We start from the raw sequence: 225,649 nt of genomic DNA on the forward strand, positions 1-225,649 counted from the left end.
GCATCACGTGAGTCATCCCCTGTGATTTTTTCGGACCCGTCCGAGTGCCGTTTTCGCCTGTCTGGGTAAAACTTAGCTCGCGACTTGCATTAGCCACCGTGCGTGGCTCATGCGCGATGGTGTGCTGGCAGCGAGCGTCGATGGCACATCGTCTATTCAGGACTGCAGAACAGGGAGATGGCCGTGGCGGAATCGGACAAACCGGCCCGCGTACCACCGCCACCACGCGATCCGTTTGCCCTATCGGGCCAGCTGCTTGAACTGGCCTGGAAGATAGACGCACTGGAGCCAACCGACCGGTTTCTGGTCGAGTCGCTGGTTTCGCAGCTCTGCAACAAGCCTGTTCCAGGATAAATCTCAGGACAAGCCGACGCGTTTTGAGAAGGAGGTAGAATGCCTAGCTTTCCGGTTTGCGCGCTTGACAATCGTCAAGGCCCGCAGCGCAGATCGGGGCCAGAATGCAGAAGCCACACTCTGCCTGGCAGGGCGTGGTGCAGTACCAGCCTCGCGGCTCCCCCGCCCAGGCCCGCTCGTTACAACTCGAAGGCGAACAAAGGCAGCCCCACGCCATACCAGTTCGGAGTAGTGCGCTGACGATCGGGACTGCAGATTTTATGGGCTGCCACTCATATTTCAGACTAGGACGATAGTCACCTTCCCATCGTAGTGCCACGATCCATAAATGGGGTGCGATGTATTGCGCCTCTGTGATCAGTCGCGCTGCAGTCTGACGTTGGTGTTCGCAAGCGTAGCCACGCTGCGCGTGCTGATCTATGTCGCCAAAACAAGGAGAAAAACATTGACGGTACGAATTCGCAACGCATTAGTGAGGTTGCGCGGCTCGCTCTTTCACTCATTGTCGCGGCCTGCGGAGGTAACAATGGTGACGCGGGAACATCCACATCGGGCTTAGAACGGAAGTACTGAGCGGACAACGGCTTCGGCCGTTCAGGCGAAGCTGGACAACCTCTCCGCCGCGCTTCCTTCGAAAGCGCATCACTTGCGCCGGATGGGTATTGGTTCCGACGTTGTTACGACGGCGCGAAAGTTGAACGCAAACGAGGCAAAGGCATTTATGCGCGCTCTCGCCTCCGATCCCAACGTTGAGTACGTGGAACCTGACGTACCTATCAGCGTGTCCATGGTCCCGAATGATCCACAGTTTGGCACTCAGTGGTATCTGCATTCAAACCTTCCGCCTGAAAACGGAAAAGTGGGAGTACGGGCGGAACCTGCATGGGATACAGCAACTGGTGCGGGCTCAGTAATCGCGATTGTTGACAATGGCGTTACCAGCCATAACGACTACAACGCCAACCTCTTGCTTGGCCAGGATTTCGTTGACGACCGAACTGGTAAGGGGATGAATCCGGGGAATTGTGGAGGAAATTGGCATGGTACGCACGTTACAGGCATCGCTGTAGCATTAACAAACAATGGCAATGGCATCGCCGGCATAGCATTCGGCGCAAAGGCCATTTCGGCTCGTGTAATGAACCCTTGCGGATCTGGGTTCATGTCGGATGCGGCAGACGGAATAACGTGGGCAGCCGGTGGAGCCGTTCCGAGTGTACCAACCAACAACAATCCGGCAACAGTCATAAATTTGAGTCTGGCCGGCAGCGGGCAATGCTCTGCTACGTTCCAGAACGCAATTGATTTTGCCACCAGCAGAGGATCTATTGTCGTTGCAGGTGCCGGAAATTCCTCTGCTGACGTATCGGGCACCCAGCCCGCCAATTGCCACAATGTTATCGCCGTAGGTGGTACTGCCGGCATTGGGGAGAGCTACATTAGTTCAAATTTCGGACCGGGTATTGATATCGCCGCTCCTGGCAACAATATATGGTCAACTTGGGACTCGGGAAATTCTGTTCCTGGCGGGGATGACTATCGATACTTGTCCGGCACGTCTATGTCTACCCCCATGGTCAGTGGAGTGATTGCGCTTGCACAATCGGTGGCCCCGAAGCCTCTCACTGTTGCGGAGTATCGCGCACTCCTGCAACAAAGCGTACAACCGTGGCCAGCTCCGCCTGACCGCCTACTCGGCCCTGGCATTCTGGACGCAACGCAAGCCGTCCTCGCCGCTAATTCCGGCTCCGTTCCGGTAGCGGCGGACTTTACCTGTTCGCAAGCGGATGGAATGATGCAAGTCACCTGCACGGATCGTTCGACAGCCAGGGGCGGAGTGTCCATTGCATCGTGGTCATGGAATCTTGACGTCGTCAGCAATCCTCCGGATATGGTCCGGACGTCGTCTGTCAATCCGTACGTAAACTATGAATACCCAGGGACATACACTGTACGACTGATCGTTAAGGGTGCGAACGGTGCGACTAGTTCGGTGGCGCGGCCTATCCAGGTCGTCCCGCCCGCGACAGTTGCTTTCACCGCTAACGTGCCGACGCCGACCTCACCAAACCAGTCAGCCTTCACCTATTACCAGATGAATCTTCCCGCTGGTTTGAAAAGCCTGACGGTGTCGATAGATGGATCGAGCCCGAATGGCGGATTCCTGTACCTCAAGAATTCACCGACAACTATCAATCCAGACTGCGTTACGCACGGCCTCCCTTCGATGAGTTGCACGGTCAGCAATCCACCGGCTGGTACGTATTACGCAATTTACTCGTCCTCCGATAAGGCAGCTTCAGCAACAATGACGTATCAGTAACCATATAGCTGATGCAAGCGGCGCCCTAGCCAATTTCAAACGAAATGGTGAGGGCGTTGCTGCATGTGATATGCGGTAATTGCGCTTTAATTTCGTAGCTCATACAACTCGCCGGTCTAACCGTAACTTCTTCGATGTCACCGTCTTCAATTGACTCCACCGATAGTCACGCTGGCAAACTGTCGCCAGACAATGGGCAGCGCGGCCACCACGCGGCCGCGTTCGCACAGTTGACCGTGCCAGAACAGGAAGGCCCAGAGGGTATCCGCTTTGACTTCAACTATGGTTGCCGCGTACAGGTCCCGCGCGACGGTTGGCGCGTACGAATGTTTGATATCGACACCGGCAATCAGGTATTTGACGATACATTGCTAGCGGGTGAGGTTGCCGCCAGTCGTCGGAAGTACTTCGTTCGCTTTTGGGTGGAGGTATTTGACGGCGAGCGTCTCGTCTTTTCGCATGTATACGACGCATGCGGCCAGCGCGTACACGTGGAAATGGGATCGGGGGCACTGGGCGATGCGATTGCATGGATGCCGGCCATTGAGGCATTTCGGCGGCAGCATCGCTGCGAACTGGTTGTCCAGATCAAGCCCGACGTGAGTACGTTGTTCAAAGCGGGCTATCCAACTATCGAATTTATCTCAGAACGAGCTGAAGCGGCGTTACGTGGTCCTGTTTACGCGACGTATCGTGTTGGCTGCTATAAGCCTTATTCGGATAGAGATCACCAACCCACGGACCCTCGCGTCAGCAACTTGCAGGACTTCGCTTCCTACATGCTCGGTGTTCCCGCATTGGAACGCCGACCTAACATCGTGGTTGAGGCGCCCACGCGGACCATAAGTGAGCGCTACGTCTGCATCGCGGCGCAAGCGTCGGCGCAGTGCAAATACTGGAACCATCCCGCAGGCTGGCCGACTCTGGTCGCCCACCTGAAGGCGCGGGGCTATCGTGTGCTATGCATCGACCGTGATCGCGAGTATGGCTCGAGAGAAACTCCGAACCGTATGCCGGAAGGTGCGGAGGACTTCACCGGTGCTCATCCCTTGCAGGAGCGTGCGGCATTGCTCGCGCACGCGGAGTTCTTCGTGGGTTTAGGTAGCGGACTTTCATGGCTCGCGTGGGCCGTGGGGACGCCGGTTGTCCTGGTGAGTGGATTCTCGCATCCGAAAACCGAATTCCTAACGCCGTGGCGCATAATTAATTTCCACGCATGCAATAGTTGCTATAACGACACGATGTTTGAGTTCAGCGAGGATTTTGGCTGGTGCCCTCGCCACGCAGATGATGGGTTGCGCTTCCAGTGCACCAAGGTAATCACGCCTGCCCAGGTGATCCGAATCGTCGATCAACTTATCACGGATTCGTCAACGGATGAAACCTCCGTACGCTGACGAGGCGGTGCGGGTACGCGATGGTCAGGGACCGAATACCACCTCCCGGGCCTCATCACAAAAATCACAGGGCATGCTTTTTGGAATTACAGCACATCGCATGCGGACAGTGGAAACTGATCGCGGACGGCATCGAGCGCTTTGTGCAGGAGTACGGCCGCAAGCCAGTGACCCTCCTGCTGCATCCGGCGCATGCTGCCGACTTCTATCGCGAGACGGAGGCCGGGGCCGACGACACGCTGCTCAACGGGATTTCTATCGTGCTCCATGAACAGTTCGCCTTGGCTGCGCTCATGGACATCGAGGGCAGGATTTACGAGCTGTGACGCCCTATCATCGAGCGTCGTGGGGAATGCACGCACCGTTCCCTACACTGCGCGCAGCGCAGCATGGATCACTTACCTGTACGAGTATTGGACATGCCGCATGTCCTGTTGGTCCTCGATACCAGCCGCTGTTACCTTGCCTCCGTAACGCGACAAATGTCTAATATGTAGGACGTTCCCCGGTGTGGAAATGGGCTTTCCCCGCAGCGCAATGCGTGGGGAAACGTGGGGGAATAGTGTTTGTGGGTGTGTGGGGGTGAAAGTCGTTCCCCCACGCATGGCTTGAAAAGCCTTGTGTGCCAAGGGTCTATCGCTGTAGGGAGATGGTTTTCCACAGGCTTGCCAACAAAATCTGTGGAAAACCCCCCGCACCTTTCCCCGCAACACGACGCCGCTGCCACAATCGGCAACGCCGCCCACAATCCGAATCGCATCAAACACTTGGTGCAGTCGTCCCAGGGTTACGCACAAGGCTGTCCACCAAAGTTGTGGATAGCGCACCCAGATGTTGATCGCGGCCGATTCAACCTTGCACAGTGTGGGAGTTCGGCCCGATAATCGCCGTCGATATGGCCGTCGCGTGACCGCGCGTGCACGGGCAACTCTCTTCTCGTCACTTCCCGCCGCGCCGTGCTCAAAAACTCGCGCTTTGCCGGTCTTCTGCGTATTCCTGGTTTCCTGCCACTCGCCGGCGCCACCCTGATGCTCGGCGTGGCGATGTCCTTCACCGCGCCTTACCTCTCCCTGTTCGGCGTCGAGCGCGCCGGCATGACACCGTTCCGGCTCGGCGTGTTCATGACCGCCATCGCCACGAGCGGTGTGATCGCGAGCACCGCGGCGGGCCGCTGGAGCGACGCCACCGGCAAGCACCGAACCCTGCTGCTCGTCTCGCTGTGCGCCGCCACGCTCGGCTATCTCTGCCTGTGCGTCGTGCGCGATTACCGGCTTCTGCTGCTCGTGGGCATTGCGTTCATCGGCGCGGGCGGTTGCGCGCTCTCGCTAGTGTTCTCGTTCAGCCGCGCGGCGCTGCCCGCGAGCGACGACGCCGAGCGGACCTTTGCGAGCGCGACGCTGCGCACGATTCTCTCCGCCGCATGGGTGTTCGGGCCCGCGGTCGGCGCGCTCGTGCTGGCCGCCACGAACTTCTACGGACTGTTCCTGTTTGCGGCGGCGAGCTTCGCGGCTTGCGGCACGATCGTCTGGCGCATGCGCGAGCCGCGCCACGACGAACACGCCACGCAGCATCTGATGGCGCGTCCCACCTCGGGCGAAGTCGCGCAGGAGATCGGCGCGGAAAGCGCGGCGCAGTACGAGGGCCAGCCGCTCACGCAAGCCGAAGTGCAGCCGGGCGCGCCACGCGACCCCGCAACGCTTCCGCCGGCGGCAACGGCAAAAGCGAAGGCCAGGGCAGCGCGCGCGCCGGTGCCTGCCGCGGAGGGTTCGCAAAAAGACATCATGCGCGCGATCGTTGCGCTCACACTCATTGGACTGGCCGCCAACGCGACGATGATCGTGCTGCCGCTCTACATCGTGCATGGCCTGCAGGGCACGCGCATCGACGTGTCGATCATGCTCGGCCTCGGCGCGCTCATGGAGATACCGATGATGCTCGCGCTCGGCGCACGCGCCTCGGTGCTGAACAAGCCGTGGTGGCTGGCCGCCTGCGCCGCGGTGCATGCCGTCTACTTCGTCGCGATGTCGCTGGCGCCGGGCGTGCACGCGTTGATCCCGATGCAGATTCTCAACGCCTTCGTGGTGGCCGTCACGTCGTGTCTGGGCATGACCTTCGTGCAGGATCTGATGCCGTCGTCGCCGGGGCGGGCAACGGCGCTGTTCTTCAACGCGGCGCGGCTCGGCTCGATACTGTCGGGCGTGCTTTCCGGCCTGCTCGTGCAGGCGTTCGGTTATCGCGGCACGTTTCTTTTCTGCGGCGCGCTCGCGCTGTGCGCGCTCGTGTTGTTCGCCGTACCCGGAGAGCACTATCCGAAGATGGCGCGTGCTGTGCGGCGTTATCTGCGTGAGCGTTCAGGCAAGCGGGTCTGATTCCTGGCATGACTCTGGATGACCAGGCAATGTCATTCGAAGCAAAGCGCGGTGCCGCAAACGCACCGCCCTTCATCGACATTTACTGAACCGTTTCGGCGTCCCGCCCGGCGAGCGCTCGGGCGGGCGTTGCAGCGTCGAAGTCTTCCGCATCGACGTCATAGCCCGAAGGCTCCCAGCGAATCGAGAGCAGCGCCGTGAGCCCCACGAGCGGCGCGACCGCGATGATCCAGAACACGCGCGTGCCGAGCGCGGCGGCGAGCACCGGGAACAGGAACAGCGAGACTGTGGAGCTGGCGCGCATGAGCGTCTGGTTGAAGCCGACGCCCACGCCGCGCAGCGAGGTCGGGTAGCCGAGCGAGGCGAACGTCATGCTGTGCGAACCGGGGCCGACGCCCTGGCCGAACAGAAACGCGGCGAGCAGGGCGACCGCGCTGACGACTTCGGGTGCCGTCGCCGGCTTGCCGACGACTGCGAGGCCGACGAGCGCCACGAACTGGATCGCATAGCCCCAGACGGTGAGCTTCCACGCGCCGAAGCGCGGCACGATGCGCACGGCGATCAGCCCGCCCACGAAGGCGAAGCCGAGATTGAGCACGAGCGAGGCGAGGATCGTCGTGAGCATGGACTGCGCGAGGAAGCTCGAGATGATCACGGGGAGGCCGAACGCGACCGCGTTGTACGCGAACGAAGACGCCACGCCGATGACCGTGGCGAGCACCGTGCGCCGGGTGTAGACGCCGCGCAGCAGCGCGCCGTAGTTCTGCCACGACGCCACGCGCGCCGGCCTGGCCGCGGTGCTGGCGGCGGCTTCGGGCGCGACCTGCGCGTCGATGCCGTATGAGCGCTTGAGGATGCGCGCCGCGCCTGCGAGATCGCCCTGATTCGCGGCCCACACCGGCGACTCGCTGATATAGCGGCTGCGAATCGCGATGATGACGAGCGCGGGCACGGCGCCGAAGCCGAGCGTGAGGCGCCAGAGCAGATGCGAGTGCGAGGCGGGCAAGCCTGCGTAGAACGCCAGCACGAGCAGATACGACACGCTGATCGCCGCGTACCAGACGGGGCACCACATCGCGACGCGCGCGGCCTTGTTGCCGCGGCCCTTGAGCCGCGAGAACTCGGCGAGAAAGGCCATGGCCACCGGCAGGTCGATGCCGACGCCCAGCCCCATCACGAAGCGCGCGCCGCCGAGCACCCAGGCGTTGGGCGCGAGCGCGCACGCAAGCGCGGCCACGACGAAGAAGAACATGTCGGCCATGAACACGCGATAGCGCCCGATGCGATCGGTCAGGAAGCCGCCGAGAAACGCGCCGACGATGGCGCCGAACGTGATGGCCGAAGCGACGAAGCCGGTGCCCGCGGGCGAGAGCGAGAACTCGCGCGCCACATCCTTGAGGCCGAAGGCGAGGGCGCCGAGGTCGTAGGCGTCGAGGAATACGCCACCCAGCGCGATCGCCACGACGATGCCCGCGTTGCTACCGGTGGCGGCCCCCGCGTTGACGAGTTGCGAGACGTCCGCGGCGCTGCGGATCACCGGGCGGCCGGAAGGGCTGAACGAAGAGGGGGAAGCTGAGGCGGGCATGCGAGGCGACGCGAGCGGGCGCGCGAATAGCGACAAAGCGCGTGATGCTACCGCCCGCGCGGTGCGCGCCCAAATCGTTTTTGGTTATGAGCTCATGCCGTGCGGGCCAGTCAGTGCCTGTGTCAGTGCATGTAGGTGACGCGGCGCGAGCGGTCGCTCAACCGCAATCCCGCGTCGAGCAGCGCGATGGCGAACCAGCGGGCGGTCTTGAGCATGCCGCTCACGCTCGGCATCGGCAGCCAGTCGTTGAGGAGCTGCACGGCGGCCTCGCTGCGCGTCGACTGCAGAAGCGCGATCACCTGCAGCAGCGAGCCTTCGTCCTTCGCGAGCTCGGAGGCGCAGCGGCAGCGCGTATCGAGCGGGCGGCACGAGGCGCGGCACAGGGTGCCCATCAGCAGATCGAAATAGCCGAAGCCTTCCGCGCCGAGCCCCGCGTCGGCGAGCACGCCGCGCCAGTTTTCGGCTTTGGCGTAGGCGTCGCAGTGCGGGCGCAGCCAGGTGCGCACCGCGCGCAGGACGGTCTGCTCGGCGGTGTCGGGGTGATGGACGAAGGTGTCGTCGATCAGCGTGTCATTTCTCGCGAAAGGGGCGGTGTAGTTCATGGAGCCTCCGGTCCCGCACAAATCATTCGGGTGGCGCCGGGTCGTCCGGCGTGGGCTCTATTCTGGGACAAATTTTGTCCAAATGCAAATGATTCTCATTTGTGAAATGAGGCCGGCGGGAGGACGATAACCTCGCGCAACCGGGAAGGGACTGTTCCAGCCAGCACCCTTAATTACGGGGACACAAGTCGCTAAAGTGCCGGCCATGCGTGTTCCAGTGCTCTGGCGCAACGTGAGAGTTGGCCCCGGCCCCATGAAGGCCGGGGCTTTTTTTTGCACCGCGCAAGGGCGTGCGGTGCGGCCCTGGCACGCGTTTTGGAGGCCGCCGGGCGCCATACCTCGATGCATAAGTCATTGAACCGAAAGAAACAAGTAAGGTATTATTCGGGCCGCGCAGCGCGACAGCCTGCCGCGCGTCACGGCGCCCCGGCGGTCGAAAACGTTGTTTTCGCGATCAAAAACAGGCTGTAACAGCCCGTTTGTTGTTTTTTCTCTTAGTACGTTTTTGAATAAAAACAATGACTTGCGTCAACCATCGATCCGGCCCGTGTTGTTGCGCTGCAAAACTTCCGTATTCCGTTTACCCTCGTTAACCCTTGAACGTGTGTTGCATTTCGCCTCGTCGCTGACAAATACATTACAGCCAGCCTGGTTCGATTTTCACCCCGCGTCAATCTTTCAAGTTGCTTGCGCACCTGATCGTGCGCCGTGGAAGCTATTTGCTCCGCATTTTTGAGGTCCTGTTGAAATGCAATCCGTTCCATTCCTGAGTCTGGCGATCTGGATTCCCATCCTGTTCGGCGTGGCCGTGCTGCGCCTCGGGTCGGATCGTCATCCGCAGCGTGCCCGCTGGCTGTCGCTCGTTGGCGCCGTCGTCGGTCTGCTGCTGACCCTCCCGCTCATCTCCGGCTTCGACAACCACGCGGCCGGCATGCAGTTCGTCGAATTCCGCGAATGGCTGCCTGAGTTCGGCGTGGCGTGGCGACTCGGGATCGATGGCATTTCGATGTGGCTCGTGGTGCTCACCGCGTTCACGACGCTCGTGATCGTGATCGCCTCGTGGGAATCGATCACGGTGCGCGTCGCCCAGTACTTCGGCGCGTTCCTGATTCTCTCGGGCCTGATGGTCGGCACCTTCGCCGCGACCGACGGCATGCTGTTCTTCGTGTTCTTCGAAGCCACGCTGATCCCGCTGTACCTGTTGATCGGCTCGTGGGGCAATGCCCGCCGTACCTACGCCGCGGTCAAGTTCTTCTTCTTCTCGCTCGCCGGTTCGCTGCTGATGCTGGTGTCGATGCTGTACCTCTACAGCCAGGCGCACACCTTCGACATGGCCGCGTGGCACAACCTCACGCTCGGCTTCATTCCGCAGATCCTCGTGTTCATCGGCTTCTTCGCGGCCTTCGCGGTGAAGGTCCCGATGTGGCCGTTCCACACCTGGCTGCCCGACGTCCACCTCGAAGCGCCGACCGGCGCGACCGTGATGCTGGCCATGCTCAAGCTTGGCGGCTACGGCTTCCTGCGCTTCACGCTGCCGATCACGCCTGACGCCGCGCACTTCTTCGCGCCGGCGATCATCACGCTCTCGCTCGTGGCCGTGGTGTACTCGAGCCTGCTCGCGCTCGCGCAGACCGACATGACCAAGCTGCTCGCGTACTCGACGGTCGCTCACATGGGCCTCGTCACGCTCGGCCTGTTCCTCTTCAACCAGATCGGCACCGAAGGCGCGATCGTGCAGATGATCTCGTACGGCTTCGTCTCGGGCGCCATGCTGCTCTCGATCGGCGTGCTGTTCGACCGCACGAAAACGCGCACGATCTCGGCTTACGGCGGCGTCGTCAACGTGATGCCGCGCTACGCCACCTTCATGATGCTGTTCTGCATGGCCAACCTCGGCCTGCCGGGCACGTCGGGCTTCGTGGGCGAGTTCATGGTCATCATGGGCGCGATCCGCGTGAACTTCTGGGTCGGCGCGATCGCCGCGACGACCGTCATCCTGAGCGCTGCGTACACCCTGTGGATGTACAAGCGCGTGATCTTCGGCGCTGTGGCGAACAAGGGCGTTGCGAAGCTGGCCGACATCGGCCGCCGCGAAACGCTGATCTTCGCTTCGCTCGCAGCGTTCGTGCTGGCAATCGGCCTCTACCCGAAGCCGATGACCGACGCGATCGAGCTCTCGGCGGCAAACCTCGTCACCCAGGCCGGTCGCAGCAAGCAACCCGTCGAAGATGGAGCGCCTGCTGACGCAGTGCGTGCGGGCACGGACGTTCGTGCTTCGCACTCGCCGACGTGATCACTGAAGATTGACGGCGCAACCAACGCGCCGCATCGCCTCCAGGCGGTGCGGCGCGTTGCTGCGTCCAGGAGTTTTCGAATTTTGAGATTCGAAACATAGCCGCGGCGGCCCGCTGTCAAGGGCAGAGCAGGGCGCAACGTGCGTGTGTTTCCGAGGCGCGACAAACCTCGCGAACACATGCGACAAAGTGTCTCAATCTTCTTTTGACAAAGGTCATTTTCCACATTCATTGATTGCGAAATATCAAAGCGGCTGTATGATGCGGGCGCGCTTCCTTTGTCGGATGTCAGGGGACGCGTCCGGAACTATTCAATGAATGAAATTCAGGCAAACGTGATGAAAAGAACGACCTTTCAAAGGTTACTGCTTCCCGTAAGCGCCGGATTGGCCTTGTGTCTTTCCGGATGCAACATGGAGCTCCTTGACCCCAAGGGAAGTGTGGGCGTGGCGGAAAAGCAGCTGATCGCTACCTCCACATGGGCCATGCTGATCGTGGTGATCCCCGTGATCATCCTGACGCTCTGGTTCGCGTACCGCTACCGCGCGTCGAACCGTAGCGCCACCTACGCGCCGAAGTGGTCGCACTCGACGGCGATCGAAATCGTCGTCTGGACCATCCCGACGCTGATCATTCTCTTCCTCGGCGTGCTCACGTGGAACACCACGCACGAGCTCGACCCCTACAAGCCGCTCGAATCGAACGTCAAGCCGATCAACGTCGAAGTTGTGGCGCTCGACTGGAAGTGGTTGTTCATCTACCCGGATCTCGGTATCGCGACGGTGAACCAGCTGGCCGTGCCCGTTGGCACGCCGGTGAACTTCAGCATCACGTCGGATTCGGTGATGAACTCGTTCTTCATCCCGCAGCTTGGCACCCAGGTTTATGCGATGGCTGGCATGCAGACGCGTCTGCACCTGATCGCCGACCACGCTGGCGACTACGCCGGCCTCTCGGCGAATTTCAGCGGCAAGGGCTTCTCGGACATGAAGTTCCGCACGCTCGCGACGAGCCAGCAAGACTTCGACGCGTGGGTCCAGAAGGTGAAGGCGTCGCAGACGCAGCTTTCCATGGATCAATACGCAACGGTCGCACAGCCGAGCGAGAAGGCTCCGGTTGAGTACTTCTCGACGGTCGACCCGAAGCTCTTCAACAACATCATCGCGAAGTACAACAACGGCCACGTCACGAATTTCAGTGACCCGTCGTGCGTGACCAAGGGGTAAGCCAAGCATGTTCGGAAAACTTACACTGGATGCCATTCCGTATCACGAGCCGATTATTGTCGGCACGATGATCGGCATGGCGCTCATCGGCGCATTGGTGCTCGGCACCGTCACTTACTTCGGTAAGTGGAAATATCTGTGGACGGAGTGGCTGACGAGCGTCGACCACAAGCGTCTGGGCGTGATGTACATCGTCCTCGCCCTCATCATGCTGCTGCGCGGCTTCGCCGACGCAATCATGATGCGTACCCAGCTCGCGCTCGCGTACAACGCGCCGGGCTACCTGCCGCCGCACCACTACGACCAGATCTTCACGGCGCACGGCGTGATCATGATTTTCTTCATGGCAATGGCCTTCATGGTCGGCCTGATGAACATCATCGTGCCGCTGCAGATCGGCGCACGCGACGTCGCGTTCCCGTTCCTGAACTCGCTGTCGTTCTGGATGACCGCAGTCGGCGCCATCCTGCTGATGATCTCGCTCGTCGTGGGTGAGTTCGCGCAGACCGGCTGGCTCGCGTATCCGCCGCTTTCGGAGCTTGCGTACAGTCCGGGGGTAGGGGTCGATTACTACCTGTGGGCGCTGCAGATCTCGGGTGTCGGCACGCTGCTGACCGGCGTGAACTTCTTCGTCACCATCATCAAGATGCGTGCCCCCGGCATGACGATGATGAAGATGCCGGTGTTCACGTGGACGGCGCTGTGCACGAACGTGCTGATCATGGCCGCGTTCCCGATCCTGACCGTGACGCTCGCGCTGCTCGGCCTCGACCGCTACATCGGCACGCACTTCTTCACGAATGACGGCGGCGGCAACGCCATGCTGTACCTGAACCTGATCTGGGCCTGGGGTCACCCCGAGGTGTACATCCTGATCCTGCCGGCGTTCGGTATTTTCTCGGAAGTCGTTGCGACCTACGCGAAGAAGCCGCTGTTCGGCTACAAGACCATGGTCTACGCGACCTGCTCGATCATGGTGCTCTCGTTCCTCGTGTGGCTGCACCACTTCTTCACGATGGGTTCGGGCGCGAACGTCAACGCGTTCTTCGGCATCATGACGATGATCATCGCGATCCCGACGGGCGTGAAGATCTTCAACTGGCTGTTCACGATCTACCGCGGCCGCCTCGAGTTCACCTCGCCGGTGCTCTGGACGATCGGCTTCATGGTCACCTTCACCATCGGCGGCATGACCGGCGTGATGATGGCGATCCCGGGCGCGGACTTCGTGCTGCACAACTCGCTGTTCCTGATTGCTCACTTCCACAACGTGATCATCGGCGGCGTGCTGTTCGGCTACCTCGCCGGCTTCAACTACTGGTTCCCGAAGGCGTTCGGCTTCAAGCTCAACGAAAAGCTCGGCAAGCGCGCGTTCTGGTTCTGGCTCTCGGGCTTCTACGTTGCCTTTACGCCGCTGTACGTGCTGGGCTTCATGGGCGCAACCCGCCGTCTGAACCACTACGACAATCCGGCATGGCAGCCGTGGATGATCATCGCGTGGGTTGGCGCCGTGCTCGTGGCAATCGGCATCGCGCACCAGCTGCTGCAGCTGTACGTGTCGATCCGCGACCGCAACCTGCCGGAAAACCGCGACCTGACGGGCGATCCGTGGGGTGGCCGTACGCTGGAGTGGGCGATCTCGTCGCCGCCGCCGTCGTATAACTTCGCGATCATTCCGCACGTGAGCGAGCTCGACGAGTTTGCGCACCTGAAGGAAACCGGCCGCGAAACCGTGGACGTCGCGAACACGAAGTACACCGACATCCACATGCCCTCGAACACGAGCGCAGGTGTGTTCATCGGTTTCTTCAGCCTGGTGCTCGGCTTTGCTGGCATCTGGCACATCTGGTGGCTCATGATCGTTGGCTTCGTCGGCATTCTCGGCACGGCCATCGCGTACAGCTTCCAGAAGAACGAAGGCTATTACATCCCGGCCGCCAAGGTCCGGGCAGACGAAGAAATGCGCAGCCGCGCACTGGTCAAGGCGTTCGAAGACAAGCAACGCCGTGGCAAGGTTGAAGCAGCACTGGAGGCCAACTGATGTTGACGAAAACAAGTGCGGCCGCACTCGCGGAGCACGATCACCACGATCACCCGCCGTCACACTCGGTGTTCGGCTTCTGGCTGTACCTGATGACGGACTGTATTCTGTTCGGCTCGCTGTTCGCAGTGTTCGCCGTGATGCAGAACCAGTTCGCAGGCGGCCCGACGGGCAAGGACCTGTTCGACATTCAGGGCGTGGCCATGGAAACGGCAGTGCTGCTGCTGTCGTCCATCACGTACGGTTTCGCGATGATCGGCGCGCACAAGCAGCGCAAGGGTCAAGTGCTGGTCTGGCTGGCGATCACCTTCCTGCTGGGCGCAACGTTCCTGTATTTCGAGCTGCATGAATTCGCGAACATGATCGCCGAGGGCAACGGCCCGCAACGCAGCGCGTTCCTCTCGTCGTTCTTCACGCTGGTTGCCACCCACGGTATCCACGTGACGATGGGCATGATCTGGATGGTCGTCCTGATGGTTCAGGCCGTGAAGGCGCCGGTACTGGGCGAGCGTGAAATTCGCCGCCTGACCTGCCTTAGCCTTTTCTGGCACTTTCTGGACATCGTCTGGATCTGTGTGTTCTCCTTTGTTTACCTTGCGAGCGTGATCTAAATGAGTGCTCATTCCATCCATGAAGAAGAAAGCCACGGCAGCGTAGGCAGCTACCTGGTTGGTTTCGTCCTGGCGGTGGTGCTCACGGCCGCTTCGTTCTGGCTCGTGCTGCATGGCGGCTTCCCGCGCGAGACCGCGCTGCTCGGCCTTGCCGTGCTGGCTGTGGTGCAGATCGTGGTTCACCTCGTGTTCTTCCTGCATATGAACACGTCGTCGGGCCAGCGCTGGAACGTGACGGCATTCGGCTTCACGGTGTTGACGGTCCTGATCGTGGTCGTCGGTACGCTGTGGGTCATGCACAACGTCAGCATGAACATGATGTCGCGTTAAGCGCTCATCGTTGCTGGACTTGCGCTTCGCTCGCTTCGGGTGAAGCGCAAATGGAAACGCCGCCGGGCCTTCGGGCCGGCGGCGTTTTTCTTTTTGCGGCCTGCCAGGCGCTTATGCGCCGAAGCGCTGACGCACGACTTCCGCGACGGCCTTGCCGAGCCGGTGGTGTTGGGAGGCTTCGTAGTGAATGCCATCAGTAGGGCTGACGGTGGCGAATTCGCCGGCGTCGAGAAACGCCGAGCCGTACTTCACGGCGACGCGCTCGTAGAGCGGCGCAAGCAGGCGCGACCTGGCTGCGCCGCCCGTGAAGATATCGCCGAGGAAGCCAATCTCTTCGATCGGTGCCGGCGACATGAGCAGCACGTGCGGCGTTGAGCCGCCCGGACCCGCGCGGCACGCGACGAGCGTTTCGAGCAGCACGTCCACGGAGTTCGCGATGTCGGTGGGCGTGACGGAAAAGCGTGTCTTGAGGTCGTTGGTGCCGAGCATCAGCGCGACCACGTCGACCGGCAACTGGCTTTCGAGGCATGGGCGCAGATAGGCGTGCCCGTTCTTGTGCCGCCCTTCGATGGGATCGTCGTGAACCGTGGTGCGCGCGGGCAGGCCTTCCTCGATGATCGTCCAGCCTGGCCCGAGCGCCTCACGCAGTACGCCGGGCCAGCGGTCGGCGGGGCCGAATCGCTCGGAGACGCCGGGAACGGTCAGCGGCTTCGTACCGTGCGTATTGGAATCGCCGTAACAGAGCAGGGTGCGTGACGTCATGGGTTGCCTCTTCCTGGTTAGCTGGTTGCCTGGTTGCGGGGGGCGATGCAATGCCACTACTCATCATGGGAGATTACTAGACGACTGGTCTAATCGCTCTGTAACATGTCGTCTCATGAATGCAGCGGCAGCCGTTGAAGTGCGGCAACACATCCTCGATACCGCCATGCCCATTCTGCTGGGCAAGGGCTTTTCCGCAGTCGGTCTCAATGAGATCCTCGCGGCCGCCGGTGTGCCCAAAGGGTCGTTCTATCACTATTTCGGCTCGAAGGAAGCGTTCGGCGAAGCGTTGCTCACGTCGTATTTTGCCGAGTATGCGGAGCGTCTCGACGATCTGCTCGTGCGCACGCCGGGCACGGCAGCCGAGAAGCTGATGCGCTACTGGGACGACTGGCGCCTGATCCAGTGCGCCGACGATCCGGTAGGCAAATGTCTCGCGGTGAAGCTGGGCGCGGAGGTCAGCGACCTTTCCGAGGCGATGCGCGAAGCGCTGCGTCTCGGCACCGACGCGACGATCTCGCGTATTACTGCGTGTCTCGAGGCAGGGCGTGCAGATGGCTCGCTCGTGGGCGTGAACGATGCGGCGACCATGGCGGTGACGCTCTACGAACTGTGGCTCGGCGCGACGCTGCTCGAGAAGATCCACCGCGACCGCAAGCCGCTCGACGCGGCCATGGCGACCACGCGCATCCTGTTGAAGCTGCCTCCGGGCGACTAATCGAACGCGAAGCCGCGGCAGCGCGTGAGGTGCGCGCGATTGTCGCGCATTGTGCGGAAAAACTAGACGACCGGTCTAATAGTGCATGAAGAAACCGGTTTCCGAAGGGCGTGCGAGCGCCCGAACCCAACCCAGAAAGGAACGCCGATGAAGGTACTGATCGTTTTGACCTCGCACGAGGACCTCGGCAACACCGGCAAGAAGACGGGCTTCTGGCTCGAGGAATTCGCCGCGCCGTACTACGCGCTGCGCGACGCTGGCGCCGAGCTTACGCTCGCGTCGCCCAAGGGCGGCCAGCCGCCGCTCGATCCGAAGAGCAGCGATCCCTCGGCGCAGACCGATGCGACACGGCGTTTCGCGTCCGACACCGAAGCGCAAACGGCGCTTGCCAATACGAAACGTCTCGCCGATACCGACGCAAGCGCGTTCGACGCCGTGTTCTACCCGGGCGGCCACGGCCCGCTCTGGGACCTGGCCGAGGATCCGGTTTCGATCGCGCTGATCGAAAAGACGATCGCCGCGGGCAAGCCTGTCGCCGCCGTCTGCCATGCGCCGGGCGTGCTGCGTCACGTGAAGGGTGCGGACGGTCAGCCGTTCGTGGCCGGCAAGTCGGTCACCGGTTTTTCGAATGACGAAGAGGCCGCCGTGCAATTGACGGACGTCGTGCCGTTCCTCGTCGAGGACATGCTGAAGGCCAACGGCGGCCAGTACTCGAAGGCCGCCGACTGGCAAGCGCACGTCGCAACCGACGGCCTGCTCATCACGGGCCAGAACCCGGCTTCGTCGGAACCGGTTGCCGAAGCCTTGCTCGCGGCGCTGCGCCGCGCTTGATGTTGCGCGAACGCGCGCGCCTTTGGCGAGCGCGTCCGCTTCCCTCGATTTCCTTTCGGCAACGCTGCGAGGCGCGCTCGCAGCGCGTGTCCGATTGCGCGTTGCTGCAAGGAAATCCCGTTTTTGCCAACCGGCGCAGGCGCCGCGCGACGCGCGACCTGTGCCAAGAAAGGAGCTGTAGATGTCCGCATTGTTCGAGCCGTTCAAGCTCAAGAGCGTGTCCCTGCGCAATCGCATCGCCGTGCCGCCGATGTGCCAGTACATGGCTGTCGATGGCGTGATCAACGACTGGCACCACGTCCACTACGCGCAGATCGCGCGCGGCGGCGCGGGCCTCGTGATCGTCGAGGCGACGGCGGTTTCGCCCGAAGGCCGCATCACGCCGGGTTGCACGGGCCTGTGGAACGACGCACAGATGGAGGCATTCAAGCCCACCGTCGCGGCGATCAAGGCGGCGGGCGCGGTGCCCGGCATCCAGATTGCGCACGCGGGCCGCAAGGCGAGCGCGAACCGCCCGTGGGAAGGCGACGACCACATCGCCGAAGGCGACGCGCGCGGCTGGCAGACCATCGCGCCCTCGGCAACGGCGTTTGGCGCGCATCTGCCGAAGGTGCCGAAGGCGATGACGATCGACGACATCGTTCGTGTGCGCGAGGACTTCGTGGCCGCGGCGAAGCGCGCGCTCGAAGCCGGCTTCGAATGGCTCGAACTGCACTTTGCGCACGGCTACCTCGGCCAGAGCTTTTTCTCGACGCATTCGAACCAGCGCGACGATATCTATGGCGGCAGCCTCGAAAACCGCAGCCGTTTCCTGCTGGAAACGCTGGCCGCCGTGCGCAAGGTCTGGCCGGAGCATCTGCCGCTGACAGCGCGCTTTGGCGTGATCGAGTACGATGGCCGCGACGAGGAAACCCTCGCCGAATCGATCGAGCTGGCCAAGGGCTTCAAGCGCGAAGGCCTCGACATGCTGGGCGTGAGCGTCGGTTTCTCGACGCCCGCCGCGCAGATTCCATGGGCGCCCGCGTTCCTCGCGCCGATCGCGCAAAAGGTGCGTCGTGCGACCGGCCTGCCGGTGTCGTCGGCATGGGGGATCGGCACGCCGGAACTGGCCGAGCGCTCGGTGGCGAAGGAGCAACTCGACGTCGTGATGGTCGGGCGCGCGCATCTCGCGAATCCGCACTGGCCGTATTTCGCGGCCCAGGAACTGGGCGTCGAACGCGCCGCGTGGACTTTGCCTGCGCCGTACGCGCACTGGCTCGAGCGCTACAAGGTTGGCTGAATTATGCCGACCGGTACAACCGTTGACGATGAGGGAATGCCGATGACCGTCTATCTATTCGCGAGCATCACGCCGAAGTCCGAGCACGTCGCCGACGTGGAGGCGCTGATGCGTGACATGGTTTCGCACACGCGCAAGGAGCCGGGCAATCTGCGCTACGACCTGCTGCGCCGCGCCGATGGCGCGCCGGGCTTTTACCTCTACGAGACCTATGTCGACGAAGCCGCGGTGCAGGCGCATCGCGAAAGCGCGCACTTCGTGGCGTACCGCGCGAAGATCGGTGCGTGGGTGACGGAACCGCCTGAGGTGAAGCTGCTGAAGGGTGTGGACGTCGCGGACTGAGGCCGCGCTTCTTGCCGCAATCGTTGCGGCGATCCATTCACGCGCCGGACATCGCTTTGCAGCGGTGTCCGGCGCGTTTTTCATCGAGCGGCCGTGCGCTGCCTAGCCCGCCATATCGAGCACGACGCGGCCTTCGATCGCGCCGCGCTCCATGCGCGCGAACACGTCGTTGATGTTCTCCAGCTTGTCGGTGGAGACGGTCGCCCTGACCTTGCCTTCCTGCGCGAACATCAGCGACTCTTCGAGATCGAGACGCGTGCCGACGATCGAGCCGCGCACCGTCACGCCGCCCAGCACCATGTCGAAGATCGGCAGCGGAAAGTCGCCGGGCGGCAGGCCGTTCAGCGACACCGTGCCGCCCCGGCGCACCATGCCGAGCGCCTGCGAAAACGCGATGGGCGAGACCGCGGTAACGAGCACGCCGTGCGCGCCGCCAATTTCCTTCTTTAGATACGCAGCGGGATCGGTGGTTTTCGCGTTGACCGTCACGGTCGCGCCGAGGCGTTTCGCCAGTTCGAGCTTGGTATCGTCGACATCGACGGCGGCGACATTGAGCCCCATCGCGCGCGCGTATTGCACGGCCATGTGGCCGAGGCCGCCCACGCCGGAAATCACGACCCAGTTGCCGGGGCGCGTGTCGGTGACTTTCAGGCCCTTGTAGACCGTCACGCCGGCGCAGAGCACGGGTGCGATTTCGATGAAGCCGATATTTTTCGGCAGCAGGCCAACGTAATTCGCGTCGGCCTTGGCGTACTGCGCGAAGCCGCCATTGACCGAATAGCCGGTGTTCTGCTGCTGCTCGCAAAGCGTTTCCCAACCGCCGAGGCAATGTTCGCAATGGCCGCATGCCGAATAGAGCCACGGAATGCCGACGCGATCGCCTTCCTTCACGTGCGTGACGCCCGCGCCCACGCCGACGACATAGCCCACGCCCTCGTGACCGGGAATGAACGGCGGCTGCGGCTTCACGGGCCAGTCGCCGTGCGCGGCGTGCAGGTCCGTGTGGCACACGCCGCACGCCTCGATTTTCACGAGCAGCTCGCCGGGTCCCGGGGTGGGGACGGCCACTTCCTCCAGCACGAGGGGTTTGCCAAATGCGCGGACTACCGCGGCTTGCATCGTCTTGCTCATCGTCGGGCTCCTGTCGAAGCTGAGTGGCGACGGGCGGCCGGATGCGTTGCGCATCGCGGTGTCGCCGCACGTCCGCCTGCCTTTCAAGTTTGAAGGAAAGGTTTTTCGTCTGCGATGAACGTGCTCAATAGTTGGTAATGAAACGGGTGAGAAGTTTTCGAAAGAAACTGCCGTTAATATTGGGAAAGGTTTGGTAACGACTCCGTTGCACGAATTCAGTGACCCCGATGCAGAACGACTCCCTTTACGAACGCGCCAGTGAGAGCCATTTCGCCGGCGACCTGACGCGCGCGCGTCAGTTGTACACGCAATTGCTCGAAGCCGATGCAGCGCACGCGGGTGCGATGTTTCGCCTCGGCGTGATCGGCTTGCAGGAAGGCGCGCCGGTCGATGCGATCGGCTGGCTGCAGCGCGCGCTCGCCGTCGAGCCCGGGCAGCGGCGCTATCGCGAAGCGTTGGGGCAGGCCTATGCCATGGCCGCGCGCCATGCCGAAGCGGCGCAGATCTATCGCGCTCTGCTGGCGGACGACGCGTCGTCCGCCGATCTCTGGTGCGGGCTCGGCGCGGCACTGCAGGCGCAGGGTGCGCTGGCGGAAGCGGTGGCGGCGTGGCGGGCCGCGCTCGAGCGCGAGGCGAACCGGGCCGACGCCTGGAACAACCTCGGCAATGGCCTGCGTCTGCTGGGCGATTCCGGCGAGGCCAAGGCCGCGTATCGTCGCGCGCTCGCCTTGCAACCGGGCGATGCCAACGCATTGACGAACCTCGGCACGCTGCTGCAGGAAGCGGGGCAGGACGAGGAGGCGCTCGAAAGCTTGCGCGCTGCGCTGGCGGCCGCGCCGGACACTGCCGTCGCAATGATCAACCTCGGCGTGCTGCTGACCCGCCTCGAGCGTCTGGACGAGGCGTTGCCCCTGCTCGAACGCGCGCTGGCCATCGAACCTCCTATCGCCCATGCGGCCTACAACTACGGCGTCGCGCTGCAGGCGCGCGGCCGTCTGCGCGACGCCGAAGCGCAGTATCGCCGCGCGCTCGCGCTCGACCCGGCGCATGCGGAAGCGGCTAACAACCTGGGGAATGTCTGCCGCGACCTCGGTGATTATCAGGCTGCACGCGTAGCGTACGAAACGGCGATCCGCACCCGGCCGGATTTCGTCGACGCGTTCAACAACGCCGCCAACCTGATGCGCACGCTCGGCAGCCTCGACGAGGCGCAAGCGCTATTGCGCCAGGCCCTCGACTTCGATCCATCGCGCTCGGCCACGCTCAACAATCTCGGCAACGTGCTCAAGGACTGCGGGGACCTGGACGGAGGCATCGAATGCTTTCGCCGGGCCGTGGCGAGCGAGCCCGGCAACCTCATCGCGCATAGCAACCTTCTGTACGCATTGTCGTTCCAGGCCGAAGATCCGCAGGTGATTCTCGACGAGTCGAGACGCTGGTCCGCGCAGCACGAAGCGCCGCTCGGCGTGCAACGCACGCAGGGGCCCGTCGAAGCCGCGGCGGGAAGGCGCTTGCGCATCGGTTACGTATCGGGCGATTTTCGTGAGCATTGCCAGGCATTGTTCATGACGCCGCTGTTCGCCCACCACGACCGCACGCGCTTCGAGATTCACGCGTATTCGAGCGTGGTCAGGCCCGATGCGACGACCGCGCGACTTGCCGCGCACGTCGACGAGTGGCACGACGTGCGCACATTGAGCGACTCGGCGCTGGCGGACCGGATCCGCGCGGACGGCATCGATGTCCTCGTCGATCTCACGATGCACATGTCCGATGGCCGGCCACTGCTGTTTGCGCGCAAGCCGGCGCCGGTGCAGGTCGCCTGGCTCGCCTATCCCGGCACGACCGGAATCGGCGCGATGGACTGGCGGCTGACCGATCCCTGGCTCGATCCGCCTGCGCACGACCGCTACTACAGCGAAAAGTCCTGGCGTTTGCCGCACACGTTCTGGTGTTATGACCCGCTTGCTTCGGAACCCGAAGTGAATGCGCTGCCGGCATCGAGCGCGGGACACGTCACGTTCGGCTCCCTGAACAACCCGTGCAAGCTCACCGATACGACGCTGAATCTGTGGGCCCGTGTATTCGCCCGCTTGCCTGCGGCGCGCCTCGTGCTCATGGCCGCCGAGGGCGAAGCGAGGCGCCGCCTCGCACAGCGGCTCGCGCGTGCCGGCATCGACCCGGCGCGCGTGCGCTTTTTGCCGTTCAGGCCGCGCGCCGATTATCTGCGCAGCTATCACGAGGTCGATCTCGGGCTCGACACGTTGCCGTACAACGGCCATACCACCTCGCTCGACGCGCTGTGGATGGGGGTGCCCGTCGTCACGCGCATCGGGCCGACCGTGGCGGGGCGCGCGGGCTTGAGCCAGCTCGCGAACCTCGGCCTGACCGAATTGGCCGCCGATTCCGACGACGCCTTCGTGGAGACGGCGGCGAGTCTCGCGAACGACCTGCCGCGCCTCGCGAATCTGCGCGCGACGCTGCGCGAACGCATGGCGCATTCGCCGCTGATGGACGGCGAACGCTTCGCGCGTGGCGTCGAGGCGGCGTACGAAGGCATGTGGCGCGCCGCGGCGCAATAGGACGATCTGGCGCGCAAATATGGGGCAACCGGCGGCCTTGACTCAGCCGAACGGCCATCCAGCGTGCTGTATAAATATACAGTAGAATCCTAGCCTGACAGCCAGGGCCGCGCGCCGATTTCCCGCGCGCGCCGCGCTGCAAGTTGCCGGGCCGCGCCGCGTATTCGCCCCATTTCGCGCGCCGTCCGGCCCCACGCGTGTGATCCAGCCGGAATGCCAGCGCAAGTGAGCGAAAACCGATCCATCCGAATCCGATGGATGGGAATCTCGCAACGCGTTGATTGAAAACGGATTCAAGCGGCTGATCCAAAATAAATCCAATAAAGATCCAAAATAATCAGCCGACTTTTACCTCGCTCCACTCCGTTCCCCGGCTGTCGCGATAGAGCGCGGTCATCTGCGCATTCTTGTGGCCGAGCAGCGCCTGGGCGAAATCTGCGCCCCGTTCATTGCCATAGAGGCGCGCCGCGAGCGAGCGAATCTCGTGGAACGACGGCGGCGTTTTCCCCTCGGACGTCTCGATCTCGGCCAGTTCGCGAAACTTCACAAACGCGGTCGTGAAGCCTCCGAGCTTCGGGCTGTCTCCCGGCTTCGCCGTGCCTTTGCTCATGACGTGATGGACGACGTGCTTCGAGAGGATCGCGTCGCGGCACTCACGAATGACTTCCTCGATCGTCAGGCCGTCGAGCGCAGCGAGGCCGAGCGTCACAGGGATCTTTAGCTTCGTCTGGCCCTTGCTCTTCGATTGCTCGACCCAGAGGAAGCCATCCTTGACGTCCGAAAACTTCATCTTCTTGATGTCCTCGCGCCGCTGGCCGGTAAGCAGTGCGAGAAGGAACGCGCGTGCCGCCCACGACATCCCGAGGTTCTCGCGCGCCTTCGCGACGATCTTCTTGAATTCATCCAGGCTGAGACGTTCGCGCTTCACGACCGACTTGCGCCGGCGGATCGCGATCGCCGGATTCTTGCCCGCCTCGAGCTTCCCGGCGCCGATCGCTTCATTGAATATGTCGATCAGGCGCGTCTGGATCTGGCTGCTGTGCGAGCCACTCACGCGCTTTTCCTCGGCCGCGATGTAGTCGGCGACCTGTTTCGGCGTGATCTTCGATATCGAGGTCTGGGCGAAGGGCGCTTTCTTGATCGTGCGCAGATAGGTTTGCACCGTCATCACCGATTTGCGCGTGTTGCCTCGCTCCGTGTAGATCTTCTCGTATTCGTCGCAAAACACGATGAGTGTGTCGTCGGCGCCATCGATGCGCTGGATGAGGCCCACCGCGCCCTTGCGTCGCTCGAGCTCGGCGTTCGCGACGCGCGCCTGCGCGGCCGCTTCCTTGAACTCGCGGCCCAACCCCCAGACCGATCCGTCTGCCGGATTGCGGTACCAGTAGTAGCCCTTCGAATTGAGATAGAGGTTCGCGGGCCAGCTGCGCCGGCTCGCGATCCGTCGTCTAGCCGCGGCCATTCGTCATCCTTTCGATGCGCTCGGCGACCGGGTCGATATATTCGGCATCGGGGCGGCAGAAGTACTCGCGGCCGATCTTGCGGGGCAGCGGTCGAATGCGACCGTTCTTGATCCAGTTACGCAGCGTGTTGCGGTGCGGTTGATGGTCGCCGAATACGCGGCTTGCCCACGATCTTACGGGGATGAGCTGTGCTTGCATGATGCCTCGCGTGCGCTGTGGATCGGGTTAAAGCAATTCTCGGACAACTTCGCCTGTTTCGACGAAGTACCAGTCCGAGTCCGTCAGGTTGTTAATCAGGAAGCGTTCGAAATCGGCTGGCGGGGTGGCGCGCTGGATGCGCTGCCACTTCGCTGGCGGACCGCGCCATGTCGGCTCGACGCCGGCGGCGCGCGCTGCGGCCAGGGTGTGATGCCCATCGACGAGGATCCGGTACCGGCGGCCGCGCAGCTCGAGCTCGGCCACGCGGACGATGAACACCCGAAAGCGGCCGGCCTTGTCCGCGACCTTGGCGGGGTCGAGGAAGCGCTGCGACGAGATGAGTGGCGCCGTCATGCGCGCTCCAGCAGCTCGCGAAGGGCGTTCTCGTCGGCACCCGACAGTAAGTCGATGGGGTCGGCCCCAAACGCGCCAGCGGCTTCAAACCAGTCGGAGTACTCGACGCTACGCCCATCGGGGGCAATGGCGCTGTCGACGTAATCGACATCCGAGCAATCGTTGAAAATCACGATCGCCCAGCCAGCAACAGAAACTTCGACATCGCCGCAATACACGTCCGACCAGCGTTCACCGACCACGGTCAGCTGCAGCGTGCCGTGAGCCGCGCCACGCAATACCTCGGCGACTTCCTCTGCAGAAATTGCGGGCGTCATACGATGGCTCCCAGTTCGTGCATCTGACGCAGCTGCGTCGCGACGTCGGCGGCCACATCGAAGAACTGCAGCGCGCCCTTGCACTCGACGAACGGCACCGGCTTCACATCTTCGAGGAGGAAGCCCCATTGGCCCTCCATGTGCCACGTCGAAGTCCGTCTCGCCGTCGGAATGCAGTCAGTGAGGGTCGCGGCACCGACGATCCCGCCACGGTGAAGCTTTTCTTGCCCGGGCAGTGCGATGTCGATATCGAAGTAGTCCAGAAAGGCCTCGACGTCGTCATACTCGGCGCGCGTCATGCTTTTGCTCGCATGGATCAGGAAACGTCCGCGAAGTCTTGTCGGCCAGGTGCGGTTCTCGATGTCTTTCAGCTTGCCGGCCTCGATCGCAACTTCGCGCGCCGCGCCGGTCAGGTCGGGACGTACGATGAGCCATGCCCACGGCTGGCGGATTGACAGAGCTTTCATCGCGGATCTTCTCCGTAGCTCTTCAGGAAAATGCTCTCGCGCATGCTGATGCCGCGCGAGTTGCACATGCGGATTACGGAGATTAGGAAGCTATCGATGTGATTGCCGGCGCGCGAAAGGGCGTGCAGCAGGTCCATTTCGAAGCCTCGATCCTTCGCGAGCTCGTAGGTCGATCCACGCTGGCCGCGATCGTATTCGACTGTCGCGACCATCGACATGCCTCTCGGCCGCATCTTGTTGGCGAGCTCGAGCAGCGCCGGCGCGATCTCATCGTCGTAGAACTTTTCGTTGTCGGTCACGCTGCACCTCGCGGGAATTCATCATGCGTGCGCCCGTCGAGCAGGCGCCCCGCATCTTTTTTGCCTAGGCGCTGCATCCATGCGTCGTCATCGACACGATGGAACATGCCGCCACTCGCATCGATGACGCCTGGCGCTGGCGCCCATTCCCCCCATTGCTTGAACAGAAACGGCACGCTTGCGCCCGCGCATTGGTCGCGCAGCCTGCGCGGCCACGTCGGATGCATCGGCCGAGCGCCGGCCCCGCTCTCGCCGCCGGCGATCACCCAGTCGATGTAGTCGTGCGTATCGCGGCGATGGATGGGGTCGGACCTGTGGCCACCGCACCGGCCGCAATAACCGTCCTCCATTTGTTTGCCTTGCACGAATGCAACACAGTGTGGAAATGACGGGGTCAAGTACTCGCGAACGTAGACGTCGCCGCGCAGCGGCTCCATGCTCAAGAATTTCATGTGCGCGGGCGTTGCCAGCAGCTTCGGAATATCGCGGTCGGCCTCCTCCTGGTTGACGACCGTGATGCCGAGCCAGACATTGCGCTGGCCAGCGCACCAGTCGTGCGACTTCAGCATGCGCATTGCATTGCCGATGCGCTTCGTCAGCAGCAGCCAGTCTAGGTTTGGCGTCAGCTCGATCAGATCGAATAGGTCGATGCGCCATCGCGGATCGACCTCGTTGTCGAAAACGTCGGCGAGAGAGGCACAGAACACGCGCTGGCGCCGTCCGTGCGCGGCGAAGAACTCTGCATGCGCCTTGTTCCACTGAAGCGGCTTGCGCCAGTTGCTGGCGGACGTGCGCCGGCGCGGCGCACCCGGGCCCCAGTTGATCTTCTGCACTCTCGACGGCGTGCTGCGTTCTGCGTAACAATGGTCGCACCCAGGCGACACCTTCGTGCACCCGATCCATGGATTGAAAGTCGCGTCACACCATTCGATTTTGCTGTTTTCGCTCATGCCCACACCCGTTTGAAGTTCTCGGCGCGCACATATGCCTTCGCATTCTTGTCGTAGACGATGTTGCTCGGCGCGAGCTTCTGGTATTCGCTGAGATCGCCGCTCGCGCAAGGCATCGAGATCCCGAAGTAGTCGACGAGTGCGCCACGGTTGACGGTCCCGTAGTGCGCGACGAGGAAGTCGATGAAGCGCAGCCGCTGTTCGACTGCGTATTTGAGGTCGCTCACCACTCACCCCCGAGGCCGTTGAGTTTCTGGAGTACTCCCGGCAGCGCGACCATGCTCGACACCGTGTATAGGCCTCGCGCGATCGCGCCGATCATCCACAGCAGGAACGCGCGCTGAGACGTGCGGGTCCAGTCATCGAGTTCGGCACAGCGCGGCAGGGGCGCGGGCCGGAGCACTTCCGGCAGAGTCTCGATCGCGGGCGCGTGCTGCGCAGCGATCGGCGCACGGTCATCTACCGGCTCGGGTGCCAGCTCGGGTTCGGCGGCGAACATGTCAAACTGCACCGCTGCCCCCGACCCGATAAACAATCCCCGTTTTCATATATCCAGCGAGCTTCTCGCGCTCGTAGCTTTCGCGGTCAACGTCCCACCAGACGGTACCGCTGCCTGCTGGGGAGCCGATCTGGTAGATGCGCACTTGGGCGGCTCGCTTACCCCATGGCAGCACTGCGTTACCGATCGACTGGCCGAGGCTCCACAGGAACATGCAGAAGTTCGCCACATCGCGCGGATCGCCTTTCTCGACGTGCTCGCGCAGCATTACCGATAACTCGTCCGGATCGCACTGTTGCCAGCCGTCGCGGCCTTTGTCGCGCGCTTGCGCAAGCTTCTCTTTCATCGCTGCTGCGAAAGCATCGACGGCGAGATCGTCGGCGTGCGGCGCTACCGAAACAGTGGCGACGGGCGCGGCGAGCGCGGCGCGAACCTCGTCATGAGCGGCATATATTTCCTTGCGCACGGCGTTACTGTGTTCAAGTCCCTTCAGGCTCGTTGATTGCGTAAAGGCGCTTCTGCCGAGATACCAGTCAACCGCTTTCTCAATTCGAACGAGTGCGGCGCGTGTACTGCCGTTATCTTTCGGCGCAGCAGGGGCGATGAGATCGGTGTTCGAGGGGCGGCGGTTCCAATCCCGCTCATTACCCGCGCCGTCTTCGCGAAGCTTCGTTCCGCCGCCGCACTCGGTGCATTCGAGCCAGTAGTCGCCAATTCCGTTACCCTGGCGGACCGGCACTTTTGTGCAGCCACAGAAGGCGCACGGGAGAAGTTGCTCATTCATTGCAGTTCGATCCTCGTGTTAGGCGGCTCGGCCGCGATATGTCTTTGTGAACGCAGCATCAACAGCGTGGCCGCGATCGCGAACCACATTTGCCAGCCGTGTGCGGTCCTGATGGCTGGCCGTCGCCTGCCGAAGCAGCCCGAAGTAGCTATTCGCCATCTCGTGCACGTCAGCGGCTGCCGCTTGCGCAACACGGCGCAGCGCTTCATTGCGAGTGCGCTTACGCGTCTCGCGGCGCCATGGTTTGATCACCTGCCCGACGAAATCGACGCCTCGCGAAATCGGTTGCAGGATCGTCTTGCGTGGGTTCAGGTGCACGCCAAGGCGCTCCGGCAAGAAGCCCGTCACGTCACGCAATACAGCGTTGAGCCAGTCGGTCGATTCGTGCAGGAACACGAAGTCATCCACGTAGCGGATGTAGTGCCGCGCACGCAATTGATGCTTCGCGCGCTGGTCCAGCACGTCGAGATAGACGTTCGCGAAGAACTGGGACGACAGATTGCCGATCGGCAGACCAAGATGCGCCGGCTGGTTCATCAACCGCTTATGCGGCGGTACGAGGTCCATCAGGCGCGGATCGCCACGCATCTCGAAGTCAGTGCGCGGATCGTGGAACAGCACTGTCTCGGTCAGGGCGAGCCACCATGCCTCGTCGATTCGCGTCGCTAGCAGCTCGCGCAGGATCAACTTGTCGATGCTGACGAAGAAGTTCGCCAGATCGCACTTCAGGTAGTAAGCCGGCCGGCTCCAGTTCTGGGTGATGCTGCGAACTTTGGCCTCAAGGCGCTGCGCAGCGTACAGCGTGCCGCGCCCCTTGATGCAGGCGCAGCTATCCGCGATGAACGAATTCTCGAAGCGCGGTCCGATCCGGTTATAGAGCAGGTGATGCACAATTCGATCGCGGAACTCCGCCGCCCAGACCTCGCGCGGTTTTGGTCTCGTGATGACGAAGCAAATCGATCGACCGGGTCGGTAGGAGCCGTCGGCCAGTTCGTCGTGCAAACGAGTGAGATTTCGTTCGAGATCGGCCTCAAATGCAAGCGCGCTCGCGGTCTTGCGTTTCGTGCGCCGGCAATCACGATATGCCGTGATGAGCTCTGCGCCAGTAAAGCCATCTTGCCGCTCGATCCAATCTGCTGACGGCGACCGCGCGGAGCGCGGCGCTCTTGTGGTTGTTGTTCTGGTTACCGTTGTTGTAGTTCTGATACCAGGCGTAAGCTGAACCATCGTGCTATCTACGTCGCCCGGGCGATTGCTCGTCTGGGAAACTGCGCCGGACCGTTCCGCACGCTGGCGATCGGTTTCCGTGATGCGCATGGCGGTGGCTTCGTGAGCCAGCGGCACGACCAGATTGAAACGGTGCTCAGTCATGGCGGCGTGAACCTCCATGAGACGGGCGACGAGCGGCCCATTCCCTCCATTTCACCGCTTGTTTGCTGATGCTCTCGGTGAGTCGGATCACGCTCCAGTACTGGCGATCGGTGATCTCGTGCATGTCCCACGCGAGGCGAAACAGAAGCTCGACGAGTTTGACGCGTTCGATCAGCATCGAAAGATGCGGCACCTTGTCTTCGGCCACGTTGGCACGATAGACCAGAATCAGCAGCTTCTTCGTTTCGTCGACGATATCTTCGCCGATGAGGCGCTTGAAGGAACGCTCCATATTCTTGACCATGCCCGTAACCTTCGTGAGAAGGTCGTAGCCGGTTCTATATACGTCGAGCTCGGTGTGGAGGGCCATGATGGCTAAATGATTAAATTACTGAAGGAATGAATCTGCTGACGGCGACCGCGCGGAGCGCGGCGCTCTTGTGGAGGCTGAACTGGAGACCGATGCCGTAGAACTGATACCAGGCGCAAGCTGAATCGTCCTCGTATTCCTCCTCGAGCCAGATGCTTCCCTCGGCACAGAACTCCGGAAATGCAGCCTGAAGAAGGCGTCCTTCGCGCCGTGTAGGAAGCTTGAGGCCGCGCTCGACCGCATATCCCGTTGCGTCGTCGTGATTGAGTTCGCCCCCTTCGCCGGCGTGCAGAATAAGGTAATAGTCGAGCGATCCGTCTTCCTTGAAGATCGGGCCGGCGAGTCGTGCGCCAGCCGAAAGCGGAATCACCACGCGCTCGATGACATACTCGGTGGCAACGGCCTGCTGCTTGAACTGCGCAATCAAGGCGCCGATCCGTGCATGCTCGGACTCGATGTGGTCAAGTGTGACTATCGACATTGAGGTTCTCCGGATAACGAAATAAATGAGTGAATGAATCAAGCAGTGAATCTGCTGACGGCGACCGCGCGGAGCGCGGCGCTCTTGCGGTAGCCGTACTGGTGACCGAGGCTGTAGCTCTGACACCAGGCGCAAGCTGAATCCCATTCGACGTCGTCGTCCGTCCAGTACGCCTCAGGCTTCACCAGCTCGCGGCGCTCGTTGTAGATGATCAATGCATCGACGCGGTTATAAAGGACACCGCCGACACTTTTGGCCCATTCGCGCTGTAGCTCGCGGGGCAAACGTTCGTCATTTACCGCGGCGACGACGGTGTGCTCGACATCGCCGTTCTTGTTGATGCGGCCGTACAGGTAGGTATGACCTACTGCGATCGGTGGAAGTTGAATTTGTTGCATCACTTCTCCTGATGAATGGTCCCCTGTTATGGGGTGTGGTTACCTTCGATCTGTATGTTTATGTTGATACGTTCTCCCGGTTGATCGCGACCCTGCCGATCATCACCTGCACGCGCTCACCTCGATCGCAGGACACCATTTCTGCGAATGATTGAACGAGTGCGTGCAGCTGCTCGGACGTGGGCTCTTTCGCAAAGACGTAGAGTCGGCTTTGCTCCATGAATGTCTCGCGCCGGCGCTTTCGTTCGACGTTCATCAGTTGCCTGCGACGCGATAGTTAGCAGGCTGCGTATCGGTCCGCGACTGCAGTTCCTCAGGCTTCAGAGAGCAGTCGAATCCAGCGGCGAGATAGGCGTCGTAGACCTCTTTCGACACCTGGCATCGGATGAGCACCGCGGCCTTCTGCAGCTTCGCCTTCACGTCGACATCTTCAGTGACCGTCGACTGACGGACCGTCTCGGCGGCCGCGACCTCGAGCTTGCAGTCCTGCAGGCTGTGCGAAGCGCCGCCGACGAGTGAGACGCCAGCGACCGCGCCGCCGAACTGGACTGTCTGACCGCAGTTCATTTGCGAGAAGCTTGCCGCGTACGCGCCGAGCACGGGCGCCGATACGTTGCGCACGGTCTGCGAGGTATGCTCCGGCTCCTGGCTGAACTGAATGGTCCCTTGCGCGGTCGAGGTCGATGCCGAGTTCTGCGTCGCGCTCGCCGACGTCGACGTCTGTGCGACTGCTCCGGCCGCATGAGCCAGGAGTACAATCGACGCCGCGATGATGAAATTCTGTTTCATTGTTGTCACCCCCAACGGTGGTTGCACGGGGCCTTCGGTATTAGCCGTACCGAAGGCCCTTTTCATCAGTTGCCGTAGGAATAGCTGCCGTTGACGTTCGAATAGCCGTACGACGAGACGTCGGTGCCGACACCCGACTTGCTGTCGCCATAGCCGCTGCCGTTCGTATAGCCGCCGGCGTTCGCGCTCGACGTGCTGCCCGTATAGCCGAACGAGCCCGACGCGCCGGCGCCAACGCCGCTCAGGCCATAGCCACCGACACCCGCGCCGATAGCCGTGCCACCGATGGCATAGCCGCCGCCGCTCGAATTGCTCCACTGGGACGAATAGCCATTGCCGTTTTGTCCCGCTTCGGCCTGCGAGCCGCCCGACGTGCTCACCGACGAGCCGAAGCCGCCGCTGAACCCGAACGAGCTCGTCGCGCCGTAGTTGCCATTCCCGTTGCCGTTATTGCCGTTGCCATTGCCGGCGAAAGCGACGGGTGCCGCGGCGAGTGCGAGGGCTGCTGCAAATGCAAAAGTGATGCGCTTCATGTAGATCTCCGTAGGTTGGTTTTGCGCGGTGGTCCGGCCGCGCCCGGTCCTTCAATTTTTCTGTTCTGATTTGTGTGCCGCGCGTTTTTCGTTGCTATAGGCCTCGGCAAAGCGCTCGAGCGCGTCCAGCGAGCCGCTGACGCTCCAGTAGTGCTCTCTGCCGATCACAGCATCGAGCTGGATGGACATGCCGGAGGCGCGCGCCAATTCGATCAGGTAGTCACTCACGGTCGCCCAGTATTCGGAAACGGCCACGCATCTGTGGGCTGCGGTTTGCGCTTGAGCGTCGGCTTGACGTTGTCGACCTGCGCGGCCTCTGTCACCATCGCCGCCCCGGCACGAGGTTTAGCCGCGGCCTTCTTCGCAGCGGGTGCCTTCACTGCAGGCGTCTTCTTAGCAGCTACCTTCTTGGCAGCGACTTTCTTTGCGGGCGCTGGCGCTGCCGGTGCAGCCTTCGCGGTCGGCTTCGGTGATGCAGGAGGCACCTTCTTTGCGGGCGCCGGCTTTTCCTTCGGCTTCGGCCGCATATCGGTCTCGACCTGTTTGCGCACGACACCCGGGTCGATGCCGCGTTCGCGTGCGATCGCCTCGAGCAGCTCGGGCTTGCCGGTCGAATAGGTGGCCGCAACGGATTCGTCGATCAGTGCGATATCCATCACCATCCGGCCGAGCGCTTCCGAATCCTTCGCCAGCTCGTCGAGTTTCTTCGCAAAATCCGCTTCACTGATGACGGACTTGCCCCAGTCGTAGAGCTTGCAAAGACGCTTCTGGTTTTCGTTCCACAGGCGTCGATAGAACGTGACGGCGACGATCTTCAGGTCGAAGTCATCGAGGCCGGTGCCGTCGTGTGCCTCGCGCACCTGACGGAAGAGCTCGCCGCGATATGCGTCGGCCTTTTTCTTCTTCGCGAGCTCGGCCGACTGCGACGGGTTCGACGTGCCCGCGCTGCGCGCTTCGATGCCCTTATCGGCGAGTGCCTTCTTCAGATCCGCCCTCGGCATGACGTCGATCAGCTTGCCATCGTGCGGGCTCTCCAGGAGTGACGAGGCCTTCACGCCCTTGGCGCCGATGATCTGGCGATACGAGCGGCGCTTCGGGTCCTCGTAGCAGGTGTCGTCGAGCTGCACGAGGCCGCCCTGCAGCTGGCTGTACTGGTGCGGCAGCGCAGCCTTCGCCTCTTTTCCGGTGATGACTGCGCGCCCAGTTGCTTCGGCGTCTGCGCGTTTCTGCGCAGCAGATGCTTCGCGCTTCTTCGCGAAGCACGCCGGATCCGTGCAGATCTCTTTGCCGCGCACGTCTTCGAACAGCTCGGGCTGGTTGCCGGTGCGCTTCGGGCACGGGCCGCACGCGCCGGCCGCAGGAACGAGCGCCGCGTCGGCCGTCTTGAACGGCGCCTGGTCGAGACGCAACATGTATGTGCGCTCGATGTGCTCGGACGCAGCCTTGACCGTTCGCGGCTCGCCGTTGATATACGGGGCGGTCAGTTCCTTCGCTGCTTTGTCCTGCAGGTCGGTGGGCAGACGCGCGATCATCAGCGCGGTCTTCGCGTTCAGCTTCTCTTCGAAGAACAGCTTGCGCGTCTGCACATTGAGCGCGCACAGCTTCAGGCGTTGTGCGACGTACGTGCGCGTCTGGCTGACCTCGGCTGCGATTTGCTCGAGCGTGTGGCCACGATCGGAGAGGACCTTGTAGCCGTCGGCCTCCTCGAGCGGATGCAGATCCTTCCGCTGCAGGTTCTCGACGATCTGGATGTGCAGCACCTCGTCGTCCGTGAGATCGCGCACGAGCACGGGAACTTCGGACAGGCCTGCGGTATTGGCCGCACGGAAGCGGCGCTCGCCAGCGACGATCTCGTACAGTCCAGTAACGTCATCCGGCCACGGGCGCACGAGCAGCGGCTGCAGGACGCCATGTTTGCGCACGCTCTCGGTGAGCTCTGCCTGCTCGGTCTCGGGGAAGCGCTTTCGGGGGTTCGTGGGCGACGGACGCACGGCGCCGAGGCGCAAGAATTCGACGGTCTGCACGGAATAATCTCCTGATCTATTTGGGTCATTCACGCTCATTCAAGAGCGTTCAATGCACCACGCGGTCGGCGGCCGGAGCCGGAGTGGGCGCGGCCGCGCCGAGGACGGCTTCGAAGATCCGTGCGAGCGCTGTCGCGCTGAAGCGCGGTTCCGGCGCGCCGCGGGTCTCTGCGTGCGCGCGGTAGAGCTCGAGGGCGTGGCGCCATTCGGCGTTGTCGGTGCCGGGTTGGACCAGCAGCGGCATCCAGTTGCCGGCGCCGTACATGCGGTCGTACGAGGCGAAGAGGTCGCGGCGCGTGTCGTTCACCGGGATCGAGATCGAGGGGTCGACGTTCGCGCCGAGCTCGTGCGTGCAGCCCATGGCAAATTCGCGATGCGGTTCCGTATTCCGGTCGAACACGATCGTCGCGACGCGTCGGCCGTCTTCGCCGAGCGCGGTCATGTGCATCGCGAGATCGGTGTGGCGGGAATCGTTGAAGACGAAAATAGTTTTCATGGCTTCGCTCTCTTCGAGTATTGCGTCATGCGCTGGCGCTTGGCGGCGCGCAGCTGCGCGCGGGCGATTCGGTATGCGTCCCTGAAATCCATGCTCCCGTCGTCGACGGAGGCGAAGAGTTGGAACAGGGTCGGCGAGGGGACTCGGCGCCTAGTACGAGGTTTCTTCATCGCGGAGGCTCAGCTGCTGCATACCTCCGCCCACGGGGAGATCCTGCAGCGCGCGCTTCAGCTCCCACGTGCCGATCGGCTGCACGCGCAGCTGGCGGACGAACAGGCGAGACGCGGCTTCGTCGAGGAACGTGATCCCGTAGATCGCGCCCTTGCCGAATGCCTTCGTGAAGGCCTGGAGTGCGGGTTCGTCGTCAGTGGCCTCGCAGGCCGGCACGTCGACGCGCACGAACGATTCACCGCCGATGGTGAGGTCGGAGACACGGCCTGCAATGCGTTGGTGTCCGAACAATTCAACCAAGGCCCATTGCTCGAATTTCTGCTCGCTCATCTCGAATCCTTAAAAAATGGGGCGCTGTACGAGCCGCCACCGAGAGCACGCGGTCGGGGAAATTGCCGCGCGCCTGAGAGCTTGGTTAGCTGGGCATCGCGATCGCGGCGCCAGTGGAGTACGGAGGGAAATAGCGGGTCGCGCGAGCGACAGCCGTATCGAGTTCGAGCACCGCGGCTTCGCCTTCGTCGTGCGCGAGGTCGTAGAGCGCGGGCAGGCCGGTTTCGAGTGCTGCCTTCACCTCGTCGCGATTCGCCAGACGGCCCTCGCGGTACCAGAACGTCTGCTCGGGTTCGCCCATCCGGAAGATCACGCCATTACGGATGCTCACGGCCATCGAATCACGGGTGACCCATACGAGCGCGACACCCGGGTTGTGGTCGAACATCGTTCCGGCCGGTGCCTGCTTGTTCATCGGCATGCCTGAGTCGCGGCGCGAGGCGCGCGGATTGACGATGAACGGGCAGACCTGCGCCGCGAACTTCGCGCACTCGACATGGCACGGCGGCTCGCCGGACGTGCGGCTGACGGCCGATGTCGGCCCGATCACGAATGCCTTGTACTGGCCGAGCTGCGTGCCGCAGATCCAGCAGCGCTTGTAATAGATGCACGTCGCGAACTTCTCCGTATCGGCGACGCGAAAGTCCGGCTTGCCGTCGATGCGGGCGACGAAATACGGAATCGGATAGCCGCGGGAATCGAGGGGTAGCGCGCGCATGCGCACCGGAACTTCCGGCAAGCCTTGCCGGAGCGCGATCGACGTCATGGAAACCCCATGCGGAAGGCGCGCCGCGGCCGCGCCTCCGTCAGAGCCCGATACATCGTTCGCGGGGGCGGAAAAGTGGGCGTCGTATCGCTTCGCGACCGCGAGCATGGACCAGGCAACGCAGCCGCTCGCGATGGAGGCGAGGCCGAGATATCCGAGAGCGCTCATGTCATTCCTCATCTGCGTCATTGGCTGCGAGTCGCTTCAGATCGACGGTGTGTTCGTCGAACGCGAAACACGTTTGGGTGCGGGCCGCGGCGCGCGGCGTCACATGGCGGCCGACGTGGCGCTGCGGTCGGCCGACGATCTGCGCGCGGACCGCGGCTTGCACGGCGGCGCGAACCGCGGGATTGAGCAGCGCTTCGTCCGGCGCGCCTTCGACGCCGAGCGTTCGGCACGCTTGCGCGAGCAGCTCGTCGGGGAGGCGGGTGGGCGTCGGTCGCATGGCTGGGCTCACAGGCAGCGCGTGAGGCTGCACGTCGTGTCGCCAGCAGCGAGGCGATCCTCGTATTGCTGGTAGCCGAGCACGAGCAGGTAGACGAACGCGACGCCGAGAACGGCCAGGGCGTTGCGAACGATGCGGAAAGCGCGCTTCAGCGCACGGGCACCACGCGACGACGCGCTGGGTGTGCTGGCGGTGGGGTTGGCTTGCTGTTGCTGGGACATCGTTCGCTCCGTGTGCGTGTTGCGATCTGATGGAGCGAATATTAGGCAATGCCATATCTCTTGTAAAGAGGCATTGCCATATTTTTTTCAGGGCGGGCAGAATGCGCGGGAAGCATTCCAACCACACGGGGTACAGAAATGAGAACGATGAAAACGCTGGCGGCAGCAGCGCTGGCGGCGGGGTGTATCAGTGCTCACGCGCAACAGCAGCCGAGCGGGCCGCCGGACGGCGACGTGGTGAAGGCTGCGGTTAGGGCGCTAGCGCCGCGCCCGGAATGGGCGAATGTGACGATCGACAGGCGCGAAGAGAAGACGCTTTCGCTGACGATCCACTACAAGGTGCCCCCGGCGGAAGGTATTGCCACATCGGAGGCCGATACCGAGGCCCTGGTGGTCGCGGTCGCTCAGGGGCTGGCGAAGGCCGGACATTCGCCGGCGAAGGAGAACAGGCTGATCTTTGTGAACGCGACGCGAGACGTTCTCGGCGTAACTGGGGAGAAGAGGGTGCAGTTCTTGGGGACGGCGATCTATCGGCCTGATCGCGACGGTGTGTCGTTCAAGCCGACTCTTTGATCATTGGGTCGCCAGGTTCGCCAGCTGGCGGCCAAGCACGAAAATGGGCTCGAGGAGCCCCATGGCGTTATCGCTATTCGCACCGACGATGCCGAACCGGGTTTCGCCGTCGGAGCATAAATCGATATAGAGATGGGCGTAGACGGAAAACGACGCTGCACCTATGCCTACTGCATGGGGCGCGAATGGCTTTCGATACGCGTCCAGATAGACGACCTTATCCTGCCTTCTTCCGCGCGGTGGGTCTTCGTGCTCCGCCATGTACGCCCCGGGTCTTAAGCTGCTGCTGCGCATAGGAGGGCGGATGGGTTTCGACGCCGTCCTGCAGCAAGTCGCGCATCAGCGACAAACGCTTGGGGCTCAGCTGACCGCTCTCGAAGGCTTCTCTGAGTTCGCTAATAAATTCTTCCAACTTGTTGCGCTCACTTTTTAAGCCTCCTGATACATCAGCGGAACCAGGGTTTACCTCGGGGTTTATGCGGAGTGAGTTTTCTTTTGTCCCCCCCCACGGATCGGACACGCGCTCCGTGAAGATAAGGTCGAAGCCCCAATATTCGAGGTCAGCGACATCGCTGAAATAGTGAATCATTGGCTCGATCCGCGTTTTAGCAACGCGACCGAATTTGACCCAGTCCTGCACGGATGCAGGCTTCACGCCCATAGCGTCCGCGAACGCCTTCTTCGTGACGCCCTTTTTCTTGATGGCGGCCGCTATGGCATCGCCTAATTCTTTCCCAGTAAGCATTGCCTAATTTGACCCGTTGGACGGTCGATGCGGCAATGCCTTGCTAAAATGAGGCAATGCCATATAATGCAGCCCATGAGCGAGACCTACACCGACGCTGTCCTGCGGGCCAGCAAGCTTCTTGGCGGCAACGCGGCGCTTGCGCGCGCGATCGGCGTGAAACCGCCGACCGTGCAGCAGTGGGTGAACGGCGAACGGCCGGTTCCCCCAAAGCGCTGCGTAGCTATCGAAAAACTCACGAATGGCTCGGTGAGCCGCAAGAGCCTGCGACCAAGCGATTGGGCAGAGTGCTGGCCCGATCTCGCGCAGGCGTTGCCAGCTGAACAGGGGATCTGAATGAAGCTTTTCAGCGGATTTTTGCTGCCGGCCGCCGAAGTCGGGCTCGGCTGGTTCTGGCTGGCGGGCGGACACGACGTCGCGGGTCGCCTGCTGACGTTCTATTGGTGGTTGATCGTGGCGATCACGTTCGCCTTCGCGTTCGTCATTGTGATCGCCCGGTTGGCCTCCGATCGCGCGATCCCTATTCCGGGGACGACGCGCGCGCGCCGCATCCGGTCTCGCGCGGTGATCTTCGCGCGCGTCATCGCGCAGGTGGCAATCGGCTGCACGTCGCTGGCGGTCTTTTCGCTCGCCGGTTGGCTGTTCGCGATGTTTGCGCTGCTGCTCGCGACTGATGAGAAGAAGCCGGCGGGTGCGTGAATGGCTGAGCGCTCGCTGCACGAAGTCCTCGCCGACGTCATCGATGCTGGTCATCGATACCCGGCACTCCAGCTGGAGATCCTGCATTGCCTCTACGAAGGCGAGCGACTCCGCGAGGGACTGTTTAGCGTGGATTGCGACGCAACCTCGCGCGGCTCGAGCGCCGGCGCGGAGTTGACGGTCCTGACCACGAAGCTGTGGCCGACAGATTGGCTGTTGCAATTCGCGCGCGCTGTTAGCTGCGGCGTTATGCCCGAGGCGGTACTGCCGACGGCGGATGAATCGAATGGACATGTGATCTCGCGTTCGCGTGAGGAACATGAAGCGAATTTAACTACCGGTGCGTTCATGCGCATTCCTGAATATTTGAATACGGAGTAACCCTTATGAATGCCGTTGCCCAGACGGTCCAGAGCATGCTTCCGCGCGTGCCGATCGTCGAAAAACTCTTACGCGATGCGTTCTCGGATCCGAAGAAGAAACAGGCGATTCTCGAAGCCACTGGCTGGGACGTCTCGATGCTGTCGAAGATCCTGTCGAACACGGCGGGCATCACGCTCGAGCACCAGACCGCCGTTATCGACGCGCTCGACCTCGTCATCGTGCCCAAGAGCTACATGGAATATCTCGCTCAGGGCAATGTGATCGGGAGTAACTGCCGTTGCGCGCGCATGAGCATGGGCGCGTGCGGCGCGGCCGCGTAAGAGCTGGGCCAGCTGTATTCAATATTCGTCGTCTCAACGCGCGGGGTCGCAACGCATGTCGTTTCATCTATCGAATCTCGCATGGGAAATCGAGCTTCGCGGTCCGCAGAAGCTCGTTTTGCTTTGCCTGTCGCATTTGAGCGTGCAGAGCACGTGTGAGTGCAGCGTGACGATCGCGCGGCTGATGGTGCTGTGTGGCATGTCGTCGTCCGGCGTTCGCCAGCAGATCGGCTCGCTCGTCGCGCTCGGCCTCGTGGAGGAGCTGCGCGACGGGCGCCAAACCTTCTACCGCGTGAACGTCCATGTGCGCGATGAGCGAGTCTAGAAAGACACCGGAGTTCAACGCCGGGCTCGTCGACGCAGCGATCCGGCGGCACGTGGATCATCGCGCGAACCTGTTGATTCCTGAGGCCTCGATCCGCTACGGCCTCGGCGGCAAGATCGGCGAATACCGCGCCGACTTCGTGATGGTCACGCGCGCCGGTTACGCGACCGAGCTCGAGGTGAAGGTCTCGCTCGGCGACTGGCGCAAGGATCTGTCGAAGCCGAAGTGGGTGGGCATGCCTGGCTGGATTACTCGCTTCGTGTACGTCGTGCCCGAGCAGCTCGGCATTCCCGAGTTCGTGCCCGCGCACGCGGGCGTCTGGCACGTGAAGCCGACCCGCGTCGACCATTTCAGCACGCGGCCTGACGGCTACAAGATCACGCTCGCTCGCGCGCCGCACGTGCTTGGCCGCGAGAAGGTGCCGGCCGCCGTGATCGGCACGTGGCACAAAAACCTCTACTACCGCTATTGGGACCAGCGCATGACGCTCGAGAAGCGCATCCCGCGCGCGGTCCGTGAAGGTGTTGCATGAGCCACTACGCTTTCCAATGGGCTAAGCGCCAATGCGTAGGCGACTCGACGACGAAGACCGTCCTGAAGACCTACGCGAACTGGGCGAGTGAGGACTACAGCACTTGGGTGACCAACGAGGAGTTGCTCATCGACACGGAGCTGAACATCCAGACGATCCGAAAGGCGCGCACGAGGCTGATCGAGAAGGGCTACCTGATCGAGACGGACAAGCGCATTGGCGAGACGCGCAGCATCGTCGTCTATCAAATGGTGGCGCCTCCCGGCTCGACCATCGTGCAGGCGATCGACCAGCGCACGGGCGAAACAGTTTCGCTCAGCCCTCCGTCACGTGAGGAATACGAGGCGAAGCCCCTCCAAAAACGAAGCCCCTCCAAATCTGGAGCCTCTTCGGGAAAAAGAGCCAAGGGGGATGAAAAAGCAAGCCCCACCAAAATTGGAGCCCCTCCAAATCCCACGTCAAGCCCCTCCAAATCCCACGCCAAGGGGGGTGAAATTCCACCTCAAGCCCCTCCAAATTTGGAGCCCAATAAAGCAGATATTGCTTTAGAGAGCAGAGAGCAGCAGCTCGCGCGCGAGGCTGGCGGTGTGGATACCTCGGATGCTGCTGCCGCTGCTGCTGACGACGATCAAAAAGCCGGAACGACCCCGCTCGACGTCGAGGCACGGCTGACGGATCTGCTCATCGAGCTCGAGGCCGAGCGCGGCAAGCGGCTCGTCATCGACCGCAGCCGCGATCGCGTGCACATCGTCACGTGGGTCGGCCGGCAGCTGACGGAGGCCGAGCTGCGCGTCGCTCACGCTCGAGCAGCTGGCGCTCGCCAGAGGGACCGGGACGATCGTGCGGTGAACGTGGGGTTCGTCGCCCAGTTCGTCAGCGAGGTGCTGGCGGAGCGCGAGACCAGCGTCACTGCGGCCGCTGAAACGGCGCCGGCGCAATGGTGGCTCAGCGATTCTGGCATCGGTGGCCAGGGCAAGCGCGTGCGCGTCGAGCGCAAGCGAAACGAGTCGACCCCCGATTTCCTGATCCGCGTGGCGAAGGAATCGGGCCGCGGGCCGTGGATCGACTACGTGCTCAAACGCGAGCAGGGCAGTTCCCGCTATCAGGACGTCATCCAGTTCTTCGGCGACGCTCTCATGCCTACGGACCACTACGCATCGTGATTCCAAATCTCTTCGAAAGCTCAGGGCTTATCAACGGAATGTTGGTCGTCATCGATCCGCTGCTCGATCAGATGCCACGTATGACCGTGTCGCCGAGCTTTGCCGCGCTGATGCCGCCGGAGTTCGTTGCGGAACTGAATGCCTGGATGCTCGATTTTTTTGGCACTAAGAGCGTCGCCATCGAAATGCCGGGCGGTCGCATTGCCATGGGCCCGAAGGGATATGGCGCACTGAAGGAGGTATTGGGATGAACTGCGAAGCCGGCCAGATGGCCATCATTGTCGGGACCAGGTGCACGCCCGAGAATCTCGGTCGCATCGTCGACGTTGTTTCGCGCGCGACATGCGGCGAGGCGTTTGTGATGACGAACGGCGTGCTCATCATGCTCGAGTCGCCGGAGGCGGACGTTTGGCGCATTCGGAGCGACGTGCCACTGAAATGGCGTGCTGAGAATGGCGAGATGTTCGAAGCATACGAGATCGCGACTGGCGATCGCTTCCTGCTTCCGGTCACGGGTTTGCAGCTTGATGCTGACGTGCGCGACGAGGTGTCAGCGTGAAGGTCCGCGAACTGATCTGCGATCCGCTCGACATCTGGGTATGCCGCGCCGAGCTCGAGGAGTTCAGCGGGCAGCGCCTCGACGCCTCGGTTATGGCAGCTCTGAAGGCAAAGCTTGGCACGGGACTGCCGTACTGGCCATCGCGCGACTGGCTGACGGGCGGCGCGATCATCGCCCGCGAGCGCATCGCCGTTATTCCTGAGGGTGACGAGTGGGTCGCGCTGTGGCATCCGGAGAGCTGGCCGAGCGGCGTTGTCTCGACGGATGGCCCGGCCATGACAGGTCCGACCGCACTCATCGCGGCGATGCGCTGCTACGTCGCGTCGAAATACGGTGATGAGGTGCCTGCATGAAAGCGACGATCAACGCACGCGGGCAGCTCATCGTCGAGCCCGAGAACGAGCTCGAGGCGTATGCGCTCGGCAAATGGTCAGCGGTGAATCAGATGGACTGGTTTTCGGCTGTCCCCACGGTGAAGCTGAACATCATAGTGAATTGCGAGCGCTGGCCCGATGCAATTGAGCCGATGTGCCCACCTGCGATGCGCCGACCATGAGCAAGGGAACCATTCGTTTGCCCGCCAGCGCGATCACAGGCGGCCGCGTGGGCACGGCGCGGATCCGCGAGCAGATTGCCAGCGCGGCGCGCGAGCTGGCGGACACGACGCCCACTCCGCTCGACGCAGCGATGCGTTCGCTCGCTGGCGCGATGGCCATGTCGGCGCCAGAGGTAATCGCTGCTTGGTGCACATCGCCAATCGAGCGCATGCAGCAGCTCGGGCGCCTGACGCGCGGCAAGCAGAACAAAACTGAGACGGCATACGAGGACGAAGTACTCAAGCCGCAGCTGCACGCCGGCGAGATCCTCTGGTACCGCTTCGAATCGATCAAGCTGCGGCTGGCGGACCGCACGTTCATCACGATCGATTTCCCGGTCATCACGGCAGCGGGGCAGCTCGAATTCCGCGAGGTGAAGGGTAGATGGACGGACGATGCCCGTGCCAAAACGAAGGCGGCCGCCAGCCAGTTCCCATTCCGTTTCATCGCTATTCAGCGCGCCGGCCGCCACGGCTGGCGCACCGAAGATCTCACCAGCCGCAGCTGGTGATTTTCCCCACTTCCCGGAGAAGCTCATGAGCTACGCAATCAACTTTACCGCGGCCAACAAGGCCGAAGCGAAACAGCGAGTCGCCGACGAAATGGCGAAGATCGTCGAGCAGCAGCGCTGCCACGCGAAGGACAAGGACGCCGCGATCAGCACGGCGCACACGTTCATCGACATGCTGGCGGACGACGACGCGATGGACGTGCGCGTCGACATGTACGGATCGGTCGGCTATCAGTACACGGAGGCCGACCCGTATGGCGAATCGCCGGACGCTCGCTTCACGGCCGCCGGCGTGAACGTGAGCGCATATAGCGTCACGCGCGCGAGCGTGCAGCAGGGCGCCGAGCAAGCGTAACGCGAAACTGATCCAACGCCGCCGGCGCAGCCCGGCGGATCCAATTTCCGCCTTATGGTGAAACAGATGGCAAACCGCTCCAACATCAAACCGGCGCCGACGTGCGCCACGTGCCGCTTTGGCCAACCCTCCCCACCGTCGCCGCGCATGGCGCGTGCGTGTCGCCATCCGAAGCTGGAGCATTTGCGCGATCCAGTGGATGGTTGTCTGCCATCCTGCAGCGCCGCGCGTGATGGAGATGGCTTCGGCGACGATTTGTGCGGCCCTGAAGGGCGGCATTGGGAGGAGCATGTCGCGCCGCCGGCGCCCCGCGGCTTGGTGGCGAGTGTATGGCATGCATTGCGCGGAGCCACACCGTGAGAAGGCTCTGGAGCGAAGCCGAGGATGACGTGCTGCGTGACGTCGCGCGCCGCGGCGTGCCGCTCATCGACGAGATGCACCGACTGCCCGGGCGCACTCATGCCGGCGCACGGCAGCACGCATGGAGCTATCTCAAACTGAGGCTCGGGCAGCGGCCGTGGACCGATGAAGACCGCGAGATCCTGAAGCAGATCTACGCCTCCGACGAATCGGTCAAGCATGGTGTCGCGCGGCGTCTCCCGCATCGGACCTACAACCAAGCGAAACAGGAAGCGGCGAAGCGCGGCTTCGCGAATCCTGACGTGCGCCGTGTGTATGGTTATTCGTCAATCTTCTATCGCATCGAGCGCGTGCTGGGGGACGGCCGCAACGCCAGCGTGAAGCAGCTGGCGCTCGAGCTGGACGTATCGATCAGCGCCGTGGGGCGCGCTTTGAATAAGCAGCGCGGCACGCGCGCACGCGTCGGCGACTATGGACGGCTCTCCAACGGCGGCCTCGAGGATCTGTGGGCGCTGGGCGCGGGGTCTGATGCGCCGCGGCCGCCGCGCAAAACTTCGTCTGAGGCCTGCCGGGTCAAGCGCCACCGCGCAAAGGTGCGTGCCGGCCGGTTCGATCCGTTCGCAACCCTCCGCCAGCAGGTGGCCGCATGAGTACGTGGCAGCTTTTCGCGGTGGCAGCGGCTATCTATGGTGCCCGTGCGGTGCCTCCGCGGATTTGCGCGGTTGCCGCCGTACTGCACGCCCTTATCGCGATCGGCATTCGTTCCGGATGGCTCGGCTGATGCTCTCGCGCAAAACACCAATGCGGCGCACCGGCTTCAAACGCAAACCGGATTCGCCATTCAGCAGTCTGGCGAACCGCGGCACGTCGCTGCGCCGCACCGCTATCAAGCGCCGCGTGCGCAAGCCGACGGTCGATGAGGGCGCGCACTACCTCGCGGCCTGCCGCGGCGAGCCGTGCTATCTGCGCATCCCCGGTGTTTGCCATCTCAATCCGCGCGATCGCACTGTCGTTCCATGTCACTCGAACTTGCTCGAGCACGGCGGTGGCATGGGGCTCAAGGCCGAGCATCGATTCACTTTCCCGGGCTGCGACCTCTGTCACTACTGGCTGGACCGGTCGCGGATCCCGACGAAACAGGAACGGCGCGATGCCACGCTCGTAGCTCTCGGCCGCTGGATCCCGGTGCGCAAACGAAAGATGGCTGCACTGGAGGCCACGCGATGACGCTGGTGCTGACAACCGAAGTTCCGACCATGGTCGCGACCTCGTATCGCGGTCGTGTCTCATATCAACCGGGCTTTGCCGAACACATCGCGCGCGTGCGCGTCGTCAGGCGCATCCGGCTGGCGGACGGGTCGCTGGATCCGGAGCGTGCCGAGGTCGAGGTTTATGTGCCCGAGGACCGCCGCGCCGGCATCGAAGCGCCGCGCGACGCGTGGGTGACACCCGAGTATCTGCGCTGCCGCGCACTGCGCAGCAAAAACAGGAGGAGCCTGCGCGACTTCTTCGAATCCGACGTGATGGAGCTGGCGGTTTGAACCGCCAGCTGGCGCCGCGCACGGATCTGGAAAGCGCGCTTCGGGAGGCGTCGCGTGCGGTGCGCGCCGGCCATCCCGAGGAAACGATCAGGATTTCAGCATCCGCTCTGTGGCTGTTGAGCGAGACGCTGCACGCGCAGAGCAAGCGCATTGAGCAATTGAAGACCATGCAAACCACAAAGGCCATCCGATGAGCGAGACCACAGAAACACTCTTCCGCACGCCGCAGGATGCTCTCATATTCGCCTTCAACTATTCGATGCAGCGGCAGGACCGTTCGCTCGTCGACCGGCTAGCCACGCCGAGCCTGCGCACGGGGAAGGGCTTGAGCGGCAACGATGGAGCCGGGCAGGCCGGCATGATCCGCAGCGAGCTCGAGCAGCTGAGCGAGCTGGATCGCGCAGTACTCGCTGCGCGCTTCGCCCCGAAGTCGTGGCCGTGCGCATGCCGGAGCGCGTGCTGCTCTGGCCATATGCCAAATCCCGAATACATTGCTGCACTGCGTACGCTCGAGCAAGCCGCTCTGACGCAGCTATCCGGACATCTTTCGAACTACCGGCTGCGCGTGCGCCTCGTGGAGAAAGCCGTCGGCGTGAAGGTCGAGATCAATGCGGTGGCCAAGGAATGCGGCGTCAGCGAGAAAACGGCGGCCGCGCACTGGAAGATCATCCGTGAGTGGATCTGCGGTCGGCCGAAGCCGAAAGCCAAGCCGGCCGCGAAGCGCGTCCGCGTGGCGACGGATGAAGCGCGCGCCGACGTCGCTGCAGAGGAGGATAGCGCTGCGGCGGAAGTGCTCACGGCGGTCGATGGCATCGAATCGCTCGCGCGGAAGCGCGCAGACGATCTGCTCTCCACGCTGCCGTTTGTACATGCATAACGCGGGAAAAATTTGACTTTTCCGTTTCCGACCGTAAAATACGCTCCAATCTGACACTGTGAATAAGTGTCTCCGAAGCCCCGAGTCCTCACCGACCGGGGCTTTTTGCATTGCGCTCTCAGGTGTGCCGGTTCGAATCCGGATCGCTGGCCGAGACTCAGGTAGACGTACCCACGCGGTGCAACTCCCGGTGGGGGAATATACGGCCGGTGTGCCTCAATGGGCACACCTGAGAGCGTCGCGGCGCGCGACGCCCGCTTATTCAGGTGGCACGATGAACAAACCGAAGTCCAAGGGCGCCGCGCCCAAAGTGGCAGCGCGCCCACGCCTCGGCGATAGCGTCATCGTGCGCGCGCCGTATTTCCCGAAGCCGACTGTCGCGATTGTCATCGCCACGTTCGACGACGAGACCGACGATATCGCCGTGCAGGCGTTCCCGGTCGGTCGTGACTCATTGCAAGTCCCCGGCATCCCGTTCTTCGATGCCGAGCCAGACGCTAGCGTGCGATCGGCGGCATGGCCGGCCTGATGACGATCCGGGTCACGTCGAATGCACGTGACCTCGCGCGAGGCCTCAACGACTTCATCCAGCGGCAGGTGCCGTTCGCGATCGCGCAGGGCATCAACCGCACCGCGCAGCGCGTTGCTGAAGGCGAGGAAGAAAATCTCGCCGGCACGCTGGTGAATCCGTCGCCGTTCACGATGAACTCAGTGGGCGTGAAACGCGCGAAAAAGAGCTCGCCCACGGCAGTCGTCTATATGAAGGACATCGCCGCCGGCTATCTCGAACCGTTCGAAACCGGCGGCGTGCACAAACTCAATAGCCGCGCGCTGCTTAACCCGAAGAACCTTCGGCTCAATCAGTATGGCCAGTTGCCGCGCGGCACGCTCGCCGCGTTGAAGGGTAGGCCTGATGTATTCATCGGCGCGGTCAAGACAGCGTCCGGCGAAACGATCAACGGCGTATGGCAGCGGCCGACGAACACGAAGCGCGTCACGTTGTTGAATGCTCGTGGCAAACGACTTGGCAAGTTGAACAAGCTCGATGCCACGCAGAACAATGGGCGCGGCAAGCTCAAGCTGCTGATCCGTTTCGGCGACGCATTGCCAGTGAAGCAGCACCTCGATTGGGGCAAGCGCGCGAAGCAGATCGTCGATCAGTGGATCGACCGCGACCTCGCGGAGGCGCTGGGCGCCGCCATGAGGACGGCCAAGCGCTGAAAAGGAAGGTCACCCGGTGGATGGTGACCGGCGGCTCCGAGGGGGCCCCCAAACCTTACAGGGTCCTTCCGGGAGAGCCCTATTACGCGGGCATTGCGCGCGCGCGTTCTTCCCGTTCCTTTGACTTAAAAAAACACGTTACACGTTACACGCTATGGCGGCATCCAATGCGGCTCAAAGGCGCGCCGCGCCTAGCGAAGCGGGTGTAACGCAACGCGGCGCGAAAGCGGGGGGAAAGGGCAAGAACGTTACACCTGAGAGCGTTACACCGGTCGGCACCGACGGTGTGATTGGAAAAGCGGCGCTCGCCGACGCGCTCGGCTGGACTCGACCGAAGCTCGACCGGCGCCTCGACAGCGACGAGTCGTTTCCGATCGCGAAGCGCGGCACGCGCGCCGGCGGCTGGGAGTTCGAACTCACCGCGGTGAAGGCGTATCTGGCTGGCGGCGCGAACGCATCGCGAGCTCGCGCGCCGGCGTCGAGCGCGTCGGCCGCGCCCGATGCGAATCCCTACCCGGGTGCGAAGTACACGGTGCTGCCGCCGAGCGCCGTTCCACCGCCTGGCGTCGAGCCGCTGGTGCACAGCGGCGAGCAGACCGCTCGGCAGCGCCGCGACCAGGTGCAGGCCGAGATCCTTGAGGACAAGCTGCGGCGCGATCGCGGCGAGCTCGTGCAGGCCGAGGTCATGCGGCAGGTCATCACCAAGATGCTCGTGCACCTCGGCAAGGGCATGGACCGGCTGGCGGACCAGGTCGTCGAGAAGCTCGGGCTTCCGGAAGAGAACGCGGACGCGATCCGCGAGCTGACCGACGACCTGCGCACGACCATGGTCGACGAGCTGAAAGTGTTGATGGGCCCCGATGCTTGAGAACGCTTACGCCGATCCGTACCAGATCGTGCGCGAGGCGCTGGCCGCTTTCATCCCGCCGGCGCGCGAGACCGTCGCGCAATACGCGGCGCTCAACCGGCGCCTGACGAATCAGGGCGGCGGTTATGTGGGCCGGTGGCACCACGAGAAGGCGCCGTACCTCGTCGCGCCGATGGAGACGCTCACACGGCTGGATTACCTGACCACGGTTGTGGTCGGGCCCGGCCAGTCGGGCAAAACGGAGGTCGCGCAGAACTGGATGTTGAAGTCGGTCGCGAACGACCCGGGCGACATGCTCTGGTACATGCAGACCGACCCGGGCCTCGAGGCCTTCGTCAAAAGCCGGATCAACACGCAGATCGACGGCCATCCGGAGATGGCCATGCGGCTCGGCTCGCGGCCCGTCGACGATTCGCTGCATTTCAAGCGGTTCGACGGCATGCGCGTCGAGTTCCTGTCTGCGTCGCCGAACAACGTCATCAACAAGTCGGCGCCGCGGATCGTCGCCGACGAGGTGGACGCGTATCCCGAGTCGATGGGCGATATCAAGGCACTCCTCGATGTGCGCCGGCAGACGTTCGGGCGCCAGTCCATGCTGCTCGCGATGAGCCACCCGGACCGTGCGCGCGGGCTGATCCCGGAGCGCGACTGGAGCGCCGGCATCATGGCGATGTACGGCGATAGCGATCGCCGAGTGTGGTACTGGCCGTGCCCGGAGTGCGGTGTATGGTCGAGCCCCGTGCCGCTCGCAGCGCGCCACATGACGCTCCACTATCCGGAGGACGGCACGCTCGACGAGATCGAGCACGAGACGCGGCTGCTGTGTCCGGTCAATGGTTGCCTGATCGAGGACCGTCATCGCCGCGCGATGAACCTGGCTGCATACCGGTCACCGTTCGGCGGATGGATTGGCGACGGGCAGGAGATCTCGCAGGACGGCGTCGTGACTGGCGAGCTCGTCGCGCGTAAGAGCGCGGGCTTCTGGATCGTCGGCGCGATGTCGCCGTTCATTCTTGGTGGCATCGGAGGTCTCGCTCGAGCGAAGGTGAAAGCCGAGCGCGAGCTCGAGGTGAGCGGCGACGATCGAGGCCTGCGCCAGGTGACGGTCAAGCAGTTCGGGTTCCCGTACGCGCCGAAGCGCGGCGTTGGGTCTGTCGACGCGAATGTGCTCGCGGAGCGCGCCGAGCCAGACCTGAAGCTAGCCGTTATTCCGGAGGGCGTGCGGTTCACGACCGCCTTCATCGACGTGCAGATCGCGCACTTCGATTGGCTCGTGCGCGGATGGGGCGTTGGCGGAGAAAGCTGGATCATCGACCGCGGCCGCACGCCGGGAGACCCGGCGACATCGCCCGACGATTGGGACCAACTGCTTGAGTTGATCAACCGTGCATATCCGTTGTGCGACGGCAGCGGTCGTCGCATGCCGATACGGGCAACGGGGTTCGACAGCGGCGGTTCGCCGGGCGTCACGCAACAGGCCTACGCGGCGTGGATGCGCTGGCGCAAGTCAGAAAAGTGTGTGCGGCTCATCGGCAAGATCGCTGGGCGCGATGCATGGACAGTACTACCCACGAAAGGCGCGAAGACGCTCGAGGCGCCGAAGCTGCTCGTGAACTATCCGGACACAGGGCGTCAGGCAAACAAGGCGGCTGCGCGCGGCGCGGTGCCTGTGGCGCAGTTCAATCCGAACACCTTCAAGGATGACTTGATGGGCCAGTTGCAGGGCGCAGAACCCGGTGACTGGTATGTGCACTTCCCGCACGAGCTTCGCTCTCCCGAAGAACCTCACGTTTGGTTCGAGCAGCTGACTGCCGAGACGCGCCAGAAAAACGGTCGCTGGGAAAAGATTGTGTCGAGCCGCCGCAATGAAGCGCTCGACCAGCTCGTCGGTACGCATGTCGTCGCGCACCTTCACGGGCTCTCGAAAATCGATTGGGAAAAGCCGCCGACGTGGGCGGCGACCTGGGACAAGAATTCTTCGATCATTGGCGCGCCGGCGAAAGCGGTTGCCGCGGATGAGCCGATGCAGGCGCCCACAGCGGCGCCCGATGGCGCTACGCCGAAAAACCCGAAATCAGCAGTACACCGTTTCCGCTAACTCCATGGCCACAACCGATATCAGCTCGCCGTATTTCGGCATGAGTGACGCGCAACTGTCGGCCGCGATCAGCAACGCGCAGCAGGCCTACATCCAGCTGCGCACTGGTTCAAAGGTAGTCACGGTGTCATACGCACAGGGCGGAGGATCGCGTAGTGCCACGTTCCAGCAGACCGATATGGCGAACCTCCGTCTGCTGATCGCCGAGCTGCAGCAGGCTCTCAACCCGGGCGTGCGCATCAAGCGCCGCCGTCCGATTACGCCGTACTACTGATATGGGCAACGAACTTACGATCGTCGACGCCCAGGGCAACCCGCTTCGGCGCCAGCGCGCTGAATACCCGAACGGGATGCCTCTGACGAGCGGCGTGGGCCGCTGGTTCTTCCCGTATCAGGCGGCTGACTGGCAGACGCAGGAGATGGGCAACTGGTTGCCCTGGATCCGCTCGCCCGACGCCGAGATCACGCAGTTCCGCGACCGCATGGTCGCGCGCGCCCGCGATCAGGTGCGCAACGATGGTCGATCGAGCGGCGCGATTACGCGCATCCTCGACAACACGTGCGGCGCGTCGCTGCGTCTTTCCGTGATGCCGGACTATCGCGCACTGCGCCTGCTGAGCGGCGCGGCTTTCGATATCGGTTGGGCGAAGGAGTACGCGAGCGCAGCTGAAGCGCGCTGGCGCCTGTTCTCGAATGACCTAAACCGATACAACGACGTGTCTCGCCAGCTGACCGTCTCGCAGCAGCTGCGTCTCGCGCTGCGCCACAAGCTCATCGATGGCGAGGATCTGATCGTCAACCACTGGAAGCCGGAGCGCATCGGCCGCGGCGGCGCGCAATACGCGACGTGCTATCTGGTTGTGGACCCCGACCGCATGTCGAATCCGATGCAGATGGTCGACACGAGGCATCTGCGCGGCGGCGTCGAGATCGATGATGATGGCGTGCCCCTCGCGTATCACATCCGCAAGGCTCACCAGAACGACTGGTACAACGCCGTCGAGTCGATGGAGTGGGAGCGCGTCATCGCCGAAGACGATGACGGCTGGCGGCGTGTGATCCATGACTTCGAGCGCGATCGAGCGGGCCAGAATCGCGGCATTGGCGTATTCACGCCAGTGCTTGCGCACGCAAAGATGCTCGCGCGGTACTACGGCATCGAGCTGCAGGCCGCGGCGCTCGCAGCGTCGATTGGCACGTACATCACGAGCCCGTATGACCCTGCTGAAGTACAAGAGGCGATCGGCGGTGATCACGAGCTCAAGTTCTATCAGGGCCTGCGCAAGGAATGGAACGACGAACGCCCGGCGATGTTCAACGGCGTGCGCGTGCCCGCTCTCGCTCCGGGCGAAGACATCAAGGCACTGACCTCGGATCATCCGCATAACGGCTTTACCGAGTTTGTGCACGAGATGCAGGGCTGCGTGGCGTCCGCGCTCGGCGTGTCGATTGAGCAAGTCACGCAGGACTGGACACGCACCACCTACTCGAGCGCGCGCTCGGGGCTGCTCGAAAGCTGGAAAACGCTCGTGCGTCGGCGCCTCGAGTTCTCGGCCGGCACCGCAACGCCAATGTATGCGGTCTGGCTTCGGGAGGCGATGGAGAACGACGAGCTTCCGCTGCCGAACGGCGCACCCGATTTCATCGAGGCGGCGACCGCATACGCCGGGTGCTCGTGGCTCGGGCCCGCGCGCGGCTGGGTCGATCCGGTCAAGGAACCGCAGGGCTCCATCCTGAAGATGGACGCGGCGTTGACCACGCTCAAACAGGAAGCTGCAGAGCAGGGCTCCGACTGGGAAGAGCTGCTCGACCAGCGCGAGATCGAGATCGCCGAATTCCAGCGCCGCAAAATTCCGCTTCCCGCGTGGGGCGGCGCCGAGGTGGCGACGCGCACCGACGAACCTCCCGAAGATCCGAAGGCCGCATGACCAACTTCCCACATCTCGCGACGCGCCTCTTTAACGTGCCGATCGCGATCTTGCCTCAGAAGGCCGAGATCGTGATGGCGGCGCTGGCCGATCGCTTCGGCATCGCGCAGCTCTTCCGCGCGGACGGTTCGGCGCTCGCCCTTGCTGACGGTGGCGCGCGCGCGTTCCTCGAGGAGTTCGATGAGGAAGAGCAGGCGCAATACCGGCCTTACGACGTTGCCGAAGGCGTCGCGCGGATCCCGATCGAAGGCACGCTCGTGCACAAGCTCGGCACACTGCACCCGTACTCCGGTATGACCGGATATGACGGGATCCGCGCGCTGCTGAGCATGGCCTTGGGTGACCCGGACGTGCGCGCGATCATGCTGGACATTGATTCGCCAGGCGGCGAAGTCGCGGGTTGCTTCGATCTCGTCGACGCGATCTATGCCGCGCGCGGACGCAAACCCATTTGGGCCGTGCTCACGGAGAGCGCCTATTCGGCCGCCTACGCGATCGCGAGCGCCGCTGACCGGATCATCGTGCCGCGCACCGGGGGCACGGGCAGCGTCGGCGTTATCTGCATGCACGTCGACATGTCACAGGCGCTGACGCGAGCTGGCATCGACGTCACGCTTATTCACTACGGCGCCCGAAAGGCCGATGGCAATGAGTTCAACCCGCTTTCGAAAGGTGCGCTCGCACGCTTTCAGGCGGACGTCGACGCGATGGGCGAGATCTTCGTGAAGACCGTCGCCCGCAATCGTGATCTCAAGACGGCGGCCGTGCGCGACACGGAAGCCGGCACCTTTCTCGGCGCCGACGGCGTCGAAATCGGCTTCGCTGATGAAGTACTGCCACCAGACGAGGCCTTCGCGTCCCTGCTCGACGAGCTGGGCTGATCCATCCCACCATTAGGGTAAATCCAATGAGCAATCTGTTTCGAAACCTTGCCGCGCGAGGTGGGTTGAGCTTCGCCCATCTCGGCCGCGGTTCACGCGCCGAAGACGAACGTCCGAGCGATGACGACGACAGCGGCAAGGGCAAAAAAGGCAAGCGCGCTTCCGACGACGAGGACGATCAGCAGCAGGATCGCGACAACGGCGACAGCAAGAAGGGCAAGCGCGCTGACGGCGGCGATTCGGACGACGATGACGAAGACGATCCGGACAACGACGTCGACGACAAGGACGATCCGGACGACGACAGCGGCAAAGGCAAGCGCGGCAAGAAAGGCAAGCGCGCGGCCGACGATGACGACGACGAGCGCGCCGAAGAGGATGACGACGACGAGGAAGAGATGCGCGGCAACAGCGCTGCCGCGCGTGCCCGTCGTCGCGAGCGTGCGCGCTGCGCCGCGATCTTCGCGAGCAAGGGCGCAGGGCGCAATACGGTGCTGGCCGCCAATCTCGCCTTCGAGTCGACGATGACGCGCAACGAAGCGATCGCCGTGCTCAACAAAACCCCTGGTTCGGCCCGCGGTTCGCAGGAGCGTCGCAATCCGAACCTCGGGTCTGGCGATGGCCCGGGCATGACGTCCGAACAGGCTGCCGCGGCCAGCTGGGACGTTGCATTCCAGCGCGCCGGGTCCGCATCGCGCGACTCTCGAGCGCGCGGCCGCCGCTAAACCCGGGCGCCGGCGCACGCGCAGGCACCGTCCTTTCTCTCATCAAGGACTGAATCATGACCAATCCCCCGAACCTCACCCAGACGCCGCTCGTCGAGCAATGGCACGCCGGCGGGTTCCTCGTTTCCGAAGCACGCGGGCACCGCTCGCGCGACGTCGGCACCATCGGTGGCGCTGCGAAGGTCTACCCGGGCACGGTGCTCGGTCTGCAGACCGGCGGGGTCGCTGCTGCATGGCTGGGCAACCCCGAGCAGGTGAATAACAACACCGGCAACGGAACGATCGCGCTCGCGTCGCCGCCCATCGTCGCGGGCGCTCAGCTCGGTATGTACACGTTGGTTGCGACCGATGCGACCCACTTCGCCGTGACCGATCCGTTCGGCAACGCTGTCGGAACTGCGACGGCCGGTTCCGCATTCAGCAATCAGATCGCGCTGACGATCACGGCCGGCGGGACGGCGTTCGTCGCGGGCGACGAGTTCTCCGTGCAGGTAGAAGCGATCGCCGGTGCCTACGTGCCGCTCAACCCGTCGGCAAGTGACGGCTCGCAGACTGCCGCGGGCATCGCGTTTGGCTTCACCGACGCGACGCTGAATGACGTTCCCGGCACCGTCGTGACGCGCGAATGCGAGGTCAATGGCTCGGAGCTGCTCTGGCCGAGCGGGGCGACGGCAGCGCAGATCGCGGCAGCGACCACGCAGCTGACCGCGCTGGGCATCATCACGCGCTGATTGCGCCGCGGCGTCTGCCGCGTTCCCTTCGATTCAAGTCCTTATGGCCGCGCAAGCGGCCATTATTTTTTCCGGAGCCAAATAATGGCCAGCTTGGACGTATTCCATCAGGATCCCTTCACGACCATCCAGCTCACTGCGGCGGTCGACAAGTATCCTTTCCAGCCGACGGGGCTCGGCGACCTCGATATCTTCGATCCGGATCCGATCCGGACCACGGCGCTGGCGGTCGAGCAGCGTCAGGGCAAGCTCGTGATCGTGCCGACGTCGCCGCGCGGCGCCGAAGGCCTCCAGCGTACGACCGAAAAGCGCCAGGCGCGCTACTTCGACGTGCCGCGCCTGATGCATAGCGACACGATCTATGCGAACGAGATCCAGAATATCCGCGCGTTCGGCACGGAATCGGAGCTCATGCAGGTGCAGGTCGAAGTCGCGCGCCGCATGAATGGCCCGACCGGCATCCTGCGCAATATCGAGTACACGTGGGAGTTCCACCGCCTCGCGGCCGTGCAAGGCATGCTGCTCGATGCCGATGGCGCCGTGTTGTACGACTGGTTCGACGAATTCGGCATTACGCCGGCGCAAGCAATCGAATTTGATCTCGCGGCGAATACGGAGTACTCGCTGCGCCCGATCATCAACAAGCTCCGCCGGACGATGGCCCGCAAGGCGCAGGGTTCGTTCCTCCCGACGACGCGCATCTACGCGCTGTGCGGCGACGCGTTCTACGACGCGTTCGTGAACCACCAGGACGTCATTCGCACGTTCATGAACTGGTCTGCTGCTGCGGACCTGCGTGACGATCGTCAGGGCGGCGCGTTCGATGAATTCCCGTTCGCGGGCGTCACGTGGCTGAACTATCGCGGTTCGGACGACAACGAAACGATCAAGGTGCCGGACAACACCGTGAAGTTCTTCCCGGTGGGCGCGCCCGGGATCTTCCGCTGCGCGTATGCGCCGGGTGAATCGTTCGAATGGGTGAACACCCCGGGCAAGCCGCAATACGTGATCCCGATCTTCGATCGCGATCGCAACAGCTTCTGGAAGATGGAGGCGTACAGCTACCCGCTGCACATCTGCACGCGTCCAGAAGTCCTGCAAATCGGCACGATCTAATCGTGATCGACTTCGACGGCACGCTCAACGCCGCGATCAGCGCGACGTTGGGCGACGAGAAGCCCGTCGTCTTTCTCCCGAAAGCCGGCGGCAGCTTCGCAGGCCTGCTCGGCGTCTTCACGCTGATCACGGACCACACGTTCGATGAGGCCGGAGAGGCGCAGGCGAACATTACAGTCGCCACGCTCGGTATGCAGGCCTCGCAGTTCGCGGCGATCGGCGCGCCGATGCCCGATCAGAGCGACAGTTTCCAGGTGAGCGGCGTCGCGTATGTGGTGAAGGATGCGGCGGTCGACGGACTTGGCTGGCTCTATATGGATCTGGGCAAGCAATGACGACCTCACGCAACCTTCGCGAACTTGCGGTCGAGGGGCTCATGGCCGCCGGCGCGACAGCAGCTGGAACGAACGTCTACTCGCCGCGCACGTGGGCGACGTGGGATGGGAAGTATCCGATGCTGCTCGTGCAGACGCCCGACGAGAACGGCGAGGGGTGGGGGCGGCAAGGTCCGCCGGCGTTCACGGTCACGACGACGTTGCGCGTGACGGCGCGTGCGCAGACCACTGCAGCTCAAGACGACACGGCGGCTGCCGACGTCGAAGAGCAGCTTGAGCTAATGCGCGAGCAGATCAAGTCGGCTCTCATCAATTACCCGCCGATCATGAGCCTCCTGCAGCAGTTCCCTGCATTCCGATCGACGATCAACGTGGCGCGTGAAGGCCAGTCGCCGATCGGCGAGCTCACGCTCGACCTCGAGATGGAGCATGTGCAGGGGCCCGACGACTTCTACCAGCCGGCCGCCGTGCCGCTCCAGGGTGTCGATCTGACCATCGAGATGCCCAACGGCACGACCAAGCCCGGGCTGACGATCAACCTTCCGCAAACCTGAGCGGCGCCCGCGCGCCACTGGAGCTTTCCATGTACGTGAAACCCGCACCGGGTCTGATGCTGCGTGACCCCGTCACGAAGCAACTGCTGTCCGCCGCGCCTGTCGAGGGTGTCAAAACCACTGTCGTGCCGGATGAAGGCATGAAGGTCGACGACAACGATTTGTATTGGCGCCGCCGCTTGCGCGACGGTGACGCCGTGCGCGTTACCGGTCCACAGGCATCGGCTGCGGCAAGCACAACCGCCGCGCCAGCAGCTGCCGCCTCCGCGGCGGCGATCGAAAAGACCTCGAGCTAACAGATCCTCGCGCTGTCCCTGACTGAGCCCCGCTTCGGCGGGGCTTTTTCTTTGGGCGGCGACATCGTCACCGGAGCCAACGAATGGGCGACATTTCCTTTCCCAATATTCCGCAGAACCTGCGCGTTCCGCTGTTCTATGCGGATATCGACCCCAGCAATGCGAACACCGGCCAGCAGACTCAGCGCGCGCTGATTGTCGGTCAGATTCTCAGCTCGGGCAGCGGCACGCCCGGCATCCCGCGAATCTGCCAAGGCGTGAGCGACGCGAAGGCTGTCGGCGGCCAGGGCTCGATGCTCGCGCTGATGACGGCCGCCTATCGCAAGCGCGACGCCTTCGGCGAGGTCTGGTATCTGCCGCTGGCGGATGGCGTTTCGTCGGTCGCCGCAGTCGGAAGCATCAATTTCACGAGCCCGCCGACGGCGACGGGCGTCCTGTCGCTCTATATCGGTGGGCAGCTCGTTTCGCTAGTCGTTACGCCGGCGATGACCGCTGCGCAGATCGCGACGGCGCTCGTAGCGCAGATCGGCACGCTGCCGGATCTGCCTGTGACGGCAGCGGTCGACGGCACCGTCACGACGAAGGTCGATCTCACGGCGAAGAACAAGGGGCTCGCCGGCAACGATATCGACCTGCAGCTGAACTACGGTGGCACGCCGGCCGGCGAATCGACGCCCGCGGGTCTCGCGACGACGATTGTCGCGATGACCGGTGGCCTCGTCGCGCCGGACGTCGTTGATGCACTCGCGAATCTCGGCGATCAGGAGTTTGACTTCATCGCGTTCGCATACACGGACAGCACGTCGCTCGCTGCGCTGCAGTCGTTCCTGAGCACGCAAACCGGCCGCTGGAGCTGGAGCCAGCAGCTCTACGGCGGCGGATATGCCGCCTATCGCGGCACGCTGGGGACGCTCACGACGTTCGGCGTCACGCGCAACGACGAGCACATGTCGATCATGGGCTTCAACGGCTCGCCGACGCCGAGCTGGGTGATCGCCGCGGACTACGCGGCCGCGGTTGCTGTTGCCGCGCGCGCTGATCCGGCGCAGCCCCTGCAGACGGTCACGCTCGCCACGATGCAGGCCCCCCCGCTCCCCATGCGCTTCGCGCTGACCGATCGCAACACGCTGCTCTACGACGGCATCAGCACGTTCTCTGTTGCCGACGACGGCACGATCGCGATCGAAAACGCGATCACGACCTACCAGAAGAACTCGTTTGGCGATGCCGACGACAGCTATCTGGAGGTCGAGACGATGAACACGCTGACGTACGTGCTGCGTCAGCTGAAATCGGTCGTCACGACGAAGTACGCGCGCAAGAAGCTGGCCGCGGACGGGACGCGCGTTGTCCCGGGCACGAATGTCGTCACGCCGTCGATGATCCGCGCCGATCTCGTCGCGCAATACCAGACGATGGAAGAAAACGGCTACGTGCAGGGCAGTTCGGTGTTTGCGCAAGGGCTCATCGTGCAGCAGAACTCGCAGAACCCGAACCGTGTCGACGTGCTCTATCCGGCAATCCTGATCGACCAGCTGCGCATCTTCGCGCTGCTGATGCAGTTCTCGAACATCGTCCCCGCCACCTCGAGCTGATCGCGCGAGCAAACACCCTGATGCGCCGCGCTGCGGCGCGCTCCTTTCTTCTGGAGACACGCAATGGCATCTCCCACCGGATTGCTCGCCGGCACGGCTTCGCTGTCGGTCGACGGTACGACGTACATGGTCACCGGCGATTTCAAGTACAAGTCCGCGAGCAAGAAACGCGAAACGCTCGGCGGCATGGATCGTATTCACGGCTACAAGGAAAAGCCTTCGGCACCGTATATCTCTTTCAATCTCCGCGATTGGGGAGGCCTGGAGGTTAAATCGGTTAATGACTGGACCGACGTCACGTGCGTCGCGCAGCTCGCGAACGGCAAGACCATCATCGGTCGCGACATGTGGTCGGTCGAGGAACAGGAAGTCGACTCTGAAGACGCGAAGTTCGACGTGCGTCTCGAGGGTCCTGACGATTGCGTCACTGAAACCACCACGAGCTGAACATGGACGACACGAAAATTCTCATTCTCCGCACGCCCATCACCATCAAGGGCGACACGAAGACGTACGACTCGATCACGCTGCGTGAGCCGAACGTCGACGAGCTCGACCGCAGCGCCCAGGTCAAGGGCAGCGCATATGCGTGCAATGCGGCGCTGATCTCGATGGTCGCCGGCATTCCGCTGATCGTCGCGCGCAAATTGCCGAAGACGGAATATGAGGAGGCGACGGCGTATCTGGCGGGTTTTACCTGGACGCCCCCGCAGTCTGGCGAGACCTCGGGGACCGACGCGCAGACGTCACTTACTTCTGGCGGTGGGGACCCGACGCAGCCGGCTGCATGACGCTGCGGAAGTTCAACTATTGGTATGAGCAAGCCATGCGTCTGAAAAAGGCCTCCTGATGGCGAACGTTTTTTCGATCACGATCACTGCAGTCGACCGGGCAACGGCCGTCGCGCAGAACGTGAACAAGGCGGTCGCCAAGATCACGAAGCCGATCTCGGACGTGAAGGCGTCCGTCTCCGCTTTCTCGAAAGAGACGGGGATGGACAAGCTCGGCCGGAGCATCGAAAAGGTCGGCATCTTCGCGACCGAGTCGGCGCGCCGCGTTGCGTCGCTCGCGCCGCCGGTCGCCGCGCTGACGGGCGCCGCAACCGTCGCCGGCGTCGTCGCATTGGCGACCAGCTGGGGCCGCAATGCGGTGCAGATCCGGAATACGGCCTACAGCATCGGCATGGGCACGACCGAGCTGCAGGAGTACCAGGGTGCAGCGCGGCTCGCCGGCGTCTCCAGCGAGTCGATGACCAACGGGCTGAAGTCTGTCGGCAGCGCGTTCGAGGATGCCGCCGCGGGCCGCGACACGTTCGTCGCCGGCGTGCTGGCCGATAAGGGCATCGGCATCCATCGGCTGCGCGACGGGTCGATCGATACGGCGAAAGCGTTGCGCGACGTGGCGAACGCGGCTTCGAAGATCTCGAATACACAGGCGCGCCAGAAGTTCCTCGAGATCTTCGGCGTGAGCGATCTCGCGCCGCTGCTTGGCAAGGGCAGCGCGGCGATCGACGCATATGTCGGGAAATTCCGCTCGCTCAACGCGGTGATGACGCCCGAGCAGATCGCGCAGGGCGAGCGCTATAACGAGGCCCTCGTCGGCCTCGATGCGAACGTCGACAAGCTGAAGAACTCGATTGGCGCATCTCTCGCGCCGGCGCTCGCGAAGGTGGCCGACGAGATGGGGCCGATCGCAAACGAGTACGGCCCGAAGATCGCGCGCTGGATCGAGGAGACGGACTGGTCGGCGAAGGCCGATGAGATAAAGGGGTTCGTCGACTCGCTGGGGGGCGTGCAGACGATTGCCGCGGCGATCGCCGCGATCACGTTCGCTGGCCCGATCCTGAGCATCACGACGCTGATCGCGAAAGCAGTACGGCTCGTGGGCCTGTTGACGACTATCGCTACAACGACAGGGCCCGGCGGTGCGGCGGTCGTCGCTGCGGCCGGCTACATCGCGGAGAAAGAGCGCGCCAAGGCGCTCGATCGCAGCATCCATCAGTTGCCAGGGGAATCGGCTGCAGGCCGCGATCAGCGGGTTGCGGAGGCGATCGCCGGCGGGGTGGCTACACCCAACGTCGCGGCGCCGGCCGACGGCGGCCTCGGCGGCCGGATCTTCCGTTCGATCCGCAGCCTGTTCGTAAACAGCGCTGCGGACAGCTCGCAGACCGGCGCGATCGTGCAGCGCTTCGAGGATATGGGTTGGTCGCAGGCGCAGGCCTCCGGCATCGCGGCCAACCTCTACCGCGAGAGCGGATACAACGCCGGTGCCGTCGGCGACAACGGTACGGCCTATGGACTCGGGCAGTGGCATCAAGACCGGCAGGACGCGTTCCGCAAGCGCTTCGGCATCGATATCCGCAACTCGACGCTCGACCAGCAGCTGCAGTTCGTCGACTACGAGATGCGGCAGGGCTCCGAGAAGCGCGCCGGCGACGCGCTGGCACAAGCGCAAACCGCAGCGCAGGCGGGCGACGTTGTCTCGCGGCTCTATGAGCGGCCGGCGGATGTCGATGGCGAAGCCTCGAGCCGTGCAGCCGACGCGGTCGCCGTGAACCAGAGCGTCGCGCAGAGCAGGGACAGCACGGTGCATGTGAAGGTCGAGCTGCCGAACGCGCCGCCTGGCACGCGCGCGACCGTGCGCACGACGGGCAACACGACGGCGTCCACGAACGTGGGCGATTCTGCACTCATGGAACCTGCAATATGAGCATCGCATCGCTGACGAATCTGGCCGGCAGCATCGGCGGCGTCGCGTCCGCGACCAGCAAGCTTGCGTCGCTGCTCACCGGGCCGTCGGCGAATTCGTGGTGGGGATCGCTGCGCCAGGCATCGTACGGCGGCGTGCCGTTCGCCGTCGTCAGCACGAACACAAAGTTCGGCACGCGCAACGCGGTGCACGAGTACGCCTTCCGCGACGACGCCTGGGTCGAAGAGCTCGGCAAGCTGCCGCGCCGGTTCGAGATCTTCGGCTTTCTGGTCGAGAACAGCCGTGTCTATGGCGGCGGTGCGGTCATCGGCCAGCGCGATCGCATGGTGACGGTTTGCGAGAGCGGGGCGCAGACGCTGGTGCACCCGACGTTCGGCCGCATCGAGAATGTTTCGTGCCTCGCCGCGGAGGCTGGAGAGAGCCTCGAGCATGGCCGCGTGATCGTGGTGCGCTTTGCGTTCATGCGCAACGGCGTGAGGTCGGATACCTCGTCGGTGAGCGACACGACGTCGCTCTTGCAGAGTGCCGCGGACGCGCTCGGCCTGGGTGCGGCGCTCGATTTTGTCCAGTCGACCGCGGCCGCGATTCAGGAGGGCGCCGCGATCGTCCAGACGGGCGTGGGCGTCGCGGTGAGCTGGGTTCAGCTGGGCGTGACGGCAGTCAATGACGTGAGGCGTTTCGCGAACTCCGTGAGCACGCTGGCGGGGAATTTCGGGCGCTTCTTCGGAGCTGGCAATTCCGGTTACAGCGGATCGAACCAGTCTGCGCCGGCGGGCACCACAGCGCAGCAGCTGCTCAACGCGGATGCCACAGCTCGAGCTGCACTCACGCAGGCGGGAACCGCGCTCACGGTGGCGGCCGCCAATCCGTCATCGTCAGACGCGCTCAATTCTGCGGGCCAGTCTTATGCCGCAGCGCTGGCCGCGACGATGTCGAGCCCCGCGGACGCGATCCGATCGCTGTCATCGCTCGCGAGCTTCGCGCCGAGCGGCACTTACATGACATCGACGATCGGCAGCGCCATGTCGACCATGGAGGCGGCGACGTCGGCGCTGTTGCGCCGAGCGGCGATCTCTCAGCTCGCGCAGTCCGTGTCCGTCTACCAGCCGTCTTCATATGACGATGCGACGTCGATGATCGCCACGGTCACGACCCTGCTCGACAGCGAGATCGAGACTGCGGCCGACGCCGGCGACGACAATTCGTTCGCCGCGCTGCGCACGCTTCGTAACTCCGTCGTCGAGGATCTGCAGGCGCGCGGCGCGGACCTCGCGTCGCTGTCGACCATGTCGTTCAATGGCTCGCTGCCGGCGCTGGTGCTGGCCCATCGGATCTACGGCGATGCCACGCGCGCCGACCAGCTCGTGCAGCAGGTCGCGCCCGTTCATCCGCTCTTCATGCCCGCAACGTTTCAGGCGCTTTCGAACTGATCGATGGACGATGAACTGTTTCTGAGCGTCGGCGACCAGACGATTACTGGCTGGACCGACATCCGCGTGACGCGTGGCATCGAGCGCTGTGTCTCCGATTTCGAGATCGGGCTTACGGAAGAGCAGATCGAGCAGGACATCGTGACCGAGGTCGTCGTGCAGCCGGGCGACGAATGCCTCATCGATCTGGGCGCCGATCTCGTGCTGACCGGCTACATCGACGACTACATCCCGTCGATCGGTCCGGATACGCACACTGTGCGCGTGGCCGGCCGCAGCAAATGTGAGGATCTGGTCGATTGCTCGGCCGTGTGGCCGAACGGGCAGATCAGCGGAACGTCTGCGCTGGACGTCGCCACGAAACTGGCGGCGCACTATGGCATCACGGTGAAGTGCGACGTCAGCGACCTGATCGCGATCCCTCAATTCAACGTCTTCATCGGCGAGACGCCATTCGAGATCATCGAGCGCGTGAGTCGCTTCAGCCAGCTGCTCGTCTATGACGAGCCGGATGGGAGTCTGCGGCTTGCGCGTTCAAATTCGGGTGTGCAGGCTGCTGGCGGACTCGTGCAGGGCCTGAACATTCAGGAAGCGTCGGTCGTCTATTCGGCGCGCGACCGGTTCTCGTCGTACACGTGTTTCGCGCAATCGGTTCTGTCGTTCACGGACGCCGGGATCGGGCCGAACATGATCGCTACGGTGAGCGACGTCGGCGTGAAGCGCGTGCGCGAGCGCTACATCGTCGCCGAGGCCGTGCAGGGATTTCAGGATCTCGCGCGCCGGCGCGCGATCTGGGAGATGAACCGGCGCGCCGGGCGCGCGGCGATGGTGATGGTGAAGACCGACAGCTGGCGGGATGCCTCGGGCACGCTGTGGACGCCTAACACGCTCGTCTATGTCGACATCCCGAAGCTGAAGATCTCGCAGCAAACGTGGCTCATCGGCGAGGTGACGTACAAGCGCAACGCAGAAGAGGGCACGACGGCAGAGCTGATCATCATGGATCCGGCGGCGTATGCGGCCGAGCCGATCGCGCTGCAGCCGATGTTCGTCGACGCGAGTACTACCGGGGCGACGCGATGAGTAAAGGGTTCATGGACCGTGCGGCACGGCGCATTCTAAACATCATTGGGCGCGCGCGCGTGAATCTGGTGAAGGATTCGGGCCCGGTGCAGATGGTGCAGCTGACGGTGAACGATCTCGAGACGATCGACAACATCCCGGTCGTCCATGATTTCGGCTTCAGCTCGAATCCGCCTGAGGGTAGCGATGTGGCCATGGTCTTCGTCGGCGGCGATCGCAGTAATGGCGTGATCGTCGCTTCTAACCACCAGAAATATCGGGTCCGAAATCTCGCGCCGGGCGAGAGCGTGATCTACACGCAGGACGGGAAGCAGATCTATCTCACGGCCAGCGGCGGCATCAAGGTTGCGGCCAATGGGCAACCGGTTGAGGTGGATAACGCAACGACCGTGACGATCAATGCCGCCACGAAGGTCCGCATGGTCACACCGCTCCTCGAGTGCACGGGCGACATCGTCGACAACTGCGATACGACAGGTCGCAGCATGGCAGCAGACCGCGCACTGTACGACGAGCACAAACACCCGATCGTGAACATCCAGACCGGTGGCAGCACGATCAATACCGGCACCCCGACGGTGACCGAATGAGCGATATCAAGATCTATTGGGATGCCGCGAATGGGCGCGGAGACTGGCAGCTGCTCGCCAACGACATCGCGACTGGCGACGACCTGCAGACAGCCCTGCTGTTCAGCCTGTTCAGCGATCGCGAGGCCGCGGATGACGACGTCATCCCCGACGGCTCGAACGACCGGCGCGGCTGGTGGGGCGACGACGGCACGGACGACCCGACGGGCCTCACGGGCTCTCGTCTATGGCTGCTCGCACGGCGCAAATCGCCCACTGACGAAACGCTTCGCGATGCCTACGACTATATCGTCGAGGCGATTCAATGGCTCATCGATACGAGCGTCGTCGCGCGCTTCGATGTAGGCGTGCAGTGGGCGCGCGCGGACATGCTGGCCAGCACGATCGTCGCATGGCCGCCCGGCGGCGGCGCACCGCAGACCTATAACTGGGCGTGGGGAACAAACTAATGCCGTACTCCAGACCAACTCTTACCGAGCTGCGCACGCAGATCTGGAGCGACATCCAGACGGGTTTCAGTTCGATCCTCGCGTTCCTCCAGAAGGCCGTGCTCAAGATTCTTGGCGCAGCGCTGGCCGCTCTGATCTGGGGTGTCTATGGCTATCTCGACTGGATTGCGAAACAGGCGGTGCCGTGGACCGCCCAGGACGAATATCTTGCCGGCTGGGGCGCGCTCAAGAGCACCTACCTGAAGAAAGCCACCGCAACAGTGCTGAATGTCCTCTTCACTGGAGCGGTCCCGGGCACACCAATAAATGCGGGCGCGGGGATCTCGCGGCAGGACAACACGCTCTACACCGTCCTGTCGTCGACGGAGGTGGCGACCGATGGCACCGTGACTGTTGAAGTGCAGGCGACAGTGGCTGGCAGCGCAGCCAACTGCGATAACGGCACATCGATGACACTTACGTCTGCGATCGCGGGGATCCCTTCGACAGGCACTGTCTCCGGAACCGTCGAGCCTGGCGCGGACGTTGAGCAGCAGGAAGCCTATCGCACGCGCGTGATGGACGCGTATCAGAACCCGGCGCAGGGCGGCGATCAAAACGACTACGTGCAATGGGCAACGGCCATCGCGGGCGTCACGCGTGCCTGGTGTCAACCCAATGGATTCGGGCCCGGCACCGTCGTCGTCTACTTCATGATGGACCTCGTCGAATCGGCCCACGCCGGTTTCCCACAGGGAACGAACGGCGTCTCGCAGCACGATCAAGGCCCGACCGGCACTCCACGGGGTGTCGTCGCCATTGGCGACCAGCTGACGGTCGCGGACGCAATAGTCAGCGAACAGCCGGTGACGGCGCTCGTCTACGCGTGCTCGCCAATCGAAAACCAGATCGGCTTCACGATCTCCGGATTGAGCGCGGTGGGAAGTACCACTCAGGCCGCGGTCAATTCGGCGTTGTCGGACGTTTTCTTTCGGAATGGTCAGCCTAAAGGGACGATCGACTGGTCCGATATCACGGGCGCGGTGAATTCGGTCTCGGGTACGAGCGGCTATCTGATCACCGCAGTTACGAGCACGGTCGCGGGCGTGACGACGTCGCTTTCTCCCAATGCGAATATCACCATGAGCGCCGGCCAGTTGCCGGTGCTCGGCACTGTCAACTACGTCTGAACCATGCTCGCACCCAATTACAGCGCTGCGGACTATCTCCGCGCGTTGCAGGCTCATTTGCCGCGCGGTCGTGTGTGGCCGCGTGACAGCGACGCGACGCAATCTCAAGTGCTTGGCACGCTCACACCGGTATTCGCGCGCCTGAACGCGCGTGCCAACAATCTGCTTATCGATGCTTTTCCGGGATCGACCTACGAGCTGCTACCAGAGTGGGAATCGACACTTGGGCTTCCTGATCCGTGCGCCGGCGAAGCGCCGACGACCGAGCAGCGCGTCGCACAGGTAGTGGGTCGTCTGGCAGCGAGCGGCGGCCAATCGATTCCGTATTTCACTGCCGTCGCGAGCGCTATCGGCTATGCGATCACGATCAGCCAGTTCGTGCCCGCGCAGTTCGGCATGGCGTTTGGTTTGCCATTCGGGGGGGACGACTGGGCGTATGCATGGCAAGTGAACGCTCCGACATTCACGATCAACCATCTCACTTTCGGTGGTTCCTTCGGCACGCCATTCGCCACATGGGGCAACAACGTTCTTCAGTGCGAGCTCGAGCGCATTGCTCCTGCTCAGACCATTCTCAACTTCTCGTATTCGGACTGACCGAACATGGATCGACTCATTGCAGCGAATTCAGTGCCGATGGCCCAGGCGGATACTGCGCCGACCACCGGCACACCGCAGGGTGCGACCGACGGTAACGCCGCGACCAATGTGCCTGCGACGCGTTGGCCGTCCTACCAATACAACGCGATTCAGGAAGAGCTGATAGCGATATTGGGTGGAGCAAACATCGCACCTGATCGCACAAATAACGCACAGATTCTCGCCGCCATTCGAGCCCTGATAGCTCAGTCGGCAGCGGTGATCGGGGACCGTCGCAATCTGGTTTCGAAAGTCGCAGCAGCATCGTCGACGAAAACGATTACGGCAGATGAGATCGTCGTTGGATCTGCTCTGGGCGGTCAAAAGACCGTGCTGGCTAGCTTCAGTGGCACTGGCAACCTTGCGACGACTGGACTCAACGGGATGGATACCGGGTCTGCTCCCGTAAGTGGATTCGTTGCAGAGTATGCAGTCTATAACCCGACTACTGGCGCGAAGGGGCTGCTTTACACGAACGCTACAAGCTCAGTGGCGCCGAATGTATATGGCGGTTCAAACCCGGTGAGCGGTTATACGGCTAGTGCGCTTTTGGGCGTGTGGGCAACGAATGCGAGCGGCCAGTTCAAGATCGGCTATCAGCTTGATCGGACATTCTCGGTCCCATCAACCAACGTCTTGACCACTGCTACATCTGCCAGCACACCCACAGCGCTTTCACTATCCTCCGCAGTGCCCATGAATGCCAAGCTGGTAAGCGGGCTGATGGGGCTTTCGTCAAGCGCAACGAGCAGCATGATTATTTCCGTCTATTCGGATGCAAATAATTGCGGCCAGCAGAATACCTCAAACCCCTCGTTGACGGCTACCGTTCCATTTTATGGAAATTATTCTGTCACACCGCCAACGCCGCAGACGATTTATTATACGGCTACATCCACGGCCGGAACTCCATTGTATGTTATCTACGTTTCGGGGTACTCAATCTAACGAGGACGTATGATGAATGCAACCATCAATGTACAATTTGCCGATTCGACGGATCAAAAGATCGTTGCATATTTTGCTGGGCCGCAAGATCCTTCGGTTTACACTAATCTCGGCACCGTCGAGGCGAATGATGCCAGATGGGCGGCGTTCTATGCCGCCACCAGTGCGTCCGCTCCGGGCTTGCCATCGCCAACGCAATCTTGATGTTATTCGGCCTTCAAATGCTCCGAGGCGGGAACATACTCGCTTGAAGCTGGGGATCTCTTGCGCAATGCGTGGCGCAGGGAGATTACCCGTTTTTCGACGAGTTCGTATGAGCCCCAAGCCAGTATGACGGATGCAATTAGCAGGCCGGGAATATACAGTTTTGAATCTTGATGAAATCCGGCGATCTGGAATGACCAGAGAATAAAGAAGTGGTTGAGAAACATGCCATAGCTGAGATTTCCGGCAAACTCCTCTAGCCGACCGAAGCGGATCTTTGTTAGTGCCAAGACAATCGGGGCGCCGATCACGACTCCAAATAGGACTTCAAACAAAGGGAATCGAATCGCGTTGCCCGCGATCCCGGCGCCAAGCAGAATGGCACACGCTGCATACGCAAACATCGTTAGAGCTTTGTGCTCGCCGGTTCGAAGAAAACTTCCCAGAAGAAACACAAAGAGCGTTCCCGGCAGCATGCGATAGCCCCATGTATCGCTGTCCAGAACGCCGAGATATGGAAGCAGAAAGAAGGCGAGCGACAACAAAAGGACAGGCACGCGCAGTCGCAGAATCAGAATGAACGGAATTGCCAGATAAAACTGCGACTCCAGTCCAAGCGACCACGCCTGAGGGATCGTTAGCGCGTTCGGGAAATATCGGAAGAAGTTAAGCGGCAGCATCGTCAGGTTGAGGGCTGCCGTCGCTGGTGTGAGTCCAGAAATGAAATCCGACGCCGGATGAAAGCAGATGATAAGCGCGAGCGTGAGCAGGCTGTAGAAAAGAAACTGCGGGAACAGTCTCATCATCCGATCGAGATAGAACGACGGGATGCTGTCCAGGGTTGTGTAATGCCGCTGCACTAAAGCGGTCATGACGTAACCACTCAAAAGGTAAAAGGACACAACTGCGATGACGCCGGGATTGTGGCCGTACCATGCGATGCCGATATGCGAAAGCATGACGGCGACAGCTAGGAGTAGACGATAGATACCCATTACGAACCCTTTCTAATTTTTTCGAATTCTATCAGGGTCCGTAAGGCGCGGCCGTTTCCCTCAAAGCCGATACATCGCCGTCGGTATATACGCCGCCTATTGCTGTTTTATTGTCAGAATCATTCAAGGAGCATAAGAGCCTATGCCAACCTCCGGCGACGATATGAGCCTTGTAAAGCTGCTTTCGGGAATTTCGGCATCGCTTGCCGTGCTCGCCGGCACGATGTCAGCCGGCTGGCTGCGCGCACGCAGGGAGATCTCCGGCGTGCGGAAGACGGAATCGAGCGACAAGCTCGAGATGCGCCGCGACGAGATCGAGGCGTCGACCCTCGAGAGCCTCGCCCGCGCATCGAAAGAATGGGAGGCCCAGTACCACAAAGCGATATCCCGAGAGACGCGCTATCGGCGGCTGCTGTCGGTTTCCGAGGCGCGGTACCGCAAGATGGTTCAGCAGGCGGCAGAGGACCGGCTCCAGGACCGCCTGAAGATCGAGGCGCTGATGCTCAGTCTGGCGGAGAAGGATCGTCGGATCGTTGAACTGCAGGCACAGATTGGAGGCCGTCGGCCGACGGACACGCCATGACGAAAGGGCAACGACTGAAGGCGTTTTGGCATCGCATCGACATCTTCGTGCTGTTCGCGATGGTGGTGCTGCTGGCCATGGCCGCCGGCGCCGGGGTGATGAACTGGATCAACCAGCGCGAGCGGATGCAGCTCGTCGACCGGATGCCGCTGGTGCGCAGCGAAGAGCGCGAGGCGTGCGTGCGTGAGTTCAAAGGCCGCATCGATGACCTCACAAGCATGAATCAGCACGACGTGGCCGCGCTCGACGATCTGCGCAACCAGATGGCGGACACGCGCGAGCTCGCGGCCTATACGCTGCGCTTCCTGGGCGATCGCGCGCGGATCAGCGATGCGACGACCGCGGCGATGCTGAAGCAGGCGCGGCAGGCGACCGCGGCCGCAACTGCCGCACAGCAGACCAGCGTGCAGGTCGAAAAGAAGGTAAGCGCGACGGCGACGAAGGTCGATGAAGCCGCAAGCACCGCGCAAGCAGTGAGCCGAAAGCTGGATACGGCCGTGCGGCCGCCGCTGCCCGCGAAGCCCTGGATAGGCAACACCCACTGAGCTGTTGGCGCTCCTCGAGCGCCGTTCCCATTTCCCCCTGACACCTCGCGCGCGCCTGCGCCCCGGCGCGGCGCGCGCCTGCGCGTCGATTCTTCGCAGAGGCAATATGACACCCGACGACTTTATTGCGGCGATCGCGCCGCCGGCGCAGGCGCTCGCCGCCTCGAGCAACATCCCGGCCAGTTTCACCGTCGCGCAGGCGGCGCTCGAATCGGGCTGGGCGACGTCGCAGCTCGCGACGAAGTATTTCAACCTCTTCGGCGTGAAGGCGGATCCGAGCTGGACTGGCCAGACCGTCACGCTGCCGACGACGGAGTATGTCGACGGCAAGCCGATCACCGAACAGGCCAAGTGGCGCGTCTACGACAGCTGGCTAGCGAGCCTGCAGGACCGCGCGCAGTTCCTGATCGATAACCCGCGCTACGCGCCGGCGTTCGCGTATTCGACCGGGGCGCTCTTCGCACGCGCCGTGGCCGCCGCCGGCTATGCGACGGATCCGCACTATGCCGCGAAGATCATCTCGATCATCAATGCACACGGGCTCACGCAGCTCGACACCTAGCCGTTCCAACTGCCGCATACCGCGGCTTTTTTTTCGCCCAGAGGAAACCATGAATGCATGGATCAAGCTGCTCGCCGCCACACTGCTGTTTGCCCTATGGGGCTCGCTGGTATTCACACATCAGGCTGACCCGAAAGAGCTCGTCATGGGGATCGTCGCCGCGCTCACAGGGCTCGGTGTCTTCCATGCTGCGACGAGCGGCGGCGCGGCCGCGAGCGAGCCGGGCGCCGGCGTCGCTCAGCTCGCCGAGGCTGCTGCGCCTGCAGAGCCTGCACTGCCGATTGCCGCGGCTCCTGCGCCGGCGCCTGTCGCTGTAGCGCAAGTTGCACCCGTCCCGACCGCTGCAGCGCCTGCAGCGGTGCAGTAACCCGTCGTTCTCTCCAGCAGGTTCTCGCGGCGATTGCCGCACTCGACTCCCGAAGGTTCTCACCATGAAGAAACGCATGCTGCTCGCGGCAGGCATTGTCGCGTCCATCTTTTTCGCTGGCTGTGCCACGAACGATACCGTGACCGCTCCCAAACTCATCGTCACGCCTCAGCAACTCGTGACCGACTTCTGTCCGGTGGTCAACGCGGATCTCAAGGCGATCGCCGCATCGCCGCTGCTCAATGCGAGCCAGAAGGTGTTGCTGACTGGTGATCCGAGCGACCCGACGAAGCCAGGGATCATCGCGATCAACGCGTCGGTCTGCGCGGCCGGCGGCATTATCGACGTGACGAATCTGAAAACGCTGAACGATACGGCGTTTCCGGCGCTCATCACGCTCGTCGGCGCGCTTCCGATGTTGCCCAACCAGCCCGCGATCTTGATCGGCCTGACGCTCGCGCAGCCGATCCTGAATCAGGTACTCACGGCGGTGCAGGCACAGCAAGCTGCCGCCGCGTCGCCCGCATCGACGCCGTCTGCTGCTTCGGCGCCGGTCGCGGCATCGGCGACCACGCAATGAAGCCACTGCGCCTCGCACTGAGCGGCTCGGGCTTCAAGGTGCCGGCGCACGTCGGCGCCCTGCAGGCCGTCGCCGATGCTGGTTTCGAGCCGGTCGAGCTGGCGGGCACGTCGGGCGGCAGCATCGTCGCGGCAATGGCGGCGTGCCGCATGAAGCTGTCGGACATGAAGATGCTGGCCCTGACGTTCGACTGGTCGAACATGCTCTCCTTCAGCCTGATGTCGGCGGTGCGCCTGCGCGGCTTCTGCGACGGCCGGCGGCTGCTCGACTGGCTGACCGAGCAGACCAACGGCATGACGTTCGGTCAGCTGTCGACGGATCTGACGGTCGTAGCGTCGGACGTGGCGAGCGAGGCGCCGTTCGAGTTCTCACGTGCGACGACGCCGAGCGTGGCGGTCGCGCAGGCGGTGCGCGCATCGACGTCGATTCCCTTCGCATTCGAGCCGGTACGACTGGGGGATGCGCTGCTCGCCGACGGCGGGATGGTGAACAACATTCCAGTCGATCGCCTGAAGGTCGACGACGTGCCGCGGCTCGGCGTGCAGCTCGTGAGTCAGGACCTGCCGATGCAGCCGGACACGTCGCTTTCGCCGTTTGGGTTCTCCGAGCGGTTGATCGACCTGATGCTGTCCGCCTGCGAGTCGACGCACGTATCGGCCGCGCAGACCGGCGGCGCGCACATGGCGTTCGTCGAGACTGGCTATGCCTCGACGCTCGATCGCACGATGCCGCTCGAGCTCCGGCAGCGGCTGTTCAACGACGGTTATGACGCGGCGAAGGCCGCGCTCACGCTCATCGCGGCGCCGGCGGCAACCGCCCTCCAATAGACGTTCCCACGTCAGCGGTCGTCGCTCTTCGACGGCCGCGTCAATATCCTTTCGACGACCGCTTCCTGCCGCGGCGTCGGTTTGTCGGTCAGGCAGGGCTCTGTATCCAGCTCCCGTATGAAGCATTCCCATACCGATGAAGGCACGGCGCCGTGCCCGCGGGCCCCGATAAAGTTGCGAACCTGATTGGCGCGCGAGATCGTCGCACGGAGCCGGTGGATTTCCCACAGCAACTCGAGCACGACAGGGTCCGGATTTTCGTCCCAGATCTGGGCGAGCCGGGCGGCGGTGAGTGGAGGGCGGTGCGGCACGATATTTCCAAAAACTGTACGGATATACAGTGTGCTACTATCGCCCCTAACCTGTCGAGCCAGGGCGCACCGATCCAAAACGGCCTTGTAAGTGTTTGATTTCTTTAGTTCAGGAATGTGCATTTCAGGTCCGGGCGATGATGCCGGAAAACGGCTCTAACACATTGATTTAGTTCAATAAATTGCCTTCCAACAAGCTAATCCGAATCCGTGGTGCCCGCCAGCACAACCTCAAGAACCTCGACCTCGACCTGCACACCGGCGAAATGACAGTCGTCACCGGGCCTTCGGGCTCGGGCAAGTCGAGCCTCGTCTTCGACACGCTTTACGCGGAAGGCCAGCGCCGTTACGTCGAAACGTTCAGCGCCTATGCGCGCCAGTTCCTCGACCGCATGGACCGGCCGCAGGTCGATCGCGTGGATGGCGTGCCGCCTGCCATCGCCATCGACCAGACCAACCCGGTGCGCAGTTCGCGCTCCACGGTCGGCACGATGACGGAGCTGAACGACCACCTGAAGCTGCTCTACGCGCGCGCCGCGAATCTGTTCGACCGCGTCACGGCGCAGCCCGTGCGCCACGACACGCCTGAGACGATTTACGCCGAACTGATGGCGCGCACGGCCGCGGGCGACCCGCGTCTCGTGGTCACGTTTCCGGTCGAGTTGCCCGATACGACCACCGAGGAAGAAGTCGCGCAATGGCTCTCCGCGAGTGGCTATACGCGCGTGCAGGCGCAGCGCGAGGTGAAGACCGCCGAAGGCACGCGCAAGCTGCTCGACGTGGTCGCCGACCGTTTCCGCATGCAGAACGTGGAGAAGAGCCGCGCGATCGAGGCGATCGAAGCCTCGCTCAAGCGCGGCAGCGGGCGCGTCAACATTTACGTGCTCGAGAGCGGCGACGCTGAAGCCGCGGCTGAGCCACAGATCTGGCGTTTCTCGACGGGGCTGCATTGCCCGGACAGCGATCTGCGCTACGCCGATCCGCAGCCCGCGCTGTTCTCGTTCAACTCGGCCTACGGCGCGTGCGACGCGTGCCGCGGGTTTGGCCGCGTGATCGGCGTGGATTGGGGCCTCGTGATCCCCGACGAGCGCAAGTCGCTGCGCGGCGGTGCGATCAAGCCGCTGCAAACGCCGGCTTGGAAGGAGTGCCAGGACGACCTGATGCGCTACGCCGCGAAAGCCGGCATTCCGCGCGATACGGCATGGTCCGAGCTGACGCAGGCGCAGCGCGACTGGGTCATCAACGGCGCGCCGGACTGGAAGGGCAGCTGGCAAACGCAGTGGTACGGCGTGAAGCGCTTCTTCCAGTATCTGGAGTCGAAGGCGTACAAAATGCACATTCGCGTGCTGCTGTCGAAGTACCGCAGCTACACGCCATGCGAAACCTGCGGCGGCGCACGCCTGAAAACCGAGGCTCTGCAATGGCGCCTCGGCACGCAGCAGAATGCGGACGACGTGCTCGCGCCTTCGGGGCGTTTCCTGCCGCACGGCGTGGACTGGACGCGCGCGCAGCTCGAAGCGTTGCCGGGCCTCACCGTGCACGACGTGATGCTGCTGCCGATCGAGCGCATTCGCCGCTTCTTCGACAATCTTTCGCTTTCCTCAACATTGCTGGATGATGCGCTGAAGCTGCTGCTCGAGGAAGTGCGCACGCGCCTGAAGTATCTCTGCGACGTGGGCCTCGGCTATCTCACGCTCGACCGCCAGAGCCGCACGCTTTCGGGCGGCGAAGTGCAGCGTATCAACCTGACCACGGCGCTCGGCACGTCGCTCACGAAAACCCTGTTCGTGCTCGACGAACCGAGCATCGGCCTGCATCCGCGCGACCTCAACCGCATCGTCGAAGCGATGCATCGTCTGCGCGACGCAGGCAACACGCTCGTCGTGGTCGAGCACGATCCTTCTGTGATGCTCGCGGCCGACCGCCTCATCGACATGGGCCCCGGCCCTGGCGAGCGCGGCGGCACGATCGTCTACGACGGCACGCCGAACGATATCCGCTCGTCGGGCACCCTGACGGGCGAGTACCTGGGCGGCCACCGCGCCGTCGCCGACGCTTCGCACTGGGAGCGGCGCCCGGTTGACGCGTCCACGCCGAACCTCCTGCTCGAAGGCGCAAGCGAGCACAACCTGCGCGACGTGACCGTGCAGATTCCGCTGCAGCGGCTCGTGTGCGTGACGGGCGTTTCGGGCTCGGGCAAATCGACGTTGGTGCAGGATGTGCTTTATCCCGCGCTCGCGCGGCATCTGGGCAAAGCGACCGAAGCGCCCGGCACGTTCCGCAAGCTGAGCGGCGCGGAGCAGATCAGCGACGCCGTGTTCGTCGACCAGTCGCCGATCGGCAAGACGGCGCGCTCGAATCCGGCCAGCTATGTCGGCGCGTTCGACGAGATCCGCAAGCTGTTCGCCAAGGCGACGCTCGCGAAACAGCGCGGCTATACGGCGGGCATGTTCAGCTTCAACTCGGGCGAAGGCCGCTGCCCGACCTGCGGCGGTTCGGGCTTCGAGCACATCGAAATGCAGTTCCTGAGCGATGTGTACCTGCGTTGCCCCGATTGCGACGGCAGCCGCTATCGCGCGGAAGTGCTCGAAGTGAAGATCGAGCGCGCCGGCCGCGCGCTTTCGGTGGCGGACGTGCTCGACCTCACGGTGAGCGAAGCGGTGCAATGCTTCGCTGAGGATGCCGAGGTATTGCGCGTGCTCCAGCCGATCGTGGACGTGGGCCTCGAATACGTGAAGCTCGGCCAGCCGGTGCCGACGCTCTCGGGCGGCGAGGCGCAGCGCCTGAAGCTCGCCGGCTATCTCGCCGAAACTGCGCAGTCGCGCGGCAAGGAAGCGGGCGGCCGTCTCTTCATGTTCGACGAGCCGACCACGGGTCTGCATTTCGACGACATCGCCAAGCTGATGCGCGCCTTCGGCAAGCTGCTCGCGGGCGGTCATTCGCTGCTCGTGATCGAACACAACCTCGACGTGATCCGCGCCGCCGACTGGCTGATCGATCTCGGCCCCGAGGGCGGCGACGCGGGCGGCGAAGTGGTGTGCGTCGGCACGCCCGAAGACGTGATCGCATGCCCGCGCTCGCATACCGGTGCGGCGCTCGAGCGCTACGAAGCCGCGCTTGGCAGCAGTGTCGAACTGCTCGCCGAAGAAGAGGGCGTGGCGCTGCAGACCGCGTTGCGTGCCGCGCAGGCGCGCCGCGACGTGCAGGGCGAGGATGTGGTGCGCATCGTGAACGCGCGCGAGCACAACCTCAAGGCGCTCGACGTCGATATTCCGCACGGCCGCTTCAACGTCATCACGGGCGTGTCGGGCTCGGGCAAGTCCACGCTCGCGTTCGACATCCTCTTTCACGAAGGCCAGCGGCGCTACCTCGAATCGCTCAATGCGTATGCGCGTTCGATCGTGCAGCCTGCGGGCCGCCCCGAAGTCGATGCCGTGTATGGCATTCCGCCGACCGTCGCGATCGAGCAGCGCCTTTCGCGCGGCGGCCGCAAGAGTACGGTCGCCACGACCTCCGAGGTGTGGCACTTCCTGCGTCTGCTCTACGTGAAGCTCGGCGTGCAGCACTGCGTGCATGACGGCACGCCTGTCACGTCGCAAGGTGTCGATGCGATCGTCGCGCAGCTGCTGCGCGAACACCGCGGCCAGCATGTCGGTTTGCTCGCGCCACTCGTCGTCAATCGCAAGGGCGTCTACACCGATCTCGCGAAGTGGGCGAAAGCGCGCGGCAACACACATCTGCGCGTGGATGGCGAGTTCGTGCCCGTCGCGCCGTGGCCCAAGCTCGACCGTTTCCGCGAACATACGATCGAATTGCCCGTGGGCGACCTCGTGATCGAGCCTGAAAACGAGGCGCAGTTGCGGGCGATGCTCGGCGCGACGCTCGAAGCAGGCAAGGGCATCGTGCACCTGCTCGCGCCACTCGACGGCCTCGATCATGTGCTGGGCAATGGCGGTTCGACGGCGAGCATCGGCGAGGTGAAAGTGCTTTCGACGCGGCGCGCCTGCCCGGTGTGCGGCACGAGCTATCCGGAACTCGATCCGCGCATGTTCTCGTACAACAGCAAGCACGGCTGGTGCACGACCTGCGTGGGCACGGGCCTCGCGCTCACGCGCGAGCAGCGCGCCGCCTACGACGACACGATCGTCGCCGAAGACGGCCGTGGCCGCGAGCAAACCCTGCCTTCGGAAGAGCAGGAACCCGACGGCATGGTCGACGAGCCGTGCCACGATTGCGGCGGCACGCGCCTGAATCCGGTGGCGCGCGCCGTGACGTTCGACGCGCATCCCATCGTCGACGTCGCGCAGTGGACCGTGGCGGAAACGCGCCGCTGGATCGATACGCTGAAGCTCAACGGCCGCGACGCGCAGATCGCGCGCGACGTGGTGAGTGAGATCCGCAGCCGGTTGCAGTTCCTGGAGGAAGTGGGGCTCGGCTATCTGAGCCTCGATCGCGCCGCGCCGAGCCTTTCGGGTGGCGAGGCGCAGCGCATCCGTCTCGCCGCGCAACTGGGCAGTAACTTGCAGGGCGTGTGCTACGTACTCGACGAACCGACCATCGGCCTGCATCCGCGCGACAACCAGATCCTGCTCGACGCGCTGCGCAGCCTCGGCGAGAAGGGCAACACGCTCGTCGTGGTCGAACACGACGAGGACACGATCCGCCGCGCCGATCACATCATCGACATCGGTCCGAGCGCTGGCAAACGCGGCGGCCGCGTGGTCGCGCAGGGCAGCGTGGCCGATCTCGCGGCGCAGCCCGATTCGCTCACGGGCCGCTATCTCGCGCAGCCGATCCAGCACCCGCTGCAGCCGCGCCGCGAAGTGCGTCCTGCGCGCGCGGGACGCGAGGCGGTGCCGGGCCAATGGCTCACCGTGCACGGCGGCAAGCTGCACAACCTGCGCAACGTGACCGCGCAGATCCCGCTCGGCCGTCTCGTGGCGATTACGGGCGTGAGCGGCTCCGGCAAGTCCACGCTCGCGCGCGACGTGCTGCTTTCCAATCTGCTCGACGCCGTGGGGCGTTCGGTGCTGTCTTCGCCTGCCGAGCGCCGCGCGCGCAAGGCGGTGAAGGAGAAAGCACCGAGCGCGGCGGAACGACGTTCGAGCGTGCTCGCGCGCACGAGCACCAAGCCGAAGCTCGAGGTTTCGCATACGTGGCAGGGCTGCGATTCGATTAGCGGGTGGGAAAGCATCGACCGCGTGCTCGAAGTCGACCAGACGCCGATCGGCAAAACGCCGCGCTCGTGCCCCGCGACCTATATCGGCGTGTGGGACGCGATCCGCCGCCTTTTCGCCGATACGCTCGAGGCGCGCGCCCGCGGCTATAGCGCGTCGCGTTTCTCGTTCAATACCGGCGATGGACGCTGTCCCGCGTGCGAAGGCCAGGGCGTGCGCACCATCGGCATGAGCTTCCTGCCCGACGTGAAGGTGCCGTGCGACGTGTGCCACGGCCAGCGCTTCAATCCGGAAACGCTGGCCGTGACGTGGCGCGGCCGGAACATCGGCGAAGTGCTGACGATGGAAATCGACGAGGCGGTGGAGTTCTTCGGGGCGATCACGAGTATTTCGCACCCGTTGCAGCTCATGAAGGACGTGGGTCTCGGCTACCTCACGCTCGGCCAGCCTTCGCCCACGCTCTCGGGCGGCGAGGCGCAGCGCATCAAGCTCGTGACCGAGCTCTCGAAGGTGCGCGACGACATCACGCGTCGCGGCCAGAAGGCGCCGCACACGCTCTACGTGCTCGACGAGCCCACGGTGGGCCTGCATATGGCCGACGTGGCGCGCCTCATCAGCGTGCTGCACCGGCTCGCGGACGCGGGGCATAGCGTCGTCGTGATCGAGCATGACCTCGACGTGATCGCCGAAGCCGACTGGATCATCGATCTCGGGCCGGAAGGCGGTGTGGGCGGCGGCACGATCGTCGCCGCGGCCGATCCCGAAGCGCTCGCGAAGGTGCGGGCGAGCCACACCGGTGCGGCGCTCGCGCCCGTCCTGGCGCGCGGCCAGGGCGACGTGAACGTTGCCGAAAGGAAACCTGCACCCGAGCGGCGCGCAACCGGCGCGGCGGCTTCGCGCTAAAGGAACACGGAGCGGGCCGCAAAGGCCCGCTCCGCCTTGAAACCGCTTGATCTGTGCCGCGAGCGCAAGGTATCATGGGCTCCGCTTGCAGCAAACGTTCGCTCATCTGTAGCGGCGTCAACTGAGAGCGGAGCAGCGGACTGCAGATCCCCTCCGAACCGGTCGCGGGCTCCACGCCCAGGCCACCTCATCAGTGCAGCAAGGCTTCGCAGTTCGTTCGCGAAGCCTTTGTCTTTTCAGGGAAGACGATTCTCTGCCGATCGTTGTATCGGTGCCTTGCCCTTGACGAAGCGAGAGGAATTAATCGATGTTCGACCTCGATGGAGAGGCGCGCGAACGGCTCATCGTGTGGATTCGACGCCGTATGGAAGAGTACGGCATTACGTTCGAAGAGCTTGAAGCGTCTATTGCCGAAAGCGAAAAACTACCCAAGTACCGCGACGCATACGGGAATACGTGGAATGGCGAGGGCGATATGCCGCCCTGGCTGTTGCGCTATAAGCACGCGGGACAGGATATCGAGCATTTTCGCTGCTAGGCATGACGGTGCGTGAAGGCGCGCCGGTGTTGCCGTTTCGACCGCCAGACCGTTCGCGGCGCATGCCGCAAAGCCCGCGCAATGGCGCGGCGCCCAGTATTATTCAGCATAGTTTTAAAATGCCTTTCGGCGCGAGCCGGGATTTAATTGCGCCTCCTAATGTGCCGCGCCGGCTAAGGCGCGCAATGAATTACGCATTCTTTTTGGCCGGCATTTGCGCGCGTAATTAGTCAGCTTTTTTGAAAACTCCGGTTGGCTGTGCGATCAAGCTGGGCGACAATCTCGCCCATTGCGTTCTTGCTGCGGCAGGGAGGTAGTCATGGCGATACTCGTGCTGGGCCTCGTGATTTTCATTGGTGTCCATTCGATCCGCATCGTGGCAGGGCCCTGGCGCGCCGCGCAGATCGAGCGCCTGGGTCCGCGTGCCTGGCGAGGCGCGTTCGCGTTGCTTTCCATTCTGGGCTTCGTCCTGATCGTCTATGGCTACGGTCTATCACGCCGCTATCCCGTGCCGATCTGGCTGCCGCCGTTCTGGATGGCGCATGTCACGGCGCTCCTCACCGCCATTGCCTTCATCCTGCTCGTCGCGGCCTATGTGCCGGGCAATCACTTCAAGCGCGCGGTCGGCCAGCCGTTCGTGAGCGGTGTCGCGCTTTGGGCGTTCGCGCATCTGCTCGCGAACGGCACGCTCAACGCCATCATTCTCTTCGGCGTTTTCCTCGTCTGGACGTTGTTCGAACTGCGGGGCGAGAACCGGCGCGATCGCGAAGCCGGGGTGGTCTATCCGCCGGGACAAGTTTCGCGCGATGCGATCGTCGTCGTGGTCGGACTCGTGGTCTGGGCCGTGTTCGCCTTCTGGCTGCATGGCGTGCTGATCGGTGTGCGGCCGCTCGGCTGAGCGTGCGGCGGGCCGCAGGCGCGCTGCAAAAAAGAAGCCTGCGCATGGCAGGCTTCACAAGGTACAGCTCGGAGTTCCGCGATCAGATCGCAGCGGCACGATCATAGGGCCGGTTCATGAAAGCTACGTGAAAGTCCGCACGATCCGGCTCGCGTATCCGTCGATGCATTAAAGATCGAAGAACACCGTCTCCTGTTCGCCCTGCATGCGGATGTCGAACGTGTAGACGATGCTGCCGGCCTGCTCGCTGCGGCGCGCGACGAGCGTGTCGCGGCGCGCGGCGGGCACGGCTGAGAGCACCGGGTCCGCGGCGTTGGCGGCGGCTTCGTCTTCGAAGTAGATGCGCGTGAAGGTGTGCGTGAGCATCCCGCGCATCATCACGATCACGTTCAGATGCGGCGCTTCGCCGGCGTTCTCGACGCCCGGCTTCACGGTATGCACGATGAAGCGGTGCTGCGCATCCGTGCCCGTGCCCACGCGTGCAAAACCGCGGAAGCCGTCTTTGGCGATTGCCTCGCGCGAAGCCGGATAACGGCCGTTTGCGTCGACCTGCGAAAACTCGAGCATCGCGTCGAACACGGCCTTGCCGTCGCCGTCGATCACGCGGCCGATCAGCGTGATGTGCTCGCCCGGCGTTTCCGGCCCGACCACATTGGCCGTGAAGAGGCTCTTGAAATCGAAGTCGTATTGCTGCGGGCACAGGCCGTAGGCGAAGTACGGGCCGACCGTTTGCGAAGGCGTTTCCTTGAGTGCCATGGTTCAACGCTCCGTGGGGGTTTGGTTGGGGCCGCGCAGCACGATGTCGAATTCGTAGCCGAGCGCGTAGCCTTCTTCGGTGGTGTCGAGCGAGAAGCGCGAAATCATGCGCTCGCGTGCGTCTTCGGGCGTGCCCTGGTAGATCGGGTCGAACGCGAGCAGCGGGTCGCCGGGGAAATACATCTGCGTGACGAGACGCGAGCCGAAATAATCGCCGAACAGCGAGAAGTGGATGTGATTCGGACGCCAGGCGTTCGGGTGATTGCCCCAGGGATAGGCGCCCGGCTTGATCGTGAGGAAGCGATAGCGGCCGTCGTTATCGGTGATCGCGCGGCCGGCGCCGAGGAAGTTGGGATCGAGCGGCGCGTCGTGCTGGTCCTGCTTGTGGACATAGCGGCCGGCGGCGTTGGCCTGCCAGATTTCGACGAGCGTGTTGCGCACCGGCTTGCCGCCTTCGTCGAGCACGCGGCCCGTGACGATGATGCGCTCGCCGAGCGGCGCGCCGTTCCTGGCCGCGTTGCGCGTGAGGTCGTGATCGAGCGCGCCGAGGTCGTCGGTGCCGTACACGGGCGCGTGCTGGTTGCGCAGCTTTTCCTTCAGCGGGATGAGCGGGAGCGTGGGGCCGCGTTTGACCGACGAACGGTACGGCGGATAAACGTACGCGGGGTGCGAGTCGAAGTCGCGCGGCGACAGGATGGACTCGGCCATGGGGTGTCTCCTGAGTGGATTATTGGGGGAATGGCCTGGCGCCGGCAGCGTTTGGCGGTGCGAGCCGATGCAGCCACTTTATCCAAAGCGAAAAGTTATGCAAAATGATGTTTTTTCGCACCTCGTATAACGAATCGTTATGCAAAACCGGCTCGCGGACGGACGCGTCAAATTCCGCCATCTCCAGTGTTTCCTTGCCGTGGCGCAGATGGGCAGCGTGCAGCAGGCCGCCCAGAGTCTTTCGGTCACCCAGCCTGCCGTGTCGAAGACGATTGCCGAGCTGGAGCTGGTGCTGGGCGTGAAGCTGTTCGAGCGCGGGCGGCACGGCGCGGTGCCCACGCGCGAGGGGCAGCTTTTCATGCCGCACGCGAGCGCCTGCGTGAGCGCGCTGCGCCAGGGCGTGGCCTTGCTAGCGCGGGACGAAGGCGCGGTGACCGCGACGCTCGATATCGGCGTGCTGCCTACTGTGGCGACGGCGTTGCTGCCCGGCGCGTTGCGTCACTTCGGCGAGGCATGGCCGCGCGTGAGCGTGCGGCTGATGACGGGGGCCAACACTGAGCTGCTCGATCGGCTGAAGACAGGGGCGATCAGCTTTGCGGTGGGCCGTCTGGCCGACCCCGAGCGCATGGTGGGCCTGAGCTTCGAGCAGTTGTACAACGAGCCGCTCGCCGTGGTGGTCCGCGCGGGGCATCCGCTCGCGCAGGGGGCGGGGTTGCCTGCGCAACTCGCATCGTTTCCGCTTGTGCTGCCGCCGTTCGGCACGTTGATCCGCCAGGCGGCGGACAGTCTGCTCGCCGCCTGGGGCGCGGCGCCGCTGTCGGCGTTCGTCGAGTTGCTTTCGGTTTCGGTGGGGCGCGCGCTGGCGCTCCAGAACGACGCGGTGTGGTTCGTGCCCGCCGGTGCCGTCGAGTACGATCTTCGGCGCGGGACGCTGGTGCGGTTGCCGTTGCCTTCCGCGGGCGGCGAAGAGCCGGTGGGGGTGATTCAGCGTACCGATACCCAGCCGACGCCTGCCGGTCGCGCGTTGATCGAGGCCGTGCGGCGTGCGGCGCGCGAGCGCGATGTGCGGCCGGATGGCTCCGCCGCGCCCCGGACGCGGCGTGCGCGTGCCGCAAACCCTTCCGCTGGCAAGCGTTCGCCCGGCGCCAAGGGTTGAGGCTTCACGGATCCCGCAGACCCAACGCCGCGCGCTAGCTTCAGCCGGCCGTGAGCTTCGCCTTGGCGCGCGACTTCGACGTTGCCGCCGCTTCCGGCGCGACGCCGGGCAGGCGCGCGCTCGTGGCCATCCACAGCACTTCGGCGTCTTCTTCGCTCGTCGAAATGGCTGCGTGGCCGGTGCGGCTGTCGAAGTAGAGGCTGTCGCCGGTTTCCAGACAGGTGGGCGCGTAAAGCTCCGAATACAGGCACACGCTGCCGCTGATCACGTAGAGAAACTCTTCGCCTTCGTGGCGGCCCCAGTCGTCGAACGCGTCGAGCGAATGCGCGGTGATGCGAATGCGAAACGGCAGCATGGCCTTGTGCGCGAGATCGGTGGCGAGCAACTCCATTTGATAGCCGCGATAGGCGTGGCGCTGACCCGCGCCGTTGCGCGTGAGCGCGCGGCGGCCGCCGGCATTGAGCCGGGGCGGGGTGCCGAACAGCTCGGCCAGGTCGATTCTGAGCCCGCCGACGATCTTTTGGAGCACGTCGAAGGTTGGCGACATGAGGCCGTTTTCAACCTTCGACAGGGTCGAGCGGGAGACGCCGCACAGGCGGCTGGCCGTATCGAGCGTCAGGTCCTGGGCGACGCGCGCGGCGCGCACGCGGCGGCCGAGTTCGGTGGTCGCCGTGCTGGCGGATGGGGTGAGCGTGGAGTCCATGGGCTACGTTCGAATGCTGACGCAAAGCCCTGGTTGGGCCCCGCGATGTCTTACCGATCATATCAAACGGTTGCCCGCGCGAAACTCTGACCTCGCCTGGCCGGCCCGGGCCGCGACGTCCGCTCGGCGGCATGGGACAGGCCATCTTGCATTGACGCCCTGTTTAATTGCGAATTAAAACGATTCGATTTAATGATTTTTAAAGATTGATCGGCTGTTGGTTTAACAAATTTTAAAGATTTCTTGGGTTTGATATTAGAGTGACGCTTCAATATGCGTCCATGCGTCGCGGCTCACACGGATTTTGATATTTATCATTGTAATCAGATGATGTGGATCAAGTGGAGAGCGCAAAATGCATGACGAACGACTCGAATTATTGCTGGCAATCTCGCGAAGAACGCTCGGGATCGAGAGCTTCGAACTGACCGGGAAGCCGACCGCCGACGCGCACCTCGTGAGCGCGGAGGATATTGGCCGCGCGCTGGAGTCGGCGTATGACGCCGGGTTGATCGTCGGCTACCGCATGGGCCGCGCCGAGTGCGAGCAGAACGCCTGAATACCGCATGACGCGATTTAAAAGCGGCGTCCTTTAAAGGGGCGCCGTTTTTATTTTGGCTTTTATTAACACGATAATAAACGTTACCCTGATTAATGGGCGATACGGCGCCCGATCCAGCCCAGACGATTGTTAATCGACGCTTCATCAGCTGCATGACGCCCGGTGCGCCTGCACCGGCGCCCGTACCAGAAAACCTGATCAGTCAGACGAGCCGACGCAACGGCGCGAGCGACCAGTCGTGCGGCACGCCATGCACGGCGAAAAACCACGCGGCCACCCATGACGCGGCGACGACGATCAGGTCGCAGCGTCCGCTGCGCCACCAGTTCAGCGAGTGCCGTTGAAAGATCCACGGCACACCCAGTGGATTGGGCCAGTCGGCGAACAGGTGGATCACGCCTCCGCAAGCGAAGCCGAACGCGGGCGCCGCGAGCGGCAGGTGCCCGAGTTTGTGATACGACCACACGAGCAACGCGATCCAGCCGATGCCCCAGTGCGTGAACGTGCGATGCGTGATCCAGAGGCGCCGCTTCTTGCGCCACCATGCGACCTCCAGCCAGTCGGGCGCCGATCCGCCCGCGACACCCGCCGCGAACGCGAGCGCGGCGTAGAGATGCCAGGCGCTATCGGCGCCCTGATGCGTGACGATTGCGGCGGCGATGACGCCGGCGGCCCAACCCGTGGCGTGATGTGCAGTGCCTGATGCCATGAAGCGGTGTGTTGCGAAGTCGAAGGGGGCGCAATCTTCGCAGATGTGTCGCCGTTATGACAGGGGTGACAGGCCGGCGACATGCGGTACGTCGTGTGGCGCGCGCGGTGCCCGCGCCAGTCGTTCGCGCGTCAGGTCGTGCAGCGCGCCACGTCGAAGCGCAGTTCTTCTTCAGGCGGATCGTTCGATGCCGAAGCGCCGTGCGTGACGCGAATGACCGAGCCGTGGCCGTTCGGTGTGAGCGTGACGAAGTACGACGCGTCCGAGCTCGAGCCCACGCTCAGCTCGGTCGTATTGCCGTCACGCGATGTGTGCACGCGCGGCAGGCGGTCTTCGAGGCAACTCGCGACCGACGACGCCGACCGCGCCGACGAAGCGTAGATCATCGGTTCGCCGTTCGAAGCGGTGCCGGACGGCGGTGTCGATCCACAAGCGGCGATGAGTGCGAGGGGAGTCGCGGCGAGGAGTCGTTGCGTGAGCGTTTTCATAGGCGGCGTGACAGTATCGAAGCAGCGGATTATGCCAATGAGTATACGCACCCTGATCTGGATCGAGGCCCACGCAGACGTAAAAAGATGCAACAGCTAACAAGAAAAAACGCACATGCGCTTGTGGCGCATGTGCGTTTCGCAAAGGCAAGGCAGCGTGGCGGGTCGCGCCGGGTTTGCCCAACCCCGAGCGATCAGAAGCGGTGACGCAGACCGACTGTCGCGGCCACCTGATTGTTGGTTGAAGAAGGCGAGAGCGTATTGATCGCAGCGACGTTCGCGATGCCCGAGCCGTCGGCGTTATAGCCGAGCGAGCCCGAAGCGTGCTGGTAGACGCCGGCGAGATAGACGTCCGTGCGCTTGCTCAGCGAGTAGTCGGTGCCGACCACCACGGTGTGCCACTTCGGGCTGTTGTTGCTGCCGTTGCCCGTGACCGTGCCGTCGGTGAACGTGTAGGAGCCGACGAACGCGAGGGCGGGCGTCAGATGGTAAGCGCCGTTGATCTCATAGTTGTCGACGTGCAGGTTCAGGCCCGAGAGGCCCGGCAGCGGCGCGCTGCCGCCACTCGAGAGACCCTGCATGCCGTCGATCTGCGAGTGCGTCCATACGAAGCCAACCTGTGCCGGGCCGAAGGTGTAGTTCACGCCCGCGCCGAACGAGCGCTGCAGCCGTGCCGAGATGTTCTGGTCGGCCGAAGCCGCGCTGTTCGCGGCGCCAAGGCTGCCGGAGTTGTTCTGTTGCGAGTAGGCGGCTGCGAAGTTCAGCGGGCCGTTGCCGTACGATGCGCCCACGCTCCACGCGCGGCCATTGGCGAAGCCACTCGCGTCGTTGCTGAAACCGTACAGGCCGCCGAACTGGAAGCCTGCGTAGTTCGCGCTGGCGTACTTGACCGAGTTCTTGATCGAATAGCTTTGCGCGAGGTTGTCGTTGTCGAACGGGTGGCCCGCGAGATTGTTGCCGAAGCCCGCGCCGGCTTCCGAGAGCGGCGAGAGGTAATCGACCATCGAGTCATACTGCCGGCCGAGCGTGAGCGTGCCGAACCGATCGCTCTGCAAGCCGACCCAGGCCTGGCGGTTGAAGCCGCTGTCGCCGTTCTTGTAGCCGCCGTTGTTGAGATTAAAGCCGCTCTCGAGGGTGAAGATCGCCTTCAGGCCGCTGCCCAGGTCTTCGGCGCCGCGAAAGCCGAAGTAGTTGTTCGAGAGAGCGCCGCTACCCTGAGCCCACAGGCTGTGGCCGCCGACGTTGTTCGCGTAGACGATGCCGGCGTCGAGCGAGCCGTAAAGAGTGACGCTGCTTTGCGCATGGGCGCTTATGGCAAATGCACTGAGGACGCCAGCAGCAATGAGTGCTTTTTTCATGTTTTCTCCGGTCAGAACTTGGGGAATCTCGGGTCGAATATTCTGAAAATCGATTTCGTGCCCGGCTGATTCGCAACGAAGTGTAGGCCCGCGATTCGGCGTATTTACGCAAATCGACGCAACAATGCATCCATCTCATTTCTCGATCAGCATTAATCGCCGTAAGTGATTGCCTATAAAGAGATTTTCTATTGGATTATCTGGTGCGACAAAATGGTCCATATGGATAATCCGTTGCGCACCCGCGACGATGCGGCAAACCCGCGCAGAGGCTGGCCTAGCGCGAATTCAACGCTTTTTCAAGCGCGATTCCTGGCGTTTGGTGAAAGGTACTGTTCCAGATCATGGACTGAACACACGCATAGCGCGGCGGTACAATTTCTCCAGCCCTCGACCAAGGGTGGTCTTTTTTCATCTGTTTTTACGCGGCTCTCGGGCCGCGTTTTTTTTGCCTGCGGAAAATCATTTTAAATTAATGCGCGAGGCGGAATGGTGCATTGCGGAAAATGCAATGATTAAAGCCGCTGTCAGATATTCCGGTTTGGTGGCGGGATAATCCGAATCAGCCGGATAGCAAGACGTCGCGCCCGACGCGCGACGCGATCCGGGTAGAATCTTGCCCTTGCCCCGCGACGGGCAAGTCCCGCGCAGAACCCGATGAAAACCCCGCCATGACCGATTCCTCACCCGCAACCGATCCCGATTTCCCCGCCGATGACCCCGCAGCCGAAGCCGAGGTGATCCAGGAAGCGCGCCTGTGGCGCAAGGACGGCTGGACCGCGCGCGTGATCAAGAACGAGGACGACGACGGCTGGGCCGTCCAAATGATCAAGGACGGCGAGCCGGAGCCTGCACTCGTCGGCCCGTGGACCATGGGCCGCGACAAGAAGAATCCCAAGCCGCTCGATACGTCGGCGTTCAACACGCTCGTAAAGACCGCTTCAGAGGTGCTGCGCCGGCACGAGCAGCAATTGCGCGCGCTGCTGCACAAGCGCGTGAGCGTGCAGACCGCCGAGGGCGATGTGGACGTGACGCTCGACATCGTTCCCGACGAGTACGAGCCCTACGCGCTCGTCAGCGCGATCGATGCGTTTGGCGAGCAGCTCGCTCAAGCGCGTGTCGCGCCGAACTTCAAGCTCACGAAAGCGCGCGCCGAGGCCTGGGCCGAAGGCGGTTTCGGGCGTATCGAGTAAATATCAGAACCCGCCCGCTGACTCCTGCTTGCAGAAGATCGCAGTCAATAGCGGTCCGGCATGGTGGACGATGGCGTTATTGCCTGCCGCCGTGAGTGCCGCCTGTACCCTGGCCTGGGTGCCGACCACGACGGCCCCGTAGGCGGAAGGGGCGATGGGCGTGCCGTTGCCGGTCTTGAAGAGCGGGTCGTCCTTCTGGAAACCCACGATGGCGAACACGCTGAAGCCATAGGCAGTCATGCGCTGGCCGCGCGCGGGCCAGAACGCGTTGATCGAATTGCTTTCGACCTTCATGGGCTTCGGATCGATCAGGTTTTGCGTGATCAGCCCCGAGATGAAGTCGTGCGCGGACTCGCTGCAGGTCAGCGAGTCGTCGATGGCGGCGGCGCGGGCATTGCCGGCGAGAAGCGTCAGGAAAGCAAGATAAAGGGCGACAAAGGTAAAGCGTTTCATTGCATGAATGGCGAAAGTGCGTGCGCCGGGGCCGGCGGACGCATAAGGTCCGGGCTGGCGCGAAGGGTTGCACTCTACGCGTGTTCGGGCAATTCCGCTTGCGGCGCTGCGGGAGCCGATCCGGCGCGTTGACTTACAAAACCACAAGTTAAAGTCGGACGAACGTCGGAATACCTGCAAGTTTTCTGGAAGGCGTATATATTTCGCGGTTATGACCGAAAAAGATAAATCTGTAAAAACGGCTCCGCGAGCGGTGCCGCTGCCGCGCACGTGGGACGCTCGCGCGGCGCGCTGGCTTGTCACCCCGCTCGTACCCACGCGCGTTACCCCGAATCATCTGACCACGCTGCGACTCCTGATTGGCGTTGCCGGCGGCTTTTATCTGGCGCGTGGAGATTTTCTGCTTGTCAATATTGGCGCATTTCTGATCGTACTGTCGAATTTTGTTGATCATACCGACGGTGAGCTGGCGCGTATTAGCGGCAAAACCAGCCGAATCGGGCATTTCTACGATCTCGCGGCGGACGCGCTCGTCACCATCCTGCTGTTCTTTGGCATGGGCTACGGCCTCGGCGTCGTGGCCGCCCACTCCGGCGCCGAATGGCGTGTGCCGCCGGCCGTGCTCGGCGGCATCGCGGGCGTCGCGGTCGCCGTGATTTTTTTCCTGCGCATGCGCATCGAGGAAATGGCCGGCAAGGCGGGCACCCAACAGGCGTTCGCCGGCGGCTTCGAGACTGAGGACGTGTTGTATCTGCTACCCCTTGTCACGCTGACAGGCGTCGTGTCGCCGTTCATTATCGCGGCCTCGATCGGGGCGCCGTTGTTCGCCATCTGGGTGGTGCTCGACTATGTGCGCGTGACGCGCCGCCTGCCCCCCGCCAAGGAAACCAGTCAGGCGTGGAGCAGCCGATGAGCTTGCAGGCAGAACAAGAACAGGTCGTAGCGCCTCCCGTCCCCGCGCCAGCCCACGCCGCATGTGCGGCGGCCGGCGAGTCGGACGGCGCGATCGGCCGCGCGCTGCAACCGTTGAACACCGCACGCCTGCGCGACGACTACCAGAGCCAGGGCTCGTTCCTGTATCTCTCCGATTTTCTGCCCGCCGACGCCACGCAACAGTTGATCGACGCGGCCAACGCGCTGCTTCCCGAAGTCAACCGCAACTATCTGCCGGGCCACAAGGCGGGCGGCAGCGTGAGCCGTCACACCATCGACCGCCTCGCGCCGTACATCGCCGAGCTTTACCGCTCGCCGCAACTGATCGCGTGGCTCGAAAGGATCACGGGCGACCGCCTGCAGCTATCGCCCGAAGACGACCCGCACGCTTACGCGCTCTATTACTACACACGCGCCGGCGACCACATCGGCTGGCACTACGACACGTCGTATTACGACGGCCGCCGCTATACGGTGCTGCTCGGCGTGATCGACGAGTCGTCCTGCAAACTCGACTACGAGCTGCACACGAAAGACCCGAACAAGGCGGATGAACCGGGTTCGGTGCAGTACCCGCCGGGTGCGCTCATCGTGTTCGACGGCGACAAGCTTCGCCATCGCGTCACGCCGAGCCTCGAAGGCGAAGTGCGCGCGTCGCTCACGCTCGAATACGTGACGAACCCGAACATGCGGCCGTGGCGGCGTTTCATTTCGAACATGAAGGACGCCATTGCGTACTTCGGTTTCCGCCAGGTGTTCCGCAAGGCGTTGGGAGGCCGGGCGTGAGCCGTGTTGCCATCCTGCTGCTGTCGATCGGCACGGCACTCTTCATTGCGCTGCTCGCCTGGCAGGGGCTCGGGTCGGTAACGGGCGCGCTCGCGGCCGCCGGCTGGGGCCTGGTCCTCGTCGCGGCGTTCCACGTCGTGCCGCTCGCACTCGACGCGGGGGCGATCGCCGTGCTCTTCGGCAAAGGCGAGCGTGTCGATCAGCGTGACGCACTGCTCGCGCGGTGGAGCGGCGAATCGGTCAACAGCCTGTTGCCCGCGGGCCAGATCGGCGGCCCCGTGGCGATGGTGCGTCAGCTCGCGCAGCGCGGCATGTCGATGCGCAACGCGGCGGCGGCCATCACCGTGAGCACGACGCTGCAAGCCGTTGCGCAGATCGTCTTCGCGGTATTCGGCATCGCGCTTTTTTCGGCCTACGCCGCCAATGGCGCGCCGCGCGATCTCGGCGTCGCCGCGCTGATCGCGACCGCCGTGCTCGGCGGCCTGATCGCGCTGTTCTATGTCGCGCAGCGCCGCGGTCTGTTCGGCCGCCTGCTGCGTCTCGCTTCGAAAGTGTTCGGCAAGCGCGACTGGTCGACGCTCGCCACGCGCGCCGACGCCATCGACGAAGCCGTGAAGTCGCTATACGCCCGGCGTGGCCGCGTGGCGGCCAGCTTCGCGCTGAGCCTCGCGGGCTGGCTCGTGGGCACGGTGGAAGTGTGGCTCGCGCTGCGCTTTCTCGGCCATCCCGTAGGCTGGATCGATGCGCTGCTGCTCGAGAGCATCGGCCAGGCGATTCGCGGCGCGGCCTTCGCCATTCCTGGTTCGCTGGGCGTGCAGGAGGGCGGTTATCTGCTGCTCGCGCCGCTCGTCGGCCTGCCGCCCGAGGCGGCGCTCGCGCTCTCGCTTGCCAAGCGCGCGCGAGAAATCCTGCTCGGCTTGCCGGGCCTTCTATATCTGCATTTCAGCGAACGTAGCTGGCAACGCCGGCGCGCCTTGCGCGTCCCCGCTGTCGAAGTCGCCGATTGACCTTTTTTCTCCCAAGGAACGTTTGCGCATGCGCGCCATCATTCTCGCGGCAGGCCTCGGCCTGCGCCTTCAGCAACACGCTGGAGAACAGTTTCCGAAATGTCTGCTGCAGTTCGAGGGCGTGACGCTGCTCGAACGCCATCTGCAATTGCTGGAAGAGGCGGGCGTGACGGAAGTCGTGCTCGCGCTCGGCTTCCAGCCTGAGCTGGTCGAGGCCGAACTCAAGCGCATTAGCTGGCCGCACAAGGTCGAGGTCGTGATGAATCCGCGCTTCGACCTGGGCAGCGTGCTCACGGTGCATCGCACGGCAGAGGCGCTCACGCGCGGCGGCGACGTGCTGCTCATGGACGCCGACGTGCTCTACGACGAACGCGTGTTCGCGCCGCTCGTGGCGGACGCGGCGCCGGCCAACCGTCTCTTGATCGACCGCGACTTCGAAGCCGGCGACGAGCCCGTGAAGCTGTGCCTGCGCAATGGCGTGCCCGTCGAACTGCGCAAGCAGCTGGCGGTCGGTCTGCAATACGACACGATCGGCGAGTCGGTGGGCTTCTTCCGCCTGAACGAAGCGACGGCGCGCCGTTTTGCGCAGATCGTCGAAGGCTACGTCGATACGGGCCGCGCGAACCTGCCGCACGAAGAAGCGCTGCGCGACCTGCTGCTCGAACGCGGCGGCGAGTTCGAAACCGCGGACGTGACCGGCGCGCCGTGGATCGAGATCGACTTCCCCAATGACGTCACGCGCGCCGCGGAGCAGGTGCTGCCGCAACTGCGTCCCGTGGTGAGCCGCGTGAAGCAGACGGCTCTCTGAAGCGCATCTGCGCGGATTGCCCGACGCTGATTGCTTGAATCTGGCCGCGAGGTCTGCCTCCGCTTGAAAGCGGCGGCGGGCTTCGCGGCTTTTGCTTTTGCGGGCGCTTTCGCTTCGTGCCGCACACACAAGGCGCGCCGCTTCATCTGTTGCCGGGTTCCCGTTTTCCGCAACAAGGGCCATAATGGCAGCTTTACGCCATCAGCCACGCTGATCGTCGTTCCTGCCCATGCCATTAGCCCTCGGCACATTCATCGTTCCGCTCATTGTCGCGTGCTCGATGTTCATGGAGAACGTGGACGGGACGGTCATCGTCACCGCGCTCCCCGCGCTGGCCCGCGATCTCGGGCAGGACCCCATCACACTCAAGCTGGCCGTCACGAGCTACGTGATCGGCCTTGGCGTGTTCATCCCGATCTGCGGCTGGGTGGCCGATCGCTTCGGCTCGCGCAATGTGTTTCGCACGGCCATCGGCATCTTCATGGCGGGGTCGCTGTTGTGCGCGGCTTCGAGGTCGCTCGAGATGTTCGTGGCCGCGCGCTTCGTGCAGGGCATCGGCGGCGCGATGATGGTGCCGGTGGGCCGGATCATCATCTTCCGCTCGCTGCCCAAATCGGACTTCATTCGCGCGGTGAACTATCTCACGGTGCCCGCGTTGCTCGGGCCGGTCGTGGGGCCGCCGCTCGGCGGCTTCATCACCACGTATCTGCACTGGCGGCTGATTTTCTTCATCAACATTCCGATTGGCGTGCTCGGCATCTGGCTCGCGAACCGGCATATCGAGAACATGCATGAGGAGCATCCGGGGCGGCTCGACTGGGTCGGCTTCGTGCTTTCGGCGGGTGGGGCGTCGCTGTTCATGCTCGGCCTCTCGCTCGTGGGCGGCGAGCTCGTCGCCACTGGCACTGCGGTGACGATGTGCGTGATCGGCGCGTTGCTGCTGGTGGCCTATTGGTTGTATGCGCAACGTGTCGAGCGGCCCGTGCTCGATCTGAAATTTCTGCGCATCCCCACGTTCAATGCGAGCGTGGCGGGCGGGTCGCTGTTTCGCATCGGGCTTGGCGCCGTGCCTTTTTTGTTACCGCTCACGCTGCAGGAAGGGCTCGGCATGACGGCGTTCGCGTCAGGCGCCATCACCTGCGCTTCGGCGTTCGGCTCGATCTTCATGAAGGCGATCGTCTCGCGCGTGCTCGGGCGCTTCGGCTTTCGCCGCACGCTGATGGTCAATGCGGTGCTCGCGGGCACGGCCATCGCGATATGCGGTTCGTTTTCGCCTGGCATGCCCGTGTGGCTCATCTGGCTCATCGTGCTCGCGGGCGGGATCTTTCCTTCGCTGCAGTTCACCGGCCTCAATTCGCTCGCCTATGCCGATATTCCGACGCGCGACATCGGCCGCTCCACGAGCGTAGCAAGCGTGATCCAGCAGGTGTCGCTCGGTCTCGGCGTGACGATCGCGGGCCTCGTGCTGCAGATCTCGCATCGCGTGCAAGGGCACTCTGCCATCGTCTGGTCCGATTTCTGGCCGGCGTTTCTCGTGGTCGGGCTCTTTTCGGTGGCATCGATTCCGGTGACGATGCGTTTGCCCGCGAATGCGGGCGAAGAAATTGCCCGCGGCCGGCGCGGCAACGCCTGATCCAGTCCAGGACGGGACGTCGTCTTGCACGGCAGCGGAATCAGCGGATCGCCGGATCGCAATCGTTTTCCCGGCATGCTATAAGGCCAAGGCAGGTTTCCGGTAGGCCAACAAACCGAATCATGGGGTGAACTCAATGAAGCTGGTTGAAAAAACGAAAATCTCCGCTGCCGCTCTCGCACTGCTTTCGCTATCCGCTTTGTCCACGGGCTTCCTCGAAGCCACGCCGGCCTTTGCGAAGGATACGCAGCAACGCCCTGCGGTCCTCAATGCATCGGCCGTGGCCGTTGCCGACAAGTATGCGGCCGACGCCGCCGAGCAGATCTTCAAGGAGGGTGGCAACGCCGTCGATGCGGCGGTCGCCATCGCCTTCTCGCTCGCCGTGACGTACCCCGAAGCCGGCAACATCGGCGGCGGCGGGTTCATGACGCTCTACGTGAACGGCAAGCCGTACTTCCTCGACTATCGCGAGCGCGCGCCGCTCGCCGCCACGCGCACGATGTACCTCGACGACAAGGGCAACGTGATCCCGGGCAAAAGCCTGTTCGGCTATGACGCCGTGGGCGTGCCGGGGACGGTCGAGGGCATGTGGGAAGCGCAGAAGCGCTTCGGCAAGCTGCAATGGAAGCAGGTGCTCGCGCCGGCGATCAAATACGCGCGCGACGGCTTCGTCGTGGACGAGCAGCTCGCAAAGCGCCGTGAGGCCGCAGAAAAGGACTTCGGCGGCAAGACCAATTTCGACGACTACTTCGGCAACCTGAAGGAGGGCGTGACGTTCAAGCAGCCCGATCTCGCCAACGTGCTCACGCGCATTGCGAACCAGGGCGCGAAGGACTTCTACGACGGCAAGACCGCGGACCTGATCGCCGCCTCGATGAAGGGCCACGGCCTCATCACGAAGCGCGACCTGCAGGAGTACAAGGCAGTGTGGCGCCAGCCCGTGGAGGCGAAGTGGAACGGCTACGAAGTCATCACCGCGCCGCCCCCGAGTTCGGGTGGCGTGGGCCTCGTGCAGCTGCTCAAGATGAAGGCGATGCTCGCGCCGCAATTCAAGGACGTGCCGCTCAATTCGCCGCAGTACATCCACCTGATCGCGGAGATCGAGAAACGCGTGTTCGCGGATCGCGCGCAATATCTCGGCGACCCCGACTTCTACAAGGTGCCGGTCGCGCAGCTCACCGACGACGCCTACCTCGCGAAGCGCGCCGCCGAAGTCGACCCCGACAAGCCTTCCGACACCAAGAGCGTGCAGCCGGGCCTCGGCACCTCGATGCCTGAGAAGGCAGAAACCACGCACTTCTCGGTGGTCGACAAGTGGGGCAACGCCGTTTCGAACACGTACACGATCAATGGCTACTTCGGATCGGGCGTGGTCGTGCCGGGCGCCGGCATCGTGCTCAACGACGAGATGGACGATTTTGCGTCCAAGCCCGGCGTGCCGAACATGTTCGGCGTGGTGGGCAGCGACGCGAACTCGATTGCGCCGAAGAAGCGTCCGCTGTCGTCGATGACGCCGACCATCCTCACGAAGGACGGCAAGGTGGCGCTCGTGATCGGTACGCCGGGCGGGTCGCGCATCTTCACGTCGGTGTTCCAGGTCATCAACAACAACTACGACTTCGACATGCCGTTGAAGGACTCGGTGGCGGCGATGCGCTTCCACCATCAGTTGCTGCCGCCCAACACGATTTTCTGGGAGCCGTATGCGCCGATCGACGGCGAACTCGCCAAGCAGGTCGAGGCGAAGGGCTATGTGCTGAAGGCGCAGGATTTCAACGGTGACATTCAGGCGATCCGCATCAACGGCGATACGCCTGACGCGGTTTCCGATCCGCGCGGCCGTGGCGTCTCGCGCCTGATCCAGTAAAACCGCAACGCCGATGCGAAACGATGCGCCATGCATGAAGGCAAACCATTTCGCATCGGCAAGCTGGCATGAGGCGGCAAAAGTTTGCATGACATGAGCGTTTGTCCTCAAATTTGGGGATGCCGCTCCGTTGTTCATCGCGTACTATGCAACCTCCGGCGGAAGACAGCCCTTTGCCGGCGTGTGTTTTTCTTGGGGCGGCATTTGCCGCCCCATTTTCTTTTCGGCATGTCCGCTGCACGCTTCACAGTCGCACTGCATATTGAATCCGTCAGGCACTAAGCTCTGACGTTTGCGCCGCCACGCAAGCGAGGCGCGCGCCCACTTCTCATCGCACCCGAGCATGGACCTGACGAGCCGCGAACTCGCGTTGATCGCCGACGTCTTCAAGCTGCTGGCCGACCATATCTTGCCCGAGGGCGCCTTGCGTCTCGAGGTGGGGCGGCGCCTGCTCGAACTGCTGCGCGCCGATGGCCTGCATGCGGGCGCGGACTTGTTCGTCTGGTCGGGCGAAGAGAATCTCGAACATCTGCGCATTCGGCGCGGCAAGCGGCGCGAGCATTGCTCCGCTCGGGAACGGGTGCTGTTCGATCTGGTGCGCCCGGCTTTCATCGCTGCGCTGGCGCGCTCGCGCGCGCAGACGGCGCACGTTCAGCCGCCGCCAACCGACACCTCCACTGCGGATAACGAAGCAATCAGCCGCCTGACGCGGCGCGAGCGCGACGTGGTCGCGCTCGTGGTGGAAGGGCTGCTCGACAAGGAGATTGCCGAGCGGCTAGGCATTTCCTACACGACCGTGCGCACCCATCTCGATCGTTCGTTTCAGAAACTCGGCGTCAGCAACCGCTCGCGCCTCGCGCGGCTCGTGCAGGAGACGCCGCGCTGAGGCGCGCCGCGTCTCCCCTTATTCCGGCACGGCTGCCGAAACGTTCTTGCCTGCGGCGTCGATCAACCCGAGGCAGGTTTGCGCGTTGCCGATCCGCTCGATCGCGAGCAGCGCGAAGCGCGCGAGAAAGAGCGGGCCGTTGGCTTCGCCCAGATTGGTCATGGTCTTGCACAGCTGCGTGTAGACGGTGTCGAGTTCGCTGTCGGTCATGGCTTTCTCCATCTGTCCTTATTTGCGCCCGTGCTCAAGCGCACAGCGCGTGGTCGAGGGCGGCGAGCGCCTGCGCGGCGACGCTGCCGGCTTCGCCGTGCCAGCGGCCGAGCACGTGGCCGTCCGGGCGCACGAGGTAGAGCGCGCCGGGCTGGGCGCCGTACATCGGGAACAGGCGTCCCGTTCGATCCCAGCCGCTGCGGCGCGATGCGTCGGCGGGCTGGCGCCGCGCCAGCGGCACCAGCGCGAACGGCAGCGCGCGCGCGGCCAGCTTCGTGTCTAGCGTGGCAAGCGGGGCGGGCGTTGCGCCATCCTCGCTGAAGTAGAACGCCGTGAAGCCTGGCGCGAGCAGGTCGGTCACGTGGCCTTCGCGCGCGCCTGCCTGATCGACGATCGTGAGCGGGCATTCGGGCAGCACCGTGCCCGGCGCCGGGCCGTTCGCGAATGCGTCGCAGGCCGCGTTGAGCGGCGAGGCCGTGTAGGCGATGGCCGAAGTCTGGCGCGGATTGATCAGCGAGCGCACGGTGGCGTGCTCGCGCGCGAGGCTCAACACGGCCGTGCGCATCAGATCGAAGGCGAACGATGGCGGCGCCATGAACTCCGTGCTCTTGGTGCCGTAGCTCAAGTTTTCGTGCGCGGCGTAGACGCGCTCGTCGGAGTAGCTGTCGAGCAGCGCGTCGCTCGCGAGACCCTTCACGACATACGCGAGTTTCCACGCGAGGTTGTCGGCGTCGTCGATGCCCGAGTTCGCGCCGCGCACGCCGAAGATCGGCACGAGGTGCGCGGCGTCGCCCGCGAACAGCACGCGGCCGTGGCGATAGCGCTCGAGCGTGAGCGCGTTGGCCTTGTAGATCGTGATCCAGACCGGCGACCACGATGCTGTCTCGCCCATCATGTCGAGCAGGCTCTGCACGCGCGGCATGACGTTTTCGGGCTTGATCGCTTCGTCGGCGTCCTCGCCGTCGCGCACCTGATAGTCGATGCGCCATACGTTGTCGGGCTGCTTGTGGACGAGCACGGTCGAGCCGGGATTCGACGCCGGGTCGAAATACGCGAGCCGCTCCGTGGGCCGCGCGCTGTCGAGCAGGATGTCGACGATCACGTAACGGCCCTCATAGCTCGTGCCCTGAAGCTTCAGGCCGAGCGACTCGCGCACCGTGCTGCGGCCGCCGTCGGCGGCGATGAGCCAGTCGGTCTGCGCGGTGTAGTCGCCTGCGGGCGTGGAGAGCGAGAGCGTGGCGCCATGCGCGTCGTCCCGCAGGGTTGTCACTTTCGTGCACCAGCGAATGTCGATGAGATCGGCGTGCCGCTCCGCCGCGTCGAGCAGGAACTGCTCGATGTGGTACTGCGCGAGGTTGATCATCGGCGGCAGCTTCTGGTTTTCGTCCTGCGGCATCGTGAAGTGCAGCACTTCGTCGTTGCGATAGAAGCTGCGCCCGCCGGTCCACGGCAGGCCTTTGGCGAGGAAGCCGTCGAGCGCGCCGAGGCGCTCGACGATTTCAAGGCTGCGGCGCGAGATGCAGATCGCGCGGCTGCCGTAGCAGACCGATTCGTCGGCTTCGATCAGCACCGAGCGCACGCCGTGCTTCGCGAGGCCGAGCGCGATGGCGAGGCCCACTGGACCGCCGCCGACGATCGTCACGGCGTGGCGTCGCGTTTCGTGGCCGCCTTCGAGTTCGGGCAGGCGGGCGGCGTACTGCTTCGCCTCGAACGGATAGGGTTTGAATCCGGCGCTCATGGGGAATGCGTCTCCGATACGTAAGTCTTGTGCTTGCCGGCTTGCCCCGAGCGGGGGCGCTGGCGATGAAGTCAGTATGGAGCGCGAGGCGCGGCCCGCTGTCCTCAATTTGGGTACAGGGGGCTTACGGGGGGAGATGAGCGGGAGTTGCGCACGCCTACGTCTTCGCGCGCTTGCAGCGGGTGTTTAGCCCTGATCCGTCGCCAGACAAAGCGCGAAAAGCTGCCGCTGGCTCGAAATGCCCAGCCGCTGATACGCGCGTTTCTGATACGTCACCACACTGCTGGGCTTCACGCCCATGCACTCGGCGATTTCAACCGCGCTGCGTCCTTCGAGCACGCCGCGCAGGGCGTCGAGTTCGCGTTTGGACAGCGTGGGGCAGAGTCCGCGCAGGCGCGCGAGCATCATCTGAGGAATGCCGAGCTGGCTCTGGCCGCGAATCGTGTAGTGATGCCGCGCCGACTCGCCGATCAGCGGCGCGAGCGATTCGACCAGCTCCACTTCGCCCGGCTGAAAATTCCCGGCGTCGCTTTCGCGGTACAGGTTTACGGAGAGCCAGATGTCGGCGGCCGGCTGCAGCAGCAGCGAGAGCCGGTCGGACACGTTGGGCGTGGCGTAACACGCGGTGCGGTAACCGTCGTGCGCGATGTCCGCGCTGCTTTGCCAGTGCAGCACGAGCGACGAGCCGGGCTTGTCGGTCGAGCCGCCGGTGACGATCTGCTGATTGCCGTCGAGCGCGTAGAAGAGGCGCGCGTAGGTATCGGCGACGTCGCGCAGAAAGCGTCCGCCGCGATGATCGGCCACGGAAACCGTGCGCGGCCGGTTGCCGAATTCGTAGGCGAACACGGTGCACTGCGTGACCGAAGTCGCCGGGCCGAGCATGTTCAGCACTTCGGCGGCGAGCGCATTGGCGTCGTCGCGGCCAATGGCCGAAACGAGGCTGGTGACGCGCGAGAGGTCGAATTGACCTGCCTGCCTCGGTCGATCGAGATGCCAGTAACGCATGTTTCTTGACGGAAAACGGCTGGGAATAGCAACTTTTACGAGATTAGCATCGTTTCGCATCGGCGCGAAAGCGCTAGCAGCGGGGCCGGATCGCCGCGCGCGATGCCACCATGAAGCCTGCGTCAACGAGAGCAAGGAATGGCACGTTGGGGTAATCTCCACCCTCGGCCGGCGCCGTATTCGCGCCATGTTTCCTTACCTGAATATTCCTGCGCGCAGGTTATCTCGAAATGTTGACGCTCCCCACCGCGATTCCACCCGATTTCGGCGCCGGAGCGGTCTTTCTCAGCGTACTCGTCACGCAACTGGGCGTGCCCGTGCCGGCCGCGCCGGTGTTGATTCTCGCGGGCACGATGGCGGCCAGCGGCGAGACATCCTACGGGAGCCTGCTGGCGGCGGCCGTGATCGCCACGCTGCTCGCGGACTCGCTGTGGTTCGCCGCGGGCCGCAAGCGCGGGCGGCGTCTGCTCAACGGGCTCGTGCGCTTTTCGCTGTCGCTGGACACGACGATCCGCATCGCGCGCAACGTATTCGAGCGCTATGGCGCGCCCATTCTCGCCGTGGCGAAGTTCGTGCCGGGGCTCGGCCTGATTTCCGCGCCCCTGCTCGGCACGACTACGGTGGCGGTGCACGTCTTCCTGCTGTGGGACACGGTTGGCGCGGCGTTGTGGGCGGGCACCTGGCTGCTCGGCGGCGCGGCGCTGCATGCGGAAATCGTGCGATTCGCGGCGTTCGTGCGCGCGAACGGCATGACGATCTTCGACGTGCTCGCCGTGGCGGGCGTGCTGTTCCTCGCCTGGCGCTGGCTGCGGCGCATGCAGTTCCGCCACTGGCTGGCGACGCACCGCATTTCGCCCGATCAACTCGACGAGATGATGAAGTCGAGCGCGCCGCCCATCGTGCTCGACGCGCGTCCGCATGCCGTGCGCGAGAAGGAGGCCTACCGGATTCCCGGCGCGCGGCCGCTGAATCTCGAATCGAGCGAAGAACTCTCGCCCGAGCTGATCGGGCGTCCAATCGTCGTGTACTGCGTGTGCCCGAACGAGGCGACGGCCAAGCGCATCGTCGATCAATTGCGCAACAAGCACATCTATCACGCGCACGCGCTCAAGGGCGGGCTCGACGCCTGGGAGCGCCACGGTTATCCGGTCGAGCCGCTGTCCAACGAGTTCCACGCGGCGCATGCCCATGCCGATGAACTCGAAGCGGGCGAGGAAGTGGAATACACCGTGCGGGCAAGCCTTTCCAAATAACGGTAGTTTTGCCGCGCGTCGCCGGGCGCGCGGCGGGACCTACGCGCGCTGCCGGCGCGAGCCGCCGCCCACGTTCTGTCCCGCGTCGCGCGCCATCTGCGCATAACCCCACACCGAAATCAGCGTGAGCACGCCGGCCCCGAGAAAGGCGAGCCGGAAGTCGTCGAGCGTGAACACATGGCCCGTGGTTTCGCCGTTGACGTTCGCGGCCACGCGCAGCGCGAGTGCGCCAAACGCAATGCCAAGGCCGATGGTCATCTGCGCCGCGGCGCTCCAGAGCGTGCTGGCCGCGCTCATCTGCGGCTGCGCGACGTCGGCGTAGGCCAGTGTGGCGAGGGTGGAAAACTGCATCGAGCGCGCCATGCCGTAGACGAACACGACGATCAACACGATGGCGAGCGGCGTGCCGGGCGTGAGCAGGCCGCACGCGATCAACGAGACGCCCGCGACGCTGACGTCGACGACGGAAACCAGCCGGAAGCCCCAGCGTTCGAGAATGCGCGTCGTCAGCGCCTTCATGCCGAGATTGCCGAGCGCGCTCGCGAGCAGCAGCAGGCCGGACTTGAACGCCGACAGACCGAAGCCGATCTGGAACATCAGCGGCATCAGATACGGCGCCGCGCCGATGCCGATACGCGTGACCGAGCCGGTCACGACCGTGATGGAAAAGGTCGGGATTTTCAGCGTGGAAACATCGACGAGCGGGTGCGGATGCCGTCTCGCATGCACGAACGCGACGACCCCGATCGCGACGCCCGCCGCCACGAGCGCCACCGCGCGCCACGGATTCTGGCCGGCCTGGCTCGCGAGTTCCGCGCCGTAAAGGATGGCGGTGAGCGCGGCGCCGCTCAGCACGAGCCCCGCCACGTCGAGCGGCCGGCGCTGTTCGCCGCGCAGGTTCGGCACGATGGCGGCGATGGCCGCGAGCACGGCAATGCCGAACGGCACGTTCAGCAGAAAGATCCAGCGCCACGACGCATACGTCGTGATGAAACCGCCGATGGGCGGTCCCACCACGGGCGCGGCGATGGCGGGCCAGGTGATCGTCGAGATCGCCTGCATCAGCTTGCTTTTCTCGGTGCTGCGCACGACGACCATGCGCCCGACCGGCACCATCATCGCGCCGCCAATGCCTTGCAGAATGCGCGCGGCCACGAACTCGTCGACGTTCTGCGAGATCCCGCACAGCACCGACGCCACCGTGAACGTGACCACGGCGCTGAAGAACACGGTGCGCGCGCCGCAGCGGTCCGCCACCCAGCCGCTGGCCGGAATGAAGATGGCGAGCGCGAGCATATAGGCGGTCACGCCAAGACTCAGGCTATTCGGGCCGATGCCGAACGAGCGCGCCATTTGCGGCAGCGCCGTGGCGATGACGGTCGTGTCCAGGTACTCCATGAAGAATGTCGCGGCGACGAGGTACGGCAGCCAGCCGACGCCGGAGGAACGTTGCGCGGGCGCAGTCATTGCGCCTCCACGCGGAAGAGAGGAATCAATGTGATCTTGGTACGGAGCATGGGCGGGCAGTGGCGAGAGCGCCGATCGGAACAGTGCGGACCGGATAGTGAAGCACGAAGCGCGCGGCGAAAGGCGACAGTTTCCATTAGGCAAAAGCATCTGTACAGCCGCGCGGCGGTCCGCAGCGCTGCGAGTCCTTTGCCGTGAGACCTTCGCGGCAAGCCCGAATCGAAGCGCGTAGACTCGTCCGCTGTCGGCATCTCATCGTCAACCCCTTGATTAGTGGAGGATCGGAAATGGAATACCGTTTTCTGGGTGCGTCCGGAATGAAGGTGCCGGTGCTGAGCTTCGGCACCGGCACGTTCGGCGGCAAAGGCGAGTTCTTCGAGGCCTGGGGCGCAACCGATGTCGCCGAAGCGCGCAAGCTCATCGACATTTGCCTCGATGCCGGTGTGACGATGTTCGACACGGCCGACATCTATTCGAGCGGCGCGTCGGAGTCGGTGCTCGGCGAAGCGCTCAAGGGGCGCCGCGACAAGGCGATCATCTCGACCAAGGCGACCTTCCGCTTCGACGACGAACCCAATAACGTGGGCTCGTCGCGCTTCCACCTGAAGCGCGCGGTGGACGCGGCGCTCAAGCGTCTGCAGACCGACCATATCGACCTGTTCCAGTTGCATGGTTTCGATGCGCACACACCGGCCGAGGAGGTGCTGTCCACGCTCGACGAACTCGTGCGCGCAGGCAAGATTCTCTACACGGGCGTGTCGAACTTCTCGGGCTGGCACCTGATGAAATCGCTGGCCGTGGCCGATCGCTACGGCTATCCGCGTTACGTCGCGAACCAGACGTACTACTCGCTGATCGGCCGCGACTACGAGTGGGAGCTGATGCCGCTCGGGCTCGACCAGGGCGTGGGCGCGGTGGTGTGGAGCCCGCTCGGCTGGGGGCGTTTGACCGGCAAGATCCGGCGCGGCCAGCCGCTGCCGGAGAAGAGCCGTCTGCACAAGACGGCAGAGCAGGGGCCGCCGGTGCCGGACGAGTACCTCTTTCGCGTGCTCGACGCTATCGACGAGATCGCAAAGGAAACCGGCAAGACCGTGCCGCAGATCGCGCTGAACTGGCTGCTGCAACGGCCGACGGTCGCGACGGTGCTAATCGGCGCGCGCGACGAGGCGCAGTTGCGCCAGAACCTGGGCGCGGTCGGCTGGAACCTCACGCCCGAGCAGGTGGCGAAGCTCGACGCCGCGAGCGCGGTGCGGCCTGTCTACCCCTACTGGCATCAGGAGGGGTTCGCCGAGCTCAACCCGTCGCCGGTGTGACAGGTTGCTTCGCCCGGTGATGCTCGATCAAGCCGCTTCGGTCTGGCGCAGGATCTGGGTCGCGCCCAGATGCAGCGCCAGCGCGAAGAACTCGCGCTCCGCGAGATTGAGGGTCTTCGCGGCGGCCATTGCGCGGTAATGATCTTCCGGGTGCAGGAACAACTTCACTTCGACTTTCGACTGACGGTTCTGCGCGGACTCCATGGATGCTTCTCCTTCGGTAACCGGGCGCTCGGCCCGTGACGGGTGCGAAGCCCATTACCGGGCGTCCATACGCGCAAAGGCGCGCGCCGTTTGCCGCGATGCGAGCGGCGGCATGAAAACGGCGATGACGCGGAGTGGGCTTTTCAAGTTCGCCTGCAGCGGCGCGTGCGCGACGGCAGGACACGCGCGCTGAACTAGCGAAGCGTGGGACGACGCAATGCGCCGGTAGTGCGGTTGAAGCCGGGATGAGACAGGTGATGCGACGGCGGGGCAACTTGCTGCATAGCGACCAACCTCCCGATTTTTTCTTCTTGTGCGGCAGGGCGCCGCATGTAGTACGGGCCAGAGTGTAGTCGGGTTTTGTCCCAGGGTAAACCCCTAATTCGAAAAGAATTATTGCATGGATTGAGAAAATCGCGCGGCAAGACCCGAAATGCGGCGTGGACGCACTTCAAATTATGCGGAATGAATAAGGGGGAATGGGGCGGCGTGAACCGCCGCCCCGGCGCTGGCCTGCAAGCCAGCGTGAAGGCGTGAGCGCGTCAGCGCCCGGCCATTATTCTTCGAGGCGCTTGCGCAGGCGCGCACGCGCTTCGCCGAGCGACAGGAACTTGCCGTGTGCTTCGTCCAGCACGGTGACCTTGCCGTGGCCGATGTCATAGACCCAGCCCTGCAGTTCGAGCTGGCCCTGGGCCACGCGCGCCGCCACGGCGGGGTGCGTGCGCAGGTGCGTGAGTTGCAGGCGGACGTTTTCTTCCACGAGCGCCTGAACGACCTGGTCGTCGTCCAGACCGCGGGTCTTGACCACGCTGCGCGCGGCTTCCGCGTTGCGCAGCCACGCCTGAACGGTGGGCATGTCGGCGGTGGCTTCCGCGCCCGAAGCGAGCCCCTTCATCGCGCCGCAATCGGTATGGCCGCACAGCACGATCTGCTTCACGTTGAGCTCGAGCACCGCGAACTCCACGACGGCCGAAACGCCGCCGAGCATTTCGCCATACGCCGGCACGATATTGCCGATGTTGCGGCAAACGAACAGATCACCGGGCTTGGCCTGCGTGATCATTTCCGGCGAAACGCGCGAGTCGGCACAGGTGATGAAGAGCGTGTGCGGCGCCTGGCTGTGGGCGAGGCTGTGGAACAGCTCCTTGTTGCCCGGGAAAACGTGATGAGTGAATTCGTCCACGCCGTCGAGCAGGTGTAACAGGTCGCAGCCGCACGACTCGGAGTGACCGTCGTGCGGGTGGGTGTTGTCTGGCATGGATGTTTCTCTCTTTATCATGAATCGACACTATCGAATGGCAACAGCGGGAGTTTACGCTGAGCCGACCCCTGGCGGATCGGAAACTTCGCGTCACGTTGCCCTGGACAACCGTTTTCCCGGTACTCAATCGTCGAACCGGCAGGATGTGTCGATAAACCGGCCGAAAAGACAGCTAACTACGGGAAAGCGGGCTGCTGCGAGGGCGCTGACGCGTCGTGCGTTTGCGTTCGAAGAGAGATTTTCTCACGCCGGGCGTCGTTGGCACACCCGGGGTGTCGCCGGTGGTGTCGGGATCATGAGGAGGGGTGAGGGGTGAGGCGTGACCGACCAGTCGGTCGGTGCGCTCACCACGCCATGCGCCATTGACCTGAGGAATGGGCAGGGGTGTCGGGCAACAGCGTGTCGCCGGGCGGCGTCGTCGCGTCCGAGAAGTCGGAGAGAATCTCGTCGCGCAGCCGCACGAAGCGCGGATCCGTGCGTTCGCGCGGGCGCGGCGATGCCACGTCGACGATGCGACGGATCCGGCCGGGTCGCGGGGCCATCGTCACGACGCGGTCGCCCAGGTAGATCGCTTCGTCGACATCGTGCGTGACGAGGATCATCGTGATGCGTTCGCGTTCCCAGATGCGCAGCAATTCGTTTTGCAGACGGCTGCGCGTAAGGGCGTCGAGCGCGCCGAACGGTTCGTCGAGCAGCAGCACGCGCGGGCGATTGACGAGGCCGCGCGCGATCGCCACGCGCTGCGCCATGCCGCCCGAGAGCTGATGCGGATACGCCCGCTCGAAGCCCGTGAGGCCCACGAGTGCGATGTGCTCGGCCACCGCTTCGTGCTTTTCGCGTGCCGAAAGCGGGGCGTTGCGCAGCGCCGCCAGGATGTTCTGTTCGGCGGTGAGCCAGGGAAACAGCCGATGATCCTGGAACACGATGCCGCGCTCGAGCGAGGTGTCGCCAATACGTTCGCCGCGCATCATGATCGCGCCGCTATAGCCCGCGTCGAGGCCGGCGATCAGGCGCAACAGCGTGGATTTGCCGCATCCGCTCGCGCCGAGCACGCTCACGAATTCGCCGGGGCGTACATGCAGCGTCACGTCGTCGAGCACGACAAGCGCGGACTCGCCCGCGCCGTAACGCTTGCTCACATGCAGAATGTCGAGTCCCGCGGGTTCAGTGGCGCTCATCGGCTTGTCTCCCAGGTTCTGTTGATTGGTAGTCCGGATCATTGGCCGTTGATGTGCAACCGCGCCAGCACCGTTCGCTCCACGCGCCGTGCGAGCGCATTGAGCGCCCAGCCAATCGCGCCCACGACGACGATGCCGAACAGCACGAGGTCCATGCGGAACTGCTCGCTGCCGTCGATCAGAAGATTGCCGATGCCGCTGCCCGTAACGAGCAGATACTCCGCGCCGAGCGTGGCGAGCCACGAATAGATGAGCGCGAGATAAAGGCCCGTGAAAATGGAGGGCAACGCGGCCGGCAACAGGACGTAGCGGACAAGCTGCAGGCGCGAATAGCGCAACGCCTGCGCGAGTTCGACGTATTTGCGCGGCACGGCGTGAATGCCGTCACACGTATGGGCGGCAACCGGGAGCAGCGCTGCGAGCGAAAGAAACACCACCTTGGCGGCGTCGCCGAGCCCGAACCACACGGAAATGAGCGGAATCCACGCGAACAGCGAGATCTGCTTGAACGTGTCGAAGCTCGGCCCCACGACGCGTGCTGCGATGCGCGAGAGACCCAGCGCGCCGCCCAGCAGGAACCCCGCCGTCGCGCCGATGGCAAAGCCGCAGGCTTCGCGGACCAGCGACGCCGAAAGTGCCCGGACTAACGCACCGCTCTCGATCTGTTCGTAAGCGGTGCGAATCACATCGCCGGGACTCACGAGCAGGCCGCTCTTCACGAGATGCGAGGCGCTCAAGGCCCACCACAGCGCGACGGCGACGAGGGGCAGGGCGGCGCCGCGTAAATCGACACGTCGGCGCGGCCTGGCTTCGGTGGACGCTTCACAGGCGCAATCGGGACGCGCGGACGCTCGTGCAAGCGATATCTTCATGGCGAATTCTCCCTTGTCCTCACTGGTGGCAATCACGCATCGTCAGCCGCGAAACGCCGAAGGCGTGCCGCGCCGCAAACGCCGCTCCAGCACATCGAGCAGACGATTGATGACGAGGCCCACCGCCCCCACCACGACCACCGACGCCATCACGAGATCGAGCTGAAAGAGCTGGCGGCCATACACGATCAGATAGCCGAGTCCCTCTGACGACGCCACGAGCTCGACGACGACGAGTGCGAGCCACGCCTTCGTGAAGGCAAGACGCACACCGGTGGCGAGCGTCGGAACCGCCGCGGGTAGCACGAGCCTCACGATGCGTTGCCAGCGGGTGTAGGCGAATACGCGCGCGACTTCGTCCAGTGTGGCGGGTGTTTGCCGAAAGCCCTGCATGGTGCTGAGCGTGACGGGCACGAGCGCCGCGTGAGCGATCAGCAAATACTTGAGCGGCTCGCCCACGCCGACGAGCAACAGCAGAAACGGCAGCCAGCCGAGCACGGGGATCTGCACGATCGCGTTGAAACTGGGCAGCACCCACGCTTCGAGCGTGCGGGAGAGCCCGAGCGCGCCGCCGATCAGGAAGCCGAGCACGGTGCCGCCTGCGAAGCCGAGCAGCACGCGCTGGAGGCTGATCAGCGTATTGCGCGCAAGCTCGCCGCTCTGGGCGAGATCGACGAAGGTTTCATACACGCGCTGCGGCGCAGGCAGGATTTGCGGTGCGATCCAGCCGCGCGCGCAGCCGACGCTCCACAGCAGAAAAAGCATCGCGGGCAGAAGCCAGGGCGCGAGATGCCACGCAGCTGCGCGCAATACGACGCGCCAGCGCACGTGCGCGCTTGTCGTCTCGATACGCCGCGGTGCTGCTGCACGCGGCGTGTCCGAAGCAATCGTGATCGCGGTTTCCGTCATGATGCGGCTCCTCTCGCGTGCTCAGCCAAGCGGCTTGCCGGCGGCGTCGTAGCGGGTCCAGTAGTGTTCGAGCTTTTGCGCGCGCAACGCGTTGTCGAGATATCGCGGCTCGAACCACGAATCGACCTCCACGGGCTGGCGAATCAGCTTCAGGCGCAGCGCGTCCTGCGCAACGGCTTTGTAGCGCGCCACGATGAATGGATCGATTAGCGGCGAATTGCGGTACTTCAGCGGCTGCTCGCCAAATTCGGCTTGCCAGGACGAATAGCTCACGCCGCTCTTCGCCCAGAGCTTGAAGAGCGCATCGCGGTTCGCTTCATCGGACGACCATTGCGCCGCTTGAACGAAGACATTGACCACGCGCTGCACGATGTCGGGGTGGGCCTTCTCGAAGCCGTCGAGCACGAGCAGATGCGCCTGGCGCGTCAATTGCGGGCCATCATGCTGCGATTCGTAGACGATGCGCGCGAGCCCCTGATCGCGCAGCCGGTAAAGGTGGTAGTCGTTCACCGAGGCATCGATGCCTTTCGATGCGAGCGCCGCGAGCGAGCTTGCCGTGTCGAGATTGATCACGCGTAGCGCACGCTCGTCCAGCTGGTTCCCGGCGAGCGCGTTGTCGGCCACGAGCTGCAGATTCGTGCCGCGAAAAATGGCGACGCGCCGGTCCTTGAGGTCCTTGATCGATTTGATGTCCGAATCGGCAGGCACACCCACCTTCACGCCAGAGCGCACGCCCGACTCCAGCAGGATGCGGGTTTTGAGCCCGTTGGCGCGCGCGAGCACCGAGGGCAAGTCGCCTTGATACGCGAAGTCCAGTGCATTGTCGGCAATGGCCTCATTGACTGCCGGGCCCGCGCCCTTGAAGAAGAGCCACTCGACCTTGATGCCGTCGGCCGCGAATTCCTTTTCGAGCAACTGCTGGCCTCGCACCGTCGCAGCGGTCGAACCGCCGAAAGTGGGCGGGTCGCCCGCGCCTTGCTGCGCGACGCCGATGCGGATCACCGCCGGCTTCTCGGCGGCAGCATGCAGGGAGATGAGCGAAAGCGCGGCATAAATCAGAAGCTGCGGCAGATACTGCAGAACGCGATGTGAACGCATGGGCAGGTCGGATTTGGGTGACGAAACGGGGTGCGCAGACTGGCGAGCTTGCGTCGCTGTCGTTGCCGTTGGGTCATTCTTTTCCGGGTACGCCGATCAGGACAACCAATGATTCGAGATTTGCATTTCTCGATAAAGGCGCTGCGTTTTATGGGGAAAGTGAACGGCAGGGCGCGTTCATGATAGTGGAGCGAAGCCCGTGCCGAAGGAAGAAATCGTGCTATCGATGTGAGCAGAAGCGCAAAGCCGCACCGCGCGCCGGGCGCGGTGCGGTGCGCGAAAGCGCGCCTTATTGCGTTTCGACCGCATGGCGCGGCGCAGCGGCACGCCGCGACGGCATGAAGTACCACACGGCGCAGAGCACTTGCATCCCGACGAGGACAGCCCACACGGTCTGATGCGCGACCGCGGGGTAGTGGCCGTCGAATGCCGGCCAGTGCGCGAGCGCGGCGCCGATCGCGATCTGCAGGAGGAAGATGCCGATGAAGATGACGAGCGTGAACGTGGTATTCACACGGCCGATCAGGCGCGGCGGGAAATATTCGGCGAGCACTGCGTAAGTGAGGATGCCGGTGCCGCCGAACGCGCCGTAAGCGGCCCAAAGCAGGGACGCGGGAAGCGGCACGCGCGCGGCGAGCAAGGCTTGCACGAGCACGAACACAAGCATCGTGACGCCGGAAAAGAGCTGGACGCTCACGCCGCGCCGCTCGAAGCTGCGTGCGAGCGCGCCAAAGCCGATGTTGCCGACAATGAATGCGCCGCCGAGCACGGAAACGAGCGAGGCCGCCCGCGCACCGACATCGGCGGTGCCGGCCGGTACGACGTCGCGCAGGAACGCGCCGACCCACAACGACTGCATGGCGTAGAACACGGCCTGGGTGAGGCCCGAGAACGTCGCGGTCTTCCAGAATGCATGGCTGCACAGGATGTGCGCGGTGCCTTTGAACTGCTCGAGCACGCTCGCCTGGTGGTGGGTGTCGCGCGTGCGCGGCCCGCCAATCCAGATGATGGCGGCCACCAGCACCGTGAGCGCCGCGAGCCCGAGGCTCACCGCGCGCCAGGGCGCGATCGAGAGCAGCCACGAGAGCGGGGCGCCCACGGCCACGCCGCCCAGGCCGCCCACGGCCATCACGAGGCCGTTCACGAGCGTGAGCTGCGCGACGGGAAAGTGCTGCGCCGTGGCCTTGAACGCGCCGCCCAGGCACACCGACACGCCCACGCCGATCAGCAGCCGGCCCACCATCATCGCGGCCATGTTGTGCGAGACGCCGAAGATCAACGCGCCCGCCGCCGCCACGAGCATGACGCACGCGGTGACGCGGCGCGGGCCGTAATGGTCGAGCAGCACGCCGCCCGGAATCTGCGCACCCGCGAAGCCGAGGAAATAAAGGCTCGTGAGCGTGCCGAGATCGGTCGCCGTGAAGCCCATTTCACGCGAGAGAAACGGCGCGAAGCCGAGATTGACGCCGCGAAACAGGTACGAAATGAAGTAGCCGAGCGCGAATACGGCGAAGACGCGCAGTCTGAGTGAGGTCATGTTGGGGGCGAAAGCGGATTGAATGCCTGGCTGTCGATTATTGGCGATTTGCCGTGTGTGAGGCCAGCGAGAGATTTCAGACGGCATTGTGAGTAGAATTTGACGTCATGGCTCGACCTCTCCCACCCTTGCAGGCGCTGCGCGCCCTTGAAGCCGCTGCGCGGCGGCGCAGTTTCAGCCGCGCCGCGGAAGAATTACATTTGACGCACAGCGCCGTGAGCCATCACTTGCGCGCGCTCGAAACGGAACTGGGCGTCGAACTGTTCCGCCGCGCGGGCAGTCGCATGATCCCCACGGCGGCGGGCGCACAGCTGGCCGAGCGCGTGCGCCGCAGTCTCGACGACCTGCGCGACGCGCTCGACGCCACGCGCCCGGGCGTGAGCGGCGTCACGCGTCTGGAACTGAGCGTGATGTCCGATTTCGCGTCGGTCTGGCTGATACCGCGTCTGGGCGACTTCTACGACCGCTATCCCATGGTCGACCTCTCGCTGCGCATGCACGCCGACGTGACGCCGCCCGACCCCTATCCCTTCGACATCGGCATCTGGCATCGGCGGGTCGACGAGCCCGGCTTCCAGATCCGCAAGCTGCTGGACGACCAGGTCGTTGCGGTATGCAGTCCGGCCTTGCTCGCACGCCATCCCGACTTTCGCATGGAAGATCTCGCGAGCATGCCGCTGCTGCGTTTTTCGCGCCGTTCTTGGCGCGACTTCTTCGAAGCCGCGGGCGTGGCCGGCGACGAACCGGAGCGCGGACCGGTGTTCGACGACGCAGGCCTGCTGCTGCAGGCGACGGTGGCCGGGCAAGGGGCAGCGACGGCACGCCTGCAGCTCGCGCGCGGATTCATCGAGCGCGGCGAGCTGGTGCAGTTGGGGCAGGTCCGCATTCCGGCCTCGCTCGACTATTACTTCACGTGGCGCGAGGGGCATCCGCGCGAGGCGGCGATCCAGCAGTTCTATCGATGGATAAAGGCGCAATTGGCCAATTGATGCCGGCCGGCCTCTCGTATTGCGCAATGGGTATTCGGGTTAACCGCTGTCCGTATTGTCAACGCTGCTTGTGTGATGCGCGTTGCTGTTTGAATAAAGCGGCTCAATCCCGCTCTGGATTACGCGATTAGTCATTGTATTCATATCGCATGCACCAGGGCGGATCATGGCTGAAGGCATCGCACCGGGCGTTTAAAAGCGGCAATGAAGCGCCGGTGAATGGGCCGTAAAGCAGGCGCGTGAAGCGATTCAATTGCGTTCTTGCGCGATGGCTTCACTATTTGGACAATCAACTGTATTCGTCTGCGGAAAGCGGCAGGAAGTGTGGCGTGGAATCACAGATTGGGTACGCTTCGTGTCAAGAATGAAATACTTGCGGTATTGTTACTCCCCATCGCCGTTAGGCGCGTGAATGTTTTGTAGTCAATGGTGTAGTTAACGGCCCATTCCTGGGCCAGCAATAAGACTGACAACAGGAGAAACTGCATGAAGGCTATTCAGATGTTCAAGCTTGCCGCAGCCACGGCACTCGTTGCGGCCTCGTTCCAGGTCTACGCGCAGGACGCTTCGGCACCGGCAGCCGCAGAAGCCCCTACCAGCGGTCCGACGGCCTCAGCCCAGCACAACGTCAATCAATCGAAGGCAGCATTGCGCCAGGCACGCGCTGCGAACCGTGCGCTCGGCCGTAAGGTACGTTCGGCCCTCGCACGCGACCGGAACATCAGCGTCTCCAACATCACCGTGCGTGCGAAAGACGGCGCCGTCATCCTGCAAGGCACCGTGCCCGAGGCGGCGCAGATCCAGCGCGCTGGCGATGTCGCCAAGGGCGTCGAAGGCGTGACGTCGGTGCGCAACGCGCTGACCATCCGCCCGGTTGGGACCTGAGCATCGGCTAGCCGGCGCGCGCCCATTGCCCTTCGAGGTGCGGGCGACGCCGCCGGAGCGCGTGTTTTTCTTCCTGAAGGCCGCACATGCAGTCCCATTCATGGACTGCATGTGCGGCTTTTTTATGGCCTGGCGAAACTGTGAAGCGCCATGCGGTAAAGCGCGTTGCGCTCACGGCTCGACGTAATGCATTTCCGGCGATTCGCCCATCAGCAGCGGGCGATTGGCGTCGGCGGCCGCGCGCAGATAATCCCAGAGCGACGTGATGCGCCGCAGCTTGCGCAGGTCCTCGCGGCTGCACAGCCAGAAGCGCCGCGTCACCACGACTTCGTCGGGCAGGATCGGCACGAGGCGCGGGTCGGGCTCGGCCATGAAGCAAGGCAGGATGGCGAGCGCGCTGCCTTGCAGCGCAGCATGGTATTGCGCGATCACGCTGGTGCTGCACAGGTTCGCGGTCACGTTCGGCGCCGTGCGTTCGAGGTAGAGCAGCTCGTGGCTGAACGCCAGATCGGCGACATAGCTGATGAAGGCGTGATTGCGCAGGTCGGCGGGCGTGCGAATGCGTGGGTGGCGCTCGAGATAGGCCGGCGTGCCGTACAGGCGCAACCGGTAGTCGCATAGCTTCGTGTAGACATACTGTCCGCGCTCGGGGCGCTCCAGCATGATCGCGAGGTCGGCCTCGCGCTTTGAAAGGCTCACGAAATGCGGCACCGGCAAGAGGTCGATCGACATGTCGGGATGCTGGCCCGTGAAGCGCGCCAACTGCGGTGCAAGAAAGAAGCAGCCGAAACCCTCCGTCGAACCCACGCGCACATGGCCCGAGAGCGACTGCGCGCCGATCGCGAACTGCTCGCTGGCCGATTGCACCGTGGTTTCCACGGCATCCGCGTAGGCCAGCAGGCGCTGGCCTTCGGTCGTCAGCACGAAGCCGCCCGAGCGCGATTTGTCGAACAGGACGGTGCCTAGCGCTGCCTCCAGCTCGCGCACGCGGCGCGCAACCGTGGTGTGGTCGACGCCCAGGCGCTTCGCGGCGCCGCTCGCACGCTGCGTGCGCGCGACTTCCAGGAAGTAGCGCAGATCGTCCCAGTTCAGTGTCTCCATGCTGCTCGTTGTGTTTTTTTGCATATCGGATGGGCTTTTTCATCTCTATGCCGTGGATATTCGAATAACTATACTCGTTGAAGAACGCGACTGAAACAGCCACGGTCGCACGACAACAAGGATGGAGACAGACGATGCCAATGCAGTCGTTCCCCGCGCGGGCGCCGCAGGTATGCACGCCGGCGCGCCCGTGTTCAGCGGGCCTCTCCTTTACCTCGCCCAGCTCCATTCCCGGCACACTCGCCATGACTGTACGCGTTCGCACAGCGTGCTTGCGCGCGTGCTGCGATTGAGGATTTCGCTGGTTCCGCACCTTTCGCTATATCCGGCCACGGCCGGCCCGTTCGAATCCATCAGGGAGAGTTCACGATGAACGCAGTGACCCAGGCATCCAACGCGCAAGTTTCGACCGTCAAGCTGCTCATCGACGGCGAGTTCGTCGAATCGAAAACGAAGGAATGGCGCGACATCGTCAATCCGGCCACGCAGGAAGTGCTCGCGCGCGTGCCGTTCGCGACCGTCGAGGAAGTGGACCAGGCCGTGAAGGCCGCGCATGCCGCGTTCGCCACGTGGAAGAACACGCCGCTCGGCGCGCGTTTGCGCATCATGCTCAAACTACAGGCGTTGATTCGCGAGCATATGCCCCGCATCGCGCAGACGCTCACCGCCGAGCAGGGCAAGACGCTGCCCGACGCCGAGGGCGACATTTTCCGCGGCCTCGAAGTGGTCGAGCACGCCTGCTCGATCGGCACGCTCCAGCAAGGCGGTTTCGCGGAGAACGTGGCGGGCGGCGTGGACACCTATACGCTGCAGCAGCCGCTGGGCGTGTGCGCCGGCATTACGCCCTTCAACTTCCCCGCGATGATTCCGCTGTGGATGTTCCCGATGGCGATCGTTTGCGGCAATACGTTCGTGCTCAAGCCTTCGGAGCAGGATCCGCTCTCGACCATGCAACTCGTCGAACTCGCCATCGAGGCGGGCATCCCGAAAGGCGTGCTCAACGTCGTGCACGGCGGCAAGGAAGTCGTCGATGCGATCTGCACGCACGAACTCGTGAAGGCGATTTCGTTCGTCGGCTCGACGGCCGTGGGTACGCACGTTTATCGTCTGGGCAGCGAGCACGGCAAGCGCGTGCAGTCGATGATGGGCGCGAAGAATCACGCTGTCGTGTTGCCCGATGCGAATCGCGAGCAGGCGCTCAATGCGCTGGTCGGCGCGGCGTTCGGCGCAGCGGGCCAGCGATGCATGGCGACTTCCGTGGCCGTGTTCGTGGGCGCCGCGCAGCAATGGGTGGACGAGCTGGTGGAAAAGGCGAAGACGCTCAAGGTCAATGCGGGCCATGAGGCCAGGACCGACGTTGGCCCGGTCGTTTCGCGCACCGCGAAAACGCGCATTCTCGGCCTGATCGAGGCGGGCGTGAAGCAGGGCGCAACGCTCGCGCTGGATGGCCGCGACGTGAAGGTGCCGGGCTATGAGAACGGCAACTTCGTCGGCCCCACGGTGTTCACGAACGTGAAGACCGACATGGACATCTACACGAACGAGATCTTCGGGCCGGTGCTCGTGGTGCTGACGGCGAAGACGCTCGATGAAGCGATCGCCATCGTCAATGCGAATCCGTTCGGCAACGGCGTGGGCCTCTTCACGCAGAGCGGCGCGGCGGCGCGCAAGTTCCAGAGCGAGATCGACATTGGCCAGGTCGGCATCAACATTCCGATTCCGGTGCCGGTGCCGTATTTCAGCTTCACGGGTTCGCGCGGTTCGAAGCTCGGCGACCTGGGCCCGTACGGCAAGCAGGTCGTGCAGTTCTACACGCAGACCAAGACGGTCACCGCGCGCTGGTTCGACGATGCGACCGTGAGCGACGGCGTGAACACGACGATCAGCCTGCGCTGATGCGCCGCCCGGCATCAACATGGAGTACTGAACAATAACGGAGACAGGCTCATGAAAATCGGATTTGTCGGGCTGGGCCACATGGGCGCGCCGATGGCGCTCAACCTGCTCAAGGCGGGACATACGGTGGCGGTGTTCGACTTGAGCGCGAGCGCGTTGCAAACGCTCGCCGAGGCCGGCGCGCAGAAGGCCGCATCGGCGAAGGCGGCGGCAAGCGGCGCGGAGTGTGTCATCACGATGCTGCCCGCCGCGGCGCACGTGCGCAGCGTGCTCACAGCGGAAGACGGCGTGCTGGCGGGCATCGCGAAGGGCGTGACGATCATCGATTCGAGCACGATCGATCCCGCGAGCGTCAAGGAGTTCGCGAAGCTGGCCGAGGCGCAGGGGAACGCGTTCGTCGATGCGCCGGTGTCGGGCGGCACGGGCGGCGCGGCGGCGGGGACGCTCACCTTCATGGTGGGCGGTAGCGCCGCGCACTACGAGAGCGTGAAGCCGGTGCTCTCGGGCATGGGCAAGAACATCGTCCATTGCGGCGAGACGGGCACGGGGCAGGTGGCGAAGATCTGCAACAACCTCGTACTGGGCATCACGATGGCCGGAGTGGCCGAAGCGATGGCGCTGGGCGAGGCGCTCGGCATCGACCCGAAAGTGCTGGGCGGCATCATGAACACGTCCACGGGCCGCTGCTGGAGTTCGGATACCTACAACCCGTATCCGGGCGTGATCGAGGCAGCGCCGTCTTCACGCGGCTACACGGGCGGCTTCGGCACGGACCTCATGCTCAAGGACCTGGGTCTCGCCACCGACGCTGCCAAAGGCGCGCATCAGCCCGCGTACATGGGGGCGCTTGCGCAGCAGCTTTATCAGGCCATGAGCAGCCATGGCGACGGCAAGCTCGACTTCTCGGCGATCATCAAGCTGTATCGCGCCGGGAAAGGTTGAGGCACGTAGTTTCGAGTCGCAAAAGGCGCGCTGCGAAGCGCGCTTTTTTTCGACCGTATTTTTTTAGGCCTTGATGCGGGCCTCGACGCGCGCGAAGAGCCGCTTGAACCAGACGCCGAGCAGCGCATTCGAAGGCGCGAGTGCGGTGGAGCAGGCAAGAATGCGATAGACATCGTTGCGCGTGACCTTCGAGGTTTTCGCGGGATCGAGCCAGTCGTCGTTCTCGACGAGGCGTTCGAGCGTTTCGAGGCCGATGAGAATGGGCCAGAGGCAGGCGAGACGGAGACGCACCGAAAGGCGCGGCAGCGCGAACGTATAGTCGATGGCCGCGCGGAAATGATCGAGCGCGATGCGCACGAGTTCGAGCATGATCGGCCGTGCGCGCGCCGAGGCGCCGGGCTGCAGCAGGTCCTGCGCGGTGAGCCCCGCCTGGGCCAGCATCGAAGCGGGCAGATAGCAGCGGCCAATGCGCAGATCCTTACCGCAGTCCCGCAGCACGTTCACCATCTGCAAGGCCTTGCCGAAGCGGATGCCGCGCACGTACATGGTTTGTTCCAGCGAGGGCGCGAGCGTGCCGGGCAAGTGCATGTAGGTCATCTTCGTCCAGAACTCGCCAACGCAGCCCGCCACGAGATAGGTGTAGCGGTCGAGTTCGTCCCATGTGTTGAGCGCGGCCACCTGGCCCGAACGCTCGTCGGGGAACGTGCGGAGATCGAACTCCATGCCTTCGGTGAGCGTCGTGACGATCTCGCGCACGGCCTGGCGGTCGGCCTCGTCGAGTTGCGCGAGCACGTCGAGCGCGCCGCCCAGCGATTCGAGCAGCAGCTTCTCGTCCGATTGCGTCTGCTGGCCCGCAACCTCGCCCGCGAGATCGGCGAGCAGGGTGTCATGGTTCATCGCGCCGTTCACGCGCTCGCGCAGCGCGAGCAGCAGGGCGAGGCGCCGCTCGGGCGGGATCAGCGCGGTGTCGGCAATGGTGTCGGCGGCGCGCGCGAGCAGATAGGCTTCGCCCACGGGGTCGCGCATGCCGGCGGGCAGCACGCGCATCGTGAGGTAGAACGAACGGGAAACGCCTTTGAGCAACGGGCCCAACAGGAAGGCCCGGGTAGAATTCTGCATGTCGGATAGGGGCAGCGGGGGACGGATCGGACGCAGCCGCATTGTATCGTGGACGAGGGAGACGAGGCCCGTTGAGACCCGAACGCGCGTTTTACGACCTCCAGGTGGGTTTCGCGCGCACGGCGGCGCGCCTGGCGGACACGCCGCTCGCGGCGGCGTTGCTCGACTGCACGAACCTCTATGTGCGGTTCGGCGCGGGGCGCACCTTCGATCACACGCATCCGCTCTGGGCCGCCTATATAGAGGGTCTTGATGAGCACGCAAGCGTTGCGGAGCAGTGCGAGTGGACGTGGCGTTACTTGCAGCGTTGCCCGACCCATCTGGCGGCGCCTGAGGTCGCCCTGACGGTTGGCTGCTTCTCTTGCGCGCAGGAACCGCATGGCGGGGTTCGTCTGCATTTCAATGCCCAAACCGACAACGGCATGTCGCCGCTCGATGCCCGGCAACTCGCCGAGCGGCAAGGCGAGTTGCGGACGTTAATCGACCAGCTGCGCGGGCAACTGCGCGAAAGCGGTCGTGCGTCGAGCGACGTGCTCGTCCACGGCACTTCCTGGCTCTACAACGTGCCCGCTTACCGGCGGATCTTTCCAGCGGCCTATATTGCGAGTGCGCAGCCCGTCGCCCGCCTGCGTGCGCTCTCGCTTTGGGGCCAATTTCTCGACCGTAACGGCTGCGTGCGCAACGAGGCGGCCGCGATGCTGCTCGCGCGCATCGAACGTGCAAGTGCCTTCGCGGAACTTTTGTCTTGCTTTCCCTTACAGGCGCTAGCGGTACAGGCGAGCGTCGAGGTGTTTGCCGATAGAAAGCGAACGTAACCGATACGGTTACCAAAAATTTTTCAAGGCAACCGTGACAGCGTGCAGGCGAGAGGAGATTGAAAGCCGCTGCATGCATGCAGGGCATTGGCCCGGCGCGCAAATGGGTGCGTGCGAAACGACCGGACCCGGCCCTTGCGCAATATTGATGAAAGTAATCCCTGTAATGCAGGGGTAACGCGCACATCGCGCCCAGCGCACTAGACTCCGCCGATGCTTTTGTCACGGAGCGCCGCTCATGCCCTCGTCCCCGGCTCTTGCCATTCATTCCCTGCGCGATTTCGAGCTGACTGCGGACGGCCAGTACCTGATGGTGAACGGCAATCAGCCGGACAGCGTCGCGCTGCATTGCTCGGTGATGCATGAACTGCTCGCCGCGCTTTCCAACGCGATTGGCCGCTCCGAGCGCATCCGCCACAAGACCGCGAGCGTGAAGTTCACCATGCCCTGCGAGGCCTGGGAGGTCGGCCGCGAGTCGGGCGACGTGCAGCATCTCGTGGTGAGTTTTCGTCTGCCCGGCGGCGCCGAATTGTCGTTCCGTCTGCAGCCTGCGCAAGCCGTGCACATGACCGAGGTGCTCTCGCTCGCAACGGGGCTCGCCAAGATGCGCCTGCCTGGCCGCGCGAGCATGCAATAGGCGTGGCGCGCCGGCCTCGCCTGGCGCATCCGTTGTACACCCCGCATCCGTGGATGCCGGCCCCGCGCGTCTCGCGCCGGTAATGGCGCATTCGGCACTTTCAAGGCTCTTTCGTTGGCTTCACATTCGACCTCCCGCATGACGGCATCAACTACCACGGCGCGCTATGCACGCGCACTGACTCTCGCCGGCTTCGGCATCGGCGTGACCGCTGCGGCGCACGCCACCGAGCCCTTCGTGGTCCAGGATATCCGCATCGACGGGCTGACGCGCATCGAGCCCGGCACCGTGTTCGCCTATCTGCCGATCAAGCAGGGCGAGACCTTCACCGACGACAAGGCCTCCGACGCCATTCGCGCGCTCTACGCGACGAGCCTGTTCAGCGACGTGCGCATTTCCACACAGGGCCGCACGGTGGTCGTGCAGGTGCAGGAGCGGCCCGCAATCGGCACGATCGACTTCGCGGGTATCAAGGAATTCGATAAGGACAACTTGGCGAAGGCGCTCAAGTCGGTCGGTCTCTCGCCGGGCCAGAGCTACGACAAGGCGCTCGTCGACAAGGCGGAGCAGGAACTCAAGCGACAGTACCTCACGCGCGGCTACTACGCGGCAGAAGTCACGACCACGGTCACGCCGATCGACCGCAATCGTGTCGGGCTGCTGTTCTCCGTGGTGGAAGGGCCGAGCGCGAAGATCCGCCAGATCAATTTCATCGGCAACAACACGTTCAGCGGCGGCACGCTGCTCGATGAAATGCAGCTCTCCACGCCGAACTGGTTCTCGTGGTACACGAAGAACGACCTGTACTCGAAGGAAAAGCTCACTGGCGACCTCGACAACGTGCGCTCGTACTATCTCGACCGCGGCTATCTGGAGTTCAATATCGATTCGACGCAGGTTTCGCTGTCGCCCGACAAGAAGGACATGTATCTGACGATCGGGATTCACGAGGGCGAGCCCTACACGATCTCGAGCGTGAAGATGGCCGGTAATCTGCTTGACCGCGAGGCGGAGTTGAAAAAACTCGTGGGCATCAAGCCGGGGCAGCGTTTTTCGGCGCAAAAGCTCAAGGACACGACCAAGGCGATCGTGGACAAGCTCGGCGAATACGGCTACGCATTCGCGACCGTGAACGCGCTGCCGGAAATCGACCAGAAGGACCACACGGTTGCGCTCACGCTACAGGTCGATCCGAGCCGACGCGTGTACGTGCGCCGCGTGAACGTCACTGGCAATACACGCACGCGCGACGAAGTCGTGCGCCGCGAAATGCGCCAGCTCGAAAGCTCGTGGTTCGATTCGAACCGTCTCGCGCTTTCGAAGGACCGCATCAACCGCCTTGGCTACTTTACCGACGTGGACGTGACCACGGTGCCGGTGGAAGGCACGCCGGACGAGGTGGACGTGAACGTGAAAGTGACCGAGAAGCCCACCGGCACGCTTTCGCTGGGCCTTGGCTACGGTTCGGGCGAAGGGCCGATCATCTCGGCGGGTATTTCGCAGGACAACGTGTTCGGCTCCGGCAATAGCCTCTCGCTGAACGTGAATACGGCCACGACGTACCGTACGCTCTCAGTCACGCAGGTTGATCCGTATTTCACGGTGGACGGCATCAAGCGCATTACCGACGTCTACTACCGCACGACCGAGCCGCTTTACTACTCGAGCACGAACGACACGAGCTTTCGCATCATTTCGTATGGCGCGGACATGAAGTTCGGCATTCCGTTCTCCGAGACCGACATGGTGTATTTCGGCCTCGGCATCGAGCAGGACCGCCTCGACGTCGATTCCAGCACGCCGCAGACCTATATCGACTATGTGAACGAGTTCGGGCGCGTCTCGAACACGGTGCCGCTCACCGTGGGCTGGTCGCGCGACAACCGCGACAGCGCGCTGGTGCCGAGCCGCGGCTACTATGCGCAGGCCAACGCCGAATACGGCACGCCGGCTGGCACGCAGTACTACAAGGGCGATGCGCAAATGCAGTATTACTACTCATTCGCGCGCGGCTTCGTGCTGGGGCTGAACTTCCAGGGCGGCTACGGCAACGGGTTGGGTGGCAAGCCGTATCCGATCTTCAAGAACTACTATGCGGGCGGTATTGGGTCGGTGCGGGGCTATGAGTCGGGCTCGCTCGGGCCGCGCGATACTACGACGAACGATCCTATCGGCGGATCGAAGATGGTAGTGGGTAATATCGAGTTGACGTTCCCGCTGCCCGGCACGGGTTATGACCGCACGCTGCGTGTTTTCACGTTCGTGGATGGCGGTAATGTGTGGGGCACGGAAGGCAGCAGCACTGGGGCGAATGGCTTGCGGTACAGCTATGGCGCGGGGCTTGAATGGATCTCGCCGATCGGGCCGCTCAAGCTTGATCTGGGCTTCCCGATCGTCAAGCACGCGGGTGATCAGTATCAGAAGTTTCAGTTTCAGATTGGGACTTCGTTTTGAGCTTTTTTTGCGGTTCTTTTGTGGGTTTGGCCTTTTCTTTTATTCGCGTCGGTATGCAGGCGTTGCCCCTGTGCGGGGCGGCACCTACTTTTCTTTGCCGCGGCAAAGAAAAGTAGGCAAAAGAAAGCCGCTTAAACCGCTAGCGCCTGCCACGGTTCACCTCGCACCATTAATGGTGAATGGCTCCGGAGCGTCTGTCACCTCGCACCTTCAAGGTTAGTGACAAGGCAGTCATTCATCCCGCTGCTCGCTACGCGCGCTGTGGTCGGGTCTGCATGGGAAACCAAGGGGCGTTGCCAGGCTTCGCGAGAATGCACGCGCACCAATGGTTTTTGGTTATGCCCTTCGGCGCGCGGAGCGCCGCCGGAAGGATGAGCGCCTTGTCACTCCGTTTGAGGGCGAGTGGCGACAGACGCTCCGGAGCCATTCACTATCTACGGCGAGATGTGAACCGTGGCAGGCGCTAGCGGTTTAAGCGGCTTTCTTTTGCCTACTTTTCTTTGCCGCTGGCAAAGAAAAGTAGGTGCCGCCCCGCACAGGGGCAACGCTAACATACCAACACGAATACAAGGAAAGGCCAAAACAGCCAGAACAACAACAAGAAAAAGCAACCAATCAAATCAGCAACTCAAGCGAGTGATAAAGCCGCCTGCGCTCAGGATTAGCAGAAGCCTCACCAGCATGAATCGCCTCCTTGAGGCATTCCAGAAAGCATTCAGCCGCAGCGGAAAGCGGCACACCGCGCCGGGCGACCACGCTCACCACCGTGCGATCCACCTCCTCCTGAAGCGCGAGCGCACGCAAATTGTCGCGCGCAAACCGCGTTTCCACCAGCGGCCACGGAAAGATACTCACCATATCCGTGTTCATGATAAGCCCCATCGCCACCACGAACGAGTGTGCCAGGTGCACATTGTTCGGCATCGGCAGGCCGTGACGCAGGAAGACGTCGTCGGCGATCATCTCCTTGCTTGCAGGGTCCCAGTTGAGCAACCATTCGCAATCCTGAAGTTCTTTCAGCGATTGCGCATGCGAGAGCGGATGGTCCTTGCGCACCACCACGGCCGACTCTGTGGCGAAGATCGGCGTCTGCGTGAATTCTGCATGCAGCGAAGCGGGCCCGGGCTTGCCTAGCGAGAAGTCGAGCGAGCCGTCGCGCAGCCGCGGCATCACGATATTGAGCAGGCCTTCGTAGAACTCCAGCTGCATGCCGGGCATGCGCTCCCGAAACAGCGTGACGGCGTCCGGCAGAAAGGAGAGGGCGAGCCACGGCGTCACGCCGATCGCGAGCTTGCCGCCACCTCGCCCCCGCCGCGCATCGAGTTCGTCCTGGGCGCGCGACATCTGGTGCACGACCAGCCGCGCATGAACGAGCAGCGCCTGGCCCGCCTCCGTGAACGCAATGCCGTTCGCGTTGCGCGTGACGAGTGCGATTTGCTGCTCGGCTTCGAGCTCGCGCACCGCCTTTGTTGCTGCAGCTGGCGAGATGCCGAGCGCACGCGCGGCCGCGCGAATGCTGCCGGTATCGGCCATGGCGACGAGCGCGCGGAACTGGTGGAACTTCATAAGGGATAACCCGAGTGCGCACTTCTGGTTGGCGGGCCAACTATTTTAGGGCTGTCGGCGCCAGACAGACGTCATTATTCTCAAGCGAATTCGTCGTCCCCTCCGGAGAGAATTCGTATGAACACGATGGCTATCCCGGCGGCAATCGCCGCGATCGAAGAAGAGATGATCGCGCTGCGCCACGAGATCCACGCGCATCCCGAACTGGGCTTCGAGGAATTCGTCACGAGCGACCTCGTCGCGCAGCGGCTCACCGAGTGGGGCTACGAGGTGCACCGCGGGCTGGGCGGCACGGGTGTCGTAGGCACGCTCAAGGTGGGCGATGGCAGGCAACGCCTCGGCCTGCGCGCCGACATGGACGCGCTCCCCATCCACGAAAACACCGGCCTCGACTACGCGAGCCGCATTCCCGGCAAGATGCACGCGTGCGGCCACGACGGCCATACGGCCATGCTGCTCGCGGCGGCGAAGCATCTCGCGCAGTCGCGCAACTTCAGCGGCACGCTGCACCTCATTTTCCAGCCCGCAGAAGAAGGCCTGGGCGGCGCGAAGCGCATGCTCGACGAAGGCCTTTTCGAGCGCTTTCCCTGCGACGCCGTGTTCGCCATGCACAACATGCCGGGCTTCCCCACGGGCAAGCTCGGCTTTCGCGCGGGGCCGTTCATGGCCTCGTCGGACACGGTGATCATCGACATCGACGGGCGCGGCGGCCATGGCGCGGTGCCGCATAAGGCGATCGATCCGGTGGTGGTGTGCGCCAACGTCGTGCTCGCGCTGCAGACCATCGTGTCGCGCAACGTGCCGCCGCTCGACATGGCGATCGTCACCGTGGGCGCGATCCATTCGGGCGACGCCCCCAACGTGATTCCGCAAACCGCGCAAATGCGCCTCTCGGTGCGCGCGCTGCGCCCCGAAGTGCGCGACTTGCTGCAGGAGCGCATCACGGCGCTCGTACACGCGCAGGCGAGCGCGTATGGCGCGACGGCGCGCATCGACTATCAGCGCCGCTACCCGGTGCTCGTGAACGACGTGGCGATGACGGACTTCGCGCAGGACGTGGCGCGCGACTGGCTCGGCGAAGATGGGCTCATTCACGACATGGCGCCGCTCACCGGCAGCGAGGACTTCTCGTTCCTGCTCGAGCGCTGCGCGGGCAGCTACCTCATCATCGGCAACGGCGACGGGGAGGGCGGCTGCATGGTGCACAACCCCGGCTACGACTTCAACGACGACTGCCTCGCCACCGGCGCGGCATACTGGGTGCAGCTCGCCGAACGCTTCCTGCGCGGCTGAAGCCCGCAGCCAGCGGGCAATCGCACCACGATAAGAGACACGAGACACACGAGGAGACACCCGATGAACGCCACGTCGATTCAGGCGCCGGCCGCTGCCGCCCAGGCTTCCACGCGCCGCTCGCGCGCGAAGGCCATCTTCGCGATCACGCTTGGCAACGGGCTCGAGTTCTTCGACTTCACGGTCTACAGCTTCTTTGCCTCGATCATCGGCTCGCTGTACTTCCCGGTGCATGGCTCGCTGAACCAGTTGATGCTCGCCGTCGGCAGCTTCGGCGTGGGCTTCGTCGTGCGTCCGTTCGGCGGCATCGTGATCGGTGCATTTGCGGACCGCGTGGGTCGCAAGGCCGCCATGACGCTCACGCTCTGGCTCATGGCGCTCGGCTCGGCGCTGATCGCCTTCGCGCCCACCTATGCGCAGATCGGCCTCGCGGCGCCTGCGCTGATCCTGCTCGCGCGTCTAGTGCAAGGCTTCGCGGTAGGCGGCGAAGTGGGCGCCTCGACATCGCTCCTGCTCGAATACGCCGACGACCGCTCGCGCGGCTTTTACGGCAGCTGGCAGTTCGTGAGCCAGGGCCTGAACACGGTGTGCGGCGCGCTCATTGGCGTGGCGCTTTCCACCATGCTCTCGCAGGCCGCGCTCGAAAGCTGGGGCTGGCGCGTGCCGTTCGTGATCGGCATGCTGGTCGTGCCGGTAGGCGTGTACATCCGCCGCCATCTCGACGAAACGCTCGTGAACCCCGTCGAAGTCGAAGACGCCGAACCCGTGGCCGACATGGCGCGGCCGTTGCGTGAGATTTTCGGGCGTCATCGCACGGCGCTCGTGGCCGGCATCGTCACGACTATCGGCGGCACGGCGGCGAACTATATCGTGCTGTTCTACATGTCGACCTATGCGATCAAGATTCTCGGCTTGCCGATGTCGGTCGGCATGAGCGCGGCCCTCGTCGCGGCGCTCGTCACGGCGATCTGCTCGCCGTTCGCCGGCTCGCTTTCCGACCGCCTGGGCCGCAAGTGGGTGATGGGTGTCTCGCGCGTGCTGCTGATCGCCGTGATCTATCCGGCCTTCATGGTCATTCACGCCATGCCGACCGTCGCCACCGTGCTAGCGGTCGTGGCCGTACTGGGCGCGATCGTCGCGTTCACGGCGGTCCCCAATATCGTGATGCTGCCCGAACTCTTTCCTCAGTCGATTCGCGTGACGGGCATGTCCGTGGTCTATTGCGTGGGCGTGTCGATCTTCGGCGGCTTCGCGCAGTTCTTCGCGACCTGGCTCATCAAGCTGCTCGACAATCCGCTCGCGCCCGCGTGGTATCTGATCGGCTGCGGGGCCGTCTCGCTGCTCGCACTGCCGCTCATTCGCGAGCCGGCGGGCCGTCCGCTCGATTAAGGCTTCCCTTCGGCCGCTACGCACTTTTAGCGGCCGTGTCGTGTTTATTTACCAGACGTTTACGCGGCGCTGCCTAGAATCGGTTCGTGTTCAACTCAAGCGCGCCGCCCCAAACGGCGGCGTGCGCACAACACGTATGCCGTCTATCGTCTCGCAGGGCCCGATTTCCCGCGGTGCCCGCTCCGCCGCCACGCCGCGGCCCGTTCTCTCGCTGCGCGACTCGCGCAAGCCCCTTCACCCGGCAACCCATCGCACAACAGTGCAGCTGGTCGTGCGCGTGCCCACGAGCGAAGCGCAACTCGCGCGATGCACGCTGCATGGTCTGGTTGGCAGCGCGCTCGGCGTGCATACAATCGATATCGATCGCCGCAGCGATCTCGCTTGCCTGCACGTTGAACTCGATCGCCGCCGCGTGGTCGAGGCCATGGCGCTGCTGATGCGCACGCTTTCGTGTGCGGAATTCGGCGCGGTGCGCGGGCTCGATCGCGCCGCCTGATTCGCAACGCGTGGCGCAACCGCCGCTGCGACGGTTGTGCTACGCCTGAATGTTCTCCCGCCGGCACATCACGCGACGCACGTTCCGTGCGTCCGCAATCTCCGCTTCCCGTGCTCTCCCTTTGTCCCTACGCAAGCGTTGTGCATATTCATGCGAACGTTAGCGAACGGTTCAAGTACCTTCATTTCGGATTTCGAAACGAATTCGGTCACTATTGCTCCGTGAGTGCCGGTCTTGTCATCGCGTGCGACTTTTTGGCCGTCCTGATTCTGCGTTCTCCCGAAAAACAGTAGTATTCGCTCGAGCACCAAAGTCAGTTTGGCGATTTGATTCGACTCGATCGCCCGCGCGCGCCTGATTTGGGGTTCGTCGGTCCAGCGCAGATCGTCGATAACAACGGAGAACAGCATGACTCACGAATTTCGGGTGGCCAGCTTGTGCCTGTCGCTGGGATTGCTGGTAAGCGTCGTTGCATGTCATGACAACAAACCTGCTGCTGAAACACGACCTGCCGCAAACGTCGACGTGATCAATGTTGCGCTGCGCGACGTACCGGTGGTCTTCGAATACGTAGGGCAGACAGAAAGCTCACAGCAGGTCGAAATTCGCGCGCGCGTGAACGGCTTCCTCGAAAAGCGCGTCTATACCGAAGGCTCGCTGGTCCATGCGGGCGACGTGATGTTCGTCATGGACCGCAAACCCTTCGAGGCCGCGCTCGATGCTGCGCAGGCCGAGCTTGCGCAGCAGAAGGCACGGCTCGTCACCGCGCAGGCCAACCTCAACCGCGTACGTCCGCTCGCCGCGAAGAACGCGTTGAGCCAGAAGGATCTCGACGACTCGGTCGGCCAGGAGCAGGCGGCCGCCGCCGCGGTCGAAGGCGCACGCGCGAATGTCATTAGCGCGACGCTCAATCTCGGCTATACGACGATCGTTGCGCCCGTGACCGGTCTTTCGAGTTTCGCGAAGAAGCAGGACGGTTCGTATATCGATGCGACCAACAGCCTGCTCACCTACGTGGCGAAGCTCGATCCCATGTGGATCAACTTCTCGCTCTCCGAGAACGAGATGCTCGATCTGCGCACGCAAACGCAGAACGGCACGCTCAAGCTGCCGCCCGTCGGCAAGCTCGAAGCAGTGATCGTGCTCGCGGACGGCAGCATCTATCCGGAGCGCGGCCACATCGCGTTTACCGACGCCTCGCTCAGCTCGGAAACCGGCACCTACCTGATTCGCGCGGCCATGCCGAACCCCACGGGGTCGCTGCGGCCGGGTCAGTTCGTGCGCATCAAGCTGCTGGGCGCGCTGCGTAGTTCTGCGGTGGCCGTGCCGCAGTCGGCGGTGCAGCAGGGGCCGCGCGGCGCGTATGTGTGGACTGTCGACAAGGACGGCAAGGCGCAGCAGCGCGTGGTGGAAACGGGCGAATGGAATGGCAACGACTGGGTGATCAAGTCGGGTTTGCATCCGGGCGATCATGTCGTGATCGACAATACGCTGCGGCTCATGCCCGGTGTGCCGGTCAAGGCGAATCTCGTGGCCACGCCGCCCGCGACCGTCAATATTGGCGGGCCCGACGCCGGTGCAGGCGGCGGGGCGCAGGCGGGTGCGGCCGGGGCTTCCGGCCCGGCGGCTGCCAACGCCAACGCCAAAGCTCAGGCCAGCGCGGGCACGAGCGCCGCTCAACCGGGCGCTGCATCCGGCGCCGCCGACGTGCTGGGCGAACACACCGCGCTTTACTTCGCGTCGGGCAGTTCGAGCCTCGACGCCCAGTCGGCCGACGCGCTCGCGGGCGTGGCGCGCCGTCTCGTCGCGGAACCGGGCATGCGCGTGGTGATTTCCGGCTACACCGATGCGAGCGGCTCGCAAGCCGCGAACCAGCGTCTCGCGGCTGCCCGCGCAGGCACGGTGCGCGCGGCGCTGGTCGTGGCCGGCGTGAAAACGGAGCGCATCGAGATGCGCAAACCGGCGCAGATCGTCGCCAACGATCCGCCGGACAAATCCCGCCGCGTGGACGTCACGTTCTCGCCCGCCGCGGGAGGCTGAACGATGAAGTTCTCCCACTTTTTTATTGACCGGCCAATTTTCGCGTCGGTCCTCTCGATCGTGCTCGTCGTCGCGGGTCTGGTGTCGATGTTCAACCTGCCGATCGCGCAGTTTCCGGACATCGCGCCGCCTACCATCACGGTGAGCGCCACGTATCCGGGCGCGAGCGCCGATATCGTCGCGCAGAACGTGGCCGCGCCGATCGAACAGCAGGTGAACGGCGCGGACAACATGATGTACATGAACTCGTCGAGTTCCTCGACGGGCAACATGACGCTCACGGTGTACTTCAATATCGGCACCGATCCGTCGCTCGCCCAGGTGGACGTGCAGAACCGCGTGAACCTCGCGCTGCCTTTCCTGCCCGATTCGGTGACGGCCCAGGGCGTGTCGGTGCAGAAGCGCTCGTCGGCGTTCATGATGGTGATCGCGATCTATTCGCCCGATAACGCCTACGATGCGTCCTATGTGGCGAACTACGCGAACGTCTACGTGCTCGACGCGCTCAAGCGCATTCCGGGCGCGAACCAGGCGTCGATCTTCGGTTCTGCTGACTATGCGATGCGCGTGTGGCTCAAGCCCGACCGCATGGCGAAGCTCGGCATTACCGTGGCCGACGTGCAGAATGCGATTGCGCAACAGAACCAGCAGTTCTCCGCGGGCCGGCTCGGCCAGGCGCCGACCAGCAAGCCCGTGAACCAGACCTTCCCGGTGACGACGAAAGGCCGCCTCACCGAGCCCGCCGATTTCGACAACATCATCCTGCGCGCGGCGTCGGGCGATGCGGCGATCGTGCGCCTCAAGGACATCGGCCACGCGGATCTGGGCGCCAAGGACTATTCGCTGCGCGGCCGCTACAACGGCAAGACGGCCACACTGCTCGCCGTCTATCAGCAGCCCGGCGCGAATGCGCTGCAAGTGGCCAAGCAGGTGCGCCAGACACTCGAGCAGTTGAACAAGAGCTTTCCGCCTGGCCTCAAGTATGAAGTCGCGCTCGATACGACCGAGTTCGTGCACGAGTCGATCAACGAGGTGGTCCATACGCTGCGTGATGCGGTGATTCTCGTGATCATCGTGGTGTACATCTTCCTGCAAAGTTTCCGGGCGACGCTCGTGCCGCTGCTCGCAGTGCCCGTGTCGATCATCGGCGCGTTCATCGGCATGGAGGCGTTTGGCTTCTCGATCAACATGCTCACGTTGTTCGGCATGGTGCTAGCCATCGGTATCGTGGTGGACGACGCGATCGTGGTGATCGAAAACGTCGAGCGCAACATGACCGAATTCAAGCTGCCACCAAAGGAAGCGGCCAAACGCGCGATGGACGAAGTGAGCGGGCCGGTGGTGGCGATCGTGCTGGTGCTGCTCGCGGTGTTCATTCCGGTGGCGTTTCTCTCAGGCATCACGGGACAGCTCTACAAGCAGTTCGCGGTGACGATCGCGGTCTCAGTGGTGCTTTCGGGTATCGTCGCGCTCACGCTTTCGCCCGCGCTCGCAGCCATCCTGCTCAAACCGGGCGAGCACAAGAAGAACCGCTTTTTCCGCTGGTTCAACGAGAAGTTCGATCGCCTGACCGAGGGGTATGGCAGCTGGGTGCAGACCGCGATACGCCGCGTGCTCCTCTCCATCGGCCTGATCGTCGTGATGCTGATCGCAACCGTCGGCCTGTTCAGACATATTCCATCGTCGTTCCTGCCCGTGGAGGATCAGGGCTATCTGTTCGGCGCGGTCGTGATGCCCGACGCGGCGAGTCTGGACCGCACCGGCGACCTTTCGAAGAAGGCGGAGGACTGGTTCGCGAAACAGCCTGCCGTGAGTTCGGTGGCGGCGCCGATCGGCTACAGCCTGATCGACTCGCAGTACAAGTCGAACGCGGGCACGCTGTTCGTGACGCTCAAGGGCTTCAAGGATCGCGGCGAAAACGGTTCCGCGCAGGACTTGATCCGCGATGCCACCAAAGCGTTCTCCACGTTCAAGGACGGCGTGGTCGTGCCGCTCAATCCACCGTCGATTCCAGGCCTCGGCACAACGGGCGGATTCGAGTTCTGGCTGCAGAGCACCGGCGACGGCAGCTATCAGCAGCTCGAGGAAAAGGTGCGCCAGGTGATTGCAAAGGCGCGCCAGAACCCGGCGCTGCGTGGCGTGAATTCGACCATCAACACGAATTCGCGCCAGTTGCTCGTGGAAGTGGATCGCGAGCGGGCGGAAACGCTCGGCGTTCCGGTTCAGGACATCTATTCTGCACTCCAGACGATGTTCGGTTCCTTGTACGTGAGCCAGTTCCCGAAGGGCAGCCGTCTCTTCCAGGTGATCATCCAGGCCGAGCCGCAATACCGCTTGAGCCCGGACGATATCCAGCAGCTCTATGTGCGCAACCGCAACAACGACATGGTGCCGATCAAGGCCGTGACGACTTCGCGTTTCGTGCCTGGACCTGACATCGTCAACCGCTTCAACAACTTCCCGGCGGCGAAGATCACCGGCGACGCGGCGCCGGGCCACAGCTCGGGCGAGGCGATCGCGGCGATGGAGCAGATCGCCAACGAAGTGCTGGGCGACGGCTACAGCTACGAATGGAGCGGCCAGGCGTACGAAGAGAAGAAGGCCGGTTCGACGGCGGCGCTCGTGTTCGGCTTCGCACTGCTGATGGTGTTCCTCATTCTGGCGGCGCAGTACGAGAAGTGGTCGCTGCCGGTTGGCGTGCTGCTGGCCGTGCCGTTCGCGATTTTCGGGGCGCTGGTGGGCATCCTGTTGCGCGGCATGGAAAACGACGTGTACTTCCAGATCGGCTTGACCGTGCTGATCGCGCTCGCGGCGAAGAACGCCATTCTGATCTTCGAGTTCGCCGTTGAAATGCGCGAGAAGGAGAACATGTCGCCGTACGAGGCCGCGCTGCACGCCGCCAAGCTGCGTCTGCGGCCGATCATCATGACCTCGCTCGCGTTCATCCTGGGCTGCGTGCCGCTCGCCATCGCCAGCGGCGCATCGGCCGCGAGCCGGCGCTCGCTCGGCACCGGCGTCATCGCGGGCATGCTCGGCGCCACGGTGATCGCGCTGTTCTTCATTCCGATGTTCTTCTGGGGACTGGAAACGCTCTCGTCGCGCAAGAAGGCGGCCGCCACGCCGCATGCCGGCACGCCCCCTGTGGCGCCGCCTTCGCAGGAGGGCTGAGCGATGAAGACACGTTCGAATCTGACGAATCGCGCGCTGCGTCCGCTCGCGCTGGTCGTCGCGACGGTTTGGCTTGGCGCCTGCGCGGTCGGGCCCGACTATCACCGTCCGGCGGTCGAGACGCCGTCGACGTTTCGCTACGCCGCGCCGCAGGCGGAAGCCGTCGACACCTCGCTCGACTGGTGGACGCAGTTCAACGACCCGGTGCTCAACGACCTCGTCGCGAGGGCGCTTACGCAGAACAAGGATCTGCTGATTGCGGCGGCGCGCGTCGAGGAGTTCTACGGGCGCTACGTCGTGACGCGCGCGGGCCTGTTCCCGCAGGTTTCGGCGAACTTCGGTGCGTCGCGCAGCCGTGGCGTTCCGGCGCCAGGCTTCCCGCCCGTGGTCGGCAACCAGGTGGAGCTGAACGGCGCGGTGTCCTGGGAACTCGATTTGTTCGGCCACTTGCGCAGGCTCACTGAAGCCGCGCGCGCCGATTATCTGAGCACGCAGTCTGCCCAGCAGGCCACGCGCATCGCCATCATCGCGAACGTGGCCACGTCGTATCTGCAACTGCGCGACTTCGACAATCAACTCGTCATCGCGCAGGACACGCTCGAAAGCCGCAAGGGCGCGCTCGATCTCTTCAATGAGCGCTATTCGGGCGGTGTCGTTTCGAGGCTGCAGGTGAGCCAGGCGCAGTCGGAGTACCAATCGGCGCAGACCTCCGTGTACTCGATCCAGCAGCAGATCGCGACGCAGGAAGACGCCATTTCGCTGCTCCTGGGCCAGAACCCGGGGCCGATTCCGCGCGGCAAGTCGATCACCGAGCTCACCGCGCCCGCCATTCCCGCCGGTCTGCCTTCGACGCTGCTCGAGCGCCGGCCCGATATTCTGCAGGCCGAACAAACGCTCATTTCGGCGAATGCGTCGATCGGCGCGGCGCGCGCGCTGTATTTCCCGCAGATTTCGCTCACGGGACTGTTCGGCGCCGCGAGTACGGCGCTTTCGGGGCTCTGGACCGGCCCCGCGCGCGTATGGTCGTTCGCGGGCGCGGTCACGCAGCCGATTTTCGAGGGCGGTGCGATCGCGGGTGGCGTGCATCAGGCCGAAGCCGTGCAGCAGGAAGCGCTCTTCACCTACGAGCAGACGATCCAGCAGGCGTTCGCCGATGTCGAGAATGCGCTCGTGGGCGTGGCGCGCACGCGCGATCAGCTGGATTCGACGACGCGCCAGGTGGCGGCGCTCACGGAATACACGTCAGTCGCGCGCGATCTGTACGAAGGCGGCTACACGAGCTATCTGGAAGTGCTCGACGCCGAGCGCAGTCTCTTCAATGCGCAGTTGCAGCAGTCGTCGCTGCAGGACCAGGAACTCGCGCAGATCGTGAGCCTGTACAAGGCGCTCGGTTATGGCTGGACGCCGGCAGCGCCGCCGCCGGCGGCAGACAGCGCGAAGCCGTCGCAGTCTTAAGCCGCGACGGCTGCGCTTCGAGGCGGGGTGGCGAAAGGCGAACCTGGCGCGGGCGCGCCGGTTCGTTTCATGGAGTTTCCGACATCAGCCAGCGCAGCGATTGCGGCGCGGGCCTGGTGGCTTTCGCGATTGGCTGGGCTTTGGGCGCCGGCTTCGCGACTTTTTGCAGCTGGATGGGCCGGGCGGCGTTGAGGGCGGTTGCATGGCCGCCGGTTTGCGCGAGCGCAGCGGGGCTCGCCGATGCCAACGCGAGCAGCGCGGCGGCGAACGTCAGGGCGAGGGGGCGAGTCATCTGGGTTCTCCCGCGTGAGTCAGCGGCCGGCAAAGAGGCAAAGGAGGGCCGGCGCTGCAAGCGGAAGTATGTTCTGAGGATAGCCACCACGCGTCCATCATTTGATGGAGAAACGCGTGGCCTGTGTGGGGAACCCCGCTTATCGGGTTCGGGCCTAGTCGGCGGGGCGGCGGTCGGCGAGCGCGCGTTCGCAGTCCTTGAGCACTTGCAGGACGAGCTTGGCCTGGTAGTTCAGGTCGTCGGTGTCGAGAATTTCCTCGACGGCGTCGCGCGCCCAGACCGCGTCCACGAACCACGCGTGCTGCTGCGCGATGTCCTGCGCCATGGCAGCGAGGCGCGCGATCGCGAGCCAGTCGGCCTCGCGCGCGTGCCGGTCGAGCCACTTGTGCGCCGCCTGGACGTGAAAGGCCGCGTTGGGCCAGGATTCGTTGAGATAGTAGGCCCCGAGGCTCCCGCAGGTGAGCCAGCAGAGCAGCTCCACGCGATCGCGCGGACTCAGATGGTGGCGTACATCACTCATGGCGACGCTCGCGAAAGTAACAGAGTTCGATTGACGGGTGCGTGCAGACTTCGAATCCGATGACAAAACGATATCACGGCTCGTGGAAAATCGCCTGCCCCGCACTGGCGCTGCACGCACGGGTGTTACATAGATAGCGTCGCCTGGCGGCGCGTTGTATGCAAACCAGGAGTGACACCAGGATGGCGCGTACAGCTATGCGGTTTGCGGCGTTTCGCGTGCCTGCCCATCGCGCCCCTTGATCTACGCGCTTTTGCCGCCTGCTTTCCCGGCGAGCTGGGCGGCCGTGTCCACCGCGCCCATCGCGTTCGCCACGTCGAGCGCGGTATTGCCCGCGGCGTCGTGCGCCGCCGGGTTCGCGCCGCGAGCCAGCAGCAGGTCGACGATATCGGAGCGGTTGAACATCGCGGCGATCATCAGCGCCGTGCGGCCGTCGGGAGAGGCGCCTTCCACGTCGGCGCCGTTTTCCAGCAGGGCGCTGACCACGTCGGCGTAGCCCTTGAACGCCGCGCCCGCGATCGGCGTTTGGCCGTTGTCGTTACGCAGGTTGGGGTCGGCGCCGCGCTGCACGAGCGCGCGCACGGCGGCGGCGTGGCCGTGATAGCTCGCGAGCATCACGAGGCTGTCGCCTTTTTCGTTGCGCAGGTTCGGCGGCAGGCCCTGGTCGATAAGTGTGGCGAGCGTGGCCGCCGCGCCGCGGCGCGCGGTGTCGAACACCTGGCGCGCGAACTCGACGAAACGCGGATCGAACTCGCCGCCGTCTTCGCCGGAGCCGGACGAAGACGATGAGGGTGGGGAGGGCGGCGGGCTGGCGGTCATGGCGGTCTCCTGGTTCGGATCGCATTTCGATTCGGGGCGGTGTGCCGCCGTCGAGGCTTGCCCATTGTCGCCGATCTTCGCGAGGCGCGAGGCGCGAGGCCAGCGCGGCTTGCGCGCGCCCTAATGAAAAAGGCGCTGCCCGAACCGCTGAACAGCGGCCGGCACAGCGCCTTCCTTCGCGGCGGAACCGCTTGACGCTCAGGGCACGAGCCAGAGCGCGACGGCGTAGATCACGAGCGACACGGCGAACGTCACGGCGGTATAGCCCATCACGCGCTGGATGCGGATGCCCGCGATCGCGACGATCGGCACAGCCCAGAACGGCTGCAGCATGTTCGAGACGTTCTCGGCCATCGCCACGCCCATGGCGGTGCGCGGCACCGAGGCGTGCAGGCTCAGCGCGGCGGGCAGCACGAACGGCCCTTGCACGGCCCAGTGGCCGCCCGCGCTCGGCACGAGCAGCGTGATGATGAGCGAGCTGAGATAGCTCCAGAGCGGCAGCGAAAGCGGCGTGGCGATCGTGACGAAGGCCTTGGCGATCATCGAGGCGAGGCCCGTGCCCTTCATCATGCCCATGATGCCGCCGTACACGGGGTACTGAAGCAGCATGGAGCCGGTCTGGCGCGCGGCGCGGCGAATGGCGTTCGCGTAGGCGATAGGCGTGCGCTGCAGCGCGAGGCCGATCAGCAGGAAGATCAGGATCGTCGTGTTGATGTCGAGATCGAAACCCTTTTCGCTCCATTCCATCGCGAGATAACCCGCGCCGAGTGCGATCAGGAGCAGCGTGCCGAGCATCGACTGTTCGAGGCGCGAGGCGAACGAAGGCGTGCCGTTGCCGACGCGCGCGTGCGGGTCGTCGCTGGCGCCGGCATCGTTCGCTTCGGCTTCGGCCGCCTGGCTGAACGGCGCCACGTGCTCCGGCTTCGGATGCATGCGGATGAAGATGAACGTCATCACGACCACCACGAGCACGGTGGGGATGAAGACGAACGGCGCGAACACGGTCTGGCTGAGCGGAATCACGTGGCCGGTCGCCTTTTCCACGAGATTGAGCGCGTTGCCGGGCGAGGCCTGCGAAAGGGCGATCGAGCTGGAGAGCCCGCTATTGCAGATCGACCATGCCGAATAGCTGCCCGCCACGAGCCACGCGAAATCCACGTTCACGCGCTTGGCGATCTCACGCGAGAGCAGCGCGCCCACGATCAGGCCCAGGCCCCAGTTCAGCCACGCGGCGACGGCGACCACCGGAAACACCAGCAGCGCCGCGCGCGCCGGCGTTTGCGCCTTGGCCGCGAGCGCGCGCAGCACGCGCTGGATCACGGGCGCTTCGGCAATGGCATAGCCCGTGGCGAGGATCAGGATCATCTGCAGCGCGAAGCCGAGAATGCCGAACGTGCCTTCGTACCAGGAGCTGAGCAGCGTGGGGAGATTGCCGTGCGGCGCGATGATGAGCGCGAGCACCGCGACGAAGAAGGTGAGGCAGATGGACAGAACGAAGGGGTCGGGCATGACCCGCTCGAAAACATACACGAGGGCGGCGACGACACCCTGGCGGGAATCGCGCGTTTCAGTCTGGAGGTCTCTTTTCATGCTCTTTGCGCTATAGCGTGTGGCTACTGGCTGGCCGGAGCGGACAGGAGGCGTTGCTTGCGGGTGGTCCCGGCACCGTGCGGCTGGCGAGCCAGGCGCACGGTGGGCGGGGAGGCAGGTGCGGCTCCTCCATCAGCGAGAGGCGATGCCGCCCCGGCGCAGCGGGTTCATATCACGCCTTGCACGCGCGAATTCGCACGGCAAGACGGCCAGCCCGTTCTTGTTGTTCTTGTGTTCGCAATTCGAACACGGTTTCGATTATCGAACGACGCATTATTCGCTTCATGCTGAGTGGATGTCAAGGTTGCGATAGCGTGTCGATGCAGGTTGTTAACGCTAAATGAGGGCTGAATGTATGGTAGTTGTAATAATAATGAAATCAGAAAGAAATTTCATAAGCGTCACGCGGACTACCTAAAATGCAGAAGCGGGAACCGCTTTCGCGCGCACGCAGACCCCCTCACGAGCTGTAAATCACTGCATTCAGGAGACAGAAGATGACGATTCGTCTTGGAGAAGATGCACCCGATTTCACCGCGGAGACCACCGAAGGCAAGATTCATTTCCACGAATGGATCGGCGACCAATGGGCCATTCTGTTTTCGCATCCGAAAGATTTCACGCCCGTTTGCACGACGGAACTCGGCTATATGGCGAAGCTCAAGCCGGAGTTCGACAAGCGCAACACGAAGATCATCGGTCTGAGCATCGACCCGGTGGACGACCATGCGAGGTGGGCGAAGGACATCGAGGAAACGCAGGGGAGCGCCGTCAATTATCCGATGATCGGCGACCCGGATCTGCACGTCGCGAAGCTCTACGACATGATCCACCCGAACGCGAGCGGCGCCAGCCCGCGCACGGCGGTCGACAACGCCACGATACGCGCAGTGTTTCTCATCGGGCCGGACAAGAAAGTGAAGGCGATGTTCGTCTACCCGATGAGTTCGGGCCGCAATTTCGACGAGGTGCTGCGCCTGCTCGATTCGCTGCAGCTCACGGCGAAACACTCGGTGGCGACACCGGTGAACTGGAAGCCGGGCGACGACGTCATCATCCCGACTTCGGTTTCCGACGATGCGGCGAAGCAGAAGTATCCGCAGGGCTTCAAGACGCTCAAGCCGTATCTGCGTACGGTCGCACAGCCTAAGTAACGCTGCGCGTCACGACGCGCCAAAAAAAACGCGGCGCACTTGGCAGTGCGCCGCGGACCACGGGCCAGGTAAGCTCGCGCCCTACGCAGCCCGGACAGGGGAAAGCGGTCGAATCAGTTCGAAGGCGTAGGCCGCCACTTGAGCAAACGATGCTCGAGCGCGGTGAGCACATAGTCGGCGGCCAGCGCGACCACGGCGAGCACGATCATCGCGGCGAACACGCCGCTCGCGTTGAACGCGCCCTGCGCCGTCGAGATCAGCAAACCGATACCTTGCTTCGAGCCGAGGAATTCGCCCACCACGGCGCCGACCAGCGCGAAGCCGAAGCTCACGTGCAGGCTCGCGAGAATCCACGAAAGCGCTGAGGGAATCACGACCGAGGTCGTCACCTGGCGTCGCGACGCGCCGAGAATCTGCGCATTGGCGATCATGTAGCGGTCGGCCTCGCGCACGCCCTGGAACGCATTGGCGAACACGACGAAGAACACCATCACCACGGCGAGCGCCACTTTCGACGCCATGCCGAGCCCCAGCGCGATCACGAACACCGAGCCGAGCACCACGCGCGGAATCGAGTTGGCGATCTTGATGTAGAGGCTGAATACATCGGAGAGCAGCTTGTTGCGGCCAAGCACGATGCCGCAGAACACGCCGGCCACCGAGCCGATGATGAAGCCGAGGCCCGTTTCTTCCAGCGTGACCCAGACCTGCGTGAGCAGCGGCCCTTGCGAGGTGCCGTTCACGAACCAGTCGATGATCTGGTCGAAGATGGCTGTGGGCATCGAGAAGAAGAACGGATCGATCCATTTGAGGCGCGCGGCGAGTTCCCAGCCGCCGAGCACGACGACGAGCACGAGAATACGCAGCGAAATGACGAGCAAATTGCGCTGACGAATGCGCTTTTGCGCGGCGCGCTCGACGGCGTCGAGCGAGGCGGGATCGAGGCCTTGCGGCAGGGTTTGTTGCGGGGTGGACATAGTGAACGGCTCCGGTGTTAGGCGATCTGCACTTCTTCGCGCAGGTCGTGCCAGATCTGGCGCGACAGTTCGACGAAGTGCGGCGCGTAGCGGATTTCGGACGTCACGCGCGGGCGCGGCAGATCGATCTCGTAGACCTTCTTGAGCGTGGCCGGGCGCGCGGTCAGCACGAACACGCGGTCGGCGAGCGCAATGGCTTCTTCGAGGTCGTGCGTGACGAATACGACCGACCCCGTGCCGCCCCACAGCTGCAGCAGCTCGTCCTGCATGAGCGTGCGCGTTTGCATGTCGAGCGCCGAGAACGGCTCGTCCATCAGCAGGATTTCGGGCTTGTTGATGAACGTCTGCGCAAGCGCGACGCGCTTGCGCATGCCGCCAGAAAGCTGATGCGGATAGTGCTTGCCGAAATTGGCGAGGCCCACGCGGCGCAGCCATTCGTTGGCTTCGTCGTAGGCCGCCGACTTCGAGCGGCCGCGATAGAGCGGACCGGCCGCCACGTTGTCGAGCACCGAGCGCCACGGGAACACGGCGTCGGCCTGGAACACGAAGCCGATGCGCGGATCGATGCCGTCCACGGGCGCGCCCATCACGCGCACTTCGCCCGTGGTGGGTTTGAGCAGGCCCGTGATCATGCTGAGCGTGGTGGACTTGCCGCAGCCCGTGGGCCCGACGATCGCGACGAACTCGCCGCGCGCGACCGACATGCTGAAGTCGCGCAGGGCGACGGTCGCCTTGCCGTCCGGTGAAATGAAGCGGCACGAAACGTGGCGCAGCTCGATGGCCGGCGTGCCTTGGGAATGGGAGGAAGTCATTGTCTCAGTGGGCTGAACGTGGGGCCGGTTGCGTTGCTTACTTCGACGCCGTGGCGGTCGCAGCCGGCAGATAGTCGTTCGAGTAAGTCTTCGCGAGGTCGATGTGCTTGCCCTTCACCGAAGGATTGAACGCCGAGAGCACCTTGAGCACCGTATCGGGGCCGTCGGCGGGCATGCGGCCGTCCTTCGTGAACATCGGCAGCGAGGACTTCAGCGCGGCCACATACAGGTCCTTGTTGTTGCCGTAGTAGTCCTTCGGCATCTTCGCGGCGATTTCGTCGGCGCTATGCGTGGCGATGAAGTTGAGCGTGCGCGAGAACGCGTGCGCGAGCTTCGTCGCTTCGTCCTTGTGCGACTGCGCCCAGGCGCGCTGCACGTAGAAGCTCGAAGCGGGGTAGGTGCCGCCGAGCGCCGCGCGCGTGCCTTCGAGCGTGCGCATGTCGACGAGCACCTTGGCGTCGCCGGTTTGCAGCAGACGCGAGACGGTGGGCTCCGTGGTCATGCCCGCGTCGATGCGGTTCTGCTTGATCGCCGCGATAAAGGTGTTGTCCGCGCCCACCGGCAGCAGCGTGTACTGGTTGGAGGGCACGCCCGAGCGCTGCGCGAGGTACTGCGTGAGGAAGCTCGTGGAGGAGCCAAGGCCCGTTACGCCGAGCGTCTTGCCCTTCACGTCGGCCATGCTCTTGAGCGTACCGGCTGCCGCGTTCGACACCATTTCCACTTCGCCCGGCACCTGGCCGAACACCACGAGCGTCTGCACTTCCTTGCCCTTGCTCTGCAGGTCGATGGTGTGATCGTAGAAGCCCACCACGCCTTGCACCGCACCCGCGAGCAGCTCGTTCTCGGCGTCCACGCCGGCCGGCTGTGACTGCAGCTCGACGTCGAGGCCTTCGTCCTTGAAGTAGCCGAGCTGCTCGGTCAGTTTGGCGGGCAGATAGATGATCTTGGTTGCGCCGCCAACCATGATCGTGATCTTTTCCGCGTGGGCAGCCGTGGAGCCGGCGGCGAGGGCGAACGCGACACTCGATACAGCGGCGATCTGGCGCAAGGTAGGCATCGTGGAGTCTCCTGAAGGTGGTGCGCCGTCCATGCGGGCGCTTTTTGGTGGATGGAGCCGATTATAAAAACCGTAAGCCTTCTGCCAGCCTTCGGGCGCCGTGCAAAATCGTCCGTGTTAACCCGCAGGGCGGCGGCGCGCCGGCAACGGCACAATCGATTCCCCCGAAACGGCCTTTCGCCCTTGCCCGCACCTGCCCATGAAGTTGCTGCTGATCGAAGACAATCCCACGCTGGCGCACTGGCTCGTCAAAACGCTGGAGGAGCAGGCGTTCGCCTTCGACGCCGTGCAGGACGGCGAAGCCGCCGACCAGTTGCTGCAGTCCAATCACTACGATGTGGTGCTGCTCGACCTCAATTTGCCGAAGCTCTCGGGCAAGAACGTGCTGCGGCGGCTGCGCCAGCGCGGCGACGCGACGCCCGTCATGGTGCTCACGGCGAGCGGCTCGATCGACGAAAAAGTGGAGCTGCTCGGCGCGGGCGCCGACGACTATCTCGTCAAGCCCTTCGAGGTGCGCGAACTGGTGGCGCGCATCAAGGTGCTGATTCGCCGGCAAACGCCCGCGCGCGCCAACGAAATCGGCTGCGGGGACCTCGTGTTCGACCTCAACACACGCCAGTTCACGCTGAAGGGTGCGCCGCTGAACGTGACGCCGCGCGAGCGCACGGTGCTCGAAACGCTGGCGCTGCGCCTCGGCCAGACCGTTTCGAAGGCCGCGCTCGTCGATGCGATCTTCACGCTCGCCGACGAACCCAGCGAGGACGCCATCGAAATCTACGTCTCGCGGCTGCGCAAGAAGCTCGAAGGCAGCTCGGCCGTGATCGTGACACTGCGCGGCCTGGGCTATTTGCTGCGCCGGAAGGATGAAACGCTATGACGACTTGCGCGTGCCGTCATGACGGGTAGCCTGCGCGTTCGCCTGCTGTGGTGGATGCTCGTGCCGCTCGCGCTCTACGTGAGTTTTACGGCGACCTCCGAGTATCGCGCTGCCCGCCATACCGCCGATCTGGTGCAGGACGGCCGGCTGCTGTCGTCCGCGCGCATGATCGCCGGTTCCGTGCAATGGGCCGACGGCGCGCTGCGCGCCGACGTGCCGCCCGCGGCGCTCGAGCTTTTCGCCTCGCCGCAGCAGGATCAGGTGTTCTACAACGTGCACGTGGAGGGTGGCTCGCTGCTCGCGGGCATGCCCGATTTTCCGCATGCGGCCTCGTCGCCCGCCGTCGATTCGCTCGTGGCGTACGACGCGGATCTGCGCGGCCAGGCCGTGCGCGCCGTGAGCGTGGTGCGCTCCATGTACGACAATGGTCACATCTGGCGCGTGCGAGTCTCGGTTGGCAAGACCGGGCGCTCGCGCGACGCGATGGTGGAGGCGCTCTGGCGTCCCCAGCTCTATCGCCAGATCGGCATGGTGATGCTGGCCGTAGCGCTCGCCTGCATCGGTCTGACGTTCGAGCTGCGTCCGCTGATGAAGCTCAAGAACGACGTGGCGGACCGCGATCCTTCGCACCTCGAACCCATTCGCGCCGAGGGGCTGCATGCCGAACTGCGGCCCGTCGTAGACGCCATCAATCAATGCATTGCGCGCCTTTCGGCGCAGACGGCGGCGCAGCGCCGCTTCATCGCCGATGCCGCGCACCAGCTGCGCACGCCGCTCACGCTGCTCGGCACGCAGTTGCAGTATGCGCGCCAGCAAAAGGCCGTCGATCCCGCGCTCGACGAAGTGCTGGCGGCCATGCACGTGAGCAACCGCTCGATGGTCGCGCTCACGAACCAGTTGCTGCTGCTCGCGCAGGCCGAGGCACTCGATCCCGCGCAGTTGCCGGCCGCACCCGTCGACATGGCGCAACTCGCGCGCGAAGTGATCGAGGCGCTCGCGCTGCTCGCGCAGACGCGCGGCATCGACCTCGGCGCGGAGCTGCCTCGCGAGACGGACGAGGCGGTGGTGCAGGGGCATCGCGAACTGTTGCGCGCGATGGTCAGCAATCTCGTGGACAACGCGCTGCGCTACACGCCGGCTGGCGGCCACGTCACCGTGTCGGTGCGGGCGAGCGGCGAGACGGTCGCGCTCGAAGTGCTCGACGACGGCCGCGGCATTCCCGCCGAAGCGCGGGCGCGCGTTTTCGAGCCTTTCTTCCGCGCCGCCGCCGGGACGGAAGGCACCGGCCTTGGTCTGGCGATCGTGCGCGAGATTGCGCAGTCGCATCGCGGCGCGGTGAGCCTGAGTCCGGGCGCGGACGGGCGGGGCGTGCGCGCCTGTGTGGTGCTCGCACGCTGGCAGCCCGCGCTCGTGGCCGAGCCTGCATAGGAGGCGCTTTAAGGGGCGGTACAATGTGGCCGCCTGAAGCCGCAAGCCCGCGCCGCGCCTGGCGGCCATCGCTGCGGCGACCACCCGTTCATTCGAAGATCGAGACCATGCAAAAGAAGACGGTCCGCAGTGCCCCGTTGCCCGCCTATGAGCAGATCAAGCGTCACGTGCTCGCGCAGATCGAAAGCGGCGCCTTGGGGCCCGGCGACGTGGTGCCCTCCGAAACGGAACTGGTCAAAGAGTTCGGCGTGGCGCGCATGACGGTGTCGCGCGCACTGCGCGAGTTGATGGCCGAAGGCGTGCTGAACCGCGTGCGCGGCTCGGGCACCTACGTGGCGCCGCGCCAGTACGAATCGACGGTGCTGCAGATCCGCAATATCGCCGACGAAATCGCGGCGCGCGGCCATCGGCATGCGGCACGCGTGCTGGAACTGGAGTCGAGCGACGATCCGAATGCGATCTCCGCGCTCGAACTCGACGCCGGGCCGGTGTTCCACTCGCGCATCGTGCACAGCGAAGAGGGCGAGCCGATCCAGTACGAGGACCGCTACGTGAACCCCGAGGTGTTCCCCGAATACCTCGCTCAGGACTTCACCGTCGAAACGCCGAATCACTACATGGTGCGCCTCGCGCCGATCCAGCGCGCCGAGTTCCGCATCTACGCGCAGAAGCCCGACGCGCGCGTGCGGCAGTACCTGGAGATGGAAATCGGCGAGCCTTGCCTGCTGTTGCTGCGGCGCACGTGGGTGGGGCGTCATGTGGCGACTTCCGTGCGCCTGTGGCATCCAGCTTCGCGATTTCATCTGGCGGGCACTGTTTGAACAGGGCGGCGAGGCCGCTCGTTTCCCGCTGTTGACCTTCTGAACCGCACACCACCGGACGCTCAAGCGCGCCTTGCCGCCCGGTTCCCAGCGCTCCGTCCCTCCTGATCCCTATCTGCTTCAAGCCAGCCTCTTTCGCTTGCGCGAGTGGTCTGGTCGCCTCCGCGCGCCATTCGCCGTGTCAGTCTGTTTGCAGACGTCTTGTCTAGACAAAGCTTTCACCGATCTCCCGTCGCTCTTCGCTCCTGTAGCCTGATTCCCGCTATTTACCTCAGGGTAACTACTAACCCACGTTTGATCAAAACGAGTTGTATATACAACTTGGCGGCGGTAGACTTAGCCCACGTTGCAGCGCTCATTGCACCTCCGCGGGCGCAGCCCTTCAGCTTGCTACCCAGACTCGACGGACCCGAACAAATGAACCACCCGAACTTCACCGACCCGCGCCTCGACCCGACCCGCACGATCCGCGCGCCGCGCGGCAGCGAGAAGGTCTGCAAGACCTGGCTGGCGGAAGCCGCNTACCGGATGATCCAGAATAATCTGGACCCCGAAGTCGCCGAGCATCCGCATGCGCTCGTGGTGTATGGCGGCATTGGCCGCGCCGCGCGCAACTGGGAGTGCTTCGACCAGATCCTCGCGTCGCTGAAGGACCTGGTCGCGCATGTGATGCAGTCGGTGCGCGCCGAGGTGCCGCATTACGACCTCGACCGCTACTTCGCGCCGGACATCGCCGCGATGACGAAGCTGGTGCAGAACGGCGCGATCGCCAAACATAGCCCGCTGGCGTTCGAGTCCGAGCAATAAGCGCTAGATTCCGAATAAAAACAGTCATCCTGAATAACATCCGAGACGAAGACGTTATGAACCACCCGAACTTCACCGACCCGCGCCTCGACCCGACCCGCACGATCCGCGCGCCGCGCGGCAGCGAGAAGGTCTGCAAGACCTGGCTGGCGGAAGCCGCCTACCGGATGATCCAGAATAATCTGGACCCCGAAGTCGCCGAGCATCCGCATGCGCTCGTGGTGTACGGCGGCATTGGCCGCGCCGCGCGCAACTGGGAGTGCTTCGACCAGATCCTCGCNTCGCTNAAGGACCTGAACGAGGACGAGACGCTGCTGATCCAGTCGGGCAAGCCCGTGGGCGTGTTCCGCACGCATGCNGANGCCCCGCGCGTGCTGCTCGCGAACTCGAACCTCGTGCCGCACTGGGCCACGTGGGANCANTTCCACGAACTGGACCGCAAGGGCCTCATGATGTACGGCCAGATGACGGCGGGCAGCTGGATCTACATCGGCTCGCAGGGCATCGTGCAGGGCACCTACGAGACGTTCTATTCGGTCGCGAACCAGCACTTCAACGGCGACCCGAAGGGCCGCTGGATCCTCACGGGCGGTCTCGGCGGCATGGGNGGCGCGCAGCCGCTCGCGGCGACGATGGCGGGCTTCTCGATGATCGCGGTGGAATGCGACGAGACGCGCATCGACTTCCGCCTGAAGACGCGCTACGTNGACCGCAAGGCCAANACNATCGACGAGGCGCTGGCCATCGTCGAGGAAGCGAAGAAGACCGGCAAGCCGGTTTCGGTGGGNCTGCTCGGCAATGCCGCCGATGTGTTCGCCGAATTCGTGAAGCGNGGCATCACGCCNGACTGCGTGACGGACCAGACGAGCGCGCACGATCCGATCAACGGCTACCTGCCGCAGGGCTGGACNGTGGAGCAGTGGCGCGAAGCGCAGAAGGTCGCGCCNGAANNCATCGTGAAGGTNGCGAAGNAGTCGATGGCNCACCAGGTGCGCGCGATGCTCACGCTGCAGGAGCGCGGCGCGGCCACGCTCGACTACGGCAACAACATCCGCCAGATGGCGCTNGAAATGGGCGTGGAAAACGCGTTCGATTTCCCGGGCTTCGTGCCGGCGTATATCCGTCCGCTGTTCTGCGAGGGCAAGGGCCCGTTCCGCTGGGTGGCGCTCTCGGGCGATCCTGAGGATATCTACAAGACGGACGCNAAGGTCAAGGANCTGATNCCCGACGATCCGCACCTGCACAACTGGCTCGACATGGCGCGCGAGCGCATCGCNTTCCAGGGCCTGCCGGCGCGTATCTGCTGGGTGGGCGTGAAGGATCGCTACCGTCTGGGCCAGGCGTTCAACGAAATGGTCAANAACGGCGAGCTGAAGGCGCCNNTCGTGATCGGCCGNGACCACCTCGACACNGGCTCGGTGGCGAGCCCGAACCGCGAAACGGAATCGATGAAGGACGGCTCGGACGCGGTGAGCGACTGGCCGCTGCTCAATGCGCTGCTGAACACGGCGGGCGGCGCGTCGTGGGTCTCGCTGCACCATGGCGGCGGCGTGGGCATGGGCTTCTCGCAGCACTCGGGCGTGGTGATCGTGGCGGACGGCACGCAGGCGGCGCACGAGCGTCTGGGCCGCGTGCTGCACAACGATCCGGCCACGGGCGTGATGCGCCACGCGGACGCCGGCTACGAACTCGCGCAGCAAACCGCGCGCGAGGCGGGTCTCAAGCTGCCGATGCTCGGCCGATGAGCGGCGCGAAAGCGATAGGCGGCGCGGTGCAGGCCGCCAGGCTCACGCTGTTGCGCGGCGCGGCGCTCGTGGCGTCGCCCTGGAAGAATGGCGGCGGCGTCACGCGCGAAATCGCGGTGGCGCACGTGGCATCGCATGCTGGCGCGTCACTGGACGCGTTTGCGTGGCGCGTGAGCGTGGCCGATGTCGCGCAGGCGGGGCCGTTCTCGCGTTTCGAGGGCGTCGATCGGACGCTGGTGCTGCTCGAAGGCGCGGGCATGCTGCTCGACGAAGCGGGTCGCACGCATGTGCTCACGCAGCCCCTCGACGTCGCGCATTTCGCGGGGGAAGCCGCGATCGACGCGCGCCTCGTGAACGGCGCCACGCGCGACTTCAACCTGATGGTGCGCCGCGATGCGGCGCGCGGCACGTTCGAAGTATGGCGCGCAAACGAGCGGCGCAGCATGCATGCGCAAACGGTTTTGCTCTACTGCGCGCAAGGCGGTCAGGACGTGCGCGTGGATGGCGAACGCCACGTGCGCCTCGAAGCGGGCGACACGCTGCGCATCGATACGCTCGACGCGCAATGCCCCTTGCAGATCGAAACACGCGGCGCGGGCGCCTTGCTCGCCGTGGCGCTCGATGTCCTGGACGCGCCACGGCAAGACACTACGGAAACGGCATCGCGCGATGCTGTGCATACCTGATGAAACGCACTCTCTGGCAAAACCTCAACCTGTGCCCGCATGGCGATCCGGGCCACGTCGTCGAGAACGCGGCGATTGCGGTGGAAGACGGCAAGATCGCGTGGCTCGGCGCCGCTGCCGGGTTGCCCGCATCATTCACCGAGTGGCCGTGCGAGGACCTGGGCGGCGCCTGGGTCACGCCCGGTCTCGTGGATTGCCACACGCACCTCGTCTACGGCGGACAGCGCGCCGATGAATTCGCGCAGCGTCTTGCGGGCGTGAGCTACGAAGAAATCGCGCGCCAGGGCGGCGGCATTGTATCGACGGTGCGCGCCACGCGCGCGGCCGACGAAGCCGCGCTGTTCGCGCAGTCCGCAACGCGCCTCGAAGCGTTGCTTGCCGAAGGCGTGACGGCTGTCGAGATCAAATCGGGCTATGGCCTCGATCTGGCGAGCGAGCGCAAGATGCTGCGCGTCGCGCGTCAGCTTGGCGAGCGTTATCCGGTCACGGTGCGCACGACGTTTCTCGGTGCGCACGCGTTGCCGCCCGAGTTCGCGGGCCGCGCCGACGACTATATCGACGAAGTGTGCGAACGCATGCTGCCCGCGCTCGCCGACGAGGGGCTCGTGGACGCTGTCGATGTGTTCTGCGAACGCATCGGCTTCTCGCTCGCGCAGAGCGAGCGCGTGTTCGAGGCGGCCGCGCGGCGCAAGCTCGCGGTCAAGATGCACGCCGAGCAGCTTTCCAATAGCGGCGGTGCGGCGCTCGCGGCGCGACACGGCGCATTGTCCGCCGACCATCTTGAGTTTCTCGACGAAGCGGGCGTCGCCGCCATGAAGAAAGCGGGCACCGTGGCGGTGCTGCTGCCGGGCGCGTACTACTTCATCCGCGAAACGCAGCTTCCGCCGCTCGACTTGCTGCGGCGCTACGAGGTGCCGATCGCCATCTCGACCGACAGCAATCCGGGCACGTCGCCCGCCACCTCGCTGCTGCTCATGATGAACATGGCGACCACGCTGTTCCGCATGACCGTGCCGGAGGTGTTGCAGGGCGTGACGCGGCATGCCGCGCAGGCTTTTGGCGACGCAGAGCGTCATGGCACGCTCGCGGCGGGTCGTCCCGCGGACTTTGCCGTCTGGACGGTGCAGTCGCTCGCGGAACTGGCTTACTGGATCGGCCGCCCGCTCTGCGCACGCGTGGTGCGCGGCGGCGAGACCGTCTTTGAGCGTCGCGCAGTTGAGCGTCGCGTTTGAGCGCTATTTTCAGCATGAATCACACCATCGAATCGAATCCGACTTCGCGCGCGCTCTTCGCCGAGTACGCTTATTTGCCCGACGGCTGGCGCCGCAACGTGCTGCTCGAATGGGACGCCGCGGGAACGCTGCACAACGTGACGCCCGATCTGGCGCAAGCGCCTCGAGGCGTCGCGCGAGCGGCGGGCCCGGTCGCGCCTGGCATGCCTAATCTTCATTCGCATGCGTTTCAGCGCGCCATGGCGGGCCTCACCGAATATCGCGCGAACCCCACCGACAGCTTCTGGAGCTGGCGCGACCTCATGTACCGCTTCGCGGCACGCATCACGCCCGACGATCTCGGGGCGATTGCGCGCTGGCTCTACGTCGAGATGTTGAAGGCGGGCTACACCTCCGTTTGCGAATTCCACTACGTGCATCACGGCAAGGATGGCCAGCAGTACGCGAGTCCCGCCGAACTGGCGCAACGCGTGGCGGACGCAGCGGGCGTGACGGGCATCGGCATGACGATGCTGCCCGTGCTCTATCAATACAGCGGCTTCGGCGCGCAAGCGCCGCGCGACGATCAGCGCCGCTTCATCAACACGCCGGAACAGCTGCTCGGCATCGTCGAGGCGCTGCGTGCGTGGCGGCCCGAGCACGGCGCGTTGCGCTACGGCGTTGCGCCGCATTCGCTGCGCGCCGTTTCGCACGACTCGTTGCGCGCGCTACTGGAAGGCCTGGACCACGCGCTTCCTGGCGCACCCGTGCATATCCACATCGCCGAACAGACGGCCGAAGTCGAGGCTTGCCTCGCGACCGAGGGCGCGCGGCCGGTGCAATGGCTGCTCGACCGGTTCGACGTGAACGCGCGCTGGTGCCTCGTCCATGCCACGCATATCGATGCGCGGGAGACCGCCGCGCTCGCCCAGAGCGGTGCGATTGCGGGCCTGTGCCTCACGACCGAAGCGAATCTCGGCGACGGCATTTTCCCCACGCGCGAGTATCTCGATGCGGGCGGCGCATTCGGCGTGGGCTCGGACAGTCATATCGGCGTGGACTGGCGCGCGGAGCTTCGCTTGCTCGAATACGGCCAGCGGCTCGCACGGCGCGAGCGCAATGTGTTGGCCGCGACGCATCAGGCGCAGGTTGCCGACCGGCTGTTCGACGCCGCGCTCGCCGGCGGCGCCAGTGCAACCGGGCGCAAGGTCGGCGCATTGAAGGAAGGCGCCCGCGCCGACTGGATCGTGCTCGACGCCCAGCATCCGAACCTCGCCGAACAGAAGCCGCTCACGTGGCTCTCGTCGGTCGTCTTCTGCGAGCATGGCGAAACGCCGGTGCTCGACGTCTACACCGGCGGCGTCAAGGTCGTGGAAGCGCGTCGCCATCGCGACGAAGCGCGCCTTTACGCCGACTATCGCGCGGCGCTTGCCAGGCTGCTGGCTGACGATTGAACGCGGGCCCGAACGCACGCGCCATTCACGAGACAAATTTCGATGACCGATATCTTTTCACTGGAACGCGGCAGCGCGCCGCTTATCATTTCGATCCCTCACCTGGGCACGCACATTCCCGCCGCGATGCACGGCAAGTACACGGACGTGGCCCTCACCGTCGCCGATACGGACTGGCATCTCGATCGCCTTTACGCGTTTGCGAAGGAACTGGGCGCGACCGTGCTCGGCGCGCGCGTTTCGCGCTATGTGATCGACCTGAACCGCCCGCCGAACGACGAGAGCCTCTATCCCGGCCAGACCACCACGTCGCTGTGTCCGACCGAAACGTTTCGCGGCGAGCCGATCTACCGCGACGGCTGCGTGCCCGACGCGTCGGAGCGCCAGCGCCGCGTGCAGACATTCTGGCAGCCGTATCACGACACGCTCGCCGCCGAACTGAAGCGCCTGCGCGCGGCGCATGCGAACGTGCTGCTGTGGGAGGCGCATTCGATCGCGAGCGTGCTGCCGCGCCTGTTCGACAACAAGCTGCCCGACCTGAACATCGGCACCCAGGACGGCCGCACGGTGAACCCGGCGGTGCAGGCGCGCGCGGAACACGCGGCGGCGGCAAGCGGCTATACGTGGATCGCGAATGGACGCTTCAAGGGCGGCTACATCACGCGCCATTTCGGCGCACCTCAAGACGGCGTGCATACGATCCAGCTGGAGATGTGCCAATCGGTCTACATGAACGAAACGGCGCCGTTCGATTACGTGCCCGCGCTCGCTGAGAAAGTCCAGCCCGTGCTGCGCGAGATGGTGGGCGGCGCGCTTGAGGCCATCGAGACGATGAACGCCGCTGCGGCCTGAACATTCCCGACGGCCACTCAGGCCGGGCATGGACACAACGGCTCTCGATCGAACGATCCAGAGCCGTTGTTGCGTTTAGAAGCGGTGAACGATGCCAATCTGGACGCCGCGCGCATCCGCTCCGGGGTAGGCGAGCGGCAGGCCCGGATTCGCCGCCCCGGCGAGCGTGTAACTCGCCTGGTTACGGTTGCGCAGGAACGAGAGCGCGCCGTAGAAGTTCGTGGTCTTCGACAGGTCGTATTCGTACATCAGGCCGATCTGGTCGGCATTGTCGCCTTGAGAGGTACGATCGTGCAGGGTGGCGTAGCCGAGCGACACGGCATTGTTCACGTTGAACTGATACTTCGCGGAAAGGCCCACGGTATAGCCATTCAACGCGAGGTCGGGCCATTTCATGTCCGAGTAGCCGCCGAAGATCGTCGCGCGCCCGATCGCGTACGAGGTGCCCGCCATGATCGTGCGGTCGGTGGCGCTGCCCTCGCTGTTCTTGAGCCACTGTCCCGCCACGAACGCCGCGAACGGGCCGTGCGCATAGGTCACGTCGAACTGCTGGCTCGAACCCGCGGCGCGCAGCCCGCCTGCGTCGCCGAAGCCCACGTAGATGCCTGCCTGAAGGCCCGCGAATTCCGGCGTGACATAGGAAACGGTGTTGCTCGTGCGGAACGTGAACACCGTGAGGTTGTCCATGGCCGAAGCCTGCGTCACGCCGCCAAAAGCGTCCTGGCCGCCTTGATCGTTGAAGAGCGGCGAATTCTGCCGGCCCACGCGCACCTCGCCCCAGCCGCCCGAGAGGCCGACCCATGCCTGGCGATCGAACAGCGATCCCTTCGTGGCCAGCGTGCCGTCCGTGGGGTTGAAGCCGTTTTCGAGGGCGAACGACAGCGTCTGCCCGCCGCCCAGGTCCTCCTTGCCTTTGAGGCCGAACCGGCTGCCCCATTGACCGCTCGAACCGAGTGCTGCCGTGTAGCCGTTGCCGGTGTTGACGTATTGGGCGAATTCGTCGATGAGCCCATAGAGCGTCACGCCGTCCTGGGCAAGCGCGCTGTGCGCGAAGAGGCCGAGTGCGGTGGCGCAAAGTGTGCTTCTGATGGTGCGAGCGGAGGGGCGAAGGGGCGTAGCGGGTTGCTTTTTCATTATCAGTACAACTATTTATTGGCGGAATAAAACGAACGCGCGGGTGGTGAGACCCGCGCGTATGGGAACGGTGTTGATCAGCGAAGCGGCGCGCTGCGCCGCGCGGTTCAATCCTGCTCGACCGGCAGGATCAGGCGTTCTGGAATGACCGGCGGCGTGAGGCGCATGGCGGCGTAGTAGAGCACGCCCGGCACGATCAGGCCGAGAATCCACGAGATGTCGGTGCCGCCGAGTGCGTCGACGAAGGGGCCCGTATAGAAGCTCGTCGAGATGAACGGCATTTGCACCAGCACGCCGAGCACGTAGATGCCAATGGCTTTGGCGTTCCAGCGGCCGTAGCGGCCATCGGGATTCGAGAGCGCCGGCACGTCGTAACGCGAGCGCGTGAAGCAGTAGAAGTCGACCAGATTGATCGCGCTCCACGGCGTGAAGAACGCGAGCAGAAACAGGATGAACGCCGTAAATTCCTTGAGAAACGAGTGGCGGCCCGCGAGCGCGACGAGCGTCGAGATGCCCACCATGCCGATGATGTAGAGGAAGCGATGGTGCGTCGAGATCGCGCGTTTCGCGCGAAACGCGCTCACGATCGTCGCCATCGACATGAAGCTGCCGTAGGCGTTGAGCGTCGTGACGGTGAGCTTGCCGAACGCGATGCTGAAGTAGAGCATCGCGGCGACCGCGCCGCTCGCGCCAAGGCTCACGATGTACGCCACCTCATGGTGCGCGAACGCGTGGCCCGCGAGCGCCGCCGCAAACACGCCGAACACCATCGCCGCCTGTGCCCCGATCACCGAGCCGAGCCCGACGGCGAGGAACGTGCGCAGGGGCGAAGTCGAGTGCGGCAAGTAGCGCGAATAGTCGGCAACGTAGGGGCCGAATGCGATCTGCCACGAAGCCGAAAGCGACATGGAAAGCAGGAAGCTGGCGATCGAGAAGTGGCGGTTTGCCAGCAGCGCGCCGATATCGTGATGCGTAAAGAGCTGCGCGAACATGAACACGAACGCGAGCACGCCAATCACGCTGGCAATGCGGCCGACGAAGTGAATCGAGCGATAGCCGAGCAACGTCAGCACGACGATGAGCACCGCGAAAAGGCAGATGCCCGAAGTATCGGAAACGTTGAGCAGCTGCGCGGTGGCCTGACCGGCGAGCACCGTGCCGCTCGCGGAAAAGCCGACATACATGATGCAGACGAGCACGATCGGAATAGCGGCGCCGTAGACGCCGAACTGCACGCGGCTGGAAATCATCTGCGGCAGGCCGAGTTGCGGGCCTTGCGCGCCGTGCAGCGCCATGACCGTGCCGCCGACGAGTTGTCCCGCCAATAAAGCGATCAACGACCAGAAGACGTCGCCGCCAAGCACGACGGCCAACGCGCCGGTAATGATCGCCGTGACCTGCAGGTTCGCGGAAAGCCAGAGCGTGAACTGGCTGAACAGGCTGCCGTGGCGCTCCGCGTCGGGGATGTAGTCGATCGAACGCGTTTCCAGGATCTTGCGGCCATCGGTTTCGAGGTTGGCGACGGATTCAGGCATGGCCACGGACGGCTCCGAACATTGGGGTGAGTGCAGGGCGCCCGCGAACCGCGGACGATGGGAATGTCCGCATGATGTTGTATAGACAACTTCGGAGAAATTGGGGATAACCCTGCCGATGGGTGGCTTACAAAAGCCACTCGATAGGCAGGACGGAGAAGAACCAGACGCTCAGTCGCTGGTTCCATGTGGTGTTCGGCTCGGTGTCGTAGCGAATGACCGTATCGTCGGAGAGGCGCGTCCAGTAGAGCTTGCCGTTCTCGTCGAGGTGCGCCTGATACGCGAGCTGCGGCACGCGGGTCCAGAACGCTTTTTCGATCTGGGTGGCGAGCACCGGGCTGTCAATCACGAGCCCGAGTTCGGTGTTGAGGTTGGCCGAGCGCGGGTCGAAATTCACCGAGCCGACGAATACACGCTCCGCATCCACGGCGAAGGTCTTGGCGTGCAGGCTCGACCCCGTGCTGCCGAACGGACCGCTGCCTGCGCCCTTGCCCGTGGCTTTGTCCGTAGCCTTGCTGGTGCCCGCCGCGCGCTGCAGCTCGAACAGCTCCACGCCGCCTTTGAGCAGTGCCACGCGACGCCGCGCGTAGCCGGAATGGACGGCGGACACATCGGTGGCCTCGAGCGAGTTCGTCAGCACGCGCACGGTCACGCCCTGGGCGGCGAGCTGGGTGAAGTATTGCGTGCCGACCTCGCCGGGCACGAAGTACGGCGAAACCAGATCGAGTTCACGGTGCGGATCGCCGATGATCTCGTGGAGCTGACTGAGGATGAGCGTTTCTTTGGGCGCCGTGCCGAGCGCTTTCGCCGGGTCGTCGCTGACCAGTTGCGTCCTGGCCCATTCGAGCGGCAGCGTGCCGTCCAGCAGGCGGCGCACGTCGGTGGTCTTGCGCAGCGATTCGATGTATTGCGCCGCGGCCGGATCGGTGCGCGCGGCAAGCGCGGCGCGATCGAGCGTGGCGAGTGCATCGGGCGCCACATACGGCAGGATTTGCGACGTGGGGTATGACGAAGCGCTGGCCCAGTAGCGGTCGAAGTCGTTCGCGACATCGGTGGCGGCGGGGCCGATGGCGAGCACGTCGAGGTCGGCGAACACGACGCCGTCGGTCGCGCCGAAATATTCGTCGCCGATATTGCGGCCGCCAAGAATGGTCGCCACGCCGTCAGCCGTGAGCGACTTGTTGTGCATGCGCCGGTTCAGCCGCGAGAAGTCGGTGAGAAAGCCGATGGCTTTGGGCTTGCGCGTGGCGAACGGATTGAAGAGCCGAACCTCGATGTTGGGATGTCCATTGAGCGCCGCGAGCGTGGGGTCCAGTGAGGACGGAATGCCGTTGTCGTCGAGCAGCAGGCGCACACGTACGCCGCGGTCGGCGGCCTCGCGCAGTTCTTCGAGCAACAACGTGCCGGTAAGATCGTCGCGCCAGATGTAGTACTGAACGTCGAGCGTACGCTGGGCGTTGCGCACGAGCGCCACGCGCGAGGCGAAGGCGTCGAGCGGGTTCGCGAGCGGGTCGATGCCGGTGAAGTCGGGGTGGGTGGCGAGTTCGGCCGCTACGGCTTTGCCAAGCTGAGTCGATCGCGCCTCGGCTGACGTGAGCGCCGTGGTTTGCGTGCGCTCGCCGAGCGGAGGTAGCTGCTGACACGCGGCAAGACCTGTGGCCAGCGCGATTGCGCATAGCGGCAACGCCATGGCGCACAGTTTTCGCAACCCGTTTGCAGCCAGCGCGATGAGCGATCTTTGCATGGAGCGTTCGCTTGTCCGTGTCGATCCCGCTTCGAGGCGCGAAGCGCGGGGCTTCGCGAGTGAGCGTGCAACGACGTCAGCTTACGCGATTGGCGTGGCAGGCACCACGCCAGGCGTACAGCCCAGCCCCTGGAATGAATTTGTCTAGTTTGGGGAGCCGTTATTGATGTGAACAGGCCTAGGAGCGAACGCGTGGGTGGTGCGAGCTTAGTGCGCGTCGAGCGCCGCTTGCGCGCGGGCGCGGGAGTCTTGCGCCGACTGGTTGCGCTCGGCCCTGGCGTCACGCGCTTCCTGGTTGAAGGTCTGGCGCGCCTCCGCTGTCCGGGCCCGCTGTTGACGGTTTGCCTCGCGAACTTCCATGCGCTTCTGGACGATCGGGTCGTTATGCGTCACCGTGGCGGCGGGCTGGCCTTCCTTGCTTGCCGGTGCGGGGGTCTGCGCAAACACCTGGCCCGCAAACAGGGCGCTGACCACGATGGCGACGACGGCAACGGTGCGAGTTCTGACTTTCATGAGTTTCTCTCCGGCAAATAACTTTGTATTGCTAACTAATGCTCATGCTCCGGTAAGAGCGAGGGCGGGGCCTGTCGAGCGATCCGAGGCGGGTGGCCTCGGCTGCTCTTGTTTTTCAGAGCTTTCATTTTACTTTCGAGTTGAGGCAGGTCAACCCGAGGGAGGCTCTAGCGACGTGGCAGTGCGGCCGCGATGCGCCTGTTCATAGGCCATTGAGGAATTTGCATGACAGATGGTCGCGGTTACGCGTTCTGTCACCGACGCAGCATGTCTGCAATCGTTTGTGTGAGCAACGTCTGCTTGTGTGCTTTCCGGTGAATCATCCCCACCGTGCGGATGAATGGCCGCCCGGGAAGCGGCATGAGCCGCAGATTCGGATCGCTCTGCCATTTGCCGCCTTGCAGTACGGGCAACACACTCACGCCCACGTCGTTGCGCACCAGCGAGACGATCGTTTCGATCGAGTTCAGCTCCAGGTATTCGAGCGGTTCGATGCCTAGCTCGCGCAGTGCGTGGTCGATCACGACGCCCGTCGGCACGCGCCGGTCGAAGCGCAGAAAACCGCGCTCGCGCAGGATGCGGCGCGCATCGTCGCCGGGCGTCGCGCGGCTCGTCACGAGCATCAGAGGCTCTTCGTAGAGCGGCGTCCACGCGAGTGACTCGTGAAGCGAACCGTCTGCACTGCCAACCACGACGGCGAGGTCCACGTCGCCGTCTTCCACCATGCGCGCCAGCTCGTTCGAGCGCGCCGAGGTGAGGCGCACTTCGAGTTCCGGGTGGCCCGTTTTCAGATGCGCGACGGCCAGCGAAAGCGCGCCGATCACCGACACCACCGCGCCGATGATGATCGAGCCGTGCATCGTGTCGCCCGCACTGGCGGGCAGTTCGTCGATCAGCGCGAGAATGTGCTCGACCTTCGCGCAGATCTCGCGGCCTTCGCGCGTGAGCGCGACCTGGCGTGCGCGACGGTCGAAGATCTGCCGGCCGAGCGCCTCTTCGAGCCCGCGCATCTGCAGGCTCACGGCCGCCTGGGTGAGCGCCGTTTTTTCCGCCGCCGTGGCGAACGACCCGCTGCGCGCGACGGCCTGCAAGGTGCGCAGCATACGTAGGGTTAGCATGTAAATAAAACTTAAGTGTCGGGAATAAAATATTAATATTTTTTTGCCTGATCCTTCAAGATAATCGATAGATCGGCATGAGCCGTGCGCGCCGCAACTGAGTGCGGCGGTGCGCGTGCCGCTGCTTTCGTTCATTACCGGAATCCGGACTTCCATGACGCGCTTCAACTGGCAAAACCCCTATCCGACGCCGCGCCTGCCGGTGTTCGCCCGCAATATCGTTTCGACATCGCATCCGCTTGCCGCGCAGGCCGGGCTGCGCATGCTCTGGAAAGGCGGGAATGCCGTCGACGCCGCCATCGCCGCCGCAGCCGCCATCACCGTGGTCGAACCGGTATCGAACGGCCTTGGCAGCGACTGCTTCGCGCTCGTGTGGGATGGCGCGAAGCTGCACGGCCTGAACGCGTCGGGCAATGCGCCGGCGGCGTGGAGCGTCGATTATTTCCGCCGCAAATACGGCGAGGAAAACGGTCTCGCGAAGCAGCCCAAACGCGGCTGGGACACGGTGACCGTGCCTGGCGTGATCGCGGGCTGGGAAGCGCTGCATGCGAAGTTCGGCAAGCTGCCGTTCGCGGACCTGATGGAGCCGGCCATCGAGATCGCGGAGCGCGGCCATGCGGTGGCGACCATCGTCACGCGCAAGTGGCAGGCGGCGATTCCCGAATTGCACAATCAGCCGGGCTTTGCCGAGACCTTCATGCCGCGCGGCCGCGCGCCCGAAGTGAGCGAGCGCGTGTGCTTTCCCGGCCACGCCGCCACGCTGCGGCGCCTCGCGGAACGCGGTCCGCGCGACTACTACGAGGGCGAACTCGCCGAGCGCATCGCCGCGTTTGCGCGCGAAGGCGGCGCGGCGCTCACGCTGGACGACCTGCGCAACTATCGCCCGGAATGGGTCGAGCCGATCGGCAAGAATTATCGCGGCTACACGGTCCACGAGATTCCGCCCAACGGGCAGGGCATCGCGGCGCTGATCGCGCTCGGCATTCTCGAACAGTTCGACATGGGCTCGCTCGCGCTCGACAGCCTCGAATCGCAGCATCTGCAGATCGAGGCCATGAAGCTCGCGTTCGCCGACGTCTATCGCTACGTTGCCGATCCGCGTTCGATGGAAGTCACGCCCGAGCAGATGCTCGACGACGCCTACCTGAAAGAGCGCGCGAAGCTGATCGACCCGAAGCGCGCCACGCAGTTCGACTTCGGCATGCCGCGCTCGGGCGGCACGATCTATCTCTCCGCCGTGGACGAGCGCGGCATGATGGTGAGCTTCATCCAGTCGAACTACATGGGCTTCGGTTCGGGCGTGGTCGTGCCGGGCACGGGCATCGCGCTGCAGAACCGCGGCTGCGGCTTTTCGATGGACCCGGTCTCGCCGAACGTCGTGGAAGGCGGCAAGCGCCCATTCCACACCATCATTCCGGCGTTCCTCACGCAGCAGGTGGACGGCCGCCAGGAAGCGGTGATGAGCTTCGGCGTGATGGGCGGCGACATGCAGCCGCAAGGGCATTTGCAGTCCGTCGTGCGCATGCTCGACTACGGCCAGCAGCCGCAGGCCGCGTGCGATGCGCCGCGCTGGAAGGTCAACCGCGACTTCACGCTCGATATCGAATCGACCTTCAACCCGCAGACGGCGCGCGCGCTGCAAGGGCTCGGCCACGAGATCAAGGGCATCGACGATCCGTACATGGACTTCGGCTCGGGCCAGTTCATCTGGAAGCTCGATCGCAACGATCCCGAGCGCGGCTATGTCGCCGCGAGCGACACGCGCCGCGACGGGCTCGCAGCGGGCTTCTAGGCGGCGAGCAGCGTTTGCCGCGAGCGGGAATGCCTCGCTCGCGGTTCACGGCAAACAATGAGTAGACCAAATAAAAAAGGAGGAGACTGACATGGAGACCGGGTCATCGGTTTCGAGAGCGCCGCTCAGCCGCGGCATGGTGCGCCGCATCGTGTTCTCCTCGTCGATCGGCAATGCGCTGGAGTGGTTCGACTTTCTCGTGTACGGCTACTTCGCGCCGATCATCGCGAAGCAGTTCTTTCCCGTGCACGACGAATGGCTCTCCACGCTGCTGGCGGTCGGCACCTTCGGCATCTCTTTTCTCATGCGTCCGCTTGGCGCGATCGTGCTGGGTATCTACGGCGATCGCGAGGGGCGCAAGGCCGCGCTCACGCTCGCCATTGCCCTCATGATGGCGGGCACGCTGGCCATGGCGGTCATGCCGCCGTATGCGTCGATCGGCATCGCCGCGCCGCTCTTGATCCTGCTCGCGCGCCTCGTGCAGGGCTTTGCGGTGGGCGGCGAGTTTGGCAGCGCGACGGCGTTCATGGTCGAGCACAGCCCCGCCAGGCGCGGTTACTACGCGAGCTGGCAGTTCGCGAGCCAGGGCGCGGCCGCGATTCTCGCGGCGTCGTTCGGCGGCGTGCTCGCAGCGTGGCTGCCGCCCGAGCAACTGCAGGCGTGGGGCTGGCGCGTGCCGTTCTTCTTCGGGCTCGTGCTCGGGCCGGTGGGCTGGTACATCCGCTCGCATCTGGATGAGACGCCCGAATTCATCGCGAACCAGCAAGCGCACAGCGGACAAGATGCGCGCGCAACGAATGAGCCGGGCCTCGGCCGCCAATGGGTGAACCTGCTGCTCGCGGTGGGCATCGTTGCGCAGTCCACTGTTGGCGTGTACATCCTCCAGCTCTACATGCCGATGTACGCGGTGAAGCAACTCCATATGGCGGCGGCAACCTCGTTCGGCGTGGTCGTGCTCAACGGCGGCCTGCAGTTCGCGCTTTCGCCGGTGATGGGCGCGCTCTCGGACCGCATCGGGCGCATTCGCATCATGCTGACCACGTCGATCCTGCTTGCGGCGCTCACGTATCCCATGTTCGCGCTGTTGCAGCGTCACCCCACGCTCGGCTGGCTGCTCGTGCTCCAGGGCTCGGCGGGCATCTTCAAGGCGGCCTATTCGGGCCCGATGCCCGCTTTGATGTCGGAGATCTTTCCGGTGCGCGTGCGCTCGGCGGGGCTTTCCATCGCGTACAGCCTTGGCGTGACGCTCTTTGGCGGCTTCGCGCCGACGATCGCCGAAGTGCTGATTCACGTAACGGGCGATACGCTCGCGCCCGCGTATTACGTTTCGCTCGCGGCCGTGATCTCGGGTGTTTCGCTCGCAATCGTCGGCTGGCGGACGATGCGGCAGGCTTCGATGCGGACCACGCTCGCGAGCTGAAAGTCTGAAGTCCGAACTGACCCGATTGTCATTGTGCCCGCAGAATCTCCCTTTAAAACAGGGCGTGAATGCGGGCGCGGTGTTCTTGCACGCCTTCTTCGTGACTTCGTGCAGACCTCGCTGAAGCGTCACGAAAGTGGTGATATAGTCGCCCCCTCACCGCCGTCCGGCGGGGCGAGCATTACGTTTTGTCAGGTTCCCGGAGAGTATATGGCAGTCGAATATCGTGGCTTTCGAGTCACTGTCGAAGCGAAAGCAGACGCGACGGACACGCAATGGCTGTGCCGCGCGGTTTTGGAAGGTGTTGACGCACAAGTGGAAACGGCCAAGCTGCCTTGCGTCGAGCTTGCGATTCCCAAGCTGAAGATCGATGTGCTGATGGCGCTCAGCGTGGTCGAGCAAACGGCGAAGCAGGCTGTCGACGAATGGTGGCAAGCCAAGCAGCCGGAAATGGCCTGATGATTCAGGCGCAGGCAACCCCGCTGCGGTTGCCGCGCCTCGCGCTCAACGCGCACTGACCAGATTGCGCGGCTTGCCTTCGTAAAACGCCGCAATATTTTCAACGAGTTGATCCGCAAGCGCCTGCATGGCTTCATCGCTCGCCCACGCAACGTGGGGTGTGAGGATGAACGCCGGATGCGAGACGATGGCCTGAAACGGATGATCGGCAGGCAACGGTTCCTGCGTCACGACATCGAAGCCCGCGCCTGAGATCGCGCCGCTTTGCAGGGCGTCCACCAACGCCGCTTCGTTCACGAGTCCCCCGCGCGCCGTATTGATCAGCAAGGGCCGCCGCTTCATGCGCGCGAACGCCGTGGCGTCGATCAGATCGCGCGTTTCCACGGTGAGCGGACAGTGCAGCGTGATGATGTCGCTTGCTTCGAGCAGCGTTTCGAGCGGCACGTAGCCCGCTTGCGCGTCGTTGCGCGTCTTGCGCGCGGCGAACAGCACGCGCAGACCCAGCGCGCGTCCCATTTGCGCAACGGCCTGTCCCAATGCGCCGTCGCCGATGACGCCGAGCGTCGAACCCGCGAGATTGCGGATCGGAAAATCAAAGAAGCAGAACTGTCCCGATTCGAGCCAGCGGCCTGCGCGCACGGCATCGCGATACGCGGCCAGGCTGCGGCGCAGCGCGAATATCAATGCGAACGTATGCTCCGGCACGCTGTTGCCGGCGTAGTCGCGCACGTTGCGCACGACGATGCCGCGCGTCGCGCAGGCGTGCAGATCCACGTTGTCCGTCCCCGTAGCGGCGACGGCGACCATGCGCAGGCGGGGCGCGCCAGCTAGCGCTTCGGCGCTGATGCGCGCCTTGTTCGTGATGACGATGTCGGCGTTGCGAATGCGGGCGGCGATCTCATCGGGCGCGGTGCGCTCGAAGGTTTCCAGGGTGTGGTCGAAAGGCAGCGGACGAAGCCGCGTCTGGGGCGCGAGCGTCGCGCGATCGAGAAAAACGACGTGCATGGTGTCTGGCCTGAGCGAAAGAGGGGCAGTTCTTGCATTGTCGCGCACCGGGTGCCCGGCTGGCTTGCTCGATCCGCCAACTGAGTTTCCGATGAGGAAATTCGCAGCAGCGCCGCGCCAGAGGCGTTCGCGCAGCCTTTCCATTTGCTCAAGCCAGATTGAGCAAGCATCGATTATCAAAGGGTGCGGTCCGGTTCATCATGTCTCTCATAGTCAGTCGCAGACAGTCCGAAATAACCCCTTTCATGGGACCAGAGTCAGGAGCTTTGCATGGGATCAGAGTAAGCGCTAAAGCGCTAACTCTGATCGACAGCTAAAGCGCCAACTCTGGTCGACAGGAGACACAGCCATGCCACGACCACTCGAAGGAATCCGCGTTCTGGAGCTGGGACAGCTCATCGCGGGTCCGTTTGCTGGCCGCATGCTCGCCGAGTTCGGCGCGAGCGTCATCAAGGTGGAGCCGCCCGGCGTGGGCGATCCGTTGCGCAAGTGGCGCCTGCTGCACGACGGCACGTCGGTCTGGTGGGCCGCCCAGTCGCGCAACAAGGACTCCATCACGCTCGATCTGCGCACGCCCGAGGGGCAGGACGTGATTCGCCGTCTCGTGTCGGAAACCGACGTGCTGATCGAAAATTTCCGCCCCGGCACGCTCGAAGGCTGGGGCCTCGGCTGGGACGAACTCAGCGCGATCAATCCCGGCCTCGTCATGTTGCGCGTTTCGGGCTACGGGCAGACGGGCCCGTATCGCGACCGGCCCGGTTTCGGCGTGGTCGCCGAAGCGATGGGCGGCCTGCGTCACCTGAGCGGTGAGCCGGAGCGCACGCCGGTGCGCGTGGGCATCTCGATCGGCGATTCGCTCTCCGCGCTGCATGGCGTGATCGGCATCCTGCTGGCGCTGCGGCACCGCGAGCAGCAGGGCGGCAAGGGCCAGGTCGTGGACGTCGCGCTCTACGAGTCCGTCTTCAACATGATGGAAAGCCTGCTGCCCGAGTATTCGGTGTTCGGCGCCGTGCGCCAGCCGGCGGGCAGCAGCCTGCCCGGCATCGCGCCGAGCAACGCCTACCGCTGCAGCGACGGCAAGTACGCGCTGATCGCGGGCAACGGCGACAGCATCTATCGCCGCCTGATGGAGTTGATTGGCCGCCCGGACATGGGCAACGATCCGGCGCTCGCGCAGAACGACGGACGCGTCGCGCAGGTCGAGCGCATCGACGCCGCGATCGGCGAATGGACCGCACGGCACACGCTCGACCAGGTGCTCGCGGCGCTCAACGAAGCGCGCATTCCGGCGGGCCGCATCTACGATGTCGCGGACATCGCGGCCGATCCGCATTACCACGCCCGCGAGATGATCGTGGACGACACCTTGCCCGACGGCACAGCGGTGCAGGTGCCGGGCGTGGTGCCCAAGCTGTGCGGCACGCCAGGTACGATCGAGCGCAGTGCGCCGAAGCTCGGCGAGCATACCGACACGGTGCTGGAATCGATAGGCGTGGACGCCGCAACGCGCGAAGCATGGCGCGCGCGCGGTGTGATCTGAATGGAGAGCGGCAAGATGACGAGCGGAAATAAAGAAAACTTCAAGGGCAAGGTGCTGTATCTCAACGAAGTCGCGACGCGCGACGGCTTCCAGAACGAAGCCACCTTCATCGACACCGACGACAAGATCGCGCTGATCGACCGCCTGAGCGCCTGCGGCTACGCGAAGATCGAAGTAACCTCGTTCACGTCGCCCAAGGCGATCCCCGCACTGCGCGACGCCGAGGCGGTGATGCATGGCATCAAGCGCGTGCCGGGCGTCGTCTATACGGTGCTTGTGCCGAACGTGCGGGGCGCGGAGCGCGCGCTGTCGTGCAACGTGAATGAAGTGAATCTCGTGATGTCGGTGAGCGAGACCCACAATCGCACCAACCTGCGCATGACGCGCGAGCAGTCGTTCGCGCAGTTGCGCGACGTGATCGACGCGGTGCGCGGCACCGGCGTGGCGATCAATGTTTCGCTCTCCACAGCAATGGGCTGCCCGATGGAAGGCGACGTGCCCGTGGAGGACGTGCTCGGCTGGATGCAGCGTTTCGCCGAACTGGGCGTGCAGGGCGTGACGCTTTGCGATACGACCGGCATGGCGCATCCCGCGCAGGTGCGTGCGTTGTGCGAAAGCGCTGCGCAGGCGTTCGGCGCGCTCGAACTGACGCTGCACTTCCACAATACGCGTGGCATGGCGCTCGCCAACACGCTTGCTGCGCTCGATACGGGCATCGTGCGCTTCGACGCCTCGCTCGGCGGCCTTGGCGGCTGTCCGTACGCGCCGGGCGCGAGCGGCAACGTGTGCACCGAAGAACTCGTGCACATGCTCGAACTCGACGGCTACGACACCGGCGTCAATCTCGCCGCCGTGCTCGATGCCGCCGCGCTGTTGCCCGGCCTGATCGGCCACGACGTGCCCAGCCAGATTCTCAAGGCCGGCCGCCGCCTCGACCTGCATCCGGTGCCGGAACAGGCGCAGGGCATGCCCGTACAACGCGCGTACTCATGACAAGGAGCGAAGCATGGCGTTGATCGACCACCTCGACCATCTGGTGCTGACCTGCGTGGACCCCGAGGCTACGAAGCACTTCTATACGGAAGTGTTGCAGATGCAACTGGAGACCTTCGGCGCGGGGCGGCTCGCGTTTCGCTTCGGCAACCAGAAGATCAATCTGCATGTGCGCGGTGCGGAATTCGAGCCCAAGGCGCATGTGCCGGTGCCGGGTGCCCTCGATCTGTGCTTCATCGCCGCGGTACCGCTCGATGCGGTGATCGCGCACCTCGCAGAGATGAACTGGCCGATCGTCGAAGGTCCGGTCGAGCGCACGGGCGCGACGCAGAAGATTCGCTCCGTCTATGTGCGCGACCCGGATCTGAATCTCATCGAAATTTCCGAGCCGATCTAGAGCGGTTTATCCCTCTCGCCAGTTTTCGCCGTTTTCGCCGTTGAGCCGGGGGGCGCCGGTTGGGCGGCGAGCACGCCGGCCCGCGTGGCCGGCACGCGGGCGTGCATCGCAGCACGTCCGCCTCTCCATTCCCACATCTGCACTTCCTCCCAGGCCCGCGATGCAGGACAATCGTCTCTCGCGCCGGCTTTGCCCCATTCATCATGGTCAATCCACTTCACTTCGATCTGCAGTCGCTGCGGGTCTTTCTGCTCGTCGCGGAACACGGCAGCCTCACCAAGGCCGCCGAGCACGGGCAGCTCACGCTTTCGGCCGTCAGCAAGCGCATTGCCGAACTCGAAAGCGTGACCGACTGCGCCTTGTTCCTCCGTCGCGCGCGCGGCGTGGATCTCACGCCCGCGGGGCATGCGCTGCTGGAGCACGCCACGCGCGTGGTCGATCAGGTCAATCGCATGGCCACCGAAATGAGCGATTACGCCGCCGGCGTGCGCGGGCACGTGCGTATGTGGGCGAATACGTCGGCGATCGTGCAGTTTCTGCCCGTCGATCTCGCTTGCTTCCTGAATGAGCATCCGGGCATCAAGGTCAGTCTCGAAGAGCGGCTGAGCCACGAAATCGTCGAGGCGCTCGGCGCGGGCAAGGCCGACCTCGGCGTGTTCGCCGACAATGTGCCCGCGCCCGGCATCGAGCGGCGGCTCTATCGCCGCGACGAACTCGTGCTGCTCGTGCCGCGCAGTCACCGCTTTGCGCAACTCGACGTGATTCGCTTCGCCGATACGCTCGACGAAGACTACGTGGGCCTGAGCGATGGCAGCTCGCTGCTCGCGCGCATGACGGACGCGGCATTTGCCATCGAGCGATCGCTGAAGCTGCGCATCCAGGCCTCGAACTTCGACGGCGTGTTTCGCATGATCGAAGCGGGGCTGGGGATCGGCGTGCTGCCGCGCGACGCGGTGAGCGACGAGCGCGGCAAGGCCGGCGTCGTCAAGGTCAAGCTGGCGGACACGTGGGCTACGCGCACGCTTTGGGTCGGTATGAAGGCGGATAGCGCGCCAAGCTCGGACATCGTGAGCCTGTTCGACTACATGTCGGCGCGCGCGGCGCAATGAAAATCGGGGCGACCCCGCATGACGCGGAGGCCGCCCCGTTGATAGAGGGACGCTCGAGGCATCGGCCGGTCAGACCGGATTGATCTCGTCCTGGCTGCGCCGCGTGGTGAGGGGGCCGAGCGCACGCAGGGTCACGGCGACGATGGCCAGCGCGACGGAGATCACGCCGAACATCGCGATCGGGCCGTGCTGCGTGAGCACCGGCAACAGGATGAACGGCAGGGCGCTGCTCATGATGCGCGAGAGCGAATAGGTGCTGCCGATCGCCGTCGAGCGCACGCTGGCCGGGAAAATCTCGGCCTGGTACACGTGGTAAGCGTTGCTGAACACATTCGACGCGCAGGTCGTCAGCACGCCGAAGCAAACGATCAGCGCAGCCTGTCCCGAGTACGCGAAGCCAAGGCCAAAAATCGCAATGGAGATGAGCGAGGCGATCACGAGCGTGCGGCGCTCGATCCAGTTGAGCAGCGGCACGGAGAGCAGTGAGCCGATCGGGTAGCCGAGAAACGAAAGGGCGACGAACAGCGTGCTGCCCGTCACGTCGATGCCGCGGCTTTTCACGACGACGCCCGCAAGCGTGCCGAAGCCGTAGTAGCCGAAGGCCTGGAACAGGTGAAACACGACGAGCATGATATAGCGCTTGTCATAGGGCGCGCGCCGCAGTACGGCAATGCGCTCGGAGAGACGCAGCGGGTGCTGGCGCGTTTGCGGTTCGGCGAAGCGCTTCGGCATCGGCGCACCGGCGCTTTGCGCGAAGCGGCCCAGCATCGCATAGGCTTCGTCGGCGCGGCCTTGCGCCAGCAGCCAGCGCGGGCTTTCCGGCAGGCGATGCTGCACGGCCAGCACGAACAGGGCGCCGAGGCTGCCGATGGCGAGAATGATGCGCCATCCCGCCATGCCGGCAGGATGGATCGGGTTGAGCCAAACCGCGAGGAAGCCGACCAGCGGCACCGCGACATACGAGGTGGTATAGGCCCACGCGGCCATCCTGCCGCGTTTTTCCTTCGGGAGGATTTCCGAAAGGAAGCTATCGGCCACGGGATAGATTGCGCCGACGCCCACGCCGGTCAGAAAGCGGCAGACCACGAGCATGGTGGCGTTCACGGAAAACGCGGCGAGCAGCGAGAACGCGCTGTACCACACGAGCGTGAACAGGAAGGCGCGCCGCCGGCCGATGCGGTCGGCGAGACTGCCGAGGAAAAGCGAGCCGAAAAACATGCCGACGAAGGCGGAGGCCAGCAAGAGCTTGAACGCGAGGCTGTGCGCATCGAGTCCGTATTCGTTCTGCAGCGCGGAGCCGATCGAACTGACGAGGAAGATCTCGTACATGTCGAAGAAGAGGCCAATGCCGATCACCCACACCACGAAGCGGTGCAGCGCGCCCACGGGCATGTCGTCCATGAAGCTGCTGAGCGTGACGCCTTGGGTGCTTTGAAACGGGGCTTCCGCAGCGAGCGGGCGGCGTGGCGCTTCGCCCGGCGCGCTGCCGCCGAGGTCGAGGGGATGGCTGTTCATGCTGTCTCCAGTATTTTCGATGCCGCGTCACGAGCCGCGGTCGGCGCGCAACTCCGTACGAACGGTACGGAACAGGCGTGATGGCAAGTGTGGGAGATTTTCGCGAGCGCGAAAATTGAGGAAGGGTGAAGCGTGCTTTCCCGCCGGGAAAGGCTGGGGCGGGGCGGCGCGTTCGCGGCGCGCCTTTGCGCCCGAACTGCGCCCAACTTTGCTTTTGCGAGCCCCGGAGAGGCGCCGCAGTTGACGATGATCCGCGTCGCGGCTGCGGTCCGTCATACCATCACAGGGCGCCCCTGGCGGAGGTAAATGGCGATCGGCTAAAGCGAATCTATCCATGAAGCCACAGCGGCGTTCACGTCGTCCGGGCAGTCCTGCATGATCCAATGCCCCGCGTTGGACCATGCTTGCACTTTCGATTTTGGGTGGGAGAACCACGGCCGCATGGCGTCGGCCTGGACTGGGTCGACACACAGGTGATAGAACGGGACCTGCAAGCCTGCACAGAATCTTGCGCTCGCGTCTCCGATGCCTATCTGATCGTCGCCGAAGAACAAAGGGGCGAAGGATTCGCGAATGACGTGCAGCGGCATGGCTTGCAGCCGGCTCGCGTGCCGACGCTTGTGAGCCGGATCGGTCGCGGGCCCGTAGACGCGCTCGAACAACGCGGCGACGACGGCGCGAGGATCGCCTGTGTTCAGCTCATGCGCAGTTTTCTCGAAGACTTCAGCGGCATCGCCCGAAAATCCAATTGGCGCGTCAACGGAGACGACGGCGCTGACCAGATCGGGCCGGCGCGCTGCGAGACGGGCTGCGATCTGGCCGCCCATCGAATGTCCCACGACGATGAATCGCTCGTTCGGGTAGCGCGTCGCAATCAGCGCCTCGATGTCGGCAACATAGTCCTTCGGCGAATAAGCGCCGGACGGCGGAACCTCGGACGCGCCGTGCCCGCGCAGATCAACGGCGACGACGTGATACCTGCGCTCGAAGAAGTGCAATTGCTCACTCCAGTCCTGGGAATCGCAGGTCCAGCCGTGCAAAAACATCACGTTCTTCCCAGTGCCGCGGTCCGATGCAGAAAGTCGTGCAGTGGATACGTTCGTTGGAACAGCGAAATCGGCTACGTCGAGTAGTGCCGAACTGCTCGGGCCTGCTTCCATTCTGTATTCTCCGTGGTGATCGAGCCGATCGGGCGCTTTGCGCCCAGGCAGAGCCATTCAGGCGCCAGGGATCGAAGCAATATGCGTGATACTCATGGTATACGTTGGAGATCTACGGTCAATTACGCACCGCGAAGTGCGTAGATATACAGGAGGATATCTGTATGGCTTGCGAGGTTGACTCGGTATTCTTTGCGGACTGTGCCGCGCGTTCGTTTTTCGATCAGGTGGCCAACAAGTGGTCGGTGATGATCCTGACGCTGCTCACGGAGAAACCGACACGGTTCAATGAAATCAAGCGGCGGCTGGAAGGCATCACACACAAGGCGCTTACGCAGGCTCTGCGGCGTCTCGAGCGCAATGGTCTGATTGCGCGCGAAGTGATCCATGCCTCGCCGGTGGCGGTCGAATATTCGATTACCGAATTGGGGCGCACGCTGCAAGTGCCGTTTGGCGCCGTATATGATTGGTCGATCAAGCATCTGGACGAGATTGAGCACGCCCGGGATGCCTACGATCAAAGGGAAGGTCAGTGACTTCGATTAAACAGGATGTCTAAGAATCAGAGAAATGCGGTTCGCCGCCGACACATTCCACCAGAAATGCCATGACGGCCTTGACGGCCGGCGTGCGACGGAGGTCGGGATAGGTCACGAGCCAAAGCGGCGTTTCCGGCGGCGCTGCGGGCCCGCCGACCCTGACGAGTGCCGTGTCGCCATCGCCGATCATCGTCGGCAGGAGCGCGACGCCGACACCGTTTCGAGCCGCCGCCTGCTGGCCGATCACATCGCCTGTTTCGAATACGATGGGGCGCCCGTCGAGATAGACGCGCAGCCAGCGCTGATGACTCACATGATCCAGTGACGCGTCATAAGCGATGAACTCCCATTGCGCCGCGGGGCGCGAGGCGTAGTCATGGCTGGCATACAAGCCGAAGCGGATCGCCCCGATCCGCCGCGTGACCAGGCTGCCTTCCTTGGGCTCGACCATCCGGATGGCAACGTCGGCGACACCGCGATCCAGTGGTGCGATGCCGGCGGCACCTTCCATGACGATCTTCACAGTTGGGTTGGCTTCGCGGAACGCGCGCATGTGCTGCGCGATGCAATGGCTGCCGAGGGTAGGCGGCACGCTGATGCGTACCGTGCCGGACAACGAGGAGGAAGCACGCAACGCATGGGCCTCGACCGCCAGCGCGCCTTCGACCATTGGTGCGGCCAGCGCGGCGATCGCTTTGCCGTCCTCGGTCAGGCGAACGCTGCGAGGCAGGCGATAAACGAGCTTCAACCCGAGTGCCGTCTCCAGCGACGCGACACGCCGCCCGATGGTCGCATGTTCGACCGACAGCGCGCCCGCGGCGCCGGAGAGCGTCCCCACGCGCGCGAGCACGACAAAGTAGCATAGATCCTGCCAGTCGAACATGGTTATTTCCAGACAGAATGTGTGAGCAAAGAGGGAATTCTCCTCTGAATGGGACCAGTCTAAGCTCGTTCGTCAAGGACGTCCGAAGGGGGCGTTCATGGACTCAGGAGATTCGCTATGCATTACGAACTGACTACGCTGTCGTCGCACATTTTGAAGCTTCCGCAGGTGATCGCGAATGCGCAGACGTGGCTCGATCGTCCGGTGGCCACGGGACGCAGGCTCGGGATCTGGACCTCGGAAAACGGCCGGCTCGGAAGCGTGCGCGTTCTGCGCGGCTTTGCCGATGCGGAAGAACTGGCGCGCGAACGGTACCGCGAGTTGCACCATCCCGATCCGTTCGGGGCCGCCAGCAGTGCGTGTACGTTCGAGAGCGAGAGCTACGCCGGTTTTCCGTTTCTCCCGGCCGTCGAGCCGGGAGTGTTCGGCAAGTACTACGAGTTCCGGACCTATTGGCTCAAGCCAGGCGGACTGACGCCGACCATCGAGGCATGGAAGGCGGCGATGCCCGAGCGCTCAAAACGGTCGCCGCTGACACTCAATATGTATGCGCTCGATGGCGCGCCGCGCATCACGCACATCTGGCCTTGGAACAGCCTCGATGAGCGCATCGCGATTCGCGCCAAATCGTTTGCCGACGGCATCTGGCCGCCGAAAGGCGGACCGGAGCAATTCCACGAAGCGACTTCCACGATCTGGATTCCGACCGTCGACTCGCCGCTTCGTTGACTTCGTCCGGTAGCTTGCCGATCGCGCTCTGAGTCGGGTTCGATTGCGAGTCAATTGCGGTAACTAAAGGAAAAGCTGACGGGCGCTAAACCGGGCTCGACGCCGGCGGGCTGCAGCATGTCATCTTCGTTGGCCGGATGCTGCGCGGCCAGGGCGCCGCCCGGGGCATCTCCGGGTGACGCCAGGCGGAAGCGCCGGCGATGCTGACGCAGCGCCCGCGCGAGTACGGTGGTGGCGTCCGGGGCCGAGGCCGCCGGCACGACGCGCAGGCGCCCATGTTCCCAGTACTCGATGGTCACGTCGTATTCGAGCAGCAGCGCGAACACGGCGGGGTGCTCGCGTTTCGCGTCCGCGAGCGACGGGCAGCCACGCTTCAGCGCCGTGAGCGTCCAGCGCACGTAGATGGGGTGACCGAGGGCGTGCGCGACGTATTCGAGCGCTGCCTCCGTCGCCTGCGGCAGGCGCTGCGGCGGCCTACAGACGCCGAGACGAGGTGAGGGGGATGTACGAAGGTCAAGAAGCGCCCGTAGTCAGTGCACGGCTTCGCGGACATGCCCCTTCGGTAGCCGCTCAAGGGTGGCGACGTGTAAGGGGCGACGACTGCCGTGCGTTGAGTGCAGACGATTGTCATTGTTCGAAGCGCGCTTCGAGGAGCCCAATGTAGGGTTCCGCAGCGACAAGTAGTCGATAGTCTCAATTCGGTCCGGCCATTGCGATTTGACCTGCGCCTTGCCGCGCCGAACGGGTCAAGCAGGCGCCGTGCTGAGCGCGTTCCAGACCACTCGCGTTGCATGCTTGAACGAGCGCAGGTTCGGTGTATTGCGCCCCGCACGCCGCAGGAACACGATCAAGCCCTGCCAGTGCGAGTAGATGAGCGCGCCTCGTATCTGACATTCACTGGTGGCGAGCTTCGGATTCATCTGGGCGACAAGACCGCTGAACAACGTCTGAAATTCGCCGCTGACCGCTTCGTCCATCTCCCGCACCATCTCGTGGTGCTCGGCGAGGCACCAGACTTCAAGTGCGAAAGGGCTCACCACATTCCCGGGACCCGTGAGGGCATCGAATGTCTCGTCGAGAAGCGCTTCAAGCCGCGCTTCCGGTGCGCGTGACGCATCTTCGGCGATTTGCCTGAAACGGCTCAAATAGCGCTTGGCTAGTTCGGCAATGGTTGCCTGCAAAAGCGAATCGCGGCTGCCAAAGTAGTGCTGCAAGGTCGCGAGTCGCACCTCGGCGGCGGCGGCCACCCGCCGTTGTGTGAAGCCCGCGTTGCCTTCGTTTGCAAACACACGTATCGCCGCCTCGAGAATCTCGGGCACGCGCGTCTCGCGCCGCCCGCGTTGTGCTCCCTTCTTGTCGTTTTCACCGGCGCAATCGAGCGCAATGGTCAAAGATTTCATCGTATTTGGTCAGACGACTGGGTATTGTTGCGCGTAAACATTGCGGTTGACCAATTGTACGCTTTTTCCAGTGGACGGGCGGCATGCGTCGAATTCCCGTATCAAAGCGTTTCTACTAGGTGAAAAGCCTGGCCATCCCATTCTTGCGTTATTGGTCATGTGACAACTATTATTTGGTCAAAAGACCAAGGCGTGGTGATGCCAGGAGAACTGCGATGAGAAGCCGAACGGATTCCCTGCATGGAATCGTCGACAAGTGGTTGGGGCCTGCGGGAGTGAGCGCCACGGTCAGGCGCGAGCGGGCCTGCGCGAATCGCTGCATACGCATCGAGGTCGCGCGAGGGGCCGAGACGTTGTCGATGCGATTTTTCCGTCACGTAGACGGTTCATGGCGGGTGTTCCCCCCAGCCCGTCCCGGACCCTGTATGGGCACGCAGGCACTGCGGAGCTGACTCGACGCGAATTCGGATGAGGACGAAGGCAATGCCCAAGAGACGGACGAACACCCGCATGCGACTCGTTCGCTGGGTCGAACGCAAATTCTGGCCGATCTCCCGCGCTGCGGCGCGCGGCGCTGGCTCATGGCTGCTCTATATCTGGGCGTCGAGCCAGATGGCGGATCCCGGCGGCTTGCCGATCGACGAGGCGACCATCGAACACTATCTCGGGACCGGCCGCCGCCGGGACTAGCCAGGGCTGGAGGGTATTCGTCACTCCTTGACAGCAAGCCGATCGCGATGCAGTATTCGTCATCGAAGATCAAAGGTTGAACCAATGACTTTTGCGGAGATCGGCATGCCAGTCATGCATCCGGCGACTAACCCTGCGCACGGCAAGGCGGCGCAAAGACATGAGGAGAAAGAATGAAAAGTGCACTTGAGGGTCTCAAAGTCCTCGATTTCACTCAAATGATGAATGGCCCGTTCGGAACCATGCTGCTCGGTGACTTCGGTGCAGACGTCATCAAGGTGGAACCGCCGCAAGGCGACACGATGCGCCTGACAGGCGAGACGTTCCTCGGCAAGGATGCGGTGTATTTCCTGACGCTGAACCGCAACAAGCGCAGCGTCATGATCGATCTGACGACTGAGGAAGGGCAGCGCCTTGCCCAGAAAATGGCGGCGCAGGTGGATATCGTCGTCGAGAATTTCCGGCCGGGCGTTGCCGAAAAACTCGGCATCAGCTACGAGAAGCTCGTGCAAGACAACCCTCGCCTGATTTACTGCTCCACGTCCGCATTCGGGCGCACAGGATCGGACAGCATTCGCCCGGGCATGGATCCCGTCGTCCAGGCGATGTCGGGGATCATGCAACTGACCGGCGATGCGCAGACCGGGCCGCTCAAAACGGGCATGCCTTATTCGGACCTCATCACGCCGCTGCTTTCGACCATCGGCGTACTCGCTGCCGTCGAGGCGCGCCATCACACCGGGCGGGGTCAGCGTGTGGATCTTTCGATGATCGACGCAACGATCTTCAGCATGATTCCGCGCGATGCCTATTACTTCGCGACCGGCGAAACCCCGGGGCGTATCGGCAACGCGCACTGGCAGATCGTGCCGTACAACACGTACGCGACTTCGGATGGGCGCCATATCATGGTGATCGCGCACACGGACAAGTTCTGGCGCGTCCTTGCGAGCGCAGTCGGTGCAGACGAACTGCTGGCGGACGAACGGCTCGGCACGAAAGAGGGGCGTTTGGCGAATCGGGAGATCGTCGATTCGGGGCTCGCGGCCGCGTTCGCAAAAATGCCGCTCGCGCATTGGAACGAGAAGCTGCTGGAGGCGCAGGCGATGTTCTCGCCGGTGCTCAACTTCGAGGAGGTCTTCGAAGATCCTCGCGTGCAGCGCGATCTCGTGGCGGAACTCGATCACCCGCACGCGGGCCGGTTCAAGGTGGTCTCGAACCCGATCGGCCTGTCCGACACGCCTACGCTGATTCGTCGTCCGCCCCCGACGCTCGGTCAACATACCGAAGAAGTGCTGCGTGAATTTGGCCTCGCATCTGAGGTGAAGGCATTTGCGAACGATGGCGGGGCGCAGTGATGAGCGAAATCCGCCCCACGATTCCTGAAGCAGCCAGCAACCTGCCGGCGCTTGGTCAGCACGAGCCGCCGCTCAAAGGCGTGCGCGTGCTCGATCTGTCGCGCGTACTTGCCGCTCCGTTCTGCGCGATGATGCTTGCGGATCTCGGCGCGGAAGTCACGAAGGTCGAGCACCCGAAGGGCGGCGATCAGACACGCCATTGGGGTACCGCGATCCAGGGCGGCGAACGCACCTACTACCTCGCGATCAATCGCAGCAAGCAGTCGGTCGCGATCGACTTCTCGAAGCCCGAGGGCGCTGCGCTGATCAAGGAACTGGCGCGCGAGAGCGACATTCTGGTCGAGAACTATATGCTCGGCACGCTCGATCGTTACGGACTGGGCTACGAGGCGCTCAAGGCCGAGAATCCGCGGCTGATCTACTGCTCGGTGAGCGGCTATGGCCGCACCGGCCCGAGCGCGGCTCGCCCGGGCTACGACTCGGTGATTCAGGCCGAAAGCGGTCTCATGTCGATCACCGGCGAGCCGCACGGCGAGGCATCGAAAGCCGGGGTGCCGATTTGCGACATCACCGCGGGCATGTACGCGACTCAAGCGATTCTGGCTGCATTCGTGCGCCGGTTGCGCAATGGCCACGGCGAGGCGATCGACATTGCGCTGTTCGACTGCACGCTCGCCAATCACGTTTCCGTGGCCGCCAACGCCTTGCTGCTGAAAACGCCGCCCGGTCGTTACGGCAATAGCCACGCGGACATCATCCCGCAAGGGCTCTATCACGCCGCGGACGGCCCGCTGATGTTCCATGTGGGCAGCGATGCGCAGTTCGCGCGCTTCAGCGCGGACGTTCTCGGTCTGCCCGGGCTCGCGCACGACCCGCGCTTCCTTAATAACGACGGGCGCCGCGCGAACCGCGACGCGCTCGACGAAATCATGTCCGAACGTTTTCGCACACGCTCGCGTCACGAATGGATATCGCTTTTCCGCGCGGCGGGGGTGCCGGCGGGGCTCGTGCAAAACGTGCTCGAGGCGCTGACCTCGGAGGAAGCGAAGTCGCGCGAACTGGTCCGCGAAATCGATCATCCCACCGCCGGACGAATCAACCTGGTGGGGTCGCCGCTCAAGTTTCGAGAGGCCTCACTTGCGCCGCACAAGGCGCCGCCGCTGCTCGGCGAGCACACCGACCGGGTGCTCGCCGAGCGCCTGGGTCTCGATGCGGACACGATCGCCCAGTTACACACGGCGCACGTCATTTACTAAGGAGACACGATGCAAGATCAATCCGCCGCCGCGCAGGCATTTCCGATGCGCCGCTGTCCGTTCGCACCTCCCGCGCAATATGGTGAAATCCGCGAGAAGGACGGTCTGTCCCGAGTCACGATGCCGGATGGCACGCCGGCGTGGATCGCGACGCGCTACGAAGACGTGCGCGCGATTCTCGGCGACAACCGTTTCTCGACGGTTCCTTCTACGCCGGGATATCCGTTCATCGCCCCGGCGCGCGCGTCGCTGCTGATGAACGAACATCCGCCGACCATCATCCGCATGGACCCGCCGGAGCATACGCGTTACCGCCGCATGTTGACCAAGGAGTTCATGGTTCATCACGTCGAGGCGATGCGTCCGGAATTGCAGCAAACCGTCGATCTTCTGCTGGACGAACTGGAGGCGAAGGGTTCTCCCGCGGACCTGTTCGAGGACTTTGCACTCGCGGTGCCAACTACCGTGATCTCGCGCATTCTCGGCGTCCCCTATGAGGATCGCGAGTTCTTCCAGGAGCGCAGCAAGGCCAAGCTGGATCTCACCGCCGACCCCGAGGTGCCGGTGCGCGCGGGCACGGAAATGCGCGAATATCTCGACAGGCTGATCACGCAGAAGATGCAATCGCCCGGCAATCGCAGCGACTTGATCAGCCGTCTCGTGACGAGCCAGGTCGTGCCCGGCCACATGACGCGTGAAGAGGCACTCGCGACCATCGAGCTACTGCTGATGGGTGGCCACGAGACCACCGCGAACATGATTGCGCTCGGCACGCTGTCGCTTTTGACGAATCCCGCACAGAAGGACGCGCTAGTGTCCGATCCCACGCTCGTGACCAACACGGTCGAGGAAATGCTGCGCTTTCATACGATCGTCCATTACAACGGACCGCGCGTCGCGCTCGAGGACGTGACGGTGGCCGGCACGCTCGTCAGGAAGGGCGAGGGCGTGCTTGCTCTCATCAGTGCGGCCAATCGCGACCCGAAGCACTTCCCGGAACCCGACGCATTCGACATTCATCGCGAAGCCCGGCATCACGTCGCGTTCAGCTACGGCGTGCACCAGTGCCTGGGTCAGCCGCTTGCGCGTGCGGAATTGCAGATCGTTTTCACGTCGCTGTTTCAGCGCCTGCCGAAACTGCGGCTCGCGATGCCGCTCGAAGACCTCAAATTCCGACACGACGCCTTTGTTTACGGAGTGGACGCGCTGCCAGTCGAGTGGTGACGCACGCTGCGTGCGCGGCACGGGCTGCCGGCGCACGCCTCCCAATATATTGAGCTGCTAGATCAGCAAGGAAATGAAATGAAAATCATGGTCGATGCAACGAAGTGCGTCGGAGCGGGATTGTGCGTGGTGGCCGCGCCGAAGGTGTTCAGCCAGAACGAGGACGACGGTCTCGTCATCGTGCTGCAGGAGAATCCGCCACCCGAATTGCACGAATCGGTGCGTGAGGCGGCGCGGCTGTGTCCGGCGCTCGTCATCACGTACGAGGACGATTGAGTATTTGCGAGGCCATGACATGACAGCGGCAGGTATCGTGATCATTGGAGCGGGGCAGGCGGGCTATCAGCTTGCGGCCTCGCTGCGCGAAGCGGGCTACACGAAGCGCGTGGTGCTCGTCGGCGAGGAGCCGGAACTTCCTTATCAGCGTCCGCCACTTTCGAAGGCGTATTTGGGCGGCACATGCGAAGCGGAGAATCTCACTTTTCAGCAACAGCCCTTTTATACCAGGGCCGGGATCGAACTGATACTCGGCGAACGTGTTTCGCGGATCGACCGCGACGCGCAGTGCGTGTGGACGATCGGCGGACGCCGTATCGACTACGAACAGCTTGTGTTCGCCACGGGCGCGCGCAACCGCGCGTTTGGCGCGGCGCCGCGTGTGAACGGTCTGATCGATCTGCGCACGATGCGCGATGCGGGTGCGTTGCGCGCGGCGCTCGGGCAGGCGCGCCAGCCTGTGGTGATTGGTGCGGGCTTTCTTGGCCTCGAATTCGCTGCGGTTGCGGCCGCGCAAGGCGTGCCTGCACATGTGATCGAGGCTGGCCCCGCACCGATGAGCCGAGTGGTGAGCGCGCAGGTCGGTGAGGCGTTCAGGGCACATCACGAGGCGCTTGGCACGGGTTTCACGTTTAATGCGAACGTGCACTCGATCCACGCGCAAGACGATCGCGTGAGCGCGGTCGAGCTGACGGACGGTACGCATATCCAGGCGGATCTCGTCGTGCTCAGCATCGGTGTCGTGCCGAACGTGGAATTGGCGCAGGCAGCCGGCCTCGAGGCCGACAACGGGATTGTCGTGAACGCGTCGCTCGCCACAGCCGATCCGAACATCTACGCGCTGGGCGACTGCGCATCGTTTCCATCGCGCTTCGCCGGCGGGCGTTGCCGGATCGAATCGGTGCAGAACGCAGTCGATCAAGCGCGCTACCTGGCCACGCGCCTCGCACCGAAGGAGCCGGCTGCAGCCAGCCCGTACGACGCCGTGCCGTGGTTCTGGAGTGATCAGGGTGGAGCGAAGCTGCAGATTGCGGGCCTTGGCATGCGACGCGCCGAGGAAATCGTGCTGCGCGGTGATTGCGGTTCCATGCAGTTCTCTGTTTATGGTTTTGCGCAAGGCCGTCTGATTTCCGTCGAGTCCGTGAACCGGGCAGGCGATCATATCGCCGCGCGACGTCTCATTGCGGCGGGCGCGCCTGTCACCCCCGCACAGGTCGCCGACGAGACTTTCAATCTGCGCTTGCTGCTCGAAACTTCCGTCTCTTCATAAGGATTCCTGAAATGCAGACTGGATTATCTTCATCACAGTATGCCGCCCTCGGTGAGCAGAGCACGCGCTTCATCGGCTCGGAGCACCGCATGTTGATCGACGGGCGCTGGGTCGAGGCATGTTCCAGCAAAACCTTTGACGTATTCGATCCGGGTACTGGCCAGGTAGTCGCGCGCGTGCCCGAAGGTGCCGCAGAGGACATCGACCTCGCCGTCAAGGCCGCGCGCCGCGCGTTCGAAACCGGGCCCTGGCCGCGCATGAAGCCTGCGGAGCGCACGCGTCTCCTGCTCAGACTTGCCGACCTCATCGAAGAGCACGGTGACGAGTTCGCCGAAATCGAAACCGTGGACAACGGCAAGCCGCTCGCAGTCGCGCGGCGTGGTATTGCCGGCACGGCGGAGATGGTGCGCTATATGGCGGGCTGGGCCACGAAGCTCAATGGCGAGACGGTAAGCGTCTCGCAGCCCGGTGAATGGCATGCCTATACCCTGCGTGAAGCCGTGGGCGTGGTGGGGCAGATCATTCCATGGAACTTCCCGCTGTCGATGGCGATCTGGAAGCTGGCGCCCGCGCTGACCGTTGGCTGCACGGTCGTACTGAAGCCCGCCGAGCAGACGCCGCTCAACGCGCTTCGGCTCGGACAGTTGTTCGAGGCTGCGGGGTTTCCGCCTGGCGTGGTGAATATCGTCACCGGCTTCGGCGCGACGGCCGGCGCGGCGCTCGCCACGCACGCGGACGTCGACAAGGTCGCCTTCACCGGTTCGACGGTTACGGGCAAGCGCATCGTAGAGGCATCGCTCGGCAACCTGAAGAAGGTCTCTCTGGAGCTGGGCGGCAAATCGCCGGTGTTCATCTTTCCCGATGCGGATATCGAGCGCGCAACGCCAGCCGCTGCCAACGCCATCTTCTTCAATAGCGGGCAAGTGTGCTCGGCCGGCTCGCGTCTCTACGTGCATAGGAAGGTATTCGACCGCGTAGTCGAAGGCGTGATCGCGTACGGTGACAAGCTGGTGGTGGGCCACGGCCTCGACCCGGCGAGCCAGATGGGGCCGGTCATTTCACGCGCCCAGAAGGAGCGCGTCGAACACTATGCCGCTCTTGGCGAACGGGAGGGCGCTCGCCGCCTCGGCGCACCGCGTGCATTCGATCCGGACGGGTATTTCGTCGCGCCCTCGGTGTTCGTCGAGACTTCGTCGAACATGGCGATTCGCCGCGAGGAAATCTTCGGGCCGATCGTCTGCGCGATGCCTTTCGACGACGACGACCTCGAGCACATCGCCTCCGAAGCGAACCAGACCGAATTCGGTCTTTTCGCCGGTATCTGGACGCGCGATCTCAGCGTGGCGCACAAGCTGGCGCGGCGCATTAAGGCCGGCTCGGTGTCGGTCAACGCGCACATGGTGAACGAGCCTGCATTGCCGTTCGGCGGCTACAAGCAGTCGGGATGGGGGCGCGAGCGGGGCCGCGAAGTGCTTGAACTGTACACATCGCAAAAGAGCGTGGCAGTGAACCTCGATTGATGATGGCTCTGCCAGCGCAGCCACGCAAAAAGAAAACAAGAGCAGGAGACGCTATGACAACCTTTGACATCATCATTGTGGGCGGCGGTTCGGCAGGCTCGGTGCTCGCCCATCGCCTGTCCGCGGATCCGTCGCGGCGCGTGCTGCTTTGCGAAGCGGGAGCGGATCTGCCCAACGACAAGCTGCCCGGCGCCATTCTCGACAGCTACCCGGGCACCGCGTATCTGAATCCGAGTTATCTGTGGCCCGGGTTGTGCGTCACGACCGTTGCCGCCGATCCCGGCTCCAGCGCGCCGCGCAAGCTGCGCAAATACGAGCAGGCGCGCATTCTCGGCGGGGGCTCGTCCATCAACGGCCAATTCTTCAATCGCGGCGCGCCGTCCGACTACGATGACTGGCACGCGCGCGGCGTGCAAGGCTGGAGCTGGGAGGACGTTCTCCCGTACTTCCGGAAGGTGGAGCGCGACCTCGACTTCAGCGGCCCGCTGCACGGCGCGTCGGGACGCATCCCGGTGCGCCGCATCATGCCCAATGTATGGCCCGGTCACGCGAGCGCGGTTGCGTCCGGGCTCCGGCAAATGGGCTACGATTTTTTGGCGGATCAGAACGGGGATTTCCGCGACGGCTACTTTCCGATTGCGATATCCAACGACGATGAAAAGCGCGTGTCGGCCTCGATGGCTTACCTCGATACCGCAACCCGCGCACGCCCGAATCTGACGATCTGGGCTGGTACGGAAGTCGCCGGTCTCGTGTTCGAGGGCCGTCGCTGCGTCGGGATCCGGCTCGAGCTGCCCGGACTGCCCGCCGAGGTACGCGCGAAGGAGGTCGTGCTCTCGGCGGGCGCGTTGCAATCGCCCGCCATTCTGATGCGCTCGGGTATCGGGCCGGCGGCTCATCTGTGCGAACTCGGCATAGGCATCGTGGCGGCGCTCGAGGGCGTTGGCCAGCACTTGATGGAGCACCCGTCGATCGCGCTTGCCTCCTTCATTCGCAAGGGGGCGCGCGTCAACGCGGCGACACGCAGGCATATCCTGACCGGCTGGCGGTATTCGTCGCAAATCGGTGGTGCACCGGCCGGCGACATGTTCGTGTCGATCGTCACGAAGACTTCATGGCATGCGGTGGGCGAGCGCATCGGTACGATGCTCATGTACGTGAACAAGCCGTTCTCGAACGTAGGCGAGGTGCGGCTCGCATCGCCCGACTGGCGCACGGCGCCGGACATCGATTTCAACATGCTCGCCGACGAGCGAGATCTGCAGCGCCTGATGGACGGCTTTCGCCGCATGGCGGCCGTGCAGGCGCTGGCCAGCGTGCGTGCGGTGACGGCTGATCCGTTTCCGGCCAGCTACAGCGAGAAGGTGCGCCAGGTTGCCATGCTGAGCCGGCGTAACAAGCTCGTCACGGATCTGCTGGCCGCGCTGCTGGACGGTCCCGCGCCGCTGCGCAGCCTGTTGATGCGCAAGGTCATCTCGGGCGGCGCGACGCTCGCCGAGCTGCTCGCCGACGAAGCTGCATTGCGCGCGTTCGTACGCAGTGCCTGTGTGGGCGTGTGGCATCCGTCGAGCAGCTGCCGCATGGGGCCGGAAAGCGATCCGCTCGCGGTCACCGACAACGCAGGGCGTGTGCGCGGCGTGGAAGGCCTGCGCGTGGTGGATGCGTCGATCTTTCCGCACATTCCGAGCGGCAATCTGAACTTCCCCGTGATGATGGCCGCGGAGAAGGTCGCGGACATGATGATCGAACAGCCGCGTTTCGCAGCGGCGCGAACCGCGTGACCCGCCGGAAGTCGCCGGCGCTGCCGGCGATCCGCGCGACGGTTACGCGGTTTCAGGAATGAGCACGGCGCGGCCGCGAATGCGGCCGGCCTCCAGGGCATCGAAGGCTTGCAGTGCGTCGGAGAGCGCGAAGCGTGTGACGAGCGGACGGATGGCGCCACGCCGGGCCAGTGCGATCACCGCGGCGAGGTCGGCGTAGGTGCCGCCGTAGGGGCACATGACCGTCACGCCACGCGGCAATGCGTTGCGCGCGGAGCGGGCGACAAAGGGCAGGGTGCCACCGGAAAGGCCGACTACGCGGATTGCGCCGTAGCGGCCGACGATGGCAGCCGCGGTGCGCAGTGTCTCGTCGGTGCCCACAAAGTCGAGCACGACGTCGGCACCGAAGCCGGCGGTCATCGCCAGGATTGAGTCGATGAAGCCTTGCGAGTCCGCGCGCAGTGTGATGTCGGCCCACGGGCGTGCGGCTTCGATGGCTTTGTCGCTCAGGTCGACAGCGACGATGCGCGTGGCGCTCGTGGCACGAAGGATCTGCACGGCCAGATTGCCGAGTCCGCCGAGGCCGATCACGACGGTCGTCGAGCCGGGATGCAGCAACGTCGAGCAGGTGGCGATTGCGTGGTAAGGCGTAAGCGCGGCGTCGGTCAGGGTCGCAGCGATGGCCGGATCGAGGTCGCCGATCGCCATGAGCGCGCGCTCCGGCACGCGGACGTAGTGAGCCATGCCGCCGTCCTTCGTGACACCCGGCGTGGGCGGCGGCGCGAGGCGCGAGCCGGTGTTGCGGCAGGCGTTTTGACGTCCTGCGAGGCATGCGGCGCAAACGCCGCACGACCAGCAGGGATGCACCACGACGCGCTCGCCGGGCTGCCAGCGCGTGACGGCTTCGCCGCATTGCTCGACCACGCCTGCGATCTCGTGGCCGAGCGTCGTGCCGTCCGGGGTGCGCGAGTCGGTGGCGTTGCGGATGTGCAAGTCGGTCTGGCACAGGCCGGCGGCCAGTACGCGAAGCAGGACTTCGTCCGGGCCCGGCTCCGGGCGCGGGACGGATGCAAGTCCTACTTCGCCCTGACGCGCCAGCTTTACGCTGTGCATGGAGGAGCAACAGTTCTGATTGTTCATTTGGAATCCTTATTGACTGACTTTGGCGGTGATGGAGTTCGTCAAATAGTTTCGTGCGTCGTGCTTCCCTGACAAACGAGGCAAAACCCTTAGGAGGGCATTCTTGACAACGGAAAACGCAAGGTTTTATGATTGTGCCAAAGGTTCATCCAATGACAAAACGCGAGATCGAATCCAGTCGATTTCCCGCTTACCGGTTGAGGAGACAGTCATGAACGTTGCAAACCCGGCTGCGTCGTCGCGGCCCAATTCCCGATGGACTGAGGCGCTGTGGCAGACTTTTGCCGCCGTGGCGTTCGCGTGCTCGGTATCGGCCCACGCCGCAGTGCCGGCCGTGATCTGCTCGGTAGACGATCGCAGCGGAGCGGCGGCCGACACGGGAACGCAGGGCTTCGAGGCCGTGCAACTCGCGGTCGACGAAGCCAACGCGGCGGGCGGCGTGGCCGGCCACAAGATTTCGCTGATCTCGTACGACGGCAAGACTGACCCGCAACTCACGGCAACGTTCGCATCGCGCTGCGCCGAAGACGACAAGGCGCTCGTCATCATCGGCGGCAATCCGGCAGCACCGGCCGCCGCCATGATCCCGGTCGCGACCGACGACAAGATCCCGTACTTCATGCTGTCCGCGGGCACGGATTCGCTTACGAATCCGCCTGCGCCCTATCACTTCCGTTTCGGCCCGGCGAACCGCCAGGACGCCGCGGCAATCGCCGATTTGCTGGTGAAACAAGGCTTCAGGCGCCCGGCCATCATCAACAACTCGCTGCCGTTTGGCACCGACGGTGCGCGCGCGACCACCGCGGCGCTCGAAGCGAAACACATCACGGTCGTCGCGCAACAGACCTATGACGTCAATGCAACCGATCTCTCGCCGCAGTTGATCAACCTGCGCGAAGCGAAGCCCGATGTCCTGCTCGTGTTCCCCTACGCGGCGGACGGCGCGCGTGTGCTGCGCACCGCACGCCAGCTGAACATCAACATGCCGATCGTCGTGTCGCGCAGCGCGCTGCTGGACACGCTGCGCCACCTCGCCGGACCGGCGAGCGACGGCGTACTGGTGCCGGACACAGTGGACCCCGATCGCCCCGACGTGAAAAAGTTCTTCACGGACTTCAACGGGCGCTACGGTCCGCATCAGCCCACGCTCTATCCCGTGATCGGCTACGACGCGGCCAAGGCGGCGCTCCAGGTCATCGCGACGCCGGCGGTGCAAAAGGCGCTCGACGCGGGTGACATTGCCGGTGCGCGCCTCGCATTCCGCAACGCCGTGGATCAGCTGGGTCAGTTCAAGGGCCTGCAAGGGGAGGCGGCTGCAAGTTACCACTTCAGCGTACAGCAGCATCATGGTTCGCCTGACAAGAACTGGTATGTGTTCGTCCAGGTGGCCGACGGCGGCACGCGTCTCGTCAAGCCCGATCTCTCGAAATTCAAGCCGCTCTGATACGCGGATATCACCAGGCGCAGTGCCGCACAGGCGCGCCTGCGCCAAACGTATGAGGGTCCGATTTCATGGACAGGATGGCAGTCTTTCTCTTCGCAGGGTTGACGAACGGCAGCGTGTACGGATTACTCGGCTTGTCGCTTTCGCTCATCTACGGCACCAATCGCATCATCAATTTCGCGCAGGGCGAGTTTGTGATGCTGGGCGCCATGTCGGCAATCTTCTTCATGGTCACGTGCAGTCTGCCCACGCCTCTCGCCATTGGCGCGGTGATGATCGTGGCGCTCGTTGCTGCGCTCGCCCTCGAGTTCGGCGTTTATCGCCCGCTCGTGCGGCGCGGTGCACCGCCTTTGACGGTGATGATTGGGACACTGGCCGGCGCGACGATCGCGAGCGGGGGCGCGTTGTTGATCTGGGGCGCCAATCAGCTCTACGTGCCCAACGTCTTTTCCCTCGATCCGATCGCTATCGGTTCGGTCACCACCACCATGCAGCAGATCGCCATCGTCGTCGCCTTTATCGCGCTGCTCGCCATCACGTGGTTCCTGCTATACCGCACGAGCTTCGGGCTCAGTATTCGTGCAACCGGTGCGCAGCCGCGCATCGCGCAACTGATGGGGATTCGTTCGGAACGCGTCGTACGCTTCGGATTCGTGTTCAGCGCGCTCGTGAGCGGATTCGTCGGCGTGCTCGTCGGGCCGTTGCTTGGCGGTCAGGTGTCGATGGGCGTCGGGCTGACCGTCAAGGGCTTCATGGCGGCGATTCTCGGCGGCCTCGGCAGCCCGTTCGCGTCCGCGGCAGGCGGTCTCGCCATTGGGGTGCTCGAAGCCTTCGTGGCCGGCTACGGCAGCAGTCTCTACGCCGAGCCGATCATTTTCCTGGTCATCCTGATCGTTCTGCTCGTGCGCCCGTTCGGGCTGCTGGGCGACTTCGAGGCTGCTCGCCGATGAAATCCACCTCCCTTTCGCCTCGCGCAGTGCGGGTACGCCATGTGCCGCTGATTTCGCCAGCTTTTCTGGTGTTTCTGGGCGCCGCGTTGTGCGCGCCGCTCGTCATGACGACGGGCTTCCAGATGCGCCTCGTCTCGCTGATCGGGATTTATGCGATCCTCGGCATGGGCTTCAACGTGCTCTACGGCTATTGTGGTCAAGTGTCGATGGGACATCAGGGCTTTTTCGGGATCGCAGCTTATGCCTATGCGCTGTTCCAGACGAAGGCCGGCTTTTCCGTGATTGCCGCGGTTCCCGCGAGTCTCGTTGTGTGCGCGCTGGTTGCGTTGCTGATCGGCATTCCGCTGCTGCGGCTGCGTAGCCACTATCTCGCGATGGCGTCCCTGTGCTTCGGCCTCGTGATTTCGGGCGTCGCCAACCGCTGGATCGACGTAACGGGCGGCTCGGCCGGCATCCTGATTCCACCGCTCGCGATTGGCGACGAACCGCTGAGCCGCCTTCAGCTCTACTATCTGATCGTTGCTTCCGCAACGGTTGTGCTGATCCTGCAGAACGCCATCGTCTCGGGGCATTTGGGCCGTTCGCTGCAAGCCATTCGCGACGACGAGCGGGCGGCGGCTGCGCTCGGCGTGAACGTGCCTGTGCAGAAGCTGCGCACGTTCGTCTTCAGCGCGGTGCTCGCGGGGATTGCGGGCATCGGCTTCGCCGTGGTCAACCAACAGGTCAGCCCGAGCATGGCCGAGTTCCCTACTTTGGTTTCGATGCTCACGATCGCCGTGGTCGGCGGTCTTGCCACGCGGTACGGGCCAATTTTTGGTGCGATCGTCGTGGTGATCACGCCGCAATTCCTCGCGGACTTCGGCGACTTGCAAACGCTCGCCTATGGCGTGTGCCTGCTGCTGTTCCTGATCTTCATCCCCAACGGCTTGTCCGGCCTCGTCGTCTCGCTGTCGGCATGGCTGCGCGGCCAGGATTCCTCGGGCCGGAGCGGGCAGCAATTGAGCGACGGCGTGACCAAAGAGAACGGAGCCGGACAATGAACACTGGTGTAACGCAGCGCACGCCTGTCAATGGGGCCGTGTTGCTCTCGATCCAGGAGGGCGTCAAGCGCTTCGGCGGCCTGTGCGCGGTGGACAACGTGTCGTTCGACGTGCGCAAGGGCGAGGCAGTCGGCCTCATTGGACCGAACGGAGCGGGTAAGTCGACGACCTTCAATCTGATCACGGGTGTCGACGAACTGAGTGGTGGCGAGGTCTTCTACAACGGGGCGCGTATCACAGGCACGCCGCTACATCGGCGCAGCGCGATGGGTATGGCTCGCACATTCCAGATCGTGCGCCTGTTCGGCGGGCTCACCGTGCTCGAAAACGTGATGTTGGGCTTTCATCCGAAGCTGGTCGACGGCTTTCTCCCTTCGCTGCTGCGCAGGCGGCGCGTGAGCGAGGATGAGCGGCGCAACGTGAAGCGCGCACTCGAACTGCTGCGCTTCGTGGGACTTGAGCAGCGCGCCGACGATCTCGTCGTGCATCTGCCGCACGGCCAGCAGCGCCTGATAGAAATCGCGCGTGCGCTCGCGAGCGACCCCGCCATCCTGCTGCTCGACGAGCCGGCGGCGGGCCTGAACGACGAAGAGACCGCTGCGCTAGGGCGCATGCTGCGTCAACTGAACGAGGACGGGCTCACGATTCTGATCGTCGAACACGACATTGGCTTCATCATGAATCTGTGCCACCGCATCGTCGTGCTCGACCATGGCGCAAAGATTGCTGAAGGCGATGCGGCCGCGGTGCAATCCAATCCGAAGGTGATCGAGGCCTATCTCGGGGTAAGGGGGGCACATGCTCAAAATTGAGGGACTCTGCGCGGGATACAAGGGTACTGAGGCGCTGCACGGCATTTCGCTCGACATCCCGAGCGGTACCATCGTTTCAGCGGTCGGCGCGAACGGCGCGGGCAAGTCGACTCTCATCAATACCATTTCGCGCCTCGTGGACATCACGAAAGGCCGCATCGTGTTCGAAGGCAAAGACATTACGCGGCTTTCGGCGCCAGACGTGGTCGACCTCGGCATCGTGCAGGTGCCCGAGGGCCGCCAGGTTTTCGCGGCGCTCTCGGTGAGCGAAAACCTGCAACTCGGCTTTCACCGGTTGAGGCGTCGCCGTGACCCGGCGCTGTTTCGGCAGCGCCTTGATTACGTGTACGACCTCTTTCCGAGACTCGCGGAGCGCGCCAGCCAGCGCGCTATTACCTTGAGCGGTGGCGAGCAGTCCATGGTCGCTATCGGCCGCGCGCTGATGGCGGACCCGAAGCTGCTGCTGCTCGACGAACCCTCGCTCGGTCTTGCGCCGCTCGTGGTCGAGCGCATGTTCGAGGTCCTGGAGGTGTTGCGCCGCGCGGGGCTCACGATGCTGCTCGTCGAACAGCATGCCGATGAGGCGCTTCAACTCTCGGACTACGGCTATGTCCTTTCGGTCGGTCGAGTCGTCGCGCACGGCAAAGGCGAGTCGTTGCGACAACAGGACACCATCCGTCAAGCGTATCTCGGTTGACGGCAGCTACCAACACAGGAGAGACGATGACGGAGACAGGAAAGACGACGACAACTGAGCGCGCGATCGATGCCGACGTGGCGATTGTCGGCGGCGGTCTGGCGGGGCTCGTGGCGGCCAACCGGTTGACGGAACTGGGCCTGACGGCCATCGTGCTGGAAGCGGGCGACGAAGCGCGGTATCCGGCCAATTCACGGTACGCAGGCGGTGTATTTCATATCGCCTTTCACGATCTCGACGAGGCGCCGTCCCAGCTCTGCGAGGCCATTGCGCAAGCGAGCGCGGGTTTGCGCGACGCATCGCTCGCCGATGCGATCGCGCGCGACGGGGCTCGCGTGGCACGCTGGCTCGGCAGGCATGGCGCGCAATTCGGGCGCGGCGGCGACTATCCGTTCATGGGCAACATGCTGATGCCGTTCAGTCTGCGCGAGACGGGCTTCAAAAATCACTGGCGTGACAAGGGTGGCGACCGCCTGCTGCAGACGCTCGAAAGTGCGTTCGTCGCGGCGGGTGGCCGCTTCATGCGTGGCGCGCGCGCAATTGAGCTCATCATGACGGACGGGCTTTGTACCGGGGTGCGGGCGCAGACGCCCGACGGAGATCGCATCGCGATTCGGGCCAACGCCGTGATCCTTGCCGACGGCGGCTTTCAGGGCAACGCGCAAATGGTGCGCGAGCACATCTCGCCGCGCCCGGAACTGCTGTGCAAGCGCGGCGCGGGCACTGGCATGGGCGATGGCATTCGCATGGCGCGCGAGGTGGGCGCAGCGTTGGTCGGCATGGACCGGTTCTACGGACATGTGCAGCACAAGGCGGCGCTGCGTGACGAAGCGCTCTGGCCTTATCCGGTGCTCGATATCGTGGCTTCCTGCGCGATCGTTGTCGACGCAAACGGCCGGCGCTTCGCGGACGAGGGTCTCGGCGGCGTGGCGATCGCCAATGCGATTGCGGCGCTCGATGACCCGCTCTCGTCCTTCGTGGTGCTCGACGAGGAGATCTGGGACACGGCGGGCCGCACGTTCTTGCTGCCGCCGAATCCGGCGCTCGAAGCGCTCGGCGCCGTGGTGTATCGCGCCGACAGCATCGAAGCGCTGGCGACGATGCTTGGCATGAATGCGCAGGCGCTTGCCGGGAGCATCGACACGTATAACCGCGCGCTGAAGAGCGACACGCTCTCATCGATGGTTCCGCCGCGCACCGTGAGGCCAGCGATGCTCGCTGGCGGCGCCCTCGCGATAAGCGGGCCGCGCTATCTGGCGATTCCACTGTGCGCCGGCCTGACTTACACGATGGGTGGCATTGTGATCGACGCCGATGCACGCGCGCTCGATGCGCAGGATCGTCCCGTGCCGGGACTCTATGCGGCGGGCGCGACGACGGGAGGCATCGAAGGCGGCGCCAATTCCGGGTATGTGGGCGGGCTCATCAAGGCCGCCGTGTTCGGTCTGCGCGCTGCCGAGGCGGCCAGGCGCGACTTCGCCAGTCGCTAGGCCTCGATGAGACGCGCGCGCCTTACTCGGGGCGCGCGTCCTTGGACGCTTGCGAAAGATAGTGCTTTTCCAGCGTCTTCAGATGGCTTTCCATCTCACTCGCCGCCTTTTCTTCGTCTCGGGCTATCAGATGCTTGAGGAGGCGTTTGCGCGAGGGCATGACCGCGCTATCGGGCAGCGGCGCTATCACTTCGAGCAACTGTTCATGAATCTCCACTAGCGCATCGGTGAGGATCACGAGGACCGGGTTGCGCGCAGCGCGCGCGAGCAGCCGGTGAAACTCGAGATTGACGCGCACACGCTCGCGCACGTCGCCCTTGGCGACCGCCGCCTCGCTGGCTTTGACATTTTCGCGCAGCGCCGCGAAGTCTTCCTCGCTGCCGCGCACGCAAGCGAGGCGTGCAGCGGCCACGCTGACGATGAGACGTGCTTCGGTGAGATCGGCTGGCTTGATCGCGCCGAGCCGGAAGAGGTCGGCGAAACCGGCGATCACAGCGTCGCCTTGGCCTTCGCGGACGAACGCGCCCCCCGTGGCGCCCTTACGGAATTCGAGGACCCCGCCAATCTCCAGCGAGCGCAACGCTTCGCGAACCGTGTTGCGCGACAGTCCGAACGACTCGGCGAGTTCCCGTTCGGAGGGCAGCCGGTCGCCCGGCTGCAACGCGCCAGTGGCGAGCTGGCCGCGAATCTGGTCCGTGACGGCTTCAAACGCGCGGCGAGTCTGCACCGGCGAGTAAGCGGGTGCCGGCCGCGCGGAGCCGCGCTCGGTGGAAGCGGTGGCATTGGCTTTTGGGGCGGCGCGCCGGGAAGTCAGGGTCATGGTGAACGCTTTCAATAATTAAACCATTCAAGGGGCACAGCAATGCTAACTGGCCGGCGGCAAATCGACAAGCCGCATGAGCGTGGACGAACCAGGGATTTTACGCAAGACGCCAATCAGGCTTGACAGCCTGCCTTCTTCTGCGCAACCATATGTCAAAGGTTCAACCAATAATATCCAACCAACGATACATGCCGGCGAACGCACGAACGGGGCGGGCCGGTCCATCCAGCAAGGAGCGATGATGAGCGAAGACTTGAGGGACCTCGTGAAATATGAGGCGCGGGACGGCCGGGCGTATATCACGTTTTGCCGCAACGACAAGCGCAATGCGCTGACGTATGAAATGTTCGATCGCATGATGGAGCACATTGAATGCGCGGAGACAGACGACGACGTGCGTCTCATCATTTTCCGCAGCGAAGGCCGCGACTTCTCCACCGGGCACGACCTCGCGCAAGTGGGTGGCAAGGAGTACGGATTTTCGAAGGATCCCGGCGCGCGCCGGCCGAGCCAACGGATTCGTCTCTCGTTCGATAAACGTCACGTCGAACAATTTCGCCAGCTCCTCTATTGCACCAAGCCGACGCTCTCGCTCGTGCAGGGCTACTGCGTGGGCGCCGGACTCTACATCGTCGAGGCGAGCGATCTGGCGATTGCGGCGGAAGACGCGAAGATCGGCCATCCCGAACAGAAGATGGGCCTTGCCGGCGCGTCGTACATGACCAGCATCAATATCTTGGGGCTTGGGCCGAAGAAGGCGCGCGAAATCCTGCTGCTCGGCGAGGTGATGAGCGGCATCGAGGCGGCGCGCATCGGCCTCGTCAACAAGGCGGTGCCTGCCGCAGAACTGGAATCGGCGGGCGAGGACTGGGCGGAGCGAATCGTGCGCTTGCCGCGTGACGCGATCGCGATCGGCAAAGCGGCGACGCATCTGTCGCTCGATTCGCTCGGCATGACTTCTCAATTCGTGCAGGGCTATGTGATGCACGCGCTGGGAACCAACATTCGTTACGAAGCCGACGAAAACAACTTCATGAAGGAGCGCCGCAACAAAGGTGTGACGGGCGCGGCGCACGCGCGCGAGAACCGTTACGACGACGACGCGAAGTCGGGCGAGTAATGGCGCGATTCAAGGCACTTACACATTACCTGCCCGTCTGGCACGGGCAAGCAGAAGAAAAGGCGGAACATGCAAACTGATCTAACCGGTGCTTCGGCGGTCGTGCTCGGCGGCACGAAGGGAATCGGACGCGCGTCAGTCATCAAACTCGCGCAGAGCGGCGCGAACGTCGTGATTCAGGGGCGTGACGAAGAGGCAGCGCGCGAACTCATCGACGAATGCAGGGCCTGGCCCGGCGAACGCGTCTTCGTCGCAAGCGACCTGCTTTCCTACGCAGGGATCGAGGCGGCCGTCGAGCAGGCGACCGGGCGCTACGGGAAGGTCGACATCGTGGTGGCGAGCGGCGGCCCGCGCGAGCCCAAGCCGAAGCTCTTCGTCGACATGATGCCCGACGAAGGGATCGCTTGCCTGACGAGCCGCTTGATGCCACGGCTGAATGCTGTCCATGCGGCCGTGAAGTTCATGCGCCCGCAGCAGTACGGCAAGATCGTGCTCATCACGACCGACGCCGCGCGCATTCCCACGCCGAGCGAATCGATGATCGGCGCCGCGGGTGCTTCGATCATGTTCCTCACGCGCGCCCTCGGCGCCGAGCTCGCCCATCTGGGCATCCGTATCAACTCGGTGGCCACCACGCTGACCACGGGCACGCCGGCACACGACCGCTTTCTTGCCGCAAAGGAGGCCGGCTCGCAGGAGGTAATCGTGAAGGCATTTACGAAAGCTGAGCAGCGCGTGAAGTTCAAGCTCAATAGCGCCGAGGATCTCGCCGAATACGTCCTCTATCTCTCGAGCAAGGAGTCGGACCAGGTTTCCGGATCGACGTTGAGTATCAACGGCGGCTTGTCTTTTCCGAGCTACTGAGCGACCAACGATTTTGGGAGAAGGAGTGCATATGCGTCTCAACGAAGATCTCGTCGCCATTCGCGATTCTGTTCGCCGCATGGTTCAAAAGGACGTCTTGCCGCTCGTGCCGGGCATGGAGCAGGACGATCGCTTCCCCGCGGAACTCGTGCCGATTTTCGGCGACATGGGGCTGCTCCAGTTGTGGCTTCCCGAAGAATACGGCGGTCCGGGCGGCAATCTGAAGATGGTGTGCCTCGTGAAGGAGGAGATCGCGAAGGTCTCGCTCGCAGCCGCCACGCTCTGCGGCAATAACTCGATTTCCTTCGTGCTGCCCATCCTGCACTACGGCACCGAAGAGCAGAAGGCCCGCTGGCTTCCGCTTGCGGCGGAAGGCCGGCTCGTGAGCGCGATTGCCGTTACCGAGCCGCAGGCGGGCTCGGATGTTTCATCGATCAGAACGCGAGCGGTGCGCGACGGCGACAGCTACGTCGTCAACGGGCAGAAGAACTGGATCACGTGGGGCGGCCACGCGCACTATGTGCTGCTTTTCGCCCGCACGTCGGAGGCACCGGGCTCGGAGGGGATCAGCGCTTTCCTGGTTGATACCCGCACGCCGGGGTTTCGCCTCGGGCGTCAGGAGCACAAGATGGGCCGCCACGGCGCGCCGAACCACGAACTGTTCTTCGATGACATGCGCATTCCCGCGGATTGCCGCATCGGCGCAGAGGGCGATGGCTTCAAGGCCTGTATGAAGGTGCTCGATCTGAACCGGCCGACAATCGCGGCGACTTCGCTCGGGCTAGCACAGGGGGCGCTCGACGTCGCCGTGGCGTATGCGAAGGAACGCCGTCAATTCGGCCGGCCCATTGCGGACTTCCAGGGCATGCAGTTCAAGCTGGCGGACATGGCGATCAAGGTGGAAGCCGCGCGCAACCTGCTTTACAACTGCGCCGACGAGATCGATTCAGGCGATCACTCGCGCCTGAACATGCTTGCTTCAATGACCAAGTGCTTCGTCACCGACGTGGCGATGGAGGTCACCATCGAAGCGGTCCAGGTGTTGGGGAGCTACGGCTATTCGAAGGAGTTCCCCGTCGAGCGAATGATGCGCGACGCGAAACTCAACCAGATCATCGAAGGCACGAACGAAATCCACCGCCTGATCGTCGCGCGGCGCCTGCTCGCGGGCTGACAGGTGCAGTTCGCAGAGAGAATACGGAGGGAATGAAAACATGAAGGTCATGGTTGCGATCAAGCGCGTGCTTGACTACAACGTGGCGCCGCGTATTGCACGCGACGGAACGAGCGTCGACCTTTCGAATGCAAAGATGTCAATGAACCCTTTCGACGAAATCGCCGTGGAAGAAGCGGTCCGGCTGAAGGAAGCCGGCGTGGCGACCGAAGTGGTCGTCGTGTCGTGCGGCGTTGCACAGGCACAGGAAACGCTGCGCAACGCGCTCGCAATGGGCGCAGATCGAGCGATCCTGGTCGAATCTTCGGCGGAGCTGCAGCCGCTAGCCGTTGCAAAACTGTTGAAGGCCCTGGTCGAAAAGGAACAACCGTCGCTCGTGATCCTCGGCAAGCAGGCGATCGACAACGACTCGAACCAGGCGGGTCAGATGCTCGCGGCATTGGCAGGCCTGCCACAGGCGACTTTTGCATCGAAGGTGACGATTTCCGACGGGCATGTGATGGTCGTGCGTGAAGTCGACGGCGGCGCCGAAACGCTGTCGCTAACGCTGCCGGCGGTGGTGACGACGGATCTGCGTCTGAACGAGCCACGCTACGTGACGCTGCCAAACATCATGAAAGCGAAGAAGAAGCCGCTCGCGACGATCGAACCGGAGAGTCTGGGCGTCGACGTATCGCCGCGCCTGAAAACGCTGAAGGTCGTCGAGCCGTCGAAGCGCACGGCGGGCGTAACGTTACCGGACGTGAAGGCACTTGTCGAAAAGCTGAAGTCCGAAGCGAAAGTGCTATAAGGGGTGCAGATAGATGACAATTCTGGTAATAGCCGAGCACGACAATGCGTCGATCCGGGCAGCGACGCTGAATACGGTTTCGGCGGCAGCAATCATCGCGACGTTTCTAGGCACAGAGATTCACGTCGTGGTCGCCGGCTTTCAGGCGCAGTCGGCAGCGGACGCGGCGGCGAAGATCGCCGGCGTGTCAAAGGTGCTGTTGGCCGACGCGCCGCATTTGGCGGACGGCCTCGCTGAGAACGTCGAGGCGACTGTCCTGAGCATTGCGCGGGGCTACTCTCACATCCTCGTGCCGGCCACCGCGTACGGCAAGAATATCGCGCCACGCTTTGCGGCGAAGCTGGATGTCGCGCAGATTAGCGACGTGACCGCCATCCTCGCCGCGGACACGTTCGAACGGCCGATCTACGCGGGCAATGCGATCGCGACCGTGCAGTCACTGGATCCGGTCAAGGTGATCTCGGTGCGCATGACCGGATTTGATCCGGTCGCAGCCGATGCGGGCGACGCGCCCATCGAACGGTTCGAAGCGGACGCAGACGCGGGTGTATCGCAGTTCGTGAGCCGCGAGGTGACGAAGCTGGATCGTCCGGAACTGACGAGCGCAGACGTCGTCATCTCGGGCGGAAGGGGGCTCGGTAGCGGCGAAAACTACACAAAGGTGCTCGAGCCGCTGGCAGACAAGCTGAATGCAGCGCTCGGTGCCTCGCGCGCCGCGGTCGACGCGGGTTTCGCGCCGAACGACTACCAGGTCGGCCAGACCGGAAAGATCGTCGCGCCGAAGCTGTACGTCGCAGTCGGGATCTCGGGCGCGATCCAGCACCTTGCCGGGATGAAGGATTCGAAGGTCATCGTTGCGATCAACAAGGACCCCGAGGCGCCCATCTTCAGTGTGGCCGACTACGGCCTTGTCGGTGACCTCTTCGAGCTCGTGCCGGAACTCGCCAGCAGTCTCGAAACCAGAACGGGAGCCCTCTGATGAGCGAAGCCATCATGAGCGACACGGCACAACGCCAGGCGTTGGCCGGGGAACTGGATCAATACAACTGCCGGGTCGCACAACCCACCGACGGGCCACTCTTCACGCGTACGCCTCACTCGTCAATGCAGGCCACACACTGGAAGGCCGCCGACCTCGCGCGTCTGCTGGACAAGATCGGTGCGAACCTGAAACTCGAAGCGGGCGGCCAGCGGCGCACACTGCGCCTTGCCAATCGCGGCTTGCCGTTCGGTACGACGCCCACCTTCTGGGCTTCGATCCAGGTCATCCTGCCGGGTGAGATCGCGACGGCACACCGCCATACCGCCAGCGCACTGCGCTTCATCATGAAGGGCCGCGGCGCCGACACGATCGTAAATGGCGAGCGTTACGAGATGAACGAAGGCGACCTCGTGCTCACACCGGCCTGGACCTGGCACGATCACGAGCACAAGGGCGACGAGCCCATGATCTGGCTCGACGTCCTCGACATCTCGCTTGTGCGGTCGATGCATGCGACCTTCTTCGAAGGCAGCGAGGCGCCGCGACAGCCTCTCGCACAAATTCCAGACCGCTCGTTTCGCCTGTATGGCAGCGGCATCATGAAGCCGCTGTCCGCATGCGAGGCGCCCGAACTGAACCCGTTGCTCGTCTACTCCGCGCAGCGTGCGCACGACGCGCTGCGCCTTGCGGGCGCGTTGCCGCCGGACCCGTATGACGATACCGCGCTCGAATATCTGAACCCGCTCACGGGCGGGCCGGCGCTGCCGACCATCGGTACCGTGCTGCAGAGCTTGCGTCCGGGCATCCACACGAAGGCGCACAGGCATACGGGCAGCGTCGTGTATTACGTGATGCGCGGTCAGGGAGCGACGATCGTCGACGGAACCACGTTCGAATGGGGGGCAGGCGATTTCATCGCGATTCCACCCTGGGCCGTTCACGAGCACATCAACCGATGCACGAATACCTCCGCGATGCTCTTCCAGGTCAACGACATTCCCGCGCTGCGCAAGCTGGGGCTGTATCGGGAAGAGTCCGCGGACGCACAAACTTGAACCAGGCGGCGCCACAGCGCGCCGACTCAACAAATGGAGAGTGGAGATGCAAAAACCGGTTTTGATCGTCGGGGCGGGGCCCATCGGACTTGCGCTTGCCGGAGACCTTGGCTTTCGCGGCGTGCCGTCCCTGCTGATCGAGCGCAGCGACGGCAAGGTCGTCCAGCCGAAAATGGACATGGTCGGCGTGCGTACGATGGAGTATTGCCGCCGCTGGGGTATCGTGCCCTGGGTCTATGAAGCGGGCTACAACCGCGATTATCCTCAGGATTGCGCGTGGGTGACCGGCCTCAACGGCTACGAGTTCGGCCGCGAAGTCTTCCCGAGTCCCAGAGAAGAAAAATGCCCGCCACAGAGTCCGCAAAAGCGCGAGCGCTGTCCTCAGAACTTTTTCGATCCGGTGCTGCGCCGCTTTGCCGAGCGTTCGCAGCTTGCGACGATCTCCGTGAACACGGAACTCGTGAGCTTCACCGAAACCGAAAGTGGCGTAACCGCCCGCGTGCGCGACACACTGACCGGCGAAGAGCGAACGGTCGAGGCACAGTACCTGGTTGGTACGGATGGCGGCGCCAGCACGGTGCGCCAGGCGCTCGGCATCGGCATGACGGGCGAACCGACGCTGACGCACACGACCAATGTCGTGTTCCGCTGCAAGGATCTCGAAGCGCTTCATGACAAAGAGCGGGCTTACCGGTACATATTCATCGGCCCCGAGGGGACATGGGCGACGCTCGTGGCGATCAATGGGTGCGATCAATGGCGCTTCTCGCTGGTCGGCGACGACACGCGCCATACGCACGACGAAGCCTACATGCGCCAGGCGATCGTGCGCGCGGTCGGGCGGGAATTCGACTTCGAGATTCTCTCGCTGCTTCCGTGGGTCCGCCGGCAGCTCGTGGCCGATCATTACGGCACGAAGCGTGTGTTTCTTGCTGGCGATGCGGCGCATCTGACTTCACCCACCGGTGGGTTCGGCATGAACACCGGTATCCAGGATGCCGTGAATCTGTCGTGGAAGCTCGCGGGCGTGCTGCAAGGCTGGGGCGGCGAGCATCTGCTCGCAACCTACGAGACCGAGCAGCGTCCGGTGGCGATTCGTAATGTCGCGGAGGCAACCGGTAATCTCAAGCGCATGCTGTCGCCTCGCGTGTTGGCGCCTTCGCCCGCCATCTTCGAGGACGGGCCGGATTCGGAGGCGGCACGTGTCGAGTTTGGAAATGCCTATACGGAGCTGATGAAGCGCGAGTGGTTCTCGATCGGCATCCACCTCGGATACATGTACGAGGGCTCCCCGATCGTCGTGCCAGATGGCACGCCTCAGCCGCCGGATGAAGTCTCCACCTACGTTCAGACGGCGCGCCCAGGTTCGCGAGCGCCGCACGTCTGGCTGGGGGAGGGGCGCTCCACGCTCGATCTGTTCGGGAAGTCGTTTGTTCTGCTCTGCTTCGGTTCAGAGCGTGGCGGCATCGATGCGCTCAAGGATGCGGCGCGTCATCGCGGCGTGCCGCTGGAAGTGGTGTCGATCGACAATGTAGAGGCGCACATGCTCTATGAGCGAGATTTCGCGCTCGTCCGGCCGGACGGTCAGGTCGTATGGCGCGGGGATGCGTTGCCGCAAAATGCGATCTCGTTGATCGACACGGCGCGGGGCGCGGTTGCCCCTGGCACGCGCGCGTAACGAGACGCGTAGCGACTTCGGCAGGTTAGTCAGCCGCACGAAGAGGCCGCTCTGATGGAAGCGTCAGAGCGGCCTCTTTCATCTGCGTCCGGTATAGGTGCAGTCTGCTCAAGCCAAAAGACCGCCGGGCGATCGTCACGGTTGCGGAGCGTGGCCCGTGTCTCGCGAAGGCGCTGCCTGGCTCACTCTTGCAAACCTGAAGCGGGACAAGGGCGACGTGGCTACACAAGTCACGCGAGGCGAAAATTCAACGGTACGACGTAGCAGAGTCTGGATTCGGCCGAACATGGCGCGCGCCTTTCTCGTGGCGCGTCGGAGGCCGCGCTCTTGGCAACTAAGCGGTACAGGCAGTGGCTGAAGCAAAGGAGGGATTTGGTTCAGTACCCTCACGATCCCTGGAGACAGGATCGCTCGAGGCGTCGGCGCCTTCTTCCGCATGGGCTCGGCGCCGCTTCACCAAACGCGCAAGCTGGCGCCGCCGCTAATGCGACGCGTGCTGTGGCATTACGCGTGTGCGGGCAGCCTGAAGCTCGCGATCGATTCGCGCAGGACCGTCACCTGATCCTTGAGCGAATGGGCGGCGGCGGCGGCCTGTTCCACGAGCGCCGCGTTCTGCTGCGTGACCTGATCCATCTCGCCCACGGCGCGATTGACCTGTTCGATGCCGGCGCTCTGCTCGCGCGAAGCGTTGCTGATCTCTTCGAGGATNTCGTGCACGCGTCGCACCGACTGCACGATNTCGGTCATCGTCGAGCCTGCGTTGGTCACGAGATGCTGGCCTTCGGTCACGGTGCCGGTCGACTTTTCGATCAGCGCCTTGATNTCCTTGGCGGCGGTNGCGGAGCGCTGCGCGAGGCTGCGCACTTCGGCGGCNACCACTGCGAAGCCGCGGCCCTGTTCGCCCGCGCGCGCCGCTTCCACGGCTGCGTTCAAGGCGAGGATATTGGTCTGGAANGCAATGCCGTCGATCACGCCGATGATGTCGCCGATCTGCTGCGAGCTCGTCGTNATGTCGCCCATGGTGCGCACCACGTCGTCGACTACGGCGCTGCCNCGCGTCGCGACGTCGGCGGCCTGGCTCGCNAGCGATGCCGCATGCTGGGCGCTATCCGCGTTCTGGCGCACGTTCGCCGTCATCTGATCCATGCTCGACGCGGTCTGCACCAGCGCCGCNGCCTGTTCCTCNGTGCGCTGCGAGAGATCCGTGTTGCCNGCCGCAATCTCGTTNGCNCCCACGTTGATGTTTTCCGCGCCGCTGCGCACGCGCGAGACGGTTTGCACGAGCGCCGTCTGCATNGTGGCGAGCGCGCGCATCAGGCTGGTCTCGTTCGTGCCCTGCACCTGCAGGCGCAAGGTGAGGTCGCCCTCGGCGATGCGATTGGCCGCGTCCACCGCGCCTTCCAGTTCGCCGCCGATGCTGCTGCGCACGCTGCGCACCACGAGNACCATCACCGTGGTGGCGGCCGCGCCCAGCAGGAAGGTCACGCCGAGCCAGCGCAGCAGGCTGTCGTAGAACTCGGCGCGCACGTCGTCCATGTACATGCCCGTCGTGATCACCCAGTCCCACGGGGCAAAACGGCGGGCGAAGCTCGTCTTGGGCACGGGCTCCGTATGGCCGGGCTTGGTCCAGAGGTAATCGAGGAAGCCGCCGTTCGCGCCGTTCGCCGCATTCACGAGCTCGGTGAACACGTGGGTGCCCGCGGCGTCGGTGAAGTCGCTCAGCTGCTTGCCGTCGAGCTCGGGCTTGATCGGATGCATGAGCATGACCGCTTGTGAGTTGTCGACGCTCATATAGCCGTCGGTGCCGTAGCGGATCGAGCCGATCACGGCGAGCGCCTGCTTCTGCGCGTCGGCTTCGGCCAGCACGTTACGTTGGGAAAGGCCGTAGTAGTGGTTCGCGATGCTCATCGCCTCCTCGACGAGCATCGTGAGCTGCGCGCGCCGCTCGCGGATCATCGCTTCGCGGCTTTGCCACGCACCAAAGGCGACGATTAACAGCAGGCCGATCCAGAGGATCGCGATCATCGAGCGAAGCCTTTTATTGAGTGTCATGTTCTGTATGGTCGGTTGGATATTGTTGTCATTGGCTTCCTCTCCACCGTCGTGCCGAAACCGACCTCACATGGACCGCTCGATGAACGGCAAGATCGCCTCGTTGAACGCTTCGTTGCGATCGCCGGCAATCATGTGACCGGCACCACGCACAAGGCCGATCTCCAGTTGCGGCAATGCCTCGCGCAACTCTTCGATGCCCTCGCGGCCCACCACGTCGCTTTGCGCAGCCACCACGAGCAAGGCGGGGATCGTCACGCTTTGGCATGTCTGGAGCACCCTCGCTGCGTGACGTTCCCGCGAGGGCTTGTCACGTCGTTCGAAAAAGCTCGGATCCCAGTGCCAGTAGAGGCGTCCATCCTCTCTCCAGCGCAGGTTTTTCATCAAGCCCTGGGGATTGCTCGGGCGCGGGCGGTGGGGGTTGTAGGCGGCGACGGCGTTGGAGGCTTCCTCTAAGTTGGCAAAGCCGTTTCGATGTCCATTCAGGAAGTCATGCACGCGCTTCAAGCCTTCCGGTTCGACGCGTGGTGCAATGTCGACCAGGACCATCGCGCGGGCGTACCCGGCCTGCGCGCGGCCAATCGAGTGCAGTGCGGTCATGCCGCCCATCGATGCACCGACGATCACAGGGGCGCCGCCCAAGTGGCGCACGACGGAATCGAGATCGTCGGCCAGGCGTTCGTACGAATAGTCGGACTGCGGCGACCAGGCGCTTTCGCCGTGGCCGCGCGCATCGTAGGCGAGCGCATGGTAGCCGAGCGCGCCGAGCGTGGCCACCGTGCCACGCCAGGAATGGCGCGTCTGACCCGCGCCATGCAGCAGGACCACACCGGGCTGGCCGCGTTCTCCGGCAACGCTGGCGGCGAGCCTGAGCCCGTCGCCAGCGGCGATTTGCTCGTCGCGCAGCGGCGCAGTTGACGAGTCGGGGCGACTTTCGTCCATCTGCGGCGCTCCCGTCATGGCGTCGAGACGGAGGCGGGATCGGGCTGGGTGCGCGACTTGTCCCAGACCGGATGGCCGCCGTTCTCGCCCTGTATGACGTCAAGTGTCATTGAACCGACGTGTGCGATTTCGATGACGACCTTGTCGCCACCCGTGATCGGGCCTACGCCGGCGGGCGTGCCCGACGCGATGATGTCGCCCGGATGGAGCGTCATGACGGCCGACGCCATGCGAATCATCTCGGGAATATCGACGATCAGGTCACGCGTGCTGGCTTGCTGACGCAGCTCGCCATTGACCGTGAGCCGCAGATCGATCGCCGTGTGATCGGGCACCTCGTCTGCTGTGACGATCCACGGGCCGACCGGGCAGAACGTGTCATAGGATTTGCGCATCACGCGCTCTTCCTTGCCACGCACCACCACGTCGATGAGGCAGGCATAGCCGAATACGTGTTCGAGTGCCTGCTCTCGGGTGATTTGCCGTCCTCCCTTGCCGATGATGACGGCGAGTTCACACTCGTGGTGAATCTGCCGTTCGGGAATATTTGGCAGTACGATTGGTTCTGCAGGACCGCTCAGGCTCGAATTGGCCTTGAGGAAGAAGCCCTGGCCATCTGCCTTGAACGGTGAGATGAGACCGGTGCCGCGCTTCATCTCCTCGACGTGCGCGTGATAGTTGGCCGGGAACGCGATCACCTTGTTTGGCCACGCGATGGGCGTTTCGAGGTGCACCCGCTCGAGAGGCTTGCGTGGCGCGTTCTCGGCCAGCGCGGCGAGGCGCGCCTTGAGTGAAGGAAAGCGTTCGATCACGTGCAGCATGCCGACGGGAGGCCACGCGCCGGGCGTGACGTTGACTTCGCCGGTGATGTCGATGATGTCGTCGCCGTTCACGAGGCCGATCCGGCCGCCGTCGAAACTCGCGAGTTTCATATTGGATTCCTATGGACTGGAAAGAAGGTTGTAAAAGAAATCAAAATATTCAGATTTCGGAGTCGTGCTCGCCGATCGACGGCGGCCCGAATCGCGCGGCGAGGCGCCGGTCGTCGAACGTCGCCGGATAACGCGCCGTGCGGATCGGGCCGACCGGCGAGGACACGAACTCGAACACCCGGTTATGGTTCACCTGGGCGTCGTTCAGGTAGTCATCAAGCGAAAAGACCGGCGCGGCGGGGACGTCGAGCGACTCGAAGCGGTCGAGCCAGAAGGCCGTGTCGCGCGTCTTGACGACTTCGCCCACGCGGCGGAAGAACTCCTCGGCCATCGCGACGGGATCGGTCATCTGCTTGAAATCGGTTTTCCATTCGGGACGGTCGATGGCGTTGAGCGTCTTCGACATCTGCGCACCGTTCGCCGGAGAGATCACGACATGTCCGTCCGACGTCTCCAGTACCTGCGAAGCAGGCGGCTTCCACGCGGAGGTGTCGCCGTCGAACGTGCGGTGCTGGTACATATCGGGGAAGTTGAAATAGCCCATGACATCAAGCATGGGCAGCTTCAGGTGCGCGCCCGCGCCGGTCTTCTCGCGCTCGTAGAGCGCGGCGAGAATGGCCTGAGCGCCGAACGTGCCGGTGATCTTGTCGACCATGTTGAATGGCGTGACGGATGGCTTGCCGTTGCGTCCTTCGGCAGCAACGATACCGGTGCGACCCTGGATGAGCGAATCGAACGCGGGAGCATTGGCAAGCGCGCCGGTGTCACCGAATCCGTTGATCGACAAGCGCACGAGACGGGGATTGAGCGCCGCAAGGACGTCCTGGCCGAGACCGAGCGATGTGGCGACGCGCGGGCGCCAGTTCTCCACCAGCACGTCAGCATGCACAATCAACTCCTTCACTCGCGCGACGCCTTCTTCGGTTTTCAGGTCGATGACGACGCTGCGCTTGCCGCGGTTTGCGTTGGTCCATGATGCGCCGAACCCGCCGCGGTTATGGCCGAACTTGCGAAAGCCGTCTCCGCCGGGGGGCTCGACCTTGATGACGTCGGCGCCCAGGTCGGAAAGCATCATCGCGGCGAACGGGCCGGTCAGGAAGCTCGATGTTTCGATGACGGTTACGCCGTCGAGGGGACGCTTGCGCGCGGTTGCGGCGGGGTAGGTGGTTTCTGGCATCTGATGGCTCCGGATAGGACGGTGCGTTCGCCTCGCCCGAGAATGTCATTGGTTCAACCGTTGATATTTGCACTATGTTGAGCGGAGCAATGCGGGATGTCAAGCGGACGTTTGAATGAAAAAAGGCCGACATGGATAGCCGGCCTCGAGTTTCGTGCATCACTTGAGGCTTAGAACTTGTGTCGAATGCCGATCCGTGCAACGAACTGGCTTTGGTTGTTTGCGGGCGTTAGCGTGACGATATAGGGCACGGCAGCCTGCCTTGTGGAGTCCTCGCCGGCGGCCTTCATCCACGCGGCCGCGAGATAGACGTCGGTGCGCTTCGAGAGGAAGTAGTCAAGCATAGCGTTGATCGTCTGATAGCTGGCGCTCTTCTTGCCGTCTATCGCGCCACCGCGTAGATAGTTATAAGCGGCGCCGGCGAACAACACAGGCGTGATGTAGTAACCGGCATAGATGTTGTAGTTATTGAATGCCGCGTTGCCGGTATAACCGAACGGGTTGGTGAGCGAGAGCGTGCCGGAAGCCGGATCGTTGAGGTCCTGGAAGCGAATGTTCGAGTAGCCGAGCCCCACGGTGAGCGATCCCAATGCGTACTGAGCGGCCGCCGCTGCGATCTGTAGCGTGCGGGCGGAGGCGAACCCGCCGTAAATCGGATTGACCTGCACACCGCTCGTTGCGCCGAGGTTGTTGGCAGTCGTCGAACTGCTCGCGTTGTTGCCGTAGAACGATTGATTGGGGTTGTTGATATGCATGTAGCCTGCCGCAAGGGCAAGCGAGCCAGACTCGTAGTGCGCGCCGACCGACCAGATGCTGTTGCGGCCAAACGACCCCGCAACGCCGCCGAAGCTATAGAGACCCGTGAGCGTCACGCCGGCGAAACTGGGGCTCGTGTATTTGATCGAATTGTTGATGCGCTGCGAGTCGGCAACGTTGTCGATATCGCCCGGATGGTCGGCAAACGCACCGCCGGCGTAGGTACCGGCCTGCATTGGGCCGATCACGTCGACGATTGAATCATATTGACGTCCGAGCGTGACTTTGCCCCAGTGTTGCGAGCTGAGCCCGACGAAGGCCTGTCGTCCAAAGAACGTGTTGCCTTGTTGAAAGCGCCCCGTGCCGACGTCAAAGCCGTTCTCGAGCACGAACACGGCGGCATAGCCGCCGCCGAGATCCTCGTTGCCGCGCAGGCCCCAACGCGACGCCTGGAGAACGCCTGACGACATCGACCATACCGGGCCGCCAGTGCGACCCTTGGCAGTGCCGGGGGCAGCCGTTTGCACGTTGTTCACATAGTTGATGCCCTCATCGAGCAAACCGTAGAGCGTCACGTTGCTTTGCGCGCAGGCGCTGCTTGCGACGCCTAGCGCAAGCATGCTCAACAGGGGTTTTCCAAGCCTCAAGTTCGTCTCCTCGTATGGAAATGATCGCCAAACCGGGTAAATTGTTCACTGCTTTGATGTCGTCAGACATTTGGCTCAATAGTTCATTGGATGAACCATTGGATTGAACTATCGAGGAGACGGTTTTCGCTGTCAAACGAGAACAAACCCTAATTGCTGCCCTTTTTCGTGTTGACGCCACAGGGCGCAGCATCGCGGCACGGCACTCTCGGTCGTTGCTACGCAACGGAGCCCTGATCGGCTGGCTGAACCACTCGCGGCACGGCTTTGAACGATGCCCACGCAATAGCACTCGACACGATCAGCGCGACGATCATCGAGAGCATGGGATTGGAGGGCACGAGCCCCACGGCTGCAGTGCAGAGTGCGCCATAGCCCATTTGCAGGCAGCCATACAGGCCGGCCGCTGCACCCACCACACCGGGCTCGACGTCGAGCGCGCTGCTGATCGCGAAAGGACTGGACAGCCCGGTCGCGAAGAACATCACGATCATCGGCGCCATCACGGCTGCTACCGTGAGCGTGTCGAAATACCACGACACGAGCAGGCTCGCCGATGCCGCCCCCATGATGAGGCTTGCCGAGATGAGCGCCGTGCGTGCGGACACCTTGCCGGCGAGCCGCTTTGCCGTACTTTGTCCGCTCGCGAGCCCGACCACCAGCGAGAAGTACGCGAAGCCGAACGCCTGTGTGGAGAGCCCGAGCTTTGCTTCGAGAATGAATGGCGAGGCGGAGAGAAACGCATAGATGCCGGTCGTGGCGCTCGCGCCGCCAAGGCTGTGCGCAATGAACGCAGGTGAACGCAACAGCTGCAGATAGCTGCGCGCGTAGGCTCCCGCCTTTACCCCGCGCGAGGCGGCATGCGTTTCCGGTACCCGCAGCCACACGGCGGCCAGGATCAGCACATTGACGGTTGAGAGCGCGAGAAAGATCGGACGCCAGCCAAGGTGCTCCACGAATTGTGCTCCGATAATCGGTGCAATCGCAGTGGCGACCGCCATCGCTATGCTGAGTGTGGCGAGGCGTCGGATCAGTGTGGTCGATCCGGAGCTATCCCGCGTGATTGCACGACCGAGCACGAGGCCAGAACAGCCGCCGAGCGCTTGCACGATGCGCGCAAACTCGAGGCTTTTGAGTGACGGTGCAAAGGCGGCTGCAAGGCTCGCCACCACGAATAGCGCGAGGCCCCCGAGCAGCACGGGACGACGACCGTAGCGGTCCGAGAGTGGTCCATAGATCAGTTGCCCGATCGACAGGCCGATCACATAGAGCGTGATGGTGAGTCCGATGCCTGCCGACGAGGTGTGCAGTTCGCTAGCTGCGAGCGGCAATGCGGGCACGAAAACGTGCAGCGGAAAGGTGCCCGAGAGGGTAATGCAAACGAGAATGAAGAGGGACGGAGCGCGAACAGGCGCACGGCTGGTGGAATCACTCATGTCGTTGAAAGGTCATTGGATTAACCATTAATATATGCAGGAGCATCACGACACGTCAACGTGACTTGTTCGGAACCCGCCCGCACGCTGCCAGTAGCAGGATACGCACGATGCGTTACCGGGCACTAATACTATTTTCCGATCGAATTGAAGGACGAACTGAAGACTCGAATCAGAGGAATTTCCTCTGAGAACCACGGCAAAGACTATTGGTCAGCGTCGGCTCGCGGGCGATAGAGTGGACCTGTATTGTGTCCGGCGAGATCACGTGCAGATCGACGTTCGAGCGTGGCGCACATGAACGGGTATCTGTCTATCGACAAACGCTTCGCTGCGCCCGAAGGGGCAGGTCGAATGCCGGTGGTGCCGCGAACATTTGCTAGCGAAAAGTTGAGCATACAACGAGAATTGATCAAGGAAGCGCCCGCCGTCAGCCCCTCATCAGGGCACCCGCTCAGGCGGCAAGCCAGGTGTGTCGTGATTGGCGCGGGACTGAATCTCTTTCTCGGCACCGGGCAGGTCCTCTTGTTCAGTTTCGGGGTGTTCGTGAAACCGATCGTCGAGAGCACAGGTTGGTCCCGTGCCGACGTCAGTTCCGCGGCATTGTGGGGTCAATTGCTCGTTGCACTAGCTTCTCCGTTGACCGGGCTCGCTGTCGACCGGTTCGGCGCGAGACGTGTTGCGCGTTTTGCCGGCCCGTCGCTGGGCGTGGGCGTAATGCTCGTTGGCGTATTGTCCAATAGCCCGCAAAGCTTCACCTTCTTCTTCGCTCTGAGCTTTCTGTTCGGCGCCGCACAGGTGCCGGTGCCGTACGTGAAGGCGGTTGCGGACTGGCATGAGAAACGTCTCGGACTGGCGCTCGGGTCGGCCATGATATTGAGCGGGGTAGGTGTCGCTGTGTTTCCGCCGCTGTCGGCTGCGCTCATCAATGCGTTCGGTTGGCGCCATGCCTATGTTGCGCTCGCCATCATCGTCTGGGCAGTGAGCATCCCGTCTGTTGCGTTTCTGCTCTATGAGGCACCAGTGGGGAAGGTGCGCAAACAACCGGGCGTGAATCGTGTCGCTACCCCTGACATGGCCGCGGAGCGGGGGATGACGCTGGGTCATGCGGTTCGTACGCGGCCATTCTGGCTCATTGCCATCAGCTTTTTCCTGCTCTCCGTCGTGGTGGGCGCCGGTACCCACGTACTTCCGATCGTGCTCTCCGATTTTGGCCTGAGAACGCAATCGGCGTCGTTTGTCATGACGATCGTCGGCGCGGCGATGATGATTGCGCGGTTTGCGTTCGGCGCATTGCTCGACCGCTTCAGCGCCCCCCATCTCACCGCACTCGTGTTTTTCGGCGCCGCGCTCGCCTTCATGTGTCTTGCTGCCGGCATATCCGCAGCCACGGTGCCAGTGGCTGCCGTGCTGATCGGGATCGCATTGGGATCGGAAGTCGATAGCCTTGCATATCTGGCATCGCGCATGTTTGGCCGTCGGCACCTGGGTGCGGTGTATGGAACGTTGATGTTTTGCTTTAGCTTCGGCCTCGGATGTGGGCCGGCGCTCTTTGGGGAAATCTACGCACGTTCAGGTAGCTATCATGCCGCCTTCGAACTGGCAGCCGGCCTGGCTGCTATTGCAGCCTTGATGTTGCTGGGAATTCGGACCGCTGACTTGCACGGTGCTACGCAAAGGCCATCAGACGCGCTTGAAGCGTAGGCTGCAAAAAGACACGCTGGTTCTTTGTGCTTTCGTGAGAGCGGTGCCGACGGGACGAGCGCCCACCGCGAGGCCGGTGGCGACTACCCGCGCGAGACTGGCGAGCAGCTCGGGCCGGCGTCCGGAGCGCACCATACTGCACGCGCTCCGCACCTGCGATGTCTAGCTACGCCCGCCCGCTTCGAACACTACCTGCAGCTGGTCCGAGATGCGCGAGACGGGCAGGGCTTCGATATTCATGACTGCGTCGGCCAGTGTGCCTGCTGCCTGCACCAATGCCGAAGCACCACGGCCAAGCGTGTCGAGGCCCGCCATCACATTGAACTTGGCTCTCAAGGCCTGGTCGGTGAAATGCGTCTCCTGATTCCACGGATCGCCCAGCGCGTGATCGGCGGTCGCGCTGAAGACGCGTCCGCGTGCGTGAATGTCGACGCCGCCCGGCACGCCGCGCCACTGACCGCCCGTCATCCATTCGGCGATGTTCGCCGAGCTCGGCTCCGCGACGACGCTCACCCGCGCGCGGAACGCCGCGATCGAGTCGTCGTTCATCGTCTTCGGCGCGTACCAGAGCGGTCCCGGCGGCACACCGTGCGCCGCGGCAGCCAGCGCGTGGGCATGGCTGAATTCGGCGCTCAGCATGTCGGCAGGCTGCTGTTCGCGGAAGATGCGGGTGAGCGCGAACGGGTTCGCGCGCACCGTGACGCGCTCGATCTCGCCTGCCGTCAGCGAGTGTTCGGCCATCAGGCGCGTGAAGGCGGTGAGCGGATGGTGGATCCAGCGGCAGCACGGCCAGGGCTTGTAGGTCGTGTTGAGGATTTGCCAGCGCGAGCCGAGACCGGACATGAGCGCGGCGTCGTCGTGCGTCGGCGAGCCGTAGGTCTTCCAGAACGCATTGTCGCCGTCCAGAAAGTCCTTGAAGCCCGTGCTGCCCAGCTTCGCGAGCAGCGCTGCCGACACGCCGACTTCGGCGCACCAGCCCGCATCAGCGTACTTGTACATCGGTTGCTCGACAGATTCGGCCCATTTGCGCAGCGTCGGCTGAGGCGAGTTGGCGCCGCCGATGCCGAATGCGTGATTGGCCTGTCGAGCGTCGAGCCCGGCGATGTTCGAGGCCGCGCCTATCGCCGCCCACGAGATGGTCGCCGCGGGTCCGCCCAGCTCGTTCCAGCCGGTGACCTGGCCGTTTTCGATCTGCATCGGTGCGCCCATCCAGCTGCCGATGCGCGCACCGAGATCGAATCCCACCGCGATTGCCGTGATCAGCTCTCGCCCGCTCCTTGCCTGCATTTCGGCGAGAGCAAGCGCGGAGAAGACCGTCGCGTTACCGAAGTGCGTCGAAGTCGGGAACGTGTCGTCGGCGTCGAGTACGTTGGCGAGACGCGCATTCGCGTAGGCCGCGCTCGTGGCGCTGCTGCGCGCCGCGCTGCCGATTACGGTCGCGTCTGAGTTGCCGCCAAGCATGTTCACGTAGTCGAGCGCGATGCGACCGCTTTCCGTGTGCACGGCGCCGAGCGCGCAGCCTATCGTATCGAGCAACAGACGCTTACTCTCGGCGACAACCGTATCGGGCAGATGATCGAAGCGCGTTTCGGTCACGAACTCGGCGAGTTGCTGGGTCAGTGCAGTCATGTCGGATCCTCTTTTAACGGGGTATTCAGTCGGTGAGCTGGTGGGCTGCCACCACGCCACCCAGTTCTTGCGTGGCGGCCGCGTCGTAAGCGGCAAGCTCTGCTTGCGCGGCGGCTTCGCCGTCTACGAGCGACCTTCCCGCGACAATCAGCGAGGCGATCGACACGGGCAGAACAGCTAGTGCACATAGAATGGCGAGGCGCAGGTCGCCGGTCGCGTCGCTCAGGAGTCCAACGCAGTAAGGGCCGAGCCCGAGCCCGAAAATGTTCGGCCCTAGCGAGAACGCCGCGAATGCGGTCCCACGTAGGCGCGGAATCACGAGATCCTGAGTCGTAGCCTGCAGCGGGCCGAACCACATCGGCACGAAGAACGTGGCGAAAGCGTAGGCGCAATAGAACACGCTCACACTTGGCGTGAGGTACTGCACGACGCTTGCGGCCGTGAACAAGGTGGCGGTGCAGCAGACGAAGTAGAGGCGTCCGAGCGGATGCCTGCGCTTGGCGAAATCGCACAGATAGCCGCTGATCGTGATGCCGAGGCCGCCCGCAAAGATCGCGATGATGCCTAGATGCAGACCGGCCTCGGCGGTGAGACCGAGCTTGCGGCTCGCGTAGACGAACACGAAGCCATTGACGGCGTTCATCGCGAAGGCGAGGAAGGCGCCCGCAACCGTGACGGCCGTAAAGGCCTTTGAGCCTGTGATGAGCCTGTACGCGGCCGGGTCGCCGAGCCGCGTGGCCTGATACCAGTTCGAGCAGACATACACGGCGATTGCAATGGCCAGCCATTGAACGAAGTTGCTGGTTATCGGCATACCGAAAAGGGCGCCGATTTGCACGTTGCGGCTGGCGGAGAGCATGCCGTTCGTGCCCCATGTCGCGAAAGTGACCACGCACGCGGCGATGACCAGGTAGGCCGCATTGCGCACGTATTCGCGCGGCGGTGCATTGAGTGCGGCGAGATGCATCCAGCTCCACGGCGGCACCATCGCGCCGAGGTCGCGCATGGCGTGAGCGAACGGGTGCGGGTCCGCTTTGGCCGGCACCGTATCGAGCCGGCCGCGCTGCGGTTCGCGTACGGTCAGCAGGACCACGAGCGCGAGAACGATGCCCGGCAGGCCAACGCCCATGAACGATACCTGCCAGCCGCTCAGCCCGAGCGGGGCGGCGCCGGCCGAGCCATAAGCGTGCTGCCAGGCGGCCACGATCGAGCCGCCGATGGCGAGCGACGCACCCGCCCCCACATACACGCCCACGGAATAGAGCGCGAGCACGGTGCCTCGCCGCGTGCGCTCGAAGTAGTCGCCGAGCAGCGAGACCGCGGCTGGCGTGGCGCTCGCTTCGCCCACGCCGACGCCCACTCGTGCCGCGCCGAGCTGGGCGAAGTTGCGAGAGAGCCCCGAGAGCGCGGTCATCAGCGACCAGAACGAGAGGCCGAGCACGAGCGTGCGTACGCGGCTCCAGCCATCGGCGAGACGCGCGAGCGGGATACCGAACACGCAGTAGAACAGTGCGAATGAGGTGCCGTAAAGCAGGCCCAGCTGCGCGTCTGAAATGCCCATGTCCTTCTTCAGGAAGGGCGCGAGGATGGTGACGATCTGCCGGTCGACATAACCGAACGCATAGATCAGCGTCAGGACGAGGAGGACGTACCAACGGTACCAGGGTCGTTCGCGATTCATCGTGGGTCTGCCTGTAGTGGAGAGGAGGAGGGACGGACGTGCGGTTCGCCGGCCGCCGCGCGCTTGAGCGAGGACTGCATGGGATGTGTCTCCGTTCTGTGCTTGTTGTTTGCGTGCAGCGTCATGGGATGACGCGCGACCACAGGATAGACACGGTGCGCCGCTGCGCACCAATACGATTTTCCGATCCAGTTAGAGGAAGAAGTTGAGGTGCGTTCCAGAGGAATATCTTCTGGAAACCTCTGCAAACAGTATTGGTCAGCGCATGCGATCGGTCGTTAGAGTGAGCCTGTATCGCGTCGTCCGAAACGGCGCGCAACGCAACGTCCGGGCGCGAGGCGCGCGACTTCGCGCCACGTGCCCCTTTCGTTCAAGCCACAGTCAAGGAGACAGGCACATGACAGGCAGCGTCGACTATCTGGCCCGCGACGGCCGCGCTTACATCACGTTGAATCGTCCCGAAAAGAAGAACGCGATGACCAACGCGATGTTCGATCAGCTCATGCAGTGCTACGACCGGGCCGAGCACGACGACGATGTACGGGTGGTCGTGTTGCGAGGCGCCGGAGACGACTTCTGCACCGGCCACGACCTCGCGGAAGTCGGCAGCGAGTACGGGGAAACGACCTATGACGACAAGGGGCGCCCCCGCAAGCCGAGCCAGCGCGCGCGGCTGTTGCACGACAAGCGATATCTCGAACGCTTCGAGCGCGTCTTCAAGTTCCTGAAGCCGACGCTCTCGCTCGTGAAGGGCTATTGCCTCGGCGGCGGCCTCTACCTGGCGGAGGGCTCGGATCTCGTGATCGCGGCCGACACGGCGAAAATGGGCCACCCCGAGCAGAAGCTCGGACTCTCCGGCGCGGCTTATTTCGCCGCATGGGAAATGATGACGCTGGGGCCGCGCAAGGCGCGTGAACTGCTGCTGATGGCCGACGTCTGGGACGCGCAAACGTGTCTGTCCGCCGGACTCGTCAACAAGGTCGTGCCGCTCGATGATCTGACCGAAGCCGGCGAAGCCTGGGCCGAGCGCATCGTGCGCCTGCCGCGCGACGGCATCGTCATGGGCAAGGCGGCCACCAGCCTCGCGATGGATTCACTCGGCATCACAAGCCAGTTTTCGTATGGCCACGTGCTGCATGCGCTCGCAACCAACGTGCGCTACGAAGCCGATGAATACAACTTCATGAAGCAGCGCCGCGACAAGGGTGTGAAGGCGTCGAATCATGAGCGCGAGGCGTTCTACGTGAAGAAGGAGCGCGCATGAAAGCGGGCGGGACATCGGCGCTCGGCGGCCTGAAGGTGCTCGACTTCACGCAGATGATGACGGGGCCGTTCGCCACGATGATGCTCGGCGATTCCGGCGCCGACGTGCTGAAAGTCGAGCAACCGGACGGCGACCCGTTCCGGCGCTCGGGCGAGACCACGCTTGGCGGCGACGGCGCATTTTTTCTCGGCGTGAACCGCAACAAGCGCAGCATCGTGCTCGATCTGAAGAGCGAGCAGGGGCGGGCCACCGCGCGTGCGCTCGCCGCCGAGGCCGACGTGCTGGTCGAGAACTTCAGGCCGGGCCTGATCGAGCGGGCAGGCCTCGGCTACGAAGCGCTGCGTGAAATCAATCCCCGCCTCGTCTATTGCTCGATCTCGGGCTTCGGCCGCAACGGTCCCGACCAGAACCGGCCAGCGCTCGACATGGTGATCCAGGCCGTTTCCGGCGTGATGCAGGTGACGGGCACCGAGTCGTCCGGGCCGCTCAAGACCGGCTTTCCGTTCTCGGACCTCGTGACGGCGCTGATCGCGACGATCGGCGTGCTCGTGGCGCTGCAGGCCCGCGAGCGCACGGACAAGGGCCAGCGCGTCGACCTCTCGATGCTCGACGCGAGCATTTTCAGCCAGGTGCCGCGCGACGTGTATTTCGATCTCACGGGCATCACGCCCACGCGCATGGGCAACCAGCACTGGGACATCGTGCCGAACAACACGTACGCAACGGCGGACGAGCGTCAGATCATGATCATCACGATCAACGACAAGTTCTGGCAGATCCTCTGCGATGCGCTCGGCAAGAGCGAGTGGAAGACCGACGCTCGCTTCGCGACCAAGGCCGCGCGGCTCGCCAATCGCGCGCTCGTCGACGAGAGTCTTTGCGCCGCGTTCGCTAGCCGCGATCTCGCTCACTGGGAGGCGGCGCTTTCCTCGGCGGGGGCGATCTACGGGGCGGTGCGCACGTGGCCTGAGGTGTTCAGCGACGTCCACGTGGTGCAGAACCTCCTGCGCACGCTGCATCACCCGAAGGGCGGTGTGTTCAAGGTCATCAACAACCCGCTGCAGTTCTCCGATACGCCGACGCAGATCCGGCTCGCGCCGCCAATGCTCGGCGAACACGACGACGCGCTGGCCAGCACGGGCGGCACGGCCTGGCCGGCCTTCGTTGCGTTGGAGAGCGAGGGCGAATAGCCCGTTTCGTGAAGCGAACGTGCGCCGCTCCCGGCGCAACGCTGAACTTTCAATCGACTCAGGAGCACATGTTTATGAGCAAACCAGTAGCAGTCGTCACGGGGTGCAACGGCCTGACGGGCCAGGCCATCGCGAAAAATCTGGGCGCGCGGGGATATTGCGTCGTCGGACTCGACGTCGGTGACACCCCCAAGGGCGATTTCGCTTACCGGCAATGCGACATCACGGACTACGACCAGATCAAGGCCGCCGTCGAAGCCATCGGCGCGCAGCACGGCACGATTCGCGTGCTCGTCAACAACGCGGGTGTCTGGCACGGCAAGACCTTCTTCGATATCGCGCCGTCCGACTATGACCTCACGTATGGCGTGAACACGCGCGCGCCGTTCTTCCTCGCGCAAGAAGTCGCGAAGCGGCTCATCAAGGCCGGCGGTGGCGGCGTGATCGTCAATCTCGCCTCGATCGTGGCTTCCACGGGCAGCGGCGTGACCGACTACGGCGGCTCCAAGGCCGCGATCGTCAACCTGACCAAGAGCCTCGCCAAGCCGCTAGGGCCGCACGGGATCCGCGTGGCGGCCGTCTCGCCTGGCACCATCAACACGGCGATGGGCGAGAAAGTCCCCAAGGAGATTCGCGACAAGCTGATCGCGAGTTCGGGCCTGCAGCGCGCGGCCGAACCCGAGGAGATCGCCGCGGCAGTCGGCTTTCTCGTCAGCGACGACGCGCGCTACGTGACGGGCGCGACGCTCGACGTGAACGGCGGCCTTTGAGCCGCGCGAGACTGCAAGAGGAGCAAATATGTCTCAATGTCCGTTCGGTTCGGGCGCAACGGCCCAAGCCGCGTTTCCCATCGCGCGGCAGTGCCCGTTCCTGCCGCCGCGCGAGTATCGCGAGTTTCAGCAGCAGGACGGCCCGGCGAAAGTGAAGATGTGGGACGGCAAGGACGCCTGGCTCTTCACGCGCTACGACGATGTACGCGCCGTGCTGGCCGACAACCGCTTCAGCGGGGACCCGTCCACCCCGGGCTTTCCGAGCCTCTCTGCCGCACGCAACGCGGTGCTGGAGCTGGAGCCCGCGTTCATCCGCATGGACCCGCCGCAGCACGGTCACTTTCGCCGCATGCTGACGAAGGAGTTCATGGTGAAGAAGGTCTCGGCCATGCGGCCGATGATCGAATCGATCTTCAACCGGCTCGTGGACGAACTGCTCGCCAAGGGGCCGCCCGCGAATCTCGTGGAAGACCTGTTCCTGCCACTGACTTCGGAAGTGATCGCCTGGCTGCTGGACGTGCCGCGCAAGGACCACGCGTTTTTTCAGGAGCAAAGTCGCCTGAAGGTGCTGCTCGATGTCGGTCCCGAGGTGCCGCGCGCGGCTTCGGAGCGCATCCTCGGCTATCTGGACGCACTCATCACGGAGCGCGAGAAAGACGCCGAAGAGCGGGACGATCTGCTGAGCCGGCTGATCGTCGAGCAGGTTCGGCCCGGCCACTTGTCGCACCGCGAGCTCGTCATCATGGCGGAACTGCTGCTGATGGCGGGCCACGAGACGACGGCGAACCAGATGGCGTTGGGCGTCTATAGCTTCCTCACGAACCCGGACCAGCTCGCGCGCTTGCGCGCCGAACCCGCGCTGCTGCGCAATGCGGTGGACGAGATGCTGCGACTGCATACCATCGTGCACTACAACGCGTTTCGCGTCGCGCGCGAGGACGTGGAAATCGCCGGCCAGCTGATTCGCCAGGGCGAGGGGGTGATCGCGCTGATCCTGGCGGCCAACCACGACGCGCAGGCGTTTCCCGAGCCGGAAAGGTTCGATATCACGCGCAAGGCCGACCATCACGTGGCATTCAGCTACGGCGTCCACCAGTGTCTCGGCCAGCCGCTCGCGCGAACGGAGCTGCAGGTGGTGTTCGGCGGATTGTTCGAGCGCATGCCGCAACTGCGCTTTGCCATACCGGTGGACGAGATCCGCAGCAAGGGGGATCACTTCGTGCAGGGACTGGAGACGTTGCCTGTCACGTGGTAACCGGGCACGGCGGCGGTGCGTGGACGCTGCCGCCGCGGTTCAGGCTTCCAGTTCCAGGGGGGAGGGCATGACGGTCTTGCGTCGCGAAGCGTCGAGGAACAGCTCGGGATGCTCGCTCATCAGCGTGTTCGCGCTGTCACGCGCGGCCTCGCGCCACTTCTCGAGCAGCGGCGGTACGCGATCCTTGTGCCACGCGAGCGAGAGCGACACGGCCGGCGTCTGCGCCACGAGCGGGCGCCACGCAATGCCGATCGGCTTCATCAACTGCATGACGGCCGGCACCACGGCTACGCCCATGCCCGCAGCCACGAGGCAGGCGGACGTATGCATGTCGTACGCTTCACGCGCGATAGTCGGCTTGTGGTCTTCTTCTTCGAAGATGTCGAGGATGCGGTCGGCGTAGCCGCGTCCGCTCGCGCTGCCGCGCGCGACGGCGATCAGCGGCCAGGTCGCGAGATCCTTCAGCTCGACGGGGCAGGGCCGGTCGTACTCGCTGCCAGCGGGTACGGCGACGACGAGCAGTTCGCGGTAGAGCAGCTCGGTCACGATGCTCGGATCGTAGATGTGCCCGCGCACGAGCCCCACTTCAATCGCCCCTTCCTTGAGCGCCGCGATTTGCTGCGCGATCGTCATCTCCTGCAGACTCACGTCGGAGTTTGGCGCGAGCGCCTTGAACAGACGCAGCGTGCTAGGGAGAAAGCAGTAGATTGCCGTATAGATCGCACCGACCATCAAATGCGCTTTCGCGCCGCGTCCCGAGGCGCGTACGGCCGCGATTGCCGCCGAGGCGCTATTGAGTACGCGCTGCGCGTGCTCGACGAGAATGTCGCCCGCTGGTGTCAGCATGACCTTGCGCTTTTCGCGTGTGAAGAGCGGCGTGCCGAGCTCCTCCTCCAGCGCGATGATCTGCGCGGAAAGCGCAGGCTGCGCGATGTTCACGCGTTCCGAGGCGCGGGTGAAGTTGAGCTCGCTGGCGACGGCAAGAAAGTACTGCAACTGGCGCATGTTCATCGCGAGGCTCCTTGTCAGCGCACGCCGCGCCAGGCGAGCGTGCCGGCGTCGGCGTTGAAGGTGCCCCCAGTCGAAAACGAGGCTTCCTCAGAAGCGAGAAAGCAGACGAGCCGCGCGACTTCTTCGGGCCGGCCGAGTCGCGGGATCAGGTGCGTGCCGTAAAGGCGCGCTTCGGCCGCCTTGCGATCGGCCGCGTGATCCAGACTGTGGCTCAGCATAGGCGTGTCGATCGCACCGGGCACATAGGCGTTGCAGCGAATGCCGGCCGCAGCAAGATCGAGTGCCGTTGCCTTCGTCAGCATCACGACGCCGCCCTTGCTCGCGACATAGGCGGGCAGGCCCGGATAGGCGACTGTGCTCGCCACCGAAGCCGCGTTGACGATCGCGGGGCTGCGCGTGGAGCGGCGCAGCCAGGGCGCGGCGAAGCGCGTCGCGAGCCACATCGCCTTGAGGTTCACGTTCATCACCGTGTCCCAGACTGCCTCGGGGAGGTCTTCGATCGTGGGTGCGCGGCCCGTGAGGCCGTCGTCGGTCACGCCCGCATTGTTCACGAGCACGTCGATGCCACCGGCGCGCTCCGCCGTTTCGGCAATCATCCGACGAATTGATTCGGTTTGCGAAAGATCAGTCTGAATGAAAAAGGCTTGTGCGCCGGCCTCCCGCACGGCCTGCGCGGCCGCTTCGCCCTTGTCGGCCTGCAGGTCGGCCAGCGTGACCCACGCGGCGCCTTCGCGCGCGGCCTCGACGGCAATCGCGCGGCCCATGCCCTGCGCCGCGCCCGTGACGATCACGATGCGGTCCTTCAGTTTGTTCATGCGAGTCTCCACCGTGTCCGCCGTCTCCTTGCACGGAGCGAACTGCCCCGCGAGGCCAGGCGGCGCCCGCTCGTCCGACGCGGCGGCGGGCCTGTTTGTGGAGCTACCTTATCCAAAGGGGCGGAGATGATCCATAATGAACTATCTCGATTTCTTTACGGATCGTCTCGAATGGACCTGCTGACGGACATCGTGCGTCTCATGGAGCCACAGACCGTGCTGTGGCGTACCGTCGAGGCGCAAGGCCGCTGGGGTCTCGGTGTGCCTTACCGGGACACACCGCGCTTCTGTCTCGTGGTCGAGGGGCATTGCTGGTACGTGCCGGACGAAGGGCGGCCGATGCTGATGCGCGAGGGCGACTATTTCCTGCTCGGGGGCAGGATCTGCTACTGCCTCGCGAGTGACCTCAAGGTGATGCCGACGCTCAACGCGCTGCGCCGCAAGTCTCGCGAAGAGGACTACGTGCGCTGGGATGACCCGGCGCCGGGCGAGCGTACACGTCTGGTAGGCGGGCACTTCCAGACCGGGCCCGAGCACGCGGCCCTGCTCGCTGCACTGCTGCCGCAGATGATCAACCTGCGCTCGTCAGATGAGGAGGCGGGGCGTCTCGCGCGCGTGCTCGAACTGATCGGCGCGGAAGCGGTCTGCGACCTCGCGGGCAGAGACCTCGTGATGAGCCGCCTCGTCGAGATCATGCTGGTGGAGGTCCTGCGTCGTCCGATGCTGCAGATCGAGGGGCAACGCACCGGCTGGCTGAGCGGCATGGCCGATCCGCAGATCGCGTCAGCGCTGCAGCGCATGCATGCCGACGTCGCGCGGCAATGGACGGTCGACGCGCTCGCCAAGCACGTCGGCATGTCGCGCGCCGTATTCGCGCGGCGCTTTCACGAACGTGTAGGTGTTGCACCGGCGACCTATCTTTCGAACTGGCGCATCGCACTCGCAAAGGACGCGCTGATTCACAGCGACCGGTCAATCGGCGATATCGCGCTTTCCATCGGCTATCTCTCTGATAGCGCCTTCTGTACCGCGTTCGCACGCATCGCCGGCAAGCCGCCGGCGATGTACCGAAAGTCCCATCGCCAGCAACGGTCCGCGGCCGCGCGCTGAACTATCGGGCGATCCGCTCAAACCATCGTTTTTTCGTATTTGCCACCTGCCGTGGCCGCGCCTTATCGTCTGCTCCATGTCACGTAGTTCAACGGGACGGATAGTGGAGCGGACGGAATCGACATGCTGAAGGTATGCATTTTTGGAGGTGGCGCGATCGGCGGCTATATCGCCGCTCACCTCGCGCGAGCGGGGCAGTGTGAAGTGAGCGTCGTCGCGCGCGGCGCGACGCTCGCGGCGCTGCGCACGAAGGGTCTGCGCGTCCATACGCCTGCGGGCGTGGTTGCGGCGCGCGTGAACGCGGTGGCCGACGCGCGCGAGCTCGGTGTGCAGGACTATGTGTTCATTACGCTCAAGGCGCATCAGCTCGACGCGGCGCTCGACGATATCGCCGCGTTGATGGACGAGCACACCACCGTTCTGCCTCCAACGACTGGCATTCCTTATTATTTTTTTCACGGTCTCTCGCCTGAAGGGCACTTGGGCGGCGCCGCCCAACTCTCCGAGATCGATCCCGGCGGCCGGCAATGGCGCACACTTCCGCCCGCGCAGGTGCTCGGCTGTGTGCACTGGATCGGGGCGCACGTGATCGAGCCGGGCGTAATCGCGCAGGACGGCGACAAGGCGGGCTGCCCGATCGGCGAACTGGACGGCAGCGCATCGGAGCGGGTCACGCGCCTCACGAGCTTGCTGAGCGAGAGCGGCATTGCGTCGAAGACCAGCAGCGATATCCGCTCCGCGATCTGGACCAAGTTCGTCAACAGCCTTTGCTGGAATCCAGTTGCCCTGCTCACGCAAGCCACGCTCGGCGAGATGCGCGACGCGCCGGGTGTCGTGCCGCTCGTGCGGACCATGATGCAGGAAGCCGACGCGCTCGCGCAGCGGCTCGGCATCAAGCCGGGTCCCGAGCCGGAGCGGCGCATCGCGACGACGCTGAGTGCGCCGCATCACAAGATGTCGATGCTGCAGGATTTCGAAGCGGGACGTCCGCTCGAACTGGGGCCGCTCGTGCGCTCGCTGCGCGCCGTCGCGCGGCTCGCCGGCAGTTCCGCTTCCACTCTCGACACCGTGCTCGCACTGGCTTCGTTGCGGGCGCAAGCATGTGTTCACCATCGCAATGAGGAGTTCGCTCTATGAGTTCATTCGCCCACGCTCGGCCGCTAGCGGGCTGCAAGGTCGTCGAGGCATGCAGCTATATCTCGGGCCCATTCTGCGCGCAGATGCTGGCCGATCTGGGCGCCGAGGTCGTCAAGGTCGAACCGCCCGCGGGCGATCCGTATCGCAACTTCGGCCATAGCCGGGACGGAGTCGGCACGGTCTGGACCAATTCGAACCGCGGCAAGCGCAGTGTCGCGCTCGATCTCAAGTCGCCCGCAGACCTCGAACGCTTCAGATCGCTCGTGAGTGACGCCGACCTCTATATCGAGAACTGGCGTCCGCACGTTTCGGCCTCGCTCGGGCTGAGCTTCGAGCAGCTGAGCGCGCTGAACGCACGCCTCGTGCAGCTGTCGATCACGGGCTACGGACCCGACGGCGAGCTCGCGAAGGAGCCGGCTTTCGATGCGCTGATTCAGGGCCGCACGGGCCTCTTGAGCTACGAAGCGGCGGGGGGCGTGCCGCGGGCGACGAACACCTTTCTCGCCGACAAAGTGGCGGCGATCTTTGCTGCGCAAATGGCGCTCGCGGGCCTGCGCGAACGAGACCGCAGCGGCAAGGCCGTGCATATCGAAACCTCGATGCTCGACATGCTGTCGTATTTCAATTTCCCCGACATGTTCCACAACCAGACATGGCTCGACGACGAGGCGCCGAGCACGCTGGCTCCGCAACCGGTGCTCGCGACGCGGGATGGCTACATGGTGCTCTCGCCCGTGTCGGGCAAGCAGTTGAGCCGCACGCTGGACGCGATCGGTCATCCGGAGTGGAAGGAGGAACTCAAGGCAATTACCGACCGCAAACAGATGACGCACACGTTCTTCGAGCGCGTCGCGGCGCCCCTCACGCAACGCACCACAGCTGAGTGGCTCGCGCAGTTCCGGGAGATGGATGTGCCCGCGGGACCGGTGTGCGAGCCCGCGGATCATCTACGCGACCCGCAGGTGCAGCACAACGAGTTGTACTCAGAGCTTGAAACGGGCGCGGGCAAGCTGCGCGCGATTCGCTATCCGGCGCGAATCAATGGGCAGTTGCTCAAACCCATGCGAGCCGCGCCGGGCCTCGGGGAAGACAATGCCGAACTGTTCGGGGGCTGAACCGGCGGCGCGGCCAGGCGCATGGCGACGTGGTGTAGCGAGCCGGGGGGAGTGACATGCCGATCCTGCTCAAAGGCATTGAAGGGATACGCTCCTATTCGGGCTTCCATCTCGGCAAGAGCGGCTGGATCGAGATCGGCCAGCCGATGATCGATGCGTTCGCGGCCGCCACGGACGACCGCGATCCGCTGAGCGTGGACCCCGAAGAAGCCGCACGCGGCCCTTATGGGGTACCGGTGGCGCAGAACTATCTGATTCTCGCAATGGTGTCGCCGATGCTGCACGACATCTTCCTGTTCGAGGACATCGGGCTCGCCCGGCAGTGGGGGATCGAGAGGCTGCGTTTTCCGGCGCCCGTGCCGGTGAGCTCCTGCATTCGGCTCGATGCGAGGCTCAAGAGCGCCCGGACCGAACTCACCGGCCTGAGGTTCGTGCTCGGATGCACGGTCGAATGCGATTCGACGACGGAGCCCGCGCTGGAGGCAGACATTGTATATCAGGTGTGGCCGCTCGCCTGCGCGGGGAAAAAGGACTATGCGCTGTGAGCTGCTGCCGGGCATCAGATAAAACATTCAGGAGACCGCACGATGACGAGTTCGAATACGGAGCTGACCGCAGACCGGCTGCTGCCAGCCGACACATCCGGGACGGCCAGTGGATATCGCTGGATCATTCTGCTGGTGATCTGGTCGGCCTTCACGGTGAGCTGTATCGACCGGTTCGCGTGGGCGAGCATTGCGGCGCTGGCGGGCCACGCCCTCGGGTTCAGGCTGGCGCTGTTCGGCTCGCTGACTACGGCGTTCTATGTCGGCTACACCGTTTCATGTTCGGTCGGCGGGGTCCTCGCCGACAAGCTCGGTAGTCGCGCGACGCTGGCCGTGTCGATGTTTCTGCTCGGCCTGCTGACATTGGGGTTCAGCTTCATCCAGACGTTCGCGGCCGGCATCGCGCTGCACACGCTGATGGGGTTCGCGGCGGGTGCCGAATACGGCGCGACGATCAAGGTCTTGACGATCTGGTTCGCGAAGGACAAGGGCCGGGCATTCGGCATCTGGGCGACTGGCACGTCGGTGTCGGTCGTGCTGGCCAATGCATTCGTGCCGCGCATGGCCGTCACCTATGGCTGGCAATCTGCCTATCAGGTGCTTGGCGTCGCCACCGTGGTTTTCGCGCTGCTCTGCGTGCTGCTCGTGAAGAACGCACCTGTGGGCCGCGCCGTTCCGCGCACCACCGCGGCGCAGATCGCCTCATTGCTGCGCAATCGCAATCTCGTGCTCGTCGCGCTCGGCGGGGCAGGCGCGCTGTACGGCACGCTCGGCTTCGTCGCGTGGGCGAATGCCCTGCTGACCGTTGCACACGGACTGTCGCCGATCCTCGCCGGCTCGATCCTGATGTGGTTCGGCGTGGGGGCCTTCGCGTCGAAGCCGCTGTTCGGCTGGCTCTACGACGCCGCGAGCGGCTACGCGAAGCTCGTGGCCGTAGCCGATCTCGCGATCTTCGTGGTGCTGCTTGCCGTGTTCGGCAACTGCTCGTCGAGCACGGGCTACTTCCTGCTCGCGCCGTTTCTCGGAGCGGCCGCGTATGGCTATACGCCACTCCTCATCGGCCTTTATACGCAGGCGTCGGGGCCACGGCTCGCTGGTGCGGCGGCAGGCTTTGTCAACACGGTCTGGTCGGTCGGCAGCTTCGCCTCGCCGATCATCGCGGGCTTTGTGTTCGCTCACGGGCGCTCGCTCGGCATGACGATCGCGTCGATCGCAGCGGGCCCGGTGATCGGCGCTCTCGTGCTGTGCCTCGTGCGCAAGTCGGCTGATTTCAAAGGGGAGTGAACGCGGCTATGACAACAGGCTTGAATACGGCTGCAAACGGCGCGCTGCCATTGGCGAAACTGATGGTGCTCGACTTCTCGCGTTTCCTGCCGGCACAGATTTGCACGTGGATGCTCGCGGATTTCGGGGCGCGCGTCATCCGCGTGGAGAACCCGCGCGAGATCGCAAAGCTCGCTGCGGCATTCAACCTCGCGAGCCTCAGCGACGAGCAACGTGAACGCGCAAAGGCAGCGCAGACGCTCGCCAGGAACAAGGAAAGCATCGTCGTCGACCTCGGGCATCGCGATGCGCTCGACGTGCTTCGCCCGCTACTGGGCAGCGCCGACGTCGTGGTCGAAGACTATCGTCCCGGCGTGCTGGCGCGGCTTGGCTTTGGCGCGGACGCGCTGCGCGCATTCAACCCGCGGCTGCACTACTGCTCGGTCAGCTTCGCGGGGCAGACTGGCCCATACCGGAGCCGTCCCGGCCACGATCAGCTCGCGCTCGCGCTGTCGGGCGTGCTCTCGCGCATCGGGGAGGATGCCGGGCGGCCTTCGTTTCCGAACGTGCCGATCGCCGACGTCGTCACGGGTCTGAATGCGGCGATCGGCGTGCTCCTGGCGCACGCAGGTGAGCTTCACGACGCGCGGGGGCGCGACATCGACGTATCGATGCTCGAGTCTTCAATGATGTTCGCCAGCTGGTTTCTCGCGCGTCATCCCGATCCGGCACACGTGCCGCCGCGCGGTGCACACCGTGTCGATTGCGGCATCTGGCGCACGCGCGACGACCGGTTCATTTGCACGACGAATATCGAACCGCGCTTCTGGGAGCGATTCTGCCTCGCAATCGGTAGGCCGGACTTCTGCGCGAGGCAGCACGCCAGTGCGCAATGGCACGAGATGCGAGCGGAAATTGCCCGCGTCATGGCGACCCGGGATCGCCACGAATGGCTCGCAGTGTTCGAGCGCGAGGACGTTCAGGCCGCGGCGGTCAATGAATTCCACGAAGCGCTCGACGATCCGCATTGCCGCGCGCGCGGCATGGCCATTCCGATACCGCTTGGCGACGCAAATCCGGTCGTCCAGATCGGCAATCCCGTCAAACTCAGCGGCGCTGCCGTATCGGTACGCCGCTGCAGCGAAGCGCCGGGCGCGTCGACAGTGCCAGTGCTGGAAAATTTCGGATTCACCCCGGAACAGATTGCGGCGTTCGCGCAAGCCGGAGCGATCGGCACGGTTCGCCCGCTGCATAGAGGAGAATGATTGATGAGTGGCGCACTTGACGGTGTCCGGGTCCTCGATTTCACGCAGCACGTGAACGGGCCGCTCGGCACCATGTTGCTGGCCGACTTCGGCGCGGACGTCATCAAGGTGGAACCGCCGGAAGGCGATACGATGCGCACGTCGGGCGACACGTTCATCGAGGGCGAAAGCGCCTATTTTCTGAGCGTCAATCGCAATAAGCGCAGCATTGCGCTCGATCTGCGCTCGGAAGCCGGCAGGCAGACAGCACACGCGCTCGCTAGCCAGGTCGACGTGGTCGTGGAGAACTTCCGTCCCGGTGTGGCCGAGCGGCTCGGAATCGGCTATGAAGCGCTGCAGGCACTGAATCCGCGGCTCATCTATTGCTCGAGTTCCGCGTTCGGCCGCGAGGGCGCCGATAGTGCGCGACCGGGCATGGATCCCGTGGTTCAGGCAATGTCGGGGCTCATGCAGCTGACCGGCGAGGCCAACGGTGCTCCGCTCAAAACAGGCGCCGCTTTCTCCGACGTGATCACGCCGATGCTATGGACCCTGGGCGTGATGGCGGCATTGTATGCACGCGTCGGCACGGGCCGCGGGCAGCGCGTCGAACTGTCGATGCTCGATGCGTCGATCTTTGCGATGGTGCCGCGCGAGGCCTATTTCTTTGCCACCGGAGAGGCGCCGCAACGGCTCGGCAACAGCCATTGGGAAATGGTGCCGTACAACACGTATCGAACGTCCGATGGACGCCACCTGATGGTGCTCGCGAATACGGACAAATTCTGGCGCGAGTTCGCAGAGGCGGTCGAAGCGCATGCGTTGCTGGCCGACACCCGGCTCGCGACGAAGCGAGGCCGCATCGAACATCGCGCGATCGTCGACGAAGGACTTGGCGCGGCCTTCGCAGCCAAACCGCTGAGCTACTGGAACGAGCGGCTGGCACAGGCCGGCGCGATGTTCGCGCCCGTGCGGACGTTTTCCGAGGTATTCGGCGACGAGCGGATTCAGCGCGACCTGGTCGCCGAGCTCGACCACCGTGTGGCGGGCAAGATCAAGGTCATCCGCAATCCGATCAGACTTTCGGATACGCCCGCGACGCTGCGCCGGCCGCCCCCCGTGCTCGGCGAGCACACCGAGGAAATACTCGCCGAATTCGCGTCGCGAGGCGCGTAGACGATGGCGCTGCTCGGCGGGGCAATTATCGTGGCGTGGCTCGACGTTCCGTCTGAGCATGAGCGCGATTTGCTGGACTGGCACAGCCGCGAGCATTTGCCGGAGCGTCTGGCCATTGACGGCTTTTGCCGCGGGCGGCGCTTTGGCAACCTCGCGTCGGCGTCGCGCATCTTCATCCTGTATGAACTCCGTGACCGCGCGGTCCTGTATGACGAAGCGTATCTCGAACGCCTCAATCATCCAACGCCATGGACGCGGCAATCGATGCAGCATTTCCACAACTCGACCCGTGCCGCGATGCGCATCGATGCGTCGATCGGCAGGGGCATCGGCGCTTACTTGCTCACGGCCCGCTTCGACACGGCTCACGACGACGCACTGCGCGTCTGGTTGTGCGAGGACCTCGTGCCGGTGCTCGCGCTGCGTCCGGGCATCACGGCGGTGCACCTCGCGACGAAGGACGCCGTGGCGTCCGATATCGACACGGTCGAGCGCCGTCACTCCGGAACGGCCTCCGAGCCTGCCGCAATCGTGTTGCTCGTCGAAGCGTACAGCGCAGACGTGTTGTCTAAGATTGGGGCTGTGGAACTTGGCGAGGCACGATTGCAGGCGCTCGGCTATCGTGGGCCGGCTCACTGCGAGATCATGCAACTGCAATATTGCCTGGAAGCCGGGTAGGACTTCCGCAGGAGCGCGGCAGAATGCATTAGCGGTTTTGCCGCTGGATGATGTCCGCAGCCTTCAGCGCCAGCATCATGGTAGTGGCCTGGGTGTTGCCGGAGATCATCCGGGGCATGATCGAAGCGTCGACGACTCGCAGGCGTTCCAGCCGATGAACGGCGAGATCGGCTCCGACCACGCTGAGCCGGTCGCTGCCAGGGCCCATCGAAGCGCTGCCTGCGAAGTGATAAGCGGTGCGCCCCGTCTCCCGAGCGAACTGAAGCAACGCTTCGTCGGTCTCCACGCGCTCGCCGGGCAGTGTTTCCTGCCGGACATACGGCTTCATGCTTTGACTGCGTAGCAGATTCCTCGTGAGCCGGAAGCCGGCCAGCACGACTGCGCGATCACGCTCGTCGGTGAGATAGTTGGGCTGGATGATCGGCGGGTCGGCGAGCGAGGTGGACACGGCGCGGACATGGCCCGAGCTCTCCGGACGGTGCTGCCAGAATCCGAACGTCATGCCGGCGGTGCTATCGAGTTTTCCGCTGTGCACGCGATGGTTGCTCGCTGGCGTGAAGATACCCTGGATGTCCGCGTCGCGAGCGTCATCCGCTGAATTCATGAAGCAGTGCATGACGGGCGGCGGCAGTTCGAGAATGCTGACTGCGCCGAGGAAATAGCGTGCAATCTGCAACCCGAGGCGCGGCCATGCGGCATGCTGGTTGATCGAGCGAAACCCCTGGCCGGCAGCAACGAGCGCACAAAGATAATGGTCGCGCAGATTGCGCCCCACGCCAGGCAGCGCGTTGACGACGGGCACGCCCAGCTGCGCAAGCCAGTCCGGATCGCCTACGCCTGAGATCTGGAGAAGACGGGCCGTGTTGATCGTCCCCGCGGACAGGATCACCTCGCGGCGCGCTTTCACCGATATCGGCTTGCCATCCTGAACATAACGTACACCAATGGCTCTCGTGCCGCTGAAGAGAATCCGCTCGGCCAGGGCTTGTGTGACGACGAGCAGGTTGGGGCGCCGCCTGGCCGGTTCGAGAAATGCCGTCGCGGCGCTTACCCGCCGACGCCTGTGAATCGTGGCCTGCGCAAATGCGACGCCTTTCTGCTCCCGGCCGTTATAGTCGGGATTGAACGGCAGGCCGCATTCGGCGGCCGCGTCGATGAAAGCGGCGCACGCGGGATCTCGCCAGCGCACGCTTGTGACATTCACGGGACCCGAGCGGCCACTGTACTCAGGGTCACCGAACGCCCGGCTTTCCAGTGTGCGGAAGAACGGCAAGACCTCGTCATAGCTCCAGCCGGGATTGCCCAATGCGGCCCAACCGTCGAAGTCGGCACGTTGTCCGCGAACGTATGCCATGCCGTTCAGCGAAGTCGAGCCGCCCAGCATTTTCCCTTGAACCAGCGGAATCGGCCGGTTGCCAGTCCAGGTCGCCGGCTCCGTCTGGAATGACCAGGTGCGATGGGTGTCGCCGATCACCCTCGTGAAGCCGGCGGGCACCCGGATCATCAGGTGTTTGTCCGTCGGCCCGGCTTCGAGGACACACACGCTGACGTCCGGCTGCGCGGAAAGCTGGTTGGCCAATGTGCAGCCTGCCGCTCCCGCGCCGACGATGACATAGTCGACCTCCAGATCGCTCACGATGTGTCTCCGATTTCGAATGTCAATTGAGGATGAACCCGGCACGGGCCTAGAACTTGTGGCGGATGCCTATACGGGCCACGACCTGGCTTGACGTATTGGAGGGTGTCAGCGTGACGATGTACGGGACGGCCGCCTGTTTGGTCGAATCGATCCCGGATGCTTTCATGTAGGCGCCCGTGATGTAGACGTCCGTGCGCTTCGAGAGGAAGTAATCGACGCCCGCGTTGATCGTCTGGTAGGCAGCGCTATCTTTGCCGTCTATCGCGCCACCGCGCAGATAGTTGTAGGAAGCGCCGAGCAGCAAGGCCGGTCCGACCCAGTATGCGGTATAGACGTTATAGTTGTTGAAGACCGCGTTGCCGGTATAGCCGAACGGATTCGTCAGGCTCAGGGTTCCTGAGGGGCCGTAGTTCAGATCTTCGAAACGAATGTTCGAATAGCCGCCGCCCACGATGAACGAGCCGAGCGTGTACTGCGCGGCGGTCGCGAGGATGTTCAGCGTACGAGCGGAGGCAAAGCCGCCGAAAATCGGGTTCGACTGGACGCCGGTTACCGTACCGAGGTTGTTTCCCGTCGTCGTACCGTTGGCATTGTTGCCCCAGAATGACTGGTTCGGGTTCTGAATGTGCATGTAGCCTGCGGCCATGCTCAACGAACTGAAGTCGTAGTGGGCGCCGACCGACCAGATGCTGTTCCTGCCGAATGAGCCGGCTACACCGCCGAGGCTGTAGAGACCGGTGAGCGTGAGCCCCCGGAGATTGGGACTCGTGTACTTGATCGCGTTGTT

General features: G+C 64.0%; 228 protein-coding genes and 1 pseudogene (1 of these 229 cut by a window edge). 145 read left to right on the forward strand and 84 right to left on the reverse strand.

Going from position 1 to position 225,649, the window contains the following annotated elements:
• The first annotated feature begins 1,048 nt into the window (after positions 1-1,048).
• The 4 genes from A3CW_RS51060 (at position 1,049) to A3CW_RS0118845 (ending at position 6,443) form a co-directional block, all read left to right on the forward strand.
• Complete coding sequence (locus tag A3CW_RS51060; protein WP_161782942.1) at positions 1,049-2,677, forward strand: S8 family serine peptidase; 1,629 nt, start codon at positions 1,049-1,051, stop codon at positions 2,675-2,677.
• Between the two features lie 134 nt (positions 2,678-2,811).
• On the forward strand, positions 2,812-4,074 hold the full coding sequence (locus A3CW_RS46780; protein ID WP_063750843.1) for an autotransporter strand-loop-strand O-heptosyltransferase: 1,263 nt from the start codon (positions 2,812-2,814) through the stop codon (positions 4,072-4,074).
• Positions 4,075-4,154: 80 nt separating this feature from the next.
• Positions 4,155-4,400: a hypothetical protein gene (locus A3CW_RS0118840; protein WP_028204954.1), complete on the forward strand. Its 246-nt coding sequence runs from the start codon at positions 4,155-4,157 to the stop codon at positions 4,398-4,400.
• Positions 4,401-5,030: 630 nt separating this feature from the next.
• A complete protein-coding gene (locus tag A3CW_RS0118845) occupies positions 5,031-6,443 on the forward strand; it encodes a sugar efflux transporter (protein WP_028204955.1) in 1,413 nt (470 codons plus the stop codon).
• An 82-nt stretch (positions 6,444-6,525) separates the two neighbouring features.
• On the opposite strand, the gene A3CW_RS46785 is transcribed toward A3CW_RS0118845, so the two are convergent.
• Together A3CW_RS46785 and A3CW_RS0118855 are read right to left on the reverse strand one after the other, a co-directional pair.
• Complete coding sequence (locus A3CW_RS46785; RefSeq protein WP_051481595.1) at positions 6,526-8,028, reverse strand: MFS transporter; 1,503 nt, start codon at positions 8,026-8,028, stop codon at positions 6,526-6,528.
• Between the two features lie 122 nt (positions 8,029-8,150).
• On the reverse strand, positions 8,151-8,630 hold the full coding sequence (locus tag A3CW_RS0118855; protein ID WP_028204956.1) for a hypothetical protein: 480 nt from the start codon (positions 8,628-8,630) through the stop codon (positions 8,151-8,153).
• A gap of 748 nt (positions 8,631-9,378) precedes the next feature.
• Between A3CW_RS0118855 and A3CW_RS0118860 the strand changes: the two genes are divergently transcribed.
• The 5 genes from A3CW_RS0118860 (at position 9,379) to cyoD (ending at position 15,132) form a co-directional block, all read left to right on the forward strand.
• Positions 9,379-10,923, forward strand: coding sequence for an NADH-quinone oxidoreductase subunit M (locus A3CW_RS0118860; RefSeq protein ID WP_028204957.1), 1,545 nt, complete (start codon positions 9,379-9,381; stop codon positions 10,921-10,923).
• Between the two features lie 339 nt (positions 10,924-11,262).
• Positions 11,263-12,150, forward strand: coding sequence for a ubiquinol oxidase subunit II (gene cyoA, locus A3CW_RS0118865; RefSeq protein ID WP_028204958.1), 888 nt, complete (start codon positions 11,263-11,265; stop codon positions 12,148-12,150).
• Positions 12,151-12,157: 7 nt separating this feature from the next.
• A complete protein-coding gene (cyoB, locus tag A3CW_RS0118870) occupies positions 12,158-14,191 on the forward strand; it encodes a cytochrome o ubiquinol oxidase subunit I (RefSeq protein ID WP_028204959.1) in 2,034 nt (677 codons plus the stop codon).
• A complete protein-coding gene (gene cyoC / locus A3CW_RS0118875; protein WP_028204960.1) occupies positions 14,191-14,802 on the forward strand; it encodes a cytochrome o ubiquinol oxidase subunit III in 612 nt (203 codons plus the stop codon). The genes cyoB and cyoC overlap by 1 nt, the downstream gene beginning before the upstream one ends.
• A complete protein-coding gene (cyoD, locus tag A3CW_RS0118880; RefSeq protein ID WP_028204961.1) occupies positions 14,803-15,132 on the forward strand; it encodes a cytochrome o ubiquinol oxidase subunit IV in 330 nt (109 codons plus the stop codon).
• Between the two features lie 111 nt (positions 15,133-15,243).
• On the opposite strand, the gene A3CW_RS0118885 is transcribed toward cyoD, so the two are convergent.
• The gene (locus A3CW_RS0118885) at positions 15,244-15,894 is read right to left on the reverse strand and encodes an SGNH/GDSL hydrolase family protein (RefSeq protein WP_028204962.1); all 651 of its coding nucleotides are present in this window, start codon (positions 15,892-15,894) and stop codon (positions 15,244-15,246) included.
• A 115-nt stretch (positions 15,895-16,009) separates the two neighbouring features.
• Here A3CW_RS0118885 and A3CW_RS0118890 point away from each other — a divergent pair, with 115 nt between their 5' ends.
• The 4 genes from A3CW_RS0118890 (at position 16,010) to A3CW_RS0118905 (ending at position 19,064) form a co-directional block, all read left to right on the forward strand.
• Positions 16,010-16,612, forward strand: coding sequence for a TetR/AcrR family transcriptional regulator (locus tag A3CW_RS0118890; protein ID WP_028204963.1), 603 nt, complete (start codon positions 16,010-16,012; stop codon positions 16,610-16,612).
• Between the two features lie 147 nt (positions 16,613-16,759).
• Complete coding sequence (locus A3CW_RS0118895; protein ID WP_028204964.1) at positions 16,760-17,443, forward strand: type 1 glutamine amidotransferase domain-containing protein; 684 nt, start codon at positions 16,760-16,762, stop codon at positions 17,441-17,443.
• A gap of 181 nt (positions 17,444-17,624) precedes the next feature.
• Positions 17,625-18,722, forward strand: coding sequence for an NADH:flavin oxidoreductase/NADH oxidase (locus A3CW_RS0118900; protein ID WP_028204965.1), 1,098 nt, complete (start codon positions 17,625-17,627; stop codon positions 18,720-18,722).
• 42 nt (positions 18,723-18,764) lie between these two features.
• Positions 18,765-19,064 carry a putative quinol monooxygenase gene (locus tag A3CW_RS0118905; protein WP_028204966.1) on the forward strand — a complete coding sequence of 100 codons (300 nt, stop codon included), beginning with the start codon at positions 18,765-18,767 and terminating at the stop codon, positions 19,062-19,064.
• 102 nt (positions 19,065-19,166) lie between these two features.
• Here A3CW_RS0118905 and adhP read toward each other — a convergent pair whose 3' ends face one another.
• On the reverse strand, positions 19,167-20,195 hold the full coding sequence (gene adhP / locus A3CW_RS0118910; RefSeq protein ID WP_028204967.1) for an alcohol dehydrogenase AdhP: 1,029 nt from the start codon (positions 20,193-20,195) through the stop codon (positions 19,167-19,169).
• Between the two features lie 227 nt (positions 20,196-20,422).
• Here adhP and A3CW_RS0118915 point away from each other — a divergent pair, with 227 nt between their 5' ends.
• The gene (locus A3CW_RS0118915) at positions 20,423-22,777 is read left to right on the forward strand and encodes a tetratricopeptide repeat protein (protein ID WP_028204968.1); all 2,355 of its coding nucleotides are present in this window, start codon (positions 20,423-20,425) and stop codon (positions 22,775-22,777) included.
• Between the two features lie 337 nt (positions 22,778-23,114).
• On the opposite strand, the gene A3CW_RS0118920 is transcribed toward A3CW_RS0118915, so the two are convergent.
• The 24 genes from A3CW_RS0118920 to A3CW_RS0119035 form a co-directional block, all read right to left on the reverse strand.
• Complete coding sequence (locus A3CW_RS0118920) at positions 23,115-24,239, reverse strand: tyrosine-type recombinase/integrase (protein WP_028204969.1); 1,125 nt, start codon at positions 24,237-24,239, stop codon at positions 23,115-23,117.
• On the reverse strand, positions 24,226-24,438 hold the full coding sequence (locus A3CW_RS46790) for an excisionase (protein ID WP_035513263.1): 213 nt from the start codon (positions 24,436-24,438) through the stop codon (positions 24,226-24,228). The genes A3CW_RS0118920 and A3CW_RS46790 overlap by 14 nt, the downstream gene beginning before the upstream one ends.
• Before the next feature lie 27 nt (positions 24,439-24,465).
• Complete coding sequence (locus A3CW_RS0118930; RefSeq protein ID WP_028204970.1) at positions 24,466-24,792, reverse strand: hypothetical protein; 327 nt, start codon at positions 24,790-24,792, stop codon at positions 24,466-24,468.
• Positions 24,789-25,109, reverse strand: coding sequence for a DUF7693 family protein (locus A3CW_RS0118935; protein ID WP_028204971.1), 321 nt, complete (start codon positions 25,107-25,109; stop codon positions 24,789-24,791). The genes A3CW_RS0118930 and A3CW_RS0118935 overlap by 4 nt, the downstream gene beginning before the upstream one ends.
• Entirely contained in the window at positions 25,106-25,576 is a 471-nt protein-coding gene (locus A3CW_RS0118940) for an ASCH domain-containing protein (protein ID WP_028204972.1), read from the reverse strand. Before A3CW_RS0118940 ends, A3CW_RS0118935 begins: the two co-directional genes overlap by 4 nt.
• Entirely contained in the window at positions 25,573-25,875 is a 303-nt protein-coding gene (locus A3CW_RS0118945; protein WP_028204973.1) for a hypothetical protein, read from the reverse strand. The genes A3CW_RS0118940 and A3CW_RS0118945 overlap by 4 nt, the downstream gene beginning before the upstream one ends.
• Complete coding sequence (locus A3CW_RS0118950; RefSeq protein WP_028204974.1) at positions 25,872-26,825, reverse strand: phage Gp37/Gp68 family protein; 954 nt, start codon at positions 26,823-26,825, stop codon at positions 25,872-25,874. Before A3CW_RS0118950 ends, A3CW_RS0118945 begins: the two co-directional genes overlap by 4 nt.
• Positions 26,822-27,052: a hypothetical protein gene (locus tag A3CW_RS0118955; protein WP_154677976.1), complete on the reverse strand. Its 231-nt coding sequence runs from the start codon at positions 27,050-27,052 to the stop codon at positions 26,822-26,824. Before A3CW_RS0118955 ends, A3CW_RS0118950 begins: the two co-directional genes overlap by 4 nt.
• Positions 27,049-27,324 carry a hypothetical protein gene (locus A3CW_RS0118960; RefSeq protein WP_035513264.1) on the reverse strand — a complete coding sequence of 92 codons (276 nt, stop codon included), beginning with the start codon at positions 27,322-27,324 and terminating at the stop codon, positions 27,049-27,051. Before A3CW_RS0118960 ends, A3CW_RS0118955 begins: the two co-directional genes overlap by 4 nt.
• Before the next feature lies 1 nt (position 27,325).
• Entirely contained in the window at positions 27,326-28,108 is a 783-nt protein-coding gene (locus tag A3CW_RS53870; RefSeq protein ID WP_245623690.1) for a Lar family restriction alleviation protein, read from the reverse strand.
• Between the two features lie 18 nt (positions 28,109-28,126).
• The gene (locus A3CW_RS0118970) at positions 28,127-29,479 is read right to left on the reverse strand and encodes an RNA-directed DNA polymerase (RefSeq protein ID WP_456152325.1); all 1,353 of its coding nucleotides are present in this window, start codon (positions 29,477-29,479) and stop codon (positions 28,127-28,129) included.
• Positions 29,472-29,849: a four helix bundle protein gene (locus A3CW_RS0118975; RefSeq protein ID WP_028204978.1), complete on the reverse strand. Its 378-nt coding sequence runs from the start codon at positions 29,847-29,849 to the stop codon at positions 29,472-29,474. Before A3CW_RS0118975 ends, A3CW_RS0118970 begins: the two co-directional genes overlap by 8 nt.
• 13 nt (positions 29,850-29,862) lie before the next feature.
• Positions 29,863-30,372, reverse strand: a complete 510-nt coding sequence (locus A3CW_RS0118980) for a DUF1566 domain-containing protein (RefSeq protein ID WP_245623691.1) — start codon at positions 30,370-30,372, stop codon at positions 29,863-29,865.
• Positions 30,369-30,728 (reverse strand): hypothetical protein, encoded by a 360-nt coding sequence (locus A3CW_RS0118985; protein WP_035513266.1) that lies wholly within the window; start codon positions 30,726-30,728, stop codon positions 30,369-30,371. The genes A3CW_RS0118980 and A3CW_RS0118985 overlap by 4 nt, the downstream gene beginning before the upstream one ends.
• Before the next feature lie 58 nt (positions 30,729-30,786).
• Positions 30,787-30,984 (reverse strand): hypothetical protein, encoded by a 198-nt coding sequence (locus A3CW_RS0118990; protein ID WP_028204981.1) that lies wholly within the window; start codon positions 30,982-30,984, stop codon positions 30,787-30,789.
• Complete coding sequence (locus tag A3CW_RS0118995; RefSeq protein WP_028204982.1) at positions 30,984-31,517, reverse strand: hypothetical protein; 534 nt, start codon at positions 31,515-31,517, stop codon at positions 30,984-30,986. The genes A3CW_RS0118990 and A3CW_RS0118995 overlap by 1 nt, the downstream gene beginning before the upstream one ends.
• A 65-nt stretch (positions 31,518-31,582) precedes the next feature.
• Positions 31,583-32,050, reverse strand: coding sequence for a hypothetical protein (locus A3CW_RS46800; protein WP_028204983.1), 468 nt, complete (start codon positions 32,048-32,050; stop codon positions 31,583-31,585).
• A gap of 51 nt (positions 32,051-32,101) precedes the next feature.
• Positions 32,102-32,278, reverse strand: a complete 177-nt coding sequence (locus A3CW_RS53345; protein ID WP_154677977.1) for a hypothetical protein — start codon at positions 32,276-32,278, stop codon at positions 32,102-32,104.
• Positions 32,275-34,074, reverse strand: a complete 1,800-nt coding sequence (locus tag A3CW_RS50225; protein ID WP_051481569.1) for a ParB/RepB/Spo0J family partition protein — start codon at positions 34,072-34,074, stop codon at positions 32,275-32,277. The genes A3CW_RS53345 and A3CW_RS50225 overlap by 4 nt, the downstream gene beginning before the upstream one ends.
• Positions 34,075-34,123: 49 nt before the next feature.
• Positions 34,124-34,570 carry a hypothetical protein gene (locus A3CW_RS0119015; protein ID WP_028204984.1) on the reverse strand — a complete coding sequence of 149 codons (447 nt, stop codon included), beginning with the start codon at positions 34,568-34,570 and terminating at the stop codon, positions 34,124-34,126.
• 150 nt (positions 34,571-34,720) lie between these two features.
• On the reverse strand, positions 34,721-35,071 hold the full coding sequence (locus tag A3CW_RS50230) for a hypothetical protein (protein ID WP_028204985.1): 351 nt from the start codon (positions 35,069-35,071) through the stop codon (positions 34,721-34,723).
• An 85-nt stretch (positions 35,072-35,156) separates the two neighbouring features.
• The gene (locus A3CW_RS50595; RefSeq protein WP_245623692.1) at positions 35,157-36,005 is read right to left on the reverse strand and encodes a hypothetical protein; all 849 of its coding nucleotides are present in this window, start codon (positions 36,003-36,005) and stop codon (positions 35,157-35,159) included.
• Position 36,006: 1 nt separating this feature from the next.
• Positions 36,007-36,282, reverse strand: coding sequence for a hypothetical protein (locus A3CW_RS0119030; protein ID WP_028204986.1), 276 nt, complete (start codon positions 36,280-36,282; stop codon positions 36,007-36,009).
• Positions 36,283-36,290: 8 nt separating this feature from the next.
• Positions 36,291-36,503, reverse strand: coding sequence for a hypothetical protein (locus A3CW_RS0119035; protein WP_028204987.1), 213 nt, complete (start codon positions 36,501-36,503; stop codon positions 36,291-36,293).
• Between the two features lie 147 nt (positions 36,504-36,650).
• Between A3CW_RS0119035 and A3CW_RS0119040 the strand changes: the two genes are divergently transcribed.
• Positions 36,651-37,076: a hypothetical protein gene (locus A3CW_RS0119040; protein WP_028204988.1), complete on the forward strand. Its 426-nt coding sequence runs from the start codon at positions 36,651-36,653 to the stop codon at positions 37,074-37,076.
• 217 nt (positions 37,077-37,293) lie between these two features.
• On the opposite strand, the gene A3CW_RS50245 is transcribed toward A3CW_RS0119040, so the two are convergent.
• Complete coding sequence (locus tag A3CW_RS50245; protein WP_051481571.1) at positions 37,294-37,821, reverse strand: helix-turn-helix domain-containing protein; 528 nt, start codon at positions 37,819-37,821, stop codon at positions 37,294-37,296.
• Positions 37,822-37,896: 75 nt separating this feature from the next.
• Between A3CW_RS50245 and A3CW_RS0119055 the strand changes: the two genes are divergently transcribed.
• From A3CW_RS0119055 to A3CW_RS46870, 43 genes are all read left to right on the forward strand, one after another.
• The gene (locus tag A3CW_RS0119055; protein WP_051481596.1) at positions 37,897-38,157 is read left to right on the forward strand and encodes a transcriptional regulator; all 261 of its coding nucleotides are present in this window, start codon (positions 37,897-37,899) and stop codon (positions 38,155-38,157) included.
• Entirely contained in the window at positions 38,158-38,520 is a 363-nt protein-coding gene (locus tag A3CW_RS0119060) for a hypothetical protein (RefSeq protein WP_028204991.1), read from the forward strand.
• A complete protein-coding gene (locus A3CW_RS0119065; protein ID WP_028204992.1) occupies positions 38,521-38,901 on the forward strand; it encodes a hypothetical protein in 381 nt (126 codons plus the stop codon).
• A gap of 5 nt (positions 38,902-38,906) precedes the next feature.
• A complete protein-coding gene (locus A3CW_RS0119070; RefSeq protein ID WP_028204993.1) occupies positions 38,907-39,224 on the forward strand; it encodes a hypothetical protein in 318 nt (105 codons plus the stop codon).
• Between the two features lie 55 nt (positions 39,225-39,279).
• Entirely contained in the window at positions 39,280-39,549 is a 270-nt protein-coding gene (locus A3CW_RS0119075) for a helix-turn-helix domain-containing protein (protein WP_028204994.1), read from the forward strand.
• Positions 39,536-40,081, forward strand: coding sequence for a hypothetical protein (locus tag A3CW_RS0119080; protein WP_154677978.1), 546 nt, complete (start codon positions 39,536-39,538; stop codon positions 40,079-40,081). Before A3CW_RS0119075 ends, A3CW_RS0119080 begins: the two co-directional genes overlap by 14 nt.
• Complete coding sequence (locus tag A3CW_RS50250) at positions 40,078-41,244, forward strand: hypothetical protein (RefSeq protein WP_028204996.1); 1,167 nt, start codon at positions 40,078-40,080, stop codon at positions 41,242-41,244. Before A3CW_RS0119080 ends, A3CW_RS50250 begins: the two co-directional genes overlap by 4 nt.
• Positions 41,241-41,495 carry a hypothetical protein gene (locus tag A3CW_RS0119090; protein WP_154677979.1) on the forward strand — a complete coding sequence of 85 codons (255 nt, stop codon included), beginning with the start codon at positions 41,241-41,243 and terminating at the stop codon, positions 41,493-41,495. The genes A3CW_RS50250 and A3CW_RS0119090 overlap by 4 nt, the downstream gene beginning before the upstream one ends.
• The gene (locus A3CW_RS0119095) at positions 41,492-41,803 is read left to right on the forward strand and encodes a hypothetical protein (RefSeq protein WP_028204998.1); all 312 of its coding nucleotides are present in this window, start codon (positions 41,492-41,494) and stop codon (positions 41,801-41,803) included. Before A3CW_RS0119090 ends, A3CW_RS0119095 begins: the two co-directional genes overlap by 4 nt.
• Positions 41,800-42,156: a phage protein NinX family protein gene (locus A3CW_RS46835; RefSeq protein ID WP_051481572.1), complete on the forward strand. Its 357-nt coding sequence runs from the start codon at positions 41,800-41,802 to the stop codon at positions 42,154-42,156. Before A3CW_RS0119095 ends, A3CW_RS46835 begins: the two co-directional genes overlap by 4 nt.
• Entirely contained in the window at positions 42,153-42,359 is a 207-nt protein-coding gene (locus tag A3CW_RS0119105; RefSeq protein ID WP_028204999.1) for a hypothetical protein, read from the forward strand. The genes A3CW_RS46835 and A3CW_RS0119105 overlap by 4 nt, the downstream gene beginning before the upstream one ends.
• Positions 42,332-42,910: a hypothetical protein gene (locus A3CW_RS53875; RefSeq protein WP_245623693.1), complete on the forward strand. Its 579-nt coding sequence runs from the start codon at positions 42,332-42,334 to the stop codon at positions 42,908-42,910. Before A3CW_RS0119105 ends, A3CW_RS53875 begins: the two co-directional genes overlap by 28 nt.
• Positions 42,911-42,935: 25 nt before the next feature.
• Positions 42,936-43,265, forward strand: coding sequence for a hypothetical protein (locus A3CW_RS0119115; RefSeq protein WP_028205001.1), 330 nt, complete (start codon positions 42,936-42,938; stop codon positions 43,263-43,265).
• A gap of 356 nt (positions 43,266-43,621) precedes the next feature.
• Positions 43,622-44,275, forward strand: coding sequence for a hypothetical protein (locus A3CW_RS0119120; RefSeq protein ID WP_154677980.1), 654 nt, complete (start codon positions 43,622-43,624; stop codon positions 44,273-44,275).
• Between the two features lie 130 nt (positions 44,276-44,405).
• On the forward strand, positions 44,406-44,852 hold the full coding sequence (locus A3CW_RS0119125; RefSeq protein ID WP_245623694.1) for a nuclease domain-containing protein: 447 nt from the start codon (positions 44,406-44,408) through the stop codon (positions 44,850-44,852).
• Positions 44,849-45,166 (forward strand): hypothetical protein, encoded by a 318-nt coding sequence (locus A3CW_RS0119130; protein WP_028205004.1) that lies wholly within the window; start codon positions 44,849-44,851, stop codon positions 45,164-45,166. Before A3CW_RS0119125 ends, A3CW_RS0119130 begins: the two co-directional genes overlap by 4 nt.
• Complete coding sequence (locus A3CW_RS0119135; RefSeq protein ID WP_028205005.1) at positions 45,163-45,360, forward strand: hypothetical protein; 198 nt, start codon at positions 45,163-45,165, stop codon at positions 45,358-45,360. The genes A3CW_RS0119130 and A3CW_RS0119135 overlap by 4 nt, the downstream gene beginning before the upstream one ends.
• On the forward strand, positions 45,357-46,043 hold the full coding sequence (locus tag A3CW_RS46845; protein WP_051481573.1) for a hypothetical protein: 687 nt from the start codon (positions 45,357-45,359) through the stop codon (positions 46,041-46,043). The genes A3CW_RS0119135 and A3CW_RS46845 overlap by 4 nt, the downstream gene beginning before the upstream one ends.
• Positions 46,044-46,317: 274 nt before the next feature.
• Entirely contained in the window at positions 46,318-46,572 is a 255-nt protein-coding gene (locus A3CW_RS0119145) for a hypothetical protein (RefSeq protein ID WP_028205006.1), read from the forward strand.
• On the forward strand, positions 46,560-47,264 hold the full coding sequence (locus tag A3CW_RS0119150) for a hypothetical protein (protein WP_028205007.1): 705 nt from the start codon (positions 46,560-46,562) through the stop codon (positions 47,262-47,264). Before A3CW_RS0119145 ends, A3CW_RS0119150 begins: the two co-directional genes overlap by 13 nt.
• A gap of 154 nt (positions 47,265-47,418) precedes the next feature.
• Positions 47,419-48,132 carry a hypothetical protein gene (locus tag A3CW_RS0119155; RefSeq protein ID WP_154677981.1) on the forward strand — a complete coding sequence of 238 codons (714 nt, stop codon included), beginning with the start codon at positions 47,419-47,421 and terminating at the stop codon, positions 48,130-48,132.
• A complete protein-coding gene (locus tag A3CW_RS0119160; protein WP_028205009.1) occupies positions 48,125-50,230 on the forward strand; it encodes a phage terminase large subunit family protein in 2,106 nt (701 codons plus the stop codon). Before A3CW_RS0119155 ends, A3CW_RS0119160 begins: the two co-directional genes overlap by 8 nt.
• Before the next feature lie 4 nt (positions 50,231-50,234).
• Entirely contained in the window at positions 50,235-50,504 is a 270-nt protein-coding gene (gpW, locus tag A3CW_RS0119165; protein ID WP_028205010.1) for a gpW family head-tail joining protein, read from the forward strand.
• Between the two features lies 1 nt (position 50,505).
• Positions 50,506-52,158, forward strand: a complete 1,653-nt coding sequence (locus tag A3CW_RS0119170) for a phage portal protein (RefSeq protein ID WP_028205011.1) — start codon at positions 50,506-50,508, stop codon at positions 52,156-52,158.
• Between the two features lie 35 nt (positions 52,159-52,193).
• The gene (locus A3CW_RS0119175; protein WP_245623695.1) at positions 52,194-53,039 is read left to right on the forward strand and encodes a S49 family peptidase; all 846 of its coding nucleotides are present in this window, start codon (positions 52,194-52,196) and stop codon (positions 53,037-53,039) included.
• A gap of 26 nt (positions 53,040-53,065) precedes the next feature.
• Positions 53,066-53,764: a hypothetical protein gene (locus tag A3CW_RS46850; RefSeq protein ID WP_154677982.1), complete on the forward strand. Its 699-nt coding sequence runs from the start codon at positions 53,066-53,068 to the stop codon at positions 53,762-53,764.
• 56 nt (positions 53,765-53,820) lie between these two features.
• The gene (locus A3CW_RS46855; RefSeq protein ID WP_051481575.1) at positions 53,821-54,495 is read left to right on the forward strand and encodes a head decoration protein; all 675 of its coding nucleotides are present in this window, start codon (positions 53,821-53,823) and stop codon (positions 54,493-54,495) included.
• Between the two features lie 84 nt (positions 54,496-54,579).
• Positions 54,580-55,611, forward strand: a complete 1,032-nt coding sequence (locus A3CW_RS0119190; protein WP_028205013.1) for a major capsid protein — start codon at positions 54,580-54,582, stop codon at positions 55,609-55,611.
• Positions 55,612-55,613: 2 nt separating this feature from the next.
• Positions 55,614-55,946, forward strand: coding sequence for a head-tail joining protein (locus A3CW_RS0119195; RefSeq protein ID WP_028205014.1), 333 nt, complete (start codon positions 55,614-55,616; stop codon positions 55,944-55,946).
• Entirely contained in the window at positions 55,943-56,500 is a 558-nt protein-coding gene (locus A3CW_RS0119200; protein WP_028205015.1) for a hypothetical protein, read from the forward strand. Before A3CW_RS0119195 ends, A3CW_RS0119200 begins: the two co-directional genes overlap by 4 nt.
• A gap of 29 nt (positions 56,501-56,529) precedes the next feature.
• Entirely contained in the window at positions 56,530-56,796 is a 267-nt protein-coding gene (locus A3CW_RS0119205) for a DUF2635 domain-containing protein (protein WP_028205016.1), read from the forward strand.
• Positions 56,797-56,879: 83 nt separating this feature from the next.
• Positions 56,880-58,391, forward strand: a complete 1,512-nt coding sequence (locus A3CW_RS0119210; protein WP_035513270.1) for a phage tail sheath subtilisin-like domain-containing protein — start codon at positions 56,880-56,882, stop codon at positions 58,389-58,391.
• A gap of 63 nt (positions 58,392-58,454) precedes the next feature.
• Positions 58,455-58,838, forward strand: a complete 384-nt coding sequence (locus A3CW_RS0119215; RefSeq protein WP_028205018.1) for a phage tail tube protein — start codon at positions 58,455-58,457, stop codon at positions 58,836-58,838.
• Positions 58,839-58,840: 2 nt separating this feature from the next.
• Positions 58,841-59,182, forward strand: a complete 342-nt coding sequence (locus A3CW_RS46860; RefSeq protein WP_051481576.1) for a phage tail assembly protein — start codon at positions 58,841-58,843, stop codon at positions 59,180-59,182.
• 58 nt (positions 59,183-59,240) lie between these two features.
• Positions 59,241-61,100: a phage tail tip lysozyme gene (locus A3CW_RS46865; protein ID WP_035513271.1), complete on the forward strand. Its 1,860-nt coding sequence runs from the start codon at positions 59,241-59,243 to the stop codon at positions 61,098-61,100.
• Positions 61,097-62,530: a DNA circularization protein gene (locus A3CW_RS0119230; protein ID WP_028205019.1), complete on the forward strand. Its 1,434-nt coding sequence runs from the start codon at positions 61,097-61,099 to the stop codon at positions 62,528-62,530. The genes A3CW_RS46865 and A3CW_RS0119230 overlap by 4 nt, the downstream gene beginning before the upstream one ends.
• A gap of 3 nt (positions 62,531-62,533) precedes the next feature.
• Positions 62,534-63,613 (forward strand): phage baseplate assembly protein, encoded by a 1,080-nt coding sequence (locus A3CW_RS0119235; RefSeq protein ID WP_028205020.1) that lies wholly within the window; start codon positions 62,534-62,536, stop codon positions 63,611-63,613.
• An 11-nt stretch (positions 63,614-63,624) separates the two neighbouring features.
• On the forward strand, positions 63,625-64,203 hold the full coding sequence (locus A3CW_RS0119240) for a phage baseplate assembly protein V (protein WP_245623696.1): 579 nt from the start codon (positions 63,625-63,627) through the stop codon (positions 64,201-64,203).
• On the forward strand, positions 64,200-64,652 hold the full coding sequence (locus A3CW_RS0119245) for a phage GP46 family protein (RefSeq protein WP_028205022.1): 453 nt from the start codon (positions 64,200-64,202) through the stop codon (positions 64,650-64,652). The genes A3CW_RS0119240 and A3CW_RS0119245 overlap by 4 nt, the downstream gene beginning before the upstream one ends.
• Positions 64,652-65,821: a baseplate J/gp47 family protein gene (locus A3CW_RS0119250; protein WP_028205023.1), complete on the forward strand. Its 1,170-nt coding sequence runs from the start codon at positions 64,652-64,654 to the stop codon at positions 65,819-65,821. The genes A3CW_RS0119245 and A3CW_RS0119250 overlap by 1 nt, the downstream gene beginning before the upstream one ends.
• A gap of 3 nt (positions 65,822-65,824) precedes the next feature.
• A complete protein-coding gene (locus A3CW_RS0119255) occupies positions 65,825-66,418 on the forward strand; it encodes a YmfQ family protein (protein ID WP_028205024.1) in 594 nt (197 codons plus the stop codon).
• A 6-nt stretch (positions 66,419-66,424) separates the two neighbouring features.
• On the forward strand, positions 66,425-67,408 hold the full coding sequence (locus A3CW_RS51065) for a hypothetical protein (RefSeq protein WP_245623697.1): 984 nt from the start codon (positions 66,425-66,427) through the stop codon (positions 67,406-67,408).
• Between the two features lie 9 nt (positions 67,409-67,417).
• Positions 67,418-67,612 carry a hypothetical protein gene (locus A3CW_RS46870; protein ID WP_035513272.1) on the forward strand — a complete coding sequence of 65 codons (195 nt, stop codon included), beginning with the start codon at positions 67,418-67,420 and terminating at the stop codon, positions 67,610-67,612.
• Positions 67,613-67,614: 2 nt separating this feature from the next.
• On the opposite strand, the gene A3CW_RS0119265 is transcribed toward A3CW_RS46870, so the two are convergent.
• Positions 67,615-68,607: an acyltransferase family protein gene (locus tag A3CW_RS0119265; protein ID WP_028205025.1), complete on the reverse strand. Its 993-nt coding sequence runs from the start codon at positions 68,605-68,607 to the stop codon at positions 67,615-67,617.
• 142 nt (positions 68,608-68,749) lie between these two features.
• Here A3CW_RS0119265 and A3CW_RS0119270 point away from each other — a divergent pair, with 142 nt between their 5' ends.
• The 6 genes from A3CW_RS0119270 (at position 68,750) to A3CW_RS0119295 (ending at position 72,071) form a co-directional block, all read left to right on the forward strand.
• Positions 68,750-69,190, forward strand: a complete 441-nt coding sequence (locus A3CW_RS0119270; protein WP_028205026.1) for a hypothetical protein — start codon at positions 68,750-68,752, stop codon at positions 69,188-69,190.
• Positions 69,187-69,735 carry a hypothetical protein gene (locus A3CW_RS0119275; protein WP_028205027.1) on the forward strand — a complete coding sequence of 183 codons (549 nt, stop codon included), beginning with the start codon at positions 69,187-69,189 and terminating at the stop codon, positions 69,733-69,735. Before A3CW_RS0119270 ends, A3CW_RS0119275 begins: the two co-directional genes overlap by 4 nt.
• A gap of 106 nt (positions 69,736-69,841) precedes the next feature.
• Positions 69,842-70,297 (forward strand): glycoside hydrolase family 73 protein, encoded by a 456-nt coding sequence (locus A3CW_RS46875; protein WP_035513273.1) that lies wholly within the window; start codon positions 69,842-69,844, stop codon positions 70,295-70,297.
• Between the two features lie 49 nt (positions 70,298-70,346).
• Positions 70,347-70,664 carry a hypothetical protein gene (locus A3CW_RS53350; RefSeq protein WP_028205028.1) on the forward strand — a complete coding sequence of 106 codons (318 nt, stop codon included), beginning with the start codon at positions 70,347-70,349 and terminating at the stop codon, positions 70,662-70,664.
• Positions 70,665-70,728: 64 nt separating this feature from the next.
• Complete coding sequence (locus tag A3CW_RS0119290) at positions 70,729-71,244, forward strand: hypothetical protein (RefSeq protein ID WP_154677983.1); 516 nt, start codon at positions 70,729-70,731, stop codon at positions 71,242-71,244.
• Positions 71,241-72,071, forward strand: coding sequence for a patatin-like phospholipase family protein (locus A3CW_RS0119295; RefSeq protein ID WP_028205030.1), 831 nt, complete (start codon positions 71,241-71,243; stop codon positions 72,069-72,071). Before A3CW_RS0119290 ends, A3CW_RS0119295 begins: the two co-directional genes overlap by 4 nt.
• A gap of 11 nt (positions 72,072-72,082) precedes the next feature.
• On the opposite strand, the gene A3CW_RS46880 is transcribed toward A3CW_RS0119295, so the two are convergent.
• Complete coding sequence (locus tag A3CW_RS46880; protein WP_035513274.1) at positions 72,083-72,382, reverse strand: hypothetical protein; 300 nt, start codon at positions 72,380-72,382, stop codon at positions 72,083-72,085.
• Positions 72,383-72,564: 182 nt separating this feature from the next.
• Here A3CW_RS46880 and uvrA point away from each other — a divergent pair, with 182 nt between their 5' ends.
• From uvrA to A3CW_RS0119315, 3 genes are all read left to right on the forward strand, one after another.
• Entirely contained in the window at positions 72,565-78,462 is a 5,898-nt protein-coding gene (gene uvrA / locus A3CW_RS46885) for an excinuclease ABC subunit UvrA (RefSeq protein WP_051481577.1), read from the forward strand.
• 307 nt (positions 78,463-78,769) lie between these two features.
• A complete protein-coding gene (locus A3CW_RS0119310; protein ID WP_028205031.1) occupies positions 78,770-79,000 on the forward strand; it encodes an H-NS family nucleoid-associated regulatory protein in 231 nt (76 codons plus the stop codon).
• 319 nt (positions 79,001-79,319) lie between these two features.
• On the forward strand, positions 79,320-79,898 hold the full coding sequence (locus tag A3CW_RS0119315; protein WP_028205032.1) for an NnrU family protein: 579 nt from the start codon (positions 79,320-79,322) through the stop codon (positions 79,896-79,898).
• Between the two features lie 168 nt (positions 79,899-80,066).
• Here the strand turns inward: A3CW_RS0119315 and pcaG are convergent, their stop codons facing one another.
• Together pcaG and pcaH are read right to left on the reverse strand one after the other, a co-directional pair.
• Entirely contained in the window at positions 80,067-80,654 is a 588-nt protein-coding gene (gene pcaG / locus A3CW_RS0119320; RefSeq protein ID WP_028205033.1) for a protocatechuate 3,4-dioxygenase subunit alpha, read from the reverse strand.
• A 3-nt stretch (positions 80,655-80,657) separates the two neighbouring features.
• Positions 80,658-81,362 carry a protocatechuate 3,4-dioxygenase subunit beta gene (gene pcaH / locus A3CW_RS0119325; protein ID WP_028205034.1) on the reverse strand — a complete coding sequence of 235 codons (705 nt, stop codon included), beginning with the start codon at positions 81,360-81,362 and terminating at the stop codon, positions 80,658-80,660.
• 139 nt (positions 81,363-81,501) lie between these two features.
• Here pcaH and pcaQ point away from each other — a divergent pair, with 139 nt between their 5' ends.
• Entirely contained in the window at positions 81,502-82,518 is a 1,017-nt protein-coding gene (pcaQ, locus tag A3CW_RS0119330) for a pca operon transcription factor PcaQ (protein WP_028205035.1), read from the forward strand.
• 40 nt (positions 82,519-82,558) lie between these two features.
• Here pcaQ and A3CW_RS0119335 read toward each other — a convergent pair whose 3' ends face one another.
• Entirely contained in the window at positions 82,559-83,221 is a 663-nt protein-coding gene (locus A3CW_RS0119335) for a helix-turn-helix domain-containing protein (RefSeq protein ID WP_028205036.1), read from the reverse strand.
• A 355-nt stretch (positions 83,222-83,576) separates the two neighbouring features.
• Here A3CW_RS0119335 and A3CW_RS0119340 point away from each other — a divergent pair, with 355 nt between their 5' ends.
• Positions 83,577-83,780, forward strand: coding sequence for a DUF6900 domain-containing protein (locus tag A3CW_RS0119340; RefSeq protein ID WP_028205037.1), 204 nt, complete (start codon positions 83,577-83,579; stop codon positions 83,778-83,780).
• A 205-nt stretch (positions 83,781-83,985) separates the two neighbouring features.
• Here the strand turns inward: A3CW_RS0119340 and A3CW_RS0119345 are convergent, their stop codons facing one another.
• From A3CW_RS0119345 to A3CW_RS0119355, 3 genes are all read right to left on the reverse strand, one after another.
• Positions 83,986-84,492 carry a metal-dependent hydrolase gene (locus tag A3CW_RS0119345; RefSeq protein ID WP_028205038.1) on the reverse strand — a complete coding sequence of 169 codons (507 nt, stop codon included), beginning with the start codon at positions 84,490-84,492 and terminating at the stop codon, positions 83,986-83,988.
• Between the two features lie 131 nt (positions 84,493-84,623).
• Positions 84,624-84,878: a sugar ABC transporter ATPase gene (locus A3CW_RS0119350; RefSeq protein ID WP_245623698.1), complete on the reverse strand. Its 255-nt coding sequence runs from the start codon at positions 84,876-84,878 to the stop codon at positions 84,624-84,626.
• A 296-nt stretch (positions 84,879-85,174) separates the two neighbouring features.
• Positions 85,175-86,338 carry a porin gene (locus A3CW_RS0119355; RefSeq protein WP_028205040.1) on the reverse strand — a complete coding sequence of 388 codons (1,164 nt, stop codon included), beginning with the start codon at positions 86,336-86,338 and terminating at the stop codon, positions 85,175-85,177.
• A 671-nt stretch (positions 86,339-87,009) separates the two neighbouring features.
• On the opposite strand from A3CW_RS0119355, the gene A3CW_RS0119360 reads away from it, so the two are divergent.
• Entirely contained in the window at positions 87,010-87,531 is a 522-nt protein-coding gene (locus A3CW_RS0119360; protein ID WP_028205041.1) for a hypothetical protein, read from the forward strand.
• Between the two features lie 3 nt (positions 87,532-87,534).
• Here A3CW_RS0119360 and A3CW_RS0119365 read toward each other — a convergent pair whose 3' ends face one another.
• Positions 87,535-87,984 carry a hypothetical protein gene (locus A3CW_RS0119365; RefSeq protein ID WP_028205042.1) on the reverse strand — a complete coding sequence of 150 codons (450 nt, stop codon included), beginning with the start codon at positions 87,982-87,984 and terminating at the stop codon, positions 87,535-87,537.
• A gap of 211 nt (positions 87,985-88,195) precedes the next feature.
• Here A3CW_RS0119365 and A3CW_RS0119370 point away from each other — a divergent pair, with 211 nt between their 5' ends.
• The 7 genes from A3CW_RS0119370 to A3CW_RS54320 all read left to right on the forward strand — a co-directional run bounded on the left by A3CW_RS0119370 (position 88,196) and on the right by A3CW_RS54320 (position 95,904).
• Entirely contained in the window at positions 88,196-88,897 is a 702-nt protein-coding gene (locus tag A3CW_RS0119370; protein ID WP_028205043.1) for a CDP-alcohol phosphatidyltransferase family protein, read from the forward strand.
• Positions 88,894-89,703 (forward strand): 2OG-Fe(II) oxygenase, encoded by an 810-nt coding sequence (locus A3CW_RS0119375; protein ID WP_028205044.1) that lies wholly within the window; start codon positions 88,894-88,896, stop codon positions 89,701-89,703. The genes A3CW_RS0119370 and A3CW_RS0119375 overlap by 4 nt, the downstream gene beginning before the upstream one ends.
• Positions 89,700-90,710 (forward strand): flippase-like domain-containing protein, encoded by a 1,011-nt coding sequence (locus A3CW_RS0119380; protein WP_028205045.1) that lies wholly within the window; start codon positions 89,700-89,702, stop codon positions 90,708-90,710. The genes A3CW_RS0119375 and A3CW_RS0119380 overlap by 4 nt, the downstream gene beginning before the upstream one ends.
• Before the next feature lie 28 nt (positions 90,711-90,738).
• Positions 90,739-91,518, forward strand: a complete 780-nt coding sequence (locus tag A3CW_RS0119385) for a phosphocholine cytidylyltransferase family protein (RefSeq protein WP_028205046.1) — start codon at positions 90,739-90,741, stop codon at positions 91,516-91,518.
• A gap of 229 nt (positions 91,519-91,747) precedes the next feature.
• Positions 91,748-93,151 (forward strand): MFS transporter, encoded by a 1,404-nt coding sequence (locus tag A3CW_RS0119390; RefSeq protein ID WP_028205047.1) that lies wholly within the window; start codon positions 91,748-91,750, stop codon positions 93,149-93,151.
• Positions 93,152-93,287: 136 nt separating this feature from the next.
• Positions 93,288-95,018 (forward strand): gamma-glutamyltransferase, encoded by a 1,731-nt coding sequence (gene ggt, locus A3CW_RS0119395; protein WP_028205048.1) that lies wholly within the window; start codon positions 93,288-93,290, stop codon positions 95,016-95,018.
• Between the two features lie 343 nt (positions 95,019-95,361).
• Entirely contained in the window at positions 95,362-95,904 is a 543-nt protein-coding gene (locus tag A3CW_RS54320) for a helix-turn-helix transcriptional regulator (protein WP_051481578.1), read from the forward strand.
• Between the two features lie 18 nt (positions 95,905-95,922).
• Here the strand turns inward: A3CW_RS54320 and A3CW_RS0119405 are convergent, their stop codons facing one another.
• The 3 genes from A3CW_RS0119405 to A3CW_RS0119415 form a co-directional block, all read right to left on the reverse strand.
• Entirely contained in the window at positions 95,923-96,114 is a 192-nt protein-coding gene (locus A3CW_RS0119405) for a hypothetical protein (protein ID WP_028205049.1), read from the reverse strand.
• 34 nt (positions 96,115-96,148) lie between these two features.
• Positions 96,149-97,852: an FAD-dependent oxidoreductase gene (locus A3CW_RS0119410; protein WP_028205050.1), complete on the reverse strand. Its 1,704-nt coding sequence runs from the start codon at positions 97,850-97,852 to the stop codon at positions 96,149-96,151.
• 186 nt (positions 97,853-98,038) lie between these two features.
• Positions 98,039-98,857 carry a helix-turn-helix transcriptional regulator gene (locus A3CW_RS0119415; RefSeq protein ID WP_028205051.1) on the reverse strand — a complete coding sequence of 273 codons (819 nt, stop codon included), beginning with the start codon at positions 98,855-98,857 and terminating at the stop codon, positions 98,039-98,041.
• A 230-nt stretch (positions 98,858-99,087) separates the two neighbouring features.
• Here A3CW_RS0119415 and A3CW_RS0119420 point away from each other — a divergent pair, with 230 nt between their 5' ends.
• Positions 99,088-100,110: a VTT domain-containing protein gene (locus A3CW_RS0119420; protein WP_028205052.1), complete on the forward strand. Its 1,023-nt coding sequence runs from the start codon at positions 99,088-99,090 to the stop codon at positions 100,108-100,110.
• A gap of 39 nt (positions 100,111-100,149) precedes the next feature.
• Here the strand turns inward: A3CW_RS0119420 and A3CW_RS0119425 are convergent, their stop codons facing one another.
• The gene (locus A3CW_RS0119425) at positions 100,150-101,577 is read right to left on the reverse strand and encodes a DHA2 family efflux MFS transporter permease subunit (RefSeq protein WP_028205053.1); all 1,428 of its coding nucleotides are present in this window, start codon (positions 101,575-101,577) and stop codon (positions 100,150-100,152) included.
• 287 nt (positions 101,578-101,864) lie between these two features.
• Between A3CW_RS0119425 and A3CW_RS0119430 the strand changes: the two genes are divergently transcribed.
• On the forward strand, positions 101,865-102,890 hold the full coding sequence (locus tag A3CW_RS0119430; RefSeq protein ID WP_028205054.1) for an aldo/keto reductase: 1,026 nt from the start codon (positions 101,865-101,867) through the stop codon (positions 102,888-102,890).
• Positions 102,891-102,917: 27 nt separating this feature from the next.
• On the opposite strand, the gene A3CW_RS52405 is transcribed toward A3CW_RS0119430, so the two are convergent.
• The 7 genes from A3CW_RS52405 to A3CW_RS0119465 form a co-directional block, all read right to left on the reverse strand.
• Complete coding sequence (locus A3CW_RS52405; RefSeq protein WP_154677984.1) at positions 102,918-103,094, reverse strand: hypothetical protein; 177 nt, start codon at positions 103,092-103,094, stop codon at positions 102,918-102,920.
• A 556-nt stretch (positions 103,095-103,650) separates the two neighbouring features.
• Entirely contained in the window at positions 103,651-104,352 is a 702-nt protein-coding gene (locus A3CW_RS0119440) for a carbonic anhydrase (protein ID WP_028205055.1), read from the reverse strand.
• 347 nt (positions 104,353-104,699) lie between these two features.
• Positions 104,700-105,533, reverse strand: a complete 834-nt coding sequence (locus tag A3CW_RS0119445) for an ABC transporter ATP-binding protein (RefSeq protein ID WP_028205056.1) — start codon at positions 105,531-105,533, stop codon at positions 104,700-104,702.
• Positions 105,534-105,571: 38 nt separating this feature from the next.
• Entirely contained in the window at positions 105,572-106,405 is an 834-nt protein-coding gene (locus A3CW_RS0119450; protein ID WP_028205057.1) for an ABC transporter permease, read from the reverse strand.
• A gap of 42 nt (positions 106,406-106,447) precedes the next feature.
• On the reverse strand, positions 106,448-107,314 hold the full coding sequence (locus A3CW_RS0119455) for an ABC transporter permease (RefSeq protein WP_028205058.1): 867 nt from the start codon (positions 107,312-107,314) through the stop codon (positions 106,448-106,450).
• A gap of 21 nt (positions 107,315-107,335) precedes the next feature.
• A complete protein-coding gene (locus A3CW_RS0119460; protein WP_051481579.1) occupies positions 107,336-108,412 on the reverse strand; it encodes an ABC transporter substrate-binding protein in 1,077 nt (358 codons plus the stop codon).
• Positions 108,413-108,701: 289 nt separating this feature from the next.
• Complete coding sequence (locus A3CW_RS0119465) at positions 108,702-109,949, reverse strand: MFS transporter (protein WP_028205060.1); 1,248 nt, start codon at positions 109,947-109,949, stop codon at positions 108,702-108,704.
• Positions 109,950-110,056: 107 nt separating this feature from the next.
• Between A3CW_RS0119465 and A3CW_RS0119470 the strand changes: the two genes are divergently transcribed.
• On the forward strand, positions 110,057-110,938 hold the full coding sequence (locus tag A3CW_RS0119470) for a LysR substrate-binding domain-containing protein (RefSeq protein ID WP_028205061.1): 882 nt from the start codon (positions 110,057-110,059) through the stop codon (positions 110,936-110,938).
• A 486-nt stretch (positions 110,939-111,424) separates the two neighbouring features.
• The gene (locus tag A3CW_RS0119475; RefSeq protein ID WP_028205062.1) at positions 111,425-111,823 is read left to right on the forward strand and encodes a BON domain-containing protein; all 399 of its coding nucleotides are present in this window, start codon (positions 111,425-111,427) and stop codon (positions 111,821-111,823) included.
• Between the two features lie 171 nt (positions 111,824-111,994).
• On the opposite strand, the gene A3CW_RS0119480 is transcribed toward A3CW_RS0119475, so the two are convergent.
• Entirely contained in the window at positions 111,995-112,948 is a 954-nt protein-coding gene (locus tag A3CW_RS0119480) for a LysR family transcriptional regulator (RefSeq protein ID WP_028205063.1), read from the reverse strand.
• 345 nt (positions 112,949-113,293) lie between these two features.
• Here A3CW_RS0119480 and A3CW_RS0119485 point away from each other — a divergent pair, with 345 nt between their 5' ends.
• Positions 113,294-114,820 (forward strand): CoA-acylating methylmalonate-semialdehyde dehydrogenase, encoded by a 1,527-nt coding sequence (locus A3CW_RS0119485; protein ID WP_028205064.1) that lies wholly within the window; start codon positions 113,294-113,296, stop codon positions 114,818-114,820.
• A 51-nt stretch (positions 114,821-114,871) separates the two neighbouring features.
• Complete coding sequence (mmsB, locus tag A3CW_RS0119490) at positions 114,872-115,762, forward strand: 3-hydroxyisobutyrate dehydrogenase (protein ID WP_028205065.1); 891 nt, start codon at positions 114,872-114,874, stop codon at positions 115,760-115,762.
• 63 nt (positions 115,763-115,825) lie between these two features.
• Here the strand turns inward: mmsB and A3CW_RS0119495 are convergent, their stop codons facing one another.
• Positions 115,826-116,881: a phytoene/squalene synthase family protein gene (locus tag A3CW_RS0119495; RefSeq protein ID WP_028205066.1), complete on the reverse strand. Its 1,056-nt coding sequence runs from the start codon at positions 116,879-116,881 to the stop codon at positions 115,826-115,828.
• Between the two features lie 71 nt (positions 116,882-116,952).
• Here A3CW_RS0119495 and A3CW_RS0119500 point away from each other — a divergent pair, with 71 nt between their 5' ends.
• The 3 genes from A3CW_RS0119500 (at position 116,953) to bamA (ending at position 120,787) form a co-directional block, all read left to right on the forward strand.
• Entirely contained in the window at positions 116,953-117,696 is a 744-nt protein-coding gene (locus A3CW_RS0119500; protein ID WP_028205067.1) for a hypothetical protein, read from the forward strand.
• Between the two features lie 238 nt (positions 117,697-117,934).
• On the forward strand, positions 117,935-118,333 hold the full coding sequence (locus A3CW_RS0119505) for a hypothetical protein (protein WP_028205068.1): 399 nt from the start codon (positions 117,935-117,937) through the stop codon (positions 118,331-118,333).
• A gap of 138 nt (positions 118,334-118,471) precedes the next feature.
• Positions 118,472-120,787: an outer membrane protein assembly factor BamA gene (gene bamA / locus A3CW_RS0119510; protein WP_028205069.1), complete on the forward strand. Its 2,316-nt coding sequence runs from the start codon at positions 118,472-118,474 to the stop codon at positions 120,785-120,787.
• Between the two features lie 615 nt (positions 120,788-121,402).
• Here bamA and A3CW_RS0119515 read toward each other — a convergent pair.
• Positions 121,403-122,353, reverse strand: coding sequence for a LysR substrate-binding domain-containing protein (locus A3CW_RS0119515; protein ID WP_028205070.1), 951 nt, complete (start codon positions 122,351-122,353; stop codon positions 121,403-121,405).
• A 117-nt stretch (positions 122,354-122,470) separates the two neighbouring features.
• Between A3CW_RS0119515 and A3CW_RS0119520 the strand changes: the two genes are divergently transcribed.
• From A3CW_RS0119520 to A3CW_RS0119550, 6 genes are all read left to right on the forward strand, one after another.
• Positions 122,471-123,646, forward strand: coding sequence for a M20 aminoacylase family protein (locus A3CW_RS0119520; RefSeq protein ID WP_028205071.1), 1,176 nt, complete (start codon positions 122,471-122,473; stop codon positions 123,644-123,646).
• A 63-nt stretch (positions 123,647-123,709) separates the two neighbouring features.
• Positions 123,710-125,035 (forward strand): MFS transporter, encoded by a 1,326-nt coding sequence (locus A3CW_RS0119525; protein ID WP_028205072.1) that lies wholly within the window; start codon positions 123,710-123,712, stop codon positions 125,033-125,035.
• Between the two features lie 136 nt (positions 125,036-125,171).
• Complete coding sequence (locus A3CW_RS51075; RefSeq protein WP_051481580.1) at positions 125,172-125,531, forward strand: hypothetical protein; 360 nt, start codon at positions 125,172-125,174, stop codon at positions 125,529-125,531.
• 408 nt (positions 125,532-125,939) lie between these two features.
• Positions 125,940-127,571, forward strand: a complete 1,632-nt coding sequence (locus tag A3CW_RS0119540; RefSeq protein WP_028205074.1) for an efflux RND transporter periplasmic adaptor subunit — start codon at positions 125,940-125,942, stop codon at positions 127,569-127,571.
• 3 nt (positions 127,572-127,574) lie between these two features.
• Positions 127,575-130,739, forward strand: coding sequence for an efflux RND transporter permease subunit (locus tag A3CW_RS0119545; RefSeq protein ID WP_028205075.1), 3,165 nt, complete (start codon positions 127,575-127,577; stop codon positions 130,737-130,739).
• A gap of 3 nt (positions 130,740-130,742) precedes the next feature.
• Positions 130,743-132,194 (forward strand): efflux transporter outer membrane subunit, encoded by a 1,452-nt coding sequence (locus A3CW_RS0119550; protein WP_051481581.1) that lies wholly within the window; start codon positions 130,743-130,745, stop codon positions 132,192-132,194.
• 67 nt (positions 132,195-132,261) lie between these two features.
• Here A3CW_RS0119550 and A3CW_RS0119555 read toward each other — a convergent pair whose 3' ends face one another.
• The 4 genes from A3CW_RS0119555 to A3CW_RS0119570 all read right to left on the reverse strand — a co-directional run bounded on the left by A3CW_RS0119555 (position 132,262) and on the right by A3CW_RS0119570 (position 135,415).
• On the reverse strand, positions 132,262-132,486 hold the full coding sequence (locus tag A3CW_RS0119555) for a hypothetical protein (protein ID WP_028205077.1): 225 nt from the start codon (positions 132,484-132,486) through the stop codon (positions 132,262-132,264).
• Positions 132,487-132,640: 154 nt separating this feature from the next.
• Complete coding sequence (locus A3CW_RS0119560) at positions 132,641-133,006, reverse strand: hypothetical protein (RefSeq protein WP_028205078.1); 366 nt, start codon at positions 133,004-133,006, stop codon at positions 132,641-132,643.
• Between the two features lie 243 nt (positions 133,007-133,249).
• Entirely contained in the window at positions 133,250-133,825 is a 576-nt protein-coding gene (locus tag A3CW_RS0119565) for an ankyrin repeat domain-containing protein (protein ID WP_028205079.1), read from the reverse strand.
• Positions 133,826-134,023: 198 nt separating this feature from the next.
• Positions 134,024-135,415, reverse strand: a complete 1,392-nt coding sequence (locus A3CW_RS0119570) for a short-chain fatty acid transporter (protein WP_028205080.1) — start codon at positions 135,413-135,415, stop codon at positions 134,024-134,026.
• Positions 135,416-135,912: 497 nt separating this feature from the next.
• On the opposite strand from A3CW_RS0119570, the gene A3CW_RS0119575 reads away from it, so the two are divergent.
• Complete coding sequence (locus A3CW_RS0119575; protein ID WP_028205081.1) at positions 135,913-136,569, forward strand: peroxiredoxin; 657 nt, start codon at positions 135,913-135,915, stop codon at positions 136,567-136,569.
• 113 nt (positions 136,570-136,682) lie between these two features.
• On the opposite strand, the gene A3CW_RS0119580 is transcribed toward A3CW_RS0119575, so the two are convergent.
• The 3 genes from A3CW_RS0119580 to A3CW_RS0119590 are packed head-to-tail and all read right to left on the reverse strand — an operon-like array spanning position 136,683 to position 139,415.
• The gene (locus tag A3CW_RS0119580) at positions 136,683-137,546 is read right to left on the reverse strand and encodes an ABC transporter permease (protein ID WP_028205082.1); all 864 of its coding nucleotides are present in this window, start codon (positions 137,544-137,546) and stop codon (positions 136,683-136,685) included.
• 17 nt (positions 137,547-137,563) lie between these two features.
• Positions 137,564-138,358: an ABC transporter ATP-binding protein gene (locus tag A3CW_RS0119585; protein ID WP_028205083.1), complete on the reverse strand. Its 795-nt coding sequence runs from the start codon at positions 138,356-138,358 to the stop codon at positions 137,564-137,566.
• A 37-nt stretch (positions 138,359-138,395) separates the two neighbouring features.
• Positions 138,396-139,415 carry an ABC transporter substrate-binding protein gene (locus tag A3CW_RS0119590; RefSeq protein WP_028205084.1) on the reverse strand — a complete coding sequence of 340 codons (1,020 nt, stop codon included), beginning with the start codon at positions 139,413-139,415 and terminating at the stop codon, positions 138,396-138,398.
• A gap of 199 nt (positions 139,416-139,614) precedes the next feature.
• On the opposite strand from A3CW_RS0119590, the gene A3CW_RS0119595 reads away from it, so the two are divergent.
• From A3CW_RS0119595 to hutG, 9 genes and pseudogenes are all read left to right on the forward strand, one after another.
• Positions 139,615-140,292 (forward strand): response regulator, encoded by a 678-nt coding sequence (locus tag A3CW_RS0119595; protein WP_028205085.1) that lies wholly within the window; start codon positions 139,615-139,617, stop codon positions 140,290-140,292.
• An 18-nt stretch (positions 140,293-140,310) separates the two neighbouring features.
• Positions 140,311-141,720: a sensor histidine kinase gene (locus A3CW_RS46900; protein ID WP_051481582.1), complete on the forward strand. Its 1,410-nt coding sequence runs from the start codon at positions 140,311-140,313 to the stop codon at positions 141,718-141,720.
• 107 nt (positions 141,721-141,827) lie between these two features.
• Positions 141,828-142,541, forward strand: coding sequence for a histidine utilization repressor (gene hutC, locus A3CW_RS0119605; protein WP_028205086.1), 714 nt, complete (start codon positions 141,828-141,830; stop codon positions 142,539-142,541).
• Between the two features lie 417 nt (positions 142,542-142,958).
• A pseudogene (locus A3CW_RS52410) lies at positions 142,959-143,198 on the forward strand (urocanate hydratase); the annotation flags it as partial.
• A 206-nt stretch (positions 143,199-143,404) separates the two neighbouring features.
• Positions 143,405-145,093 (forward strand): urocanate hydratase, encoded by a 1,689-nt coding sequence (gene hutU / locus A3CW_RS0119615; protein ID WP_028205088.1) that lies wholly within the window; start codon positions 143,405-143,407, stop codon positions 145,091-145,093.
• Positions 145,090-145,779 (forward strand): HutD/Ves family protein, encoded by a 690-nt coding sequence (locus tag A3CW_RS46905; RefSeq protein WP_051481583.1) that lies wholly within the window; start codon positions 145,090-145,092, stop codon positions 145,777-145,779. The genes hutU and A3CW_RS46905 overlap by 4 nt, the downstream gene beginning before the upstream one ends.
• Positions 145,779-147,011 (forward strand): imidazolonepropionase, encoded by a 1,233-nt coding sequence (gene hutI / locus A3CW_RS0119625; RefSeq protein ID WP_028205089.1) that lies wholly within the window; start codon positions 145,779-145,781, stop codon positions 147,009-147,011. The genes A3CW_RS46905 and hutI overlap by 1 nt, the downstream gene beginning before the upstream one ends.
• Before the next feature lie 14 nt (positions 147,012-147,025).
• Positions 147,026-148,444, forward strand: a complete 1,419-nt coding sequence (locus tag A3CW_RS0119630) for a formimidoylglutamate deiminase (protein WP_028205090.1) — start codon at positions 147,026-147,028, stop codon at positions 148,442-148,444.
• Between the two features lie 42 nt (positions 148,445-148,486).
• Positions 148,487-149,296 carry an N-formylglutamate deformylase gene (gene hutG, locus A3CW_RS0119635; RefSeq protein WP_028205091.1) on the forward strand — a complete coding sequence of 270 codons (810 nt, stop codon included), beginning with the start codon at positions 148,487-148,489 and terminating at the stop codon, positions 149,294-149,296.
• Positions 149,297-149,371: 75 nt separating this feature from the next.
• Here the strand turns inward: hutG and A3CW_RS0119640 are convergent, their stop codons facing one another.
• The 5 genes from A3CW_RS0119640 to A3CW_RS0119660 form a co-directional block, all read right to left on the reverse strand.
• Positions 149,372-150,430 (reverse strand): porin, encoded by a 1,059-nt coding sequence (locus tag A3CW_RS0119640; RefSeq protein ID WP_028205092.1) that lies wholly within the window; start codon positions 150,428-150,430, stop codon positions 149,372-149,374.
• A 107-nt stretch (positions 150,431-150,537) separates the two neighbouring features.
• Positions 150,538-151,965, reverse strand: coding sequence for a purine-cytosine permease family protein (locus A3CW_RS0119645; RefSeq protein ID WP_211254068.1), 1,428 nt, complete (start codon positions 151,963-151,965; stop codon positions 150,538-150,540).
• Positions 151,966-152,092: 127 nt separating this feature from the next.
• Entirely contained in the window at positions 152,093-153,709 is a 1,617-nt protein-coding gene (locus A3CW_RS0119650; protein ID WP_081771723.1) for a phospholipase D family protein, read from the reverse strand.
• Between the two features lie 207 nt (positions 153,710-153,916).
• Positions 153,917-154,222: a hypothetical protein gene (locus A3CW_RS0119655; RefSeq protein ID WP_028205095.1), complete on the reverse strand. Its 306-nt coding sequence runs from the start codon at positions 154,220-154,222 to the stop codon at positions 153,917-153,919.
• A gap of 254 nt (positions 154,223-154,476) precedes the next feature.
• Entirely contained in the window at positions 154,477-155,340 is an 864-nt protein-coding gene (locus tag A3CW_RS0119660) for a LysR family transcriptional regulator (RefSeq protein WP_028205096.1), read from the reverse strand.
• Between the two features lie 154 nt (positions 155,341-155,494).
• On the opposite strand from A3CW_RS0119660, the gene A3CW_RS0119665 reads away from it, so the two are divergent.
• From A3CW_RS0119665 to A3CW_RS0119675, 3 genes are all read left to right on the forward strand, one after another.
• Positions 155,495-157,132: a gamma-glutamyltransferase family protein gene (locus A3CW_RS0119665; protein WP_028205097.1), complete on the forward strand. Its 1,638-nt coding sequence runs from the start codon at positions 155,495-155,497 to the stop codon at positions 157,130-157,132.
• A 91-nt stretch (positions 157,133-157,223) separates the two neighbouring features.
• On the forward strand, positions 157,224-158,552 hold the full coding sequence (locus A3CW_RS0119670; protein ID WP_028205098.1) for an MFS transporter: 1,329 nt from the start codon (positions 157,224-157,226) through the stop codon (positions 158,550-158,552).
• A 210-nt stretch (positions 158,553-158,762) separates the two neighbouring features.
• Positions 158,763-159,011 (forward strand): hypothetical protein, encoded by a 249-nt coding sequence (locus A3CW_RS0119675; protein ID WP_028205099.1) that lies wholly within the window; start codon positions 158,763-158,765, stop codon positions 159,009-159,011.
• A gap of 45 nt (positions 159,012-159,056) precedes the next feature.
• Here A3CW_RS0119675 and A3CW_RS0119680 read toward each other — a convergent pair whose 3' ends face one another.
• Positions 159,057-160,016: a D-2-hydroxyacid dehydrogenase gene (locus tag A3CW_RS0119680; protein WP_028205100.1), complete on the reverse strand. Its 960-nt coding sequence runs from the start codon at positions 160,014-160,016 to the stop codon at positions 159,057-159,059.
• A gap of 349 nt (positions 160,017-160,365) precedes the next feature.
• Between A3CW_RS0119680 and A3CW_RS0119685 the strand changes: the two genes are divergently transcribed.
• The 4 genes from A3CW_RS0119685 to A3CW_RS0119700 all read left to right on the forward strand — a co-directional run bounded on the left by A3CW_RS0119685 (position 160,366) and on the right by A3CW_RS0119700 (position 164,055).
• Positions 160,366-161,556, forward strand: a complete 1,191-nt coding sequence (locus A3CW_RS0119685; protein ID WP_028205101.1) for a CaiB/BaiF CoA transferase family protein — start codon at positions 160,366-160,368, stop codon at positions 161,554-161,556.
• A gap of 15 nt (positions 161,557-161,571) precedes the next feature.
• Positions 161,572-162,549: a hydroxymethylglutaryl-CoA lyase gene (locus tag A3CW_RS0119690; RefSeq protein WP_035513323.1), complete on the forward strand. Its 978-nt coding sequence runs from the start codon at positions 161,572-161,574 to the stop codon at positions 162,547-162,549.
• Between the two features lie 13 nt (positions 162,550-162,562).
• Entirely contained in the window at positions 162,563-162,946 is a 384-nt protein-coding gene (locus A3CW_RS0119695; protein ID WP_028205103.1) for a VOC family protein, read from the forward strand.
• Positions 162,947-163,149: 203 nt separating this feature from the next.
• Complete coding sequence (locus tag A3CW_RS0119700; protein WP_028205104.1) at positions 163,150-164,055, forward strand: LysR substrate-binding domain-containing protein; 906 nt, start codon at positions 163,150-163,152, stop codon at positions 164,053-164,055.
• A gap of 69 nt (positions 164,056-164,124) precedes the next feature.
• On the opposite strand, the gene A3CW_RS0119705 is transcribed toward A3CW_RS0119700, so the two are convergent.
• Both A3CW_RS0119705 and A3CW_RS46910 read right to left on the reverse strand, forming a co-directional pair.
• Positions 164,125-165,570 (reverse strand): MFS transporter, encoded by a 1,446-nt coding sequence (locus tag A3CW_RS0119705; protein WP_028205105.1) that lies wholly within the window; start codon positions 165,568-165,570, stop codon positions 164,125-164,127.
• Between the two features lie 317 nt (positions 165,571-165,887).
• The gene (locus A3CW_RS46910) at positions 165,888-166,730 is read right to left on the reverse strand and encodes an alpha/beta fold hydrolase (protein ID WP_081771724.1); all 843 of its coding nucleotides are present in this window, start codon (positions 166,728-166,730) and stop codon (positions 165,888-165,890) included.
• Between the two features lie 164 nt (positions 166,731-166,894).
• On the opposite strand from A3CW_RS46910, the gene A3CW_RS0119715 reads away from it, so the two are divergent.
• Positions 166,895-167,266 (forward strand): winged helix-turn-helix transcriptional regulator, encoded by a 372-nt coding sequence (locus A3CW_RS0119715; RefSeq protein WP_028205106.1) that lies wholly within the window; start codon positions 166,895-166,897, stop codon positions 167,264-167,266.
• Positions 167,267-167,285: 19 nt separating this feature from the next.
• Here the strand turns inward: A3CW_RS0119715 and A3CW_RS0119720 are convergent, their stop codons facing one another.
• Positions 167,286-168,152 (reverse strand): LysR family transcriptional regulator, encoded by an 867-nt coding sequence (locus A3CW_RS0119720; RefSeq protein WP_028205107.1) that lies wholly within the window; start codon positions 168,150-168,152, stop codon positions 167,286-167,288.
• A 117-nt stretch (positions 168,153-168,269) separates the two neighbouring features.
• Here A3CW_RS0119720 and A3CW_RS0119725 point away from each other — a divergent pair, with 117 nt between their 5' ends.
• Positions 168,270-168,881, forward strand: a complete 612-nt coding sequence (locus A3CW_RS0119725; RefSeq protein ID WP_028205108.1) for an NIPSNAP family protein — start codon at positions 168,270-168,272, stop codon at positions 168,879-168,881.
• Positions 168,882-168,931: 50 nt separating this feature from the next.
• Here the strand turns inward: A3CW_RS0119725 and A3CW_RS0119730 are convergent, their stop codons facing one another.
• A complete protein-coding gene (locus A3CW_RS0119730) occupies positions 168,932-169,279 on the reverse strand; it encodes a hypothetical protein (protein ID WP_028205109.1) in 348 nt (115 codons plus the stop codon).
• A 348-nt stretch (positions 169,280-169,627) separates the two neighbouring features.
• The gene (locus A3CW_RS0119735) at positions 169,628-170,281 is read right to left on the reverse strand and encodes a TetR/AcrR family transcriptional regulator (RefSeq protein WP_028205110.1); all 654 of its coding nucleotides are present in this window, start codon (positions 170,279-170,281) and stop codon (positions 169,628-169,630) included.
• 510 nt (positions 170,282-170,791) lie between these two features.
• On the opposite strand from A3CW_RS0119735, the gene A3CW_RS0119740 reads away from it, so the two are divergent.
• The 8 genes from A3CW_RS0119740 to A3CW_RS0119775 all read left to right on the forward strand — a co-directional run bounded on the left by A3CW_RS0119740 (position 170,792) and on the right by A3CW_RS0119775 (position 179,656).
• A complete protein-coding gene (locus tag A3CW_RS0119740; RefSeq protein WP_028205111.1) occupies positions 170,792-170,971 on the forward strand; it encodes a hypothetical protein in 180 nt (59 codons plus the stop codon).
• A 173-nt stretch (positions 170,972-171,144) separates the two neighbouring features.
• Complete coding sequence (locus A3CW_RS0119745) at positions 171,145-172,329, forward strand: CaiB/BaiF CoA transferase family protein (RefSeq protein WP_028205112.1); 1,185 nt, start codon at positions 171,145-171,147, stop codon at positions 172,327-172,329.
• Positions 172,329-173,585 carry a CaiB/BaiF CoA transferase family protein gene (locus A3CW_RS0119750; RefSeq protein ID WP_081771726.1) on the forward strand — a complete coding sequence of 419 codons (1,257 nt, stop codon included), beginning with the start codon at positions 172,329-172,331 and terminating at the stop codon, positions 173,583-173,585. Before A3CW_RS0119745 ends, A3CW_RS0119750 begins: the two co-directional genes overlap by 1 nt.
• 9 nt (positions 173,586-173,594) lie before the next feature.
• Positions 173,595-174,809 carry a cytochrome P450 gene (locus A3CW_RS0119755; protein ID WP_028205114.1) on the forward strand — a complete coding sequence of 405 codons (1,215 nt, stop codon included), beginning with the start codon at positions 173,595-173,597 and terminating at the stop codon, positions 174,807-174,809.
• Between the two features lie 78 nt (positions 174,810-174,887).
• The gene (locus A3CW_RS0119760) at positions 174,888-175,085 is read left to right on the forward strand and encodes a ferredoxin (RefSeq protein ID WP_028205115.1); all 198 of its coding nucleotides are present in this window, start codon (positions 174,888-174,890) and stop codon (positions 175,083-175,085) included.
• 19 nt (positions 175,086-175,104) lie between these two features.
• Entirely contained in the window at positions 175,105-176,355 is a 1,251-nt protein-coding gene (locus A3CW_RS0119765) for an NAD(P)/FAD-dependent oxidoreductase (RefSeq protein ID WP_028205116.1), read from the forward strand.
• A gap of 11 nt (positions 176,356-176,366) precedes the next feature.
• Positions 176,367-177,875: an aldehyde dehydrogenase family protein gene (locus tag A3CW_RS0119770; protein WP_035513275.1), complete on the forward strand. Its 1,509-nt coding sequence runs from the start codon at positions 176,367-176,369 to the stop codon at positions 177,873-177,875.
• 53 nt (positions 177,876-177,928) lie between these two features.
• Positions 177,929-179,656 (forward strand): GMC family oxidoreductase, encoded by a 1,728-nt coding sequence (locus A3CW_RS0119775; protein WP_028205117.1) that lies wholly within the window; start codon positions 177,929-177,931, stop codon positions 179,654-179,656.
• A gap of 42 nt (positions 179,657-179,698) precedes the next feature.
• Here the strand turns inward: A3CW_RS0119775 and A3CW_RS0119780 are convergent, their stop codons facing one another.
• Complete coding sequence (locus A3CW_RS0119780; protein ID WP_211254069.1) at positions 179,699-180,775, reverse strand: alcohol dehydrogenase catalytic domain-containing protein; 1,077 nt, start codon at positions 180,773-180,775, stop codon at positions 179,699-179,701.
• Between the two features lie 211 nt (positions 180,776-180,986).
• Here A3CW_RS0119780 and A3CW_RS0119785 point away from each other — a divergent pair, with 211 nt between their 5' ends.
• From A3CW_RS0119785 to A3CW_RS0119810, 6 genes are all read left to right on the forward strand, one after another.
• Entirely contained in the window at positions 180,987-182,219 is a 1,233-nt protein-coding gene (locus A3CW_RS0119785; protein WP_028205119.1) for an ABC transporter substrate-binding protein, read from the forward strand.
• Positions 182,220-182,287: 68 nt separating this feature from the next.
• Positions 182,288-183,169, forward strand: a complete 882-nt coding sequence (locus tag A3CW_RS0119790; protein WP_028205120.1) for a branched-chain amino acid ABC transporter permease — start codon at positions 182,288-182,290, stop codon at positions 183,167-183,169.
• Entirely contained in the window at positions 183,166-184,209 is a 1,044-nt protein-coding gene (locus A3CW_RS0119795) for a branched-chain amino acid ABC transporter permease (RefSeq protein ID WP_081771727.1), read from the forward strand. Before A3CW_RS0119790 ends, A3CW_RS0119795 begins: the two co-directional genes overlap by 4 nt.
• Positions 184,206-185,021: an ABC transporter ATP-binding protein gene (locus A3CW_RS0119800; RefSeq protein ID WP_051481585.1), complete on the forward strand. Its 816-nt coding sequence runs from the start codon at positions 184,206-184,208 to the stop codon at positions 185,019-185,021. The genes A3CW_RS0119795 and A3CW_RS0119800 overlap by 4 nt, the downstream gene beginning before the upstream one ends.
• Positions 185,008-185,718: an ABC transporter ATP-binding protein gene (locus A3CW_RS0119805; protein WP_028205123.1), complete on the forward strand. Its 711-nt coding sequence runs from the start codon at positions 185,008-185,010 to the stop codon at positions 185,716-185,718. The genes A3CW_RS0119800 and A3CW_RS0119805 overlap by 14 nt, the downstream gene beginning before the upstream one ends.
• Before the next feature lie 26 nt (positions 185,719-185,744).
• Positions 185,745-187,208: an FAD-dependent oxidoreductase gene (locus A3CW_RS0119810; RefSeq protein ID WP_051481586.1), complete on the forward strand. Its 1,464-nt coding sequence runs from the start codon at positions 185,745-185,747 to the stop codon at positions 187,206-187,208.
• Positions 187,209-187,230: 22 nt separating this feature from the next.
• Here the strand turns inward: A3CW_RS0119810 and A3CW_RS46915 are convergent, their stop codons facing one another.
• Positions 187,231-188,028 (reverse strand): FadR/GntR family transcriptional regulator, encoded by a 798-nt coding sequence (locus tag A3CW_RS46915; protein ID WP_051481587.1) that lies wholly within the window; start codon positions 188,026-188,028, stop codon positions 187,231-187,233.
• Between the two features lie 244 nt (positions 188,029-188,272).
• Between A3CW_RS46915 and A3CW_RS0119820 the strand changes: the two genes are divergently transcribed.
• The 7 genes from A3CW_RS0119820 to A3CW_RS0119850 all read left to right on the forward strand — a co-directional run bounded on the left by A3CW_RS0119820 (position 188,273) and on the right by A3CW_RS0119850 (position 195,694).
• Positions 188,273-189,151 carry an enoyl-CoA hydratase/isomerase family protein gene (locus A3CW_RS0119820; protein ID WP_028205125.1) on the forward strand — a complete coding sequence of 293 codons (879 nt, stop codon included), beginning with the start codon at positions 188,273-188,275 and terminating at the stop codon, positions 189,149-189,151.
• Between the two features lie 69 nt (positions 189,152-189,220).
• Positions 189,221-190,015 (forward strand): SDR family NAD(P)-dependent oxidoreductase, encoded by a 795-nt coding sequence (locus tag A3CW_RS0119825; protein ID WP_028205126.1) that lies wholly within the window; start codon positions 189,221-189,223, stop codon positions 190,013-190,015.
• A 31-nt stretch (positions 190,016-190,046) separates the two neighbouring features.
• Complete coding sequence (locus tag A3CW_RS0119830) at positions 190,047-191,189, forward strand: acyl-CoA dehydrogenase family protein (RefSeq protein ID WP_028205127.1); 1,143 nt, start codon at positions 190,047-190,049, stop codon at positions 191,187-191,189.
• Between the two features lie 40 nt (positions 191,190-191,229).
• Positions 191,230-191,979 carry an electron transfer flavoprotein subunit beta/FixA family protein gene (locus A3CW_RS0119835; RefSeq protein ID WP_028205128.1) on the forward strand — a complete coding sequence of 250 codons (750 nt, stop codon included), beginning with the start codon at positions 191,230-191,232 and terminating at the stop codon, positions 191,977-191,979.
• A gap of 13 nt (positions 191,980-191,992) precedes the next feature.
• Positions 191,993-192,958 carry an electron transfer flavoprotein subunit alpha/FixB family protein gene (locus A3CW_RS0119840; protein ID WP_028205129.1) on the forward strand — a complete coding sequence of 322 codons (966 nt, stop codon included), beginning with the start codon at positions 191,993-191,995 and terminating at the stop codon, positions 192,956-192,958.
• Positions 192,958-194,016, forward strand: a complete 1,059-nt coding sequence (locus tag A3CW_RS0119845; protein ID WP_051481588.1) for a cupin domain-containing protein — start codon at positions 192,958-192,960, stop codon at positions 194,014-194,016. Before A3CW_RS0119840 ends, A3CW_RS0119845 begins: the two co-directional genes overlap by 1 nt.
• A 46-nt stretch (positions 194,017-194,062) precedes the next feature.
• On the forward strand, positions 194,063-195,694 hold the full coding sequence (locus tag A3CW_RS0119850; RefSeq protein ID WP_035513277.1) for an FAD-dependent oxidoreductase: 1,632 nt from the start codon (positions 194,063-194,065) through the stop codon (positions 195,692-195,694).
• Between the two features lie 504 nt (positions 195,695-196,198).
• Here the strand turns inward: A3CW_RS0119850 and A3CW_RS0119855 are convergent.
• The 6 genes from A3CW_RS0119855 to A3CW_RS0119880 all read right to left on the reverse strand — a co-directional run bounded on the left by A3CW_RS0119855 (position 196,199) and on the right by A3CW_RS0119880 (position 203,636).
• Positions 196,199-197,746 (reverse strand): methyl-accepting chemotaxis protein, encoded by a 1,548-nt coding sequence (locus A3CW_RS0119855; RefSeq protein WP_028205132.1) that lies wholly within the window; start codon positions 197,744-197,746, stop codon positions 196,199-196,201.
• Between the two features lie 66 nt (positions 197,747-197,812).
• Positions 197,813-198,688 carry an alpha/beta fold hydrolase gene (locus A3CW_RS0119860; RefSeq protein WP_063750844.1) on the reverse strand — a complete coding sequence of 292 codons (876 nt, stop codon included), beginning with the start codon at positions 198,686-198,688 and terminating at the stop codon, positions 197,813-197,815.
• A gap of 14 nt (positions 198,689-198,702) precedes the next feature.
• On the reverse strand, positions 198,703-199,620 hold the full coding sequence (locus A3CW_RS0119865; protein WP_028205134.1) for a fumarylacetoacetate hydrolase family protein: 918 nt from the start codon (positions 199,618-199,620) through the stop codon (positions 198,703-198,705).
• A 49-nt stretch (positions 199,621-199,669) separates the two neighbouring features.
• On the reverse strand, positions 199,670-200,797 hold the full coding sequence (locus A3CW_RS0119870; RefSeq protein ID WP_028205135.1) for a CaiB/BaiF CoA transferase family protein: 1,128 nt from the start codon (positions 200,795-200,797) through the stop codon (positions 199,670-199,672).
• A 170-nt stretch (positions 200,798-200,967) separates the two neighbouring features.
• The gene (locus A3CW_RS0119875; RefSeq protein ID WP_035513278.1) at positions 200,968-202,173 is read right to left on the reverse strand and encodes a porin; all 1,206 of its coding nucleotides are present in this window, start codon (positions 202,171-202,173) and stop codon (positions 200,968-200,970) included.
• 245 nt (positions 202,174-202,418) lie between these two features.
• On the reverse strand, positions 202,419-203,636 hold the full coding sequence (locus A3CW_RS0119880) for a multidrug effflux MFS transporter (protein WP_028205137.1): 1,218 nt from the start codon (positions 203,634-203,636) through the stop codon (positions 202,419-202,421).
• Positions 203,637-203,933: 297 nt separating this feature from the next.
• Here A3CW_RS0119880 and A3CW_RS0119885 point away from each other — a divergent pair, with 297 nt between their 5' ends.
• On the forward strand, positions 203,934-205,340 hold the full coding sequence (locus tag A3CW_RS0119885; RefSeq protein ID WP_035513280.1) for an MFS transporter: 1,407 nt from the start codon (positions 203,934-203,936) through the stop codon (positions 205,338-205,340).
• Between the two features lie 162 nt (positions 205,341-205,502).
• On the opposite strand, the gene A3CW_RS0119890 is transcribed toward A3CW_RS0119885, so the two are convergent.
• On the reverse strand, positions 205,503-206,969 hold the full coding sequence (locus tag A3CW_RS0119890; RefSeq protein WP_028205139.1) for an MmgE/PrpD family protein: 1,467 nt from the start codon (positions 206,967-206,969) through the stop codon (positions 205,503-205,505).
• 25 nt (positions 206,970-206,994) lie between these two features.
• Entirely contained in the window at positions 206,995-208,650 is a 1,656-nt protein-coding gene (locus A3CW_RS46920) for an MFS transporter (protein ID WP_051481589.1), read from the reverse strand.
• Between the two features lie 397 nt (positions 208,651-209,047).
• Between A3CW_RS46920 and A3CW_RS0119900 the strand changes: the two genes are divergently transcribed.
• From A3CW_RS0119900 to A3CW_RS0119915, 4 genes are all read left to right on the forward strand, one after another.
• A complete protein-coding gene (locus tag A3CW_RS0119900) occupies positions 209,048-209,914 on the forward strand; it encodes an enoyl-CoA hydratase/isomerase family protein (protein WP_028205140.1) in 867 nt (288 codons plus the stop codon).
• Positions 209,911-211,104, forward strand: a complete 1,194-nt coding sequence (locus A3CW_RS0119905) for a CaiB/BaiF CoA transferase family protein (RefSeq protein ID WP_028205141.1) — start codon at positions 209,911-209,913, stop codon at positions 211,102-211,104. Before A3CW_RS0119900 ends, A3CW_RS0119905 begins: the two co-directional genes overlap by 4 nt.
• A 74-nt stretch (positions 211,105-211,178) precedes the next feature.
• Positions 211,179-211,874 carry an SDR family NAD(P)-dependent oxidoreductase gene (locus A3CW_RS0119910; protein WP_028205142.1) on the forward strand — a complete coding sequence of 232 codons (696 nt, stop codon included), beginning with the start codon at positions 211,179-211,181 and terminating at the stop codon, positions 211,872-211,874.
• Between the two features lie 28 nt (positions 211,875-211,902).
• Complete coding sequence (locus A3CW_RS0119915) at positions 211,903-213,129, forward strand: cytochrome P450 (RefSeq protein ID WP_028205143.1); 1,227 nt, start codon at positions 211,903-211,905, stop codon at positions 213,127-213,129.
• A gap of 39 nt (positions 213,130-213,168) precedes the next feature.
• Here the strand turns inward: A3CW_RS0119915 and A3CW_RS46925 are convergent, their stop codons facing one another.
• Complete coding sequence (locus tag A3CW_RS46925) at positions 213,169-214,140, reverse strand: LysR substrate-binding domain-containing protein (RefSeq protein WP_035513281.1); 972 nt, start codon at positions 214,138-214,140, stop codon at positions 213,169-213,171.
• Positions 214,141-214,154: 14 nt separating this feature from the next.
• Entirely contained in the window at positions 214,155-214,955 is an 801-nt protein-coding gene (locus tag A3CW_RS0119925) for an SDR family NAD(P)-dependent oxidoreductase (protein WP_028205144.1), read from the reverse strand.
• Positions 214,956-215,126: 171 nt separating this feature from the next.
• On the opposite strand from A3CW_RS0119925, the gene A3CW_RS0119930 reads away from it, so the two are divergent.
• The 8 genes from A3CW_RS0119930 (at position 215,127) to A3CW_RS46940 (ending at position 223,223) form a co-directional block, all read left to right on the forward strand.
• Positions 215,127-216,065, forward strand: a complete 939-nt coding sequence (locus A3CW_RS0119930) for an AraC family transcriptional regulator (protein ID WP_028205145.1) — start codon at positions 215,127-215,129, stop codon at positions 216,063-216,065.
• 123 nt (positions 216,066-216,188) lie between these two features.
• Positions 216,189-217,202, forward strand: coding sequence for a ketopantoate reductase family protein (locus A3CW_RS46930; protein WP_051481590.1), 1,014 nt, complete (start codon positions 216,189-216,191; stop codon positions 217,200-217,202).
• A complete protein-coding gene (locus tag A3CW_RS0119940; protein WP_028205146.1) occupies positions 217,199-218,317 on the forward strand; it encodes a CaiB/BaiF CoA transferase family protein in 1,119 nt (372 codons plus the stop codon). Before A3CW_RS46930 ends, A3CW_RS0119940 begins: the two co-directional genes overlap by 4 nt.
• A 56-nt stretch (positions 218,318-218,373) precedes the next feature.
• Positions 218,374-218,862: a MaoC/PaaZ C-terminal domain-containing protein gene (locus A3CW_RS46935; protein WP_051481591.1), complete on the forward strand. Its 489-nt coding sequence runs from the start codon at positions 218,374-218,376 to the stop codon at positions 218,860-218,862.
• Positions 218,863-218,904: 42 nt separating this feature from the next.
• Positions 218,905-220,146 carry an MFS transporter gene (locus A3CW_RS0119950; protein ID WP_051481592.1) on the forward strand — a complete coding sequence of 414 codons (1,242 nt, stop codon included), beginning with the start codon at positions 218,905-218,907 and terminating at the stop codon, positions 220,144-220,146.
• Between the two features lie 20 nt (positions 220,147-220,166).
• Positions 220,167-221,390 (forward strand): CaiB/BaiF CoA transferase family protein, encoded by a 1,224-nt coding sequence (locus A3CW_RS0119955; RefSeq protein WP_161782944.1) that lies wholly within the window; start codon positions 220,167-220,169, stop codon positions 221,388-221,390.
• A gap of 3 nt (positions 221,391-221,393) precedes the next feature.
• A complete protein-coding gene (locus tag A3CW_RS0119960) occupies positions 221,394-222,545 on the forward strand; it encodes a CaiB/BaiF CoA transferase family protein (protein WP_028205149.1) in 1,152 nt (383 codons plus the stop codon).
• Between the two features lie 3 nt (positions 222,546-222,548).
• The gene (locus tag A3CW_RS46940) at positions 222,549-223,223 is read left to right on the forward strand and encodes a hypothetical protein (protein WP_051481593.1); all 675 of its coding nucleotides are present in this window, start codon (positions 222,549-222,551) and stop codon (positions 223,221-223,223) included.
• 28 nt (positions 223,224-223,251) lie between these two features.
• On the opposite strand, the gene A3CW_RS0119970 is transcribed toward A3CW_RS46940, so the two are convergent.
• Both A3CW_RS0119970 and A3CW_RS0119975 read right to left on the reverse strand, forming a co-directional pair.
• Positions 223,252-224,859: a GMC family oxidoreductase gene (locus tag A3CW_RS0119970; RefSeq protein ID WP_245623699.1), complete on the reverse strand. Its 1,608-nt coding sequence runs from the start codon at positions 224,857-224,859 to the stop codon at positions 223,252-223,254.
• A 49-nt stretch (positions 224,860-224,908) separates the two neighbouring features.
• On the reverse strand, positions 224,909-225,649 hold the 3' portion of the coding sequence (locus tag A3CW_RS0119975; RefSeq protein WP_035513284.1) for a porin. The gene runs 492 nt beyond the window's last position; the window shows 741 of its 1,233 coding nt (coding positions 493-1,233); its start codon lies off the right edge, out of view — the gene reads right to left on this strand; the stop codon is at positions 224,909-224,911.

It is taken from the genome of Paraburkholderia nodosa DSM 21604 (assembly GCF_000519185.1).
GTDB classification, from domain to species: Bacteria; Pseudomonadota; Gammaproteobacteria; order Burkholderiales; family Burkholderiaceae; genus Paraburkholderia; species Paraburkholderia nodosa.

Coding starts and splice junctions, on each gene's coding strand:
- A3CW_RS0119445 (WP_028205056.1), bottom strand. CDS start 105,533: ATGAGCGCCACTGAACCCGCGGGACTCGACATTCTGCATGTGAGCAAG.
- A3CW_RS46865 (WP_035513271.1), top strand. CDS start 59,241: ATGGCGAACGTTTTTTCGATCACGATCACTGCAGTCGACCGGGCAACG.
- A3CW_RS0119555 (WP_028205077.1), bottom strand. CDS start 132,486: ATGACTCGCCCCCTCGCCCTGACGTTCGCCGCCGCGCTGCTCGCGTTG.
- A3CW_RS46850 (WP_154677982.1), top strand. CDS start 53,066: ATGAGCAATCTGTTTCGAAACCTTGCCGCGCGAGGTGGGTTGAGCTTC.
- mmsB (WP_028205065.1), top strand. CDS start 114,872: ATGAAAATCGGATTTGTCGGGCTGGGCCACATGGGCGCGCCGATGGCG.
- A3CW_RS0119640 (WP_028205092.1), bottom strand. CDS start 150,430: ATGAAAAAGCAACCCGCTACGCCCCTTCGCCCCTCCGCTCGCACCATC.
- A3CW_RS0118905 (WP_028204966.1), top strand. CDS start 18,765: ATGACCGTCTATCTATTCGCGAGCATCACGCCGAAGTCCGAGCACGTC.
- A3CW_RS0119115 (WP_028205001.1), top strand. CDS start 42,936: ATGAGCTACGCAATCAACTTTACCGCGGCCAACAAGGCCGAAGCGAAA.
- A3CW_RS0119230 (WP_028205019.1), top strand. CDS start 61,097: ATGAGCATCGCATCGCTGACGAATCTGGCCGGCAGCATCGGCGGCGTC.
- A3CW_RS0119265 (WP_028205025.1), bottom strand. CDS start 68,607: ATGGGTATCTATCGTCTACTCCTAGCTGTCGCCGTCATGCTTTCGCAT.
- A3CW_RS0118920 (WP_028204969.1), bottom strand. CDS start 24,239: ATGGCCGCGGCTAGACGACGGATCGCGAGCCGGCGCAGCTGGCCCGCG.
- A3CW_RS0119695 (WP_028205103.1), top strand. CDS start 162,563: ATGGCGTTGATCGACCACCTCGACCATCTGGTGCTGACCTGCGTGGAC.
- A3CW_RS0119370 (WP_028205043.1), top strand. CDS start 88,196: ATGACCGAAAAAGATAAATCTGTAAAAACGGCTCCGCGAGCGGTGCCG.
- A3CW_RS0119830 (WP_028205127.1), top strand. CDS start 190,047: ATGCGTCTCAACGAAGATCTCGTCGCCATTCGCGATTCTGTTCGCCGC.
- A3CW_RS46855 (WP_051481575.1), top strand. CDS start 53,821: ATGACCAATCCCCCGAACCTCACCCAGACGCCGCTCGTCGAGCAATGG.
- A3CW_RS0119590 (WP_028205084.1), bottom strand. CDS start 139,415: ATGCCTACCTTGCGCCAGATCGCCGCTGTATCGAGTGTCGCGTTCGCC.
- A3CW_RS0119495 (WP_028205066.1), bottom strand. CDS start 116,881: ATGCAGAATTCTACCCGGGCCTTCCTGTTGGGCCCGTTGCTCAAAGGC.
- A3CW_RS0119790 (WP_028205120.1), top strand. CDS start 182,288: ATGGACAGGATGGCAGTCTTTCTCTTCGCAGGGTTGACGAACGGCAGC.
- A3CW_RS0119075 (WP_028204994.1), top strand. CDS start 39,280: ATGTCGTTTCATCTATCGAATCTCGCATGGGAAATCGAGCTTCGCGGT.
- A3CW_RS0119570 (WP_028205080.1), bottom strand. CDS start 135,415: ATGAAAAGAGACCTCCAGACTGAAACGCGCGATTCCCGCCAGGGTGTC.
- A3CW_RS0119375 (WP_028205044.1), top strand. CDS start 88,894: ATGAGCTTGCAGGCAGAACAAGAACAGGTCGTAGCGCCTCCCGTCCCC.
- A3CW_RS0119190 (WP_028205013.1), top strand. CDS start 54,580: ATGGCCAGCTTGGACGTATTCCATCAGGATCCCTTCACGACCATCCAG.
- A3CW_RS0118960 (WP_035513264.1), bottom strand. CDS start 27,324: ATGTTCGCCGCCGAACCCGAGCTGGCACCCGAGCCGGTAGATGACCGT.
- A3CW_RS0119350 (WP_245623698.1), bottom strand. CDS start 84,878: ATGATCTACGCTTCGTCGGCGCGGTCGGCGTCGTCGGTCGCGAGTTGC.
- A3CW_RS0119430 (WP_028205054.1), top strand. CDS start 101,865: ATGGAATACCGTTTTCTGGGTGCGTCCGGAATGAAGGTGCCGGTGCTG.
- A3CW_RS0119055 (WP_051481596.1), top strand. CDS start 37,897: ATGAGCGAGACCTACACCGACGCTGTCCTGCGGGCCAGCAAGCTTCTT.
- A3CW_RS0119210 (WP_035513270.1), top strand. CDS start 56,880: ATGGGCGACATTTCCTTTCCCAATATTCCGCAGAACCTGCGCGTTCCG.
- A3CW_RS0119585 (WP_028205083.1), bottom strand. CDS start 138,358: ATGACTTCCTCCCATTCCCAAGGCACGCCGGCCATCGAGCTGCGCCAC.
- A3CW_RS46905 (WP_051481583.1), top strand. CDS start 145,090: ATGAGCGGCGCGAAAGCGATAGGCGGCGCGGTGCAGGCCGCCAGGCTC.
- A3CW_RS0119335 (WP_028205036.1), bottom strand. CDS start 83,221: ATGGACTCCACGCTCACCCCATCCGCCAGCACGGCGACCACCGAACTC.
- A3CW_RS0119690 (WP_035513323.1), top strand. CDS start 161,572: ATGACGAGCGGAAATAAAGAAAACTTCAAGGGCAAGGTGCTGTATCTC.
- A3CW_RS0119470 (WP_028205061.1), top strand. CDS start 110,057: ATGGCTCGACCTCTCCCACCCTTGCAGGCGCTGCGCGCCCTTGAAGCC.
- pcaH (WP_028205034.1), bottom strand. CDS start 81,362: ATGGCCGAGTCCATCCTGTCGCCGCGCGACTTCGACTCGCACCCCGCG.
- cyoD (WP_028204961.1), top strand. CDS start 14,803: ATGAGTGCTCATTCCATCCATGAAGAAGAAAGCCACGGCAGCGTAGGC.
- A3CW_RS0118900 (WP_028204965.1), top strand. CDS start 17,625: ATGTCCGCATTGTTCGAGCCGTTCAAGCTCAAGAGCGTGTCCCTGCGC.
- A3CW_RS46785 (WP_051481595.1), bottom strand. CDS start 8,028: ATGCCCGCCTCAGCTTCCCCCTCTTCGTTCAGCCCTTCCGGCCGCCCG.
- A3CW_RS0118935 (WP_028204971.1), bottom strand. CDS start 25,109: ATGACGCCCGCAATTTCTGCAGAGGAAGTCGCCGAGGTATTGCGTGGC.
- A3CW_RS0119630 (WP_028205090.1), top strand. CDS start 147,026: ATGAATCACACCATCGAATCGAATCCGACTTCGCGCGCGCTCTTCGCC.
- A3CW_RS0118975 (WP_028204978.1), bottom strand. CDS start 29,849: ATGGCCCTCCACACCGAGCTCGACGTATATAGAACCGGCTACGACCTT.
- A3CW_RS0119315 (WP_028205032.1), top strand. CDS start 79,320: ATGGCGATACTCGTGCTGGGCCTCGTGATTTTCATTGGTGTCCATTCG.
- A3CW_RS0119645 (WP_211254068.1), bottom strand. CDS start 151,965: ATGCCTGAATCCGTCGCCAACCTCGAAACCGATGGCCGCAAGATCCTG.
- A3CW_RS46910 (WP_081771724.1), bottom strand. CDS start 166,730: ATGGAAGCAGGCCCGAGCAGTTCGGCACTACTCGACGTAGCCGATTTC.
- A3CW_RS0119360 (WP_028205041.1), top strand. CDS start 87,010: ATGACCGATTCCTCACCCGCAACCGATCCCGATTTCCCCGCCGATGAC.
- A3CW_RS0119240 (WP_245623696.1), top strand. CDS start 63,625: ATGGACCGTGCGGCACGGCGCATTCTAAACATCATTGGGCGCGCGCGC.
- gpW (WP_028205010.1), top strand. CDS start 50,235: ATGGCCACAACCGATATCAGCTCGCCGTATTTCGGCATGAGTGACGCG.
- A3CW_RS0118995 (WP_028204982.1), bottom strand. CDS start 31,517: ATGAAACAGAATTTCATCATCGCGGCGTCGATTGTACTCCTGGCTCAT.
- A3CW_RS46925 (WP_035513281.1), bottom strand. CDS start 214,140: ATGAACATGCGCCAGTTGCAGTACTTTCTTGCCGTCGCCAGCGAGCTC.
- A3CW_RS0119740 (WP_028205111.1), top strand. CDS start 170,792: ATGCGACTCGTTCGCTGGGTCGAACGCAAATTCTGGCCGATCTCCCGC.
- cyoA (WP_028204958.1), top strand. CDS start 11,263: ATGAAAAGAACGACCTTTCAAAGGTTACTGCTTCCCGTAAGCGCCGGA.
- A3CW_RS0119835 (WP_028205128.1), top strand. CDS start 191,230: ATGAAGGTCATGGTTGCGATCAAGCGCGTGCTTGACTACAACGTGGCG.
- A3CW_RS51065 (WP_245623697.1), top strand. CDS start 66,425: ATGGATCGACTCATTGCAGCGAATTCAGTGCCGATGGCCCAGGCGGAT.
- A3CW_RS0119245 (WP_028205022.1), top strand. CDS start 64,200: ATGAGCGATATCAAGATCTATTGGGATGCCGCGAATGGGCGCGGAGAC.
- A3CW_RS0119170 (WP_028205011.1), top strand. CDS start 50,506: ATGGGCAACGAACTTACGATCGTCGACGCCCAGGGCAACCCGCTTCGG.
- A3CW_RS0119940 (WP_028205146.1), top strand. CDS start 217,199: ATGAGTTCATTCGCCCACGCTCGGCCGCTAGCGGGCTGCAAGGTCGTC.
- A3CW_RS0119805 (WP_028205123.1), top strand. CDS start 185,008: ATGCTCAAAATTGAGGGACTCTGCGCGGGATACAAGGGTACTGAGGCG.
- A3CW_RS0119475 (WP_028205062.1), top strand. CDS start 111,425: ATGAAGGCTATTCAGATGTTCAAGCTTGCCGCAGCCACGGCACTCGTT.
- A3CW_RS46935 (WP_051481591.1), top strand. CDS start 218,374: ATGCCGATCCTGCTCAAAGGCATTGAAGGGATACGCTCCTATTCGGGC.
- A3CW_RS46875 (WP_035513273.1), top strand. CDS start 69,842: ATGACACCCGACGACTTTATTGCGGCGATCGCGCCGCCGGCGCAGGCG.
- A3CW_RS0119870 (WP_028205135.1), bottom strand. CDS start 200,797: ATGCCAGAAACCACCTACCCCGCCGCAACCGCGCGCAAGCGTCCCCTC.
- A3CW_RS0118855 (WP_028204956.1), bottom strand. CDS start 8,630: ATGAACTACACCGCCCCTTTCGCGAGAAATGACACGCTGATCGACGAC.
- hutI (WP_028205089.1), top strand. CDS start 145,779: ATGAAACGCACTCTCTGGCAAAACCTCAACCTGTGCCCGCATGGCGAT.
- A3CW_RS0119705 (WP_028205105.1), bottom strand. CDS start 165,570: ATGAACAGCCATCCCCTCGACCTCGGCGGCAGCGCGCCGGGCGAAGCG.
- A3CW_RS0119505 (WP_028205068.1), top strand. CDS start 117,935: ATGCCCTCGTCCCCGGCTCTTGCCATTCATTCCCTGCGCGATTTCGAG.
- A3CW_RS0119215 (WP_028205018.1), top strand. CDS start 58,455: ATGGCATCTCCCACCGGATTGCTCGCCGGCACGGCTTCGCTGTCGGTC.
- A3CW_RS0119595 (WP_028205085.1), top strand. CDS start 139,615: ATGAAGTTGCTGCTGATCGAAGACAATCCCACGCTGGCGCACTGGCTC.
- cyoC (WP_028204960.1), top strand. CDS start 14,191: ATGTTGACGAAAACAAGTGCGGCCGCACTCGCGGAGCACGATCACCAC.
- A3CW_RS0119205 (WP_028205016.1), top strand. CDS start 56,530: ATGTACGTGAAACCCGCACCGGGTCTGATGCTGCGTGACCCCGTCACG.
- A3CW_RS0119545 (WP_028205075.1), top strand. CDS start 127,575: ATGAAGTTCTCCCACTTTTTTATTGACCGGCCAATTTTCGCGTCGGTC.
- A3CW_RS0119865 (WP_028205134.1), bottom strand. CDS start 199,620: ATGAAACTCGCGAGTTTCGACGGCGGCCGGATCGGCCTCGTGAACGGC.
- A3CW_RS0119550 (WP_051481581.1), top strand. CDS start 130,743: ATGAAGACACGTTCGAATCTGACGAATCGCGCGCTGCGTCCGCTCGCG.
- A3CW_RS0119105 (WP_028204999.1), top strand. CDS start 42,153: ATGAAAGCGACGATCAACGCACGCGGGCAGCTCATCGTCGAGCCCGAG.
- pcaG (WP_028205033.1), bottom strand. CDS start 80,654: ATGGCACTCAAGGAAACGCCTTCGCAAACGGTCGGCCCGTACTTCGCC.
- A3CW_RS0119720 (WP_028205107.1), bottom strand. CDS start 168,152: ATGTTCGACTGGCAGGATCTATGCTACTTTGTCGTGCTCGCGCGCGTG.
- A3CW_RS53350 (WP_028205028.1), top strand. CDS start 70,347: ATGAATGCATGGATCAAGCTGCTCGCCGCCACACTGCTGTTTGCCCTA.
- A3CW_RS0118885 (WP_028204962.1), bottom strand. CDS start 15,894: ATGACGTCACGCACCCTGCTCTGTTACGGCGATTCCAATACGCACGGT.
- A3CW_RS0119460 (WP_051481579.1), bottom strand. CDS start 108,412: ATGCGTTCACATCGCGTTCTGCAGTATCTGCCGCAGCTTCTGATTTAT.
- A3CW_RS0118990 (WP_028204981.1), bottom strand. CDS start 30,984: ATGAACGTCGAACGAAAGCGCCGGCGCGAGACATTCATGGAGCAAAGC.
- A3CW_RS0119405 (WP_028205049.1), bottom strand. CDS start 96,114: ATGACCGACAGCGAACTCGACACCGTCTACACGCAGCTGTGCAAGACC.
- A3CW_RS50595 (WP_245623692.1), bottom strand. CDS start 36,005: ATGAGCGCTCTCGGATATCTCGGCCTCGCCTCCATCGCGAGCGGCTGC.
- A3CW_RS0119145 (WP_028205006.1), top strand. CDS start 46,318: ATGAACAAACCGAAGTCCAAGGGCGCCGCGCCCAAAGTGGCAGCGCGC.
- A3CW_RS0119485 (WP_028205064.1), top strand. CDS start 113,294: ATGAACGCAGTGACCCAGGCATCCAACGCGCAAGTTTCGACCGTCAAG.
- A3CW_RS0119465 (WP_028205060.1), bottom strand. CDS start 109,949: ATGACCTCACTCAGACTGCGCGTCTTCGCCGTATTCGCGCTCGGCTAC.
- A3CW_RS0118970 (WP_456152325.1), bottom strand. CDS start 29,479: ATGACTGAGCACCGTTTCAATCTGGTCGTGCCGCTGGCTCACGAAGCC.
- A3CW_RS54320 (WP_051481578.1), top strand. CDS start 95,362: ATGGACCTGACGAGCCGCGAACTCGCGTTGATCGCCGACGTCTTCAAG.
- A3CW_RS51075 (WP_051481580.1), top strand. CDS start 125,172: ATGCCGTCTATCGTCTCGCAGGGCCCGATTTCCCGCGGTGCCCGCTCC.
- A3CW_RS0119290 (WP_154677983.1), top strand. CDS start 70,729: ATGAAGAAACGCATGCTGCTCGCGGCAGGCATTGTCGCGTCCATCTTT.
- A3CW_RS0119750 (WP_081771726.1), top strand. CDS start 172,329: ATGAGCGAAATCCGCCCCACGATTCCTGAAGCAGCCAGCAACCTGCCG.
- hutG (WP_028205091.1), top strand. CDS start 148,487: ATGACCGATATCTTTTCACTGGAACGCGGCAGCGCGCCGCTTATCATT.
- A3CW_RS0119905 (WP_028205141.1), top strand. CDS start 209,911: ATGAAAGCGGGCGGGACATCGGCGCTCGGCGGCCTGAAGGTGCTCGAC.
- A3CW_RS0119715 (WP_028205106.1), top strand. CDS start 166,895: ATGGCTTGCGAGGTTGACTCGGTATTCTTTGCGGACTGTGCCGCGCGT.
- A3CW_RS0119355 (WP_028205040.1), bottom strand. CDS start 86,338: ATGAAAAAAGCACTCATTGCTGCTGGCGTCCTCAGTGCATTTGCCATA.
- A3CW_RS0119030 (WP_028204986.1), bottom strand. CDS start 36,282: ATGCGACCGACGCCCACCCGCCTCCCCGACGAGCTGCTCGCGCAAGCG.
- A3CW_RS0119160 (WP_028205009.1), top strand. CDS start 48,125: ATGCTTGAGAACGCTTACGCCGATCCGTACCAGATCGTGCGCGAGGCG.
- A3CW_RS0119070 (WP_028204993.1), top strand. CDS start 38,907: ATGAATGCCGTTGCCCAGACGGTCCAGAGCATGCTTCCGCGCGTGCCG.
- A3CW_RS0119255 (WP_028205024.1), top strand. CDS start 65,825: ATGCTCGCACCCAATTACAGCGCTGCGGACTATCTCCGCGCGTTGCAG.
- A3CW_RS0118940 (WP_028204972.1), bottom strand. CDS start 25,576: ATGAAAGCTCTGTCAATCCGCCAGCCGTGGGCATGGCTCATCGTACGT.
- A3CW_RS46940 (WP_051481593.1), top strand. CDS start 222,549: ATGGCGCTGCTCGGCGGGGCAATTATCGTGGCGTGGCTCGACGTTCCG.
- A3CW_RS0119680 (WP_028205100.1), bottom strand. CDS start 160,016: ATGCACGTCGTTTTTCTCGATCGCGCGACGCTCGCGCCCCAGACGCGG.
- A3CW_RS0119455 (WP_028205058.1), bottom strand. CDS start 107,314: ATGACGGAAACCGCGATCACGATTGCTTCGGACACGCCGCGTGCAGCA.
- A3CW_RS0119200 (WP_028205015.1), top strand. CDS start 55,943: ATGACGACCTCACGCAACCTTCGCGAACTTGCGGTCGAGGGGCTCATG.
- A3CW_RS0119810 (WP_051481586.1), top strand. CDS start 185,745: ATGACGGAGACAGGAAAGACGACGACAACTGAGCGCGCGATCGATGCC.
- A3CW_RS0119785 (WP_028205119.1), top strand. CDS start 180,987: ATGAACGTTGCAAACCCGGCTGCGTCGTCGCGGCCCAATTCCCGATGG.
- A3CW_RS0119125 (WP_245623694.1), top strand. CDS start 44,406: ATGCTCTCGCGCAAAACACCAATGCGGCGCACCGGCTTCAAACGCAAA.
- A3CW_RS0119250 (WP_028205023.1), top strand. CDS start 64,652: ATGCCGTACTCCAGACCAACTCTTACCGAGCTGCGCACGCAGATCTGG.
- A3CW_RS46930 (WP_051481590.1), top strand. CDS start 216,189: ATGCTGAAGGTATGCATTTTTGGAGGTGGCGCGATCGGCGGCTATATC.
- A3CW_RS0119700 (WP_028205104.1), top strand. CDS start 163,150: ATGGTCAATCCACTTCACTTCGATCTGCAGTCGCTGCGGGTCTTTCTG.
- A3CW_RS0119890 (WP_028205139.1), bottom strand. CDS start 206,969: ATGACTGCACTGACCCAGCAACTCGCCGAGTTCGTGACCGAAACGCGC.
- A3CW_RS0119130 (WP_028205004.1), top strand. CDS start 44,849: ATGACGCTGGTGCTGACAACCGAAGTTCCGACCATGGTCGCGACCTCG.
- A3CW_RS0119900 (WP_028205140.1), top strand. CDS start 209,048: ATGACAGGCAGCGTCGACTATCTGGCCCGCGACGGCCGCGCTTACATC.
- A3CW_RS0119480 (WP_028205063.1), bottom strand. CDS start 112,948: ATGCAAAAAAACACAACGAGCAGCATGGAGACACTGAACTGGGACGAT.
- A3CW_RS0119755 (WP_028205114.1), top strand. CDS start 173,595: ATGCAAGATCAATCCGCCGCCGCGCAGGCATTTCCGATGCGCCGCTGT.
- A3CW_RS0119150 (WP_028205007.1), top strand. CDS start 46,560: ATGGCCGGCCTGATGACGATCCGGGTCACGTCGAATGCACGTGACCTC.
- A3CW_RS0119385 (WP_028205046.1), top strand. CDS start 90,739: ATGCGCGCCATCATTCTCGCGGCAGGCCTCGGCCTGCGCCTTCAGCAA.
- A3CW_RS0119745 (WP_028205112.1), top strand. CDS start 171,145: ATGAAAAGTGCACTTGAGGGTCTCAAAGTCCTCGATTTCACTCAAATG.
- A3CW_RS0119660 (WP_028205096.1), bottom strand. CDS start 155,340: ATGCTAACCCTACGTATGCTGCGCACCTTGCAGGCCGTCGCGCGCAGC.
- A3CW_RS0119015 (WP_028204984.1), bottom strand. CDS start 34,570: ATGAAAACTATTTTCGTCTTCAACGATTCCCGCCACACCGATCTCGCG.
- A3CW_RS0119035 (WP_028204987.1), bottom strand. CDS start 36,503: ATGTCCCAGCAACAGCAAGCCAACCCCACCGCCAGCACACCCAGCGCG.
- A3CW_RS53870 (WP_245623690.1), bottom strand. CDS start 28,108: ATGAATGAGCAACTTCTCCCGTGCGCCTTCTGTGGCTGCACAAAAGTG.
- A3CW_RS0119885 (WP_035513280.1), top strand. CDS start 203,934: ATGAACGGGTATCTGTCTATCGACAAACGCTTCGCTGCGCCCGAAGGG.
- adhP (WP_028204967.1), bottom strand. CDS start 20,195: ATGAGCAAGACGATGCAAGCCGCGGTAGTCCGCGCATTTGGCAAACCC.
- A3CW_RS0119770 (WP_035513275.1), top strand. CDS start 176,367: ATGCAGACTGGATTATCTTCATCACAGTATGCCGCCCTCGGTGAGCAG.
- A3CW_RS0119410 (WP_028205050.1), bottom strand. CDS start 97,852: ATGAGCGCCGGATTCAAACCCTATCCGTTCGAGGCGAAGCAGTACGCC.
- A3CW_RS0119910 (WP_028205142.1), top strand. CDS start 211,179: ATGAGCAAACCAGTAGCAGTCGTCACGGGGTGCAACGGCCTGACGGGC.
- A3CW_RS50230 (WP_028204985.1), bottom strand. CDS start 35,071: ATGAGCGAGCAGAAATTCGAGCAATGGGCCTTGGTTGAATTGTTCGGA.
- A3CW_RS52405 (WP_154677984.1), bottom strand. CDS start 103,094: ATGGAGTCCGCGCAGAACCGTCAGTCGAAAGTCGAAGTGAAGTTGTTC.
- A3CW_RS0119960 (WP_028205149.1), top strand. CDS start 221,394: ATGAGTGGCGCACTTGACGGTGTCCGGGTCCTCGATTTCACGCAGCAC.
- A3CW_RS0119560 (WP_028205078.1), bottom strand. CDS start 133,006: ATGAGTGATGTACGCCACCATCTGAGTCCGCGCGATCGCGTGGAGCTG.
- A3CW_RS0119415 (WP_028205051.1), bottom strand. CDS start 98,857: ATGCGTTACTGGCATCTCGATCGACCGAGGCAGGCAGGTCAATTCGAC.
- A3CW_RS0119875 (WP_035513278.1), bottom strand. CDS start 202,173: ATGCTTGCGCTAGGCGTCGCAAGCAGCGCCTGCGCGCAAAGCAACGTG.
- A3CW_RS46800 (WP_028204983.1), bottom strand. CDS start 32,050: ATGAAGCGCATCACTTTTGCATTTGCAGCAGCCCTCGCACTCGCCGCG.
- A3CW_RS0119440 (WP_028205055.1), bottom strand. CDS start 104,352: ATGCCAGACAACACCCACCCGCACGACGGTCACTCCGAGTCGTGCGGC.
- A3CW_RS0119425 (WP_028205053.1), bottom strand. CDS start 101,577: ATGACTGCGCCCGCGCAACGTTCCTCCGGCGTCGGCTGGCTGCCGTAC.
- A3CW_RS0119155 (WP_154677981.1), top strand. CDS start 47,419: ATGGCGGCATCCAATGCGGCTCAAAGGCGCGCCGCGCCTAGCGAAGCG.
- ggt (WP_028205048.1), top strand. CDS start 93,288: ATGAAGCTGGTTGAAAAAACGAAAATCTCCGCTGCCGCTCTCGCACTG.
- A3CW_RS0119655 (WP_028205095.1), bottom strand. CDS start 154,222: ATGAAAGTCAGAACTCGCACCGTTGCCGTCGTCGCCATCGTGGTCAGC.
- A3CW_RS0119820 (WP_028205125.1), top strand. CDS start 188,273: ATGAGCGAAGACTTGAGGGACCTCGTGAAATATGAGGCGCGGGACGGC.
- bamA (WP_028205069.1), top strand. CDS start 118,472: ATGACGGCATCAACTACCACGGCGCGCTATGCACGCGCACTGACTCTC.
- A3CW_RS0119575 (WP_028205081.1), top strand. CDS start 135,913: ATGACGATTCGTCTTGGAGAAGATGCACCCGATTTCACCGCGGAGACC.
- A3CW_RS0119670 (WP_028205098.1), top strand. CDS start 157,224: ATGGAGACCGGGTCATCGGTTTCGAGAGCGCCGCTCAGCCGCGGCATG.
- A3CW_RS50245 (WP_051481571.1), bottom strand. CDS start 37,821: ATGCTTACTGGGAAAGAATTAGGCGATGCCATAGCGGCCGCCATCAAG.
- pcaQ (WP_028205035.1), top strand. CDS start 81,502: ATGCAAAACCGGCTCGCGGACGGACGCGTCAAATTCCGCCATCTCCAG.
- hutC (WP_028205086.1), top strand. CDS start 141,828: ATGCAAAAGAAGACGGTCCGCAGTGCCCCGTTGCCCGCCTATGAGCAG.
- A3CW_RS0119365 (WP_028205042.1), bottom strand. CDS start 87,984: ATGAAACGCTTTACCTTTGTCGCCCTTTATCTTGCTTTCCTGACGCTT.
- A3CW_RS0119270 (WP_028205026.1), top strand. CDS start 68,750: ATGCCAACCTCCGGCGACGATATGAGCCTTGTAAAGCTGCTTTCGGGA.
- A3CW_RS0119950 (WP_051481592.1), top strand. CDS start 218,905: ATGACGAGTTCGAATACGGAGCTGACCGCAGACCGGCTGCTGCCAGCC.
- A3CW_RS46915 (WP_051481587.1), bottom strand. CDS start 188,028: ATGACCCTGACTTCCCGGCGCGCCGCCCCAAAAGCCAATGCCACCGCT.
- A3CW_RS0119420 (WP_028205052.1), top strand. CDS start 99,088: ATGTTGACGCTCCCCACCGCGATTCCACCCGATTTCGGCGCCGGAGCG.
- A3CW_RS0119095 (WP_028204998.1), top strand. CDS start 41,492: ATGAACTGCGAAGCCGGCCAGATGGCCATCATTGTCGGGACCAGGTGC.
- A3CW_RS0119925 (WP_028205144.1), bottom strand. CDS start 214,955: ATGAACAAACTGAAGGACCGCATCGTGATCGTCACGGGCGCGGCGCAG.
- A3CW_RS0118895 (WP_028204964.1), top strand. CDS start 16,760: ATGAAGGTACTGATCGTTTTGACCTCGCACGAGGACCTCGGCAACACC.
- A3CW_RS0119065 (WP_028204992.1), top strand. CDS start 38,521: ATGGCTGAGCGCTCGCTGCACGAAGTCCTCGCCGACGTCATCGATGCT.
- A3CW_RS0119565 (WP_028205079.1), bottom strand. CDS start 133,825: ATGACCGCCAGCCCGCCGCCCTCCCCACCCTCATCGTCTTCGTCCGGC.
- A3CW_RS46780 (WP_063750843.1), top strand. CDS start 2,812: ATGTCACCGTCTTCAATTGACTCCACCGATAGTCACGCTGGCAAACTG.
- A3CW_RS0119880 (WP_028205137.1), bottom strand. CDS start 203,636: ATGAGTGATTCCACCAGCCGTGCGCCTGTTCGCGCTCCGTCCCTCTTC.
- A3CW_RS0119795 (WP_081771727.1), top strand. CDS start 183,166: ATGAAATCCACCTCCCTTTCGCCTCGCGCAGTGCGGGTACGCCATGTG.
- A3CW_RS0118915 (WP_028204968.1), top strand. CDS start 20,423: ATGCAGAACGACTCCCTTTACGAACGCGCCAGTGAGAGCCATTTCGCC.
- A3CW_RS0118985 (WP_035513266.1), bottom strand. CDS start 30,728: ATGCAACAAATTCAACTTCCACCGATCGCAGTAGGTCATACCTACCTG.
- A3CW_RS0119860 (WP_063750844.1), bottom strand. CDS start 198,688: ATGGACGAAAGTCGCCCCGACTCGTCAACTGCGCCGCTGCGCGACGAG.
- A3CW_RS46900 (WP_051481582.1), top strand. CDS start 140,311: ATGACGGGTAGCCTGCGCGTTCGCCTGCTGTGGTGGATGCTCGTGCCG.
- A3CW_RS0119725 (WP_028205108.1), top strand. CDS start 168,270: ATGCATTACGAACTGACTACGCTGTCGTCGCACATTTTGAAGCTTCCG.
- A3CW_RS0119345 (WP_028205038.1), bottom strand. CDS start 84,492: ATGGCATCAGGCACTGCACATCACGCCACGGGTTGGGCCGCCGGCGTC.
- A3CW_RS0119340 (WP_028205037.1), top strand. CDS start 83,577: ATGCATGACGAACGACTCGAATTATTGCTGGCAATCTCGCGAAGAACG.
- A3CW_RS0119840 (WP_028205129.1), top strand. CDS start 191,993: ATGACAATTCTGGTAATAGCCGAGCACGACAATGCGTCGATCCGGGCA.
- A3CW_RS46920 (WP_051481589.1), bottom strand. CDS start 208,650: ATGAATCGCGAACGACCCTGGTACCGTTGGTACGTCCTCCTCGTCCTG.
- A3CW_RS46860 (WP_051481576.1), top strand. CDS start 58,841: ATGGACGACACGAAAATTCTCATTCTCCGCACGCCCATCACCATCAAG.
- A3CW_RS0118930 (WP_028204970.1), bottom strand. CDS start 24,792: ATGACGGCGCCACTCATCTCGTCGCAGCGCTTCCTCGACCCCGCCAAG.
- A3CW_RS0119295 (WP_028205030.1), top strand. CDS start 71,241: ATGAAGCCACTGCGCCTCGCACTGAGCGGCTCGGGCTTCAAGGTGCCG.
- A3CW_RS0119685 (WP_028205101.1), top strand. CDS start 160,366: ATGCCACGACCACTCGAAGGAATCCGCGTTCTGGAGCTGGGACAGCTC.
- A3CW_RS0119275 (WP_028205027.1), top strand. CDS start 69,187: ATGACGAAAGGGCAACGACTGAAGGCGTTTTGGCATCGCATCGACATC.
- A3CW_RS0119675 (WP_028205099.1), top strand. CDS start 158,763: ATGGCAGTCGAATATCGTGGCTTTCGAGTCACTGTCGAAGCGAAAGCA.
- A3CW_RS0119060 (WP_028204991.1), top strand. CDS start 38,158: ATGAAGCTTTTCAGCGGATTTTTGCTGCCGGCCGCCGAAGTCGGGCTC.
- A3CW_RS46790 (WP_035513263.1), bottom strand. CDS start 24,438: ATGCAAGCACAGCTCATCCCCGTAAGATCGTGGGCAAGCCGCGTATTC.
- A3CW_RS0119780 (WP_211254069.1), bottom strand. CDS start 180,775: ATGAACAATCAGAACTGTTGCTCCTCCATGCACAGCGTAAAGCTGGCG.
- A3CW_RS0119665 (WP_028205097.1), top strand. CDS start 155,495: ATGACGCGCTTCAACTGGCAAAACCCCTATCCGACGCCGCGCCTGCCG.
- A3CW_RS0119540 (WP_028205074.1), top strand. CDS start 125,940: ATGACTCACGAATTTCGGGTGGCCAGCTTGTGCCTGTCGCTGGGATTG.
- A3CW_RS0119450 (WP_028205057.1), bottom strand. CDS start 106,405: ATGAAGATATCGCTTGCACGAGCGTCCGCGCGTCCCGATTGCGCCTGT.
- A3CW_RS0119775 (WP_028205117.1), top strand. CDS start 177,929: ATGACAACCTTTGACATCATCATTGTGGGCGGCGGTTCGGCAGGCTCG.
- A3CW_RS46845 (WP_051481573.1), top strand. CDS start 45,357: ATGAGCGAGACCACAGAAACACTCTTCCGCACGCCGCAGGATGCTCTC.
- A3CW_RS0119765 (WP_028205116.1), top strand. CDS start 175,105: ATGACAGCGGCAGGTATCGTGATCATTGGAGCGGGGCAGGCGGGCTAT.
- A3CW_RS0119735 (WP_028205110.1), bottom strand. CDS start 170,281: ATGAAATCTTTGACCATTGCGCTCGATTGCGCCGGTGAAAACGACAAG.
- cyoB (WP_028204959.1), top strand. CDS start 12,158: ATGTTCGGAAAACTTACACTGGATGCCATTCCGTATCACGAGCCGATT.
- A3CW_RS0119515 (WP_028205070.1), bottom strand. CDS start 122,353: ATGAAGTTCCACCAGTTCCGCGCGCTCGTCGCCATGGCCGATACCGGC.
- A3CW_RS50250 (WP_028204996.1), top strand. CDS start 40,078: ATGAGCCACTACGCTTTCCAATGGGCTAAGCGCCAATGCGTAGGCGAC.
- A3CW_RS0119310 (WP_028205031.1), top strand. CDS start 78,770: ATGTTCGACCTCGATGGAGAGGCGCGCGAACGGCTCATCGTGTGGATT.
- A3CW_RS46870 (WP_035513272.1), top strand. CDS start 67,418: ATGATGAATGCAACCATCAATGTACAATTTGCCGATTCGACGGATCAA.
- A3CW_RS0118890 (WP_028204963.1), top strand. CDS start 16,010: ATGAATGCAGCGGCAGCCGTTGAAGTGCGGCAACACATCCTCGATACC.
- A3CW_RS0118860 (WP_028204957.1), top strand. CDS start 9,379: ATGCAATCCGTTCCATTCCTGAGTCTGGCGATCTGGATTCCCATCCTG.
- A3CW_RS0119520 (WP_028205071.1), top strand. CDS start 122,471: ATGAACACGATGGCTATCCCGGCGGCAATCGCCGCGATCGAAGAAGAG.
- A3CW_RS0119800 (WP_051481585.1), top strand. CDS start 184,206: ATGAACACTGGTGTAACGCAGCGCACGCCTGTCAATGGGGCCGTGTTG.
- A3CW_RS0118950 (WP_028204974.1), bottom strand. CDS start 26,825: ATGAGCGAAAACAGCAAAATCGAATGGTGTGACGCGACTTTCAATCCA.
- A3CW_RS0119850 (WP_035513277.1), top strand. CDS start 194,063: ATGCAAAAACCGGTTTTGATCGTCGGGGCGGGGCCCATCGGACTTGCG.
- A3CW_RS0119040 (WP_028204988.1), top strand. CDS start 36,651: ATGAAAACGCTGGCGGCAGCAGCGCTGGCGGCGGGGTGTATCAGTGCT.
- A3CW_RS0119915 (WP_028205143.1), top strand. CDS start 211,903: ATGTCTCAATGTCCGTTCGGTTCGGGCGCAACGGCCCAAGCCGCGTTT.
- A3CW_RS0119845 (WP_051481588.1), top strand. CDS start 192,958: ATGAGCGAAGCCATCATGAGCGACACGGCACAACGCCAGGCGTTGGCC.
- A3CW_RS0119650 (WP_081771723.1), bottom strand. CDS start 153,709: ATGCAAAGATCGCTCATCGCGCTGGCTGCAAACGGGTTGCGAAAACTG.
- A3CW_RS0119235 (WP_028205020.1), top strand. CDS start 62,534: ATGGACGATGAACTGTTTCTGAGCGTCGGCGACCAGACGATTACTGGC.
- A3CW_RS0119390 (WP_028205047.1), top strand. CDS start 91,748: ATGCCATTAGCCCTCGGCACATTCATCGTTCCGCTCATTGTCGCGTGC.
- A3CW_RS0119930 (WP_028205145.1), top strand. CDS start 215,127: ATGGACCTGCTGACGGACATCGTGCGTCTCATGGAGCCACAGACCGTG.
- A3CW_RS0119580 (WP_028205082.1), bottom strand. CDS start 137,546: ATGTCCACCCCGCAACAAACCCTGCCGCAAGGCCTCGATCCCGCCTCG.
- A3CW_RS0119825 (WP_028205126.1), top strand. CDS start 189,221: ATGCAAACTGATCTAACCGGTGCTTCGGCGGTCGTGCTCGGCGGCACG.
- A3CW_RS0119525 (WP_028205072.1), top strand. CDS start 123,710: ATGAACGCCACGTCGATTCAGGCGCCGGCCGCTGCCGCCCAGGCTTCC.
- A3CW_RS0119760 (WP_028205115.1), top strand. CDS start 174,888: ATGAAAATCATGGTCGATGCAACGAAGTGCGTCGGAGCGGGATTGTGC.
- A3CW_RS0119080 (WP_154677978.1), top strand. CDS start 39,536: ATGAGCGAGTCTAGAAAGACACCGGAGTTCAACGCCGGGCTCGTCGAC.